212 protein-coding genes, 1 tRNA gene, 5 pseudogenes and 1 riboswitch (1 of these 219 cut by a window edge) are annotated in these 228,068 nt (G+C 71.8%); of the genes and pseudogenes, 125 read left to right on the forward strand and 93 right to left on the reverse strand.

Annotated features, from left to right (window positions below; all coding sequences use genetic code 11):
- Window positions 1–21: 21 nt before the first annotated feature.
- Window positions 22–699, reverse strand: a complete 678-nt coding sequence (locus Van01_RS02745; RefSeq protein ID WP_013736306.1) for a Crp/Fnr family transcriptional regulator — start codon at window positions 697–699, stop codon at window positions 22–24.
- A 221-nt stretch (window positions 700–920) separates the two neighbouring features.
- Here Van01_RS02745 and Van01_RS02750 point away from each other — a divergent pair, with 221 nt between their 5' ends.
- From Van01_RS02750 to Van01_RS02775, 6 genes are all read left to right on the forward strand, one after another.
- Window positions 921–1,583: an adenosylcobinamide amidohydrolase gene (locus Van01_RS02750; protein WP_203999132.1), complete on the forward strand. Its 663-nt coding sequence runs from the start codon at window positions 921–923 to the stop codon at window positions 1,581–1,583.
- 58 nt (window positions 1,584–1,641) lie between these two features.
- Window positions 1,642–2,787 (forward strand): CapA family protein, encoded by a 1,146-nt coding sequence (locus tag Van01_RS02755; protein WP_203999135.1) that lies wholly within the window; start codon window positions 1,642–1,644, stop codon window positions 2,785–2,787.
- A gap of 55 nt (window positions 2,788–2,842) precedes the next feature.
- Entirely contained in the window at window positions 2,843–3,622 is a 780-nt protein-coding gene (nth, locus tag Van01_RS02760) for an endonuclease III (RefSeq protein WP_203999138.1), read from the forward strand.
- Window positions 3,619–4,227, forward strand: coding sequence for a TlpA family protein disulfide reductase (locus Van01_RS02765; protein WP_203999142.1), 609 nt, complete (start codon window positions 3,619–3,621; stop codon window positions 4,225–4,227). The genes nth and Van01_RS02765 overlap by 4 nt, the downstream gene beginning before the upstream one ends.
- 5 nt (window positions 4,228–4,232) lie before the next feature.
- A complete protein-coding gene (locus tag Van01_RS02770) occupies window positions 4,233–4,964 on the forward strand; it encodes an NUDIX hydrolase (RefSeq protein WP_204000499.1) in 732 nt (243 codons plus the stop codon).
- A 63-nt stretch (window positions 4,965–5,027) separates the two neighbouring features.
- Window positions 5,028–6,206, forward strand: a complete 1,179-nt coding sequence (locus tag Van01_RS02775) for a MarP family serine protease (protein WP_203999158.1) — start codon at window positions 5,028–5,030, stop codon at window positions 6,204–6,206.
- A gap of 14 nt (window positions 6,207–6,220) precedes the next feature.
- Here Van01_RS02775 and Van01_RS02780 read toward each other — a convergent pair whose 3' ends face one another.
- The 3 genes from Van01_RS02780 to eccCa form a co-directional block, all read right to left on the reverse strand.
- Entirely contained in the window at window positions 6,221–6,940 is a 720-nt protein-coding gene (locus Van01_RS02780) for a phosphatase PAP2 family protein (RefSeq protein WP_203999162.1), read from the reverse strand.
- An 80-nt stretch (window positions 6,941–7,020) separates the two neighbouring features.
- On the reverse strand, window positions 7,021–8,343 hold the full coding sequence (gene mycP, locus Van01_RS02785; RefSeq protein WP_203999165.1) for a type VII secretion-associated serine protease mycosin: 1,323 nt from the start codon (window positions 8,341–8,343) through the stop codon (window positions 7,021–7,023).
- Between the two features lie 73 nt (window positions 8,344–8,416).
- Window positions 8,417–12,355, reverse strand: coding sequence for a type VII secretion protein EccCa (gene eccCa, locus Van01_RS02790; RefSeq protein ID WP_203999168.1), 3,939 nt, complete (start codon window positions 12,353–12,355; stop codon window positions 8,417–8,419).
- Window positions 12,356–12,455: 100 nt separating this feature from the next.
- On the opposite strand from eccCa, the gene eccD reads away from it, so the two are divergent.
- Window positions 12,456–13,856, forward strand: a complete 1,401-nt coding sequence (gene eccD, locus Van01_RS02795; protein ID WP_203999172.1) for a type VII secretion integral membrane protein EccD — start codon at window positions 12,456–12,458, stop codon at window positions 13,854–13,856.
- Window positions 13,857–13,879: 23 nt separating this feature from the next.
- Here the strand turns inward: eccD and Van01_RS02800 are convergent, their stop codons facing one another.
- Window positions 13,880–14,386 (reverse strand): inorganic diphosphatase, encoded by a 507-nt coding sequence (locus tag Van01_RS02800; RefSeq protein WP_099848993.1) that lies wholly within the window; start codon window positions 14,384–14,386, stop codon window positions 13,880–13,882.
- Window positions 14,387–14,556: 170 nt separating this feature from the next.
- Window positions 14,557–14,985, reverse strand: coding sequence for a hypothetical protein (locus Van01_RS02805; RefSeq protein WP_203999175.1), 429 nt, complete (start codon window positions 14,983–14,985; stop codon window positions 14,557–14,559).
- Window positions 14,986–15,007: 22 nt separating this feature from the next.
- On the opposite strand from Van01_RS02805, the gene dacB reads away from it, so the two are divergent.
- The 4 genes and pseudogenes from dacB (at window position 15,008) to Van01_RS02825 (ending at window position 20,387) form a co-directional block, all read left to right on the forward strand.
- Window positions 15,008–16,471, forward strand: coding sequence for a D-alanyl-D-alanine carboxypeptidase/D-alanyl-D-alanine endopeptidase (dacB, locus tag Van01_RS02810; RefSeq protein ID WP_203999178.1), 1,464 nt, complete (start codon window positions 15,008–15,010; stop codon window positions 16,469–16,471).
- A 139-nt stretch (window positions 16,472–16,610) separates the two neighbouring features.
- Complete coding sequence (locus Van01_RS02815; RefSeq protein WP_203999181.1) at window positions 16,611–17,678, forward strand: Rv3626c family coenzyme F420 biosynthesis-associated protein; 1,068 nt, start codon at window positions 16,611–16,613, stop codon at window positions 17,676–17,678.
- 16 nt (window positions 17,679–17,694) lie between these two features.
- A pseudogene (gene tilS / locus Van01_RS02820) lies at window positions 17,695–18,672 on the forward strand (tRNA lysidine(34) synthetase TilS); the annotation flags it as partial.
- Between the two features lie 80 nt (window positions 18,673–18,752).
- Window positions 18,753–20,387 (forward strand): gamma-glutamyltransferase family protein, encoded by a 1,635-nt coding sequence (locus Van01_RS02825; RefSeq protein ID WP_203999200.1) that lies wholly within the window; start codon window positions 18,753–18,755, stop codon window positions 20,385–20,387.
- Between the two features lie 23 nt (window positions 20,388–20,410).
- Here the strand turns inward: Van01_RS02825 and Van01_RS02830 are convergent, their stop codons facing one another.
- Window positions 20,411–21,373, reverse strand: coding sequence for a GlxA family transcriptional regulator (locus Van01_RS02830; protein ID WP_203999203.1), 963 nt, complete (start codon window positions 21,371–21,373; stop codon window positions 20,411–20,413).
- Window positions 21,374–21,525: 152 nt separating this feature from the next.
- Here Van01_RS02830 and Van01_RS02835 point away from each other — a divergent pair, with 152 nt between their 5' ends.
- From Van01_RS02835 to folE, 4 genes are all read left to right on the forward strand, one after another.
- Window positions 21,526–21,663, forward strand: coding sequence for a hypothetical protein (locus tag Van01_RS02835; RefSeq protein ID WP_203999205.1), 138 nt, complete (start codon window positions 21,526–21,528; stop codon window positions 21,661–21,663).
- A gap of 99 nt (window positions 21,664–21,762) precedes the next feature.
- On the forward strand, window positions 21,763–22,338 hold the full coding sequence (gene hpt, locus Van01_RS02840) for a hypoxanthine phosphoribosyltransferase (RefSeq protein ID WP_099849003.1): 576 nt from the start codon (window positions 21,763–21,765) through the stop codon (window positions 22,336–22,338).
- Between the two features lie 370 nt (window positions 22,339–22,708).
- On the forward strand, window positions 22,709–24,727 hold the full coding sequence (ftsH, locus tag Van01_RS02845) for an ATP-dependent zinc metalloprotease FtsH (RefSeq protein WP_203999232.1): 2,019 nt from the start codon (window positions 22,709–22,711) through the stop codon (window positions 24,725–24,727).
- A 38-nt stretch (window positions 24,728–24,765) separates the two neighbouring features.
- Window positions 24,766–25,428, forward strand: coding sequence for a GTP cyclohydrolase I FolE (gene folE / locus Van01_RS02850; RefSeq protein ID WP_204000502.1), 663 nt, complete (start codon window positions 24,766–24,768; stop codon window positions 25,426–25,428).
- A 9-nt stretch (window positions 25,429–25,437) separates the two neighbouring features.
- Here the strand turns inward: folE and Van01_RS02855 are convergent, their stop codons facing one another.
- Entirely contained in the window at window positions 25,438–26,148 is a 711-nt protein-coding gene (locus tag Van01_RS02855; protein ID WP_203999235.1) for a hypothetical protein, read from the reverse strand.
- Window positions 26,145–28,703: an FtsK/SpoIIIE domain-containing protein gene (locus tag Van01_RS02860; RefSeq protein WP_204000505.1), complete on the reverse strand. Its 2,559-nt coding sequence runs from the start codon at window positions 28,701–28,703 to the stop codon at window positions 26,145–26,147. Before Van01_RS02860 ends, Van01_RS02855 begins: the two co-directional genes overlap by 4 nt.
- A gap of 189 nt (window positions 28,704–28,892) precedes the next feature.
- Here Van01_RS02860 and Van01_RS02865 point away from each other — a divergent pair, with 189 nt between their 5' ends.
- The gene (locus Van01_RS02865; RefSeq protein WP_373306202.1) at window positions 28,893–29,459 is read left to right on the forward strand and encodes a hypothetical protein; all 567 of its coding nucleotides are present in this window, start codon (window positions 28,893–28,895) and stop codon (window positions 29,457–29,459) included.
- Between the two features lie 2 nt (window positions 29,460–29,461).
- On the opposite strand, the gene Van01_RS02870 is transcribed toward Van01_RS02865, so the two are convergent.
- Genes Van01_RS02870 through Van01_RS02900 form a run of 7 tightly spaced genes read right to left on the reverse strand, consistent with a single transcriptional unit; the run spans window position 29,462 to window position 37,769 of the window.
- The gene (locus Van01_RS02870; protein ID WP_203999238.1) at window positions 29,462–30,055 is read right to left on the reverse strand and encodes a hypothetical protein; all 594 of its coding nucleotides are present in this window, start codon (window positions 30,053–30,055) and stop codon (window positions 29,462–29,464) included.
- Window positions 30,056–30,068: 13 nt separating this feature from the next.
- Window positions 30,069–31,235, reverse strand: coding sequence for a M23 family metallopeptidase (locus tag Van01_RS02875; RefSeq protein ID WP_203999241.1), 1,167 nt, complete (start codon window positions 31,233–31,235; stop codon window positions 30,069–30,071).
- Window positions 31,228–31,788 (reverse strand): hypothetical protein, encoded by a 561-nt coding sequence (locus tag Van01_RS02880; RefSeq protein WP_203999244.1) that lies wholly within the window; start codon window positions 31,786–31,788, stop codon window positions 31,228–31,230. The genes Van01_RS02875 and Van01_RS02880 overlap by 8 nt, the downstream gene beginning before the upstream one ends.
- Window positions 31,785–33,719 (reverse strand): MraY family glycosyltransferase, encoded by a 1,935-nt coding sequence (locus tag Van01_RS02885; protein ID WP_203999247.1) that lies wholly within the window; start codon window positions 33,717–33,719, stop codon window positions 31,785–31,787. Before Van01_RS02885 ends, Van01_RS02880 begins: the two co-directional genes overlap by 4 nt.
- Window position 33,720: 1 nt before the next feature.
- Window positions 33,721–37,026 (reverse strand): ATP-binding protein, encoded by a 3,306-nt coding sequence (locus Van01_RS02890; protein ID WP_203999250.1) that lies wholly within the window; start codon window positions 37,024–37,026, stop codon window positions 33,721–33,723.
- Between the two features lie 49 nt (window positions 37,027–37,075).
- Entirely contained in the window at window positions 37,076–37,438 is a 363-nt protein-coding gene (locus tag Van01_RS02895) for a hypothetical protein (RefSeq protein WP_093409867.1), read from the reverse strand.
- A 13-nt stretch (window positions 37,439–37,451) separates the two neighbouring features.
- A complete protein-coding gene (locus Van01_RS02900; protein ID WP_203999253.1) occupies window positions 37,452–37,769 on the reverse strand; it encodes a hypothetical protein in 318 nt (105 codons plus the stop codon).
- A 343-nt stretch (window positions 37,770–38,112) separates the two neighbouring features.
- On the opposite strand from Van01_RS02900, the gene folP reads away from it, so the two are divergent.
- The 7 genes from folP to Van01_RS02935 all read left to right on the forward strand — a co-directional run bounded on the left by folP (window position 38,113) and on the right by Van01_RS02935 (window position 42,754).
- A complete protein-coding gene (folP, locus tag Van01_RS02905; RefSeq protein WP_239098825.1) occupies window positions 38,113–39,060 on the forward strand; it encodes a dihydropteroate synthase in 948 nt (315 codons plus the stop codon).
- Window positions 39,057–39,422 (forward strand): dihydroneopterin aldolase, encoded by a 366-nt coding sequence (folB, locus tag Van01_RS02910; protein WP_203999256.1) that lies wholly within the window; start codon window positions 39,057–39,059, stop codon window positions 39,420–39,422. The genes folP and folB overlap by 4 nt, the downstream gene beginning before the upstream one ends.
- On the forward strand, window positions 39,419–39,946 hold the full coding sequence (gene folK / locus Van01_RS02915; RefSeq protein WP_203999259.1) for a 2-amino-4-hydroxy-6-hydroxymethyldihydropteridine diphosphokinase: 528 nt from the start codon (window positions 39,419–39,421) through the stop codon (window positions 39,944–39,946). Before folB ends, folK begins: the two co-directional genes overlap by 4 nt.
- Before the next feature lie 29 nt (window positions 39,947–39,975).
- The gene (locus tag Van01_RS02920; RefSeq protein WP_199172421.1) at window positions 39,976–40,461 is read left to right on the forward strand and encodes a DUF3180 domain-containing protein; all 486 of its coding nucleotides are present in this window, start codon (window positions 39,976–39,978) and stop codon (window positions 40,459–40,461) included.
- Between the two features lie 140 nt (window positions 40,462–40,601).
- The gene (locus Van01_RS02925) at window positions 40,602–41,813 is read left to right on the forward strand and encodes an ABC transporter permease (protein WP_203999262.1); all 1,212 of its coding nucleotides are present in this window, start codon (window positions 40,602–40,604) and stop codon (window positions 41,811–41,813) included.
- A 65-nt stretch (window positions 41,814–41,878) separates the two neighbouring features.
- A complete protein-coding gene (locus tag Van01_RS02930; RefSeq protein ID WP_203999264.1) occupies window positions 41,879–42,184 on the forward strand; it encodes a hypothetical protein in 306 nt (101 codons plus the stop codon).
- Between the two features lie 78 nt (window positions 42,185–42,262).
- Window positions 42,263–42,754, forward strand: coding sequence for a hypothetical protein (locus Van01_RS02935; RefSeq protein WP_099849037.1), 492 nt, complete (start codon window positions 42,263–42,265; stop codon window positions 42,752–42,754).
- A gap of 108 nt (window positions 42,755–42,862) precedes the next feature.
- Here the strand turns inward: Van01_RS02935 and Van01_RS02940 are convergent, their stop codons facing one another.
- On the reverse strand, window positions 42,863–43,858 hold the full coding sequence (locus Van01_RS02940; protein WP_203999267.1) for an ABC transporter ATP-binding protein: 996 nt from the start codon (window positions 43,856–43,858) through the stop codon (window positions 42,863–42,865).
- Window positions 43,859–43,860: 2 nt separating this feature from the next.
- On the opposite strand from Van01_RS02940, the gene Van01_RS02945 reads away from it, so the two are divergent.
- From Van01_RS02945 to Van01_RS02960, 4 genes are all read left to right on the forward strand, one after another.
- The gene (locus tag Van01_RS02945; protein WP_203999270.1) at window positions 43,861–44,547 is read left to right on the forward strand and encodes an ABC transporter permease; all 687 of its coding nucleotides are present in this window, start codon (window positions 43,861–43,863) and stop codon (window positions 44,545–44,547) included.
- Window positions 44,548–44,602: 55 nt separating this feature from the next.
- Window positions 44,603–45,325 carry an ABC transporter permease gene (locus Van01_RS02950; RefSeq protein ID WP_203999273.1) on the forward strand — a complete coding sequence of 241 codons (723 nt, stop codon included), beginning with the start codon at window positions 44,603–44,605 and terminating at the stop codon, window positions 45,323–45,325.
- A gap of 228 nt (window positions 45,326–45,553) precedes the next feature.
- Window positions 45,554–46,555: a glycine betaine ABC transporter substrate-binding protein gene (locus Van01_RS02955; RefSeq protein ID WP_203999276.1), complete on the forward strand. Its 1,002-nt coding sequence runs from the start codon at window positions 45,554–45,556 to the stop codon at window positions 46,553–46,555.
- 190 nt (window positions 46,556–46,745) lie between these two features.
- On the forward strand, window positions 46,746–48,425 hold the full coding sequence (locus Van01_RS02960) for a hypothetical protein (protein WP_203999280.1): 1,680 nt from the start codon (window positions 46,746–46,748) through the stop codon (window positions 48,423–48,425).
- A 30-nt stretch (window positions 48,426–48,455) separates the two neighbouring features.
- Here the strand turns inward: Van01_RS02960 and Van01_RS02965 are convergent, their stop codons facing one another.
- Window positions 48,456–49,637, reverse strand: coding sequence for an NADH-quinone oxidoreductase subunit D (locus Van01_RS02965; protein WP_203999282.1), 1,182 nt, complete (start codon window positions 49,635–49,637; stop codon window positions 48,456–48,458).
- 37 nt (window positions 49,638–49,674) lie between these two features.
- Entirely contained in the window at window positions 49,675–51,066 is a 1,392-nt protein-coding gene (locus Van01_RS02970; protein ID WP_239098826.1) for an SAM-dependent methyltransferase, read from the reverse strand.
- Window positions 51,067–51,175: 109 nt separating this feature from the next.
- Between Van01_RS02970 and Van01_RS02980 the strand changes: the two genes are divergently transcribed.
- The 7 genes from Van01_RS02980 to Van01_RS03010 all read left to right on the forward strand — a co-directional run bounded on the left by Van01_RS02980 (window position 51,176) and on the right by Van01_RS03010 (window position 57,966).
- The gene (locus Van01_RS02980) at window positions 51,176–52,138 is read left to right on the forward strand and encodes a Rossmann-like and DUF2520 domain-containing protein (protein WP_203999284.1); all 963 of its coding nucleotides are present in this window, start codon (window positions 51,176–51,178) and stop codon (window positions 52,136–52,138) included.
- Between the two features lie 38 nt (window positions 52,139–52,176).
- Window positions 52,177–53,025: a pantoate--beta-alanine ligase gene (gene panC, locus Van01_RS02985; protein ID WP_203999285.1), complete on the forward strand. Its 849-nt coding sequence runs from the start codon at window positions 52,177–52,179 to the stop codon at window positions 53,023–53,025.
- Between the two features lie 27 nt (window positions 53,026–53,052).
- Entirely contained in the window at window positions 53,053–53,472 is a 420-nt protein-coding gene (gene panD / locus Van01_RS02990) for an aspartate 1-decarboxylase (protein ID WP_203999296.1), read from the forward strand.
- A 170-nt stretch (window positions 53,473–53,642) separates the two neighbouring features.
- A complete protein-coding gene (locus tag Van01_RS02995) occupies window positions 53,643–54,539 on the forward strand; it encodes a septum formation family protein (RefSeq protein ID WP_203999299.1) in 897 nt (298 codons plus the stop codon).
- Between the two features lie 61 nt (window positions 54,540–54,600).
- Window positions 54,601–56,295: an L-aspartate oxidase gene (locus Van01_RS03000; RefSeq protein ID WP_203999302.1), complete on the forward strand. Its 1,695-nt coding sequence runs from the start codon at window positions 54,601–54,603 to the stop codon at window positions 56,293–56,295.
- On the forward strand, window positions 56,292–57,188 hold the full coding sequence (gene nadC / locus Van01_RS03005) for a carboxylating nicotinate-nucleotide diphosphorylase (protein WP_203999305.1): 897 nt from the start codon (window positions 56,292–56,294) through the stop codon (window positions 57,186–57,188). Before Van01_RS03000 ends, nadC begins: the two co-directional genes overlap by 4 nt.
- A gap of 19 nt (window positions 57,189–57,207) precedes the next feature.
- Entirely contained in the window at window positions 57,208–57,966 is a 759-nt protein-coding gene (locus tag Van01_RS03010; protein ID WP_093409827.1) for a type III pantothenate kinase, read from the forward strand.
- Window positions 57,967–58,157: 191 nt separating this feature from the next.
- Here Van01_RS03010 and Van01_RS03015 read toward each other — a convergent pair whose 3' ends face one another.
- Window positions 58,158–58,898 (reverse strand): class I SAM-dependent methyltransferase, encoded by a 741-nt coding sequence (locus Van01_RS03015; protein WP_203999308.1) that lies wholly within the window; start codon window positions 58,896–58,898, stop codon window positions 58,158–58,160.
- Between the two features lie 90 nt (window positions 58,899–58,988).
- Between Van01_RS03015 and lysS the strand changes: the two genes are divergently transcribed.
- The 4 genes from lysS (at window position 58,989) to Van01_RS03035 (ending at window position 65,065) form a co-directional block, all read left to right on the forward strand.
- Window positions 58,989–60,497: a lysine--tRNA ligase gene (lysS, locus tag Van01_RS03020; protein ID WP_203999311.1), complete on the forward strand. Its 1,509-nt coding sequence runs from the start codon at window positions 58,989–58,991 to the stop codon at window positions 60,495–60,497.
- Between the two features lie 114 nt (window positions 60,498–60,611).
- Complete coding sequence (locus tag Van01_RS03025) at window positions 60,612–60,962, forward strand: histone-like nucleoid-structuring protein Lsr2 (RefSeq protein ID WP_308442350.1); 351 nt, start codon at window positions 60,612–60,614, stop codon at window positions 60,960–60,962.
- 442 nt (window positions 60,963–61,404) lie between these two features.
- On the forward strand, window positions 61,405–63,939 hold the full coding sequence (locus tag Van01_RS03030; RefSeq protein WP_204000520.1) for an ATP-dependent Clp protease ATP-binding subunit: 2,535 nt from the start codon (window positions 61,405–61,407) through the stop codon (window positions 63,937–63,939).
- Window positions 63,940–64,411: 472 nt separating this feature from the next.
- Window positions 64,412–65,065: a C39 family peptidase gene (locus Van01_RS03035; protein WP_204000523.1), complete on the forward strand. Its 654-nt coding sequence runs from the start codon at window positions 64,412–64,414 to the stop codon at window positions 65,063–65,065.
- A 98-nt stretch (window positions 65,066–65,163) separates the two neighbouring features.
- On the opposite strand, the gene Van01_RS03040 is transcribed toward Van01_RS03035, so the two are convergent.
- Window positions 65,164–66,066: an iron-sulfur binding domain-containing protein gene (locus tag Van01_RS03040; protein WP_203999314.1), complete on the reverse strand. Its 903-nt coding sequence runs from the start codon at window positions 66,064–66,066 to the stop codon at window positions 65,164–65,166.
- A 93-nt stretch (window positions 66,067–66,159) separates the two neighbouring features.
- Between Van01_RS03040 and Van01_RS03045 the strand changes: the two genes are divergently transcribed.
- The 3 genes from Van01_RS03045 to Van01_RS03055 all read left to right on the forward strand — a co-directional run bounded on the left by Van01_RS03045 (window position 66,160) and on the right by Van01_RS03055 (window position 68,128).
- Window positions 66,160–66,672, forward strand: a complete 513-nt coding sequence (locus tag Van01_RS03045; protein WP_203999317.1) for a glycine cleavage system transcriptional repressor — start codon at window positions 66,160–66,162, stop codon at window positions 66,670–66,672.
- Entirely contained in the window at window positions 66,669–67,262 is a 594-nt protein-coding gene (locus tag Van01_RS03050) for a peptide deformylase (RefSeq protein WP_203999331.1), read from the forward strand. Before Van01_RS03045 ends, Van01_RS03050 begins: the two co-directional genes overlap by 4 nt.
- 137 nt (window positions 67,263–67,399) lie before the next feature.
- Window positions 67,400–68,128 carry a hypothetical protein gene (locus Van01_RS03055; protein WP_203999334.1) on the forward strand — a complete coding sequence of 243 codons (729 nt, stop codon included), beginning with the start codon at window positions 67,400–67,402 and terminating at the stop codon, window positions 68,126–68,128.
- Window positions 68,129–68,203: 75 nt separating this feature from the next.
- Here Van01_RS03055 and disA read toward each other — a convergent pair whose 3' ends face one another.
- The 4 genes from disA to Van01_RS03075 form a co-directional block, all read right to left on the reverse strand.
- Entirely contained in the window at window positions 68,204–69,382 is a 1,179-nt protein-coding gene (gene disA, locus Van01_RS03060) for a DNA integrity scanning diadenylate cyclase DisA (protein ID WP_099849073.1), read from the reverse strand.
- A gap of 88 nt (window positions 69,383–69,470) precedes the next feature.
- Window positions 69,471–70,967: a DNA repair protein RadA gene (radA, locus tag Van01_RS03065; RefSeq protein ID WP_373306203.1), complete on the reverse strand. Its 1,497-nt coding sequence runs from the start codon at window positions 70,965–70,967 to the stop codon at window positions 69,471–69,473.
- Between the two features lie 45 nt (window positions 70,968–71,012).
- Window positions 71,013–71,750: a hypothetical protein gene (locus tag Van01_RS03070; protein WP_203999337.1), complete on the reverse strand. Its 738-nt coding sequence runs from the start codon at window positions 71,748–71,750 to the stop codon at window positions 71,013–71,015.
- Between the two features lie 140 nt (window positions 71,751–71,890).
- On the reverse strand, window positions 71,891–72,730 hold the full coding sequence (locus tag Van01_RS03075; RefSeq protein WP_203999339.1) for a UbiA family prenyltransferase: 840 nt from the start codon (window positions 72,728–72,730) through the stop codon (window positions 71,891–71,893).
- Window positions 72,731–72,776: 46 nt separating this feature from the next.
- On the opposite strand from Van01_RS03075, the gene Van01_RS03080 reads away from it, so the two are divergent.
- The 4 genes from Van01_RS03080 to Van01_RS03095 all read left to right on the forward strand — a co-directional run bounded on the left by Van01_RS03080 (window position 72,777) and on the right by Van01_RS03095 (window position 76,501).
- Window positions 72,777–73,514, forward strand: coding sequence for a methyltransferase domain-containing protein (locus Van01_RS03080; protein ID WP_203999342.1), 738 nt, complete (start codon window positions 72,777–72,779; stop codon window positions 73,512–73,514).
- A gap of 47 nt (window positions 73,515–73,561) precedes the next feature.
- The gene (locus tag Van01_RS03085) at window positions 73,562–74,731 is read left to right on the forward strand and encodes an acyl-CoA dehydrogenase family protein (protein WP_203999345.1); all 1,170 of its coding nucleotides are present in this window, start codon (window positions 73,562–73,564) and stop codon (window positions 74,729–74,731) included.
- A gap of 89 nt (window positions 74,732–74,820) precedes the next feature.
- The gene (locus Van01_RS03090; protein WP_203999348.1) at window positions 74,821–75,870 is read left to right on the forward strand and encodes a type III polyketide synthase; all 1,050 of its coding nucleotides are present in this window, start codon (window positions 74,821–74,823) and stop codon (window positions 75,868–75,870) included.
- A gap of 28 nt (window positions 75,871–75,898) precedes the next feature.
- Complete coding sequence (locus Van01_RS03095) at window positions 75,899–76,501, forward strand: hypothetical protein (protein WP_203999351.1); 603 nt, start codon at window positions 75,899–75,901, stop codon at window positions 76,499–76,501.
- A gap of 24 nt (window positions 76,502–76,525) precedes the next feature.
- On the opposite strand, the gene Van01_RS03100 is transcribed toward Van01_RS03095, so the two are convergent.
- Complete coding sequence (locus Van01_RS03100) at window positions 76,526–77,197, reverse strand: hypothetical protein (RefSeq protein WP_203999354.1); 672 nt, start codon at window positions 77,195–77,197, stop codon at window positions 76,526–76,528.
- Between the two features lie 374 nt (window positions 77,198–77,571).
- Here Van01_RS03100 and Van01_RS03105 point away from each other — a divergent pair, with 374 nt between their 5' ends.
- The 4 genes and pseudogenes from Van01_RS03105 to Van01_RS32825 form a co-directional block, all read left to right on the forward strand.
- Window positions 77,572–78,057 (forward strand): CarD family transcriptional regulator, encoded by a 486-nt coding sequence (locus Van01_RS03105; RefSeq protein WP_007073334.1) that lies wholly within the window; start codon window positions 77,572–77,574, stop codon window positions 78,055–78,057.
- A gap of 56 nt (window positions 78,058–78,113) precedes the next feature.
- Complete coding sequence (gene ispD, locus Van01_RS03110; protein ID WP_203999357.1) at window positions 78,114–78,809, forward strand: 2-C-methyl-D-erythritol 4-phosphate cytidylyltransferase; 696 nt, start codon at window positions 78,114–78,116, stop codon at window positions 78,807–78,809.
- Window positions 78,810–78,823: 14 nt separating this feature from the next.
- On the forward strand, window positions 78,824–79,309 hold the full coding sequence (gene ispF / locus Van01_RS03115; RefSeq protein WP_204000530.1) for a 2-C-methyl-D-erythritol 2,4-cyclodiphosphate synthase: 486 nt from the start codon (window positions 78,824–78,826) through the stop codon (window positions 79,307–79,309).
- Window positions 79,310–79,319: 10 nt separating this feature from the next.
- Window positions 79,320–79,994 (forward strand): annotated as a pseudogene (locus tag Van01_RS32825) (tetratricopeptide repeat protein); the annotation flags it as partial.
- Between the two features lie 670 nt (window positions 79,995–80,664).
- Here Van01_RS32825 and Van01_RS03125 read toward each other — a convergent pair.
- Window positions 80,665–81,831, reverse strand: coding sequence for a homogentisate 1,2-dioxygenase (locus tag Van01_RS03125; RefSeq protein ID WP_203999363.1), 1,167 nt, complete (start codon window positions 81,829–81,831; stop codon window positions 80,665–80,667).
- 79 nt (window positions 81,832–81,910) lie between these two features.
- On the opposite strand from Van01_RS03125, the gene Van01_RS03130 reads away from it, so the two are divergent.
- The 5 genes from Van01_RS03130 to Van01_RS03150 all read left to right on the forward strand — a co-directional run bounded on the left by Van01_RS03130 (window position 81,911) and on the right by Van01_RS03150 (window position 86,283).
- On the forward strand, window positions 81,911–82,777 hold the full coding sequence (locus Van01_RS03130; protein ID WP_203999367.1) for a hypothetical protein: 867 nt from the start codon (window positions 81,911–81,913) through the stop codon (window positions 82,775–82,777).
- A 14-nt stretch (window positions 82,778–82,791) separates the two neighbouring features.
- A complete protein-coding gene (gene fahA, locus Van01_RS03135) occupies window positions 82,792–83,988 on the forward strand; it encodes a fumarylacetoacetase (RefSeq protein ID WP_204000533.1) in 1,197 nt (398 codons plus the stop codon).
- A gap of 175 nt (window positions 83,989–84,163) precedes the next feature.
- Window positions 84,164–84,373 carry a DUF397 domain-containing protein gene (locus Van01_RS03140; protein WP_099852772.1) on the forward strand — a complete coding sequence of 70 codons (210 nt, stop codon included), beginning with the start codon at window positions 84,164–84,166 and terminating at the stop codon, window positions 84,371–84,373.
- A gap of 91 nt (window positions 84,374–84,464) precedes the next feature.
- Complete coding sequence (locus Van01_RS03145; RefSeq protein WP_203999390.1) at window positions 84,465–84,935, forward strand: SRPBCC family protein; 471 nt, start codon at window positions 84,465–84,467, stop codon at window positions 84,933–84,935.
- Between the two features lie 103 nt (window positions 84,936–85,038).
- On the forward strand, window positions 85,039–86,283 hold the full coding sequence (locus Van01_RS03150) for an outer membrane protein assembly factor BamB family protein (RefSeq protein WP_203999393.1): 1,245 nt from the start codon (window positions 85,039–85,041) through the stop codon (window positions 86,281–86,283).
- A 52-nt stretch (window positions 86,284–86,335) separates the two neighbouring features.
- Here Van01_RS03150 and hisC read toward each other — a convergent pair whose 3' ends face one another.
- From hisC to hppD, 4 genes are all read right to left on the reverse strand, one after another.
- Window positions 86,336–87,436 carry a histidinol-phosphate transaminase gene (gene hisC / locus Van01_RS03155; RefSeq protein WP_203999397.1) on the reverse strand — a complete coding sequence of 367 codons (1,101 nt, stop codon included), beginning with the start codon at window positions 87,434–87,436 and terminating at the stop codon, window positions 86,336–86,338.
- On the reverse strand, window positions 87,433–88,404 hold the full coding sequence (locus tag Van01_RS03160; RefSeq protein ID WP_203999400.1) for an RDD family protein: 972 nt from the start codon (window positions 88,402–88,404) through the stop codon (window positions 87,433–87,435). The genes hisC and Van01_RS03160 overlap by 4 nt, the downstream gene beginning before the upstream one ends.
- A 22-nt stretch (window positions 88,405–88,426) precedes the next feature.
- Window positions 88,427–88,951, reverse strand: coding sequence for an RDD family protein (locus Van01_RS03165; protein WP_239098846.1), 525 nt, complete (start codon window positions 88,949–88,951; stop codon window positions 88,427–88,429).
- A 353-nt stretch (window positions 88,952–89,304) separates the two neighbouring features.
- Window positions 89,305–90,510, reverse strand: a complete 1,206-nt coding sequence (gene hppD / locus Van01_RS03170; protein ID WP_203999404.1) for a 4-hydroxyphenylpyruvate dioxygenase — start codon at window positions 90,508–90,510, stop codon at window positions 89,305–89,307.
- 142 nt (window positions 90,511–90,652) lie between these two features.
- On the opposite strand from hppD, the gene Van01_RS03175 reads away from it, so the two are divergent.
- Entirely contained in the window at window positions 90,653–91,138 is a 486-nt protein-coding gene (locus Van01_RS03175; RefSeq protein WP_203999407.1) for an Lrp/AsnC family transcriptional regulator, read from the forward strand.
- Window positions 91,139–91,144: 6 nt separating this feature from the next.
- Here the strand turns inward: Van01_RS03175 and Van01_RS03180 are convergent, their stop codons facing one another.
- The gene (locus tag Van01_RS03180) at window positions 91,145–92,131 is read right to left on the reverse strand and encodes an ArsR/SmtB family transcription factor (protein WP_203999409.1); all 987 of its coding nucleotides are present in this window, start codon (window positions 92,129–92,131) and stop codon (window positions 91,145–91,147) included.
- 81 nt (window positions 92,132–92,212) lie between these two features.
- Between Van01_RS03180 and Van01_RS03185 the strand changes: the two genes are divergently transcribed.
- The 6 genes from Van01_RS03185 (at window position 92,213) to Van01_RS03210 (ending at window position 99,553) form a co-directional block, all read left to right on the forward strand.
- Window positions 92,213–93,502, forward strand: a complete 1,290-nt coding sequence (locus Van01_RS03185; RefSeq protein WP_204000538.1) for an MFS transporter — start codon at window positions 92,213–92,215, stop codon at window positions 93,500–93,502.
- A 107-nt stretch (window positions 93,503–93,609) separates the two neighbouring features.
- Entirely contained in the window at window positions 93,610–95,046 is a 1,437-nt protein-coding gene (locus Van01_RS03190; RefSeq protein ID WP_203999412.1) for an outer membrane protein assembly factor BamB family protein, read from the forward strand.
- A gap of 135 nt (window positions 95,047–95,181) precedes the next feature.
- Entirely contained in the window at window positions 95,182–96,846 is a 1,665-nt protein-coding gene (locus Van01_RS03195) for a fumarate hydratase (RefSeq protein ID WP_203999414.1), read from the forward strand.
- A gap of 97 nt (window positions 96,847–96,943) precedes the next feature.
- Window positions 96,944–97,348: a hypothetical protein gene (locus tag Van01_RS03200; RefSeq protein WP_203999417.1), complete on the forward strand. Its 405-nt coding sequence runs from the start codon at window positions 96,944–96,946 to the stop codon at window positions 97,346–97,348.
- Between the two features lie 115 nt (window positions 97,349–97,463).
- Window positions 97,464–98,126, forward strand: coding sequence for an Abi family protein (locus tag Van01_RS03205; RefSeq protein ID WP_203999431.1), 663 nt, complete (start codon window positions 97,464–97,466; stop codon window positions 98,124–98,126).
- Between the two features lie 17 nt (window positions 98,127–98,143).
- A complete protein-coding gene (locus Van01_RS03210; protein WP_203999434.1) occupies window positions 98,144–99,553 on the forward strand; it encodes a class II fumarate hydratase in 1,410 nt (469 codons plus the stop codon).
- Between the two features lie 188 nt (window positions 99,554–99,741).
- On the opposite strand, the gene Van01_RS03215 is transcribed toward Van01_RS03210, so the two are convergent.
- Window positions 99,742–100,071, reverse strand: coding sequence for a hypothetical protein (locus Van01_RS03215; RefSeq protein WP_203999437.1), 330 nt, complete (start codon window positions 100,069–100,071; stop codon window positions 99,742–99,744).
- 258 nt (window positions 100,072–100,329) lie between these two features.
- Here Van01_RS03215 and Van01_RS03220 point away from each other — a divergent pair, with 258 nt between their 5' ends.
- Both Van01_RS03220 and Van01_RS03225 read left to right on the forward strand, forming a co-directional pair.
- Window positions 100,330–101,142, forward strand: a complete 813-nt coding sequence (locus tag Van01_RS03220; protein ID WP_203999440.1) for a helix-turn-helix domain-containing protein — start codon at window positions 100,330–100,332, stop codon at window positions 101,140–101,142.
- Window positions 101,133–101,321 (forward strand): DUF397 domain-containing protein, encoded by a 189-nt coding sequence (locus Van01_RS03225; protein ID WP_203999443.1) that lies wholly within the window; start codon window positions 101,133–101,135, stop codon window positions 101,319–101,321. The genes Van01_RS03220 and Van01_RS03225 overlap by 10 nt, the downstream gene beginning before the upstream one ends.
- 27 nt (window positions 101,322–101,348) lie before the next feature.
- Here Van01_RS03225 and Van01_RS03230 read toward each other — a convergent pair whose 3' ends face one another.
- Entirely contained in the window at window positions 101,349–101,894 is a 546-nt protein-coding gene (locus Van01_RS03230) for a CGNR zinc finger domain-containing protein (RefSeq protein ID WP_203999446.1), read from the reverse strand.
- An 84-nt stretch (window positions 101,895–101,978) separates the two neighbouring features.
- On the opposite strand from Van01_RS03230, the gene Van01_RS03235 reads away from it, so the two are divergent.
- From Van01_RS03235 to Van01_RS03245, 3 genes are read left to right on the forward strand one after another with little or no spacing between them, the layout of a single operon-like run.
- Window positions 101,979–102,938, forward strand: a complete 960-nt coding sequence (locus Van01_RS03235; protein ID WP_203999449.1) for an EamA family transporter — start codon at window positions 101,979–101,981, stop codon at window positions 102,936–102,938.
- Window positions 102,939–102,950: 12 nt separating this feature from the next.
- On the forward strand, window positions 102,951–103,088 hold the full coding sequence (locus tag Van01_RS03240) for a hypothetical protein (RefSeq protein WP_203999452.1): 138 nt from the start codon (window positions 102,951–102,953) through the stop codon (window positions 103,086–103,088).
- A 34-nt stretch (window positions 103,089–103,122) separates the two neighbouring features.
- Window positions 103,123–104,799, forward strand: a complete 1,677-nt coding sequence (locus tag Van01_RS03245; protein ID WP_203999455.1) for a S8 family serine peptidase — start codon at window positions 103,123–103,125, stop codon at window positions 104,797–104,799.
- Between the two features lie 127 nt (window positions 104,800–104,926).
- Here Van01_RS03245 and Van01_RS03250 read toward each other — a convergent pair whose 3' ends face one another.
- Together Van01_RS03250 and Van01_RS03255 are read right to left on the reverse strand one after the other, a co-directional pair.
- On the reverse strand, window positions 104,927–105,829 hold the full coding sequence (locus Van01_RS03250; protein ID WP_203999458.1) for an endonuclease domain-containing protein: 903 nt from the start codon (window positions 105,827–105,829) through the stop codon (window positions 104,927–104,929).
- A gap of 286 nt (window positions 105,830–106,115) precedes the next feature.
- Window positions 106,116–106,766 (reverse strand): IclR family transcriptional regulator, encoded by a 651-nt coding sequence (locus Van01_RS03255; RefSeq protein ID WP_239098847.1) that lies wholly within the window; start codon window positions 106,764–106,766, stop codon window positions 106,116–106,118.
- A gap of 237 nt (window positions 106,767–107,003) precedes the next feature.
- On the opposite strand from Van01_RS03255, the gene cysS reads away from it, so the two are divergent.
- Both cysS and rlmB read left to right on the forward strand, forming a co-directional pair.
- Complete coding sequence (cysS, locus tag Van01_RS03260) at window positions 107,004–108,419, forward strand: cysteine--tRNA ligase (RefSeq protein WP_203999462.1); 1,416 nt, start codon at window positions 107,004–107,006, stop codon at window positions 108,417–108,419.
- Window positions 108,419–109,540 (forward strand): 23S rRNA (guanosine(2251)-2'-O)-methyltransferase RlmB, encoded by a 1,122-nt coding sequence (gene rlmB, locus Van01_RS03265; RefSeq protein WP_203999465.1) that lies wholly within the window; start codon window positions 108,419–108,421, stop codon window positions 109,538–109,540. Before cysS ends, rlmB begins: the two co-directional genes overlap by 1 nt.
- A 67-nt stretch (window positions 109,541–109,607) precedes the next feature.
- Here rlmB and Van01_RS03270 read toward each other — a convergent pair whose 3' ends face one another.
- Window positions 109,608–110,699: an ABC transporter ATP-binding protein gene (locus tag Van01_RS03270; RefSeq protein WP_203999468.1), complete on the reverse strand. Its 1,092-nt coding sequence runs from the start codon at window positions 110,697–110,699 to the stop codon at window positions 109,608–109,610.
- Between the two features lie 319 nt (window positions 110,700–111,018).
- Here Van01_RS03270 and Van01_RS03275 point away from each other — a divergent pair.
- From Van01_RS03275 to Van01_RS03285, 3 genes are all read left to right on the forward strand, one after another.
- Window positions 111,019–111,095, forward strand: a tRNA-Thr gene (locus Van01_RS03275).
- 125 nt (window positions 111,096–111,220) lie between these two features.
- On the forward strand, window positions 111,221–112,066 hold the full coding sequence (locus Van01_RS03280) for a hypothetical protein (RefSeq protein WP_203999483.1): 846 nt from the start codon (window positions 111,221–111,223) through the stop codon (window positions 112,064–112,066).
- The gene (locus tag Van01_RS03285; RefSeq protein WP_203999486.1) at window positions 112,063–113,664 is read left to right on the forward strand and encodes a hypothetical protein; all 1,602 of its coding nucleotides are present in this window, start codon (window positions 112,063–112,065) and stop codon (window positions 113,662–113,664) included. Before Van01_RS03280 ends, Van01_RS03285 begins: the two co-directional genes overlap by 4 nt.
- 10 nt (window positions 113,665–113,674) lie before the next feature.
- On the opposite strand, the gene Van01_RS03290 is transcribed toward Van01_RS03285, so the two are convergent.
- Both Van01_RS03290 and Van01_RS03295 read right to left on the reverse strand, forming a co-directional pair.
- Window positions 113,675–114,790 (reverse strand): glycosyltransferase, encoded by a 1,116-nt coding sequence (locus tag Van01_RS03290; protein ID WP_204000546.1) that lies wholly within the window; start codon window positions 114,788–114,790, stop codon window positions 113,675–113,677.
- Window positions 114,777–115,841, reverse strand: a complete 1,065-nt coding sequence (locus tag Van01_RS03295; protein ID WP_239098828.1) for a glycosyltransferase family 2 protein — start codon at window positions 115,839–115,841, stop codon at window positions 114,777–114,779. Before Van01_RS03295 ends, Van01_RS03290 begins: the two co-directional genes overlap by 14 nt.
- Before the next feature lie 217 nt (window positions 115,842–116,058).
- On the opposite strand from Van01_RS03295, the gene Van01_RS03300 reads away from it, so the two are divergent.
- Entirely contained in the window at window positions 116,059–116,820 is a 762-nt protein-coding gene (locus Van01_RS03300; RefSeq protein WP_203999489.1) for an enoyl-CoA hydratase/isomerase family protein, read from the forward strand.
- An 83-nt stretch (window positions 116,821–116,903) separates the two neighbouring features.
- Here the strand turns inward: Van01_RS03300 and Van01_RS03305 are convergent, their stop codons facing one another.
- From Van01_RS03305 to Van01_RS03315, 3 genes are all read right to left on the reverse strand, one after another.
- The gene (locus tag Van01_RS03305; protein ID WP_203999492.1) at window positions 116,904–117,347 is read right to left on the reverse strand and encodes an HNH endonuclease; all 444 of its coding nucleotides are present in this window, start codon (window positions 117,345–117,347) and stop codon (window positions 116,904–116,906) included.
- A gap of 326 nt (window positions 117,348–117,673) precedes the next feature.
- On the reverse strand, window positions 117,674–119,200 hold the full coding sequence (locus Van01_RS03310; RefSeq protein ID WP_203999520.1) for an FAD-dependent oxidoreductase: 1,527 nt from the start codon (window positions 119,198–119,200) through the stop codon (window positions 117,674–117,676).
- A 32-nt stretch (window positions 119,201–119,232) separates the two neighbouring features.
- On the reverse strand, window positions 119,233–119,715 hold the full coding sequence (locus Van01_RS03315) for an MSMEG_6728 family protein (protein ID WP_203999523.1): 483 nt from the start codon (window positions 119,713–119,715) through the stop codon (window positions 119,233–119,235).
- Between the two features lie 91 nt (window positions 119,716–119,806).
- Between Van01_RS03315 and Van01_RS03320 the strand changes: the two genes are divergently transcribed.
- Complete coding sequence (locus Van01_RS03320) at window positions 119,807–121,597, forward strand: potassium channel protein (protein ID WP_204000560.1); 1,791 nt, start codon at window positions 119,807–119,809, stop codon at window positions 121,595–121,597.
- A 79-nt stretch (window positions 121,598–121,676) separates the two neighbouring features.
- On the opposite strand, the gene Van01_RS03325 is transcribed toward Van01_RS03320, so the two are convergent.
- Entirely contained in the window at window positions 121,677–122,909 is a 1,233-nt protein-coding gene (locus Van01_RS03325; protein WP_203999525.1) for an APC family permease, read from the reverse strand.
- 9 nt (window positions 122,910–122,918) lie between these two features.
- Window positions 122,919–123,680: a phosphatase PAP2 family protein gene (locus Van01_RS03330; protein ID WP_239098829.1), complete on the reverse strand. Its 762-nt coding sequence runs from the start codon at window positions 123,678–123,680 to the stop codon at window positions 122,919–122,921.
- A gap of 103 nt (window positions 123,681–123,783) precedes the next feature.
- On the opposite strand from Van01_RS03330, the gene Van01_RS03335 reads away from it, so the two are divergent.
- Window positions 123,784–124,992: a DUF4032 domain-containing protein gene (locus Van01_RS03335; protein ID WP_203999542.1), complete on the forward strand. Its 1,209-nt coding sequence runs from the start codon at window positions 123,784–123,786 to the stop codon at window positions 124,990–124,992.
- Between the two features lie 12 nt (window positions 124,993–125,004).
- Here Van01_RS03335 and nagA read toward each other — a convergent pair whose 3' ends face one another.
- The 3 genes from nagA to Van01_RS03350 all read right to left on the reverse strand — a co-directional run bounded on the left by nagA (window position 125,005) and on the right by Van01_RS03350 (window position 128,070).
- Window positions 125,005–126,114 (reverse strand): N-acetylglucosamine-6-phosphate deacetylase, encoded by a 1,110-nt coding sequence (nagA, locus tag Van01_RS03340; protein ID WP_203999557.1) that lies wholly within the window; start codon window positions 126,112–126,114, stop codon window positions 125,005–125,007.
- A complete protein-coding gene (locus Van01_RS03345) occupies window positions 126,111–127,031 on the reverse strand; it encodes an ROK family protein (protein ID WP_239098848.1) in 921 nt (306 codons plus the stop codon). The genes nagA and Van01_RS03345 overlap by 4 nt, the downstream gene beginning before the upstream one ends.
- 109 nt (window positions 127,032–127,140) lie before the next feature.
- Complete coding sequence (locus Van01_RS03350; RefSeq protein ID WP_203999563.1) at window positions 127,141–128,070, reverse strand: SIS domain-containing protein; 930 nt, start codon at window positions 128,068–128,070, stop codon at window positions 127,141–127,143.
- A gap of 194 nt (window positions 128,071–128,264) precedes the next feature.
- On the opposite strand from Van01_RS03350, the gene Van01_RS03355 reads away from it, so the two are divergent.
- The 6 genes from Van01_RS03355 (at window position 128,265) to Van01_RS03380 (ending at window position 133,368) form a co-directional block, all read left to right on the forward strand.
- Window positions 128,265–129,050, forward strand: coding sequence for a DeoR/GlpR family DNA-binding transcription regulator (locus tag Van01_RS03355; RefSeq protein WP_203999566.1), 786 nt, complete (start codon window positions 128,265–128,267; stop codon window positions 129,048–129,050).
- A gap of 142 nt (window positions 129,051–129,192) precedes the next feature.
- Window positions 129,193–130,203 (forward strand): ATP-binding cassette domain-containing protein, encoded by a 1,011-nt coding sequence (locus Van01_RS03360; RefSeq protein ID WP_275410240.1) that lies wholly within the window; start codon window positions 129,193–129,195, stop codon window positions 130,201–130,203.
- Window positions 130,200–131,213: an ABC transporter permease subunit gene (locus tag Van01_RS03365; RefSeq protein ID WP_203999569.1), complete on the forward strand. Its 1,014-nt coding sequence runs from the start codon at window positions 130,200–130,202 to the stop codon at window positions 131,211–131,213. Before Van01_RS03360 ends, Van01_RS03365 begins: the two co-directional genes overlap by 4 nt.
- 150 nt (window positions 131,214–131,363) lie before the next feature.
- On the forward strand, window positions 131,364–131,741 hold the full coding sequence (locus tag Van01_RS03370; RefSeq protein WP_203999572.1) for a DUF3263 domain-containing protein: 378 nt from the start codon (window positions 131,364–131,366) through the stop codon (window positions 131,739–131,741).
- A gap of 60 nt (window positions 131,742–131,801) precedes the next feature.
- Window positions 131,802–132,758 carry a hypothetical protein gene (locus Van01_RS03375; protein ID WP_239098830.1) on the forward strand — a complete coding sequence of 319 codons (957 nt, stop codon included), beginning with the start codon at window positions 131,802–131,804 and terminating at the stop codon, window positions 132,756–132,758.
- Window positions 132,759–132,861: 103 nt separating this feature from the next.
- Window positions 132,862–133,368 (forward strand): GNAT family N-acetyltransferase, encoded by a 507-nt coding sequence (locus Van01_RS03380; RefSeq protein WP_203999574.1) that lies wholly within the window; start codon window positions 132,862–132,864, stop codon window positions 133,366–133,368.
- A 9-nt stretch (window positions 133,369–133,377) separates the two neighbouring features.
- On the opposite strand, the pseudogene Van01_RS03385 reads toward Van01_RS03380, so the two are convergent.
- From Van01_RS03385 to Van01_RS03415, 8 genes and pseudogenes are all read right to left on the reverse strand, one after another.
- Window positions 133,378–134,937, reverse strand: a pseudogene (locus tag Van01_RS03385) (AAA family ATPase); the annotation flags it as partial.
- Window positions 134,938–135,092: 155 nt separating this feature from the next.
- Window positions 135,093–135,681, reverse strand: a pseudogene (locus Van01_RS33730) (AAA family ATPase); the annotation flags it as partial.
- A 35-nt stretch (window positions 135,682–135,716) separates the two neighbouring features.
- Window positions 135,717–136,238 (reverse strand): hypothetical protein, encoded by a 522-nt coding sequence (locus Van01_RS03390; RefSeq protein WP_203999596.1) that lies wholly within the window; start codon window positions 136,236–136,238, stop codon window positions 135,717–135,719.
- Window positions 136,239–136,280: 42 nt separating this feature from the next.
- Window positions 136,281–137,051, reverse strand: coding sequence for a GTP-binding protein (locus Van01_RS03395; protein WP_203999599.1), 771 nt, complete (start codon window positions 137,049–137,051; stop codon window positions 136,281–136,283).
- Entirely contained in the window at window positions 137,029–137,511 is a 483-nt protein-coding gene (locus Van01_RS03400; RefSeq protein WP_203999602.1) for a DUF742 domain-containing protein, read from the reverse strand. Before Van01_RS03400 ends, Van01_RS03395 begins: the two co-directional genes overlap by 23 nt.
- Window positions 137,508–137,978 carry a roadblock/LC7 domain-containing protein gene (locus Van01_RS03405; RefSeq protein WP_093403345.1) on the reverse strand — a complete coding sequence of 157 codons (471 nt, stop codon included), beginning with the start codon at window positions 137,976–137,978 and terminating at the stop codon, window positions 137,508–137,510. The genes Van01_RS03400 and Van01_RS03405 overlap by 4 nt, the downstream gene beginning before the upstream one ends.
- Window positions 137,975–140,563 carry a sensor histidine kinase gene (locus Van01_RS03410; protein WP_203999605.1) on the reverse strand — a complete coding sequence of 863 codons (2,589 nt, stop codon included), beginning with the start codon at window positions 140,561–140,563 and terminating at the stop codon, window positions 137,975–137,977. Before Van01_RS03410 ends, Van01_RS03405 begins: the two co-directional genes overlap by 4 nt.
- A complete protein-coding gene (locus Van01_RS03415) occupies window positions 140,550–141,722 on the reverse strand; it encodes a hypothetical protein (protein WP_203999608.1) in 1,173 nt (390 codons plus the stop codon). The genes Van01_RS03410 and Van01_RS03415 overlap by 14 nt, the downstream gene beginning before the upstream one ends.
- 369 nt (window positions 141,723–142,091) lie before the next feature.
- Here Van01_RS03415 and Van01_RS03420 point away from each other — a divergent pair, with 369 nt between their 5' ends.
- Window positions 142,092–144,959, forward strand: coding sequence for an alpha/beta fold hydrolase (locus tag Van01_RS03420; RefSeq protein WP_203999611.1), 2,868 nt, complete (start codon window positions 142,092–142,094; stop codon window positions 144,957–144,959).
- Window positions 144,959–145,858, forward strand: a complete 900-nt coding sequence (locus Van01_RS03425; protein WP_203999640.1) for an ABC transporter permease — start codon at window positions 144,959–144,961, stop codon at window positions 145,856–145,858. The genes Van01_RS03420 and Van01_RS03425 overlap by 1 nt, the downstream gene beginning before the upstream one ends.
- 14 nt (window positions 145,859–145,872) lie before the next feature.
- Here Van01_RS03425 and Van01_RS03430 read toward each other — a convergent pair whose 3' ends face one another.
- Window positions 145,873–146,604 carry a DUF4232 domain-containing protein gene (locus tag Van01_RS03430; protein WP_203999643.1) on the reverse strand — a complete coding sequence of 244 codons (732 nt, stop codon included), beginning with the start codon at window positions 146,602–146,604 and terminating at the stop codon, window positions 145,873–145,875.
- Window positions 146,605–146,892: 288 nt separating this feature from the next.
- Here Van01_RS03430 and Van01_RS03435 point away from each other — a divergent pair, with 288 nt between their 5' ends.
- The 4 genes from Van01_RS03435 (at window position 146,893) to paaN (ending at window position 151,877) form a co-directional block, all read left to right on the forward strand.
- Complete coding sequence (locus Van01_RS03435; protein ID WP_203999647.1) at window positions 146,893–147,339, forward strand: DoxX family protein; 447 nt, start codon at window positions 146,893–146,895, stop codon at window positions 147,337–147,339.
- 118 nt (window positions 147,340–147,457) lie between these two features.
- A riboswitch (SAM riboswitch) is annotated at window positions 147,458–147,593 on the forward strand.
- A 9-nt stretch (window positions 147,594–147,602) separates the two neighbouring features.
- Window positions 147,603–148,889, forward strand: coding sequence for a threonine synthase (gene thrC / locus Van01_RS03440; protein WP_203999650.1), 1,287 nt, complete (start codon window positions 147,603–147,605; stop codon window positions 148,887–148,889).
- A 241-nt stretch (window positions 148,890–149,130) separates the two neighbouring features.
- Window positions 149,131–150,150 carry a GNAT family N-acetyltransferase gene (locus tag Van01_RS03445; protein ID WP_203999653.1) on the forward strand — a complete coding sequence of 340 codons (1,020 nt, stop codon included), beginning with the start codon at window positions 149,131–149,133 and terminating at the stop codon, window positions 150,148–150,150.
- 53 nt (window positions 150,151–150,203) lie between these two features.
- A complete protein-coding gene (paaN, locus tag Van01_RS03450; RefSeq protein WP_203999671.1) occupies window positions 150,204–151,877 on the forward strand; it encodes a phenylacetic acid degradation protein PaaN in 1,674 nt (557 codons plus the stop codon).
- A 10-nt stretch (window positions 151,878–151,887) separates the two neighbouring features.
- Here paaN and Van01_RS03455 read toward each other — a convergent pair whose 3' ends face one another.
- Complete coding sequence (locus Van01_RS03455; protein WP_203999674.1) at window positions 151,888–152,418, reverse strand: GNAT family N-acetyltransferase; 531 nt, start codon at window positions 152,416–152,418, stop codon at window positions 151,888–151,890.
- A 212-nt stretch (window positions 152,419–152,630) separates the two neighbouring features.
- Between Van01_RS03455 and Van01_RS03460 the strand changes: the two genes are divergently transcribed.
- From Van01_RS03460 to groL, 3 genes are all read left to right on the forward strand, one after another.
- Window positions 152,631–152,831 (forward strand): cold-shock protein, encoded by a 201-nt coding sequence (locus tag Van01_RS03460; protein WP_099852798.1) that lies wholly within the window; start codon window positions 152,631–152,633, stop codon window positions 152,829–152,831.
- A gap of 127 nt (window positions 152,832–152,958) precedes the next feature.
- Window positions 152,959–154,071, forward strand: coding sequence for a hypothetical protein (locus Van01_RS03465; protein WP_203999677.1), 1,113 nt, complete (start codon window positions 152,959–152,961; stop codon window positions 154,069–154,071).
- A 275-nt stretch (window positions 154,072–154,346) separates the two neighbouring features.
- Window positions 154,347–155,969 (forward strand): chaperonin GroEL, encoded by a 1,623-nt coding sequence (gene groL, locus Van01_RS03470; RefSeq protein ID WP_203999680.1) that lies wholly within the window; start codon window positions 154,347–154,349, stop codon window positions 155,967–155,969.
- A 108-nt stretch (window positions 155,970–156,077) separates the two neighbouring features.
- Here the strand turns inward: groL and Van01_RS03475 are convergent, their stop codons facing one another.
- The 3 genes from Van01_RS03475 to Van01_RS03485 form a co-directional block, all read right to left on the reverse strand.
- Window positions 156,078–156,317, reverse strand: a complete 240-nt coding sequence (locus Van01_RS03475; protein WP_204000656.1) for a hypothetical protein — start codon at window positions 156,315–156,317, stop codon at window positions 156,078–156,080.
- Between the two features lie 192 nt (window positions 156,318–156,509).
- Complete coding sequence (locus Van01_RS03480; protein ID WP_203999683.1) at window positions 156,510–156,707, reverse strand: hypothetical protein; 198 nt, start codon at window positions 156,705–156,707, stop codon at window positions 156,510–156,512.
- An 84-nt stretch (window positions 156,708–156,791) separates the two neighbouring features.
- Entirely contained in the window at window positions 156,792–159,305 is a 2,514-nt protein-coding gene (locus tag Van01_RS03485) for a S8 family serine peptidase (protein ID WP_203999686.1), read from the reverse strand.
- 111 nt (window positions 159,306–159,416) lie between these two features.
- Here Van01_RS03485 and Van01_RS03490 point away from each other — a divergent pair, with 111 nt between their 5' ends.
- On the forward strand, window positions 159,417–161,240 hold the full coding sequence (locus tag Van01_RS03490) for a glycerol-3-phosphate dehydrogenase/oxidase (RefSeq protein WP_203999689.1): 1,824 nt from the start codon (window positions 159,417–159,419) through the stop codon (window positions 161,238–161,240).
- Between the two features lie 85 nt (window positions 161,241–161,325).
- Complete coding sequence (locus Van01_RS03495) at window positions 161,326–161,850, forward strand: hypothetical protein (RefSeq protein ID WP_203999693.1); 525 nt, start codon at window positions 161,326–161,328, stop codon at window positions 161,848–161,850.
- Window positions 161,851–161,856: 6 nt separating this feature from the next.
- Here Van01_RS03495 and Van01_RS03500 read toward each other — a convergent pair whose 3' ends face one another.
- A complete protein-coding gene (locus Van01_RS03500; RefSeq protein ID WP_203999704.1) occupies window positions 161,857–163,257 on the reverse strand; it encodes an FAD-binding oxidoreductase in 1,401 nt (466 codons plus the stop codon).
- Between the two features lie 67 nt (window positions 163,258–163,324).
- Here Van01_RS03500 and Van01_RS03505 point away from each other — a divergent pair, with 67 nt between their 5' ends.
- Window positions 163,325–163,669: a DUF4031 domain-containing protein gene (locus Van01_RS03505; protein WP_203999706.1), complete on the forward strand. Its 345-nt coding sequence runs from the start codon at window positions 163,325–163,327 to the stop codon at window positions 163,667–163,669.
- 42 nt (window positions 163,670–163,711) lie between these two features.
- Here Van01_RS03505 and Van01_RS03510 read toward each other — a convergent pair whose 3' ends face one another.
- The gene (locus Van01_RS03510; protein WP_203999708.1) at window positions 163,712–164,350 is read right to left on the reverse strand and encodes an HD domain-containing protein; all 639 of its coding nucleotides are present in this window, start codon (window positions 164,348–164,350) and stop codon (window positions 163,712–163,714) included.
- A 116-nt stretch (window positions 164,351–164,466) separates the two neighbouring features.
- On the opposite strand from Van01_RS03510, the gene Van01_RS03515 reads away from it, so the two are divergent.
- Together Van01_RS03515 and Van01_RS03520 are read left to right on the forward strand one after the other, a co-directional pair.
- Entirely contained in the window at window positions 164,467–165,723 is a 1,257-nt protein-coding gene (locus tag Van01_RS03515) for an FUSC family protein (protein ID WP_239098849.1), read from the forward strand.
- 17 nt (window positions 165,724–165,740) lie between these two features.
- A complete protein-coding gene (locus tag Van01_RS03520) occupies window positions 165,741–167,237 on the forward strand; it encodes a PrsW family intramembrane metalloprotease (protein WP_203999713.1) in 1,497 nt (498 codons plus the stop codon).
- A 38-nt stretch (window positions 167,238–167,275) separates the two neighbouring features.
- Here Van01_RS03520 and Van01_RS03525 read toward each other — a convergent pair whose 3' ends face one another.
- Both Van01_RS03525 and Van01_RS03530 read right to left on the reverse strand, forming a co-directional pair.
- Complete coding sequence (locus tag Van01_RS03525) at window positions 167,276–167,443, reverse strand: hypothetical protein (protein WP_166458800.1); 168 nt, start codon at window positions 167,441–167,443, stop codon at window positions 167,276–167,278.
- A gap of 87 nt (window positions 167,444–167,530) precedes the next feature.
- Window positions 167,531–167,869: a GroES family chaperonin gene (locus Van01_RS03530; protein WP_203999716.1), complete on the reverse strand. Its 339-nt coding sequence runs from the start codon at window positions 167,867–167,869 to the stop codon at window positions 167,531–167,533.
- A gap of 167 nt (window positions 167,870–168,036) precedes the next feature.
- On the opposite strand from Van01_RS03530, the gene Van01_RS03535 reads away from it, so the two are divergent.
- The gene (locus tag Van01_RS03535; RefSeq protein WP_239092730.1) at window positions 168,037–169,335 is read left to right on the forward strand and encodes an AI-2E family transporter; all 1,299 of its coding nucleotides are present in this window, start codon (window positions 168,037–168,039) and stop codon (window positions 169,333–169,335) included.
- A 55-nt stretch (window positions 169,336–169,390) separates the two neighbouring features.
- On the opposite strand, the gene Van01_RS03540 is transcribed toward Van01_RS03535, so the two are convergent.
- Window positions 169,391–171,538 carry an ATP-dependent DNA helicase gene (locus Van01_RS03540; RefSeq protein WP_203999731.1) on the reverse strand — a complete coding sequence of 716 codons (2,148 nt, stop codon included), beginning with the start codon at window positions 171,536–171,538 and terminating at the stop codon, window positions 169,391–169,393.
- A 139-nt stretch (window positions 171,539–171,677) separates the two neighbouring features.
- On the opposite strand from Van01_RS03540, the gene Van01_RS03545 reads away from it, so the two are divergent.
- From Van01_RS03545 to Van01_RS03560, 4 genes are all read left to right on the forward strand, one after another.
- A complete protein-coding gene (locus Van01_RS03545) occupies window positions 171,678–172,184 on the forward strand; it encodes a DUF402 domain-containing protein (RefSeq protein WP_203999733.1) in 507 nt (168 codons plus the stop codon).
- An 84-nt stretch (window positions 172,185–172,268) separates the two neighbouring features.
- A complete protein-coding gene (locus Van01_RS03550) occupies window positions 172,269–173,201 on the forward strand; it encodes a PPK2 family polyphosphate kinase (protein WP_203999734.1) in 933 nt (310 codons plus the stop codon).
- Window positions 173,202–173,332: 131 nt separating this feature from the next.
- Window positions 173,333–173,959 (forward strand): DUF47 domain-containing protein, encoded by a 627-nt coding sequence (locus Van01_RS03555; RefSeq protein WP_099849257.1) that lies wholly within the window; start codon window positions 173,333–173,335, stop codon window positions 173,957–173,959.
- 4 nt (window positions 173,960–173,963) lie between these two features.
- A complete protein-coding gene (locus Van01_RS03560; protein ID WP_203999736.1) occupies window positions 173,964–174,968 on the forward strand; it encodes an inorganic phosphate transporter in 1,005 nt (334 codons plus the stop codon).
- A gap of 46 nt (window positions 174,969–175,014) precedes the next feature.
- On the opposite strand, the gene Van01_RS03565 is transcribed toward Van01_RS03560, so the two are convergent.
- Window positions 175,015–175,983, reverse strand: coding sequence for a Gfo/Idh/MocA family protein (locus Van01_RS03565; protein WP_203999739.1), 969 nt, complete (start codon window positions 175,981–175,983; stop codon window positions 175,015–175,017).
- Window positions 175,984–176,052: 69 nt separating this feature from the next.
- Between Van01_RS03565 and Van01_RS03570 the strand changes: the two genes are divergently transcribed.
- Complete coding sequence (locus tag Van01_RS03570) at window positions 176,053–176,883, forward strand: NUDIX hydrolase (protein ID WP_203999742.1); 831 nt, start codon at window positions 176,053–176,055, stop codon at window positions 176,881–176,883.
- 6 nt (window positions 176,884–176,889) lie between these two features.
- Here the strand turns inward: Van01_RS03570 and mshD are convergent, their stop codons facing one another.
- The 3 genes from mshD to Van01_RS03585 all read right to left on the reverse strand — a co-directional run bounded on the left by mshD (window position 176,890) and on the right by Van01_RS03585 (window position 179,562).
- Window positions 176,890–177,816 (reverse strand): mycothiol synthase, encoded by a 927-nt coding sequence (gene mshD / locus Van01_RS03575; RefSeq protein WP_203999756.1) that lies wholly within the window; start codon window positions 177,814–177,816, stop codon window positions 176,890–176,892.
- 57 nt (window positions 177,817–177,873) lie between these two features.
- Complete coding sequence (locus Van01_RS03580) at window positions 177,874–178,749, reverse strand: polysaccharide deacetylase family protein (RefSeq protein ID WP_373306204.1); 876 nt, start codon at window positions 178,747–178,749, stop codon at window positions 177,874–177,876.
- A gap of 69 nt (window positions 178,750–178,818) precedes the next feature.
- Entirely contained in the window at window positions 178,819–179,562 is a 744-nt protein-coding gene (locus Van01_RS03585) for a winged helix-turn-helix transcriptional regulator (protein ID WP_203999762.1), read from the reverse strand.
- A gap of 247 nt (window positions 179,563–179,809) precedes the next feature.
- On the opposite strand from Van01_RS03585, the gene Van01_RS03590 reads away from it, so the two are divergent.
- The 5 genes from Van01_RS03590 to Van01_RS03605 all read left to right on the forward strand — a co-directional run bounded on the left by Van01_RS03590 (window position 179,810) and on the right by Van01_RS03605 (window position 183,274).
- Window positions 179,810–180,829, forward strand: coding sequence for a hypothetical protein (locus Van01_RS03590; RefSeq protein WP_203999765.1), 1,020 nt, complete (start codon window positions 179,810–179,812; stop codon window positions 180,827–180,829).
- 110 nt (window positions 180,830–180,939) lie between these two features.
- Window positions 180,940–181,725: an LmeA family phospholipid-binding protein gene (locus Van01_RS03595; RefSeq protein WP_203999768.1), complete on the forward strand. Its 786-nt coding sequence runs from the start codon at window positions 180,940–180,942 to the stop codon at window positions 181,723–181,725.
- A 72-nt stretch (window positions 181,726–181,797) separates the two neighbouring features.
- Window positions 181,798–181,875 carry an Ms5788A family Cys-rich leader peptide gene (locus tag Van01_RS33735; RefSeq protein ID WP_311202345.1) on the forward strand — a complete coding sequence of 26 codons (78 nt, stop codon included), beginning with the start codon at window positions 181,798–181,800 and terminating at the stop codon, window positions 181,873–181,875.
- Between the two features lie 210 nt (window positions 181,876–182,085).
- A complete protein-coding gene (locus Van01_RS03600; protein WP_203999771.1) occupies window positions 182,086–182,934 on the forward strand; it encodes a sulfurtransferase in 849 nt (282 codons plus the stop codon).
- Window position 182,935: 1 nt separating this feature from the next.
- Entirely contained in the window at window positions 182,936–183,274 is a 339-nt protein-coding gene (locus Van01_RS03605) for a DUF1416 domain-containing protein (RefSeq protein WP_203999774.1), read from the forward strand.
- Between the two features lie 195 nt (window positions 183,275–183,469).
- Here the strand turns inward: Van01_RS03605 and Van01_RS03610 are convergent, their stop codons facing one another.
- Window positions 183,470–187,846 carry a S8 family serine peptidase gene (locus Van01_RS03610; protein ID WP_239098831.1) on the reverse strand — a complete coding sequence of 1,459 codons (4,377 nt, stop codon included), beginning with the start codon at window positions 187,844–187,846 and terminating at the stop codon, window positions 183,470–183,472.
- 290 nt (window positions 187,847–188,136) lie between these two features.
- Between Van01_RS03610 and Van01_RS03615 the strand changes: the two genes are divergently transcribed.
- Together Van01_RS03615 and Van01_RS03620 are read left to right on the forward strand one after the other, a co-directional pair.
- Entirely contained in the window at window positions 188,137–188,676 is a 540-nt protein-coding gene (locus Van01_RS03615) for a winged helix-turn-helix domain-containing protein (RefSeq protein WP_203999777.1), read from the forward strand.
- 12 nt (window positions 188,677–188,688) lie between these two features.
- Entirely contained in the window at window positions 188,689–189,549 is an 861-nt protein-coding gene (locus Van01_RS03620; protein WP_203999780.1) for a protein kinase family protein, read from the forward strand.
- Window positions 189,550–189,579: 30 nt separating this feature from the next.
- On the opposite strand, the gene Van01_RS03625 is transcribed toward Van01_RS03620, so the two are convergent.
- From Van01_RS03625 to Van01_RS03635, 3 genes are all read right to left on the reverse strand, one after another.
- Window positions 189,580–191,631, reverse strand: a complete 2,052-nt coding sequence (locus Van01_RS03625) for an amylo-alpha-1,6-glucosidase (RefSeq protein ID WP_203999783.1) — start codon at window positions 191,629–191,631, stop codon at window positions 189,580–189,582.
- Entirely contained in the window at window positions 191,628–192,008 is a 381-nt protein-coding gene (locus Van01_RS03630) for an SCP2 sterol-binding domain-containing protein (RefSeq protein WP_203999786.1), read from the reverse strand. Before Van01_RS03630 ends, Van01_RS03625 begins: the two co-directional genes overlap by 4 nt.
- Before the next feature lie 94 nt (window positions 192,009–192,102).
- Entirely contained in the window at window positions 192,103–192,477 is a 375-nt protein-coding gene (locus Van01_RS03635) for a DsrE family protein (RefSeq protein ID WP_203999789.1), read from the reverse strand.
- A gap of 12 nt (window positions 192,478–192,489) precedes the next feature.
- Here Van01_RS03635 and mtfM point away from each other — a divergent pair, with 12 nt between their 5' ends.
- Together mtfM and Van01_RS03640 are read left to right on the forward strand one after the other, a co-directional pair.
- A complete protein-coding gene (gene mtfM, locus Van01_RS33425) occupies window positions 192,490–192,594 on the forward strand; it encodes a small membrane protein MtfM (RefSeq protein WP_046570768.1) in 105 nt (34 codons plus the stop codon).
- Between the two features lie 63 nt (window positions 192,595–192,657).
- A complete protein-coding gene (locus Van01_RS03640) occupies window positions 192,658–193,260 on the forward strand; it encodes a heme-binding beta-barrel domain-containing protein (protein ID WP_203999792.1) in 603 nt (200 codons plus the stop codon).
- A 41-nt stretch (window positions 193,261–193,301) separates the two neighbouring features.
- Here the strand turns inward: Van01_RS03640 and Van01_RS03645 are convergent, their stop codons facing one another.
- Window positions 193,302–194,156, reverse strand: coding sequence for an aminotransferase class IV (locus Van01_RS03645; protein ID WP_203999805.1), 855 nt, complete (start codon window positions 194,154–194,156; stop codon window positions 193,302–193,304).
- 67 nt (window positions 194,157–194,223) lie between these two features.
- On the opposite strand from Van01_RS03645, the gene Van01_RS03650 reads away from it, so the two are divergent.
- The 4 genes from Van01_RS03650 (at window position 194,224) to Van01_RS03665 (ending at window position 197,773) form a co-directional block, all read left to right on the forward strand.
- Window positions 194,224–194,652, forward strand: a complete 429-nt coding sequence (locus tag Van01_RS03650) for a Fur family transcriptional regulator (protein ID WP_203999808.1) — start codon at window positions 194,224–194,226, stop codon at window positions 194,650–194,652.
- On the forward strand, window positions 194,649–195,761 hold the full coding sequence (gene ygfZ, locus Van01_RS03655) for a CAF17-like 4Fe-4S cluster assembly/insertion protein YgfZ (protein WP_203999811.1): 1,113 nt from the start codon (window positions 194,649–194,651) through the stop codon (window positions 195,759–195,761). Before Van01_RS03650 ends, ygfZ begins: the two co-directional genes overlap by 4 nt.
- A 131-nt stretch (window positions 195,762–195,892) precedes the next feature.
- On the forward strand, window positions 195,893–196,720 hold the full coding sequence (locus Van01_RS03660) for a beta-keto acid cleavage family enzyme (RefSeq protein WP_203999814.1): 828 nt from the start codon (window positions 195,893–195,895) through the stop codon (window positions 196,718–196,720).
- A 93-nt stretch (window positions 196,721–196,813) separates the two neighbouring features.
- Window positions 196,814–197,773, forward strand: coding sequence for an asparaginase (locus Van01_RS03665; protein WP_203999817.1), 960 nt, complete (start codon window positions 196,814–196,816; stop codon window positions 197,771–197,773).
- Window positions 197,774–197,877: 104 nt separating this feature from the next.
- On the opposite strand, the gene Van01_RS03670 is transcribed toward Van01_RS03665, so the two are convergent.
- Window positions 197,878–198,675, reverse strand: a complete 798-nt coding sequence (locus Van01_RS03670; RefSeq protein WP_203999820.1) for an alpha/beta fold hydrolase — start codon at window positions 198,673–198,675, stop codon at window positions 197,878–197,880.
- Between the two features lie 111 nt (window positions 198,676–198,786).
- Between Van01_RS03670 and Van01_RS03675 the strand changes: the two genes are divergently transcribed.
- The 6 genes from Van01_RS03675 to Van01_RS03700 all read left to right on the forward strand — a co-directional run bounded on the left by Van01_RS03675 (window position 198,787) and on the right by Van01_RS03700 (window position 203,605).
- Entirely contained in the window at window positions 198,787–199,416 is a 630-nt protein-coding gene (locus Van01_RS03675) for a helix-turn-helix domain-containing protein (protein WP_203999824.1), read from the forward strand.
- Between the two features lie 2 nt (window positions 199,417–199,418).
- Window positions 199,419–200,258: a hypothetical protein gene (locus Van01_RS03680; protein WP_203999827.1), complete on the forward strand. Its 840-nt coding sequence runs from the start codon at window positions 199,419–199,421 to the stop codon at window positions 200,256–200,258.
- A 69-nt stretch (window positions 200,259–200,327) separates the two neighbouring features.
- A complete protein-coding gene (locus Van01_RS03685) occupies window positions 200,328–200,642 on the forward strand; it encodes a DUF2516 family protein (protein WP_099849309.1) in 315 nt (104 codons plus the stop codon).
- On the forward strand, window positions 200,639–201,526 hold the full coding sequence (locus Van01_RS03690) for an alpha/beta fold hydrolase (protein ID WP_203999842.1): 888 nt from the start codon (window positions 200,639–200,641) through the stop codon (window positions 201,524–201,526). The genes Van01_RS03685 and Van01_RS03690 overlap by 4 nt, the downstream gene beginning before the upstream one ends.
- A gap of 11 nt (window positions 201,527–201,537) precedes the next feature.
- The gene (locus Van01_RS03695) at window positions 201,538–202,275 is read left to right on the forward strand and encodes an alanyl-tRNA editing protein (RefSeq protein ID WP_203999845.1); all 738 of its coding nucleotides are present in this window, start codon (window positions 201,538–201,540) and stop codon (window positions 202,273–202,275) included.
- Between the two features lie 415 nt (window positions 202,276–202,690).
- The gene (locus Van01_RS03700; RefSeq protein ID WP_203999848.1) at window positions 202,691–203,605 is read left to right on the forward strand and encodes an SDR family oxidoreductase; all 915 of its coding nucleotides are present in this window, start codon (window positions 202,691–202,693) and stop codon (window positions 203,603–203,605) included.
- A 102-nt stretch (window positions 203,606–203,707) separates the two neighbouring features.
- Here the strand turns inward: Van01_RS03700 and Van01_RS03705 are convergent, their stop codons facing one another.
- From Van01_RS03705 to Van01_RS03725, 5 genes are read right to left on the reverse strand one after another with little or no spacing between them, the layout of a single operon-like run.
- A complete protein-coding gene (locus Van01_RS03705; protein WP_203999851.1) occupies window positions 203,708–204,718 on the reverse strand; it encodes a helix-turn-helix transcriptional regulator in 1,011 nt (336 codons plus the stop codon).
- Between the two features lie 6 nt (window positions 204,719–204,724).
- Window positions 204,725–205,375, reverse strand: coding sequence for a response regulator (locus tag Van01_RS03710; protein WP_203999854.1), 651 nt, complete (start codon window positions 205,373–205,375; stop codon window positions 204,725–204,727).
- On the reverse strand, window positions 205,372–206,679 hold the full coding sequence (locus Van01_RS03715) for a sensor histidine kinase (protein WP_203999857.1): 1,308 nt from the start codon (window positions 206,677–206,679) through the stop codon (window positions 205,372–205,374). Before Van01_RS03715 ends, Van01_RS03710 begins: the two co-directional genes overlap by 4 nt.
- A 22-nt stretch (window positions 206,680–206,701) precedes the next feature.
- Complete coding sequence (locus Van01_RS03720; protein ID WP_203999860.1) at window positions 206,702–207,436, reverse strand: ABC transporter permease; 735 nt, start codon at window positions 207,434–207,436, stop codon at window positions 206,702–206,704.
- A gap of 10 nt (window positions 207,437–207,446) precedes the next feature.
- The gene (locus Van01_RS03725; protein ID WP_203999864.1) at window positions 207,447–208,355 is read right to left on the reverse strand and encodes an ABC transporter ATP-binding protein; all 909 of its coding nucleotides are present in this window, start codon (window positions 208,353–208,355) and stop codon (window positions 207,447–207,449) included.
- Between the two features lie 160 nt (window positions 208,356–208,515).
- On the opposite strand from Van01_RS03725, the gene Van01_RS03730 reads away from it, so the two are divergent.
- Window positions 208,516–209,307 (forward strand): EI24 domain-containing protein, encoded by a 792-nt coding sequence (locus tag Van01_RS03730; protein WP_203999882.1) that lies wholly within the window; start codon window positions 208,516–208,518, stop codon window positions 209,305–209,307.
- 36 nt (window positions 209,308–209,343) lie between these two features.
- Here the strand turns inward: Van01_RS03730 and Van01_RS03735 are convergent.
- The 8 genes and pseudogenes from Van01_RS03735 to Van01_RS03770 all read right to left on the reverse strand — a co-directional run.
- A pseudogene (locus Van01_RS03735) lies at window positions 209,344–209,736 on the reverse strand (GNAT family N-acetyltransferase); the annotation flags it as partial.
- Window positions 209,737–209,862: 126 nt separating this feature from the next.
- The gene (locus Van01_RS03740; protein WP_203999885.1) at window positions 209,863–210,816 is read right to left on the reverse strand and encodes an endonuclease domain-containing protein; all 954 of its coding nucleotides are present in this window, start codon (window positions 210,814–210,816) and stop codon (window positions 209,863–209,865) included.
- A 92-nt stretch (window positions 210,817–210,908) separates the two neighbouring features.
- Complete coding sequence (locus tag Van01_RS03745; RefSeq protein WP_203999888.1) at window positions 210,909–211,916, reverse strand: LacI family DNA-binding transcriptional regulator; 1,008 nt, start codon at window positions 211,914–211,916, stop codon at window positions 210,909–210,911.
- 19 nt (window positions 211,917–211,935) lie between these two features.
- Window positions 211,936–213,306 carry a GH1 family beta-glucosidase gene (locus tag Van01_RS03750; protein WP_203999891.1) on the reverse strand — a complete coding sequence of 457 codons (1,371 nt, stop codon included), beginning with the start codon at window positions 213,304–213,306 and terminating at the stop codon, window positions 211,936–211,938.
- Window positions 213,303–214,136, reverse strand: coding sequence for a carbohydrate ABC transporter permease (locus tag Van01_RS03755; protein WP_203999894.1), 834 nt, complete (start codon window positions 214,134–214,136; stop codon window positions 213,303–213,305). The genes Van01_RS03750 and Van01_RS03755 overlap by 4 nt, the downstream gene beginning before the upstream one ends.
- A 22-nt stretch (window positions 214,137–214,158) precedes the next feature.
- Window positions 214,159–215,166 (reverse strand): carbohydrate ABC transporter permease, encoded by a 1,008-nt coding sequence (locus tag Van01_RS03760; RefSeq protein ID WP_203999897.1) that lies wholly within the window; start codon window positions 215,164–215,166, stop codon window positions 214,159–214,161.
- Between the two features lie 116 nt (window positions 215,167–215,282).
- Window positions 215,283–216,590, reverse strand: a complete 1,308-nt coding sequence (locus Van01_RS03765) for an ABC transporter substrate-binding protein (protein WP_203999900.1) — start codon at window positions 216,588–216,590, stop codon at window positions 215,283–215,285.
- Between the two features lie 171 nt (window positions 216,591–216,761).
- Window positions 216,762–217,526: a maleylpyruvate isomerase family mycothiol-dependent enzyme gene (locus Van01_RS03770; RefSeq protein WP_203999903.1), complete on the reverse strand. Its 765-nt coding sequence runs from the start codon at window positions 217,524–217,526 to the stop codon at window positions 216,762–216,764.
- A 70-nt stretch (window positions 217,527–217,596) separates the two neighbouring features.
- On the opposite strand from Van01_RS03770, the gene Van01_RS03775 reads away from it, so the two are divergent.
- The gene (locus Van01_RS03775) at window positions 217,597–218,679 is read left to right on the forward strand and encodes a UDP-N-acetylmuramate dehydrogenase (protein WP_203999907.1); all 1,083 of its coding nucleotides are present in this window, start codon (window positions 217,597–217,599) and stop codon (window positions 218,677–218,679) included.
- Between the two features lie 13 nt (window positions 218,680–218,692).
- On the opposite strand, the gene Van01_RS03780 is transcribed toward Van01_RS03775, so the two are convergent.
- Both Van01_RS03780 and Van01_RS03785 read right to left on the reverse strand, forming a co-directional pair.
- Window positions 218,693–219,487: a class I SAM-dependent methyltransferase gene (locus Van01_RS03780; protein WP_203999910.1), complete on the reverse strand. Its 795-nt coding sequence runs from the start codon at window positions 219,485–219,487 to the stop codon at window positions 218,693–218,695.
- Window positions 219,487–220,251, reverse strand: a complete 765-nt coding sequence (locus Van01_RS03785; protein ID WP_203999913.1) for an SDR family oxidoreductase — start codon at window positions 220,249–220,251, stop codon at window positions 219,487–219,489. Before Van01_RS03785 ends, Van01_RS03780 begins: the two co-directional genes overlap by 1 nt.
- A gap of 183 nt (window positions 220,252–220,434) precedes the next feature.
- Between Van01_RS03785 and mshA the strand changes: the two genes are divergently transcribed.
- From mshA to Van01_RS33620, 3 genes are all read left to right on the forward strand, one after another.
- Window positions 220,435–221,784, forward strand: a complete 1,350-nt coding sequence (mshA, locus tag Van01_RS03790) for a D-inositol-3-phosphate glycosyltransferase (protein ID WP_203999916.1) — start codon at window positions 220,435–220,437, stop codon at window positions 221,782–221,784.
- An 86-nt stretch (window positions 221,785–221,870) separates the two neighbouring features.
- Window positions 221,871–222,404: a type III secretion system chaperone family protein gene (locus Van01_RS03795; RefSeq protein WP_203999918.1), complete on the forward strand. Its 534-nt coding sequence runs from the start codon at window positions 221,871–221,873 to the stop codon at window positions 222,402–222,404.
- A gap of 287 nt (window positions 222,405–222,691) precedes the next feature.
- Window positions 222,692–223,480: a hypothetical protein gene (locus tag Van01_RS33620; RefSeq protein WP_373306205.1), complete on the forward strand. Its 789-nt coding sequence runs from the start codon at window positions 222,692–222,694 to the stop codon at window positions 223,478–223,480.
- A gap of 371 nt (window positions 223,481–223,851) precedes the next feature.
- On the opposite strand, the gene Van01_RS03805 is transcribed toward Van01_RS33620, so the two are convergent.
- Both Van01_RS03805 and Van01_RS03810 read right to left on the reverse strand, forming a co-directional pair.
- Complete coding sequence (locus Van01_RS03805; protein WP_204000580.1) at window positions 223,852–225,153, reverse strand: MFS transporter; 1,302 nt, start codon at window positions 225,151–225,153, stop codon at window positions 223,852–223,854.
- A gap of 72 nt (window positions 225,154–225,225) precedes the next feature.
- Window positions 225,226–226,533, reverse strand: a complete 1,308-nt coding sequence (locus tag Van01_RS03810; protein WP_203999922.1) for an MDR family MFS transporter — start codon at window positions 226,531–226,533, stop codon at window positions 225,226–225,228.
- A 151-nt stretch (window positions 226,534–226,684) separates the two neighbouring features.
- Here Van01_RS03810 and Van01_RS03815 point away from each other — a divergent pair, with 151 nt between their 5' ends.
- On the forward strand, window positions 226,685–227,452 hold the full coding sequence (locus tag Van01_RS03815) for a phosphoglyceromutase (protein ID WP_203999927.1): 768 nt from the start codon (window positions 226,685–226,687) through the stop codon (window positions 227,450–227,452).
- Window positions 227,453–227,505: 53 nt separating this feature from the next.
- On the opposite strand, the gene phoU is transcribed toward Van01_RS03815, so the two are convergent.
- Window positions 227,506–228,068: the 3' portion of a phosphate signaling complex protein PhoU gene (phoU, locus tag Van01_RS03820; protein ID WP_203999930.1), read on the reverse strand. The gene runs 88 nt beyond the window's last position; the window shows 563 of its 651 coding nt (coding positions 89–651); the start codon falls outside the window, past its right edge — the gene reads right to left on this strand; the stop codon is at window positions 227,506–227,508.

Here is a 228,068-nt window from a genome sequence, read left to right on the forward strand (position 1 = left end):
CGCAGGAGAAGAACTTCGGGGTCAGACGCGCGCGCGGCGGGCCAGACGCTCCGGGTCGAGGATGATGATGCTCTTGCCGTCCAGCCGGAGCCAACCGCGCGAGGCGAAGTCCGCGAGGGCCTTGTTCACCGTCTCCCGGGAGGCGCCGACGAGCTGGGCGATCTCCTCCTGGGTCAGATCGTGGGTCACCCGCAGCACGCCGCCGTCACGGGTGCCGAAGCGCCCCGCCATCTGGAGCAGGTTCTTGGCCACCCGGCCGGGCACGTCGGTGAAGATCAGATCCGCGAGGGCGTCGTTGGTCCGGCGCAGCCGGCGGGCGAGCACCCGCAGCAACTGCTCGGCGATCTCGGGCCGGTTGTTCAGCCACGGCCGCAGCGCCTGCTTACGCAGTCGGGCCAGCCGGCTGTCGGTGACCGCGGTCGCGGTCGCCGTACGCGGACCCGGGTCGAAGAGCGACAGCTCGCCGACCATGTCCGACGGACCCATCACGGCGATCAGGTTCTGCCGGCCGTCCGCTGCCCGGCGACCAACCTTGATCTTGCCGGACAGCAGGATGTAGAGACTGTCGCCGGGCTCGCCCTCGTTGAAGACGACCTCGCCCTTGCGGACCTCGATCGTCTCCATCTCCTTGGCGAGCGCCTCGGCCGCCTCCGGGTCGACACCCTGGAAGATCCCGCTGCGGGCCAGTACCTCGTCCATCGCGCACCTCCGGTTGCGCGTGCCGTCTGCTCGGCCTGGGTCCGCCCGTCCGCTGATCCCTCGCGCGCCGACCAGTCTAGGCGCACGTGAGCAGGAATCAGAGGTGCACCCCTGGAATCTTGATCGTTGGGCGTAACGGGCCGGTCGAGCTCACTCTTGAGAATCCCGCGCCTGGTCAGGCCGGGATCGGCGGGGTGGACACCCGGCCGTAGGGTCACGGCGTGCTGCCCGAGCCCCTGCTGACCACCCGCCGCGAGGACGAACGTGACATTCCGGTGCTCATCTGGCGTGCCGGACGACAGCTGCGGACGATCAGCTCCGCGCCGCTGGGCGGTGGGATCGGCGGACGGCGGTGGGTGCTGAACGCGACGGTGCCCATGTCGTACGACCGGGACGACCCGGCCGACCACCTGGCCGAGCTGGCCCGGGAGTTCGGCCTGGACGGGCCCGGCGTGGGTCTGATGACCGGAGTCGACGTGGCCGAGGTGGTGCGGCGGACCGACACCGCCGTGCAGGTCTGGGCCACCGTCGGGCTGGGTACGCCGGTGCCGGCGGCGGCACCCACAGCAGCGGCGCCGGCGCAGCCGGTCGGCACTGTCAACATCGTGGCGTACGTACCGGCGCGGCTCGGCGACGCGGCACTTGTCAACGCGGTCGCCACCGCCACCGAGGCGAAGGCGCAGGCGATCGCGGAGCTGGGGCTGCCCGGCACCGGTACGCCGACGGACGCGGTCACCGTGCTCTGCCCACCGGACGGGCCGGTCAACGCCTACGGCGGGCCCCGCTCGACCTGGGGGGCGCCGCTGGCCCGGGCGGTGCGCGCCGCCGTGCTCGGGGTCGGCCGCGACACCGTCGTCCCATGGTCGGATCGGCTCCAGGGCTGAATCTCCCCACCCGATCGGCGGTCGTTTCGGTGATACCCGACCGGTAGGGTCGCGCACGATGTACGCTGCCGCCTCCTTCGCGTCCCGACCCCGCCGCCGCACCGTGGCCGCACTGGGGGCGCTGCTCGCCGCCCTCCTCGTCGCCGGCTGCGGCAGCACCGACGAGGGCCCGATCTGGCAGCCCGGCACCGGCGGCGGCGAGGGCGCGCCCGTCGAGTCGGCAGCCCCCGAGGTCAAGAAGATCTCGCTCTCCGCCACCGGCGACATCGTGATGGCCATGGCACCCGACCGGCTGCCCCCGAACAACGGCAAGGGCTTCTTCGACTCGGTGAAGAAGGCGCTCGCGGCCGACCTGGTGATGGGCAACCTGGAAGAGCCGTTGACGGTGGACACCGGGACCGGCAAGTGCGGTGCCAACTCCACCCGCTGCTTCCAGTTCCGGGCTCCCCCGGAGTACGCCGCCCATCTCGCCGATGCCGGTTTCGACCTGCTCAACCAGGCCAACAACCACGGGTACGACTTCGGGCCGAAGGGCTACGAGAACACCCAGCGGGCGCTTGAGGAACACGGGCTGGAGCACACCGGCGCGCCCGGCCAGATCACCGTCGTCGAGGTGAAGGGCGTCAAGGTCGCCGTCGCCGGTTTCTCGTCGTACCGCTGGTCGAACAGCCTCACCGACATCCCGGCCGCGAAAAAGGTGATCGAGAAGGCCGCCGACCAGGCCGACATCGTCGTGGTGCAGGTGCACATGGGTGCCGAAGGGTCGGAGATGACGCGGGTCCGGCCCGGCACGGAGATGTTCCTCGGCGAGAACCGGGGCGACCCGATCAAGTTCTCCCGGGCGATGATTGACGCCGGCGCCGACCTGATCGTCGGGCACGGTCCGCACGTCCTGCGCGGCATGGAGTTCTACAAGGGCAGGCTGATCGCGTACAGCCTGGGCAACTTCGCCGGCGGCGGCAACTCACTGAGCAACAACGGCCGGCTCGGCTGGGGTGGCGTGTTGAAGGTGTCGCTCGAAGCGGACGGCACCTGGGCCGGTGGCTCCTTCACCTCCACCTACATGGACGGGGCCCGCAAGCCGACGATCGACCGCGACGACCGTGGTCTCGGGCTGCTCCGGGACCTCACCGAGCTGGACTTCGCGGAGACCGGCGCCCGGTTCACCGACGCCGGGAAGATCAGCCCGCCCGACCCCGACTGATCTCCGCCGGCCCACGCGTCCGGGCCGGTCGGACCGGCGACGTAGGCTGGCCGTCGTGACCAGAAGCGCCACCGAGACCGACCTGGGTCGCACCCGTCGAGCGCGGCGGATCGGCCGCGTGCTGACCGAGACGCACCCCGACGCGCACTGCGAGCTCGACCACGGCAGCCCGCTGGAGCTGGCCGTCGCCACCATCCTGTCGGCCCAGTGCACGGACAAGAAGGTGAACGAGGTCACTCCGAAGCTCTTCGCCCGCTACCCGACCGCCGCCGACTACGCCGGGGCCGATCGCGGCGAGGTGGAGGAGATGATCAGGCCGACCGGCTTCTACCGCAACAAGACCAACTCACTGATCCAGCTGGGCCAGGCCCTGGTCGAGCGCCACGACGGTCAGGTCCCCGGCCGGCTGGCCGACCTGGTCACCCTGCCCGGGATCGGTCGCAAGACCGCAAACGTCATCCTCGGCAACGCCTTCGACGTGCCGGGCATCACCGTCGACACCCACTTCCAACGGCTGGTGCGGCGCTGGGGGCTGACCATCGAGACCGACCCGGTCAAGATCGAGCACGAGATCGGGGCGATGTTCCCGAAGCGCGACTGGACCATGCTGTCGCACCGGATCATCTTCCACGGCCGCCGGGTCTGCCACGCCCGCAAGCCCGCCTGCGGTGCGTGCACGCTGGCCAAGCTCTGTCCCTCGTACGGCACCGGACCGACCGAACCAGCCGCTGCCGCGAAGCTGCTCAAGGGCCCCCGCGCCCGTGACCTCGCCGCCGCCGCAGGTGTCGATCCCGAGCTGGTGCCGGCGCAGGCCGTCCAGGCGGAGGCGCCGTGAACCGCCGACTCGCGCTGCTGACCCTGCCGCTGCTGCTGGTGCTCGCCACCGCCTGCACCAGCGACCCCGAAGCACCTCGGCCGGCCGGGCAGAGCACGGTGGCCGCCCGTCCCTCCCCGTTCGAGGGCTGTGCCGACCTCACCGAAGGCCCGGCCGGTCCCGGCGACGACGAGGCCACGGGCGACCCGCTGCCCGAGTTGACCCTCACCTGCTTCACCGGTGACACGCCTGTCGCCCTGCGGGACATCCGCGGACCGGCAGTGGTGAACATCTGGGCCTCCTGGTGCCCGCCCTGCCGCAAGGAACTCCCCGCCTTCCAGCGACTGCACGAACGCGCCGACGGGCAGCTGCGGGTCATCGGGGTGAACACCCAGGACAGCCGCAGCGCCGCGCAGTCGATCGGCGAGGACTTCGGCGTACGGTTCCCGATGCTGTTCGACCAGGGCAAGGCGTTCCAGCGGGCCCTGGAACGCAGCGCGTTCCCGATGACGGTGTTCGTGGGTGCCGACGGCGGCGTCCGGTACATCGACACTTCGGGCGCCCTCGACGACGCCCAACTCGCCGAACTCGTCAAGCGGCACCTCGGCATCGCGGTACCGGCGTGAGCGAGATGCCAGCGAGCGTGAGCCCGGGCCGGGAGACGTCCGGCGCGTCGCGGCCGGTGCCTGACTGGCTGGACCCGCTGCTCGATCGGCTCGGCACCGCGCGTACCGAGGACTTCACCCAACTCCGTACGCCGGACCGCGGCGGCCGGGAGAGCGCCGTGCTGGTGCTGCTCGGTGAGGACGCCACCACCGGCCCGGACGTGCTGGTCCTCCAGCGGGCCGCGACCCTGCGCAACCACGCCGGCCAACCGGCGTTCCCCGGCGGCGCGGCTGACCCGGAGGACGCCGACGCCGCCGCGACGGCGCTGCGCGAGGCGAACGAGGAGGTCGGGCTCGACCCGTCAAGCGTCACAGTGCTGGCCCAGCTGCCGAGGCTGTGGATACCGGTCAGCGATTTCGTGGTGACCCCGGTGCTCGCCTGGTGGCACGCACCGCATCCGGTGGACTCCCGGGAACCGGCCGAGGTGGCACACGTGGCCCGCCTGCCGATCGCCGAGCTTGTCGACCCGGACAACCGGGTCCGGGTACGTCATTCGAGTGGCTGGGTCGGCCCCGCCTTCTCCGTACGCGGGATGCTGGTCTGGGGGTTCACGGCCGGGGTGCTGGCCGCCTTGCTGGACATGGGCGGCTGGACCCGCCCCTGGCCGCGCAGCCGGGTGATCGACCTCCCGCCGGTCGGTGCCTCGCCCGCCCCGTCGGCCGGCACGGACGAGGTTGACGAGAGCGCCCTGCGCTGATCTGACCGTCACCTTCCGCAAGCGATCGTCTACGCGCGAGCTCTGGGCCCGTACGCTTGAGCCGTGTCGGCCGTGGATCTCGTTCTGCTGTTGCTCATGCTCGTGTTCGCGATCAGCGGATACCGACAGGGGTTCGTCATCGGGGTGCTCTCGTTCTCCGGGTTCTTCCTGGGCGCCCTGATCGGCCTGCAGGTCGGTCCGATGTTCGCGCAGCAGTTCGTGGACAGCGGCACCCGGGTGCTGATCTCACTGGTCGCCATCTTCGGCCTCGCCGTGGTGGGCCAGGCCCTTGCCGGCTGGCTCGGATCGCACCTGCGCCGCACCATCGCCAGTGACGTCGGACGGCGGGCCGACGACATCGGTGGCGCGTTCGTCTCGCTCTTCGCGGTGCTGCTCGTCGCCTGGCTTGTCGCCGTGCCGCTCGGCTCCTCCTCACTGCCCTGGCTCGCCGCCTCCGTGAAGAGCAGCGCGCTGCTCAACGTGGTGGACCGGGTGCTGCCCGATCAGGCTCAGCAGCTCTCCACCGCGCTGCGCGACACAGTCGACACCAACGGCTTCCCGGACGTCTTCGACGGGCTGCGGCGTACCCAGGCTCGGCAGGTCGAGCCGCCGGACCCGGCGCTCGCCGGCTCCGAGGTGGTGAGCAGCGGTCAGCGCTCGGTGGTGAAGGTGCTCGGGTCGGCACCTAGCTGTTCGCGCCGGATCGAGGGGTCCGGCTTCGTGTACGCCGACGACCGGGTGATGACGAACGCGCACGTGGTCGCCGGCACCCGCTCGGTCGCCGTGGAACTGCGTGGCGACAGGTACGACGGCGAGGTGGTCGTCTACGACCCCGACCGGGACCTGGCCGTGCTCTACGTGCCCGGGCTGCCCGGCCCGTCGATGCGGTTCGCCGCCGGCAACGCCGCCACCGGCGCGGACGCCATCGTGCTGGGGTTCCCGCTGGACGGGCCGTACAACGCCCAGTCGGCGCGGATCCGCGACGTCGACCGGATCACCGGGCCGGATATCTACTCGTCGGGAAACGTGAACCGGGAGATCTACACGATTCGGGCGCTGGTCCGTAGCGGCAACTCGGGTGGTCCGCTGGTCTCCTCGAACGGCCTGGTGCTCGGGGTGATCTTCGCGGCGGCGGCCGACGACCCGAACACCGGCTTCGCGGTCACCGCCGCCGAGGCCCGCCCGGTAGCGCTGGCCGGGGCCGAGCGCACCCGGGGCACCGACACCGGCGACTGCACCTGACGGGGCCCACCAGGTCAGCTCGACCGTGACCGGGACCAGACGGCGAACGCGGTGGTGGTGCCGACGACCACCGCAGCCCCGAGCAGCCAGCCGGCCAGCACATCGCTGCTCCAGTGCACGCCGAGTGCGACCCGACTGAACCCGGTCACCAGGGCGATGGCGAGCGCACCGAGCCAGACCGCAGCGCGGGCCGTCGAGCGTGGCCTGGTACGCGGCAGGAACACCACGAGCAGCACCCCGGCGGCGAGCACCGCGTTCAGCGCGTGGCCCGACGGGAAGGCAAGGCCGGGCGCCTGCGCCACCGGGTCGGGCAGGTCCGGTCGCTGCCGGCCGACGAGCAGTTTGAGCAGTGGCCCGAGCAGGCCACCGAGCACCATCGTGGTGGCCACCCAGACGGCGAGTCGCCGGGCACCGTCGCGGGCCAGCCAGATCACCAGGGCCAGCGCGGCGGCCCGCAGGGGCATCGGGGCGAAGACGTCGGTCCAGAGGCTCATCACCCGGACCCAGACCGGGTGGTCCAGGGCGTACCCGTGCAGGTGGGTGGTGATCGCCAGGTCGAGTCGCCGCAGCGGTTGCCAGTCACCCAGCACCAGCGTGGCGAGCAGCGCGATCGGCGCGACAAGCAGCACGCCGGAGAGGGCCTGCGCCGGCCGTGCACCTGGCGAGTCGTCCCGTCGTCCGCGACGGTCCGGCCCGGAGGGCGGTGCCGGGTCGACCCGTTCGAAGGTGTCCACGACGATGGTTGTACCCCGCTGGCCCGGCCTTCCTCGCGCTGATCCGTCGAATTTGCCGCGCGATACTCGGCGGCGGTCGGTCAGCGGTACGACTGCCGGAACCGGCGCACCATCAGCGCCGCTCCGGTGAGCAGCGCGACGAAGATGGCCGAACCGATCCACAGCCGCTCCGAGCCGGCGTCGTCAGGCGAACCGGCGGCCCGGGCCCGCCACTGCGTCTCCTGGCGGGGCCCGGTCAGGCCGAGCTGCTCGGCGTCGGGATCACCTGTCGTCGCGGAGCCCGGCGCGGTGCCGAAGCCGGTCACCCCGGGCGGATCGTTGTCGTCGAGCGGGTTCGCGTACGTGGGCGGCACCTCGGCGGTCAGCGCCGCGACCGGGTCGACCAGGCCGTACCCGAACCGCTCGTCCCGACCTGTGGGCCCGATGTCCTTGGCGGTGGCAAGCAGCCGGTTCACCACGTCCCCGGCGGACATCTGCGGGTAATGCGACCGCACCAGGGCGGCGGTGGCGGCGACAAGCGGTGCCGCGAAGCTGGTGCCCTGCACGCGCCAGTAGCCGCCGGGAGGACGTGCGCCCACCAGCCCGCTGGCCGGGGCGGTGAGTACCGTGGCGCGACCGGTGATCGCGCCGTTCCACAGGTTGTCGCTGTTGCGCTCCAGGCCGGAGACCGCGATGACGCCGGGTTCACGAGCCGGATACCAGACCTTGGCCTCGGGCGAGGTGGCGAGGTTTCCGGTGCAGGCGACCACCACCACGTCCCTGGCGAACGCGTAGTCGATCGCCGCGGCCAATGCCGCGCTGTCGCCGTTGCCGCCGAGCGAAAGGTTTATCACCTTCGCGCCGTTGTCGACCGCCCAGCGCACCCCCTTGGCCACGATCAGCGCGTCGTCGTACCGGTTCTCCGCGTCCAGGACCCGCACAGGCAGGATCCGGGCGCCCGGCGCCAGGCCCACCACACCCCGGCGGTCGTCGTTGCGCCCGGCGATCAGGCCGGCCACCGTCGTGCCGTGCCCGACCGGATCCGGTTCGGTCGCGCCGTTCGGCGCGACCAGGTCGAGCCCGGGCAGCACCTGACCGGCCAGGTCCGGGTGGCTACCGTCCACCCCGGAGTCGATCACCGCCACGACCACACCACTGCCGGTCGAGGTACGCCAGGCCGCCCGCGCGCCCAACTTGTCGAGCTGCCACTGCTCGTCGCGGACCTGATCGGCCCGTTGCGTCGAGTCGGGATTGTGGGCCACCGGCCTGCCGAACGCGGGCGCGTGGACCGGCATGGCTGCGGCGGGCACGACCGCGACGACTGCCGACAGCGCGGTGGCGGCCGCCGCGAGCAGCACCCGGTTGGCGAACCGGCCTGCCGTCGGCGGGCCGCTGTGCCGCAGCCTGGTCACATCCTCAGCCATTCGTCGCGGGACACATGACGATCGGAGATTACCGGTTCCGACCCGTCTACAGGGACGTTCCGTGGAGTCGACGTCACTGTGGCGGCAGGTGCGCCAGTTGAACCAGGCGTACGCCGTCACGTCGGGTGAACAGTCGGCCGCGTCCGGGCGGCAGCGGGCCCGGACGGACCGGACCGACAAGCGCACCCTCGTCCGGGCTGCCGGACATCACCAGGCCCGAGGTGGACAGTTCCCGCAACCGCTGGACCAGCGGCTCGTACTGGGCGCGGGCGGCACCGCCGGAGCGCCGCGCCAGCACCAGGTGCAGCCCGACGTCGCGGGCGTGCGGCAGGTGCTCCTCCAGCGCCCGCAGCGGGTTCGCCGGCCCGCTCGCCACCAGGTCGTAGTCGTCGACGAGCACGAACAGCTCGGGACCGGACCACCACGACCGTTCCCGCAACTCCGTCGGGCTGACCTGCGGGCCCGGGGTGCGGTCCTGGAGGTAACCGGCGGCCGACTCGACAAGTTCGGCGGCGTGCGCCGCCGCGGTGCCGTAGCCGATCAGGTGTTCAGTGGTGATGGTGCCGAGCAGGCTGCGGCGGTAGTCCACCATGATCACCCGCGCCTGTTCCGGGGTGAACCGGGCGACGATCGAGGTGGCCAGGGCACGCAGGAACGACGACTTGCCGCTCTCGGCGTCGCCGTAGACGACGAGGTGCGGCTCGGTGCCGAAGTCGAGGACCACCGGACGTAGATCCGCCTCAGCGACACCTACCGGGATCCGCAGCCCGGTCGTGGCGTCGAGGTCGAGGTCCGCGTACGGCAGCACGGCCGGGAGCAGCCGGACCCGGGGTGCCACCGGACCGGGCCATGCGTCGCTCACCTGTTTGACAAGCGTCGCGGTGTCCGTGTCGGTCGTCCGGGGCAGCGCGGTGATGAAGTGCAGGCTCTCCGAGGTGATGCCCCGCCCGGGCGTCTGCTCCGGCACGTGCGCCGCGGCCCGGCGGGCGACGAGCGAGTCGGCCGGATCGCCGAGGCGTAGCTCCAGCCGGGAGCCGAAGAGGTCACGGATGGCCGGCCGGAAATCCAGCCACCGCACCGCGGTGGCCACCACGTGCACGCCGTACGAGAGCCCCCGGGTGGCCAGGTCGGTGATCAGTGGCTCCAGGTCGTCGTACTCGGCTCGCAGGGTCGTCCAGCCGTCGACGACGAGGAACACGTCGCCGAACAGGTCGGAGCCGCAGGCGTCGGTGCCGTCCGCGCGTCGTCGTCGCCAGTCCGCCACCGACTCCACGCCCAGGTCGGCGAAGCGGCGTTCCCGCTCCGCGAGCAGTGTGGACATCTCACCCACGGTGCGCCGTACGCCTGTGGGGTCGGCGCGACCGGTGACCCCGCCGACGTGCGGCAGGTCGCGCACCGACGCCAGCCCGCCGCCGCCGAAGTCGAGGCAGTAGACCTGCGCCTCGGCCGGCGTGTGGGTGAGGGCCAGCGCGCAGATCAGCGTACGCAGCGCGGTGGACTTGCCGCTCTGCGTGCCGCCGACCACCGCGACGTGGCCGGCCGCGCCGTCCAGCGCCAACCACAGCAGGTCACGGCGCTGCTCGTACGGTCGGTCGACGACGGCCACCGGCACCTGGAGGGCTCCGTGCAGTTCGGGATTGCCGGAGGTCAGGCCCCGTGCGGGGTCGAGCTTGAGCGGACCGACGAGCTCGTCAAGTGCCGGCGGCGCGTCCAGCGGCGGCAGCCACACCTGGTGCGCCGGCGCACCCTGCCCGGCCAGCCGGTCGACAAGCCGCCGCAGCAGGGTGTCGGTGGCGTCCGCCTCGTCCTCCACCGTCGGCGGAGCGGGTGGCTGCGGCACGGGTGTGAGATGGGTGGAGAAGGTGAGCAGCCGGGGACGTTCGGCGCCGGCCGCGTCGGCCGCCGGGAGGCGACGACGTACCGGCCCGGAGACGTACGCGGTCTTGAAACGCAGCAGCGGCTCCGTGCCGAAGCGTAGGTAGCCGTGCCCCGGCGCCGGGGGCAACAGGTGCGCGTCGGGCACCCCGAGGACCGTACGGGACTCCAGCGAGGAGAAGGTCCGCAACCCGATCCGGTACGACAGGTGGGTGTCCAGCCCGCGCAGGCGTCCCTCCTCCAGCCGCTGGCTCGCCAGCAGCAGGTGCACCCCGAGGGAACGGCCCAGCCGGCCGATCTGGACGAACAGGTCGATGAAATCGGGCTTGGCCGACAGCAGTTCGGAGAACTCGTCGCAGATCAGCAGCAGCGACGGCAGCGGGGCCAGGGGGCTGCCGGCCGCCCGGGCCCGCTCGTAGTCGCGCAGGCTGGCGAAGTTGCCGGCGCGGCGCAGCAGCTCCTGCCGGCGGACCAGCTCGCCGTTTATCGCGTCCACCATCCGGTCGACAAGCGGCAGCGCGTCGGCCAGGTTGGTGATCACTGCGGCGGTGTGTGGCAGCCGGTCGAAGGGCGCGAAGGTGGCCCCACCCTTGAAGTCGACGAGCACGAAGTTGAGCTGCTCGGCGGAGTGGGTGGCGGCCAGCCCGAGCACAAGCGTACGAAGCAGCTCGGACTTGCCGGAGCCGGTGGCCCCGATGAGCAACCCGTGCGGGCCCATGCCGCCCTGCGCCGACTCCTTCAGATCCACCTCGACCGCGCCGCCGTCCACGCCGACGCCGATCGGCACCCGCAGCCGGTCCCGTGCCGACCTCGGAATCCAGCCCTGCTCGGCGGTGAAGCCCGCCGGCTCGCCGATGCCGAGCAGGTCCGGTAGCCCCGGCTCGGCGCCAGGTGCCGGCTCGGCACCCCGGGCGGCGGCCAGCCGCAGCGGTGCCATCCGGCGGGCCACCGCCTCGGCCTCGGCGACCTCCAGCGCGTCGGGGGTGCCCACCTCGGCCGGCCCGTCCGAGGAGTGGGAGTGGAGTCGGCCGTTCCGTACCTCCAGCAGCAGCGTGAACCGGTCGAGCAGGCGCGGCGGTGGAGTGTCCAGGTCGACAACTGTCACGGCGTCGATGCCGCCGTCCCCGACCAGCTCGGTGGCGCCGGTGAGGTCACCGCCGTCGAGCACGATCACCAGGTGCGGCCCGTCCGTGGCCGGGCCGGTCGGGCTGAATCTCGACCGGCTGGCCAGCAGCCGGTCGAGCAGGCGTTCCAGCTCCACAGCGGAGCTGACCACCAGCCGTACCGGACCGAGCGCGTCGGTGCGGGTGGGGTGCTGGGCGTGCGGCAACCACTTGACCCACTCCCAGAGATCGCGTCGTTCCGGCCCGGCGCAGATGGCGACCAGCAGGTCGTCCGGGGCGTGGAAGACCGCGAGCTGGGTGAGGATGGCCCGGGCCAGCGCCTGCGCGGCCGGCGACCCGGTGGCGCCGCCCGGGGCGGCGCGGACGAAGACCCGGGCGAAGCTGCGCAGGGACAGGGCCACCGGCAGGTCGGGCACGACCGAGTAAGCGTCCAGGAAGCGGCGTAGCGCCCCCGCCGTCATCGGTTCCAGTTCCTCGAGCGGACGGGTGACCGGCGGCACCAGTGGCGTGGCCAGGGTCTGCGGCCCGACAGCGACCCGGACCACCGCGAAGTCCGGATCCGTGGTACGCCGCTCCCAGACCCGGTGACTGTGCACCGTCGACCAGAGCAGCGACGGATCGGGGTGCCGGTAGCAGAGGCCGGTACGTTGCCGCGCCGCGGTCTGCCGGACCTGCCGTCGCAGGGTGGCCAGGTGCCGCAGGTACTCCCGGCGGGCGGCCATCATCTCGGACTTCGTCGGGTTGCCCGAGGCGCTGCCCCAGGAGGTCGCCAGCATCGCCAGCGAGGAGAGGCCGAACATGCCGCCGACCACGTAGGCGTAGGCCCCGCCGCCCCGGCCGAACATCATCGCCATCGCGACGGTGCCGCCGAGCAGCGGCAGCACCATCAGCAACTGGTGCCAACGGGTGCCGGTGGCGGCCGGAATCTCCGGAGGCGCCGGCATCGGCAGATCGCCTACGGGTATCTCCGGCGCTGGGCGTCGCGTCGGCCGCCGGATGACGACAGTGGACACTCGACCTCCCGACTGCGCACGGTAACCCGAGCCTGGCTCATCGTAGGTAAAGTCCTGTGGTCGGCGCAGCAGCAGCCCCGCTCGGGATGGAGGTCGGTCGATGACAGTCGGGCTCGCCCGGGTCACCGTCAGCACGCCCCGACGCCGCGTCGACGTCGCGCTACCGGAGCAGGTGCCCCTCGCCGAGCTGCTGCCCGAGGTGCTGCGCCACGCCGGTGACGGGCTCGCCGACGACGGGGAACAGCACGGGGGCTGGTTGCTCCGGCGGGCCGACGGCACCGTGCTGGCAGGTGGGCAGGCACTGCTCACCCAGGGGATCCGCGACGGTGAGGTGCTGCACCTGGTGCCGGCCCGTACCGAATGGCCGGAGTTCGAGTACGACGACGTGGTGGAGGCCGTCGCGGACGCCGCCCGCCGGCAGGGTGGGGCCTGGTCGCCCCGGGCGACGCGCGCGGCGACGCTTGCCGCGTGCGGTGTTCCGCTCGCCGTCGGTCTGCTCGCCCTGGCCGCCGGTGGGCCGGGTGATCCCGCCGGCTGGCCGGCCGCGACGGTGGTGGCGGTTCTGCTCGTGCTGGCCGGCACCGTGCTGTCCCGGGCGCAGGGCGACGGGACGGCCGGTGCCGTTCTCGGCGGGTACGCGTTGCCCTACGCGGCGCTCGCCGGAGCTCTCGCCGTCAGCTCGGGCGACCCGGTCGGGCCGGTCGGTGCGCTGCGATGGGTGGGTGCCCCGGAGTTGCTGGCCGGCTCGGTGGCGCTGCTGCTGATCTCGGTGCTGGGGCTGTTCGGGGTGGCCACCCGGCTACGGATCTTCGTGGCGGGCACGGTGGTCGGCACGGGCGGCGGATCGGCCGCTCTCGCTGGCCTGCTGCTCGGCCCGGCCGGCGCGGCCGCGGTCGTGCTCGGTGTGCTGATCTTCGCCGTCGGAGCCGTCCCGCTGCTGGCAATCCGGTTGGGCAAGGTGCCGCTGCCGCCGACGACCTTGCCCAGCGACCCGCCGGAGGACTCGGACCGGGCCCGTGACCTGCCCGACCGCGCCCGGGTGTACGCGGCAGTGGCCCGCACCGAGGAGATGCTCACCGGCATGCTCATCGGCCAGGCCGTCCTGGCCGTCGGCGCGACTGTGATCCTCACCAGCACCGGTGGCGCCGCTGGTTGGCTACTTGTCGGGGTTACCTCGACGGTGCTGCTGCTCCGCGCCCGGCTCTTCATGACCGTCCGGCACCGGGTCGCCCCGGTGCTCGCCGGCCTGACCGGGTACGCGGTGCTCGGCGGGGCACTGGCCGGGGCTGCCGACGCGGCGGTCCGGCTGACCCTGGTCACCGGCGGGCTGCTGGTCGCGCTACTGGTGGTCACGGGCGGCACGACGTACGCCCGACGCCCGGTCTCCCCGTACGTCGGGCGGATCGCCGACCTCACCGACACCCTGCTTGTGGTCTCCGTGGTGCCGATCGCCTGCGCGGTGCTCGGCCTCTACGAGCGGGCCCGGGGACTGCTCGGTTGAGCGACCCCCGGGACCGGTAGGCGTCAGTGGGTGGACTCGCCGCGCGCCTCGGCCTCCCTGGCCCGCCGGTACGAAGCCTGGATCTCGGCCTCGGCCTCGATCCGCCCCACCCAGGTCGCACCCTCGACCGACTTGCCCGGCTCAAGATCCTTGTACACCTCGAAGAAGTGCTGGATCTCCAGCCGGTCGAACTCGCCGAGGTGGTGGATGTCGCGCAGGTGCTCCTGCCGCGGGTCCTCGTAGGGGACGCAGAGGACCTTGTCGTCGCCACCCTTCTCGTCGGTCATCCGGAACATGCCGATCGTGCGGCACCGGATCAGACAGCCCGGGAAGGTCGGCTCGGGTACCAGCACCAGGGCGTCAAGTGGATCGCCGTCCTCGCCCAGGGTGCCCTCGATGAAGCCGTAGTCGGCCGGGTACTGCGTGGAGGTGAAGAGGGTGCGGTCCAGCCGGATCCGCCCGGTCACGTGGTCCACCTCGTACTTGTTGCGGTGACCCTTGGGGATCTCAACCGTGACGTCGAAATCCATCTGCACGCTCCCTCGTTGGCCCACGCTGGCTTGACGGAACCGGCGGCGGAGCCGGGTGGCGAATGCCGACCCGGCGACTCCGGCCGCCGCATAGTCTTCGGACCGAAGTAGTGTCACCCAGGCCGGTTCCCGGTGGGGGAGGAGGGGGTCGTGGGGAGGGAAGATTCACACTACCGTCCAGGCGGTTCCGCCGAAGGCGGTGACGAGAAGCCGCCCGTGAAGCCGGCGGCCGGGCGGGTGCCGGTGCCGGAGGCGCAGGTCCTCCGGCCGCAACCGCCGACGCCACCCAGCACACCGACAGCCGTGAACCGGTCCGAGGCGAACCCGTCCCCGGCCGCGTCGCCACCGCCGACACCGCCCCGGGGAACCGCGTCCGGCCGGGCCGTCGCGCCGGGTGTCGCCGCCCCGACGAGTCCGGCCGCCGGGTTTGGTGCTGCCGTCCCCACGAGTCCGGCCGCCGGGCCTGGTGCTGCCGTCCCCACGAGTCCGGCCGCCGCGTCCGCCGCTGCCGTCCCGACGAGTCCGGCCGCGCCGGCGACCGGGTCGGCATCCGTACCGGTGAACCCGGCGCCGGTGGCGGGAGGGTCGGCGGCCGACACGCCGAAGCAACCGCCGGTCGGCGTGGCGCCGCCACCGGTCGGGCCGGCGCCGCGCCGGCGGCTGCCGCTGGTGCTCGCCGCCGCACTGGTGTTCGTGCTGGTCGCGGTGGGCCTGGTCGTGACCCGGCCCGGGCCGGTGGGCCGCTGGCTGGGCGACGCGCCCACCACACCGGCAGCCACCGGGGCGGTGGAGTCCGCGCCGGTCGCCGTGCTGGCCGCCGCCGACGCCGGCGCACCCTCGCCCAGCGCGGACGGGCTCCGCGCCGCGCTCGAACCACTTGTCGCCGACACCGCTCTGGGCGGTCGGGTCAACCTGGCGGTGGCCGACGCGCTCACCGGGGAGATGCTCTTCGATCGCGGTGGTGGCGAGGGGACCGTACCGGCCTCGGTGACCAAACTGCTGACCGCCGTGACAGTGCTTACCGCCCGGGGCCCCGGCCACCGGATCCCGACCCGCGCGGTGGCCGGCGCGCAGCCTGGTGAGGTGGTTCTCATCGGCGGCGGGGACCCGACGTTGGCAGCCGACGCGAAGGGCTTCTACCCGGGGGCGGCCAGCCTCACCAACCTCGCCGACCAGGTCCGGACGGCGCTCGGCGGGGCCGCGCCCACGAGCATCGTCGTCGACTCCTCGCGCTACTCCGGGCCGGTGTACGGACCCGGCTGGGACGACGACATTCCCACCGGTGGCTTCGGTGGGGCGATCACCGCACTGATGCTCGACGGAGCACGCAATAATCCGAAGGCCGGTCGGGGGTGGGCGGAACGGGTTGCCGAACCGGACCTGGTCGCCGGCCGCGCCTTCGCGAAGCTGCTCGGGGTGCCAGCCGATGCCGTACGCAAGGGCACCGCTCCGCCAGCGCCGACCGAGGCGGCCGCTGCCACGGAACCGGCCGGCAGCCGGGCACCCGGCACGGAACTGGGCGCTGTGCACTCGCCGCCGCTGATCCGGCTGGTCGACATCATGATCAGTGAGAGCGACAACATCGTCGCCGAGGCGCTGGCCCGCCAGGTCGCGCTGGCCCGGGACCGGCCCGCCTCCTTCGTCGGTGCCGCGGCGGCGATGGCTGACGTGGTGTCCGAGCTGGCCCTACCGGCGGACGGGCTCGTCCTCGCCGATGGCAGCGGACTGTCCCGGAACAACCTGATCAGCCCGGTGCTGCTGACCGAGCTGCTGGCGCTCGCCGCCAGCCCCGACCGGCCCGAACTCGCCGCCATCTTCGGCGGGCTGCCCGTCGGCGGCTGGTCGGGAACCCTGCGTGACAGGTACGGCGCGGCACCCGGCACGGCGGCCGGTGCCGGTGTGGTCCGCGCCAAGACCGGCACGTTGACCCGGGTGCACGCCATCGCCGGAGTGGTGACCACCGCAGACGGACGCCTGCTCACCTTCGCCGTACTCACCGACGACGTGCCGCCCGACGGGATGGAGCCGGCCCGCGCGGCGCTGGACCGGATCGCCGCCGCCCTCGCCGGCTGCGGCTGTCGCTGAGGGGGTCGACGGCACCGCTCCGGGGGCTGCCGCCGCCCCGGTGACGACGGCATCTCGACGGGTCGTCGCCACCCACCCGGCGACCGGCACCGCGTCGGCCCGCCGGGTGGGGTGTCGCGGCACGGGTACGGTGGGTTGCATGGCGCAGTTCGTGGACTGGGATCTGGCCACCGCGACGGCGGGGGCTCTGGGCAAGTCGGGCCCCCGGGTGACGTACGACGAGGCCACCGATGTGGTTTCCGAGCTGCGCCGGTTGACCGACGAGGCGGCCGGGCACGTCGCCGACTACACCGGGCTGACCTCGCAGGTCACGCACCCGCCGGTGCGGGTGGTCGACAGGCGTGACTGGGCGGCGACGAACGTCGCTGGCCTCCGCGAGGTGATCACCCCTCTGGTCGGCCGGCTTGCTCAGGACAAGCAGCCCGGTGCGCTCACCGAGGCGATCGGTTCCCGGGTGACCGGGGTGCAGGCCGGCACCGTGCTGGCCTACCTCTCCGGCCGGGTCCTCGGGCAGTACGAGGTCTTCTCCGCCGATCCGGGGCAACTGCTGCTTGTCGCGCCGAACATCGTCGAGGTCGAGCGCAAGCTGGGCGCGGATCCGCGTGACTTCCGGCTCTGGGTCTGCCTGCACGAGGTGACCCACCGGACGCAGTTCACGTCGGTGCCCTGGATGCGGGCCTATTTCCTCGGTGAGGTGCAGGCGTTCGTCGACGCCGCGCAGGGCGGCGAGCACCTGCTGGAGCGGCTGCGTCGAGGGGTGAGCACCCTCGCTGACGCGGTCCGCGACCCGCAGAGCCGGTCGAGTGTGCTGGACATCGTGCAGACCCCCGGGCAGCGGGCCGTGCTGGACCGGCTGACCGCCCTGATGACCCTGCTGGAGGGGCACGCCGAGTTCGTGATGGACGGCGTCGGCCCGCAGGTGATCCCGAGCGTGGAGCGGATCCGGGCCGGCTTCAACCGGCGGCGCGAGGCCGGCAACCCGGTGGAGAAGGCGATCCGGCGACTGATCGGCATCGACGTCAAGATGCGCCAGTACGCCGAGGGCCGCAAGTTCGTGCACGCAGTGGTGGATCGGGTCGGCATGGTCGGCTTCAACCGGGTCTTCGAGTCGCCGCTGACCCTGCCCCGGCTCTCCGAGCTGAGCGAACCGGACGCCTGGGTGGCGCGGGTGCACGGGCCGGTCGGCCCGGTGCCGACCGCCGGCTGAGCGCGTCGCCGCACCGATGGCGCCGCTCGCCCCGCCGGTGGCCGCGATCCGGATCGCGGTCCGACGTGCGTTGGCCGACCTGTCGACTGACGGTCCGGTGCTGGTCGCCTGCTCGGGCGGAGCCGACTCGCTGGCCCTGGCCGCGGCCACCGCGTTCGTGGCGCCCCGGTCGGGCCGCACCGCCGGGCTGGTCACCGTGGACCACGGGTTGCAGTCCGGGTCGCGGCACCGAGCCGAGGCGGTGGCACGCTGGGCGGAGCAGGCCGGCCTGGCACCTGTGGAGGCGGTCCGGGTCGAGGTCGCCGGCCGGCCCGGCGGCCCTGAGGCTGCCGCCCGCGACGCCCGCTACCAGGCGTTGGCCGAGGCCGCCCGGCGGCACGGCGCTTCGGCGCTGCTCACCGGCCACACCCGCGACGACCAGGCGGAGACGGTGTTGCTCGCGCTGGCCCGGGGCGCCGGCCCGCGCGGACTCGCCGGCATGCCGGCCCGCCGGGACCTGGCCGGCACCCCCCTCGTACGGCCGCTGTTGGAGATCGGGCGGGCGGAGACCCGCGCCGCCTGCGCCGCCCTCGGGCTGGTGCCCTGGGACGACCCCCACAACAGCGACCCGGCGTACGCCCGGTCCCGGATCCGGGGTGACGTGCTGCCCGTGCTGGTCCGGGCGCTCGGACCGGGCGTGCTGGACAACCTCGCCCGCACCGCCGCGCTGGTGGCGGCGGACAACGCGGTCCTCGACGAACTCGCCGACACGGCGTTGAGTCAGGCCCGGCACCCCGACGGTGGGCTGGCCACGGGAGCGCTCGCGGACCTGGCACCCGCGGTGCGCGGTCGGGTACTGCGTGCCTGGGCCCACGAGTTGGGCACGCCGCCGGCCGCACTGTCGCATCGCCACCTCACCGCGCTCGACGCGCTGGTCACGGCCTGGCGGGGTCAGCGGGCCAGCTACCTGCCGGGCGGGCTGCGGGTGCTCCGCCGGGGTGATCGGCTGGTGTCGGAGGCGGCGCCGGCACCGACCTGTCGCACGACTGTGCCGCAGGCGACGGGGACCACGCCCGACGAGGCGGTCGTCGACCGATGAACCACCCTCGACATCCGCTGTACGCGCCGCGTGCCGCCGTGGCCACCAGCCAACCGCTGGCCGTGGCCGCCGGCCTGGCCGTGCTGCGGCGCGGTGGCAACGCCGTGGACGCCGCAGTGGCCGCCGCCAGCACGCTCACCGTGGTACAACCACCCTCCAACGACATCGGTGGTGACCTCTTCGCCATCGTCTGGGACGGCGAGCGGCTGCACGGCTTGAACGCCTCCGGCCGGTCGCCCGCCGGGCTGACGAGAGAGCTGGTGCTCGCGGCGACCGGCGGCCACGGTGCCGAGCCCGCCGAGGCGCTGGGCGGCGCTCAGGCGGTCGGCCCGGCGATGCCGGCCCGGGGCTGGTTGCCGGTGACCGTACCGGGGGTGCCGGCGGGCTGGCGCGACCTGCACGAGCGGTTCGGATCGCTGCCGTTCGCGGACCTGTTCGCCGACGCCATCGGCTACGCCGAGCAGGGGCACCCCGTCTCCACCGTGACAGCACTGGCCTGGTCCCGCGCGGTCGCCGGGCACGCCGGCCTGACCGGTCCCGAGTACGCGGAGTTCGGGCGGGTGTTCGCGCCTGAGGGCCGGGCACCCCGCGCGGGTGAGCGGTGGCGCAACCCGGATGCGGCGCGGACGCTACGCCTGATCGCCGACAGCGGGGCGGAGGAGTTCTACCGGGGGCGGATCGCCGCCGCCCTGACCGAGCACGCGGCCCGGACCGGTGGGCTGCTCACCGCGGCGGACCTGGCCGCCCATGCCAGCGTCTGGGTCGATCCGGTGGCGGTGCGCTACCGGGACCACGAGGTCTGGGAGCTGCCGCCGAACGGGCAGGGTCTGGCCGCCCTGCTCGCCCTGGGCATCCTGGACGGGTTCGATCCGGCTGACGGATCGCGCTGGCTGCACCGGCAGGTCGAGGCGGTCAAGCTCGGCTTCGCCGACGCACACGCCCACGTCGCCGACCCGGACCAGGCTCCGGTCCCATCGGAGCTGCTCACGCCCGAGCATCTGGCGCGGCGTCGGGCGGGCGTCACGGAGGTGGCGGCCGACCCGGTGGCCGGCACCCCGGAGCGCGGTGGGACGGTCTACCTCTGCACGGCTGACGAGGGCGGCATGATGGTCAGCCTGATCCAGTCCACCTACCTCGCCTTCGGTTCGCACGTGGTGCTGCCCGGGTACGGCTTCGCGCTGCAGAATCGCGGTCTCGGCTTCCGGCTGGCAACGGGTCATCCGAACGCGGTCGGTCCGAGGAAGCGGCCGTACCACACGATCATCCCCGGTTTCCTGACCCGGCAGGGGACGCCCGTCGGGCCGTTCGGGGTGATGGGTGGGCACATGCAGCCCCAGGGTCACGTTCAGCTGGTCTCGGGGACCGTGGACGCGGGCCTCGACCCGCAGGCGGCGTTGGACGCCCCGCGCTGGTACTGGCACGCGGGGCGCTCCGTGCTCGTCGAGGAGCAGCTCACCGTGGGGCCTGGCGGTGCGGCCCTGGTGGCCGAGCTGCGGGCTCGGGGCCACCAGGTGGTCGTCACGTCCGATCCCACGGTCTTCGGCTACGGCCAGGCGATCTGGCGGCGCGCCGACGGGGGCTACGTCGTCGGTTCCGAGTCCCGGGTCGACGGTGCCGCCGGGGGCTTCTGACCCGGGCGACGCCGGGTGGCCGGTCAACCGGTCAGGGTCCGATCGCGGAACGTGGTGCGGTACGCCTGCGGCGTGGCACCGACCCGGCGGGTGAAGTGGTGCCGCAGGGCGGCGGCGTCGCCGAAGCCGGCCCGATCGGCCACCGCCTCCACCGTGAGCGTGGTGTCCTCCAGAAGCCGGCGGGCCAGCAGGACGCGTTGGTTTGTCAGCCAGTCATGCGGCGTGGTGCCGGTCTCGGCCCGGAACCGGCGAGCGAACGTCCGTGGTGCCATTCCGGCCCGCGCGGCCAGCTCGTCGACTGTGGTCTGCCGGTCCAGATGCCCCATCAGCCATTCCAGCACCGGTTCCAGGGTGGGCGCCTCCGGTGCCTTCGGGATCGGTGCCTCGATGTACTGGGCCTGTCCGCCGTCGCGGTGCGGTGGCACCACCATCCGTCGGGCCAGTCGGGTGGCGGTGGCCGAGCCGTGTTCCTGGCGCACCAGGTGCAGGCAGGCGTCGATGCCGGCGGCGGTACCCGCGCTGGTGAGCAGGCGACCGTCCTGCACGTAGAGCGAGTTGCAGCGCACCCGGGCGCTCGGGTGCCGACGCTGCAACTCGTCGACGTGCCGCCAGTGCGTGGTGCACTCCCGGCCGTCGAGCAGCCCCGCCTCGCCCAGCAGGTACGCGCCGGCACACACGCTGAACAGGTACGCGCCCCGGTCAGCCGCCCGCCGCAGCGCCTCGTGGACCTCGGCCGGGGCGGTGGTGGCGGGGTCGTGTGCCGGAACGGCCACCAGGTCCGCCTGCTCCAGCGGCTCCAGGCCGGCGTTCGGCACCAGGTGGAAGCCGGCGGAGGTGCGCACCGGGGCCTGCCCGGGGCCACACACGTCGAAGCGGTAGCCGGGCAGCCCGTCGGCGGTGCGGTCGGTGCCGAACACCTCAGCGAGTACGCCCAGTTCGAACGGGGCGACCCCGTTCAGAACGAGTACGGCGACTGAACGAAGCATGTGACGAGGGTAACCGCGCGGGTGGCAGAAAATCGAGCAGGACTGGCATTCCTGCCACTATCCGAGGACTGGTGGGGTGCGCAGACTGGCAGATGTCCGGTGCGCACCGGCGGCGACACGACAACCGCAGACGTCAGAAAGCGAGCGCCGCCATGGGTTTCCTGTTCTTCCTGCTCTTCTTCCTGTCCCTCGCCGTCCTGTCCGCCCTGGGGCTGACCGCCGACAGCCGTGACTCGGCGGACTGGAAGCCTTCCGACGGGGGCCGGAGGTGGCAGTCCCACCGCTGCTGAGACGAATGTTCCGTTCATCCGAAAAAACCCTGGGCGGGGCGGCCCCGAAACGGGCGGCCCCGCCGACAGTGAACCCGGGGCGTACGGCAGGCTAGGGTCATGGCTGACGGCTCCTGGTACGACGCCGACATCGACCACGTGATCATTTCTGAGGCGCAGATCCGCGAGAAGACAGCGGAACTCGCCAAGCAGGTCTCCGCGGACTACGCACACGTCACCGACGGGCTGCTGCTCGTCTGCGTGCTCAAGGGCGCTGTCATGTTCATGGCCGACTTCGCCCGGGCGCTGGGTCGGCACGGGCCCCCGGCCGAGCTGGACTTCATGGCCATCTCCTCATACGGGCAGGGCACCACCTCCTCCGGCGTGGTACGCATCCTCAAGGACCTCGACCGGGACATCGCCGGCCGGCACGTCGTCGTCGTGGAGGACATCGTCGACTCCGGGCTGACCCTCTCCTGGCTGCTGCGTTACCTGGAGTCGCGGTCGGCGGCGAGCGTCGAGGTGGTCGCCCTGTTCCGCAAGCCGGACGCGGTCAAGGTGACGGTGCCGGTCAGGTACGTCGGCTTCGACATCCCGACCGAGTTCGTCGTCGGTTACGGGCTGGACTTCGGTGAGCGCTACCGGGAGCTGCCGTACGTCGGGGTGCTCAAGCCGGAGGTCTACGCCCGCTCCTGACCGGCCCGGTACCCGTCGTGCGGTGCCGTGCGCGGCCCGCCACGCCGTCCGCCGCAGTGCCGCCCCGGGCGCGCCCACCCGACGTTCAGCCGACTTTCAGCTGATCGGACTACCTTTGACGACGGTGACCCGGGGATCCGACTCCGGGACACGCCGGCTGACATCCGGTTCGCCGTGCGCGTAAGTGCTGGGCTCGCAAGCTCATATCCGTCTCGCACGGTGTACCGTCGAATGACCGTGGCGCGGCAATCGCGCCCCGGGGTCGAGGCCGGCCCGCACGGCGGCTCCGGCAGCCGCCCAGGCGGCGACACCCACAGTCGGTCAGGACGTCGATCAGGAGGATGCGGGCGTCTCGGCGCTCGACAACAGCATGGAACGTACGCGTTTCTTCCGCCGACCGGTGTTCTGGGTCATCCTGGTCATCCTCGGCGCCGTCGTGCTCAGTCAGTTGTTCACAGGTGGACCCAGCTACCACCGGGTGGACACGTCCGTCGCGCTCGACCAGCTCAACAAGGGCGGCATCGAGAAGGTCGTTTTCCAGGACAAGGAACAGACGATCCAGCTTGAGCTGGCCGAGGAGACCGAGTTCGGCGACACCACCACGAAGCTGATCGAGGCCCAGTTCCCCTACGAGGTCGGCAACGAGGTCTGGAACCAGGTCCTCGACGCCAAGGCCAACAACCGGGTCACCGGGCCGGCCGACACCGAGGTGTCGTCCGACAGCATCTGGGTCAGCCTGCTTGTCAACCTGCTGCCCATCGTGCTGCTCGTGCTGCTGCTGCTGTTCTTCATGTCGCAGATGCAGGGCGGCGGCTCCCGGGTGCTCAACTTCGGCAAGTCCAAGGCGAAGATGATCACCAAGGACACTCCGAAGACGACGTTCGCCGACGTGGCGGGCTCCGAGGAGGCCGTCGAGGAGCTGCACGAGATCAAGGACTTCCTGCAGAACCCGGCGAAGTACCAGGCGCTCGGCGCGAAGATCCCGAAGGGCGTGCTCCTCTTCGGCCCGCCCGGTACCGGTAAGACGCTGCTCGCCCGCGCGGTGGCCGGCGAGGCCGGGGTGCCGTTCTACTCGATCTCCGGTTCCGACTTCGTCGAGATGTTCGTCGGCGTCGGCGCGAGCCGGGTCCGCGACCTGTTCGAGCAGGCCAAGGCGAACGCGCCTGCGATCGTCTTCGTCGACGAGATCGACGCCGTCGGCCGGCACCGTGGCGCCGGCATGGGCGGCGGCCACGACGAGCGCGAGCAGACCCTCAACCAGCTCCTCGTTGAGATGGACGGCTTCGACGTCAAGGGCGGCGTCATCCTGATCGCCGCCACCAACCGGCCGGACATCCTCGACCCGGCGCTGCTGCGCCCGGGCCGGTTCGACAGGCAGATCCCGGTCGACGCCCCCGACATGGAGGGCCGCAAGGCCATCCTGCGGGTGCACGCCAAGGGCAAGCCGTTCACGCCCGACGTCGACCTCGACTCGGTGGCCAAGCGGACGCCGGGCTTCAGCGGCGCCGACCTCGCCAACGTGATCAACGAGGCGGCCCTGCTGACCGCCCGCAAGGACCAGCGGGCCATCTCCAACGACTCGCTCGAAGAGTCGATCGACCGCGTGATCGCCGGCCCGCAGCGGCGCACCCGGGTGATGAGTGACCAGGAAAAGAAGATCACCGCCTACCACGAGGGTGGGCACGCGCTCGTCGCCTGGGCGCTACCGCACGCCGCACCCGTGCACAAGGTGACGATCCTGTCCCGCGGGCGTTCCCTGGGCCACACCCTGGTGCTGCCCACGGAGGACAAGTACACCCAGACCCGCGCCGAGATGATCGACACCCTGGCGTACGCGCTGGGCGGCCGGGCCGCCGAGGAACTCGTCTTCCACGAGCCCACCACCGGTGCCGGCAACGACATCGAGAAGGCCACCGCACTGGCCCGCGCGATGATCACCCAGTACGGCATGAGCTCCAAGCTCGGCGCGATCAAATACGGCACCAGCGGCGACGAGCCGTTCCTCGGTCGCAACATGGGCCACGAGCGGGACTACTCCGACGCGGTCGCCGCCGAAATCGACGGCGAGATGCGAGCCCTGATCGAGCTGGCCCACGACGAGGCCTGGGAGATCCTGGTCGAGTACCGGGACGTCCTGGACAACATCGTGCTGGAGCTGATGGAGAAGGAAACCCTCTCCACCGCTGACATGGCCCGGATCTGCGCCCGGGTGGTGAAGCGCCCGCCGATGGCCCCGTACAACGGCTTCGGCAAGCGCCAGCCCTCCACCGAGCCGCCCGTGCTCACCCCGGCGGAGAAGGACGCGCTGAAGGTGCAGGCCGAGGCCGACGGCGCGCAGGCGACTGTTGGTGGCGGCAGCTCCAACAACTCCTCGGACGGTTCGCACTGAGCACCGACGACACGGCGGCCAGTTCCCCACCGCGGGGACTGGCCGCCTCCGCCACCGAACCCGACACCGACGGCCTCGACTACATCGCCGCGCGGCTGATCAACGGACGGCTCACCGGCCGTCCCGTCGAGGACACCATGGACCTCGGCCGGATCGAGAAGGCGGTCCGCGAGATCCTCATCGCGGTCGGGGAGGATCCGGACCGCGACGGACTCCAGCAGACCCCGGCCCGGGTCGCCCGGGCGTACGCGGAACTCTTCGCCGGCCTACGCGTCGACCCGGCCACAGTGCTCACCACCACCTTCGAGGCCAACCACGAGGAACTGGTGCTGGTCCGGGACATCGACGTGATGAGTCTCTGCGAGCATCACCTGCTGCCCTTCCGGGGCAGTGCCCACATCGGCTACATCCCCGGCCCCGACGGGCGGATCACCGGGCTGTCCAAGCTGGCCCGGCTGGTCGAGGTCTTCGCCCGACGACCGCAGGTGCAGGAGCGGCTCACCTCGCAGATCGCCGACCTGCTGATGAAGCAGCTGGATCCGCGTGGCGTGGTCGTCGTGCTCGAATGCGAGCACATGTGCATGGCGATGCGGGGCATCCAGAAGTCCGGTGCCAAGACCATCACGTCCGCGGTGCGAGGCACCCTCCAGCGCGACGCCAAGTCCCGGGCCGAGGCGATGGCCCTGATCATCCCGCGCTGATCGGTCGCCTCAGGACGACAGCATCGCCAGCACGATCCCCGCGTTCACCACCACGGCAGGGACCAGGCAGGCCAGCGCGCCGAACCGTGGCGTACGGTCGACCCGCTCTCCGGGGCCGGCCGGGAAACAGCGGCCCACCAGTAACCAGCCCAGACCGAACGCGACAGCCGGTGCCGGCAGCCCCACAAGCACCGCCAACGCGGTCACCGCACCGGTGCCGGCCAGCAGAAACACCACAATCAGCAGGATCGGGACGAGCAGCCCGAGCGGTCCGTAGACCAGCAGGTTGCGGGAGCGGGCCGGCCAGTGTGCGACCCGGGGTAGACCCCGGGCGGCGAGCGTGTCGTCCGCACCGACAGCTGACCGTCGGGCGTCCCGCAACGCGGCCAGCACCGCTGCCGGGCCGCCGCTCATCGACCGGGTCGCCTCGGCCAGTTCCGGCGGCGTCGGCACCAGCGAGATCGGTGGTACACCCAGCTCACGGAGCCGGCTCTCCTGCGGTGCCAACCGGGTGCGTACCCCGGTCAGCTCCTCCCGGGCGGCCTGGACCGCGCGGGCCTGCTCGCCCGCGGCGGTCGCCGCGCCACGGCGTACCCCGTCGAGTTGCCGGGCCGCGGCCAGGTAGTCGGCCCACGCGGCCCGCACCGGATCCCCGGGTGCGCCGGCCGTCCGCTGCCGCACCGGCCCGGCGGCGGTGACCGGCGAGTGATCGAGCGTCATCCGGATTCCCCCTCCGCGCTGGCCGGCACGTCGTACGGAACCAGCACCACGCCACGCTCTGCCGGCCCGTCCCAGAGCACCACCCGGTCGGGCCGGGGCCGCCACTCCACCTGGCGGCCGAAGACCGGAGTGAGCTGGGCCCCCGGCACACCCGCCACTGCCACCGCTGTCAACTTGTCCACCGTCTCGTCCGGTTCCATGAGCGTCGCGAACGAGGGCACCGTGCGCCACCAGCCGAGCAGATGCTGCCCGGCCGGCGGCCCGTCGCGCAGCAGGGCCCGCAGCCGGGCCGGCGGCAGCTGCTCGGCCGGCGCCACATCCAGCCCGAAGACGACCAGGTACGCCGGCTCACCGGCGTCCGCCACGGCGACCAGACCGGCCAGGTCCACCCGGTCGACCCGGTGGCGCCCGGCCAACTCCGCGACGAGCGCGTCGGCCAACGGTCCGGCCTCGACATCCGGTGCCGCGACCACGAAGCGCGCCGTACCCTCCGCATGGTGGGCCGCCGTACTGTGGGCGGCCGTCGCCAGCAGGCGACACGCCCCAGGTCGTGGACCGAGAACCGCGAGGTTGCGCCCCGCCGCCGGCCCGAACGGCACCGTCGCGGAGCTGCGCGCGACATCAACCGCCCGCCCGAGCAACGCGGCCGGGGCCACCGGCTGGCCGGCTACCGCTGCCCGGTAGCGAGGATCGTTGGTCAGCAGGGGACGCGCGTACCCGGCGAAGACGGCGGGTGGCGTGGCGTCCGGCGGGCGGGCCTCCCAGAGCCGATGACGCAGCCCGGCCACCGCCTCCGGCTCGTCCGCGGGATCGGGAAACCGGACCATCCGCTCGTGACCCCGGATCGCCCCCCGTGGACCGCCGAGCCCACCGGCGGTGTTCACCACCGCGCTGCCCACCGGCAGACCGGCTGCGGCGTCGTTCGTGGGCTCCAGCACCGCCCCGCCGCCAGGCAGCGCCACGCGCACCGGGAACTGGCCCAGCAGCGAGTCCCGCTGCCCACCCTCCGACCGGGTGCCCAGACCCAGGTCACCCTCGCCAGCCAGCACCAGATGGACACCGTACGCCCGCCCGGTGCGGGCCAGCGCGTCCAACCGGACGGCCACCTCGGCTGCCAGTCGGTCCCGCTCGGCGAAGAGCGCCGGCAGGTTCTCCAGCACACAGACGATCCGGGGGAGCGGGCGATGTGCGCGCAGCTCGGCGAACCGCTGGCCACCCGCGCGGGCGGACGCCTCCGCACGCCTGTGCACCTCGGCCGTCAGCTGGTCCAGCAGGTCCAGCACGTACTCCCGATCGGCGGCCATCGCGGCCGCCCGGACCTGCGGAATCCAGGAGCGGTCCCGCTCGGTCTGCAGAAACTCCGCAAAGGATTCACCGTCACCCAGGTCCACCAGATACAGCGCCAGCTCGTCCGGGCCGTACCGGGCGACGAGACCGAGCAACGCCGTGGTCAGGAAGGTGGACCGGCAGCCCCTCGCCCGGCCGCTGACCAGCCAGTGCGGGGTCAGCTCGGTGAAGCCGAGCGAAACCGGCCGCCCGCCGGCGTCGCCCACGGTACTGCTCAGCCCGTCCGTCCCGGTCGCCTGCCACAGGTCGTCCAACGGTGGCAACAGGTGCGACAGGGAGAGCCGACTGCCGGCCTCGATCTGGGCGGCGATTCGGCGGCACACGGTGTCGACAAGTTCGGCCGGCGGATCCCTGTCGACGAAGACCGGAGAGTTCAGCCCACCGTCGGTACCGCCACCGGCGAAGGCCGCGCCCGGCGGATCACCGAGCAACGCGTAGGCCGTCCGCATCGCCAGCGGCGTAGCCCTGGCCAGTGCGCCTCCACCAGCCGCCGGCCACCCCGCCACCACCAGGTGCAACCCGGCCGCCGGCCCCTGCTCGGCGAGCGCCTCGATGCGCGCCAGGTCACCTGGTCGGTGCGGTTCGGGGAGCGCCGCCAGCACCAGCAGCAGCGCGCGGTCGTGCCGACGTGGGCCGGAGGCTTCCGGTGCCACCCACCGCTCCGCCTCCGCCAGCACCGCCTGCAGACCTTCGGCGTCGGTGGCCGGCGGGGCCAGCACCCCGGCGTCACCGAGCGCCGCGAACGGCGCCAGCACGACACCCGTCGCATCCACCGCCCGTACCAGCAGCGCTCCCGCCGGTGTCGCCGCCAGCAACCGCAGCAGTACGGCCCGCAGCAGCCCGGCGACCCGTGGGTCGTACGCGTCGGTGTCCACCACGAGATGGCCACTGCCGAACATCGGCACCAGCGCCGGAAAACGTGCGTCATCCAGCGGGGCGGCCGTCCCCACCCGGACGAACGGCGGTGGCTCCGAGCCGGCGGGATGCGCCGGCTCGACAGTGTCCAGCGTGGACCCGGCCCAACCGGGGGCGAGGACGGCTGCCGCGTCGCGTAGCCGCTCGGCCAGCGCGTACTGGCGGCGCTGGTCAGCCGGAACGGGACGGGTCTCGTCGAGGATCGTCGACGCCGCCGTGACCGTCGCGGCAGCTCGGCGGTGCATCGCGGCGGCGCGGAGCGTCCGTGCCTTCGGACCGCCCACCGTGTCCACCTCCTCCGCCCGAGGTCGGCACCCACTCGCCGGGCAGCAACGACGGTATCCCAGCGAAGGCTCGACCTCCGGGATGCGCGGCGGCGCTGCGCCGGTGTTGTCGTGGATCTCACCCATCGGCAATGTTCCGTCACTATCTGCCGAATCCAGGGCATTGGGTCCTGGCCCGCCAGCCGATAGCCTCAGGGGGTGGAATCAGTGCCGCCCTCCGCCGGTTCCCAGGTCTCCCGCGTACCGGCGCAGAGGACCCCGCCGGAGGAGCTGGCGCCGCCCGCCGTCGCGCCAGCCCCGCGCCAGCCCCGGCGACGCCTGCGTACGGCACTGACCGTGATCGCCGCTGTGGTAGCGGCGCTCTGCCTTACCGGAGGGGTGGTCGGCTACCTCGTCTACGACCGAGCCACCACCCCCGACCGCAGCACTCCCGCAGTGGTAGTGGACAACTACTTGCGTGCCTACCTGGTCGATCGAAACGACGTTCGTGCGAACCTTTTCGCGTGTGATGGCGCGGCCGAGTTCGAGATGCTGCGACGGCTAAGGAACGACCTAGCAGCCAGGGAGGAACGGTTCAGTACGACCATGTGGGTTAGTTGGGAGAGTTTCGCGGTGAATCAGGTCGACGATAACGCTGAAGTGCGCGTCGACCTGACCTTTTCTGCAGTGGTTGACGGCATCCGACAGAGCGACCGGCAGTCGTGGGTTTTCACCACGCGGTTGAACGATGACTGGCGGGTCTGTTCCGCGGCTGTGGCCAGCTAGCCTCACTCCACCCAGAGCAGATGGACCGGCACCTCCAGGGTGGTCGGTGTCTGGCCGCGCCAGGCCCAGCGGTACCACTCCACCTCGGGTGTCACCCGTACGCAGATGTCGCCCTCGGCGCCCGAGTAGGTCTCGGTGACGGCGCGTAGGTCGCGCTGCTCGACGGAACCCACCATGTGCACCACCCGTCGTCCGGTGACCGAATCCGCCTCGAAGACCGGGGTCGGCGCCCGGTGGGCGGGAGCGTCAAGCGAGACGAGACGCAACCCGCCGTCCGTCGTCGGCGTGACCGGTCGGCCCACCGCCTCGACCCACACCCGTTCGACAGGCACCAGTGGGGCGAACACCTCGACCTGGTCGGACTCCGCGCGGTACCACTCGTGTTCCGGGATGACCGGGACGTAGGTGCGGCTGTTCTGCACCACCCGTTCGTCGGCCCGCAGGTCGGCACGCCACCCCAGTCCGGGCAGCCCGACACGTACCCGCCGTCCGCGTAGCTCGACGCTCCCGGCGGCGGGAACGATCTCGATCGGGCGGGGCGGCTGGGGCGCCCAGTCAGGCTGATCGGCGAAAGGGTCCGGAAGCGGTTCGGTCATGATGACGCGTGGTTCACCCGGCGCCCTTCAACGGCGCACCCTTCGACCGCATGAACGGCACCGGGTCGATGGCGCCCCGGCTGCTGCGGTCGCCTTCGACGTGCACCTCGAAGTGCAGGTGCGGCCCGGAGGAGTTGCCACTGCTGCCCACCTCGCCGATCACCTCACCAGCCTGCACCGTGTCGCCCGCAGCGACCCGGGGACGACTCACCAGATGACAGTAGCGGGTGATGAAACCCTGAGCGTGCAGCACGTCGACGAACCAGCCGCAGCCGCCCTTGCCCGGCCAGCCGTCCACGTTGCAGGTGAGTCGTCCTCTCCGGTCGGGGTCACAGCGGGAGACCAGCACCCGGCCGGTCGCCGCGACTCTGATCAGGGTGCCCTTCGGCGCGGCGATGTCCACACCGTTGTGCCCGGGCCGACTGGCGGTCCGGAATCCGGAGCCGACTCCACCCGGAATGGGTGCGGTCCAACCGGAGGCGGCGATCTCACCGCCTGCGGCCGCGTCACACACCTCTTCTCCCGCGATCAACGCGGTCCGCGCCGCACCGCCGGCCAGCGCGTCCACGATGCGGGCGGCGAGTTCCTCGTGCTTGGCGTACGCGTCCGGGAAGGCGCTGATCTGGACCTGCTGGGCGGCCACCGTCAGCGGAAGTTTCTCCCAGCCGGGCATCTCGACGAGCTTCTCGTAGAACTTGCGGGACGCGTACTCGGGGTTCATCCGCTGGGCGACAGTGCCCCACGAAGCCCGCTGCTGGAAGAGACCGACGGAGTCGTGATCGGCGCCGATCCCCTCGTTGGGAATGTCCTGCGACCCGCCGACAGTGCTGTTGGCCAGGTTCAGCAGCCGCGACTCCTGCATGGCGGTCGCCACCGCGATCACCCAGCCCCGCGGCGGCACCTTCATCTCCTGACCGACCTTGATGATCACGGCAGCGTTCCGCAACTGGCGTTCGCCGTACTCGGCGAAGCGCGGCATCTTGCCGCTCACGTCGACCTCGAAGTCGCCGGTGCAGTCCATGCTGGCCGGGGCCAGTTGCTCGGCGGCGTCGCCACCCAGCTCGGTGAGGAAGAAGGCACCAGCGCCACCGGTGCAGCAGAGCAGTGCCAGCGCCGCGGTGAGCGCGGCGGCGAGGGCACCGGTCCGGACCGGCCGGCGGGGACTGCTCTGCTCACTCATCCCTGCTCCAGTCCACCGCGTCCACCAGCCAGCGTCCGTCGATCCCCAGCAGTTCGAGGCGGAGATGCCCGCCGTCGAGGGGGATCGTGGCCTCCACGAAGGTCTCACCGCGGGGGCTGATGGTCACATCGCCGGTGACCGCGCCAGCAGGCACGTCGGTCGGGTCGACGCCCGCGAGCTTCTCGGTGAGGCCGGCGGTCGAGAGCGGACGCAGCGCGTCGTGCCAGTCCTCGGCGGTCTGCCCCGGGCGGCCGAGCCAGGCTGCGACGAAGCGTTCGGCGACCAGTTCCGGAGCCGCCTGGCCGGGCCGGGTGACCGGGGACGGCGTCGTGGTCGTGGAGATCGCGCCGTCGTCTCCGGTGGTCGGGTGCACAGTGGTGATCGGGTCGGCCGGGCGATTGCTCAGCCCGGAGGTCAGGTCGGTCGGGCCGGCCACCAGCCGGGCCGCCCCGACCACCCCGAGCACCAGCACGGCGATGCCGAGTGCGACACCCAGCCGGGACCGTAGCAGCCGCAGGAACAGGAACTCGATGGCCCGCCGCACGACCGTCACCGTGCCTCTGAGCGGACCCGCGGTGCTGGCTTCTCGGGGGTCCGTTCGGCCGAACCGGGACGGTAGATGACGTAGGAGGGGTTCTCATCCGGCACGTCCGGCTCGGTCCAGGCGGCCGGCTGTCGGCGACGGGGCTTGGGCGCGGCTGCTCTCCTGGAGGGCTGTTCCCGGGTCTTGTCGTCGGCACCTCCGGCCTCGCGGTCGTCCGTCCGCTTCGCGGCAGCGGGTGCGCCGCTGGGGACGGGGTCCGGCCGAGCCTCCGGACGTACCTTCGGCTGCTCCGGTGCGATCGCCCGGCGCCGTCCGACGCTTGGCTCGGCGGTGCCGCCGGGCTCGGCGACGTCGAGCCGGGCGGCGGTGCGCATGTCCCGGAAGAACCGGCGGTGCCAGGAGCCTGCCGAACTGACCGCCTCGCTGTTGTCCTTGCCGCCGAGCTGGGTGATCCGGCGATACGGGCGCAGCAGCAGCCAGCCGACCACCCCGCAGAGCCAGACCAGCACCACCTGCAGCCAGCCGGGCAGGGTGGCCGTGCTCATGATGAGGTCGACAGCGAAGAGGTAGATGGCGGCACCGGTACCGAAGATCGCGATGTTGAACAGCGCCGCCACCACCGCGTTGCCCAGCCGCCGCAGGCCGGCGCTGGCCGGGCGGAGCAGACCGATGGTGCCCAGGATCGGTGCCGCGATCACCGCCCAGCGGAAGATAAGAAAGCCGAGCAGCACCAGCAGCGACGCGGTCAGGTCGAACATCGCGAAGAGCAGGGCGGCGAGCACCGCGATGAACCCGGCACCCACCCGGTCCATGTCCCGGACGCCTTGCAGGTACTCGTAGGCCTCCGGGTCCTCCCGCTCGATCTGCGCGGCAACCGTCATCCACTGCTGCTTCTTGGCGCTGATTGTGGCCTCGCGGGTTTCCGGACTCGTCCGGATCTTCTCGGCCTCTCCCCAGGACAGCGACTTGGCGTCGTAGAGCGCGGCGCCGTACTTCTTGGCGGTCTCGCTGTCGGCCGAGCCCAGTACACCGCGTAGCCAGTTCCGGTAGAGCATCGCCTCCGCGGCCGTGTCGCTGGCCCGGACCGCCGGCGGACGCTTGTCCGTGCAGGCGTCCGGGTTGGGCATCGCGCACCGGTCCGGCGGCACGTCCTTGGCGGCGGGGCCAACCGCGTCGTGCACGACGCCGAGCGTGGAGACGAGGGCACCGTCGGCGAGGTTTGCGGACTTGACCGGCCAGGCAGCCAGCGCGGTAACCGCCACCATCACCACCAACGCCCAGCCCGCCGTGGTCATCGCGCTGCTCATGTCGGACTGGCGGGAGCGCCAGAGCAGGTAGAGCCCGACGACGCAGAGTGTGACGATGCCGAAGACGCTGAACACCTTCTGGTAGATCGCCTTGGTGGCCTGGTCCACAAGCGGATCCGCCCAGCCCCACATCGTGCCGGGCTCCCAGGCGCGTTCGCGCAGTGCGTTCGAGGCGCCGATGATCGCCGTCGCCATCATGAACTCGCCGTTGGCGATGGTGTTTGTGAACTTGTAGTCGGGGTGCAGGAGGGTGGTCGCGCAACCAGATTCGATCTTGTAGGTGCTGTAGCTGTAGCCGGCGTAGCCGTAATCGCTGTAGTAACCCTTCGGGCCGGGAAGTTTGGACGCCTCAGGGCGGGAAGCGAACCAGCCCGCGATGCCGGAGTCGGGGGCGGTTGGTGTCGGAGGGTTGAGGCAGGTCGCCTCCGACTCCGCCACCTGTTGCAGCTTGGCGACGCAGGCGCGGAAGTCGACCTGCCATTCCTCGGTCGTGCAGAGCTCGGCCGCGGCCTGGTACGTGACAGGCGCGGCGTACGCCGGTGTGGCCGTGAGCCCGGGCCAGCTGATCGTGGCTGCGGCGAGGACGCCGAGTGCCAGGAGGAGCGCCGTGATCCGTGCCCGGGCCCTCGCCATGTCACGCCTCCATGTCAGGCAGCACGGTCGGTAGTACCCCAGCGGCGGCGGCGATGGCGGCGGGGGTGGTGTCGAGGTGGTCCAGCAATCCGTCCACGTAGGAGACATCGACGCGGACCTTCTGGACCCGGCCGTCGACATCACGCATCACGAACTCTCGGAAGCCGAGCCGGTTGGCCGAGGTCGCGTCGGCGGTGGAAAGCGAGGCGAGGGTGGCCTCGTAGCCGTCGTCGACAGGTACGCGCAGCAGCCGCAGCGCCTCGGAGGCGATCTCGGCGTCCTCGGCGATCCGGCCGACGAACACGGTGGAGACGAGGTTCTGCACGTCGAGGCCGAGGATGTCCCGGGGGTTCTGCGAGGCGACGAGCGCGGCGAGGTTCCACTTGCGGGAATCACGGGCGAGTCGGACGAGGAAGGACCGGCCGGAACGCCACCCCTCCATGAAGTGCGCCTCGTCCAGGCCGACCAGCTTCCGCGAGGCCATCGAGCCGCCGTAGCAGCGGCGGACCGCCAACCGGTGCGCGGTGTGCAGCATCGGCAGGGCGAGGGCTTCCTCAGCCGACCAGTACTCGCGTTCGATCTTGAGGTCGGGCAGTCGCAGGCCGGCCATGGTGATCACGGTGAGCGCCGCGTCCGGGCCGAGGAGTCCGTCCGGTGGACGACCGAAGAAGAGCATCGCCAGAGGCATCTCGGCGGTGTCCAACAGCAGGTTGGCCAGTTCCCGGCCGGCGTCGTCGTCGAGCTGGCCGAGACAGGTGACCACGTCGTCCAGGGTGGAGGTCTCCTCGGCGGGTACCTGGCGTACGGCGTGCCGGAACAGCGTGGCGGTGGAGGCTTCCCGGGCGACCTGCGGCGGCACCAGCATCATGCAGATGTCCTGTACCAGCATCCGTCGCTCGGCCCGCGCGTTGGAGACCGCGATCTCGAACTCCCGGTCGCCGGCGGCTCCGGTGCCGAACTCGCTGCGCAGTGGTGTCGGGATCAGCGAGTACGGCGCCAGGGTGCCGTGTTCGGAGCCGGTCAGGTTCAGCACTCGCGAGTACGGCCGAAGCTCCGGCATGGCGCAGAGTCGGGCCAGTGGGCCGGAGGGGTCGAGCAGGGTCACCTGCACACCGCGGCGGGCCGCGAGGTAGCCCAACGCGCCGAGCAGCGTGGACTTGCCACCACCCGGCTCGGCCACGAAGACCGCCAGGCCGGAGCGTTCCCGCACCTCCATCGGGAAGTGCAGGTCGAGGAAGACCGGGCGGCGGCAGGTGCCGGCGGTACGCCCGATCAGGTCGCCACGCCTGTCACCTACCGTCGAGGCGGCCTGCGGCAGTGCCGCCGCGAGCAGGTTGACAGGCATCCTGCGCACGTAGCCGGTGTTGGCGATCGGTTCGCCGGGGATGAACTCGCGGGCCAGCCAGTCCTGGTTCTTCGGGTGTTGCAGGGAGATGCGCAGCTCGCGGGAGTAGAGCTGGATGAGCCGGCGGGCCCGTTCCAGGCACTCCTCCCGGGTACGACCACCCACCGCGATCCGGTGCCAACCGTGGGCGCGGGCGGAGTCCACAGGCAGGCCGGTGGTCATCTCGTCGCCGATCACCAGGGCACGCTTGGCGAGTCGCTCCAGCTCGGGTGGGGCGTCGATGCCGTGTTCGGCGTAGTCGAGCTGCTGTGAGCGGATCATCCGGAGCCGGTGTTCCAGGTTTCGGAAGGAGTCGCCGGAACCGAGGATGTCGACCCGGGTGGAAAGCTCCATCGGCCAGGGCAGTCGCTCGTGGAAGTGCAGCCAGGGTTCGTGTCGCTCGGGGATCTCCAGCGGCTCCATCCGGCCCACGGCGAGCACCGCCACGTGCCGCTCCTCACCGGTCATCCGGTGGACCAGCTTCACAGTGGAACCGTACGGCGTGCGGTATCGCTCGACCTGTTCGGTGAGGGCGAGCAGGTCGCCGCGTTCCCAGCGTCCGTCGGTGATGGGCGAGAGCGTGCCGGGGGGTGCCATGCAGAGCGCCACCGACCGGTAGAGCAGCCATTCCAACTCGTGCGCGGTGACCCGACGGCCGCGCATGCCGAACGCGCCGAGCACCTCGTCGAACTGTTCGACGGTGCGGCCGAGCTTGCGCCGCTCGCCGTCGGCGACGCCGCGGCCGAAGGTGCGCAGCAGCCGTTCGGTGAGCGAGTCGCCGAGTGACCGTCGGGCGAAGGTGACGCCGAGGTAGGTCTGGCCCTCGGCGTGGTTGACCGAGAGCAGGTGTCGTTGGGCGGCGACCAGATGCTCGGCCCAGCCTGGTGTGCCGGGGACGTCGGGCAGTGGCGCGGCGGTGTTTCCGTCGATGGTGCGGGCCCACTCGTCCGCCGGGAAGGGGCGGGTGGTCCGGCGCAGGTGCAGCCGGAAGCCGGCCAGGCCGGCGTACTGCTCGGAGATGGCCGAGAGCAGCGCCTCGCGTTCCGCGTCCGGGCGGAAGGCCCAGCGCACCTCGGGTAGCCAGTACCAGGCGGTGACAGTGTTGGGGGTGAAGGTCAGGTGACCGGCGATCTCGGTGATGGCCAACTCGACAGCCGGATCCCGATCACCGAACTTGATCTTCGGTGGCCGGACGCGGACCGGCTTGACCGGCCGGTCGCGGTGCTCCACAGATCGCTGCCGGGGGGCCGGGCGGGTGGCCGGCGGCGCTACCCGGCGGGGCGCCCGGGTCTCGGCGTCGGCAGGTGCCGGGTCGTGCTCACGCGCGCGGCGCTCCTCGCGGATCGGATGATCGTCACCGGCGGGGCGGTCGTCGGCGGGCGGTCGGGCGTTCGGCAACCTGTCGCCGGCGGGCGGTACCACCCGGGAGGGAGCCGGTGGCGGGATCGGGGCGGCCACCGCGTCGTCGTCCACGCGGACCGGCGGCACGGCGGGTGCGGGACCGACAGGTCGCGGTGGCGCCGGTGGCGGTGCCGCACGATGGGCTGCCGGCGCGGGACCGAGGGCGGGTGGTGGTGGTGCGGGGTGCGGCTGCTGCGGCAGGGCTCGGGCGGGAAGCCCGTTGCCCCGCTGGGCGGAACCCGGCCGGGGGTACGCGCCGCCGAACAGATCGAGGAACGGAGAATCGATGTCTGCGCTGTCCCGGCTGGTAGGTACCGGTTCGGTCGGAACCGCTCGGCGCTGCGGCGGGCGGGGCGCCTGGAACACACCGACGCTGCCGTGACCCGGTGTGGTGGCGAGCGCCGGATCCAGCGTGGACTCGTCCGGCTCGCCGGATTCAGGGTAGTCGAACGAACGCGCACGGTTACCGTGCGGTGCGGCTGGACGTCCGGCCGGGGATCCCGGCGTGGTGGAGCGGCTCATACGATCGCCCTGCCCGTGTCCTCGTTCGGCCCGTACGGCGTGCAGCCGGTCATGCCAGTTCCTCCCGGATCCTGATCCTGCTGCCGACCAGGCGCGGATCGCGCTGCTCGGCGGCCGGCTCCCGGGTGCGTCGCCAGTCGGTCAGCGCGGTACGGATCACCATGCGCGCCGGACGGTCCGGGTCGACGTACCGGAAGACGAACGAGGTGGTCACGATGGCGAGGGCGATCTCCCAGGCGGGGAAGAGCTCGACCTGCAACGTGAACAGCCAGTGGATGAACATGTAGAGGGGAACGAGCAGCATGAACAGTCCGTACTGGGCGTACGGCAGGTGGACCGGAAGGGTGTAGCCGGGCGGGCCGAGATAGACCAGGCGAGCCCGGTAGATGTCGTCGTCGGTGCGCAGCCGCATCTCGTGCCCGCGCCTATTCGAAGATCAGGTTGATCAGGAAGTCGCCGATGAAGAAGAGGGTGGCGGCTCCGGCGATGAAGGCCAACCCGACGATCGCGATGGCCGAGCTGGTCAGCACCTTGGAGATCTCGCCCCGGCTGGCGCGGCCGATGAAGATGACGCCCAGCACGGCCAACAGGATCGGAGCGATCTTGCTGGCGAAGAAGGTGACGACGCCCTCGGTGTCGATCCCCTTCGGCTCCTCGGCGGCCAACGGGATCGACGACGCCAAAGTGGAGAGCAGGTGGACGGCGCTTGTGGACGCCGTTTCCATCAGCTCGATGGCGATCACTGAAACCTCCCCAAGTCGCGGCCGGCGGCGCCGCGGTGGTGCAGTAGGCAAGCCTGGCGGGATCGGTGCTCACTGTGCGCAGCGCCCGAGACCCTGCGTACGACAACCGCCACGAAGGGTGGCGATTTTTGGGCGGGTTGTCCCGCTTCGGCCCTCCCTCCAACCGTCGCCATCTCGATGCTGGGCAATTCCACAGCGTACGGGCCGCCCCCCTTTGCGACAAGCCGCGAAGATGCTGCCCGAACCGACCCGGACGACCGATCGTACACCTGTTCCAATTGCCATGTCAGGGCCTTCGACCGGGCGGTCTGTGGCGGGCGACGGGCCCGGTACCGTCCTACTCGTGACCGATCTGGTGCGGGCTCCGGCCCCGGTGGTGATGGGCGTCCTGAACGTCACGCCCGACTCCTTCTCCGACGGCGGACGCTACGCCGACGTCGAGGCTGCTGTCGCACACGGCGTCCGGCTGCGAACCGACGGAGCCGGGTTGGTTGATGTCGGTGGAGAGTCGACCCGGCCCGGCGCCGACCGGATCGACGCGGAGACCGAGGCCGCCCGAGTGGTGCCTGTCATTCGCGAACTGGCGTCGGCAGGCGTCCCGGTCAGCATCGACACCACCCGCGCCCGGGTGGCCTTGGCAGCGCTGGACGCCGGGGCGGTAGTGGTGAACGACGTCTCGGGCGGGCTCGCCGACCCCGACATGGCCCGGGTGGTAAGCGACGCCGGCTGTCCCTGGGTGCTGATGCACTGGCGCGGACACTCCCGCCGGATGAGCGAGTTGGCCAGCTACGGCGACGTGGTCGCCGACGTCCGTGCCGAACTCGGCAAGCGGGTGGACGCGGCGCTCGCCGCCGGGGTCGCCACGGATCGCGTCATCATCGATCCGGGTCTCGGCTTCGCCAAGAACGCCGCCCACAACTGGCAGCTCAGCGCCCGGCTGCCCGAACTGGTCGCGCTCGGCTACCCGCTGCTGTTCGGCGCGAGTCGCAAGTCGTACCTGGGTCAACTGCTGGCCGGTCCCGACGGTGTGCCCCGACCCACGAACGGGCGGGAGACGGCCACCGTCGCCACCAGCCTGCTCGCGGTGGCGGCCGGTGCCTGGGGGGTGCGCGTGCACGACGTGCGCGCCACAGTCGACGCCCTCGCCGTCTGGCAGGCCACCGGCCGTCCCCGCCTGGTTGTCCCGCCCGCCGAGGCCGTCGCGTTCACCGACACGGGGCCGGGCGTACGGGACGCCGTGCGGCCGGGCGGCGTCGGGGAGACCGCAGTCGAGGGGCGGGCCCGGCGATGACCGATCGGATCGAACTGACCGGTCTACGGGCGCACGGCCGGCACGGGGTGTACGACTTCGAACGCGCCAACGGTCAGGAGTTCGTCGTCGACGCGGTGCTCGAACTCGACCTGCGCCCGGCCGCCCGGTCCGACGACGTACGGGACACCGTGCACTACGGCGAGCTGGCCGAACGGCTGGTCGAGGTGATCACCGGCGAGCCGGTGAACCTGATCGAGACCCTCGCCGACCGGCTGATCGAGGTCTGCCTGACGGATCCGCGGGTGACAGGCGTGACGGTCACCGTGCACAAACCCGAGGCTCCGGTCCCGCACGCCTTCACCGACGTGGCCGTGACCATGTGCCGGAGGCGTACCCGATGACCCGCGCCGTGCTCTCCCTCGGCAGCAACCTCGGCGACCGGCTCGGTCACCTGCGCACCGCGCTGGCCGTCCTCGGCGACAGTGTCCTCGTGGTCTCCGGGGTCTACGAGACCCCGCCGTGGGGCGACACCGAGCAGCCGGCGTACCTGAACGCGGTGCTGTTGGCCGCGGACCCGACCGCCGGCCCGTACGACTGGCTGGCGCGGGGTCGGGCGGCGGAGGCCGCCGCCGGCCGCGTCCGGGACCCGGGTCGGCGCTTCGGGCCCCGCACCCTCGACGTCGATGTCGTCGCGGTCTGGACCGACGACGATCGCCCGGTGCTCAGCGAGGACCCCGAACTGACCCTGCCGCATCCCCGGGCGCATCTACGGGCCTTCGTGCTGCGACCGTGGATCGACATCCAGCCCTACGGTCAACTGCCCGGGCACGGTTGGCTGACCGACCTGCTCACAAGTGGGCCGGCCGCCGCCGGGGTGCCGGAACTGAGCCCTCGGCCGGATCTGACGTTAGAGTCGACGGCATGAGCGTTTCCCCACCGCCCGACGGGTCGCGGATGGGACCAACCCGCATCTCGACCCTGGTGGTGGCCGCCCTCGCCGCCGCGGCGGTGGCCTGGCTGCTGATCAGCGGCATCTACTACGACCGGTTGCCACCACTGCCCTGGCTGCCGGTGGTGACGTTGGCCGGGCTTGCCGTGCTGGAGGCCTACGCCGCGATCAACACCCGGGGGCGGATCGAGCGTCGGCCCGGCCGTGATCCGGTCAATCCGTTGATGGTGGCCCGGTTCGTCGTCCTGGCCAAGGCGTCCGCGCTTGTCGGTGCCATCTTCACCGGCTGGTACGCGGGGCTGACCGGTTGGTTGTTCGTGCAGCCGACGCGGGCGGCCGCCGACGATCGCCCGGCGGCCATCGCCGGCCTGCTGGCCTCGGCCGCCCTGGTGGCCGCCGCGCTCTGGCTGGAGAGGTCGTGCCGGGTCCCGGAGCGGCCGGACGACGAACATGAGCCGGACGACTGGGAGAGCCGCCCGGGTCACCGCTAGGCGGTGTGGCACCCGCCCAGCCAGGGGGTTACGCCCGGCTCCGGGGCGCGGGTACGGTGCCTGCGACCGAAAGGCAACGCCGCGCCGCCGGTCCGCCCGTGCGTCGGTGGAGTCGGGACGGCCGCTGGGAGGCATAGATCATGGGGTACGACGAACCGGACCGTGGTGGACCGACGGAGCCTGCCCCGGTCGGTGCCGCGACCGGGGCGGAGCCCGTCCTCGACGAACCCGACGCCGAGCCGGGCCGGGACCGGTTCGGTGTCTACATCGTCTGGGAGACGCTGCTGCTGCTCGGCTTCGGCGCACTTGTCTACCTGGTGTGGCGGGAGGATCCGGCGGTGCTGCGCGGCAGCGGGTTGCGGGATCTCATCGTCGACGTGGTCGGCCTGGGTCTGCTGGCGCTGGCCGCCGGGTTGACGCTGCGTACCGCCGCGGTCAACCTCGCGATCGGTCCGGTGGCGGTCGCGGCCGGGCTGCACTTCGCCGAACAGAGCGACCGCGGGGTGCTCGGCGCCGTCGGCACGGCCGCTGCGGTGGCCGCGGTCGGTGGGCTCCTGCTCGGGCTGGTGGTCGTGCTGCTGCACGTGCCCGGTTGGGTGGCGAGCCTCGGTGGGGCGGCAGGTGTCATCGTTTACATCGAGGAACGCTCCGCACCCGTCCTGGTGCAGGGGGACTACGACCCGCGGGGCACCGCCGGACAACTCTTCATCGGCTTTGCCGCGATCGCGGTTTTCGGCGGACTGTTCGGGGCGGTGAGCCCGATCCGTCGGTTGGTCGGGCGGTTCCGCCCGGTGGCCGACCCGGCCCGTCGGCGGGGCGCTGCGGCGGCCGTCGTCGCCACCGTCGGGTACGTCTGCTCCACCGTGCTCGCGACTCTCGCCGGCGTACTGATCGCCTCGACCGACGGAGCTGTGACACCGGCGGCGGGTTTGGACTGGACGGTGCTTGCGGTAGGCGCCACGCTGCTCGCCGGCACCAGCGCGTTCGGGCTGCGCGGCGGCGTCTTCGGCACCCTGCTGACGGCCGGTGCGATCGGGCTGTTCCTGGCGTACGCGCAGGCCCGGGGCTGGACGGTAAGTCACTGGGCGGTCGGCGGGGCGGCGTTGGCCGTCGGCCTTGTCGTCACCCGCCTGGTCGAGACGTACGGCCGGCCGGCGCCGGCAGTCGGTGTGCTGCCCCCGCCACCGCCCACCGAACCCGCCACCGGTGGCGGGTGGAGTGTGGCGCAGCCGCAGCCGGTCGGTGACTGGCCGCCCGTGCTGCCGACCCAACCCACCGCCAGCGGCACGGACCCGTGGGGGACCCGGCGTTGGGAAAGCAGCCAACGGACCTGGGAGGCCGACGACAGGTGACCGGTCGGCACCGCGCCGCGCGGCGTCGGCGCGCCGGGAGTGATCTCGACGGCTAGGCTCGGCACATGACCGACACATCATCGATCTCCGGCGGCCGGTCGTTCGAGGAGTTGGACGCCCTCTCCACCGAGGAACTGCGTGAGCGCGCCTTCACCCTCGCCCGGGAGCGTCGCGACGTGAGGTTCTTCTGGTCGGTGCTGCGGCACCTGCCGAACGCGGACGAGGCAGCCGCGCTGGACGGTGCGCCGAACTCGGTGGGGCCCACGGTCGACGAGGCGGTCGCCCTCTGGCGTGAGATGACCGGGCACGGCTACGAGGAGTCCGCGCCACTGCTGCGCGCCGCGTTCATCGACTACCTGATGAAGCACTAGAACGGCGTCAAACGCGCGTACCACCATAAATGACGCCTCGCGTTTGCCTGCGTCGATCCGCTGGGAACTAGCGAGGCCATGGCTCTCACCAATCGGTACAAGTCCGCACCGGGCGCTGGCACGCTCGCCGCGCTCATCCTGGTCCTGGTCTTCGGCAGCCCGTGGTACGTCGACTGGGCCAGGGACAACACAGATCCGGACAGCGCCGGCGGCTGGTTCCTCAGACTGCTCGCCTGGCCGGCCTGGCGATTCGACTCCTCCGACTCGATTCAGGAGATCTTCGCCGACGACCTGAGGGCGATCCTCGTGGTCGTCCTCACCTTCGTGTTCCTCTACCTGCTGCCGGGCTCCCAGCTCGCCCGCGCCCGCGGCACCATCAGCCAGTTCTTCGCCGGCTGGGCGGCGTTCGTCTTCGCTGGGGCGTTCGCCGCCCTGCTCACCACGCTGATCCGGACCAACCCGTCGCTGCTGGGCGCCTTCCAGGCTGCGGGTGACGGCGCGGAGTACGGCCTCTTCGTCGGCTGGATCATCGGCATCGCCACCCTCGGCGGTTACCGGGGTCGGCGCTGACGGCACGACCGGGTCCGTCGGCGCTGCCGACGGACCCGGTCGACCACCCGTACCGGCCGTTGACGATGCTCGGCCCGCCGGCTGGGCCTGTCGATCCCGGCGAGCGCCTCAGCCCGTTGGTTCCGTCAGGGTCAGGATGCGCTCCCGGCTGAGCGTCCCGACCGGGCGTCCGTCCTCGGTGACCACCGCCTGCCCACCTGCGGCGGTGAGCAGCACGGCCAGCGCGTCGTACGCCGAGCCGCCCAGTGGCACCGCCGGCAGGTCCGCACCGCCGTCGACAGGCAGCGGATCGAGCACCTCCCGGGTCACCGGAGTGACGGCCAGCCGACGGATGCCCCGGTCGGCCCCGACGAACTCGCTGACGAACCCGGTGGCGGGAGCGCCGAGCAGCGCCGCCGGGGTGTCGTACTGCTCCAACCGGCCGCCCTCGGAGAGCACCGCGATCCGGTCACCGAGCCGGACAGCCTCGTCCAGGTCGTGGGTGACCAGGACGATGGTCTTGCGTACCTCCGCCTGCAACCGCAGGAACTCCTCCTGAAGCCGGGTCCGCACGATCGGGTCCACGGCGGAGAAGGGCTCGTCCATCAGCAGCACCACCGGGTCGGCCGCGAGCGCCCGGGCCACCCCGACCCGCTGCCGTTGGCCACCGGAGAGTTCGTGGGGATAGCGCCGGCCGAACTGCGCCGGATCGAGACCGACCAGGTCCAGCAGTTCGTCGACCCGACGGCGTACGGAGTCGGCGGCCCAGCCGAGCAGCCGGGGCACCGTGGCGACGTTGGCGGCCACCGTCTGGTGCGGGAAGAGCCCGACGTTCTGGATGACGTAGCCGATCTGCCGGCGCAGTTTCACCGGGTCGACCCGGGTGACGTCGGAGTCGCCGAGCAGAATCCGGCCGGCGGTTGGCTCGATCAGCCGGTTGATCATCCGCAGCACTGTCGACTTGCCGCAACCCGACGGGCCGATCAGTACCACCAGTTCGCCCTCGGCGACCTGCAGGCTGAGATCACGGACCGCCTCGGTGCCGTCCGGGTAGCGTTTGCCGATGCCGTCGAGAGTGATCGACGCCGCGCGACGATCACCGTCGACACCCGGGGTAACGTCCACGTATGTCCTTCCGCCTGAGCTACCGGGCTGATCCGGGTAACCCGTGGTTCTCCTGGCAGTACGTGCGGGACAACTCTGACACGGTGCTCAACGCTCTGCGAGAGCACACCACGCTGACCCTGCGGGCGGTGCTCATCGCCGCGCTGGTCGCCATCCCGCTGGCCGTGGTGGCGTACTGGTTCCGGCCGCTCACCGGGCCGATTCTCGCACTGACCGGGGTGCTCTACACGGTCCCCTCCCTGGCCCTGTTCGCATTCGTGGCGCCCTATCTGGGCATCGGCGTCACTACTGTGCTGAGTGTGGTGGTGCTGTACGCGTTGCTGGTGATCGTCCGCAACACCGTCGCCGGGCTCAACCAGGTGCCGGCCGAGGTGCGGGAGGCGGCCGAGGGCATGGGTTACGGCCGCTGGGGTCGACTGTTGCGGATCGAGTTGCCGCTGGCGGTACCGGGCATCCTGACCGGCCTGCGGTTGGCCACGGTCTCCACGGTGGCGCTGGTGACGGTCGGCGTGGTGATCGGGCGGGGTGGGCTCGGGCAGATCATTTTCGCCGGCTTCCAGAACAACCTCTACAAGGCCCAGATCATGACCGGGACGCTGCTCTGTGTCCTGCTGGCGCTGGTCCTCGACCTGGTCCTGATCGGGGCCGGCCGGCTGCTGACCCCGTGGCTGCGCGGGCGGACCGGATGAGCGCCGGCGGCGTGGGACGACGTGACCGGCACCGCCGAGCCTTCCGGAGGCCGCGATGAACCCGGTGTCGCAGGCGGTGGTCTGGCTCAACGATCCGCTGAACTGGACCAACCCGGGCGGCATCCTGGACCGGCTCGGCGAGCACGTCAGCATGTCGGCCGCCGCGGTGCTGCTGGGCTGCCTGGTGGCCTGGCCGTTGGGCCTCTGGCTGGGGCACACCGGCCGGGGCGGTGGGCTGGTGGTGCTCATCTCCAATCTCACCCTGGCGGTGCCCACACTGGCGCTGCTGACCATCCTTCCGCTGACCTTCCTGGGCTTCGGCCGTCCGGCGGTGGTGGTCGCCCTGGCGGTCTTCGCCGTGCCGCCGCTGCTGGCGAACGCGTACACCGGGGTCCGGCAGGTCGATGCGGAGACGCGGGAGGCGGCCCGTGGCATGGGCATGACCGGGGCGCAGGTGCTGCGGCGGGTGGAACTGCCGTTGGCGGTGCCCTACCTCGCGGCCGGTTTCCGGACCGCCGCCGTCCAGGTGGTCGCCACGGCGGCGCTCGCGACGTTTGTCAACGGTGGCGGCCTGGGGGAGATCATCCGCTTCGGGTTCGGCTTGAGCATCGCGGTGGGTGGTGGCCAGATCCTGGCCGGTGGGCTGCTGGTCGCCGGGCTCGCGGTAAGTGTCGAACTGCTCTTCGCTCTTGTCGAACGGCTGGTCACCCCCCGCCCGCTACGTCGGACCCGGCGTGGTGCCGGGCGCCGCGCGGCGGACGCCGTCACCGGCACCTGACCTGCGCACCGGGGCGGCGGCGTGCCCGGGCCCGTGGGGTCGGTCCGGTGAGAATCGGCGAGGGCGCGGTGACACCGATGGGTGACGTTCCGGTGACGAACGCCTCGTCGGGTTGTCGGAGGGCTGGGTCAGGATGTTGGGTGGAATCGCGGGCGGCCACAGCGCGGATCGCCCGTCGGACACGCGGCCGGCCCACCCGGGCCGCGCCGGGACACGGAAGGCGGGCTGATGCGCGCAGGTAGAAGACTGTCCATCGCGGTCGTGGGGGCTGTCGCGGCGGCGACGGTGCTGGCGGGCTGCGGCGACGCCGGTTCGTCCGGCACCGAGGCACCCCAGCAGGGAGCGTCGGGTGAGGGCTGTGCTCCGGTGGCCGGCGAGCAGTTGATCGCACTCGAGGACGACAAGTCACTGCAGAACGCCGACAACATCATTCCGGCGATCAACAGCGAGGTGGCGACGCCGCAGCTGATCGCCGCGCTCGACAAGGTCTCCGCGGTGCTCGACACGCCGAAGCTGGTGCAGCTCAACAAGGCGGTCGACGTGGACCGCAAGAGCGCGCAGGCCGCGGCGCAGGAGTTCGCCGAGGCCAACTCGCTCACCGACGGCGTGGAGAAGGGGCCGGGTGGGCAGATCACCGTCGGGGCGGGCAATTTCACCGAGAGCGAGATCATCGCGGAGCTTTACAAGATCCAGCTTTCCGCCGCCGGCTACCAGGTAACCGTGCAGCAGATCGGTAACCGGGAGTTGTACGAGCCGGCGCTGGAGAAGGGTGAGGTCCAGGTCGTCCCGGAGTACGCGGCCACGCTCGCTGAGTTCCTCAACGGCAAGGCCAACAGCGGTGGCCAGCCGGTCTCCTCGCCGGACGTCGACAAGACCGTCACCGCGCTGCGTGACCTGGGCGGCAAGGCGGGGTTGACCATCGGCGCACCGGCCGCCGCACAGAACCAGAACGCCTTCGCCGTGACCCAGGAATTCTCCGAGAAGTACGGCGTGCGGACTCTCTCCGAGCTGGCCGAGAAGTGCTCGGGCACGGCAACTGTGCTGGGTGGCCCGCCGGAGTGCCAGGAGCGCCCGTTCTGCAAGCCCGGCCTGGAACAGACCTACGGGCTGACGGTCGGCTCGTTCTCCTCGCTCGACCAGGGCGGCCCGTTGACCAAGACGGGTCTGCGCAACGGCACGATAAGTGTCGGTCTGGTCTTCTCGACCGATGCCGCGTACGCCCAGAGCTGAGTGCCCGCGTCACCACCACGGCGCCCCGGCCGACCTGGCCGGGGCGCCGTGTCTTTGCTGGTCATAAACCTGTCTGGGGTGCGGTCGGGCGCCCCGTCGGCGCTCGCGGCGGCGACCTTCCGACGAGTGCGGCAGAGACCTGCCGTTGAGCCGTTCCCAGGTGACGCAACTCTCGGTAGGCTGCGGACCCATGCCCGCCCCGGTGCCCGCCGATACGCGCAAGCTGCTCACCCTGCTCTTCTGGGGCGGTGTGGCCCTGGCTCCCGTCGCGGCGCTGATACTGCTTGTCGCGGACGGCAACGGGCCGCTGCGGTTCGCCGCGGTGCTGGCCATCCTGGCCGTGGTGCTGATCGGGCTCTCCATCGCGTTGCGCACCGACGGCGGCGGGCCGCAGGCCGAAGTGCTCCGCGAGGAGGTCGACGAGCTGCGGCGGGAGCTGCGCGGTGAGATCGTGGCCGCCGCCCAGCGCGGCAACCAGGCGCTCGACGAGGTCCAACGGGTGCAGGAAGCGCTGGCCGGGTTGCGTCGACGGGTCGACTCCGGTGGCGTCGCCGTCGCGAACGACGAGCCGCCCGGCCCGGGGCGGGCCCGGGTACCGGCCCCGGAGGCGCCGTCGCGGCCGGCCGAACGCGTCTCCGCCCAGGCCGGGGTGTACGGCACGGCCCAGCCCGGTCCCGGACCGACAGGCGGGTACGGCGGGGAGCGACAGGGGCCCACGAACGATCGCCCGGCCAGCGGCTCGGCGGGTGTCTACGGCTCGCCGGGCCGTCCGGAGCAGGACAATCGCCCAGGTGAGCACGGGCCGAGGCCGCTCGGCGTGGTCCGGCACACCGAGACGGTGCATGTGACCACCCGGCACACGATCGTGGACGGCGGGGTTGGCGAGTCCGGCGGCCGATACGGCGGCTACCAGCCGACGTGGTCGGGAGCGCAGCCCGGGCAGCGCGGACGGGGCGGCCCCGGCACCGAACGGGACGACACCTCCTGGTCCGACGGCGACGATCGTCCCCGCCGGGACGAGAGCCGTCGCTGGTCCGGCACGGAGCGCCCGGACGACCACTCCTGGTCCGGGGCGGCCCAGGACGAGGAGCGGCAGTGGTCCGGCTCGGCCCGTGCCGACGAACGGTCCTGGTCCGGCTCGGCCCGCGAGCCGGAGCGCGCCTGGTCGCCACCGCAGGAGGAGAGCCGCTGGTCCGCCGCGCCCGACGACTGGTCCACCGCCCGTGGCGGCGGCTCCGGCTATCCGGACGAGGCCGCACGGGACCGGGACGACCGCGACTGGAGCCCGCGCGATGACCAGGGCTGGGACGCGGGTGGTGAACGTTGGGAGACCCCCGCCGATCCGGTTCCGGCGGCCCGGGGGCATCGGGCGGACGACACCGGGCAGTACTGGGCGCAGCTACGGGCCGGGGACCGGTGGGCGGCGGTACGCGACGACGACCGGGGGCGTGAGCTGCGGGTCGGCGAGCGTCGGGCCGAGATGCACGCCGATCCGGCCGGCACCGAGTACCGGATGGAGGACCGCTGGGCGAGCGTGCGCCGCGACGAACCACACCGGGACGTCCACGGCGACGACGCCCGGCGGGACGGTTGGGGTGAACCGGAGAGCCGCCCGGCGCTGCCCGCCGGCGGGGTGCCGGTGCCCCAGGAGTGGCAACCGCCCCGTCAACGTGGTCACCAGCCCGAACCAGCGCGTGGGTACCAGCCCGAACCGGTACGCGGCTATCCGTCGGAGCCGGCGTACGGGTATCAGCCCGAGACCACGCGCGGACAGCGCCCGGGTGGGGAGCCGTACGGCCGCCGGCACCAGGTGGAGGAGCCGGGTTACGGCCCGGCAGCGTACGACGGCGGCGCTGGCCGCTGGCGTTGACCGATACGGTCGACGTCGCGGCGGTGGCCGTCACTTGTCGATGTCGCCCACCACGAAGAACATCGAGCCGAGGATGGCGATCAGGTCCGGCACCAGGCAGCCGGGCAGCAGGGTGGCCAGGGCCTGCACGTTCGCGTACGAGGCGGTGCGCAGTTTGAGTCGCCACGGCGTCTTCTCGCCCCGTGAGACGAGGTAATAGCCGTTGATCCCGAGCGGGTTCTCCGTCCAGGCGTAGGTGTGTCCCTCGGGTGCCTTGAGCACCTTCGGCAGCCTGGTGTTTATCGGTCCGGTGAGCCGGTCGACCCGGTCGAGGCACTGCTCCGCCAGATCGAGCGAGGCGTACACCTGGTCGAGCAGCACCTCGAAGCGGGCGTGGCAGTCGCCGGCAGTCTTCGTCACCACCGGCACGTCGAGCTGGTCGTAGGCCAGGTACGGCTCGTCCCGGCGCAGGTCCAGATCGAGCCCGGAGGCTCGGGCGACCGGACCGGACGCCCCGAACGCGGCCGCCTCGGTCGCCGACAGCACCCCCACGCCGACGGTCCGGGCCAGGAAGATCTCGTTGCGCCGGATCAGATTGTCCAGGTCCGGCATCCGCCGCCGTACCTCGCCGATGGCGGCCCGGGCCCGTCCGGTCCAGCCGGCGGGCACCTCCTCCTTCAGGCCGCCGACCCGGTTGAACATGTAGTGGATCCGCCCGCCGGAGACCTCCTCCATCACCGTCTGGAGCGTCTCCCGTTCCCGGAAGGCGTAGAACATCGGGGTGATCGCGCCGATCTCCAACGGGTACGAGCCGAGGAACATCAGGTGGTTGAGCACCCGGTTCAGCTCGGCGAGCGCCATCCGTAGCCAGGTGGCCCGCTCAGGCACCTCCATGCCCATCAGCCGTTCGACGGCGAGCACCACGCCCAGCTCGTTTGCGAACGCCGACAGCCAGTCGTGCCGGTTGGCCAACACGATGATCTGCCGGTAGTCGCGCACCTCGAACAGCTTTTCGGCACCCCGGTGCATGTAGCCGACAATCGGTTCGGCGGCGAGCACCCGCTCGCCGTCGAGCACGAGCTTGAGCCGCAGCACGCCGTGTGTGGACGGGTGCTGCGGTCCGATGTTCAGCACCATGTCCGCGCCGAGCTGCTCCCCGCCGGTGCCCGCCACCAGCCCGGCCCCGGTGCCGACGGTCAGCTCGCGCAGCTCGCCCGTGGTCATGCCCGCCATCGTGCCATGAACCACCCGGCCGGGCGGTGATCGCCCATCAGTCGCGCAGCCCGTCGGCACCGTCGGCCAGGACCGCGAGGGGTGGCAGCCGGTCGGTGGACAGGCCGACCGGCTGCCACAACCACAGGTGGCCGCCGAGACCGGCCGGGTCGGTCAGCTCGGCCGCCGCCGAAGCGGTGGCCAACGCCCGCAGGTAGCCGGCCGGGTCGCTGGCGGCCAGGCTCAGCGGCGGTCTACCGCCGTCGGCCCCGAGCGCTCGCAACGCCTCCCGCTGCAAGGTCAGGACGTACGCGCACCTGGCGACCCGCTCACCGGCGGAGGCGACCGAGTCCATGGCGACGTGCGCGGTGACGTCGCAGGAGCCGTCCGGCACCGGCGGCACCTGTCGCCCGCCCCGGTAACCGGTGAGCGTCCCGTCGATCGGCCGGGCCGCACGCAGGTGGCCGTAGTCCACGGCCAACGCCAGCCCTCGGTCGACGTGCCCCACGGCGTCAACCCACGCCTCGTCCCTGCTCCGCCCGATCTCCGCCCGCCCCACCGGCGGTATGCGGTCCGTGGGGGTGCGGTCTGTGGGGGTGCGGTCTGTGGGGGTTTCCGGGCAGCCCGGCCGGCTCCGGGCGGTCAGGCTTGATCCCTGCGCCGGCCGGGCTGCCCGGAAACCCGACCTGGTCGAGCCCGATCCGTCCGTTGCGGTCTGCGGTAGGAGGTCCGAGCCTTCCGTGACGGTCCGCGCCCCCGGTGTCTGGTCGGTCTGTGGGGGCCACCAGGTGGTCAGCCAGGCTGCGTCGTCTCGACCTACTGGTTCGCCTGTCGTCTCGGTGCCGGTGGTGGGGTCGACGAGGAGGTAGTGCCAGGTGTGGTTGGTGTGGGTGGCCAGGTCGAGGGGGACGTTGTCGAGCCACTCGGTGGCCAGCAGCAGGCCGGTGATGCCGGTGGGGATCTCGTTCGTCCAGACGATCTGGTCGGGGAGGTCGGCAGGGCGCGGGGCGAGTTCGACGGCGGTGAACCGTACCCGCCGAGCCAGCGGAACCGGTGCGGACGGCAACGAGTCGACGGATCCGGATGAGGTGTCAGCCGGCGTGGTACCGGCGGCGGCCGTGGTGGTCAGGGTTTCCGGGGAGCCGGCCCGCGCAGGGATCAAGCCTGACCGCCCGGAGCGGGCGGGCTCCCCGGAAACCCCAACGGTGACCGCCGCGGAGAGAGCGCTGAGGAGTTCACCCCGCCCCGCCCCTACATCCACCAGGTCGAACCGGTCGGGGAAGCCCAGGGCCGCGTCGAGCTGGTGGACCAACCGCAGCAGCGCCGAGGCGAAGATCGGAGAGGCGTGCACGCTGGTCCGGAAATGGGCCGCCGGTCCGGCGCCGGAGACGAAGAAACCCGAAGGCCCGTAGAGCGCCTGCCGCATCGCCTCCCGCCAGCGCATCGACATGGGGCCCTCCTCACACCGGTGAACGATTTCACACATCCTTGTTTCAGATCCGCGTCAGCGACGCATACTTGCCCCGACCGGTACCCCGCCTCGAGGACTGGATCGTGACATGAGCGCACCGCCGCGCACCCACTCGGCCGCCCGTCGGCGGCCCGCGACAGTGGCCTCGGCCCAGGTCGCCACCGCCTCCGTGCTCACCGTCGGCGTCATCGGCGCCGGACGGGTGGGTGCCACCCTGGGTGCCGCGCTGGCCGCTGCGGGCCACCGGGTGGTCGCTGCCACAGGCGAGTCCGGCGCCTCCCGGGCCCGCCTCGCGCTGCTCCTGCCGACCGTCTCACCCGGTCCGGCTGCCGAGGTCGCCCGGGCCGCCGCCGACCTGCTGCTGATCGCTGTACCGGACGACGCGTTGGCCGGGGTGGTGGCCGACCTGGCCGCCGACGGCGCACTGCGTCCCGGCCAGGTGGTCGCGCACACGTCGGGGGCGCACGGCCTGGCGGTGCTGGCACCGGCAAGCGCGGCCGGTGCCCGACCGCTGGCGTTGCATCCCGCGATGACCTTCGCCGGTACGCCCGACGACCTCGGCCGACTGCCCGGCATCTCGTACGGGGTGACCGCGCCGGCCGACCTGCGCCCGCTTGCCGCCCGGCTGGTGGTCGACCTCGGCGGGGTACCCGAGTGGATCGCCGAGACGGACCGTCCGCTGTACCACGCGGCTCTGGCGCACGGCGCCAACCACCTGGTGACCCTGGTCAACGAGGCGGCCGACCGGCTGCGCGACGCCGGGGTGGGCCAGCCCGAGAAGGTGCTCGCCCCGTTGCTGCGGGCCGCGCTGGAGAACGCGTTGCGCCTCGGCGACGACGCGTTGACGGGCCCGGTCTCCCGTGGCGACGCGGGTACGGTGCGGCGGCACCTGGCGCAGCTCGCCGCCACCGCGCCCGAGTCGGTCGAGCCCTACCTCGTCCTGGCGCGGCGTACCGCCGACCGGGCCGTGGCGGCCGGCCGGCTACGTCAGGTCGACGCGGCGCCCCTGCTCGGCGTCCTGGAGGACCACCGGAGCGGGGTGGCGGCGTGACCGCCGGGAGAGGACAGGTGTCGAGCGAGGTGGAGCACGTGACGGAGCTGGTACACACCCGCGCCGACCTGGCCAGGGCGCGAGCCGCCCGGACCGGGACGGTGGCCGTGGTGATGACCATGGGTGCGCTGCACGAGGGGCATCAGTCGCTGCTGCGGGAGGCCCGGTCGCGCGCCGACCACGTGATCGTGACGATCTTCGTGAACCCGCTGCAGTTCGGGCCGAACGAGGACTTCGACAGCTACCCGCGTACTCTGGAAGACGATCTTGATGTGTGCCGGCGGGCCGGCGCGGACCTGGTCTTCGCGCCCTCGGTGGCGGAGATGTACCCCGGCGGCGAGCCGGCGGTCCGGGTCAACCCGGGGCCGCTCGGCGAGGACCTGGAGGGGCTCAGCCGGCCCGGGTTCTTCCACGGCGTGCTCACCGTGGTGCTGAAACTGCTCCAGCTCACCCGCGCGGACCTGACCTTCTTCGGCGAGAAGGACTACCAGCAGCTGAGCCTGGTCCGGCGGATGTGCCGGGACCTGGACGTCCCGGTCGAGGTGATCGGGGTACCCACCGTCCGGGAACCTGACGGTCTGGCCCGGTCCAGCCGCAACCGCTATCTCTCGCCGGCCGAGCGGACTGTGGCGTTGAGCCTGTCACGGGCGTTGCGGGCCGGTGCCGAGGCCGCCTCGGCCGGCGGCGATGCCGCAGCGGTCCTGACCGCGGCGCATGTCGGCTTCGGCGCCGGCGAACCCGGAGCGCGCCTCGACTACCTGGTGCTCACCGACCCGGATCTGGAGCCCGGGCCGGTCCGTGGCCCGGCCCGGCTGCTGGTGGCGGCCTGGGTGGGCGGCACGCGGCTGATCGACAACGCTCCGGTCCGGCTCGACCCGGCCTCCTGACCACACCTGATCCCGAAAGGCGTCCCGATGTTCCGCACGATGCTCAAGTCCAAGATCCACCGGGCCACGGTGACCCAGGCGGACCTGCACTACGTCGGCTCGGTGACCGTCGACGAGGATCTGCTCGACGCCGCCGACCTGCTCCCCGGCGAGCAGGTGGCGATCGTCGACATCACGAACGGCGCCCGGCTGGAGACGTACGTGATCCCGGGCCGGCGGGGCAGCGGCGTGATCGGTATCAACGGTGCCGCCGCCCGCCTGGTGCAGCCCGGCGACCTGATCATCCTCATCTCGTACGGGCAGATGGACGATGCCGAGGCGCGGGTGTACCGCCCCCGGGTGGTGCATGTGGACGCGGACAACAAGGTCGTCGACCTCGGTGCCGATCCATCGATTGCCGCTCCCGGCACCGCCGGCACCCCGGTGCCCAACCCGCTGTCGGTGTAGCGGGGAGCCACCCCGGGTCTCCCGCGCCACGTTTCTCTCGACAGCCGGTGGGGTCCTTCCCACCGGCCGCGACGATCGCGCCGTGATTCCGGTCTGTCACCGGAAGGTCATTTCTGGTTACCCTGGGAGGCGCCGTCGGGGGACGGCCGCTGACTGGGGGAGGCGGCGCCATGCAGCGTGCGACGAGGACCCTGGTCACCACGTTCATCGTGGCGGCGCTGCTGTCCGGCTGTGGGTCGACCGGAGGGCTGGACGGCGACCTGGTTGACGACTGGGCCGCGTTGCCGCCGCCGGGGCCCTTCACGCCGGCCGCCGGGGTCTGTCACGAGGCCGACTTCGCCGAGGTGGTGCCGCTCGGGGCGTACGCGCCGGTGGACTGCGCCGCGCCGCACCGGGTGGAGACGGTGCACGTCGGTGCCTTCCCCGCCGCACGCGCCGAACCGCCGTCCACCGGCTCGGCGGAACTGCGTACCGCCTTTTCCGACTGCGACAACCGGGCCAACGGCTACGTCGGTGACAACTGGCGGGCCGGGCGGCTCCGGTTGGCTGTCGCGGTGCCGTCCGAGCCGGGCTGGGTCGCCGGCTCACGCTGGTACCGCTGCGACCTGATGGAGGTCAGCACGGTAGAGGCGGGTGCCCGGGTCGTGCTGCGTACCGGGTCGCTCCGCGACGCGTTGCGGACTGCGTCGCCGCTGCGACTGAGCTGTCAGCAGACGCGTACCGACGGGGACGGTGTGGTGCAGACCCTGGTTCCGGTGGCGTGCACCGAGCGCCACGACGCCGAGTTCGCCGGGGTCTGGGCCGCCCCGGACCGCCCGTACCCGACGCGCAGCGCCCAGTGGGCACCCTTCTACGCCGGGTGCCGCTCGGTCCTCGCCCGCTTCGCCGGCCTGCCGGACGACGACGACCTCGTCTTCCGTACCGACGTGGTGGTGCGTCCGCCCAGTGCCGGCCGGTGGCGGGTGGGCGACCGGGGAATCCGCTGCTATCTGTGGCTCGGCGACCGTCGGGTGACCGGGACGCTCAAGGGCGCCGGCCCGGGCGAACTACCGGTCCGGACGAAGTAGCCGGAACCACTCGTCCCGCCCCCGCCGCCCGAGGCGAAAGGCATTCGGGTTGACTGTGGGCATGGACGTACCGACCGTCGGCCTGCCCGTGCTGCCGAGCCGGCTGGCCGCTCCGGCACCGGGCTGGGTGGAGACCACCGACGTGATCGTGGTCGGCTCCGGGGTGGCCGGGCTGACCGCCGCGTTGCATCTGCGTGAGGCTGGCCTGCACGTCACAGTGGTCACCAAGGTCGATATGGACGAGGGGTCGACAAGGTGGGCGCAGGGCGGCATAGCCGCGGTGCTCGACCCGGCCGACACCCCGGCCATGCACGCCTCCGACACCGAGATCGCCGGCGTGGGCCTGTGTGACCCGGCCGCGGTCCGCGTCCTTGTCGAGGAGGGGCCGACCCGGCTACGGGAACTGATGCGCCTCGGTGCCGAGTTCGACCGCAACACCGACGGCTCGTTGATGCTCACCCGGGAGGGCGGGCACCGGGCCGACCGCATCGTGCACGCGGGCGGCGACGCCACGGGTGCGGAGGTGCAGCGGGCGCTGCACGAGGCGGTCCGCCGCGACCCGTGGATCAGGCTTGTCGAACACGCGCTGGTGCTGGACCTGCTCCGGGCGCCCGGCGACGGCCCGGGCGGGCTCGGCGCGGCGTGCGGGATCACGCTGCACGTGCTCGGCGAGGGCAGTGAGGACGGTGTCGGTGCCCTGCTGGCCCGCGCGGTGGTGCTGGCCACCGGCGGGATGGGGCAGATCTTCGCGGCCACCACCAACCCGGCGGTCTCCACAGGTGACGGCGTCGCCCTCGCTATGCGGGCCGGCGCGGCGGTCACCGACGTGGAGTTCGTGCAGTTCCATCCGACCGCGCTGATCGTGCCGGAGCACTCCCGGGTTCCCGGCGCCGGCCACGCGCAGCAGCCGCTGGTCTCCGAGGCGTTGCGGGGCGAGGGCGCCCACCTGGTGGACGCCGACGGCAAACGCTTCATGCTCGGCCAGCACGAACTGGCCGAGTTGGCACCCCGGGACGTGGTCGCCAAGGGCATCCACCGGGTGCTGCTGGCCACCGGTGCCGACCATGTCCACCTCGACGCCCGCCATCTCGGTGGTGACTTCCTGGCCCGCCGGTTTCCCACGATCGTCGCGTCGTGCCTGGCCATCGGCGTCGACCCGGGAACCGAGCTGATCCCGGTGGCCCCGGCCGCGCACTACGCCTCCGGTGGAGTACGCACCGACCTGCGCGGTCGGACCTCCATCCCCGGCCTGTACGCCTGCGGCGAGGTCGCCTGCACCGGGGTGCACGGCGCGAACCGGTTGGCCAGCAACTCGCTGCTGGAGGGGCTGGTCTTCTCCCGGCGGATCGCCGACGACATCGCGGCCGGCCTGGCCGAACAGGCCCGCCCGGCGGACACCGGGGCGTGGCGGGGCGAGGGCGGCTGGGTGCTGCCGGCCGCGACGACGCCTGTGTTGCAGCGGGCGATGACCAGAGGTGCCGGCGTGCTCCGCTCGGCCGCGACGCTCACCGCGACCGCCGCCGAACTGGTCGAGCTGGGCGTCGCCCGCGGCACCCCGCGCACCGCCGATTGGGAGGCGACGAACCTGCTCACCGTGGCCGCCACGCTCGTCGCCGCCGCGTACGCCCGCCAGGAGACCCGGGGCTGCCACTGGCGGGAGGACTTTCCGGTGGCCGACGAGCGGTGGCACGGCCACCTGGTCGGTGCCGTCGGCGGATCGGGACGGTTGACCACCAGGTGGGAGGAGACGCGGTGACAAGCGAGACGGAGCGGATGCTGCGCGAGGCTGGGCTGGACCCGGACCAGGTGCGTCGGATCATCGAGAACGCGCTCGTCGAGGACCTCGGCCCGGACGGGCTCGACGTGACAAGCACCGCCACCATCCCGGCCGCCCAGACGGACACCGCAGACGTGGTGGCCCGCGCCGACGGCGTGGTGGCCGGGCTGGCCGTGGCCGCAGCCGTGTTCGAGCTGGCCGCCGAGGCCACCGGGATCGGGCGTACCGTCGAGATCTCGTTCGTGGCCCACGACGGCGAGCAGGTGGCCCGGGGGGATGTGCTGGCCACGGTCACCGGCCCCACCCGGGTGCTGCTCACCGCCGAACGGACCGCCCTCAACCTGCTCTGTCGGATGTCCGGGGTGGCCACCCACACCCGGGCCTGGGCGGACGCACTGGCCGGCAGCAAGGCGATGGTGCTGGACACCCGCAAGACCACCCCGGGGCTGCGGGCCCTGGAGAAGTACGCGGTCCGCGCCGGCGGCGGCACCAACAAGCGGATGGGCCTGCACGACGTCGCGATGGTCAAGGACAACCACAAGTTCGCGGCCGGTGGTGTCGCCGCCGCCTATCGGCGGGTCCGGGAGGCGTTTCCGGAGGTCCCGGTGCAGGTGGAGGTGGACACCCCCGCCGAGGCGGTGGAGGCGGTGGAGGCCGGAGCCGACTTCCTCCTGCTGGACAACATGCCCCCGGCGGTGCTCGCCGAGGTGGTCGCCGCCGTCGGTGACCGGGCCGAGCTGGAGGCGACCGGCGGGCTGACCCTCGCCGACGCGGCGGCGGTGGGCGCCACAGGTGTCGACTTCCTCTCCGTCGGCGCGCTCACCCACTCCTCACCGATCCTGGACATTGCCCTGGACCTGCGCACGGAGTGAACCCGTCTAGGCTGCGTGCGTGCTGCTCTGCATCGACATCGGGAACACCAACACCGTGCTGGCGACCTTCGACGGCGACAAGCTGGTGCACTCCTGGCGGATCAAGACCGATGCCCGCTCGACCGCCGACGAGCTGGGTCTGATGTTCCGGGGCCTGCTCGCCGGGGACGCCGTCGAGATCACCGGCGTGGCCGCCTGCTCGACGGTCCCGGCGGCCCTTCGCTCGCTGCGGACCATGCTGACCCGCTACTACGGGGAACTGCCGAGCGTCATCGTGGAGCCCGGCGTACGGACCGGGGTGCAGTTGGCCATCGACAACCCGAAGGAGGTCGGCGCGGACCGGGTGGTCAACACGCTTGCCGCGTACACCCTCTACGGCGGGCCGTCGATCGTCGTGGACTTCGGCACCACCACGAACTTCGACGTGATCAGTGGTCGGGGCGAGTTCCTCGGTGGCGCGTTCGCTCCGGGTATCGAGATCTCCTTCGACGCGCTCGCCGCCCGCGCTGCCCAGCTACGCAAGGTCGAGGCGACCCGGCCCCGATCGGTGATCGGCAAGAACACCGTCGAGTGCCTCCAGGCGGGCCTCTACTTCGGGTTCGCCGGGCAGGTGGACCGGATCGTCGAGCGGATGGCCGCCGAGATGGGTGAGCTGAAGGCGGTGATCGCGACGGGTGGGCTGGCCTCGCTTGTGCTCAACGAGTGCCGGACGATCACGCATCACGAACCGATGATCACGCTGATCGGGCTGCGCATGGTGTACGAGCGGAACGTCTGACGCTTTCTCGTTCTTCTCGCTGTGGGGTTTTCGTGCCTGGCCTTCTCTGGTGGTTGCGGTGGGGGTTTCCGGGCAGCCCGGAAACCCGTCGGTGGGCCAGCGCCATCCGTCCGTGGGTGGTGGTGGGATCTGGGTGGTGGGGGTTCGTCCGTCTGTCGCGGTCTGGTGGGGTTCTTGGTCCGTGGGCGGCTTCAGGTTTTTTGGGTGCGGGCTACGAGGGTGGTGTAGGGGAGGGTGATGGTGTCCCTGGTGGCCAGGTCGGGGTGGGTTTGCAGGAGGGTGCGGACCTGGTCGTCGACCTCGGCGCGTCGGGCGGGGGCGGCGGTGAGGTAGTGAGAGCGGGTGCGGACCAGGCCGAGCAGTTCGTCGGGGGTCAGCGTGGTGGTGTGGCTGAACTCGGCCCACTGGGGGCGGGTGAAGGAGTCGCCGAAGTCGGTCACGCTCTGGCGTAGGTGCTCGACGGTGTCGCCGATCTGGACGATCCGGCTCAACTCGGCCACCCAGCCGACGCCGTCGTCCCGCAGGTTCCAGATCGGGGCGAAGACCCCACCGGGCCGCAGCACCCGGGCGATCTCAGCGTGTGCCCGCGTCCGGTCGAACCAGTGGTACGCCTGACCGGTGAGGACGGCGTCGGCGTGCCCGTCCGGCAGCGGTACCGCCTCGGCGCTGCCGTCGATGGCGCGCACAGCGGAATCGGCAGACGTCATCTGGGCCCGCATGCCGGGGTCGGGTTCGACGGCCGTCACCCGGTGGCCAAGGGAGAGCAGCCCACGCGCCAGGATGCCGGTCCCGGCACCGAGATCGACAAGTTGCGCGGGGGCGTCGATGCCGTCGAGCGCCCACCGCAGCGCCGCCACCGGATAGCGGGGGCGGTACCTGTCGTAGTCGGCGGCTGCGGACCCGAAGGAGAGGGCCCCCGTGGGGTCGGTCATGGCGAGCAGACTATCCAGTAACGGTCGCGGAGGGGTTTGAGTACGCTCGGGCCTGACCCCGCCCGAATTCTCCCGCTGAGGAAGCGTGCCGTGACCCAACAGAGCCCTGTGCCAGTCGACCCCGCCGACGACCTTCCCGAGCAGATGAAGGTCCGCCGGGAGAAGCGGGACCGGATGCTCGCCGACGGTGTGCAGCCCTATCCGATCGGATACCCCCGTACCAGCACGCTCAGCCAGTTGCGCGAGCGCTACGCCGACCTGCCCACCGACACCGCCACCGGTGACCGGGTCTCGGTCACCGGTCGGGTGATCTTCGTGCGGAACACCGGCAAGCTCTGCTTCGCCACCTTGCGCGAGGGCGACGGCACCGAGTTGCAGGCCATGCTGTCGCTGGACCGGGTCGGCGCGGACCGGCTGGAGGACTGGAAGCGCCTGGTGGACCTCGGCGACCACGTCGGGGTGACCGGAGAGGTGATCACCAGCCGCCGGGGTGAGTTGTCGGTGCTGGCCGATGAGTGGGCGGTCACCGCCAAGGCGTTGCGTCCGCTTCCGGTGGCACACAAGCCACTGAGCGAGGAGGCCCGGGTCCGGCAGCGCTACGTCGACCTGGTCGTCCGTCCGCAGGCGCGGCAGATGGTGCGTACCCGGGCGGCGGCGTTGCGCAGTCTGCGTGATTCGTTGCACGGCGAGGGTTACCTCGAGGTGGAGACCCCGATGTTGCAGTTGCTCCATGGGGGTGCGACCGCCCGGCCTTTCGTGACCCACAGCAATGCACTCGACACCGATCTGTATCTCCGAATCGCTCCGGAACTGTTTTTGAAGCGGGCCGTCGTCGGTGGCGTCGAGCGGGTCTTCGAGATCAACCGCAACTTCCGTAATGAGGGCATCGACTCTTCGCACTCGCCCGAGTTCGCCATGCTGGAGGCGTACGAGGCGTACGGCGACTACAACACGATGGCCGAGTTGACCCGCAATCTCGTCCAGCGGGCGGCGATCGCGGTCTCCGGATCGACTGTGGTCACCCACGCTGACGGTCGGGAGTTCGACCTCGGTGGCGAGTGGCGTTCGGTCACCCTCTTCGGTGTGCTTTCCGAGGCGCTCGGCGAGGAGGTCACGGTGCACACCGAGCACGCTCGCCTGGTCGAGTACGCGGACAAGGTGGGCCTGGCCGTCGACCCCAAGTGGGGGTCGGGCAAGCTCGCCGAGGAACTGTTCGAGGAACTGGTCGTACCCGGTCTGGTAGCACCGACGTTCGTACGTGACTACCCGGAGGAGACAAGTCCGCTGACCCGGTCCCACCGCAGCGAGCCCGGCCTGGCCGAGAAGTGGGACCTGTACGTGCTCGGTTTCGAACTGGGCACCGCGTACTCCGAGCTGGTCGACCCGGTGGTGCAGCGGGAACGGCTGGTGGCCCAGGCGCAACTGGCTGCTCGGGGCGACGACGAGGCGATGCGACTGGACGAGGACTTTCTCCGGGCGATGGAGTACGGAATGCCGCCGGCCGGTGGCATGGGAATGGGAATCGACCGCCTCCTGATGGCGCTGACCGGCCTGGGAATTCGGGAAACCATCCTCTTCCCGTTGGTCCGCCCGGAGTAGTCGTACGGAAACTTTCCGCCTCGTTACCGCATCCTATTGACGCGACAAGCATCAGACGGGTTATTGTGCTTCTGCAGTTGGCAGGATCAACCCTGCTCGAAAGGAATGTGGGACGTGGCCAAGCAGATCATTCACAAGCTGGTCGATGACCTGGACGGCGGGGACGCGGACGAGACCGTCAAGTTCGCGCTCGACGGTGTTCAGTACGAGATCGACCTGTCAGGTTCGAACGCAGAGAAATTGCGCGAGGTATTCGCCCCGTACATCGCCCACGGCACCAAGGTCGGTCGCGGCGGTGTGGTCGTCGGCGGTCGGGCTGCCCGTGGTCGGGGTGGAGCCACCGCCGACCGCGAGCAGAACAAGGCCATCCGGGCCTGGGCGCGCAAGTCGGGTAAGGACATCTCGGACCGGGGCCGGATCCCCCAGGAGATCGTCGACGAGTACCACTCGAAGGCCGGTCACTGAGACCGACCCGCAGTACGGTCAGCCACGACGCCGGCCCGGAGACGCTCCGGGCCGGCGTTGCCGTCGCCGGGGGACTATTCGGGTCGTACCGCGCGTTGTCCACAGCCAGTGGACGCGTTGTCCACAACCTGTGGATGACCCGCCGTGGTGTCGTCCCCGGGCCGGGGCACGCCCGTGCGGTGTTCCCGGAGGTCCCGACCGCCGGGTCGAATTTCGCTCTGCGCGTACACAGACCACGCCCGGAACACCCGTTGAGCGTGGATGGTTGTGCAAAACGACGCGTACCGGGCCTACGACGCAGACACACGAGGTCAGCCGAGTCGGCTCGCGGCGATAGAGTAATGAGGCGCGGACGCCCGTCCCGGGCGCTCGCGTATCCGGCCCCGCCGAGAGTCTTGACCACCAAGATCGAGTGCGCACGGCACGTGAGGAGCACGAGGGCATGTTCGAGCGGTTCACCGACCGAGCGCGACGGGTTGTCGTCCTGGCCCAAGAAGAGGCCCGGATGCTCAACCACAACTACATCGGTACGGAACACATCCTGCTGGGCCTGATCCACGAGGGTGAGGGCGTCGCGGCCAAGGCACTGGAGAGCCTCGGCATCTCCCTGGAGGGCGTCCGCCAGCAGGTGGAGGAGATCATCGGCCAGGGCCAGCAGGCGCCGAGCGGGCACATCCCGTTCACGCCGCGGGCCAAGAAGGTGCTGGAGCTGTCGCTACGTGAGGCGCTGCAGCTCGGCCACAACTACATCGGCACCGAGCACATCCTGCTCGGGCTGATCCGCGAGGGTGAGGGCGTCGCCGCCCAGGTGCTGGTCAAGCTCGGCGCCGACCTGAACCGGGTCCGCCAGCAGGTGATTCAGCTGCTCTCCGGCTACCAGGGCAAGGAGCCGGCCGCGGCCGGCACCGCGCCGGGTGAGGCTGCGCCGTCGACGAGCCTGGTGCTGGACCAGTTCGGCCGGAACCTGACCCAGGCCGCCCGGGAGGGCAAGCTCGACCCGGTGATCGGGCGCGAGAAGGAGATCGAGCGGGTGATGCAGGTGCTCTCCCGCCGGACCAAGAACAACCCGGTCCTGATCGGTGAGCCCGGCGTCGGTAAGACCGCGGTGGTCGAGGGGCTGTCCCAGAAGATCATCAAGGGCGAGGTGCCCGAGACGCTCAAGGACAAGCAGCTCTACACGCTCGACCTGGGCGCGCTGGTGGCCGGTTCCCGGTACCGCGGTGACTTTGAGGAGCGCCTCAAGAAGGTGCTCAAGGAGATCCGCACCCGGGGCGACATCATCCTGTTCATCGACGAGATCCACACCCTCGTCGGCGCTGGTGCCGCCGAGGGCGCGATCGACGCGGCGAGCATCCTCAAGCCGATGCTGGCCCGTGGTGAGCTGCAGACCATCGGCGCGACCACGCTCGACGAGTACCGCAAGCACCTGGAGAAGGACGCCGCGCTGGAGCGGCGCTTCCAGCCCATCCAGGTCGGCGAGCCGTCGCTGGCGCACACCATCGAGATCCTCAAGGGCCTGCGGGACCGGTACGAGGCGCACCACCGCGTCTCGATCACCGACGCGGCGCTGGTGGCTGCCGCGACGCTTGCCGATCGGTACATCTCCGACCGGTTCCTGCCGGACAAGGCCATCGACCTCATCGACGAGGCCGGTGCCCGGATGCGGATCCGCCGGATGACCGCGCCGCCAGACCTGCGCGACTTCGACGAGCGCATCGCGCAGGTGCGCCGCGACAAGGAGTCTGCGATCGACGCGCAGGACTTCGAGCGCGCCGCGCAGCTGCGTGACAAGGAGAAGCAGCTGCTGGGCCAGAAGGCGCAGCGGGAGAAGGAGTGGAAGGCCGGTGACCTGGACGTCGTCAGCGAGGTCGACGACGAGCAGATCGCCGAGGTGCTCGGCAACTGGACGGGCATCCCGGTCTACAAGCTGACCGAGGAGGAGACCTCGCGCCTGCTGCGCATGGAGGACGAGCTGCACAAGCGCGTCATCGGCCAGGAGGACGCGGTCAAGGCGGTCTCGAAGGCGATCCGGCGTACCCGGGCCGGCCTGAAGGACCCCAAGCGCCCGTCGGGCTCGTTCATCTTCGCCGGCCCGTCCGGCGTGGGTAAGACCGAGCTGTCCAAGGCTCTCGCGGAGTTCCTGTTCGGCAGCGAGGACGCCCTGATCCAGCTGGACATGTCCGAGTTCCACGACCGGTACACCGTCTCCCGGCTGGTTGGTGCCCCTCCCGGCTACGTCGGCTACGACGAGGGTGGGCAGCTGACCGAGAAGGTGCGGCGTCGGCCGTTCAGCGTGGTGCTCTTCGACGAGATCGAGAAGGCCCACCCGGACGTGTTCAACACGCTCCTGCAGATCCTGGAGGACGGTCGGCTCACCGACGGTCAGGGCCGGATCGTGGACTTCAAGAACACGGTAATCATCCTGACCACCAACCTGGGCACCCGGGACGTCGCCAAGGCGGTCTCGCTGGGCTTCCAGGCGTCTGAGGACTCCGAGTCCAACTACGACCGGATGAAGCAGAAGGTCAACGACGAGCTCAAGCAGCACTTCCGGCCCGAGTTCCTGAACCGGATCGACGACACCATCGTCTTCCACCAGCTGCGCGAGAGCGAGATCCTCTCGATCGTGGACATCATGATCCAGCGGATCGAGACCCAGCTGCGGAACAAGGACATGGGCCTGGAGCTGACCGACAACGCCAAGAAGTACCTGGCGAAGAAGGGCTTCGACCCGGTGCTCGGGGCGCGTCCGCTGCGTCGCACGATCCAGCGCGACATCGAGGACAACCTCTCCGAGCGGATCCTGTTCAACGAGCTGACCCCGGGTCAGATCGTCGTGGTGGACTGCGACGGCGACCCGAACGACATCGACAAGTCCAAGCTCGTCTTCAAGGGGTCTGACCGGCCGGTGGAGGTGCCGGACGCCGTGCCGGCCGACCTCGGCGGTACGACGGCCCCCGCTGGCGCGGACGAGTAGGTAGTCAGCCGAAGCAACGACGGCCCGGTGGCATTCGCCACCGGGCCGTCGCCGTCTGTCGGTGGATCGGTCCCGGTCGGCCTCTCGGCCCCCTCCGGTCCGCTGCCCGCAGCGAGCCGGCGAACAGGTGTCGGGTTGCGGCGCCGGGCGGGGGTGAAGATTGCGGCGCCGGGCGGGGTGAAACGTCAATGGAGCTGCGTCCGCGTGCCGGCTGCCCACCTGGGCTCGATGTCTGATTCGTAGGTATTTGTCGTGACGGCGGTCACGGTTTGCCTGGGCATGCACCGGCCCCGGGGGCCGTTGTACCGGGAGTAACCGCGACGGCCTCTGCCTCCAGCCCACCCGGAAATGCCGGGCCCGCCGAGGTCGTTGCAGACCCGGGCAGGCGCGTCCGCGCCGCCTCATCCCGACGCGGTATCCGCATCCTCCCTTCTCCTGGTGTCGTGTCGATCCCCCGAGACGGAAGGCAACGATCATGACGAGTTCGATCCGCAAGGCTGCCCTGACCGCCGCTGGTGCCGTCTGCGCCGGTGGAATGATCGCCGGCCCGGTGGGCGCGCTGGCTGCGCCGCCCAGCTCGGACCCGCTGACCGCGGTGACCGAGCGGGGGCACGGTAAGGGCGAGCGACAGCTCAAGGTGCGCTACGAGGCCCAGCCGAACTTCTACTACTGTGGCCCGGCGGCGGTGCGTAACACCCTGAGCATCCTGAACAAGGACGTCTCCCAGGACGACCTGGCCCGCGAGATGGGCACCACCGAGCGAGGCACCGACTCGGCGTACCTGATCACCGAGGCCCTCAACCGCAAGGCCGGCAAGGATGTCTACCGCACGGTGGAGATCCCCGGTCAGGCCGCCGATCGCGGCGAGACCGACAGGCTGCGCGAGGACGTCGTCCGCGCCGTCGACGACGGCCGGGGCGTGGTGGCGAACGTGGTCGGTACCGCCACCGACCTGGACGGGGGCAGCCACACCTTCGAGGGTGGCCACTACATCGCGGTTACCGGTTACCGCGACGGCGGCGACCAGATGAAGATCGCTGACTCGGCCGACGCCGCCCGGGCCGAGTACTGGATCAGCACCGACGCGCTTGCCGACTGGATCGCCAGCCGCGGCTATTCCGCCTGATCCATCAGCCACAGATCGAATGCTGAGGGCCGGTCCCGTTCGGGGCCGGCCCGCAGTCTGCCACCGGTTGTCTGTGGACCGTCGATGATCAGTGGTCCTCAGCCTGCCACCGGTGCCGGTGGGCCATCCCCGATCAGTCGGAACGAGGTGTCGCCGACCGGCTCGACCAGCCCGTCGGTGACCAGGCCGGCAAGTGCCCGGGCGCGCTGCACCTCGTCCGCCCAGACCTGGTCCAGGCGCTGGTACGGCACTGGGCCGGTGGCCTCCCGCAGCACTCCCAGCAGCAGGCCGCGTACCTGGCGGTCGGTGCCCGCGTACCGCTGAGGGCGGCGGGTCGGACCGGCTGGAGCGGGCTGCCCGGAGGCCCGCCAGGCGCAGGTCGACTCGACCGGGCACGCGTCGCAGCGAGGCGACCGGGCGGTGCAGACGACCGCCCCCAATTCCATGATCGCGGCGCTGGCCAGGGCGGCCGCGGCCGGCTCGGCGGGCAGCAACTCCTCGGTGGCGACCAGATCTGCCGGTCTGGTGGTCGGGCCGGCGTCCGGTTCGCCGGCCACCGCCCGACAGACCACCCGGCGGACGTTCGTGTCGACCACCGGGTGACGCTGACCGTACGCGAAGGCGGCCACCGCCCGGGCGGTGTACGTGCCGACGCCGGGCAGCGCGAGCAACTGCTCCAGCCGGTCCGGTACCGCGCCGCCGTGGCGCTCCACGATGGCCGTCGCGCAGTCGTGCAGCCGCACCGCACGACGGGGGTAGCCGAGCCGTCCCCACATCCGGATCGCCTCGGCCGGGCTCGCGCCGGCCAGCGCGGCCGGTGTCGGCCAGCGCTCCAGCCACGCCAGCCAGGCGGGCACCACCCGGGCAACCGGGGTCTGCTGGAGCATGACCTCGCTGACCAGGATCGCCCACGGGCTCACCTCGGGCCTGCGCCACGGCAGATCCCGCGCGTGCTGTTCGTACCACCGGCTCACCCGGCCGGCGAATGTCGCCTCTGTCATCGCGCGCCGATGATGTCACGTGCGCTGATCCCGCCGATCGGACGGTCGGCGGGCCGACGCCGACGGTGGCTGGCGATCGGACAGAATGCCCGGATGAACGAGCTTGCGATCACCGTCATCGGCCGGGACCGGCCCGGCATCGTGGCTGACGTAGCCGAGGTGCTCGCCCGGCTCGGCGCCAACCTCACCGACAGCACCATGACCCGGCTCCGGGGACACTTCGCGATGACCCTGATCTGCGTCGGCCCGACCGCCGCCGAGGTCGAGACCACGCTGGCCCCACTGGCCGCCGACGGTCAGCTGCTGGCGACGGTGAGCGCCGTGACGCCGGACGGTGAGACGTCACCGGCCGGTGAACCGTACGTGATGGCGGTGCACGGTGCCGACCGGATGGGCATCGTGGCCGCGATGACGCGGGTGCTCGCCGATGCCGGCGGCAACGTCACCGACCTGAGCACCCGCCTGGCGGGGGCGCTCTACGTGGTGGTCGCCGAGGTGGAACTGCCCACGGGTACCGCCGACACGCTCGCCGGCCGGCTGACCGAGGCCGCCACCGGTCTCGGTGTCGAGGTCACCCTCCGGCCCGCCGAACCGGATCTGCTGTGAGCGGGGCAACGGACGGACCGAAGCCGGATCCGCAGGCCGAGGCGTACGTGGGCCTCGGTGACTGGGTACCCGAGTCGCTGGGCAGCGGCCGGGTCATCCCGGTGGTCTGCGCCCCGGAGCCGGTGCTCAGCCGGCCGGGCGACGAGGTCGACCCGACCGCCGGTGAGACGGTACGACTCGCCGCCGACCTGGTGGCCACGATGCGGGTGTCGCCCGGCTGTGTCGGACTTGCCGCGCCGCAGGTAGGGGTGAGCGCCCAGATCTTCGCGGTGGACGTCACCGGGCATCCCAAGACGGTCACCGGGCATGGTGTCTTCGTGCTCTGCAACGCGCGGGTGGTCGAGGCGACCCGGTGGAAGGCCGGCCGGGAGGGGTGCATGTCGGTGCCGGACCTGACCGGGGACGTGAAGCGCGCGAGCCGGCTGGTGGTGGAGGGCGCGCTGCCGGGCAGCGGCGAAACCGTACGTCTGGTGACGGACGGCTTCGAGGCACGCGCCCTGCAACACGAGATCGACCACTGCGCCGGGCTGCTGTTCCTGGACCGGGTGGCCGGCGCACACGCGATCTACCAGCGAAAGGTCTACCTCTGAGTCGGAGCGGGCAGTTGCGCTGAGTGATCGTCATCGGAGCGAACCGTCGTGAATGGAGGGTCGGATCCGATGGGTCGGACGAGCCACGGCGCGTCGCTGCCGTCCGCCGCACCCGCCGCCGCTACGGTGGAGACATCATGCGTCTGACGGTCGGCCCCCTGCCTCCCACCGTGTACTGGCGGCGTCGCGCCGTCGTGCTCGGTGCGGTGCTGCTCTTCCTGATTGTCCTGCTCTACTCGTGCAACGGGCCCGACGGGGGCAACGACGCGACAGGGAACGGGCAGCCCGAGCCGGGCGTGACGACCGGCGCGCCGGAGCCGACGAGGTCGGTGCTGACCCCGCAGACCGGTTCACCGCCGTCCGGTGACGCCGGGGCGGACCCGTCCACCCCGGGGGACGAGGGTGACTCCGGTCCGGACACCGAGCCGAGCCTCAGCAACGACCCGCCAGCCGTGGATCCGGTCGCGGACGAGGGCAACTGCGCGGACAGCGAACTCTCGGTGACCGCAGTGGTGCTGCCCGCGCAGGTGGCCTCGGGGGCCACAGTCGACCTGAATCTGAAGGTCCGTAACAGGTCGGACCGCACGTGCAGCCGAGACGTCGGTGCCACCGCCCAGGAGCTCTACCTCAAGGCCGGTGCCGAGGTGGTCTGGTCCTCGGACACCTGCGGCACGGCCGCCGGGTCGGACGTGCAGTCCTTCACCCCCGGCTTCGAACGCTCGTACCAGGTCAACTGGAACGGTAAGGACAGCAGCCGGTGCGCCAACGGGGTGGCCAACGGACCCACCGTGCCGGCCGGCACGTACCAGGTGTTCGCCCGGGTGGGCACCAAGCTGAGCCAGCCCGCGAAGCTGGTCATCAGATAGCCAACGCTCGGCGGCGGTCGGGAATCCTCGGGCCGCCGGCGTCCGCCGCGCTCGGCCGGGGATCTCGGCAGCCGGTCAGACGTAGCGTTCCAGGATGGACGCCTCGGCCAGCCGTGACAGCCCCTCGCGGACGCCCCGGGCCCGGGCGTCACCGACGCCCTCGACCGTCTGGAGATCCTCCACCGTTGCCCCCAGCAGCCGTTGCAGGCTGCCGAAGTGCACCACCAGCCGGTCGACCACGGCTGTCGGAAGTCGCGGCACCTTGGCCAGCAGCCGGAACCCGCGCGGGCTGACCGCGGCGTCCAGCGCGTCCGAGGCGGCCGGATAGCCGATCGCCTTGGCCACCGAGACCAGGTCGATCAGTTCGGTGGCGCTGAGCAGGTCCAGCTCGACAAGCGCCTCGTCGAGGGTCCGCGACTTGCGACCGGTGGGCAGGTAGTCCCGAATGACAAGGGTGCGGTCGGCGTCGACGCCGGCCATCAACTCGTCAAGCTGAAGGGCGAGCAACCGCCCGTCGGTGCCCAGCTCCACCACGTAGCCGGCGATCTCGTCGGCGATCCGGCGGACCATCTCCAGTCGCTGCACCACTGCCACCGCGTCACGTACAGTGACCAGATCCTCGATCTCCAGGGCGGAGAGAGTGCCGGAGACCTCGTCCAGGCGGAGCTTGTACCGCTCCAACGTGGCGAGCGCCTGATTCGCGCGGGAGAGGATCGCCGCCGAGTCGTCGAGCACGTGCCGCTGGCCGTTGACGTAGAGGCTGATGATGCGCATGGACTGGCTTACCGAGATGACCGGGTAGCCGGTCTGGCGGGCGACCCGCTCAGCGGTGCGGTGCCGGGTGCCGGACTCCTCGGTCGGGATGGTCGGATCGGGCATCAGGTGCACCGCCGCCCGGACGATCCGGGTCCCGTCGCTGGAGAGCACCACCGCGCCGTCCATCTTGCACAGCTCGCGGACCCGGGTCGCGGAGAATTCGACGTCAAGCGGAAAGCCGCCCGTGCAGAGGCCCTCGACCACCTTGTCGTAGCCGAGCACGATCAACGCGCCCGTCCGGCCCCGCAGGATCCGCTCCAACCCGTCGCGCAGCGCGGTGCCCGGTGCCATCAGGGCCAGGTTGGCGCGCAGCGGATCTCCGGCGACGCCGCCCCCGGTCACGCTCACGCTGATCGGTCGGGCGGGCGAGCCCACGGCAGCGGTGCGGGCGTGGGGCGTCGCGCCGGCAGGCTTGGTGGTATCGCGGTCGATCGGCACGGGCACAGTCTACGGACTGCCCTGCGGTGGGTGCTCTCGCGGTTACTGTGATGTGTCACGATTCCGCCCGGCCTGCCCGGTGGAGGGCTCACTCCGCTGACGCCCGCGCCGCCGCCTGCAACGCCGAGCGGACATCAGTGACCTCGATCACTCGTAGCTGCTCCGGGCCGGCACCTGTGCTCGTCGGACCGCAGCCGGGCGGCACGAGGGCCAGCCGGAAACCGAGCCGTGCCGCCTCGGCCAGCCGCCGCGGCACGGCGCCCACCCGGCGTACCTCGCCGGTGAGGCCGACCTCGCCGATCGCCACCAGGTGCGGCGCGATCGCCAGGTTGAGCCCGCCGGAGGCGACGGCGAGGGCGACCGCCAGGTCGGCCGCAGGCTCCACCACCCGGATGCCGCCCACGGTGGCCGCGAAGACCTCCCGGTCGTGCAGGGTGAGCCGTTCGGTGCGGCGCTGGAGCACCGCCAGCACCATCGCCAGCCGGGCGGAATCCAGCCCGGAGACGGTACGCCGGGGCGAGCCGGCCACCGTGGCTCCGATCAGCGCCTGGACCTCGGTGAGCAGTGCCCGACGCCCCTCCATCGCCACCGTCACGCAGGTGCCCGGTACCGGCTCGGAGTAGCGGGTCAGAAACAGCCCGGACGGGTCGGCGAGGCTGCTGATGCCGCCCTCGTGCATCTCGAAGCAGCCGACCTCGTCGGCGGCGCCGAACCGGTTCTTGACACCACGCACCATCCGCAGCGACGAGTGCTTGTCGCCTTCGAAGTGCAGCACCACGTCGACCAGATGTTCGAGCACCCGAGGACCGGCGACCTGGCCGTCCTTGGTGACGTGGCCGACCAGCACGGTGGCGATCCCACGTTCCTTGGCGACCGCGACCAGGGCTGCGGTGACCGCCCGAACCTGGGTCACCCCGCCGGGTACGCCCTCGGTGCCGGTGGTGGAGATGGTCTGCACCGAGTCGAGGACGAGCAGCCCGGGCTTGACCGCGTCGAGATGACCGAGCACCGCCGCGAGGTCGCTCTCGGCGGCCAGGAAGAGCTGGTCGTGCAGGGTGCCCATGCGCTCCGCCCGCAGCCGCACCTGGCTGACCGACTCCTCACCGCTGACCACCAACGACGGGCTGCCCGCCCCGGCGGCCCACTGTTGGGCGACGTCGAGCAGCAGGGTGGACTTGCCGACCCCCGGCTCCCCGGCGAGCAGCACCACCGCGCCGGGGACCAGGCCGCCACCGAGGACACGGTCCAGTTCGCCGACCCCGGTGGGCCGGGCCCGGGCCGGTGCCGCGCTGATGGTGGCGATGGGTCGGGCCGGCTCGGCGGGCATCCGGGAGCTCACCACCCGACCCGAGACGGTCGGGCCGGTGATCGTGCACTCGACCACGGAACCCCACTCGCCGCACTCGGGACAGCGTCCGACCCACTTCGGTGGCTGGTGCCCGCAGGCGTCGCACTCGTACGCGGGTCGGGGCTCGCGAGCGGCGGCCCGGCTTCGCGAGCCGGTGCCCGCCCGGGACGGGGTCGATCGGGAGATGCTCACCCGACCGACGCTAACCCCCGGGTACGACGACGGCGCCGTCGGCATGGCTGCACCACGCCGACGGCGCCGTCGGGACGTACCTGGACGGGCTCAGTGGCCGCCTTCGCCCTCGTACTCGGTGTGCCGTTCGATGATCGGGGACGGCTGCGGCCCGGGGGAGAGCGGTACGGCGATCGGCGCGGGGGTGGTGACCGTCTCGCCGTTGAAGTCGAAGGTCAGCGTGACGTTCTGGCCGGCGAGCAGGGCCTCGTTCAACCCGACGAGCTGGAGCACCTGCTCACCCTCGGTGTTCAGCTGCACGTAGCTCAGCGGGGGGATCTCGATCCGGGCCGGACCGGTGGAGGGCGATCCGGTCGGGCTGGGCGACGGCGAGTCGTCCGGCGAGGGCGAGCTGTCCGGCGAGGCGGAGTTGTCCGGCGAGGCGGAGTTGTCCGGCGAGGGGGAGCCCTCGGGGGACTGCTCAGGTGACGGGGAGACGGTCGGCGACGGGCTCGTCGCGGCGGCGACCGTGGTGATCACCACGTCACGGGCGTCCGGCGAGGTGACGGTCACCGTCACCGGGTCCTGGGAGTCGTTGTAGAGGACGACGTTGAGCGGGGCGTTGTCGCCGGCCTGGTAGCCCTCGACACCGGGGTAGGAGACCAGAGCGCCGCGTACGGCGTACTTCCCGTCGCCGGCCTGGATGTTGGCGCCCTGGACCGACGGCACCTTGTTGGCCGTCTCGGAGATCTGACCGGCGCCGCACCCGGACAGCAGCAGCCCGGCTGCCGCCGCGATCCCGGGCAGCAGCATGGCAGCCCGCCGGGAACCCCTGATCGAGCGCGTCACGTCGGTCCTCCTCGTCACGATCACTCCCGGCTCACCCGCCGGAACCGCTGGCCATACCCGCGCAGACCGGGCTCCAGGGTAGTTGGAGCTGATCGTGGCCCGCACGCGGACCCGGCGCGGCCACCTGCCGGGGTGAGACCTCAGACCAGTCGACCGCTCGTGACCAGCAGGACGACGTCGATCAAGGCGACCAGCAGCACCGCCCGGAAGGCGGCCACCGGTCGGGCCCCGGCGCGTTCGTCGGCCCGGCCGAGGTGCCAGGCGAGGATGAAGATCACGACGGCGGCGACGACCGCTGCGAGGCCCACGCCCGTCGGTGGTCCGGGCGGCCCGAGCACAAGTGTGACGGTCGCCGCGATCAGCAGTCCGACAGCGGCCGCCCGGCTGCCCGCCGGGCCGAGCCGGTGCGGCAGCCCGCGGACCCCGGTCCGGGCGTCGTCGGCGAAGTCCGGCAGCACGTTCGCGAAGTGGGCGCCCGCACCGAGCAGTGCCGCCGCGGCGACCAGCCAGGCCGGCGGTGCCGGCGCACCGGGCAGGGCCAGCACCACGAAGGCGGGCAGCGCGCCGAAGGAGATCGCGTACGGCAGCACCGAGACCGCCGTGGACTTCAGCGGCCAGTCGTAGAGCAGCGCCGAGACCAGGGCGACGATGGCGCAGAACGCCGCCGCCGGGTTGGTGGTCAGGGCCAGCGCGACTGTCGCGATGGCCGCCACGGCGGCGGCCACCGCGACGGTACGCCGTCCGAGCGCACCGGAGGCCAGCGGCTTGTCGGTACGCCCGACCGTGGCGTCGCGATCCGCGTCGAGCAGATCGTTCGTCCACCCGACCGTGAACTGGCTGGCAGCCACGGTGAGCACCACCGCGACGACACCTCCCGGTGGATGACCGACGCCCAGGGCCAGCAGACCGGCCACTGTGGTGACCGCTGCGGTCGGCTCCGGATGGCTTGCTCTGACCAGCCCTAACACCGTCGACGACATAACGGAAGTCTGGTCGTTACCGGGGAGTCGTGCCACGCTCGTTGCCATGCGTGACGCTGGCCTCGTGCTGCCCCGCAACGATCCGCGCCAGTACGACGACCTGGCGGACGAATGGTGGCGGCCGGATGGCGTGTTCGCCATGCTGCACTGGTTGGCCCGGGCACGGGCCGCGCTGGTGCCCCCGGCGACGCGTCCCGGTGCGCTCCTGGTCGACCTGGGCTGTGGGGCCGGGCTGCTCGCCCCGCACCTGGCCGGCAAGGGCTACCGACACGTGGGGGTGGATCTCACCCGCTCGGCGCTGGCTCAGGCGGCGGCGCACGGCGTGACGGCGGTCAACGGCGACGCCACGGCGGTCCCGCTCGTGGACGGGTGCGCCGACGTGGTCGCCGCCGGCGAGCTGCTGGAGCACGTACCGGACTGGCGGGCAGCGGTGGCCGAGGCGTGTCGGCTGCTGCGCCCCGGCGGACTGCTGGTACTGGACACCCTCAACGACACCGCGCTGGCCCGGTTGGTCGCTGTCCGCATCGCCGAGCGACTGCCCACAGTGCCGCGCGGCATTCACGACCCTGGGTTGTTCGTGGACGATCGCGAGCTGGTCGCCGAGTGCGCCCGGCACGGTGTCGACCTGAAGGTGCGGGGCGTCCGGCCGGGCGTACCGGGGCTGCTGCGGTGGCTGGCCCGGCAGGTGCGGGGTGCCGCGACGCCTGCGGGTCAGGCACCACGCATCGTGCCGACCGGGTCGAGGGCGGTGCTCTACCAGGGCCACGGGCGACGCGACGGATAGCTGATCCAGGTGAGGGTATGGAAATGGTCGAAGAGGGGGTTCCGTCCATGACCGAGCGCAGTGGAGCGGCGGTGGCTCGGCGGCTGGCGCCCCGACTGGCGGCGCGGGCCGCCACGCACGACCGGGACGGCTCGTTCCCCGTCGACGACTTCGCCGACCTGCGTGAGGCGGGACTGTTCGGGCTGATGGTCCCCGCCGAACTGGGCGGTGCCGGTGCCACCTTCGCGGAGTACGCGGCCGTCGCCACCGAGCTGGCCCGGGGCAACGGCGCCACCGCGCTGGTGTTCAACATGCACGCCTCGGTCACCGGGGCGCTCGGCGCGGTGACCGAGGAACTGGCCGAGGCGCTCGGCGTACCGGCGGAGGCGCTGGCCGCCCGCGACCGACTGTTGCGGGCGGCGGCCGACGGGGCGTGGTACGCGGTCGCGATGAGCGAGCGGGGCGCGGGCGCCCGGCTGTCCCAGCTCGCCACGGCCTATGAGCCGGTCGACGGAGGCTGGCGGATCAAGGGCAGCAAGACCTTCTGCTCCGGTGCCGGTCACGCCGACGGCTACCTGGTGGCCGCCCGCAGCGCCGCCGATCCGTCGGTGGTCTCGCAGTTCCTGGTGCCGGCCGGCGAGGGCCTCACCGTCGAGCCGACCTGGGACGCCCTCGGCATGCGCGCCACCGCCTCGCACGACCTGCACCTCGACGTGACAGTCGAGGCAGATCGGCTGCTCGGCGGGGTCGAAGGGTTGGCCCTGGTGGTGGCCCAGCTCATGCCGCACTGGCTGGTGGCCAGTTACGCGGCCGTCTACGTGGGGGTGGCCCGGGCGGCCGTCGACGCCGCCGCGGAACACCTGAACGCCCGGAACCTCGCCGGGCTGCCGGCGGTACGCGCCCGGCTGGGCCGCGCCGACGCCGCGGTGGCGGCGGCCGAGCTGGTGGTCGCCGAGGCCGCCCGACGGGTGGACGAGGCACCCGGCGACGAGGAGACAAACAGGTGGGTGTGGCGGGCGAAGCTGCTGGCCGGCACTACAGCGGCGGAGGTGGCAGCGTCCATGCTGGAGGCGGCCGGCACCTCCGCCACCCGACGGGGTCATCCGCTGGAACGCCTGTACCGCGACGCCCGCTGCGGGTCGCTGCACCCGGCCACCTCCGACGTCTGCGCCGACTGGCTCGGCATCGCCACACTCGGCGGTGACCCGGACCGTGACGGATCGACTCCTCGTTGGTGAGCGTGAGGAAGGAGCTCAACGGCTCCGCTCGCGAACGAGTGCCGGGCTGATGAGCGTCAGATGTGAGCTTGCGAGAGGAAGGTGGGACCGTGTCCGTACCGGTGATCGCGGGCCTGGGCACGGCCCATCCGCCCTCGGCTGACCAGCAGGAGTTGTGGGAGAAGTTCTTCTCCCAGCACTTCTCCGGCTCCACCCGCGCGCTGGCCGAGCGGATCTTCGCGCACTCGGGGGTGACCCGGCGGCAGGCGGCGGTCAACCCGCTACTCGAGGACGTCTCCGACTGGCCGACCGAGCGCCGGATGCTCCGCTACCAGGTCGAGGCGCTGCCGCTGGGCAAGGAGGCGGTCGGCCGGGCACTTACCGCCGCCGGGCTGGACGCCCGTGACGTCGGCCTCTTCGTGGTGTGCTCCTGCACCGGGTACGCCACCCCGGGGCTGGACATCCTGCTCGCCCGGGACCTGGGCATGGCCCCGACGACCCAGCGGATGTTCGTCGGTCACATGGGCTGCTACGCGGCCCTGCCGGGGTTGGGTGCGGTGAGTGACTTCGTCACCGCGCGGGGGCGTCCCGCGCTGCTGCTCTGCGCCGAGTTGACCAGCCTGCACCTGCAACCCACCACGGCTCGGATGGACACCCAGCAGATCGTCTCCCACGCGCTCTTCTCCGACGCCGCGGTCGCCGCCGTGGTCGTGCCCGGTGGTCGGGGGTACGCCGTGCGTGAGGTCGCCTCGGTGACTGACACCTCCACTGCCGACCACATGACCTGGGAGGTCACTGACACCGGCTTCCGGATGGGGCTGTCGCCGAAGGTGCCGCAGGTGCTGTCGACGCACGTCCGGGGTCTGGTCGACGAGGTGCTGGCCCGGCACGGCACCCGCCGGTCGGAGGTGGATGGCTGGGCCGTGCACCCGGGCGGCCCTCGCATCCTCAACGTGGTGGAACGTGAGTTGGAGCTGTCACCCGCCGCCATGGCGGCGTCCCGGGAGACGCTGAGCGAGCACGGGAACTGTTCTTCGCCGACGGTGCTGCTGATCCTCGACCGTTTGTTCCGGTCGGCACCGGCACCGCGTCGGGTGGTGATGCTGGCCTTCGGTCCCGGCCTGACGCTCTACGCAGCCCTGCTGGAACGCCACGCCTGACCTGCCCGGCGGGGCTACTCTTCAAAACATGGACGTCGATGCCATTCATCGGCTACGCGGGGCCCTTCTGGCCGCCGTCGCAGTGGCGGCGCTGACCCTCGGTGGCTGGTGGTGGCGGGTGCAGGCACCGGAAACCCCCGGCGGCGGTGTCACGCCGGGCGGGGCGTCGGCCGCCACGTACTGGCGCGAGGATCAGGTCACCGGCGAGATCGTGCGGGAGTTTCCCGGTGCCGCGGCCTCCGTGCTCGTCGACGCGCGCACCGGCGCGGTGGCGGGGGTGGGTGGCGAGTCCCGGGGGCCTGCCGACGCCACCCGGTCGGGTTGGAGCCGCGCCAGCGGAGCCGAGCTGGTGTGGACCGAACGGGCGAGGCTCAGCTCCGGTGGGACAGTCGTCCGGCAGACCCAGATGGGCTCCGGTGAGCGACACCTGTTGCGCCTGAGCTGTACCGGTCCGGGGGAGTTGCTTGTCGCCGTGCGGGGTGCGCGGTCAGCGGCCCCGATGACAGTGGACTGCGACGGTGGTCTGATCCTGGTGGAGGTCACAGGTACCGGCGCTCCGGCGCGATTGTCGTTCTCGCCCGCCGGCTCGGATTCGATCCAGGTCGAGGCTCGGTTGATCGCTCTGCGCTGAGTGGCTGCCGGCGGTTGCCGTGGGTCAGCCGGCCAGCCGGGCGAGTTCGGCTTGGTGATCGCTGATCGAGGCCACCTCGGGCACCATCAGCGTGATCCGGCCTGTTCGGTCGGCGAGCAGGGCGGTCACGCCGTCCGGGCTGGCCGGCACGTGCAGAAAGGCGCGCAGTCCGCCGGCGGGGTCGGCGAGGGCTCGAACCGGGGCCCCGGCTGGTGCCGCCCGTGGCCGGGTGTCGGCCACGGTCACCACAGTCACCCCGGGCGGTGCCGTCCTCGCCGCCTCGGCGACCTGCTCCAAGCAGGTGCAGCCGTCCACCAGCAGCACCACGACCGGGAGCAGCCCGCGTAGCGGCACCGGCGACTGCCCGGCGTCGACCAGGTCCAGCGCGGGCAGGGGACGGCCGACCAGCTGTGCCGGCGTCGGTTCGGGCGTGCTGGCGCTCGGTCCGGTCCGGCCGGCCCGGAGCCAGGTGACGGCGGCCAGGCCGGCGATGGTGGTGAGAACCGCGACGATCAGCACGATCACCGGGCCGGTGGGCGGCCGCCAGCGACGGCTGCCCGCCGCTGCCCGCCGCAGCTCGCGACGAATCTGCTCGGCCTCGTCCGCCAGGGCCGCGATGTCGTCCGGAATGACCACCCGACCCCACTCCGGCGGCAGGTCGGGCAGCCCGGGACCGTCGGCGTCAGCCTTGCCCATTACGACCCCCTGGAACCTCACAGGTGCGCGGACGCGGCACTGTTCAAGCGTCCCGCACCGGGCCGGGTACCGCTACCGCTGCCCGCGTCGAGCTGCGGCGGGATACCATGGAACGGGTGCGTAGCCCTTGATCTCCAGCGCGGTGTGTTGCAGGGCCTCGGCGCTTGCTCTCCCGGATCTCCACGTCCACGACGGTGATGTCCGGGGGGTCATCCCCAGGTTACTGAGCGTGTTCGAATCATCGTCTGGATGGTCTGTCAAGCCGAAGAAATACCTCTCACAGGGCCCCTGAGCTGCGCCAACGGTCAGGACAGCGGTGAGACATCGGTGCCTGAGCGTGTTACCCTAGACACAGCGAAAGGGGTTTCGAACCTATGGTTTTCAGTGTCGGCGAGACCGTTGTTTACCCCCACCACGGGGCCGCACTCATCGAGGCAATCGAGACTCGGGTCATCAAGGGCGAGCCCAAGCAGTACCTCGTCCTGAGGGTCGCGCAGGGTGACCTGACGGTCCGGGTGCCGGCCGAGAACGCCGAGATCGTGGGTGTGCGCGAGGTGGTGGGCGAAGAGGGCCTCGGCAAGGTCTTCGACGTTCTCCGGGCTCCGCACACCGAGGAGCCGACCAACTGGTCGCGGCGTTACAAGGCGAATCTGGAGAAGCTGGCCTCCGGCAACCCGCTGAAGGTGGCCGAGGTCGTCCGCGACCTGTGGCGTCGCGAGCGGGAGCGGGGTCTGTCCGCGGGCGAGAAGCGCATGCTCGCCAAGGCCCGTGACATCCTGGTCGGCGAGGTGGCGCTGGCCGAGAAGAGCACCAAGGACGAAGCGGAGACGCTGCTCGACAAGGTGCTGACCGAGGCCTAGTCCTCGCAGCATCGTCGTACCCGATTCGTAGTGAACAAACCGTCGAGGACCGCGACGTGACCGCGCAGCTCAATCCGCGCGGTGACGTCGCGGTCCTCGTGCCTGCGGCCGGTGCTGGCGTACGCCTCGGGCCCGGCCGTCCGAAGGCGCTGCGGCTGCTGGCCGGTGAACCGCTGCTGGTGCACGCGGTCCGTCGGTTGGCCGCAGCCGCCTCGGTGCACAGCATCGTGGTAGCCGCTCCGGTCGCGGAGATCACCGCCGTACGTGCGCTGCTCGCGCCGATCGCACCGGTGACCGTGGTGCCCGGTGGCGCGGAACGGCAGGCCTCGGTGGCAGCCGCGCTCGCTGCGGTGCCCGCCGACCCCGAGATCATCCTGGTGCACGACGCGGCCCGCGCGCTCACCCCGCCCGCACTCGTGGAGTCGGTGGCGGCTGCGGTCCGGGCGGGCTACGACGCGGTGATCCCGGTGCTGCCGGTCGTCGACACGATCAAGGAGGTCGACGCGGACGAGATGGTGCTCGGCACCGTCGACCGGGCCGCGTTGCGTGCCGTGCAGACCCCCCAGGGATTCCGCCGGGCGGTGCTGACCGCCGCGCACGCCGCTGCCGCCGACGCCCTCACCGACGACGCCGGGCTGGTGGAGAAGTACGGCGTCCCGGTGCACTGCGTGCCCGGTTCTGAGCACGCCCTGAAGATCACGAGGCCGTTCGATCTGGCGCTGGCCGAGCATCTGCTGGCGATCGCCAGGTAAGCCCGTACCCTCGAATCATGATCGTTCCTCGGGTGGCCATCGGGACCGACGTGCACGCCTTCGAGGTTGGTCGGCCGTGCTGGGTCGCCGGCCTGCACTGGCCGGATCAGGACGGCCTGGCCGGGCACTCGGACGCGGACGTGGCCGCCCATGCCGCCTGCAACGCGCTGCTCTCCGCCGCCGGTCTGGGTGATCTCGGGGCCAACTTCGGGGTGGGTCAGCCCGAATGGGCCGGAGCGAGTGGGGTGGTTCTGCTCACCGAGTCGGCCCGCCGGGTACGCTCCGCCGGTTTCGCCATCGGCAACGTGTCGGTGCAGGTGGTGGGGAACCGGCCGAAGATCGGCCCACGGCGGGACGAGGCGCAGCGGGTGCTGTCGGAGGCCGTCGGCGCACCTGTCACCGTCTCCGCCGCCACCACCGACGGCCTGGGCTTCACCGGGCGCGGCGAGGGGCTCGCCGGGATCGCCGTCGCCCTGGTGTACGAGCAGCCGAGCGCCTAGGCTCGCCGCGATGTCCCCCGACGTCCCCACCGACCCGCCCGCCGCCGACGGCTACCTCGAACGCGCCACGCTCCTCGCCGAGCTGGGCCGTTACGACGAGGCCGTGGCCGAGCTGGGCTTCGCCCTGGCCCTCGACCCGGCCGACGCCACGGTGTCGACAATGCTGGCCCGGGTGCAGCTGGCCGCCGGCCGACCGGCCGAGGCGCTCGCCGCCGCCGAGACGGCGGTGTCCGCCGCACCGGGGCAGTTGCCCCCGCTTGTCGCTCGTGGGCTGGCCCTCGGCGACCTCGAACGGTACGCCGAAGCCGCCCGCACCGCCGACGAGATCCTGGCCCTGGGGCCGGCGGACGCGTACGCCCAGCGCAGCGCGGCGGCGATCCTGGCCGGCTCCCGCAACGGCCAGCCGGCGTTGAACGCGGCCTGGCGCGGGGTGGAGCTGGCCCCCGAGGAGCCGCAGGGCCACCTGGTGCTGGGCCTGGTCGCGGCCAACATGCGGATGTACGACCTGGCGGAGCGGGCCTACCGGGAGGCGCTGCGGCTGGACCCGCGACTCGCGGAGGCGGGCGAGGACGTCGGGGTGCTGCGGCTGGAGCAGCGGCGGTGGAGCAGCGCGCTGGAGCGGCTTGCCGAAGCGGCGGTGGCGAGCCTGCCCCCGACGGATCCGCGCCGCGCCGACGAGGTGCGCGACGAGTCGAGCCGTCCGGACGAGGTCGGTGACGAGCCGGACCGGCCCGGGCGTGACCCGGACGAGGCGGGGCGTTCGGCTGACGGTGACACGAGCCCTGCCGCCGGGCCGGAGGAACGCCCGAGCTGGCCGGCCCAGGGCGGCGACGTACCTACCGGCGGGCCGGGGCCCGACCGCGCCGGAGACCCGGAACGGGGCCGTGGCGGAGCCTGGCCGGTCGGGCCGGACCAGATGGGTACCGGGCCGGTCGTCGCACGCCAGCCGGTGCCGGCGGCGCTCCGGCAGTTCGTGCTGTGGGGAGCCGGTTGGTCGGTGGTTGCCGCCACACTTGTCGCCTGTTCCACAGCGACCGGCTCCGGGTTCTCCCGGCTGCTGGCCGTGGTGGCGGCTGTGGGCGGTGGCATCGTGCTCCGGCAGCCCGCGTCCCAGCTACCTGGACTGACCCGGACCGTGCTGCCCGTGCTGCGGCGTACCGACCGTCCGCTCGCTCTGGCCGTCTACGCTGCCGCCGCCGCGCCGGTGCTGATCCTGCTCTACGCCCTGACCGGCAGCCCGTGGCCGCTGGTCCTGGCCATCGCGATCGCCACCGCCGCCCGGCTGGCGATCGTCGGCAGGCCGGTCGCCTGACCGACGACACCCGGGCTCCGCACGGTCGCGCCACGGCCCGACCTCAGGGGCGGCGGGCCCAGGTCCAGGCGTACGCGTCGTCTTCGCACTCGGCCGCCGCGTCGCAGAGGTCGAGCGGGCGGAAGGTGTCGACCATGACCGCCAGTTCGTCGAAGAAGTCCACGCCGATGGAGCGTTCCGCCGCGCCTGGCTGCGGTCCGTGCGTGAAGCCGGACGGGTGCAGTGAGATGGAGCCCTGCTCGATGCCGGAGCCACGGCGCGCCTCGTAGTTGCCCCCGGTGTAGAAGAGCATCTCGTCGGAGTCGACGTTGTGATGGTGGTAGGGCACCGGAATGGCGTCCGGGTGGTAGTCGACCTTGCGGGGGACGAACGAGCAGATCACGAAGTTCGGGCCGGCGAAGGTCTGGTGCACAGGTGGGGGCTGGTGGATCCGACCGGTGATCGGCTCGAAGTCGTGGATGGAGAACGCCCACGGGTAGAGGTGCCCGTCCCACCCGACCACGTCGAACGGGTGGTTGGCGTAGACGTGGCGGGTCCATCCGCGCCGGTGGCGGACCAGCACCTCGACGTCGGTGCCGTCGACGAGCAACGGGGTGTCCGGCCCCCGGACGTCGCGCTCGCAGTACGGCGAGTGTTCCAGGAACTGTCCGCGTACGGAGAGGTAGCGCTTGGGCGGGCCGATGTGTCCGGACGCCTCCACGGCGAGCAGTCGGGTCGGGGTGTCCCCGGTGGGTACCAGCCGGTGCACCGTCGAGGTCGGGATGATCACGTAGTCGCCGGGTACCGCGTCGAGCACGCCGAACGTCGATTCGACCCGCAGGGTGCCCGCCTCGACGTAGAGGCACTGGTCGCCGGTGGCGTCGCGAAACAGTGGGGAGGGGCGGTCGGCCAGCACGTAGGCGATCCGCACGTCGTCGTTCGCGAGCAGGTAACGCCGGCCGAGAATCGGGTCCGCGCCGGTCCCGTCGAGCTTGTGCGTACGCAGGTGACGGGGCTTGAGCGGCAGGTTGGGCACCCGGGTCACGGCCGGCGGGGTGAACTCCTCGGCGGCGATGATCGCGGTCGGGGCGTACCTGTGGTAGAGCAGGGAGGAGTCGGACGAGAAGCCCTCCTGGCCCATCAGCTCCTCGGTGTAGAGGCTGCCGTCCGGCTGCCGGAACCGGGTGTGGCGCTTGCGTGGCAGCTCGCCGACGCTGCGGTAGTACGGCATCTCGCCTCCCGGTCCGCCGTGCGTCCGATAATCGGACGCTGTTGTCCGCTTCTTGAAGCGTCCCGTACATTCTTGTCTCGTGTCAACGCAGCTGCCCACTCTTGTCGCTGGCCTGGTCGACGACGCTGCGGTCTTCCCGCCGGGCAGCGCGCCGCTGCCGGACGCCGTCGGCGCCCACCGGCGGCACCGCACCGCGTGGTACGCGGACCTGGTCGGCCCGTTGCTGCTGCCCGCCTCGACGATCACCTCGGGTGCGCTGAGCGGCCTTGTCGACCCGGCGGAGAACGTCGCGATCGGGCTGATCGGTGACACCGGACTGGACAGGCTTCCCTTCGCGCTGTCGTTCCTGCCACCGCTCGGGGTGACCGCCCGGCAGATCGAGGCGCCTGTCGCCCGCCGGGGCGAGGATTCGCAACCTGGGCTTGCCGAGCTGATGAAGCTCGCCGAGCGGCTGGACGGCGTCCCCGTCTACGCGGAGATCCCGCTCACCTTCGGGCTGATGGCCGCGCTGGACACCCTCGCCGACGCACGTGCCGGCGGCGTGCCTGTCGCCGCCAAGTTCCGCACCGGTGGGCTGGCCGCCGAACTGTTCCCCACACCTGCCGAACTGGCCGCGGTGATCTGCGCCTGCCGGGACCGGGAGCTGCCGTTCAAGCTGACCGCCGGGCTGCACCACGCGGTCCGGCAGGTGGACCCGGAGACCGGCTTCACCCACCACGGATTCGGCAACGTGCTCGCCGCGACCCTCGCCGCCGCCGACGGGGCGACAGTCGCCGCCGTCGCCGAGCTGCTCACCGTCCGCGACGAGCGGCCGCTGGTGCAGGCGGTCGACGGTCGGCACGACTCGGCGCGCCCGCTGTGGGTGGGGTTCGGGTCGTGCAGCATCGTGGAACCACTAACCGATCTGATCCGGCTCGGGCTGGTGAACGGAGGCGTCGAGTCATGAGCGAGAGTCAGCCAGTGAGCTGGGTGCCGGGTGCGGCGGATTCCGGGTACGGGGTGCACCACCTGCCGTACGGGGTGTTCCGGGTGGGCGACGCCGAGCCGCGCATCGGTGTACGGGTCGGCGATTTGATCCTGGACCTGGCCGGCGCGGAGGCCGCCGAGCTGGTGCTGGCGGGCGGTGCGCTGCGTCGGCCGACGCTCAACTCGTTCCTTGCGCTGGGCCGTCCGCAGTGGACAGCCGTACGGGATCGGATCACCGAGCTGCTCACCGACCCGGCGCATCGGGCGGCGGTGGAGCCGCTGCTCGTGCCGCTGGCACAGGTGCGAATGGAGCTGCCCTTCGAGGTCGCCGACTACGTCGACTTCTACTCTTCGGAACACCACGCGTCGAACGTCGGCCTGATCTTCCGTCCCGGCCAGCCACCGCTGCTGCCGAACTGGAAACACCTGCCGATCGGCTATCACGGTCGGGCCGGCACGGTGGTGGTCTCCGGCACCCCGGTGGTCCGACCACAGGGGCAGCGGCCCGGCTCCGAGGGGCCGACATTCGGCCCGTCGGCGCGGCTGGACATCGAGGCCGAGGTCGGGTTCGTGGTCGGCGTACCGAGCCCGCTCGGCCGCCGGGTGGCCGCCGCCGACTTCGCCGACCACGTCTTCGGTGTCGTGCTTGTCAACGACTGGTCGGCGCGGGACATCCAGGCCTGGGAGTACCAGCCGCTCGGGCCGTTCCTGGGCAAGTCGTTCGCCACCTCGGTGGCTGCCTGGGTCACTCCGCTTGACGCACTGCGGCACGCGTTCGTCGCCGGCCCGGAGCAGGATCCGCCGGTGACGGACTATCTGCGGTGCGAACCGCACCTGGGGCTGGACCTGCGGCTGAAGGTGACCTGGAACGGGGAGCCGGTGAGTGAGCCGCCCTTCGCCGGCATGTACTGGACCCCGGCCCAGCAGTTGGCGCACCTCACCGTCAACGGTGCCTCGCTGCGCACCGGCGACCTCTACGCCTCCGGCACGGTCTCCGGCCCCCGGCGGGACCAGGTCGGCTCGTTCCTGGAACTCAGCTGGGGCGGCACCGAGCCGGTCACCGTGGGCGGGAGCGAACGTACCTTCCTCGCCGACGGTGACACGGTGACGATCACCGCCACCGCACCCGGTCCGGACGGCACCACCCTCACGTTGGGGGAGGTCACGGGCACCGTCCTGCCAGCGAACTGACCTGAACCCGACAGCTGTCCTTGATCGCACAGCGGGTGCGATCAAAGACCGTCACCGTCTTCGTTTATCGCCTCGGAATTCCGTCGCCATGCCGCGCCGGGTCGACCGGTGCCCCCCGTTTCCGGTCGGCCCGGGCTCGGCTGGCGGAACGTCGAAACTGAGGGAGATGACGACGATGCACGATCTCGTGGACGCGGTCTGGCGCACCAGCAGCCGCTCCAACGACCAGGGCCTCTGCGTCGAGGTGGCCGACAACCTCGCAGGTGTCCACGGTGTGGTGGGCATACGCGACTCGAAGGACCAGGCCGGACCGGTGCTTGTGGTGAGCCCGCCGGGCTGGACCGCATTCGTCGACGCGATCCGGGCCGGCCGCTTCGTCGGCTGACGCCCGCAGGGGGTCTCCGGCGGGTTGGTTCTCCGATCGGGGACCCCGAGCCACGCTCACGCCGCGTACCGTCGGTGCCACGGGAGGTGGCATGTCGACTGTTGCGGTCCACGGTCTGGTCGCGGTGCCGGCGGCCGACTGCTGGCGGGTGCTCACCGACCTGACCCGGCCCGGGTCTGGTGGTCGGCCGGTGCACCTGCTGACGCCCGGCGAGTTCGGCCCGGGTACGTCCTGGCGTGAGACCCGGACCCGACCGGGCGGTGGCACGGTTTCCGAGGAGTTCGTCGTGCTGGCCGCCGAGCCGCCCCGGCGGCTGGTCCTCGGCTCACCAGGTGACGGCGTCGACTACCGGATCGCCTGGACGCTCCGGGACGCCCGTCGTCGCGGGCGTCGCCACACCTCGGTGACGGTGACGGTGCGGGCCCAGCCGGCCGCAACGACCGGACGAGCTCTCGCGTTGCTGCTCGGTGGCCTGGCCGTGCGAGCGGCCGAGCAGGTGTTGCGGCAGGACCTCGCCGCGCTGGCCGCCGCAGCCGGTGCCCGGCGCGCCGAAGTCGCCTGACCCGGCACCCACCCCGCCGTGCCTCCCGGCCCATGCCCCGGTCGGCGGGCGGCTCGGGGGCGAGGGCGCGCCCGCTGGGTAGGGTGCCGTGCGGAGGTGCGGCATGGGGTGGGCAGGTCGGCGGATCGTGGCGGCGGTGGCGGCGGTGGGTGTCGCCGCGACTGCCGGGGTCATCGCGTACCGGGTCCTGGCACCGGCCGAGGTGAGCACCCCCGCGCGGGGCGACTACCCGGCGCGGAGCGTTGCGGCTCCCGGGGTGACCGGTCGCCTGCCTGTCGCTCCGCTGATCGTCGACGGCCGGCTGCGGGTGTACGCCGCGCCTCGGCAGGTCTACGCCGACCAGCCGGTCGACGGTCGCAGCCGACGCACCCCGTACTGGTCCTTCCGGCGTTGGCCGGCGAGCCTGGACGCGGTGGTGACGAGCGGCACGACTGTGGTGAGCCGGTGGTCGGACGGGCAGCTCGTGGCGCTCGACGCGCGTACCGGTCGGGTCGCCTGGCGGGCGGACGGGCCGGAGCCGGCGGCGGAGCGGGCAACTCGGCGTACCGGCACAGCTGTCGTCTGGCGGCCGGGCGGGCTCGCGGTGAGCCGGACCGCCGACGGCCGCCACGTGGTCGTCAGCTCCGGCGACGGTGAGGTCTCCGCTGTCGACCTGGCGGACGGCGGGCAACTGTGGCGGGCGGCTGTGGGTTCCGGTTGCCGCGAGCCGGTGGGCAGCGGCTCCGGTGGCCGGCTGCTGACCGTTGACGACTGCGACGGACCGGCGGTGGTCGAGTTCCGGGACGCCGCGACCGGTGTGGTGACGGCCAGGTGGCGACCGCCGGATGCCGGTGGCGAGCTGACGGCGACGCTGCTCGGCTGCGAGCCCGACGGCGTCGGCTGTGCCGCGCTGCGGACCGCCGGCCCCGGGGACGCGTCCGCGCAGGGCTGGCTGCTCGGCTCGGCAGAGCCGGTCCAGGCGCCGGTTCTGGACGGTTCGGCCACCGAACTTGTCGACGGGACGGCGGTGAGCGTGGTCGACGGGGTGCTCGTCGGCCGGGCCGCGCCCGGTGGTGCGGAGCGCTGGCGGGCCGAGGTCGGTCCCGGTCGGGTGATCGCCGTCCAGCCCGGTCGGGTGCACGTGCTGACCGAGGCGAACGAGCTCGTCACGCTGGACCCGACCACAGGTGAACGACTGTCCGGGTTCGTCCTCGACATCGGCTCCGACGGCATCGGATGGGCACCTGGTGACGCGTACGCGGCCGACGGGTTCGTGGTGGTGGAGCGGCTGCGCCGGCCTGTCGATCCCGACGCTGACGACCAGCGGTACTACCTCACCCCCGAAGCGCTGATCGTCGCCGCGACCTGAAGGGCCGGGCCGGTCCGCTCGGGGATGGCGGACCGGCCCGGTACGCCCTGGATCAGCCCAGTGCTTTCTCGGCCGCTGCCAGGAAGGCGTCGTTCTCGGCCGGCGTGCCGATGGTGACCCGCACCCCGTCACCGGGGAACGGACGGACGATGACACCCCGCGACTCGCACGCCTTGCCGAACGCCACCGACCTGTCGCCCAGCGGCAGCCAGACGAAGTTCGACTGGCTGGCCGGTACGCCGGGGACGAGCTTGCTCACGGCCTCGCTGACTCGTTCGCGTTCGGCCACCACCAACGCGCACCGCCTACGCATCTCGTCCGCCTGGGCGAGCGCGGCCAATGCGCCCGCCTGGGCGGCCATGCTCGTGGAGAACGGCGTGACGACCTTGCGGACCGCCGCCGCCACCTGCGGCTGCGCGACCAGGAAGCCGATCCGCAGGCCGGCCAGCCCCCACGCCTTGGACAGGGTGCGCAGCACCGCCACGTTCGGCCGGTTGACGTAGGTCAGCCCGTCCGGCACCTCCGGGTCGGTGACGAACTCCCGGTACGCCTCGTCGATCACCACAAGCACGTCGTCAGGTACGGCGTCGAGGAATCGGTCCAGCTCGGCCCGGCGTACGGCGGTGCCTGTCGGGTTGTTGGGGTTGCAGACCAGGATCATCCGGGTGCGGTCGGTCACCGCCGCGACCATCGCCGCCAGGTCGTGCCCGTGCCCGGCGTCGTTTGGCACCTGCACGCTCGTCGCGCCGCTTGTCGCCGCGATGATCGGGTACGCCTCGAACGAGCGCCACGAGTAGACGAGTTCGTCGCCGGGCAGGCAGGTGGCGCGGACCAGGTGCTCGGCCAGGGCCACCGAGCCGCAGCCGGTCGCCACCCGGTCGGCGTCCACCCCGTACCGCTCGGCGAGCGCCTGGCGGAGCGCCACGACGCCCATGTCCGGGTAGCGGTGCACTCCGGCGACGGCCTCGGCGACCGCCTCCACCACACCGGGCAGCGGGCCGTACGGCACCTCGTTGCTGGCCAGCTTGATGGCTTCGGGCAGGCCCAGCTCACGGGCCAGGTCGGCCGGGCTGCGTCCGGGCACGTAGTTGGGCAGCGCGTCCAGGTCGGCGCGGGTCAGCCGTACCGCCGCCTGGTGTCGTCCGTCGGTCATCTGGTCTCTCCCGGGGGGTTGGCGGGGTCGTCGGGGGTACGCGGAAGCCGAACCACAACGGTCTGCGCCCGCTTGTCGTGCAGCGCCTGCCGTAGCGGATGGTCGAAGAGCGGTGAGAGCGCGTCGATCAACTGGAGCAGCAGGCCGAGGCCGCAGCAGTACCAGAGCAGCGTGGGCAGGCCGAGAGTGTTCCAGCGGCGCAGCGCCCGGCCGAAGCCGAGTGGCGCGTCCGCCTCGACAGGCACCGCCCGGACGCGCAACAGCCGCTTGCCGAAGGTCTGCCCGCTGGCCGCCATCGACGGCACCTCGTACGCCAGCCAGAGCGAGGTGGCGATGAGCAGGATCGTCACCACGAGCGCACCGGCCTGATCACCGGCGGCGGGCAACGGGTCGGTGGTGCGGTCCTGGTCCTGCACCCGACGCCAGAACTCGTCGAGTGGTGCGGAGAGTTCCTGGAGGTAGCGCCAGACGAACCAGCCGTTGACCAGGGCGTTGAGTACGAAGACGATGCCGAAGTCGATAAGCCGGGCGCCCAGCCGGGCACCGAACGAGGCGAGCGGCATCCCGTGCGGTCGGGGTGCCGGCGGACGCCCGGGCCAGGTCGGGTACGGCCAGCCGGGCGGCGGCCCCTGCGGTGTGTCACCTGCCGGCCAGGCCGGCGGCGCGCCCGCAGGCTCCTGACCGCCGGGCGGCCAACCCGGTGGCGTTCCACCGCCCGGCTGCCCTGTCGGCGGGCCTTGCGGCCAGGTGGCCGGCGGGGTGCCGCCGGACGGCAGCTCGGCCGCGGGCGGTGCCGAGGCGGACGCCGGGGAGGTGGGCTCCGGTGCCGGCTCGGGCTCGGGCGGGGGTGGGCCCTCGGGCGGCGTGACGTCCACCGGGATGGGCGCGCCGATCCAGCCCTCGCCGTCCCAGTACCTGCGGGTTTCCGGGTCGGCGGGGTCGACGTACCAACCGGGTGCCACGCTCACGTCACGGCCTCGCTGCGCTCGTTCACCTCGACACCTTAACGACGACGGTCCCGGCGAACTTGTCGTGGAGGCACTGCTGCCAGGGCTTGTCCCACAACTGCCAGAGGCCGTCGACGTAACTGCCACCGGGCACCAGCGACCCGCCCACGAACTCCACGAGGTATCGCTTTCCCGCCATCCGTCGGTCGAGGGTGCCTGTCGGATCGAGCGGAACCACCTGGAGGCCCATCACCTTCTTGCCCAGAGTCTGGCCGGTCCGCTTGAGGTACTCGACGTGGTACAGCCAGTAGATGCCGAACATGATCACGATGGACGCGGCCTGGATCAGCAGCATCGGCAGCAGGATCTCCACGAGGAACAACCCGGGTTCCGCCACGGTGCCGTCCGGGTCGGTCTCCGGATTCACGGCCAGGATCCGGGCCATGAAGATCACGAAAAGCGGCCCGAACACCACAAGCAGGGCAACGACGACGACGGCGGTGTCGATCAGGTAGGCCAGCAGCCGGTCACCGAAGCTGGCCAGCGGCTGCCCACCGGGCCCCAGCACCGGCGGTGGCGGCCCGGCAGCCCACTGCGGTGGCGACTGACCTGGGGACCAGCCCAGGGGCGGATGACCTGGGGACCAGCCCGGGGGCGGATGGCCTGGGGACCAGCCCGGGGGCGGATGGCCTGGGGACCAGCCCGGCGGCGGCTGAGCCGGCGGCCAGCCGGGCGGCGGGCCACCGGGGACGCCCGGCGGGGGTGGCGAGCCGGTTCGACCTGCTGGGGGTGGGGCGTACTGCGGCGGGATGCCGGTGGGCGGCGGGGCGTCACCGGCGGCGGGCGGCGGCCCACCGATCGGTGAGCCGCCACCGGCCGGTGACGTGGGGTGGGGTGAGGGCTGGGTCACGCTCGACAGTGTTACAGGTTGCCGCGCTTTTCCTGCTCACGCTCGATCGCCTCGAAGAGGGCCTTGAAGTTGCCCTTGCCGAAGCCGAGCGAGCCGTGCCGCTCGATCAGCTCGAAGAAGACGGTCGGACGGTCCTGCACCGGCTTGGTGAAGATCTGCAGCAGGTAGCCGTCCTCGTCCCGGTCGACCAGGATCTTGCGGGACTTGAGCTCCTCGATCGGTACGCGCACCTCACCGATGCGGGCCCGCAGCTCCGGGTCGTCGTAGTACGAGTCCGGGGTTTCGAGGAAGTCGACGCCGGCCGCCCGCATCGCGTCGACGCTGGCCAGGATGTCGTTAGTGGCCACGGCGATGTGCTGGGCACCCGGGCCCTGGTAGAACTCCAGGTACTCGTCGATCTGCGACTTCTTCTTGGCGATGGCCGGCTCGTTGAGCGGGAACTTCACCTTGCGGGTGCCGTTCGCGACGACCTTGCTCATCAGCGCCGAGTAGTCGGTGGCGATGTCGTCACCGATGAATTCGGCCATGTTGGTGAAGCCCATGACCCGGCGGTAGAACTCGACCCACTCGTCCATCCGGCCCAGCTCGACGTTGCCGACCACGTGGTCGACCGCCTGGAAGAAGCGCTTCGGCTGGATCCCGGCGTCGATCATCGGCTGCCGGTCCACGATCGGGCCGCGGGTGGCGAAGCCGGGCAGGAACGGGCCCTGGTAGCGGGACCGGTCCACGAGCGTGTGCCGGGTGTCGCCGTAGGTGGCGATGGCGGCCAGCCGTACGGTGCCGTGCTCGTCGGTCACGTCGTGCGGCTCCACCAGACCGGTCGCGCCCTGCGCGGTGGCGTGCGCGTACGCGGCGTCGACGTCGGGCACCTCAAGCGCGATGTCGCTGACCCCGTCGCTGTGCCGGGTGACGTGCTCGGCCCCCTCCGCGTCGGGGCGTACCGCGCCGGTGAGCACGAACCGGGCCGAACCGCTGGTCAGCACGTACTCGGCGTGGTCGCGGTAGCCCTGCTCCGGCCCCCGGTACGCCACACAGGTCATGCCGAAGGCGGTGGAGTAGTAGTGCGCGGCCTGCTTGGCGTTGCCCACCAGGAAACGCACGTGGTCGAGGCCCTTGACCGGGAACGGGTCCTTGCTGGTGTCGTGGTCGACGGCGCCGACGAGGGCGTCGACGTCCACCTCCTCGGTCGACTGGGGTCGATCGATCGCCTGGGTCATGGTGGCCTCCCTCGCGTACCGCCCGGCCTGGTGGGCCGACGGGATCGTGTGCTGCTGTGCCGAGCATCGCGGTGACCCGGCGCACTGGGCAACCCTCTCCGCCTACGCTGGTCAGGTTGCACAAACGGTATGGTGTTCACGCATGAACACTGATCAGATTGCCCAGCTCGACGAGCTGGATGTGCGACTCATCGAGCTGCTCGCCGAGGAACCCCGGATCGGCGTGCTGGAGTGCTCGCGCCGGCTCCACGTGGCCCGGGGGACCGTCCAGGCGCGGCTCGACAAGCTTGTCGGGCGGGGGGTCATCGCCGGGTTCGGGCCGGATCTCGGCCCGGCGGCGCTCGGCTTCACGGTGACCAGCTTCGTCACCCTGGAGATCAGCCAGCGGCACGGGCACGACCCGGTCACCCGCCACCTGGCGGCGATTCCCGAGGTGCTGGAGGCACACACCATCACCGGCTCGGGAGATCTGCTCTGTCGGATCGTGGCCCGCTCGAACACCGACCTGCAGCGGGTGATCGACCAGATCGTGGCGTACGAGGGAATCACCCGCGCCTCCACGATCATCGCGCTCGCCGAGCAGATCCCCTACCGCGTCCTGCCGCTGCTGCGCTCGGCGGTGCGGTGATGCTCGTCAGTTCTCCGCGAGCGCGTCGCCGAGCGGGGTGCGGCGGTAGCGCACGGACCGGCCGGACCGGACCCGGGTGATCAGGCCCGCGTCGCGCAGCACGGACAGGTGGTCGCCGACGCCGCCCAGGCTCATCCCGAGCTGCACGACGAGCTGGCTGGTCGTGGCGGGCAGGGCGAGCGCCCGCAGCACCGCCGCGCGGGACCGCCCGACCAGCCGGTCCAGCGCGTCCTCGGGGCGACCCGGGTCGGGCGGCCCGAGCAGTTCGGCCACCCCGGAGGCCCGGTAGACGATCGCGAACGGCCACGGCGGCTCGACGTAATTGATCATCATGCCGAAGACCGTGGGGATGAAGAGCAGCCCCTGGCCGCCGAGGGAGTAGCTGCGGGGGTCGCGGTCGGCCACCTCGATCGCGCCGAGGCCGCCGCCGGAGACCCAGCGCAGCCTCGGGTCCAGGTCCGCCACGGCGGCCCCCCAGCCGTACGCGAGCAGGCGGCCCGCGCGATGCACCAGGTCCCGTTCCAGCACCGCCCGCAGCCGCGGCCAGTCCGGCTGCACCAGGGTGGCCCAGGACGCCTCGATCGCGTCGGCCAACCTGTCGACGACGTCCGGTGAGTCGTAGATCCGGCGGGCGTACGCCGGTGGGGTGCGCAGTCCAACGAGGTTGCGGGACAGTTCGTCACGGGCCTGCCCGAGCGGCGTGGCCCGGACCACTGCCAGCTCCTCGGCGAAGCTGCGACCGATGCCGTCGGGCGGCGGCTGGATGAAGTCGGCGTTGTAGCCGCCCCGGCGCAGCAGCGCCATCAGCGCGCCCACCGCCGGCTGGTCCCGACGCAGCCGCTCGAACACCGATCGGGTACGGGCCACCCAGGGGGCCAGCCCCGGTACAGCGTGCTGACCGGTGTGGACGCGTAGCGCCCAGACCGCCTCGCCCAACGGTGAGATGGCGTACCGGCTGGCCGCCACGTCCGCCGGAGTGACCTCGATCCGCATCGCTCGACCTTTCGCTCTCCAGCGAAAGGATAGAGCGGTCCGATGTGCGCCACCAGGCTGATCGGCGTGGACAACACAAGCATGAACCCGCCGAAGGTGGCCGACCGGCAGGCCACTTTCCGGGACGTCTTCGCCGTCGCCGAGTTCCGGGTGATCTTCGCCAGCTACGGGATCTTCATGATCGGTGAGACGGTGAAGATGCTCGCCCTCTCGGTCCTCGTCTACGAGCGCACCGGCTCCGGTCTGCTGGCCGCCCTCGCGTACGTCACCGGATTCCTGCCGCACGCGCTGGGCGGGCTGTTTCTGCTGGCGCTGGCCGACCGCTGGCCGGCCCGCACCCTGATCGTCGGCTACGACCTGGTGCGGCTCGCCGTGGTGGTGGTGCTCGCGACCGGTGTGCTCTCCCCGTCGGCGGTGCTCGGCCTGGTCGCCGTGGTGGCTCTCTTCGGGCCGGTGAGTAGCGCATCGCGTACCGCGTTGCTGCCCGAAATGCTGCACGGTGACACGTACGTGCTGGGTCGTTCGCTGCTCACCGTCGCCGCCGGCGGCACGCAGGTGGCCGGGTTCGCCGTCGGTGGCCTGCTGCTCAGCCTGGTCGGGCCGTACGGCGCGCTCTGGCTGACCGCCGCCACCTGCGGCCTCTCCGCGTTGCTTGTGCGGTTCGGGCTCACCCACCGCCCGGCACGCGCTGGACGGGCGGGGAGCGGCCCGAGGGTCGGCGCGTTCCGGGAGACCCTGCGGGTGAACCGGCACCTGCTGGCCGACCGCCGGATCCGAGGGCTGCTGTTCGCCCAGTGGCTGCCCGGATCGCTGCTTGTCGGTGCCGAGGGAGTGGCCGTGCCGTACGCGGCCGACCTGGGCCCGGGGGCCAACGCCGGTGTCCTGCTGATGGCCGGTGCGGGCGGCATGCTCGTCGGTGACCTGCTGGTGGGGCGGTTCGTCGCACCGGCCCGACGGGAACGCTTGACGCCGTGGCTAGCGCTGCTGCTGGGCGTACCCATGCTGGCGTTCCTGGCCCGGCCGGAGCTGCTGCCCGCGGCGGCGCTGTTCGCGGTGGCCACCGCGGGCTTCGCCTACCAGCTGGGGCTGGCCCGGCGCTTCCTCGACGCGGTCCCCGAGGCGCGTCGGGGGCAGGCATTCGGCCTGGTCAGCACCGGCATGATGGCGGCGCAGGGGCTTGCCGCCGCCGGGGCCGGCGCGCTGAGCGAGGTGCTCACCCCGGGTGTGGTGATGGCCGGTGCCGGGGCCGCATCGATCGTCGCGACACTGATTCTGTGGCCGGTCCTCACTCCTGGCAGCCGGCGTCCCCCGGTCCTGCCGGTCGATCCCGCTCCGGCCGCGCCGGCTCCGACGGTGTCCGCTGACCGCTGAGTCAACCACGCTTCCGTGGTGGCCGGTGGTGCTGCCGATGCGATCTTCCCGGCGCGACACGCGGGGCGGTGCGGGCGGGGCTCGGCGCGGATGGCTACCGTGTTCCGGTGGCGAAGGGGAGCGGCCTCGGCGTACGAAGCTGGCTCCTGCTCGGCCTGATCACGGTGGTGGTGCTGGCCGCTACCGGAGTCTGGAACCCGTTCCCCACCATGTGGGACTGGGTCAACCGGCCCCAGCCGATCTCCCAGCCGGACGTGGTCTGGCAGCAGCGCATCGGCGGCACCCCGCGCAGCGTCACCATCGCCGGGGAGAGCGTCGTGATCGAGCAGCGCACCCGGGTCGAGGCCCGCAGCCTGGCCGCCGGCACCCAGCTCTGGGAGCGCAAGGCGGACTGGAGCGCGGTCACCGGGGCCGGGCCGGAAGCCGTGGTCGTCGTGGGCAAGCTGCTGGTCAAGGGGTACGAGGTGCTCGACCCCACCACCGGAGTGACCCGCCGCCGCGACGACGACGCGGTGGCCGTCTGGACCTACCGCAACCTGCTGCTGGACGCGCGCTGCGTGGAGGCCACCGACTGCACCCTGAGTGCCTGGGACCCGCGCGGCACCACGCCGCTGTGGACCGCCTTCCTGCCCGGGGTGAGCACCGGTCTGCTCGCCGACAACCCGAATCTGCTCGACACCCGGCGACTCAGCAGCACCCGGATCGACGGCGAGGTGGCCGGCCCGGAGGCGGTACCGCCGCTGCTCGGCTTCCCCGTCGACGGCCGGGTGCACGTGGTGGACACCGCCACCGGCCGGGTGCTCCAGAACGTCGAGCCCGGCCGGGAGGAGCGGCTCGCCGTGATCGGCGGGCGGCTGCTGCGCATCACCGCCCGTTCGCAGGACGGCAGCTGCTACTACGCCATCTCAGGTCGGGACTCGGCCACCGGTCAGGAGGCGTGGCAGCAGACGGGGCTCAACCTCCGCACCGCCGACAGCGCAGGTTGCGTGCAGCGGGAAGACCCGTACGGTGCCCGCAACGTGGTGCTCGGCGTCTCGCCGGACGGTCGGGAGGCGGTCCTCGACGGGTACGACGGGCGGCTGCTGCTGGTCACCGCCAACGCCGAACGGGTGCTCGCGGTGGACGACAGGTACGCGCTGGTCCGCTCCGCCGACGGTGCTGCCGTCTCGGCCCGTGAACTCGGTGCCGAGCGCACGAGGTGGAACCGGCCGGCCGGCAAGAAGGCGGGCGCCGCCCTCACCCCGTACGCGGCGATCGTCGCCGACGAGAAACCCAACCGGCTGGTCGCGCTCGATCCGCGTACCGGGCGGGAACTGGCTGTGCTGCGTACCTCGGCGAACGCCCTGGCCGTCGGACCCGCCGGCATGGTGATCGGGGAGGGGCGGGAGATCGGGTACGTCCGCTTCGGCGCGACTGCCGGTGGTACCCCGCGCGACGCCGACGAGGCGAACCCGGGGCCCGCCGGCAGCGGTGCGGTGCCGCAGCCCCAGGACAGCTGCGGTCCGAAGAACGAGCTGTGTGCCGCCCCTGACCCGGGTAAATGATCGTGCCCCCCGGTGGGTGGGACGGACCGAACCTTCTGCCCTAGGCTTTGCCGTCATGAGCGAGCGGCAGCGAGCGAATCATCAGCCCGGTGCGGTGGTGCCGCACGGCGGCACGGAGCGAAGCGGAGCGTTGTCGTGACCGGTGCCGACTTCGCGTACTCCCCGCTGCTGCCGACGGGTCCGGACCAGACCGAGTACCGGCTGGTCACCGACGAGGGCGTCGACGTGGTGAACGGGCCCGGCGGTCGCCGGTTCCTGACTGTCGAGCCGGCCGCCCTGACCGCGCTCACCGCCGAGGCGATGCACGACATCGCGCACTTCCTGCGGCCCGCGCACCTGGCCCAGCTACGGTCGATCATCGATGACCCGGCGGCCTCCCCGAACGACCGCTTCGTCGCCCTGGACCTGCTGCGCAACGCCAACATCGCCGCCGGCGGGGTGCTGCCGATGTGCCAGGACACCGGCACTGCGATCGTGATGGGCAAGCGCGGCCGGCACGTGCTCACCGACGGCTCCGACGCCGAGGCGATCTCACGCGGTGTCTGGCAGGCGTACACCAGGTTGAACCTGCGCTACTCGCAACTCGCCCCGCTCACCATGTGGGAGGAACGCAACACCGGCAGCAACCTCCCCGCCCAGGTCGAGCTGTACGCCGAGGACCCGGACGGCCACCCGGACGCGTACAAGTTCCTCTTCATGGCCAAGGGCGGCGGCTCGGCCAACAAGTCGTACCTCTACCAGGAGACGAAGGCGCTGCTGAACCCGACGCGGATGATGCAGTTCCTGGAGGAGAAGCTGCGGTTGATCGGCACCTCCGCCTGCCCGCCGTACCACCTCGCGGTGGTGATCGGCGGCACCAGCGCCGAGTACGCCCTCAAGACCGCCAAGTACGCCTCCGCGAAGTACCTCGACGCCCTGCCCACCGCCGGCTCGATGACCGCGCACGGCTTCCGTGACCTGGAGCTGGAGGCCGAGGTGCTGGAGTTGACCCGCAACTTCGGCATCGGCGCGCAGTTCGGCGGGCGCTACTTCTGCCACGACGTACGGGTTGTGCGGCTGCCCCGGCACGGCGCGTCGTGCCCGGTGGCGATCGCGGTGTCCTGCTCGGCCGACCGGCAGGCGGTTGCCAAGATCACCCCGTCGGGCGTGTGGCTGGAGCGACTCGAAACCGACCCGGCCCGCTACCTGCCGGACGTCACCGAAGCGCAGCTCGACACCACCGAGGTGGTCCGCGTCGACCTCAACCGGCCGATGGACGAGATCCGCGCCGAGCTGTCCAAGTACCCGGTGAAGACCCGGCTGTCGCTGAGCGGCCCGCTGGTGGTGGCCCGGGACATCGCCCACGCGAAGATCGCCGAGCGGCTGGACGCGGGCGAGCCGATGCCGCAGTACCTCCGTGATCACGCGGTCTACTACGCCGGCCCGGCGAAGACCCCGGAGGGCTACGCGTCCGGCTCGTTCGGCCCGACCACCGCCGGCCGGATGGACGCCTACGTGGCCAAGTTCCAGGCCGCCGGTGGCTCGATGGTGATGCTGGCCAAGGGCAACCGGTCGGCGCAGGTGACCCGCTCCTGCGAGCAGCACGGCGGCTTCTACCTCGGCTCGATCGGTGGCCCGGCGGCCCGGCTCGCCCAGGACTGCATCAAGCGGGTCGAGGTCCTGGAGTACGCCGAGCTGGGCATGGAGGCGGTCTGGAAGATCGAGGTTGAGGACTTCCCCGCCTTCATCGTCGTCGACGACAAGGGCAACGACTTCTTCGCCGAGGTCACCAAGCCGGTCCTCACCATCGGCACCCGCTGAGAAAACTAAGGATTCTAAGTTCATCCTGATTTTCAGGGGGGGAAGTTGCGTTGGAGCCTCTGATGAACGTACTCTCCTGTATGAGCAGGAGGGGCACATGCCACAAATCGAAATTGACGACGCGACTGACAGGTACCTGACTTTCGCGGCGGGCATCACCGGCATGACGAAGGGGCAGTTGGTCGCTCGCCTCGTGGAACAAGCGCAAGCGGCTGCAGCGCCGGAGCAGGCTGCGTCGAACGGTGATGAGCCGGCCTCGGTGCGGGTCTACGCCGATTACGCAGGCCACCGCACCTATGGGATGTTCGTGCCCGGGCCCGGACGAATTGAGATCACATCAGGTCCGCTGACCGGCCGTTCCTTTCGGACGCCCAGTCAGGCCGCGCGGGAGATCGTTCAGCACTACAACCCGGCCGTAAGCCCGCACCGCAATGGCTGGGGGTTCTTCTTCGTCGCCGCGACGGGTGCCCCGTTGCAGAGCCTCCGGCACCGGTCGGTCTGAGCGGCAGTCCTGACTGTTCCCTGTCAAAGCAATGCCCCGGGTTGCTTGCAAGCAGAGGCAACATCCGGGGCGTACGCACGAACTTTACCTCAGAACGACGAGAAGGGCGACTGTGATGGCCGACATCGTGGCGCTGGAGAGGGCACTCTCGGCAGGTCGGCTTGAGCCGTACGTCAAGGCGGCCGGAGGCGGGCTCGCCGAAGGAATCCAACTCTACGAGTGGAACACGGCTGTGTCCGCTGCGTTTTTCGAGGTGCTCGGGCACTTCGAGGTGGTGTTGCGTAACGCCCTTCATGAACAGCTGAGGGTGATGGGCGGGCGGGAGGACTGGTGGTTGGCGTCGCGATTTGACTTCACCCCTCCTGCAAACGACATGATCGCTAAGGCGTCTGCTGAGATGGGGCGCAGAGGTGCCAGCGGCAGCCCGGGTCATGTGGTGGCAGCCTTGCCGTTTGGTTTCTGGGTTGCATTGCTGAGCGCCGGTGGCGACTGCAACTACGAGATGTCGCTCTGGCGGCCTGGCCTCCGCCGAGCGTTCCCTGGGTACAGCGGAACCAGGGCGAGGCTGCACCCCCGCTTGAACACTCTTCGACTGCTCCGGAACCGGATCGCCCACCACGAACCGATCTACCGGCGGCACCTGGCGGCTGACCAAGACACCGTGCTTGAGCTGGCGGGGTGGATCGTCCCCGGTTTTGCCAATTGGATGCGGGAGCGGAGCCGGGTACCGAAGTTTCTCGCCGAGCGCCCGTTTTCTGCCGAGCCACCCTGCGATTAGCTCTTGGTCCCGGCAGGATGGGGTGCGTGACGACTCCAGAGGCGGCGGGTTACCGGATCGAACGTGACTCGATGGGCGAGGTGGAGGTGCCCGCCGAGGCGCTGTGGCGGGCCCAGACGCAGCGGGCGGTGCAGAACTTCCCGATCTCCGGCCGGGGTATCGAGCCGGCCCAGATCCGGGCGCTGGCCCAGATCAAGGGCGCTGCGGCCGAGGTCAACGGCGACCTGGGGGTGATCGACGCGAACGTTGCCGCGGCGATCGCCGCAGCCGCGGCGCACGTGGCCGACGGCGGGTACGACGACCAGTTCCCGGTGGACGTGTTCCAGACCGGCTCCGGCACGTCGTCAAACATGAACACGAACGAGGTGATCGCCACCCTGGCCGGGCGGGAGCTGGGTAGCGGCGTTCACCCCAACGACGACGTCAACGCCTCGCAGTCCAGCAACGACGTCTTCCCCTCGTCCATCCATCTGGCGGCCACCGAGGCCGTCGTACGGGATCTGCTGCCGGCGCTGGACCACCTGGCCGCCGCGCTGGAGGCGAAGTCGGCGGAGTTCGAGACCGTCGTGAAGGCCGGGCGTACGCATCTGATGGACGCCACCCCGGTGACGCTCGGGCAGGAGTTCGGCGGGTACGCCGCCCAGGTCCGCTACGGCATCGAACGCCTCCAGGGCGCGTTGCCCCGGCTGGCCGAGCTGCCGCTGGGCGGTACGGCGGTCGGCACCGGCATCAACACCCCGCTCGGCTTCGCCGCCCGGGTGATCGAGAAGCTGCGTGCCTCGACCGGGCTGCCGTTGACCGAGGCGCGCAACCATTTCGAGGCGCAGGGCGCCCGGGACGCCCTGGTCGAGACGTCTGGGCAGCTGCGCACCGTCGCGGTCGGGCTTTACAAGATCGCCAACGACATCCGTTGGATGGGTTCCGGCCCCCGCGCCGGCCTGCGGGAACTGCGCATTCCGGACCTCCAGCCGGGTTCGTCGATCATGCCCGGCAAGGTCAACCCGGTGGTCTGCGAGGCCGTCCGGCAGGTCTGCGCGCAGGTGGTCGGCAACGACGCGACGGTGGCCTTCGCCGGCTCGCAGGGCGACTTCGAGCTGAACGTCATGCTCCCGGTGATGGGTCGCAACCTGCTGGAGTCGATCCGGTTGATCGCCGCGTCGAGCCGGCTGCTCGCCGACCGGTGCGTGGTCGGCCTGGTCGCGGACGCCGAGGTCTGCCTGTCGTACGCCGAGGGCTCGCCGTCGATCGTCACCCCGTTGAACCGTCACCTCGGGTACGACGAGGCCGCCTCGATCGCGAAGGAAGCGCTGGAGAAGCAGATCTCCATCAAGGAGGTGGTGATCTCGCGGGGCCACGTCGACTCCGGCAAGCTCTCCGAGACCCAGTTGGACGAGGCACTCGACCTGCTCCGCATGACCCACCCCTGACCCGTCCCCGCCGCCCCCGCGCCTGTCCGCCCGCGTCTACCCGCCCCGCGTCTGCCCGGTCTGGGTGCAGGGCCCGGCTTGATCGACTCCGGATGCGGCATCTTGCGGTCATCAGCAGCCGGGATAGGCCGAGATGCCGCAACGCGAGTCGATCAGTCCGCCGGCCACGCTGATGGCGGTTGACCTGATCAGGCGTCCGGCGTGCGGTGCCTGGGCGTCCAGGCCAGGAAGCGGGCGAAGAGGGCCGCTGGATCCGGACCGCCCTGCGGGTTCAGTCGGTAGAGGTCGGCGGCAGCCTCGTGCAGCACCGCACAGAGGTAGATGCTGAGCGCGATCCGGTCGTCGGCGTACTCGGCGACGAGGGCGAGCCGCGCGTCGGCGCAGGGCCACGGCGCGGCGCAGACCCGGCAGAGCCAGAGTGGCCGCAACGGCAGGTGTGGTCGCTGCGGTGCCCAGGGTGGTTGGTTCGGCGATCGGGACGTACCGGGAGAACCGGTCCACCGGGCGGCTCGGGACATGGCGCAGCCTTCCTGTCGAGCTGAGTCGTTCGCGTCATCGCCCCGGCGGCGGGACCGCCCGGCCGGGGGAGCGGGCGGTCCCACCTCGACGCCGCACTCGGGGGATGAGCGGCGAGCGTCGTGCTGCACAGTCTGCTGAACACACCGCTACCGTCGGAAGTATTTGTCCGTGCTGTCCGAGACCCACTGTGGCGAGGCCGGGTCGTCGATGGCGAGGCGTTGGAGTCGGACCTACCGGCTCCTGGAGGGCGGCTGGAGATGGCAGGTGGGCAACCGACGGCGGCGGCGTTCCTGGTGGCGGAGCTGCGCCGGGCACGCATCCGGCGGGCATGGAGTCAGGAGGAGTTGGCCAGGGCCGTCAACTACTCGCCGTCGATGGTCAGCGCTGTGGAACTGGGTCAACAGCCGCCCACCTCGAAGTACCTGGACCTGTTCGACAAGGCCCTCGACACCGGCGGCATCTTCGGTCGCATGCTCACCGACCTGGTAGCCCTCGACAAAGCCCAGGTCTGGCAGCGCGGCTGGCGCGCCATCCTGGCGGAATCATGGGCCCTGCGCTGGTTCGAGCCGCTCCATGTGCCCGGCCTGCTGCAGACGGAAGCGTATGCGCGGGCGGTCTTCGAGTCTGACCCGCTGCTGGATCCCGGGGAGATCGAACGGCGGCTGGCTGACCGGCTGAATAGCCAACAGGTGCTTTACGCCGAAAGATCACCTCGAATCGCGGCCGTGCTGGACGAGTCGGTCTTGCGGCGACGGGTCGGTGGTCGGAAAGTCATGCGTGAGCAGGTGCTGCACCTCGTCCGCCTTGCTGGCGAGCACCCCCACCTCCGAATCCAGGTCGTGCCTACGTCGGCTGAGGAGTATCCGGGCCTGAACGGTCCGTTCATACTTGCCAGCCTGGCCGGAGGTGTGGAAGTTGCCTTCCTCGGAGGGCAGATCGGCGGGCAGGAGTTGGACGGTGCGGCAGATCTCATGCGGCTGCAACGGACCTGGGAGGCTACTCTCGCCGTGGCGCAGCCCCCGCAGGAGTCGATCGAGCTGCTGAAGGAACTGGCGGAAACATGGAGTTGACCGGCGCACGCTGGCGAAAGAGTCGCCGTAGTGGGTCAAACGACCAGTGTGTTGAGGTGGCTGTCGGTCTCTCCGGGGCGGTGGGGGTGCGGGACAGTAAGGACCCGGCTGGGCCGGTGCTGCTCTTCGAGGCGTACGCCTGGCGGGTCTTTGTCGCGGCACCGCCGCGCGTGACGTGACCACCTCGCCCGGCGCGGAGGTTGGTGTCAGGAGCGGGCGGCGGCCTTGCGGGCGCGGTAGGCGCTGACCGCGGCCCGGTTGCCGCAGCCGGCCTCGCAGAACCGGCGGGAACGGTTCTTGGAGAGGTCGACGAGCACGTTGTCGCAGTCTGGGTGGTCGCAGATGCGCAGCCGGCGCAGTTCGCCACCGCGTACCACGTCGGCGATCGCCATCGCCGCCTCGACAGCCATCCGGGTGGCCAGCGGGGCGTCCCGGGGTACGGCGTGCAGGTGGTACGGCTCGGTGTCGTGGGTGATGAGCTGGGGCAGCGCCCGGTGTTCGCGGAGCAGGGCGTTGACGATCGAGACGATCTCGTCGACCTCGGCGTACCAGATCCGGCGTAGCCGGGGGCGTAGCGCGCGTACCGCCCGTAGTTCGGCATCTGTGTGTTCGTGCCGACCACTGTAGGAGTGGACGTTGTAGAAGGCGTCGAGGGCGGCGACGTCCGGAAGTGTCTCTCCGTCGGAACCGGCGGTGTTCACAAGCGCGGCGGTAGCGATGAGCGAACACTCGGTGTCATGGGCGAAAAGCAACTTGACTCCTGTCGTGGCCCGGGTCTAGCGTCATCGGCGTAACCTATTTTTGCCCATGGCGGGCAGTCGTGCCAAGGAGAGCCCATGCGTCAACCGTCCGCCGCGGGTACCGGCCTCGCGCTGGCGTTGCTCTCCGCGATCACCTTCGCCACCTCGGGCACCTTCGCCCGGTCCCTGATCGACGACGGCTGGTCGGCCGAGGCGGTGGTCATCGCCCGGGTCGGCATCGCCGCCCTGGTCCTGGCGGTGCCCGCCATGCTCGTCCTGCGCGGCCGGTGGCAGGTGCTGCGCCGGAACCTCGCCTCGATCGGCGTCTTCGGGCTGCTCGGCGTCGCGGTCGCCCAGGCGTGCTTCTTCAACGCGGTGCGCTACCTGCCGGTCGGCGTCGCGCTGCTGCTGGAGTACCTGGGCATCGTCCTCGTCGTCGGCTGGACCTGGCTGGTGCAGGGCCAGCGCCCCCGTCGGCTGACCGTCGCCGGCTCGGCAGCGGCCCTGGCCGGCCTGGTCTTCGTGCTCGACCTGACCGGCGCGGGTCGACTCGACCTGGTCGGCGTGCTCTGGGGGCTCGGCGCGGCGGTCGGGCTGGCCGGGTACTTCGTGCTCGCCGGCCGGGTCGACCCGGCCCTGCCGTCGATGGTGATGGCCAGCGGCGGGATGGCCGCAGGTGCCGGCGTGCTGCTGCTGCTCGGCCTGACCGGGGCACTCCCGCTGCGGGCCACCTTCGACACCGTGCAGTTCGCCGGCATGGAGACCAGTTGGCTGGTGCCGATCGCCGGCCTGACGCTGGTGGCCGCCGTGGTCGCCTATCTGGCCGGGATCGCCGCGGTACGGACCCTCGGTTCCCGGCTGGCCTCGTTCGTCGGGCTGACCGAGGTGATGTTCGCGGTGCTGATCGCCTGGCTGGTACTTGGGGAGCTGCCGACAGTGGTGCAACTGTTCGGCGGACTGCTGATCGTCGCGGGTGTCGCGCTGGTCCGCCTCGACGAACTGCGCAGCCCCGTCGCGCCCACCCGACCGGAGACGGCGGAGCCGGCCCTGCGGTGACAGGCTGGCGGCATGCTGACCACTGTGGTGGACGCCGTGGTCTCGACGCTTGCCGAGCTGCCCACCGCGCTGGCTGCTCTTTCCGGCGAAGCGGATCTTCAGGCGCGAATCCGACGCCACTCTGGCGAAACCTCACGCGTTGATGTCTGATGACGCCAGCCCCTCAACGAGAGGATTCAATGTGGTGAGCAAGCGCTTCACCGTCGGCGTCGTCGCGACCGCGGCGGCACTGACACTCACGGTGACAGGTCTGGGTGTGCCGGCCAGCGCCGAGCCGTCGGACCTGCGGACCTTCACCGTGGTCGCCGAGGACGGCGTCTCCGCCGACGCGGCGATCGCCGCGATCCGGTCGGCTGGCGGGACCGTGGTGTCCCGCAGCGACGAGGTCGGTGTGTACCAGGTGACGACCGACCGGGCCGACTTCGCGACGAAGGCGACCTCCGCCGCCGCCCTGATCGGTGCGGCGGAGGAGAAGGCGATCGGACGCAAACCGCGTCTCGACCGCGTCGAGCAGGAGAACCTGCTGGCCGCGGCGGCCGCCAAGGGCGCCGGTAAGCACCGGGGCAAGAAGCTCGACCCGCTGGACGACAAGCTCTGGGGTCTGGAGATGATCCGGGCCGACAAGGCGCGCAAGGTGGAGCCCGGCGACCGCCGGGTCACCGTCGGCGTCCTCGACACCGGCGTCGACGCCAGCCACCCCGACATCGCGCCGAACTTCAACTGGGCGCTGTCGCGCAACTTCGCGCCCGACATCCCGGAGATCGACGGCGAGTGCGAGGTGGCGAGCTGCCTCGACCCGGCCGGCACCGACGACGGCGGTCACGGTACCCACGTCGCCGGCACCATCGGCGCCGCCGCGAACGGTTTCGGTCTCTCCGGCGTGGCCCCCAAGGTGTCCCTGGTGAACCTCAAGGGCGGCCAGGACTCCGGCTACTTCTTCCTCAACCCGGTGGTCAACGCACTGCTGCACGCGGGCAGGTCGGGCCTCGACGTGGTCAACATGTCGTTCTACGTCGACCCGTGGCTCTACAACTGCACCGCCAACCCGGCCGACTCGCCGGAGGCTCAGGCCGCGCAGCGGGCCACCATCAGGGCCATGAAGCGGGCGCTGACCTTCGCCCACAACCGGGGCGTCACCCTGGTCGGCGCGCTCGGCAACAACCACGAGGACCTGGGCGACCCGCGTACCGACGTCTCCAGCCCGAACTACGGTGACGTCGCGCCGTACCCGCGCGAGATCGACAACGACAGCTGCTGGGACCTGCCCACCGAAGGGCCGCACGTCATCAGCGTCTCCGCCGTCGGTCCCTCCGGTAAGAAGGCGGACTACTCCAACTACGGCACCGAGCAGACGGCTGTCGCCGCGCCCGGTGGCTGGTTCCGCGACGGCTTCGGCACTGACACGTTCCGTACCGACGCCAACATGATCCTCTCCACCTACCCGAAGAAGGTCCTCCAGGAGGAAGGCGCGGTCGACGCGGACGGCAACATCGTGGCCGGCGCCGAGACCTTCGTGTTCAAGGAGTGCAAGGCCAACGGAGAGTGCGGGTACTACACCTACCTCCAGGGCACCTCGATGGCGGCACCGCACGCCTCCGGGGTGGCCGCGCTCATCGTGAGCCGCTACGGCAAGCAGCAGGGCCGCAGCGGTTACGGCATGGCGCCGGATCTGGTCGAGCGGCAGCTCCTCCGGACGGCTGCCGAGCGGGCCTGCCCGGAGCCTCGCCTGGTGAGCTACGTCAACGAAGGCCGGCCGGCTGAGTTCGACGCCTACTGCGACGGCTCGCGCAGCTTCAACGGCTTCTACGGCCACGGAATCATCGACGCGTACGCGGCGGTGACGGTCAAGCCCGGCCGGTAACCGGGCCAGGACGCACACGTCCTGATCAGCAATGTGATGGCCGGGCTGGAACCTCTCAGCCCGGCCATCACGCGTCCTGATCGGCGGTCTGGCGAACCGGGCTGGCATCCCTCGACCCGGTCGGGCGTCACCGACGCCACCCGCGCCCCGACAGCGCACCGCGGGTCTCCCGGACGATCCCCGGGAAATCCTGATGGAGTCGGCGGCTGGTCACGTGCAGTACCAGCCAGCCGGCACCGACGAGACGGTTGAGGCGCTGTCGGTCCCGATGGAGTTGCTCGCGGTCCGAATGCCAGTGCCCGTCATACTCCACAGCCACCCGGAACTCGGGCCAGGCGAGGTCGGGGTGCAGAACCAGACCGCCGGACACCCGCACCGGGTGCTGAACCACTGGTCGAGGCAGACCAGCCAGCACCAACCTGATGCGTAGCTGGGACTCGGCCGGCGACTGAGCCGCCGGTTCGGCCAGGTCGAACAGCCAACTCGCCCGGCGGAAGCCGGGCCGGCTGTCGTTGAGCGCCGCGACCTGGGCGAGAGCTGCTCGGGAGGTGAGTCCTCGGCCGAGAAGGGCGTCGACTATGCCTATCGCGCGGGCCGGCTCCAGCCAGACGGCGCTCTCCCACGCTGCCCGGGTCAGGTCGGTGCGGGGCAGCGTGCCCGGGCGGTTCTCCCGGGCCAACGGCTCCCGGCTGATCGTGTGCACCTGGAGGCCACGTTGACTGCGCAGCCCGGCCGGAGCCGGCGCGAGCACGTGCACACTGTCGGCGAAGCCGGCGGCATGTTCGATCCCGTGCAGGTACGCCGCCGACGGGCCGGCGAACGCCGCCGCGACCGGCAGCTGCAACGCCACGGCCCGGCAGGCCAGCTCGTGATCGCGGTCAAGCCGGGCATCGGCGTAGATGTCGCGCCGTAACCGCACCCAGGCGGAACTGCGGAGCTGGTGGGCGGTGAGCAGGCATTGGCGTACGGCGTCCGAGCCACGGAAGACCTGCCAGGCCAGGGCCCTCGGTCGGTATGCATGAGCAGGCATGAACGAGAGCCTGCGTGGCGCGGGGCCTCCTCGGCAGCCCCTGTGGACAACCGCAGGCAGAGCGCCGGCCGTCCCCTGTGGATAACCACTCCGACCCCTGCCGAATGTGCTATTGGCCTTGCCCGAGCCCAGGTGAACCGGCCTGACCGCCTGTGGCCGCTGCGGTGTCGCCTGCGCGGCGGGAGTCACCTCGGTTTGCGGCACGTTGGGCTTTCAAGCCGGATTTTGAGCCCAACTTGCCGCAATCGGCGACAGCCGCCCCACCCGCCACGGCACCGGCGGCAGGTCAGGTCAGGGCGGTGGCGATGGCGGTGGCGGCGGCCAGCACCTGCGCACCTGTCGCCTCGGCGTCCAGCGGTGCCAGGGCCACCACCCCGACGCTCGCCTCCAGGCCGGGCACCCCGATCACCGGTGCGGCCACCCCGTACGCTCCGGGTTGCAACTCACCTGCGGTGCTCACCGGGCCGGCGTCGCCCGCCCGACCGGCCAGGATGGCCCGCCCGGCGGCACCGCGCTCCAGCGGGTGCCGGGCCCCGGTCCGGTACGCGACGTGGAACGACGTCCAACTCGGCTCGACCACGGCCAGCGCGACCCCCTCACCACCCTCCACCACAGTCAGGTGGGCGGTGGCTCCGGCCTGTTCGGCGAGCCGCCGCAGCGCGGGCAGCGCACCCTCGGCGAGCAGCGGCTGGGCCCGCCGGGCCAGGTGGAGCACCCCGATGCCGAGGCGCAGCCGGCCGTCGGCGTCACGGCGCAGCATCCCGTGCCCGGCCAGCGGCCCGATCAGCCGGTAGACGGCGGCCCGACCGATGCCCAACCGGCTCGCGGCCTCGGTGACTGTCAGGCCGCCGGGGACGTCCGCCACCAGGTGCAGCAACCGTAGACCCCGGTCCAACGTCTGTGACGCCTCCCCGCCCGGCATCGGCCACTCAGGCATCGACCGGTCACGCACCGACCCGCCCGGCGACGGCCGGTCGGGTTTCGACGGGCCCGGGGGCGGTCCGTCCGGCACCGGCCCAACGGGCAGCGCCGGTGGCGGGGTGGCGCCGGGCGGCGGTGGAGTGCTCACGACCAGCAGCGTACGGGCCCCGGGGTGGCCATCGGCAGGTGCCGAGCGGCAGGGTGCTACCAGGCTCCGACCGACCAGGCAACAGCGGACGGCTACCCTTGTACGGTGACGCTACGCCTGTATGACACCGCCACCCGATCGGTGCGGGACTTCGTCCCGCGGGAAGCCGGCAAGGTGGGGGTCTACCTGTGTGGTCTCACCCTTCAGGCACCGCCCCACATCGGCCATCTTCGCTCCGGCGTCAACTACGACGTGATGCGTCGGTGGCTGTCGGCCGCCGGTTTCCAGGTCACCTTCATTCGCAACGTGACAGACATCGACGACAAGATCCTGGTCAAGGCGCAGGAGCAGCAGCGGCCGTTCTGGTCGATCGCGTACGCCAACGAGGTGAAACTCGCCGAGGCGTACCGGGCGTTGAACGTGCTGCCGCCCACGTACGAACCACGGGCCACCGGTCACATTCCCGAGATGCACGATCTGATCGCGCAGTTGATCGAGCGGGGGCACGCCTATCCGGCCACCGACGGCTCGGCTGACGTGTACTTCGACGTGGCTTCCTGGCCGTCGTACGGGGCGTTGTCCAACCAGTCGCCCGAGGACATGCAGTCCGCCTGCGAAGCTCCCGAGCGCGGTAAGCGCGACCCGCGTGACTTCGCCCTCTGGAAGGGCGCCAAGCCGGACGAGCCGGCGGACGCCTACTGGCCGTCGCCGTGGGGGCGGGGCCGACCCGGCTGGCACATCGAGTGCTCGGCGATGTGCTGGCGCTACCTGGGCCCCGAGTTCGACATCCACGGCGGTGGGCTCGACCTGACCTTCCCGCACCACGAGAACGAGCTGGCCCAGTCCCAGGCCGCCGGCCTGCCCTTCGCCAGGTACTGGGTGCACCACGGGCTGCTCAGCATCGGTGGGGCGAAGATGGGCAAGTCGCTGGGGAACGCGCTCGATCTGGCCTACGTCGCCTCGCTCGGGGTGCGCCCCGTCGAGCTGCGCTACTACTACGTGGCCGCGCACTACCGTTCGCGGATCGACTACTCCGAGGAGGCGTTGCGCGAGGCGGCAGTCGCCTACCGGCGGATCGAGGGATTCGTGACGCGGGCCGTGGAACGGGTGGGTGCCGGCGGTGCCGGCGAGCTGCCCGCCGCGTTCGTCGCGGCGATGGACGACGACCTGAACACCTCGGCCGCGCTGGCGGCGCTGCACGAGGTGCTGCGGGACGGCAACAACGCGCTTGCCGGCGGTGACGATGTGACGGTCCGCACCGCGCTCGCCAGCGTCCGCGCGATGCTGGATATCCTCGGAGTCGACCCTCTCGACCCGGCGTGGACCGGCGGAGCCCGGGCGAGCGACCTCCGGGGCGTGGTGGACTCCCTGATCGCCCTGGCACTGGAACAGCGCGCGCAGGCCCGGGTCCGCAAGGACTGGGCAGCCGCCGACGCGCTGCGGGATCAACTCAAGCGGGCCGGAGTGGTGGTCGAGGACACCCCACAGGGGCCGCGTTGGACTATTGGAGAGCATGACTGATGGCCGGCAATTCACAGCGCCGTGGCCGGCGAGTGGCGTCGAAGGCCAGTGCCCCGAAGGGATCCGGCGGCAAGAACCGGGACTCCCTCGCCGGGCGCGGCCGGACGTTGCCGGCCGACGAGCGACCCTGGCACAAGGCATACTCCGGCACCGAGAAGCTGCCCCAGCGCACCGCCTGGAAGCAGGAGAAGGAGCGCCGGGCAGCCGCCGAGGAGGGGCGCGCCCCGAAGATCGGCCAACCGGGCAGCAAGGACACCACCTGGGGCAAGGGTGGCGGTCGGGGTGCGGCCACCGCGAAGCCGGCCCGGGGCAAGCAGCCCGCCGGACGCAGCGGACCCCGGGTCGCGCCGGGCCGCAAGTCCAACCCGGCCAAGGACACCCCGGAGCTGCTGGTAGGCCGTAACCCGGTGCTGGAGGCGCTACGTACCCAGGTCCCGGCGACCGCGCTCTACACGGCACAGGGCATCGACGTCGACGACCGGGTCAAGGAGATCATCCGTACCGCCGCCGACCGGGGCATCGCGATCCTTGAGGTCAGCCGGGCCGAGCTGGACCGGATGACCGGGGGCGTGCTGCACCAGGGCGTCGGCCTCCAGGTGCCACCATTCGCCTACGAGTCGTTCGACGACCTGGTCGCCGCCGCACTGGAACAACCGGCACCGCTGCTGGTGGCGCTGGACGGGGTCACCGATCCGCGCAACCTCGGCGCGGTGATCCGGTCGGCCGCGGCGTTCGGCGCGCAGGGCGTCTTCGTGCCGGAGCGGCGGGCGGCGGGGATCACCGCCACCGCCTGGCGGACCAGCGCGGGTGCGGCGGCCCGGGTGCCGGTGGCCCAGGTGACGAACCTGACCCGGTCGCTGAAGGCCTGCCGGGACGCCGGGTTCGTCGTGGTCGGCCTGGACGCCGACGGGGAGACGGATCTGTACGACCTGGAGGCCGCCGTCGGTCCGCTGGTCGTGGTGGTCGGCTCCGAGGGGCGGGGACTGTCCCGCCTGGTCGGGCAGACCTGTGACCTCACCGTCAGCATCCCGATGATCTCCGAGGTGGAGTCGCTGAACGCGAGCGTGGCCGCCGCGGTGACCCTGGCCGAGGTGGCGCGCCGCCGGGCCGTCGAGGGCTGAGGATCCGGAGAGCGTACGCGAAAGGGGCGGCCCGCCATCGGCGGACCGCCCCTTCACTGTTGCTACGTCAGATGCGCTGCCCGGTGGCGGCGTGGAAGACGTGGCTCTGGCCGGTACGCGGCTTCACGAAGATCGTGTCGCCCATGTTCGGCATGGTCCGCCGGTCGGTACGGACCACGAACCGCTCGGAGGCGCCGTCGAGCGCCGCGTGGCCGTAGACGTTGGCGTCGGAGCCCAGGTCCTCGACCAGCTCGACCACGACCGGCATGCCGCCCTCGGTCGGGCTGACGATGTCGCAGTCCTCCGGACGGAAGCCCACTGTCACCTTGCCGTTACCGCCCTCGGAGTTGGCTGCCTCGGCCTGCTCGCGGGTCAGCGGAATGAGCATCTCGGCGAACGCCGCACCCTGCTCGCTGAACGGGACGGTCTTGATGTTCATGGCGGGCGAGCCGATGAAGCCGGCGACGAAGACGTTGGCCGGGGTGTCGTAGAGCGTCCGCGGGGTGTCGACCTGCTGGAGCACACCGTCGAGCATGACCGCCACCCGGTGACCCATGGTCATGGCCTCGACCTGGTCGTGGGTGACGTAGACGGTGGTGATGCCGAGCTTGGCCTGAAGCGACGCGATCTGCGTACGGGTCTGCACCCGCAGCTTGGCGTCGAGGTTCGACAGCGGCTCGTCCATCAGGAAGACCTGCGGCTCCCGGACGATGGCCCGGCCCATCGCGACCCGCTGGCGCTGACCGCCGGAGAGCGCCTTGGGCTTACGGCTGAGGTACTCCTCCAGCTGGAGCAGCGCCGCCGCCTCCTTGACCCGACGGTCGATCTCCGACTTGGAGGTCTTGCGCAGCTTGAGCGCGAACGCCATGTTCTCGTACACCGTCATGTGCGGGTAGAGGGCGTAGTTCTGGAAGACCATCGCGATGTCGCGAGCCTTCGGCGGCAGGTGGGTGACGTCCCGGTCGTCGATGTAGATCGCGCCGTCGTCGACATCCTCCAGGCCGGCGAGCATGCGCAGGCTCGTGGACTTACCACAACCGGAGGGGCCGACGAGGACGAGGAACTCGCCGTCGCCGATCTGGAGGTCGAGCTGGTTGACCGCGGGGCGTTCGGTGCCCGGATAGATCCGGGACGCCTTCGAGTAGGTCACCGTAGCCATGAGGGGACGCTTCCTTTCACCGGCAGGAACGTGCCGGACGATCCGAGTGAAGGAGCAACCGGCACGGATGCCCGTACCGGCGCCACGGCCGGCGCGGGGCGAGCCCGTGTCGGCCGTGTCACTGCACGGTAAACGGCTTTCGCCGCAATGCCAAGGTTCGCGGCGGCCCGGTACTTCCGAAGCATTCGCATTCCGGTCACTCGGGCACGCTCGGACACGAATCGACGCCCACACGTCGGGTTGTTGACGTTTCCCATGCTCGGGAGCCATGCCGAGCAGGAAAACCGGACGCCTGTCGCTATGCTGGCCACGACACAACGCCCCTGTAGCTCAGCTGGCCAGAGCACCCGCCTTGTAAGCGGGATGTCGCCGGTTCGATCCCGGCCGGGGGCTCCATCTGTATCGCGCATGGCACACCGGGCGGACATCTCGGCGTGGCAGGGTGTTCAGACGGGCCGGTTAGGCTCCGCCTCCACCCGTCACGCCGTGACCCGGCACCACGACCAGGGGCGCCCGCCACCGTGCACCACGCCAACCATTACTACGGGCACTCCCACGTGCTGGCCCGCTACTGCGGGCTCGACGACCGGGATCCGCCCCGCATCCACGGCTACCTCCAGCACGGTTGGAACATCGGCGACGGGATGGCCTACGACCACGAGTTCGTGCCGGGCGTACCGCTGTTCCTCTGGTCGGAGCGGACCCGGCGGCGGGCGTGGTCCCTCGGCCGCCGACAGACGTACGTGGTCGGTGCCCCGTGGGCGTACCTGCTGGCGCTGGAACCGGACGGTCCGCCCCAGCGGGAGGGAACGATCTGGTACCCCTTCCACGGCTGGGAGGGGCAACAGGTCGTCGGTGACCACGGCCGGCTCATCGACGAGATCCGGGCCGTCGAACCGGGCCCGGTGACCGTCTGCCTCTACTGGCAGGAGTACCTGTCGACCCGGGTGCGCCAGCATTACGAGCGGGCCGGTTTCCGGGTCGTCTGCCACGGCTACCGGGGCGGCCGGTGGCGGGACCTCGACCCGGGCTTCCTCCACCGGCAACTGGCCGAGCTGCGCCGACACCGCCGGGTCGCCTCGAACCGGCTGTGCAGCGCGGTCTTCTACGGCATCCTGGCCGGCTGCGAACCGGCCGTCTACGGCGACCCGATGCACCTGGCCGGCGAGGTGCCGATCTGGGGCGGCCAGCCGCGGATCCGCAGGCAGTGGTCGGATCTGCACGGCCCGCAGGTCGACCTGACGGCAGCCCGCGCCCTGGCCGTCGCCGAGCTGGGTGCCGACCGGCTGCTGCCCCCGGCCGAGCTGCGCCGGCTGTTCCGCTGGCCCGAACCCGCCGACCGGCACGGCATGGAGGTTTGTCGATGAGCGACCCGGCTGCGGTGCACCTGCTCGGCGGCGAGATGCTCGCCTGGTCGGATCCTGACGGTGCGCACGGCCCGGGCCCGGTACGCGGGCTGGGACTGGCCGCCCTGCTGTCCGTCGCGTCCGGCCGCACGCTGGTGGCGGGGCCACACCATCCGCACCTGCTCGACGCGCTGCCCCCGACCGACCTGACCGTGCTGGTGCGGGGACTGCCGGACGCCGAGTCGCTGGCCGCCCGCTACGCCGACCGCCCCGGGGTGCGGGTCTGCTGCGGTGGCCCCGAGAAACTCGCCGGCACGCGCCCGTACGACACGGTTGTCGCCCTGGCCGGGCTGGACCGCCTCGCGTCGGTCGAGGGTGCCCAACTGTCCTGGGGCGAAGCGTTCGACCTGCTGGTGTCGGTGCTGCGGCCCGGCGGTCGGCTGCTGCTCGGGGTCGAGAATCCGCTGGGGGCGCACCGGTTGCTGGCGACGTCGCCGACGAGCACCGACTCCGACTGGGCGGCCCTGGGCGAGTACGACGACACCCGGCCGACCGGTCCGGCCCGGCTGCGGGCCCGGTTCGCGGCGTCGGGTCTGCGGGTCGGCGGCACCTGGGCGGCTTTCCCGTCCCCGCTCGCGCCCACCGCCCTGCTCGGTACGGACCTGCTCGCCGATCCGGACCTGACCGGGTTCCTACAAGCCGTCCTCAGCGACCGGGCCGTCGTTAGCGACGGTGGGGGCGCGACGCCTGCCGAAGGCGATGGCCCGGCACCGGCCGCGCCGTTGTTGGCCGACCCGGCCCGGTTGGCCGGATCCGCCGTGCGGAACGGGTTCGCCGTCGAACTCGCGCCGGCCTGGATGCTGCTCGGTGAGCGCCTGCCGGATCCGCTGACCCAGGCGGAGCATCCCGCCGCATCCGCCCGCCCGGTCGAGGCCGCCCAGACCGTGGCGGCACCGTCTGCGGCATCGCTGGTGCAGCGCGGCCGGCTCCGCGAGGTGCGCCGGGATCCGGCGGGCGGGTGGCGGTTCGCCGACGGCGAGGCCGTTCCGCCGGGGCGTACCGTCGAGGATCTGGTGGTGGCTGCGGCGTTGCGCCGGGATCTGCCGGCAGTGCGGGCGCTGCTCACCACCTGGCAGTCCGGTGCGGAGGCGGGGATGCCGGCGGACGCGGTGGTGGTCACCCCGGCCGGCACCTGGCACGGGCTGGCCGAGGCCACCGAGCCGACGCTGGCGCTGCGGCGGCTGGCGTCTCGGCTGATCGACGTCGGCCTCGCCGACCTCTGGCCCACCGGTGAGCTGGCCGCCATGCTGACAATGATGGCCGGACGGGAACCTGGGCAGTCGGCCGGCGACGACGGTGGCGCCGCTGCCGGCGGGTGGCGGGAACTGCTCGTGGACCGGGACCGGTTGACCCGCGAGCTGGCCGAGGCACGGGCGCTTCAGGGATGGTACGAACGGACCCTCACCGAGCGCGACGATGAGCTGAAACGGTTGCGCCGGATCGTCTCACTGCTGCACGGCACCCCCACCGCACGGGCCGGCCGCCTGCTGCTGGCCGGTGCCCGCACCGCCCGCCGCACCGCCCGTTCCGCCGTCCGCCGCCTCCGCCCCACCGACTGACCCCACCCGGTCAGGGTGGGGGAAGGAGGGAGTCGTAGAGGGATTCGAGGCGGCGGGTCTGGTGGTGCAGGTCGAAGTCGGTCTCGGCGCGGTGCCGTGCGGCCTTGCCGAGCTGGTCGCGCAGCGAGGCGTCGGTGAGCAGGCGGCGGAGGTTGGCCGCCAGGGCCGGCCGGTCGCCTTCCGCGCAGAGCAGGCCGTTCGACTCGTGGCTGACCGCCTCGGGGATTCCACTGTGGTACGTGGACACGACAGGCACGCCGAGACTGAACGCCTCCAGGATCGTGGTGGGCAGGCCCTCCGTGTCGCCGTCCGAGGCGGTACGCGACGGTGCCGCGAGGATCCGGGCCTCGGCGATGTGTCGCATCACCTCGGACGGTGCCAGCGCACCGGCGAACGTGGCGGCCACGCCCAGCTGTTCGGCGCGGCGACGTACCCGGTCGTGCAGTGGCCCGGTGCCGACGAGCAGCACGCGGGGTCGCGGCTCCGCCAGCATGCCAAGCGCCTCGACGAGATCCTCGACCCCCTTCTTCTCGACGAACCGCCCCACGAACACGACGTCCCACGCCTTCGGCCCGGTCGCCGGCGCCGGCGGCATCGGCACTCCGGTGTGATGTACGCGGATCTTCGCCGGGTCCGCACCCAGCTCCACCGCCCGGTCCCGGATCGCCCCGGAGACGGCCAGGATCAGCGCGGCCCGGCCGAACACGGTCCGTAGGTTGCGGCGGTGCCGGGTGCCGCGTGGTCCGGGTGCCGCCGCCTGCCGGGTGACGTCGAGACCGTGCAGGGTGACGACAAGCGGGATGCCCAGCTGGGCGGCGGTACGGCTGACCAACCAGCCGTCCCCGCCGAAGTGGGCGTGCACCACGTCGGGCCGTAGCCGGGCCAGCAGCCGCCGCAGCCGGGGCGAGCCGCCGGTGAGCCGCAACCGCAGCCACTCGCGGCGGCCACGCGGCGTGTCCGGGCACAGCACCACGTCACTGTCCCGGGACAGTGGTGAGGGCACCCGGACGGCACCCAGATAGAGCGGGCGCCAGGTGGGCAACGCGTCGCCCTGGTTGCGGATGAAGGTTTCCGAGCCGGGTAACAGGCAGCTGCGCCAGATCACGGCGACTCTATCGCCGGACATCGGCCCCGATCTCCGCCGTCCCGGCCCGCTGCTCGGTCGCGGTGTCGACCGGGAAGGCGATGTCGGCCCCGGACCCGCCGACAGCCACCGGGTCGTCTGCCCTGGCCCGGCCACCACTGCGGCCACGACCGAGGATCAGGTCGCGGACCCGGTGCCGTAGCTGCGGTGGGAGCAGCCAGATCTGGAGGAAGGTCAGGTAGTCGACGACACCCGGCCGACCGTGCCGGCGGGCCTCGGCGAGCAGCAGCCGGAAGACCCGGAAACTGCGCGTGGGCGCGGCCATCGAGCTGATGATGCTCATCGTGATCGCCGCGTACGCCCGAGGGGTGATCAGCGGCCGGATGCCGCGCAGCCACTCCAACTGCGCCTCCCACGGCGAGCTGAGGCTGATCCGTGGCCGGTCCTCGTCCTGGTGCCAGAGCACGAGCGGTTCGGCGGCGATGAGCAACTCGACATCGGGGTGACTGATCGCGCGTACGGTCCAGTCCAGTTCCTGCTGCCGGCGCAGACCGACGGTGAACGGCACCCGGCGCAGCAGCTCGGTCGGCGCCATGATGGTCGAGGTCTGAATGAACCCGTCGCCGTGGAACAGTCCGCGCCGAAGGGTGAGGTACTCGCAGATCGGCTCGCCCGGCTCCGGCAGTCGCCGGGGCATCACGAACTGCGCCCGGGGCGTCCTGTTGACCAGCCGGCTGGCGATGATCGGGCTGCGCACCGTCGCGCTGCGGGCCAGCTCGAGCTGGACGGCGAGCTTGGTGGGCAGCCACTCGTCGTCGTCGTCGAGCAGGGCGGTCCAGGGGGCGAGCGCCTCCCGTACGCCTGTGTTGCGGGCGTTTGGCGCGCCACCCTTGCCGGGCAGCTCCACCACGCGCAGCCGGGGATCACCGATCTCGGCGAGGGCCTTGCCGGTCGCCTCGTCGGGACCGTCGACCACGACGATCACCTCGATGTCGGTGACGGTCTGCGCGAGCGCGCTGCGGACCGCGCGGGTCACCAACGCCGGGCGGGCGAAGGTGGGGATGACCACGCTGACCTCGGGTGTGGATGGCATGACCACCTGCTCACTCGTGCCGACTGCGACGTGCGCGCACGGTGACGCTAGGGGCCGTGAACGGCGCCGAGGTGAATGCCGGGCTGCGATCAGACGTACAGCGGCGGTCGTCGGGTGGGGCTCGCCGGATCGGGCCCACCGGGCCGGCGCGGCGGGCGACGTCGCTAAGGTCGCCGCAGGTGAGGTACGCAGTGGTGCGGCGGAGGGACGGTGGGCGGTGGCGGACGCGGGCCTGGTGGTCGAGGTCGAGGGTGCGGTGGCCACGGTGGTGATCCGCAATCCTGGCCGGCGTAACGCGATGACTCCGGCCATGTGGCGGCAGCTACCGGTGCTGCTCGACGGTCTGGAGGTCGACCCGGCGGTACGCGTCGTGGTGCTGACCGGCGCCGACGGCACCTTCTGCGCCGGTGCGGATCTGGGTGATCTGGACGAGCTGCTGGCGGCCGGTGACGGCAGCATCGCCGTCGTTGCGGAGGAACGCCTGGCCACCTTCGCCAAGCCGACGGTGGCCGTCGTCAGTGGTGCCTGCGTCGGTGGCGGCTGCCAGCTGGCGGTCGCCTGTGACCTTCGGATCGCCGCGGCCGATGCGCGTTTCGGCGTACCCCCGGCCCGGCTGGGGCTGGTCTACCCGGCCCCCACCACGCACCGGTTGTCCCGGCTGGTCGGCCCGGCGGCGGCCAAGCACCTGCTCTTCACAGGCGAGTTGGTGGACGCGGACCGGGCGCTGCGGATCGGCCTTGTCGACGAGGTGCTGCCCGGTGCCGACCTGGCCGTCCGGGTCGACGGGCTCACCGGCGTGATCGCCGAGCGTTCGCAGCTCAGCGTCGCCGCCGCCAAGGAAATCGTGGACGGACGGGCGGACGAGGGTCGGATGACCTGGTGGCACGGGCAGGTGCTGGCCAGCGGCGAGGCTCGGGAGGGCGTGGCGGCCTTCCACGAGCGTCGCGCACCACGCTTCGGTTGGACGCCGCCCGCCTGACGCTGAGCCAGCCGACCGGGGCCGGCGGGCGCGGCACCGGGAGATGTTCCCGACGCCGCCCCCTGTGCCCGCCGGCCGGTCCGTCACCGCCCGGCCAGCGCCGCCCAGCTCGGCACGACAGGTACGCGCCGCAGCGGCATGCCCGCCTCGACCGGCGTCCGGTCCCCCTTGCGCTGGTTGCAGGCGTAGCAGGCGGCTGTCGTGTTCTTCCAGGTGTTCCGGCCGCCGCGCGAGCGGGGCAGGACGTGGTCGATGGTGTCGGCCGGCCCGTCGCAGTACGCGCAGCACCTGCCGTCACGGCGTAACACTCCGGCCCGGGACCAGGCCGGTCCGGCGCGCATCCGCCAGCGGGTCACCACGTAGCGCACCAGCCGGACCACCCGGGGCACCGGAAAAACCCCGATGACCCGGTCCGGCACGGCCTCGTGGATCTCGGCGACCCGGCGGCAGAGCATCCGGATCGCGTGCTTGACGGTGACCCGGTGCAGCGGGCCGAAGTCGGCGTTGATGACGAGGACGGCGTCCACCGGTGTCTCCCTCCAGAACGCTGACGGACGTACAGGCGGGACGGCGACGAGCCGCCCTGCCCTGGGTGCGGGGTGGACGGCTCGGCGTGCGACGGTACGCGTCAGCCTCGGCGGCCACCCTGGGGGCGTTCGGTACGCCAACCGCCGAGCATCCGCGAGCCCGGCCACGCCGCCGACCCGGCGGTGGTGACGTGGAACCTCGACATGACTGACTCCCGGAACGGCTGTTGACCTTGCGCGATCACGGTAGGTGGGGTCGAGGTGAGGCGGCAACGCATTTCGATCGCCGCCCGGGCAGCCAGCGGCGGCCGGCCGGGACCTGGCGGTCAGCGCCGGGCGAGCAGACCACGCGGCCGGATCGAGTGCAGCGGCTCGGCCGCACCGCCCTCGGCGCGCAGGATGTGGTTCGCCGCGAGGACCCCTGTGGCCGCCGCGCGTTCCATCAGCGCGCTGGGGAAGTCGGTGCCGATGCCGTCGCCGGCCAGATAGAGACCTGCGGCGTCGGTGCGGACCCCTGGCCGTCCGGTGTGGCCGCCCGGCACGAAGGCCGGCGCCTTCGCCTCGACCCGGGCGCGCAGCTCGCGTACCCGCAGCCGGGTCGTCTCCGGCCAGAGCACGGCCAGTTCGGCCCGCATCCGTTCGGCCAGTTCGGCGGCGGGCACGTCCGGTTCGCAGGCGTACGCGTGCAGCTCGATCACCGACCCGCCGGTACGTTCGGCCCAGTCGCGGGATTCTCGTTCCAGCCGGTGGTACAGGGTCACCGAGTCCAGGGTGGCCTGTCGGGACACCCCACTGAAGATCGCCCGCTCGGGGGCGACGTCCCCGTCGCACCAGTAGCGGGCGACCGCGTACGGCGGGCCGGGCCGACCGTACGCGGGCATCGCCGCCACCAGCGCCGGGGCCTGCTCGGCAAGCGACGGTGACGCCGCGACCAGGGCGGCGAGGGCGGGCGGGTCGACGGCGAGCACCACGTGGCCGGCCCGGTACGTGCCCTCGGTGCTGCGCACCTGCCAACCGTCGGCGCCGCGGTGCAGGCCGGTCACCGGCTCGCCGGTGCGGATCCGGCCGCCGTGGCCCTCGACGTGCCGGGTCAGCGGCCCCCAGATCGCCGTGGCGTAGTCCTCGTCGGGACAGTCGAAGGCCAGTCCTTCCGGGTTGCCGAGCAGGTAGAAGTGGAACTGCGCGATCATCTCGGCGGCCGACATGTCCGCCTCGTGGTTGAAGAACGAGTGGGAGAAGACCTCGAAGAGCATCGCCCGGGCCCGGTCGGGCAGGCGCAACGAGTCGAGCAGCTCGTCGGCGGTGGTGTGGTCGAACTCGGCGTAGGTGCGTACCGGGTCGTAGGTCAGCAGTGGCAGGGCCGCGTCCCGGTCCATCCCGCGCAGATCCCGCAGGCGCAGGCTGGGACTGCGGGCGAGCAGGGTGAGCAGGTTCGCCGGCGGCGCGGGCGGCAGCCGCCCGAACTCCTCGGTCGGCCACTCGGCGCTGAGCACCGGATAGCCGGGGACCGGCCGCAGGAAACGCAGTGCCGGGTCGATCCGGCGCAGGATGTTCCGCCAGTTGTAGTACTGCCGGAAGAAGGCGTGGAAACCGTGCTCGTTGACCTGGCAGGTGCCGTCGGCGAGGGTTTCCGGCCAGGCACCGAGCCGGCCGCCCAGGGTCGGTGCGGCCTCCAGCACTGTCACCTCGACGCCGCGTTCGGCGAGCACCACCGCCGCTGACATGCCGGCGATGCCGCCACCGACGACCACAGCGGTGACCGGGCGCGGCACCCGGGGAGCGCCACCCCCGCCGGGGTCGACCACGTGCCGACGTACGCCGATGAACCGTCCGGCCAACTGCGACAGGGTCATGGGGAACCTCCCCGATAAGTGTGCTCTCCCGTTCATGGCAGGCAACGGCGGGGGCGGTCGGAGGCGGGCCAGACGTAGTCCAGGTCATCGGGGACGTCGTCGCCGAACAGCGGGCGGTAGTGCGCCGGATCCTTGCGGAGCAGCGACGAACGGTGGCTCAGATGCACCTCGGTCCGGCCGAGCCACGGCGGCAGCTCCCCGGCGACGGCGAGTTCCTGCTGGGTACGGACCTGCTCGACGCCGCAGGCCGCGGCGAGGTCGACGGTAAGCGTGGTGGCGCAGGTGTCGGCCCGGCCGGCCGCGCACCAGACCGCACAGACGTCCAGCCCGTACCGGGTCAGGGCCTCCTCGTACCCGGCCCACATCTTCACCGCCGGGTGGTTGCGCCAGCCGTAGGTGGGGCGGGTCAACCCGCGCAGCACCTGGATCGCCTCCACCCGCTGTTTGCCGAGCCGGCGCTGATCCAGCGTCCGGGCGCTGGCCAGGAAGTCCGGGTACGGCAGGAAGGTCTGCATGGCGCTGCCCTACCCGTCGCCGGCCCGGACATGCGGCGGCGGGGCAGCCACGATCATGACGGGCTGCGCGGGCTGCGACCTGCTGACTACCATGCGGGGCATGGCGGAGCCGCTGCTCGATCGGGCCCTGCGGGCCGGCCGCCGGTTGCGGGTCAACGGGGAGTCCCGGGCACACTACGTGATCTGCGGACAGGATCCGCTCGCCTACTGGGTGGTGCGGACGATGCTCGCCGGCGAGACACAGGCCGGCCGGGTACGGATCACCCTGATCGTGCCGGACCGGCGGCGCTCGCCCGGGCCCGACGGCCGGGACCTGCCGGGCATCGAGGTGATCAGGGCCGACCGGCTGGACGAGGTCACCTTCCGGCGGGCGGGGCTCGTCGACGCCGCCGGGCTGGCCCTGCTGCATCAGGACGACGTGGGCAACATGCACGCTGCGCTCTGCGCGCAGGAGGTGGAGCCACGGCTGCGCCTGGTGGTGCGGATGTTCAACACCGGCCTGGCCAACGGCGTACGGCAGATCTTTCCCGACTCGGCGGTGCTCTCGGACGCCTCGATGGCCGCACCGGCCTTCGTGGCCGCCGCGCTCGGCGAGGTCGCGCCGACGCACTTCCGGCACGGCGGGCGCACCCTCTACGTGGCCCGCCGCGACGACGTACGCCCGAGCGAGATCGTCTGCGGGGTGGCCGACACCCGCGACAACCAGCAGGATCTGGTGCTGCCCGCCGACGACCAGGATGCCGACGTGGTGCTCGCCGAGGCCGTCGGCCGGCCGGCCGGCACCGAGCTGGCGGCGCGGCGGCTGGTCCGGGCGCGGCGACGGCGTCGGCCGGTGGCGATGGTGCTCCGCGCGATCCGCAGCTTCGCCACCCGGAAGATCGGGATCGCGGTGCTCGTGCTGCTCGCCATGGTGGCCGCCCTGGGTGGGCTGTACGCCAACGCGGCGCACGTCGGCTGGGGCGACGCGCTCTACCTGACCTTGGTCACCACCCTGACCGGGCAGGATCCGGACACCGCCAAGTCGGCCGCTGAGCAGGTCATGCAGGTGGTGCTCAACCTCGCCGGGCTGGCGCTGATCCCGCTGATCACGGCGGTGGTGGTCGACGGGGTGGTCCAGGCCCGGCTGGCCATGCACACCGGGCGGATCCTGCCCGAGCGCTCGGGGCACGTCGTGGTGGTCGGGCTGGGCAACATCGGTATCCGGGTGATGGCCCAGCTCAACGACTTCGGCGTCGAGGTGGTGGCGATCGACAAGAGCGCGGACGCGCGTGGTGCCGGGCTGGCCCGGCGGCTCGGCGTACCGCTCGTGGTGGGCGACGCGGCGCAGGAGGAGACGCTGCGGGCCGCCTCGGTCGCCACCTGTCAGGCGCTTGTGGTGGTCTCCACGGACGACGGCGCCAACCTGCGGGCGGCGCTCAACGCCCGGGCCCTCGACGACCAGTTGCGGGTGGTGCTGCGGCTCTTCGACGGCGATTTCGCCGAACGCGTGCAGCGGGCGTTCGGCATCGGTACCTCGCGCAGCGTCTCCTACCTGGCGGCACCATCCTTCGCCGCCGCCCTGCTGGACCGGGCGGTGATCGCCACCATCCCGGTGGGCCGGCACGCGTTGCTTGTCACCGAGGTCCCGGTGGCCGCCGGCTCGGACCTGGACGGTCGGACGCTCGCCACAGTGGGGCGGGCCGGCAGCGTACGCCTGCTCGCGCACGCCCGCGCCGGCCAGCGCCTCGACTGGTCACCGGACCCGCGAATGGTGATCGTGGCGGGCGACCGGCTCACCGTGGTGGCCCGCCGCGCCGGCCTGAACGCCCTGCTGCGCGAGGTCGCGCCGCCGGAGCCTTCCCCGCCGTCCGGCACCCCGGTACCGCGCGAAGCGGCGGAGTGACGATCAGCCGACTTCCACGCCGCACCGTGTGGTTGACCTACGTCGGCACCGATCATCCCCGGGAGACGGAGTGACCCGGTCAGCGGCGGGCTGACCTGACGGCGTACCCGGCGGCGCCGAGGGCGAGCACGCCGAAGCCGGCGAGCACGCTGGCCAGCGGCAGGTTGACGGCGAGCAGTACGCAACCGAGCAGTCCCGCCACGGCGAGTGCCTGCACCGGTAGCTTCCGCTCCGGTTCCCGCCCCAGGGTCAACGCGGCGGCGTTGGTAATGGCGTAGTAGACGAGCACGGTGCAGGCGGAGAAGCCGATCGCCCCCCGCACGTCGCCGAGCACGACGACCAGGATCACCACGGCCGCCACCGCCAGCTCGGCCCGGTGCGGCACCTGGTGCACGGGATGCACGGCGGCCAGCCCGGCGGGCAGGTCCCGGCGGCGGGCCATCGCCAGCGTGGTGCGACCCACTCCGGCCAGCAGGGAGAGCAGCACCCCGGTCACCGCGATCGTCGCGCCGGCCCGGACCACCCACTCCAGGCCGGGCAGCCCGGCCGCGCCCACCACGTCGGCCAGCGGTGCGGCGGAGGCGGCCAGCCGGTCCGCACCGAGCACCCCGACGGCCACCACCCCCAGGATCAGGTAGATCACCAGCACCAGGCCGAGCGCCAACGGCACCGCCCGCGGGATGGTGCGCCGCGGTTCGCGCACCTCCTCGCCGAGGGTGGCGATCCGGGCGTAGCCGGCGAAGGCGAAGAAGAGCAGCCCGGCAGCGGTGAGCACACCTCGGACGGTACCGCCGGGCTGGTCGATCCGGTTGATCGAGACGCTCGTCGCGCCCACCACGGCGACGAGCGCGAGCACGGCGAGCACCAGGAGCACCAGGATCCGGGTGGCGGCGGCGGTCTTGCCGATACCGCGCAGGTTCACCGCGGTCACCGCGACCACCGCCAGCACCGCGACGAGCCGGGCCTGCCCCGGCCAGAGGTACGCGCCGATGGTCAGCGCCATCGCCGCGCAACTGGCCGTCTTGCCGATGACGAAGCCCCAGCCGGCGAGAAACCCGGCGAACGGGTTCAACCGCTCCCGACCGTAGACGTAGGTGCCGCCGGACTCGGGATACCGGGCGGCCAGCCGGGCGGAACTTGTCGCGTTGCAGAACGCGATGAACCCGGCCAGGGCCAGGGCGACGAGCAGCCCGGCGCCGCCGGCGGCAGCGGCGGCCGGGGCGAAGACCACGAAGATGCCCGCGCCGAGCATCGACCCGAGCCCGATGACGACGGCGTCCGGTACGCCCAGCCGGCGTGCTAGCTGCTCCACGGCGGCACCCTAGCGGTGCCTGATGAACGGCCCGTCCCACCGTCGGAGGCGACCGGGCAGCGGCAGGTCGTCCCAGGGCACCCGGTGCAGCAGCCGGTCCAGCAGCAGCCCCAGCAGCAGGGCGGCCAGCCCGTCGGTGAGCCAGTGGAAGTTGAGGTAGGTGGTGGTGACCAGCAGGATCGCCGGTGGCGCGTAACGAACCAGCCGGTACAGACCGGTCGGCAGCCGGCCGACGGTGAGCGAGACCAGCAGCAGGGCGATCACGCCGTACCAGACGATCGCGTTGGCCACGTGCCCCGACGGGTACGACATCGAGTAGGAGCCGGCCGGCAGGTGGTTGAAGATCTGCACGGCCTCCTCCGGAGTCAGGAACGGCTCCTTGACCGAGGCGGTGGGCGCCGCCCGGTCCGTCCAGAGCTTGAGTGGGCCGATCGTCACCATGGTGACCAGGAACGCGCCCGCGACCAGCAGGAACGGCCGGATCGTCCGGCGGCGCCAGGCCACCGCCACCGCCAGCGCACCGGAGAGCGGCAGCAGCAGCCCGCCGCCCTGACCGAGCAGGTTGAACACCCGGGCGGTCCAGTACAGCGGGGCCGGGTCGTGGGTGAAGGCCCACTCGCTGACGGCGAGGTCGAGACCGAGCAGGTGACCCCGGGCCAGCGTGGCGGTGAGCGCCACGAACCCGGCCAGCAGTACGGCGTCGAACCACCAGCCGGCCGGGCGTACCGGCGCCAGGCGGACTCTCCGGCGTACCGATGTCGTCTCCCGCACCCCGATCACGCTACCGGCCCGCGCGGTGCGTCCGGTGAGCGGCGACTGTGGGCCGAGCCACGTAGGGAGGCGTTCCGGCGGAGGAAACGTCAAACTTGACGCCGTGCGGATCACCTCGGCCCTCGTCGACCCGGCGTTGCTCGACCTCCCCTGGTCGACACCGCTGGAGCAGTGGCCGGCCGAACACCTGGTCGCGCTGCCGCAGGGCATCTCCCGGCACGTGGTGCGTTTCGTGCAGATGGGCGGGCACGTCTACGCGGTGAAGGAGACCGGCGAGCGGGTGGCCGAGCGGGAGTACGACCTGCTGCGCGCCCTGGAACGGATCGACTTCCCGTCGGTGAAGGCGGTGGCGATCGTCGCCGACCGGGAGTCCGACGCCGGTGAGCCGCTGGACCCCGTACTCATCACCCGTCACCTCCAGTTCTCCCTGCCGTACCGGGCGCTGTTCTCGCACACGCTGCGGCCGGGGACGATGGGGCGGCTGCTCGACGCGCTCGCCGCGCTGCTGGTCCGGATGCATCTGACCGGCTTCTTCTGGGGCGACTGCTCGCTGTCGAACACGCTGTTCCGGCGGGACGCGGGGGCCTTCGCCGCGTACCTGGTCGACGCCGAGACCGGCGCGTTGCGCAGTGTGCTGTCCAACGGTCAGCGGGGCGAGGACCTGGAGATCGCCCGGGTCAACATCTTCGGTGAGGCGCTCGACCTTCAGGCCGCCGGCCTGCTGCACGACTCGATCGACCCCGAGGTCGTCTGCGAGGAGGTGGTGCAGCGCTACGAGCGGCTCTGGCACGAGATCACCTACGAGCAGCAGGTCGAGCGGGAGGCCCGGCGCGACATCGAGGGGCGCATCCGCCGGCTCAACGAGTTGGGCTTCGACGTGGCGGAGGTGGCCATGTCGACAATCGACAACGGCCGCTACCTCATCCGGCCGAAGGTGGTCGACGCCGGGTACCACCACCGGCGGCTGCTCCGCCTGACCGGGCTGGACGCCGAGGAGAACCAGGCCCGCAAGCTGCTCAACGACCTCGACGCGTACCGGGCGGAGAGCGACCTGACCGACGAGCAGCAGGCCGCGCACCGCTGGCTGACCGAGGTCTTCGAGCCGGTGGTCCGGGCGGTACCCGCGCACCTGCGACGGAAGCTGGAGCCACAGGAACTGTTCGCCCAGATCATCGAGCACAAGTGGCTGCTCTCCGAGCAGGCCGGTCGGGACGTCGGGATGCGCCACGCGGTGCATTCGTTCCTGTCCGACGTGCTCGTGCACCGCCCCGACGAACAGGCGGTCCTCGGCGTGGAGATCCCGGCGGGCTGACCTGCTGCCGGCTCACTCGACCCAGGTGCCGCCCCGCATCACCCGGACGATCTCCAGGTCGTCGTCGAGCACCACAAGGTCGGCGCGGAGCCCGACCTGGAGGGTGCCGACCTGGTCGCCGAGGCCGACGGCGAGGGCCGGCGTGGTGGACGCCATGCGTACCGCGTCGGGGACCGAGACCCCGGCGGCGACCGTCCTGCGCAGCGCCGCGTCCATGGTCAACGTGCTACCCGCGATCGCGTTGTCCCGGGAGAGCCGGGCCACCCCGCCGGTAACCGTCACCGCCTGGCCGCCCAGCTCGTACTCACCGTCCGGCATGCCGGCGGCGGCCATCGCGTCGGTGACCAGCGCACACCGTTCCGGCCCGGCGGTCGAGGTGGCGAAGGTGAGCGTCCCCTCGTGCAGGTGCACCCCGTCGGCGACCAACTCGCAGATCACGCTCGGCGCGGTGAGCAGCGCCACCACGGGGCCGGGCTCCCGGTGGTGCACCGGGCGCATCCCGTTGAACAGGTGGGTGCCGACGCTCGCGCCCGCCGCCACGGCGGCCCGGGTCTGCTCGTACGTGCCGTCGGTGTGTCCCACAGCGGCGACCACCCCCTGCCGGGTGAGCAGTGCCACGGCCTCCAGCGCGCCGGCCCGCTCGGGGGCGAGGGTGACCATCCGGACCGCTCCGTCACCGATCTTGATCAGTTCGGTCAACTCGTCGGTGGACGGATCCCGCAGGAACTCCGGGTTCTGCGCGCCGCACCGGGCGGCGGAGAGGTACGGCCCCTCGTAGTGGATGCCGGCCAGCACGCCGTCGCGGACCAGCGGCGCGAACGCGGCGGTGGCCGAGCGCATCAGCTCGAACGGCGAGCTGACCAGGCTGGCCAGCAGGCTTGTGGTGCCGTGCCTCAGGTGGAACGCGGCGGCGGCCCGCGCCTGCCCGGCGTCACCTGTGGTGAAGGTGTGCCCGCCACCGCCATGGCTGTGGATGTCCACGAAGCCGGGCACGATCCAGTGCCCGTCGCGCACCGACGGGTACTCGGCGACCGCACTGATCCGGTCGCCTCTGACCTCGACGCAACCCTGCGAGATCACCCCGCCGGGCGTCACCACCTTGCCGTTCACCCGTACGGTCATGGCGTCTCCAACTTGTCGAGGGCGAGCAGGGCGGCGCCGAGGCAGCCCGCCTCGTCGCCGAGGACGGCCGGGACCAGTCGCGGTTCCCGGTGGAAGGTCAGCCGGTCCCGCAGCGCGACGCGCAGCGGGTCGAACAGACCGGCGCCGGCCTGGGCGAGGCCGCCGCCCAGGACGATCGTCTCCACGTCGTACAGGGCCTGACCGGTGGCGAGCCCGTCGGCAAGTGCCTCGACCGCCTCACGCCAGACCCGGGTGGCCAGATCCTCGCCGGCCGCCGCCCGTGCGGCCACCTCGGCGGCGGTCACCATGGTCCGTCCCGGGCCGGCGTCGGCGGCGGACCCACCGTCCGATGTCGGGCCAATGAGTTCGGCATAGCGGCGGGCGACGGATGAGGCGGAGGCGACGGCCTCCAGGCAGCCCCGCTGTCCGCAACCGCAGATTGGCCCGTCCGGGCGGACCAGGATGTGACCGAGTTCCCCGGCCGCGCCGTGCGCACCGGTGGCGGCCGAGCTGGCCACCACGTGCGCGGCGGCGATGCCGGTGCCGATCGCCACGAAGAGCACATGCCCGGCGTCGCGACCGGCGCCCAGCCGCGCTTCGGCGAGGCCACCGGCGCGCACGTCGTGGCCGAGCGCCGTGGGCAGGCCGAGCCGCCTGGCCGCCAACTCACGCAGGGGTACGTCCCGGAAGCCGACGTTCGCCGACCAGACCGCCACGCCGCGCGCCTCGTCCACGACGCCCGGCACCACGATGCCGAGCGCCGTCGGGGTCAGCCCGTCCGCCCGCGCCTTGCCGGCCAGCCCTTCGGCCACCGTCAGGATCGTCTCGACCACGGCGTCGGGACCGCGCTCGGCGTCGGTGGGGTGTCGTTCGGCGTGCCGCACCGCACCGTCCGCGCCGACCAGGGCGCACTTCATCCCGGTGCCGCCCACGTCCAGCGCGACGGCGACCTCTCCGCCGTTCACCGCCACCGGGTCACCTGACACCTCGACGCGACCGGACCGCGGGGATCCGGTGACGGAGAGATCACGTGAGCACCACGGAGCGGCTCAGATGCCGGGGCGCGTCGGGGTCGAGGCCACGGCTGGTGGCGAGGGCGACGGCGAAGCGTTGGGCCAGGATCAGGTCGGCCATCGGGTCGACAGGGGTACGCCCGGCCGCCCACCGGCCGAGCACCGTCCGGTAGCCGTGGGTGCGGCTGTGGGCGAAGGAGGCACCGGTGGCGGCGACGTCCTCGGGCAGCCCGTCGGGCAGTTCCCCGAAGGCCCAGACCAGCCGGCCCGGGGCGGCCACCGAGATGGGGCCGTGCCGGTAGTCCATCGCGGGGTACGCCTCGGCCCAGAAGGTGGCCGCCTCGCGGCACTTCAGCGCGGCCTCTTGGGCCAGCCCGACCGTCCAGCCGCGACCGAGGAAGGTGACCTGTTCGACAAGGCTCGGGTCGATCGGCAGCGGGGCCCGGACGGCCACCTCCGCGTCGGCGACCAGGGCTGTCATGTTGTCGCCGAGGTGGGCGCGGAGCAGCGCCAGCGCGGTGGTGGCGAAGCGGGTCTGCACCACTGAGCGTTCGTCGGCGAACGGCATGGTGACGGCGGCGTCCGCGGTCTGCACCACGGGTGACGCGGGATCGCCGACCAGCACCGTGGTCGGGATCCGGCCACGCAGCCCGGCGAGCAGGTCCAGTACCTCTGTGGTGGTGCCGGAGCGGGTGATCGCCAACAGCCGGTCGTAGCGGCGGCCGGCGGGAAACTCGCTGGCCTGGAAGGCATCGGTCTCGCCCTGGCCGGCGGCCTCCCGGCGGGCCGCGTACGCCATGGCCATGAACCACGACGTGCCGCAGCCGACGACGGCGACCCGCTCACCGGGGCGGGGGAGTCGGTCGAGCATCGCCGGAGCCAGCTCGCTCGCCTGTCGCCAGCAGTCCGGCTGGCTCGCGATCTCCGCGTGGACGTACGCCATGGGAACTCCTCGGAGGCGGAGCCTTGCTCATTACGGCTCGTTAATCCCGTCTTTCGCGCGTCATTCTGCGTGAAACTCACCGGAAATGGCAACCGCAGGAGCGATCGAGCAGAACTGGTTTTTGCCACTTCGTAGTTTCGAGCACTAGTGTGCACGCAACCAAGCACAGATCGTGCAGACATGGGAGGCCCGGGGTGGACCGCTACGCGAGATGGAACGCCCTGCTCGAAATGCTCACCGACTCGGGCCGGGTCACCGTCGAGGAGGCCGCCGAACGGCTGGACGTCTCCCAGGCGACCATCCGGCGGGACTTCGACCAACTCGCCCAGCAGCAGATGATCACGCGTACCCGGGGCGGCGCGGTCGCCAACGGGGTCTCGTACGACCTGCCGCTGCGTTACAAGACGGCCAAGCACTCGGCGGAGAAGCAGCGCATCGGCGCGGCCGCGGCGGCGCTTGTCTCCCCGGGCACGGTGGTCGGCCTCAACGGCGGCACCACGAGCACCGAGGTGGCCCGGGCGCTCGCGGTGCGTCCGGATCTCAACACCAACGCCGAGGGCGCGCAGTTGACTGTGGTCACGAACGCGCTGAACATCGCGAACGAGTTGCTCGTCCGGTCCCGGATGAAGGTGGTGGTGGCCGGCGGCGTGGTCCGACCGAAGTCCTTCGAGCTGGTCGGTCCGCTGGGCGGGGCGCTGCTGCGTGAGGTCACCCTGGACGTGGCGTTGCTCGGGGTGGACGCCATCGATCCGCTGCTCGGCGCCGCGGCCCATCACGAGGGCGAGGCGGCGATGAACAACCTCATGGTGGCGCGGGCGAAGCGGGTGGTGATCATCGCGGACTCGTCCAAACTGGGCGGTCACGCGTTCGCCCGGATCTGCCCTGTCGACCGGGTCGAGACGCTTGTCACCGACTCCGGCGCGGCACCCGAGGTGGTCGAGGCCTTCAGAGCCGCGGGCGTCCACGTCATCTGTGCCTGAGGGCTGACGCGGCGTCGCGTCGTCGACGCTCACCGTATCGAGATCCCCCGTTCCGGCGTGGCGTTGCATACCGGGTATTGCCCACGGCTGCATACCGCGTATGGTGTCGTCGTCGCCCACACACCAACGGGGGAGGTGCAGCTTGCCAGCTGTCCTGGAAATCGAAGGTCTACGAAAGACGTACCGAAGCCGACGCCGTGGCACCCGCAACGCCCTGGACGGCTTCGACATGCGGGTCGAGGTGGGCCAGGTGCACGGCTTCCTCGGCCCCAACGGGTCGGGCAAGACCACCACGCTGCGTACGCTGCTCGGCCTGATCCGGCCGGACGGCGGCCGAATGGCGATCCTCGGGCACGAGGTGCCCGGGACGCTGGACCAGGTCGCCCCGCAGGTCGGCGCGATCGTGGAGAGCCCGCAGTTCTTCCCGCACTTCACCGCCCGGGACACGCTGTCGCTGCTGGCCGGCGCCGGTGACCTGCCCGAGCAGCGGGTCGACGAGGTGCTGGAACTTGTCGGTCTGCGCGACCGGGCCGGTGAGCGGGTCAAGACGTACTCGCTCGGCATGAAGCAGCGCCTCGCGGTCGCCTCGGCGCTGTTGAAGAACCCGCGACTGCTGATCCTGGACGAGCCGGCGAACGGCCTCGACCCGGGCGGCATCCGGGAGATGCGGACGCTCATGCGCAACCTCTCCGAGGCCGGCATGACAGTGGTGCTGTCCAGCCACATCCTCGGCGAGATCCAGTTGATCTGCGACTCGGTCACCATCATCTCGCTGGGCCGGCGGGTGGCCTTCGGCCCCGTCGACGAGGTGCTGGCGCAGCACTCCTCCGGCGGGGTCCGGGTGCGGCTGGAGGCGGTCACCGACCTGCCGGTCGCCGCCACGGCACTGACCCGGGTCGGGGTACGCGTCACCACGAACGACGACCACCTGATGCTCGCCGGGGTGGACAAGCCGGCCACTGTCACCCGACTCCTGGCCGAGCAGGGCCTCTACGTCAGCGAACTCGCGCCGATCGATGTCGACCTGGAGAGCGTCTTCCTCGAACTGACCGCCACCGCGCCGGTACCCGGCCAGCACCGGCAGGTCGACCAGTCCGTACGAATCGACGGGACGGCGCCGTCCGCGCCCGCCGGAGGAGGTTGGGGCGCGTGAGTCTCTTCCGTACCGAACTACGCCGGCTGGCCAAGCGTCGCTTCGCCCGCTGGATGACCGCCGGTGGCCTGCTGGTGCTGGTCCTGGTGGTGGCCGGCATGTTCTTCAGCAACCAGAAGATCGGCCCGGACCAGTTCGCTGAGGCGCGGCGGGCCGCCGACCAGCAGCACCAGGAGCAGGTGCGCTGGGCCGAGCAGGAACGCGCGAACTGCGAGCGGGCGAAGGCGGCAGGTGAGAGTGTCGACTACTACCCGGCCGACTGCGCCGAGATCACGCCGCCGCCCCGGGAGTCGATCGAGGAGCAGTGGTTTCTGCCCTCGACCTTCGACTTCCGGAAGAGCTTCGGCGAGTTGCTGATCCCGCTCGCCGGGATCCTGGCCATGGTCGGGTTCGTGGTCGGTGCCTCGTTCGTGGGTGCCGAGTGGAACACCGGCGGGATGATGAACCTGCTGCTCTGGCGGCCGAAGCGGCTGACCGTCCTGCTTACCAAGCTGGGCGCGCTGCTGACCGGGCTGCTCGCGCTGGCGCTGCCCGCCACGGCGGCCTGGTTCGGCAGCATGTGGCTGGTCGCCAACCTGCGCGGCACCACCGAGGGGATGACCTCCGGGACCTGGCAGTCGTTCCTCATCGGCGGGTTGCGCGGCATCGTGCTGGCCCTCGTCGCGGCGACTGTGGGCTTCGCCCTGGCCTCGCTCGGCCGACACACCGCGATGGCGCTCGGCGGGGCGATCGCGGTAATGGTGGTCGGCCAGGTCGGGCTCGGCATCCTGCTCTCCATGGCGCAGGTGCGCTTCGCCGAGGCGTGGCTGCTGCCCACCTACGCCATCGCCTGGATGACCAAGAAGGTCACACTTCAGGACTGGCAAGCCTGCAACGCCACCTACACAGGTGAGTGTCAGCCGGCCACCCTGGACATCACCTGGCAGCACTCGTCCGTGCTGTTCACCGTCGGGGTCGTCCTCTTCCTCGGCGCTGCCCTGTGGACGATGCGGCGGCGCGACATCACCTGAGCCGGCCGATGGCGGACCGCCCTCGCCGGGGCGGTCCGCCATGCCCCGCGCTGGTGCCGCCGTCCGGCGGGATGCGGCAGGTGGTGGCCCTCGTTAGGCTGATGGGCCAGGTTGGCGTCGACGTGCCGGCCGCCCCGGATGAGGAGCAGGATGCAGCCCGCCGACGCCACCCCGGCAGCGCCCACCGGTTCGGACGCCGTCGCGGTGCCACCACCGAGATCCGCCCCCGAGGTCGAGTCGACCTCGCCGGAGCCTGGGGAGTCACCTGCCGACGCGGGTGGGGAAGCGGCCCCGGCAGGCGGGCTCGACGAGCGGGAGCGGGAGATGCTCGCCTTCGAGCGGCAGTGGTGGCGGCACGCCGGTGCGAAGGAGCAGGCCATCCGGGACCGGTTCGGGCTCTCGGCCACCCGCTACTACCAACTGTTGAACGCGCTGCTGGACAATCCGGCGGCGCTGGCCGCCGACCCGGTGCTGGTGGGCCGGCTGGTGCGGCTGCGCGCCTCCCGGGCCCGCAACCGACGCCGCTGACCTGGCCGAGGAGTGTCTTCCGGCCCGAGGTGGGTAGGCCGGAGCGCGGGGGAGGTGGCGATGAGCGGCGGGGGGCCCAGACGGCCGGGACGAATGGCGCATCCGGACACCGGTGTGCCCGAAGCGGCACCGGACGAGCGTCGGCGGGGCATGGCGGTCGGTACCGCACCCACCATGCGGGTGCGATCCGCGTCCGCCCCGCCACCCGGTCGGACGGCAAACGAGGACCTGGTGTTCCGGTTCGGGTCGCTGGTCGGGGTGCTGGACGGCGCCACAGTGCCGGAGGGCTTCGACACCGGCTGCGTACACGGGCCGCAGTGGTACGTCCAGCACCTGGCCGCCCGACTCGGCCTGGCGGAGGCCGCCCGACCGGCCGCGACGCTCGTGAGCAACCTGGCCGCGGCGATCCTCGCGGTCCGTTCGGACCACGGCGAGCGGTGCGACCTGGACCACCCCGGCACCCCGTCGAGCACCGTGTGTCTGCTCCGCGACGGCGGTGACCAGGTCGACTATCTGGTGCTCTGTGACAGCCCGCTGGTGCTCGACACCGGCGGGCGCGTCGACGTGGTGATCGACGACCGGCTGGCCGCCTCGGCGGCCGACAGGCGTGCGACAGCCGACCTGCTGCCCGACTCGACCGACTGGGCCACCCGGTTCCGGCGCGCTGTCACAGTGCAGCGGGAGCGGATGAACCGTACCCACGGTTACTGGGTCGCCGCCGCCGATCCCGACGCGGCCTACCACGCGGTGGTCGGGACGGTGCCGCGGCACGGGCCGGCAGCGTTACGTCGCGCAGTGCTGCTCTCCGACGGTGCCTCCGCCGCGGTCGAGGAGTTCGGGTTGCTCGACTGGTCCGGCCTGTTGGACGTGGTGGCCACGGAGGGTCCGGACGCACTCATCGACCGGGTACGCGTCGCCGAACGGGACCAACCCGAGCGGCGACGCCGACACAAGGCGGCCGACGACGCCTCCGTCGTCTACTGCGAGTTCGGCCGGGCGGACGATCGCGGAGCGTGACCCGGGAGGGGAATCGAACCGACCGGTCGGTCCGTCCCACCGGAGGGGCCTGTCGTTTCCAACCGGGTGGACGTGCGGCGTCAGGCGCGGGAGACTGCGGCACGTGACTGGTGCGGTCCGGTTGGAGCCGGTGGACGAGCAGAACCTCGAACCGTTGCTCTCCGTGGCGGTGGCCGAGGCGGAGCCGGCCGACGTGATGCCGCCAGTGGAGGCGCCGGCCGGTTGGTCGCACGCGCGGCGGGAGGCGTTCCGGGAGTTCCACCGGGCCAGCTTCGGTGGGCTCGGCGGTTCCGCCCGCAGCGCCATGTACGCGATCGTGGCGGGCGGTGAGGTGGTCGGCATGATCCGGATGAGCCGGCGGGACGAACCCGGCGTCGCCGAGGTCGGCATGTGGCTCGGCCGGTCGGCTCGGGGGCAGGGGATCGGCGCGGCAGCGCTGCGCGAGATGCTGCACCTGGCGGCGGCGGCTGGCATGCGGACAGTGGTAGCGGACACCGCACCGCAGAATCGCGGTGCGCTCTCCGTCCTCGAAAGGTGCGGCGCGAAGCTGCGCGAGGCCGACGACCGGGTGTACGCCGAGATCTCGCTTGACGACACGGCCCCCTGTTGACCGACCTGCTCAGCCGCGCTGCTCGGCGTACGCGGCGAGCCAGGCGACCTGGGCCGGGTCCAGGGACGGGCGGACCCGCGACCGGGCCGTCGCGACGTGCTCGGCGGTCACCGTGGAGGCGGTGAGCGACTCACGCATCGCGGCCAGCGCGGCCTCCCGGACCAGCGCCGCGCAGTCGGCGGCCGAGAACCCGTCCAACTCCGCGCCGAGGGCGGGTAGGTCGACGCCCTCGGCGAGTGGCACGGTGCGTGAGGCGGCCCGCAGGATCTCCGTGCGGGCCTCGGCGTCCGGTGGCGGCACGTAGACCAGCCGCTCCAGCCGCCCCGGGCGCAGCAGCGCCGGGTCGACCAGGTCGGGACGGTTCGTGGCGCCGACCACCACCACGTTGCGCAGCGCCTCAACCCCGTCCAGCTCGGTCAGCAGGGCGGCGACCACCCGATCGGTGGTGCCGCCGTCGGTGGCCTGGCCGCGTACCGGGGCGAGAGCGTCCACCTCGTCGAGGAAGACAAGCGTCGGGGCGGCCTCCCGGGCCCGGCGGAACAGTTCCCGTACCGCCCGTTCGCTCTCGCCTACCCACTTGGACAGCAGTTCCGCGCCCTTGACCGACAGCACGTTGGCCCGGCCGGTCCCGGCCAGCGCGGTCACCAGGTAGGTCTTGCCGCAGCCCGGCGGACCGTAGAGCAGCACCCCGCGTGGTGGGTGCACCCCGAGCCGGGCGAAGGTGTCCGGGTAGGTGAGCGGCCACAGCACCGACTCGGTGAGCGTCTGCTTGACCTCCACCAGGTCACCGACGTCGTCAAGGGTCACCCGGGCCAGTTCGAGGGTCGCCGCGGCCATGGTGGTCGGCCGCACCACCTCCAGGGCGGCGGTGAAGTCCGCCATCTGCACCGTGGGCGTCTGCGCCGACTTCTGCCGCAGGGCCGCGCGTACGCCGGCCTCGCGCACCAGCGCGGCCAGATCGGCGGCGACGAAACCGGGGGTACGCGCGGCGACCTCGTCCAGCCGGACGTCCTCGGCCAGCGGCACCGGGCGGGTCAGCACTGTCAGCTGCTCCCGGCGCAGGGCGGCGTCGGGCAGCGGCACGTCGATCCGCAACGAGAGCAGGTCCGGGGCGCGCAGCGCCGGGTCGACCGCCTCCGGGCGGCTGCTGGTGCCGACCACCGCCGCTCCGGCCCGGACGAGCTGTGCCACGCACTGCCGGAACACTGTCGCCACCGGGCCGGGAGCCTCCGCCGGGGCCAGCGCCTCCACGTCGGTGACCAGCAGCACGGCCGGCCCGTCGACAAGCGTCTCGGCAGTCACCGTCCGGAGTCGGGTCGCGGCCGAGTCGTTCGTCAGCGCTGCCACCTCCGGTGCCCAGAGCTGATGCACCCGGGCACCTACCTGAGCGGCCACCGCCCGGACCAGTGCCGCCTTGCCCGAGCCGGCGGGTCCGCTCACCAGCACCCCCAGCGCCACCGTGGTGCCCAGCCGGCCGAGTACCTCCCGGTGGTGGAAGCCGAGGTCGAGCAGCTCGGTCAGCTCCTCGGCCTGGGCGCGCAGGCCCGGCAGTTCGTCCACCGACGGCACGTCCGACCCGCTCGCCTCGTCGGCCCGGACAGTCTCCGGGTCAGGTCCCACGCCGGCCCGCAGGGCCTCTCCGCCCCGCCCCATGGCCCGGACGAGACTGCCGCCGGCACCGCCCGCGATCCGGCCGTCTGCCACCCGGACGCCACCCGCGCCGGTGCCGCCGTGGGTGGCCGGGCCGTGCTCCCAGGCCACCAGGGTGTCCATGGTGACAAGCGCGCCCGGGTCCGGCTCGGCGGCCAGCACCCGCAGCAGGGTGCTGGTCCACGCGTAGCCGACCCGGGTGGAGAGGCTGCGCCGGGCCGCCTCGACCAGGGTGCGGGTCGACGCGTCCGGCAGCACGTCCTGGGGCAGCAGGGAGACGTCGTCCCCGGTGGTGACCACCTTGCCGAGCAGTGCCAGCCGCAGCATCTCCGGGGAGACCACCGCGACGATCTCAGCGGGCCCGGCGACCAGCACCCGGCGGGCCGGGGTTACCGGAGCCGGGCTCAGCCGCACCTCCCCGCCGTCCCGGACGCCGAGGTTGCCCAGCATCAGGTCGTCGGCGTGCAGCAGGGCGGCGCTGGCCGTGCTCTCGGCCGGCGCGACGAGGCCGGCGGTCACCCGTCGTCCGGCCAGCCGGACCGGGTCACCCGGGCGCAGCGCGAGGGCGGTGAGCGCCTCCGGGTGCAGCCGGACGATGCCCCGTCGGGCATCCAGTGCGGCCGGCCGCAGGCTCGCGATCAGGTTCAGCTCGGGTTCGCCCACCGCCCGACCCTAGCGCCTGATCACCCGTGGTCCGGTCAGCCGGCCGGCTCCTCCCCGGTGAGCAGCGACGGATCCCGGCGGATCAGCTCGGCCAACCGGGCCGCCGGATCCTCGCTCAGCCCGTCCTGGGCGGAGGACCAGCCGGGCACGGTCTTGACCGACAGTGGCCAGGAAGGCGGCGGCGCGGCGGGCTGCCCGCTGACGGTGACCTCCTGGCCCGCCCAGGCCACCCGCAGGTCGTACGCCTGCCCGTCATGCTCGACGCGGGCGGCGACGGACGCCCCCGGATGCGCCGCGACGGCTGCGCGCAGCGCCTCGGCAACATCTTCCACCGGGTGCCGTGGCGGCGCCTCGTGGGTCGGTTCGCGGACACCGACCCAGCCGGGCCCCGCGTTGCGGCTGTCGCTCCGGCTCCACCCGTGATCGGACCCGTCGCCCGGGTCCGGCTCCGGACTCGGCTGGTCGTCGGCCGGCACGGTCGGGTCCGTGGCCCGTCGGCGCAGCGCCTCCTCGCGCCGACGCATCCGGGCCAGAGTCTCGTCCAGTCCGCCTCTCATCCGCCTCACCCCTTCCCACGAGGGGCCTGCGAGCCGGTCGGCTCAGGCCCGTTTCTCCCGGGTGGCCCGGTCCAGCGCGCGATCCAGGACGACCAGCAGGGCGTCCCGGACCGAGAGCCGGTCCCGCGCGTCGAACTGCACCAGAGGTACATGTTCGCCGATCGCCAGAGCCCACCGGATCGCACCGAGGTCGTGCGCCAACCGCCCGTCGAAAGCGTTCACCCCGACCACGAACGGCAGTCCCGCCCGTTCGAAGAAATCGATCGCCGGGTAGCAGTCGTCGAGCCGGGCGCTGTCGACCACCACAAGCGCGCCGAGCGCACCCCGGGCCAGGTCGTCCCACATGAAGCCGAAACGGGTCTGGCCCGGTGTGCCGAACAGGTAGAGCTTCAGGCTGCGATCGATGGTGACACAACCGAAGTCCATCGCCACCGTGGTGGTGGTCTTTCCGGAGCGCTGACCAGGGTCGTCGACCCCGATGCCGGCGGTGGTCATCTCCGCCTCGGTGGTCAGCGGGGCGATCTCCGAGATCGAACCCACGGTGGTGGTCTTGCCCACCCCGAAGCCACCGGCCACCAGGATCTTCACCGGGATCGGCGGCGTCGCCCGGTGCGTGCCGGTACCGGCGGGCGTCGCGGCCGGCGGCCGGTACGGCGGCGGCGCCGTGGCGGAGTGGGCGGGCGGCGGAGGCGCGGTGGCCCGGCCGATCGACGGCGGGGTCGGCGCGGCGCCGCCGTAGCGGGCCGCGGCGCTGTTGGCGGCGAGCGCGCCCGGTGGTGCTGCGGGCCAGTCAGGAGATTGCACGAAGTCCATCAATCACTCGCAGGATGACGTCGGGGTCGAGGGCGTCGTCGGCGTCGGTCACGTGCACGTCCAGGTGGCCGGCGGCGCGCAGGTCGCCGACCAGCACCCGGGTCACGCCGAAGTGCAACCGGGTCTTGGCGGATATCTCGGCCACCGAGATCGGCTCACCGCAGAGTGCCACGATGGCCTGGAGTTCCGGGCTCAACCGGGTGGCCACGACGCTCCACGGCTCGGTGGTCGGCCGGGCGGTCACCTGGGTCTCCAGGCCGATCGTGGGGTCGGCGCCGGCCACCCGGCCGGCGGTCAGCACGAAGGGACGGGGCCCGGTCGGCCCGGCCTCCTCGGGCTCCGATCCGATCGCCGCCGGTGCGCCCGCCGGGCCGGCGGAGCCGGCCGGGGAGGACTCGCGCAGGTAGGGCCGGATACGAATCACCGGCTCCTGGTCGGCGCCGGCGGCGTCGGGATTCATTGCTGTACGGAGTTCTTGAGTTCGGCGATCAGGCGCGGGGTGAGCGCACCACCGGCCCGACCGGCGAAGAGGGTCATCTCGTAGGCGACGGTGCCCAGGTTCGCCGAGCGGTCGGCGACCACGCCGAGCACCGAACCGCTGCTGATCGCGCTGATCAGGAGATAACCCTCGGCCATGTCCACCACGACCCGGTTCAGGCCGCCCAAGGCGTACCAACTGGCGGCCCCGCCGGCCAGGCTGGTCATGCCGGAGACCACCGCGGCGAGCCGCTCGGCGTTGGACCTGTCCTTGATCGCGGACATGGCCATCAGCAGGCCGTCCGACGACACGGCGATCGCCTCCAGCACCCCGGCGGTGCCGGAGGTGAAGGAGTCCAGCAGCCAGTTGAAGGTGCGGGCCTCGGGGCTGAGGTCACCGGCCGGATGGCTCTGGTGGTCGAGGTTCTCGTGCACGTGCGGGCTGGTCACCGTGGCGTTCCTTCGTTGTCGCTGCGGTCGTTACGGACGTCGCGCAGAGCCCGGGCGACGCCCGTCTCGAACGCGTTTATGCGATCGCGCACCTCGGCCGGATCGCCCGGGTCCTGGGCGAGTGGTTGCTGTGGCAGCTGCGCAATCAGGTTGGCGCCGGGCACCCTGCGGGACAGCTGGGCCAGCCCCGCGGGAGCCGGCGGCTCGACCGGTTGTGGCAGGGCGTCGGCCTGACTCTGCTCGGCCCGGCGTACCCCTGACTCGAACGCCTCGACCGCCGCGCGGGCGGCGTTCGGGTCGGCGCCCGCGGCGTCGACCGGACCCACCTTCGGTGCCGTCCTCGGCAGGCTGGCCCCCGGCACCCGCTGCCGGATGCCGGGCATCGGGGCCGGTGGGGCCGCCGACGTCGGTGCGGCCTGCGGCACCGTCACGGTCGCCGCGTCGATCCCGGCCGGGACGGCCGGTTCCGCCCCGGTCTTCCCGGCGGTCTCCGGTGCGGTGGCGAAGGCGTCCCAGGACTCGGTGAGCTCCATGCTCTCGGTGGCCCGGGTCAGCAGCGTCGGGTTGAACCCGGCCGGCACCACCGCGGGTTCCGTCGCCGGGCCGACCGGGTCGAGCGCGACCGGGATGTCCCAGGACGGTGGCACCGGCTCGGGCTGGTGCCGGGCCGGGAGGGCGGCCGGTGGGGTGGCCCGGCCGACCGGCGCGATCGGGGGACCGGCCGGCTCGGGTGGCCCGACGACAAGCGACGTACGGGGAATCTGGAGAGTGGCTGTGACACCGCCGCCGGGGGTAGCGGAGAGGCCGACCGCCCAGCGGTGCCGGCGGGCCAACCGGCCCACCACGAACAGCCCCAGCACCTCGGTCGGGGCGAGGTCCAGCCGTTCCCGTCGGGTGAGGCGGGCGTTCTCGTCGGTCAGCCGCGCCTCGGTCATGCCGATGCCGTGGTCCACCACGGTGAGCTGTACGCCGTGCTCGGTGAGTTCGCCACTGACCAGCACCCTGGTGTGTGGCGGTGAGAAGACGGTGGCGTTCTCCATCAGTTCGGCGAGCGCCAGCACCAGGTCGCCGACGATCGCCGGTGCCGCTGCGGCCTCGGTCGGCACCTGGACGTCCACCCGGGTGTAGTCCTCGATCTCACCGAGGGCGAGGCGGACCACGTTGGCCAACGGCACCGGCGCGACGTGCGCGACGTCGCCAACCGCACCGGAGAGCACCACCAGGTTGCCGGCGTTGCGCCGCAGCCGGCTGGAGATGTGGTCGAGCCGGTACAGGTTCTCCAGCCGTCCCGGGTCGGTCTCCTGCTGCTCCAACCTGTCGATCAGGGCGATCTGCCGGCCGACCAGGTTCTGCGTACGCCGGCCGACGTGACCGAACATCTGGGCCACGTTGCGCCGGCTCGCGGCCTGCCGTTCCACAAGCCTCGCGGCCGTGTTCTGCACCCGTTCGAAGGCCCGGGCCAGGTCGCCGACCTCGTCGCGGGCACGGACGTCGACCGGATCGAGGCGGACAGGTTGGGCGTTGTCGGTCTCGTCGTCGGCGACCCGGACCAGTTCGGACTCGGCGACCCGGGCGACCCGGTCGGCGGAGCGGGTGAGGCGGGTCAGCGGCCCGGTCACCGTACGGCCGATGGCCAGGGCGAGCAGCACGACACCGACCAGGATCAGCACGACCAGCCCGGTCACCCAGTACGCCCCGGACAGCGCCGCCTGCCGTTGTGCGCGTACCTCGGCGGTCACGTCGGCGACCAGCTTCTTCTCGACGAACTGACCCAGCGTGATCAGTGAGGAGACGGTCGGGAAGAGGGCCTGGATGGGGATGTCCGCCACCGCTGCCACCGGGTCCAGGGCGCTCTGTTGGAGGAACTCCGGGCTGGTCCGGGCGTCCACGGCGGTCTGCTCGATGTTCACAAGCGCCTGCTGCTCCGGGGTGAGCAGACCGAGCATCTTGCTGCTCTCCGACTGGAGGGTGGCCATGTTTGCCACGAAGGCGGTGGCGAACTGCGGGTTCGGTGAGGCGGCGACCAGCACGATCAGGGCACCGCCGCCGCTGAGTCCCTCGCTCTTGCGCAGGATGCTGTCCAGGGCCAGCGTCTGCCGCCCGGCGGGGGTCCGGGTGTCCACGTCGTACGGCAGCCGCAACGAGTCGATCAGGGCGAGGTGGACCGGCCCGTACGCGCCGATGACCTGTGGCGGCGCCGCCTGTCCGGCCAGCACGGCCGTGCGTACCTCGGCCAGTTGTTTGATGCCGTCCAGCGCCCTGTCCACCTCGGTCGGCAGGTCGTCGTCGAAGTCGACCCGCAGGTCGACGATCCGGTCGTCCACCTCCGCGATCTCCTGCACCAGCGCACTGCGCTCGACCTGCCCGAGCAGGAGTCCGATGGCGAGCATGCGTTCCCGCTGGAGGTGCTGGAGCAGGGTGCCGACCCGGCTGGCGATCTGGACGGTCTGGTCGATGTCGCCGGCCCGCTGGGCGACGCCTGTTCGTTCCCAGACCACGGGCAGGGTCAGCCCCAGCATGCAGAGCAGGGGAATGGTCACCAACAGGGTGAGTTTGCCGCGGATCCGGAGCCTACCGAGCAGCATCGAAGGGCCTCCACCGATCCGGCTCGTTGAGCTGTCCCACCGGCTGAAGCGCCGGTGGCCGCTCGACGGGACGTGACCCGACGGGATCCCACCGGGCACCGGACGGCGGTGCCGCGGTGACGCCACCCGCCGTGGCGACCGATGTGTCTCGTGGACGGGACATCCAGCCGCTCACCGCGAGGCCGATCAGCAGCAGTGCGGCGAGGCCGCCCGCGCCGAGGATCAGCAGACGATCCCGGTCCAACCCGTCGAGTCGCTCCGCCAACAGCCTGTCGATCTCATCGAGGAGGACCGGTTGGAGCTGCCTCGCGGCCTGTTGTGCGTCGTTGCGGGCCGCGAGGAGGCGGGTCGTGTCGAGCGTGCCGGCCCGGTCGACGGGCAGTGAGTACAGCGCCATCGTCTCGACGGCCCGCTGGTAGGCGTCGAAGGGGGTGAGCACTGTCGCGCCCAGGTCGGCGCTCTCCGTGTTCTCCACCACCGACCGCAGGTTGTTGGCCAGGTCGTTCGCGGGTTGCAGGGCGGCACCCCGGAGGGTGGCGAGCTGGCTCAGCGACTGGACCCGTTCGGCGGCGGGCCGGCGGTTCATCAGTGCGGTCAGGTCGGTGAGCCGGCCGGCGGCGACCACCGCCTCCGGCAGCTCCTCTCCGACGCCGTCCTGAAGGAAGTACGCGTCGACTCCGGAGTCCCGGATCAGGCCGGAGGTCTCCCGGACCTTGCCGTGCAGGGCCAGCAGCAGGTCGGTGACCTCGCCGTACACGGTGAAGGCGGCCTCCGGGTCGGCGAGTGAGCGTTCGGGCAGGGCCTCCAACTTCGCGCGCAGCCCGGCCCACCGCTCGCTGGTGCTCAGCTCGCCACCGATGCGCGCGTCGACGGTCGCGGCCCGCTCGACCGCCTGGTCGAGGGTGTCCCGGCGCAACGACCGTCCGGTGACGGCGGCGCTCTGCGCGTCGACGAGCGCGTCGGTCACCGGACCGAGGGCGCGGAGGTATTCGACGCCGAGTCGTTCCCGCACGACGACGTCGCGGTCGGTGTCGACGAACTGGTGTGCCTGTACGACGAGGAACGCCACCGGCAGCAGCAGCGCGATGGCGAGTAGCAGCGGCAACAGCCGGCCCGGTGTCCGGGGCCGGCGACGGACCCGCGGAGCGGGAACGGTCATGGTTGTCTCCTCCGGCGTGGCGCAGGTTGTCCGACGGCGTCGACGAGCCGGTCCCGTGCGCCGGACCGGAAAACTAATCGAAGGCTGGTGGTCTGGGATCGGTCGGCAACCGTCAGTTTTGCGTCACTTCGAGCGATGTGACTCACGGCGATCGATTTGCTCACGGTGGGTGCCACTCATGTGGAAGATAGGCGTACTTGAGTATAGATTCCGATGAAAGGCGGGAATTTCCACGATGCGAAGTCATCCCAAAGGTTCGCCGACTGGACGCTGTGCGGATGACCTTCGCCGGATGACGATCGGGCTACCAGAACGGACGTACGGCGGATCTCAGCTAATACCCAGGTTCCGGGCCGTACCGTGTGCCCAATGAGATCGCCGTTCTCGGCCGCGCGGATGCGACGTGCCCTGCCCACCGGTCGTCGGGCCGTCGCCGCCACCGCGGCTGTCGTGCTGCTGGCGGCGGCAGTGGTGTGGGCGGTCTGGCCGGACCGGCCGAGCTTTCGCACCGAGTCCGCGATGCTCACCGTCCGGTCCGGACCCAACGGCGACGAGCCGGTCGACCTGGACACCACCCTGTATCTTCCGCGTGACGCCGCAGCCGGTCGCGAGGTGCCCGCGGTGCTGCTCGCCCACGGCTTCGGCGGCACGAAGGAGTCGGTCCGCACCGACGCCGAGGACCTGGCCGACCGGGGGTACGCCGTACTGACCTGGACCGCGCGCGGTTTCGGCCGCAGCGGCGGCGAGATCCACCTGGACAGCCCCGACCACGAGGTACGCGACGCCCAGCGGCTGCTGGACTGGCTCGCCGAGCGGCCGGAGATCCGTACCGACGCCGCGGGTGACCCACGGGTGGGCGTGGTCGGCGGCTCCTACGGCGGCGCGCTGTCGTTGCTGCTCGCCGCTCAGGATCAGCGGGTCGACGCGATCGTTCCCATGATCACTTGGAACGACCTGTCCCGCGCGTTCCTGCCGGAGAGCACCGGCGGCGAACCGGTCGAGGGCGTGTTCAAGTCCGGCTGGGCCGGCATCTTCTTCGGCGGCGGCGGAAACGTCGGCTCCGGCCCGGCCGGGATCTCCGGCACCGGCGCCGAGACGCCGGAGGGCGCGCCGGGCGCCGGGCCGCCCAGCCCCGCCCCGGGCCAGGGGCCCGGCACCGCACCCGGCGCACCGACCGTCGGCGGTCTGCCCGATCCCTCCTGCGGCCGGTTCGCCGCCGACGTCTGCGCCGCGTACCTGCGCATCGCCGCCACCGGCCGGGCCGACCAGGGCGCCGTCGACCTGCTGCGCCGGTCCAGCCCGGCTGGCGTGCTGGACCGGATCACGGCACCCACCCTGCTCGTCCAGGGCGCGGCGGACACCCTCTTCCCGCTGGCCGAGGCCGACGCCAACGCCCGGGGCATCGCCGCGAACGGCACGCCGGTCCGGGTCGCCTGGTTCACCGGCGGCCACGACGGCGGCTCCGGACCGCAGACCGACTCCGACCGGGTGAAGTTCCTTACCGCGCAGTGGCTCGACCACTACGTGGCCGGCGACGGTGACTCGCCCGGCGACACCTTCACCTTCTCGCGGATCGCCGGCTTCGACGCCATGGACCGTGGGCTGGTCGCCACCGGCTACCGCACCGAGGACTACCCCGGTATCGGCGGCGACTCCCGGGTCGAGGTGGCCGTGGCCGGCCCGGCTCAGCCGGTGGCCAACCCGCCCGGCGGCAACCCCGCCGCGATCTCCTCGGTGCCGTTCGCCGGCTCGTTGAGTTCGCTGCTCGGCGGGGTGGCCGGCGACATACCAGGGCAGCACGCGCGGTTCGAGTCCGAGCCGTTGACCGAGGCGGTCGACATCGTCGGTGCGCCGACCGTGTCGCTGCGCGCCGCGTCGAGCAGCGGCGAGGCCGTCCTCTTCGCCAAGCTCTACGTGGTCGACCCGGAGGGGGCGGCCACCCTGCCCAGCGGGCTCATCGCGCCGATCCGGCTCAGCGACCTGCCGGCGAGCGTGGACGCCGCCACGCCGGTGACCGTGACCCTGCCGGCGATCGTGCACCGGGTGGAGGCCGGGCACCGGCTCCGGCTGGTGGTGGCCACCTCGGACCAGGCGTACACGACCCCGATCGAGCCGGCGGTCTACACCGTCGCGGTCGGCGACACACCTGTCAGCCTGCCCACTGTCGACAGTGACCCGATCCCCACCGAGGCGGCGCTCTGGCGCTGGGTGCTTGTGGGGTTGATCACCGCCATCGTGGTCGGGCTCGTCGTGCTCGTGGCCGTGCTGCGCCGCCGGCACCGTCGCCAGGACACCTCCGTGCATCCGGAGTACGCGGACACCCCGCTCGCGGTGCGCCGGCTGCGCAAGGAGTACGCCGACGGCTTCGTCGCGGTCTCCGAGGTGGACTTCGAGGTGCACCCCGGTCAGGTGGTCGGCCTGCTCGGGCCCAACGGCGCCGGCAAGACCACCACGCTGCGGGTGCTCATGGGGTTGACCCAGCCCACCGCCGGGGAGATCTACGTCTTCGGGCACCGGTTGGTGCCCGGCTCACCGGTGCTGTCACGGATCGGCGCGCTCGTGGAGGGGCCGGGGTTCCTGCCGCACCTGTCCGGTCTGGACAACCTGAAGGCGTACTGGCGGGCGACCGGCCGGCCGGAGGCCGACGCCCACTTCGAGCAGGCACTCGAGATCGCCGGCCTGGGCTCCTCGGTGCACCGGCGGGTACGCAAGTACAGCCACGGCATGCGGCAGCGGTTGGCCATCGCCCAGGCCATGCTCGGCCTGCCTGAGCTGCTGGTGCTCGACGAACCGACCGACGGGCTGGACCCGCCACAGATCGCCGAGATGCGTCGGGTGCTCCAGCGGTACGCCACCGACGGTCGGGCGGTGCTGGTCTCCAGTCACCTGCTCGCCGAGGTGGAACAGACCTGCACCCACGCCGTGGTGGTGAACAAGGGCCGGATCGTGGCCTCCGGACCGGTCGAGGAGATCGTCGGTGACTCGCCGAGCGTGCTGTTCGAGGTGAACGACCCGACCGCGGCCCGCACCGTGCTCGACGGCCTCGGCGGCGTACGCGTCCTGGACGACGCCGACGGGCACTTGGTGGTCGACACCAACGGCACCGCCCGCAGCGAGGTGGTCGCCGAGCTGGTCCGGGCCGGGATCGCAGTGGACCGGGTGGTGCCCCGGCGCCGCCTGGAGGACGCCTTCCTCGCCCTGGTGGGCGAGAACTCTCGGGGAAGCGGGGACCGGTGATGGCGGGATCGACTGTCGAGCCGACAGGGGAGACGACGAGCGTTGCGGCCTCGGGGGCGGCGGCCGGCTACCGACCCGCCCGGACGCTGCCGTTCGGTGCGGAGTTCCGCAGGCAGGCGTCGCGTCGGCGTACCCAGCTGGCGCTCGGCTTCATGGTGCTGCTGCCGCTGATCATCCTGATCGCGTTCCAGTTCGACACCAACGACGACGACAACGGCGGGGGCGAGTTCGGCAGCCTGATCGATCTCGCCACCTCCGGTGGTCTGAACTTCACCCTCTTCACCATCTTCGTGTCGGCATCGTTCCTGCTGGTCGTCGTGGTGGCGCTGTTCTGCGGTGACACGGTGGCGAGCGAGGCGAGTTGGGGAAGCCTGCGCTACCTGCTGGCGATTCCGGTGCCCCGGGCCCGGCTGCTCACGGTGAAGCTGCTTGTCGCACTCGCCTACTCGGCGCTCGCGCTGGTGCTGCTCGCCGGCACCGCGCTGGCCATCGGCACCCTGCGCTACGGCTGGTCGCCGCTGCGCAGCACGGTCGCCGCCCAGTTGGCACCGGGCGAGGGGCTGCTGCGGCTGCTCGCGGTGCTCGGGTACCTGGCGATCGTCCTGCTGGTGGTCGCGGGCCTGGCGTTCCTGCTCTCGGTGACCACCGACGCGGCGCTCGGCGCGGTGGGTGGCGCGGTGCTGCTGTGGATTCTCTCCAGCATCCTGGATCAGATCACCGCGCTCGGCGTCATCCGGTCGTTCCTGCCGACGCACTACAGCACCGCGTGGTTGGGGTTGCTCTCCACCCCTGTGCAGACCGACGACATCGTCCGGGGCACCGTCTCGGCGATCTGCTACGCGACGGTGTTCTGGGGCCTCGCCTTCTGGCGCTTCACCCGCAAGGACATCACCAGCTGAGCGCACCGTACCGGTCAGAGCAGCGGGACCGGTGTGGTGGGCGGCGCGTCGGGCACCGCCCGCGTCGGCTCCGGGGTGCTCGGCTTCTGCTTCCGCCAGGCGCTGACCCCGAGCCGGTCGGTGTTGCCCAGGTCGATCCGCCCCTGCATGACGACCCGCTGGGCGGGCTGACCGCGCAGCGGGGCGACGTCGAGGTGCTCGGCGTTCGTCGCCACCACCGTCGGGTCGTCGACCAGGTTGCGCCAGAGCAGGGCGGCACCGGCCGCCTCGCCGGGCGCCAGCACCATCGGCCGGGGTGGCTTGTCGAAGCCGGACGTGATTCCTTTCGCGCCCTGGATCACCCGGACCGGGATGGCGTTGCCGTCCGCGTCCCGCAGTTGCGGCGCCGGATACCCGTGCAGCCGGTAGGGGCGGTCACCGCAGTTGACAAGCTCGAGGCCCATCGCCCGTAGCCCCATGGCGGCGCTGACGCCGCGGTAGGTGATCCGCACGCCGGAGTCGGGGCAGCCGGACGTCGGGCCGTTGTCGACGCCGGGTTCGCGGTCACGGGACGGCATGTCACCGAGCGCGCTGGATGTCGGGTCGCCGGGCGCGCTGGAGGCCGGCACCGGGCCGACCGGAGCAGCCACCCCGACGCCGACCGGGGCGCAGCCGGTGAGGAGGGCGAGCGCTGCGGCGCCCGAGACCGGTACGGCGACGAGCCGACGGAGACCGGCGGTCGGGCTGCGGAGCGGTGCGCCTGGCATCCGAGCATCGTCGCACCGGCCGCCGCAGCCTGTTGCCCCGCCATCGGTGTGAGCGGACCACGAGGCCGGGTCGAGCCCCTGTCCGGCCGAGCGGACGGCGGCATACTCCGCCCGGTCCTGCCCGTGCCGGACCAGCTACTCCGGGCCGGGTGGGAGAAACCGCCGCGGTTTCCGGAAGCTGCGCCCGCCAGGCTGAGTGTGGGAGCGTTCCCACGAAGAGAGATTGCATCGACAACTATTTATGACTTCCGCATTCTTGTACCACCACCCCACTCGTAGGAGGTACCAATGCGTGCTGACCGGTTCGGCGGGCCGGCCCTGTCCCTGTTCCGCATCGTCATCGGGTTGTTGTTCCTCATTCACGGCATGTCGTCCGTGTTCGGGATCTTCGGCGGCAACCGTGGCACCGGCGAGGCCGTGCCCCTGGGTCAGTGGCCCGGCTGGTACGCCGCGCTGATCCAGTTGGTCTGTGGCGGCCTCGTGCTCCTCGGGCTGTTCACCCGGCCCGCGGCCCTGCTGGCGTCGGGCTCCATGGCCTACGCGTACTTCGTGGTCCACCAGCCCGAGTCGCTGCTGCCGCTGCGCAACCACGGCGAGTTGTCAGTGCTCTTCTGCTGGTCGTTCTTCCTGATCGCGGTGCTCGGCCCGGGCACCTGGGCTGTGGACAACCTGTGGCGGCGCGGCGACGCGACTGTCGCCCTGGACCGGGCTGAACCACGATCGGTCCCGGCCTGACGGCAGTGCCTCAGCGGCGCCGGGGCACGCGACGGCGCCGCTGAGGCTTCGCTCACAAGCTGGGATTGACCGGCGACGGCCGCGACCGGATTGCCTAGACTCGGTCACACAACTGCATACCTCATCCAGAGGGGCTGAGGGATACGGCCCGACGACGCCCCGGCAACCACCTCGCACGCTCACCGTTGAGCGTTCGGCGGGGCAGGTGCCAATTCCGTCCCCGCCGCAGGGTGCGATGCGGGGAAAGATGAGAGGACTTCGACATGACGTCGACGCTCGCCCCGTCCGGCATCGACACCGCCGCCAGCCCCGCCCGTGCCCTGGTCTGCCGGGCCTGTTCGGCCCGCTACCCGCTCGCCGCGCAGCACGCCTGTTACGAGTGTTTCGGCCCGTTGGAGGTCGACTACGACCCGGCCGCCCTCGCCGCCGTGACCCGCGAGCAGATCGAGGCCGGCCCGCGCAACCTCTGGCGGTACGCCGCCCTGCTGCCCGCCGGTCAGGACCCGGCCGCCCGGGTCACCCTGGACCCGGGGTTCACTCCGCTGGTGGCCGCCGACCGGCTCGCCGTCGAGTTGGGCATCACCGCTCCGCTGTGGGTCAAGGACGACAGCGCCAACCCCACCCACTCGTTCAAGGACCGGGTGGTGTCGGTGGCGCTCACCGCCGCCCGCGCGCTGGGTTTCTCCCGGTTCGCCTGCGCCTCCACCGGTAACCTGGCCAACTCCGTCGCCGCACACGCTGCCCGGGTCGGTGCGCCGTCCGTGGTCTTCATCCCGAGCGACCTGGAGCAGGGCAAGGTCGTCACCACCGCCGTCTACGGCGGCGACCTGGTCGCGATCGACGGGTCGTACGACGACGTGAACCGGCTCTGTGGCGAGCTTGTCGAGACCGACGAGTTCGAGGACACCGCATTCGTCAACGTCAACGTCCGGCCCTACTACGCGGAGGGGTCCAAGACGCTCGGCTACGAGGTGGCCGAGCAGCTCGGGTGGCGCATCCCCGCCCAGGTGGTCATCCCGATGGCTTCGGGTGAGCTGCTCACCAAGATTGACAAGGCGTTCAGCGAGCTTGTCGAGATCGGCCTGGTCGAGGCGCCGGCCGACGGTTGGAAGGTGTTCGGCGCGCAGTCCGCCGGCTGCAACCCGATCGCCACCGCACTGCACGCCGGCACCGACGCCATCACCCCGGTCAAGCCCACAGGCATCGCCAAGTCGCTGAACATCGGCGACCCGGCGGCCGGGCTGTACGCCCTGGAGGCGGTGCGTCGGACCGGTGGCTGGATGGACCACGCCGACGACGACGAGATCCGCGCGGGGGTGCGCCTGTTGGCGCGTACCACAGGGGTCTTCGCGGAGACGGCCGGCGGGGTGACCGTGGCGGTGCTGCGCAAGCTCGTCGAGTCGGGCCGGCTGGACCCGACGGCCGAGACGGTGGTGTTCAACACCGGCGAAGGGCTGAAGACGCTCGACGCGGTGGCCGGCGAGGTGGGCCCCACCCACCGGATCAAACCGTCGCTGCGCGCCGCCCGGGACGCGGGCCTGCTCAGCTGACCGCGACGGTCAGGGAGTAAGCGGCATTTCGCAGGGAGTGAGCGAAACACACCCTCGGGGACTTGACGACCGCAAACGGACGGCGCAAGATGCTCCGTGCGGGAGGGCGCTTCGCCGTAGACTTTCAGTCTTTACGACCCAGCGCCGGAGGCGTTGTGCGATCGTCCCTCCCGACCAACGTCCGAGCGGGCCAGCGAAAATTCGCTGGCCCGCTCGCCTGTCTCTGGCGCAGGCTGCCGGCATGACCGTCACCGTCACCCCCTTCGGTCCCGCCGACGAGCAGGCGATCGAGCAGGCGTACCGGATCGGCGCGGCGTACGTCGCCGCCGATCTGCCCGACTTCCCGCCCTTCTGCCGGCAGCGGTTCCTGGCGATGGTGCGTCATCCGATGCCGGGCAACGCACCTGTCAACCTGCTGGCCCACCTCGACGGTGAGCCCGCCGGCCACCTCGTGCTCGACCTGCCGCAGCTGGACAACACCGAGAACGCCTCCGCCGACCTGGTCGTGCACCCGGCGTACCGGCGTCGGGGGGTGGGCCGGGCGCTGGTCCAGCACGGTCTCGCCGTGCTGCGCGAGCACGGGCGCAAGCGGGTGAGCGCGATGAGCATGGCCCACCCACCCGGCGAGCCCGACCGCCCCTCGGTGGGTGCCGCCTTCGCCACCGCCTTCGGCGCGGTCGACGCCCTGCCCGACGTGCGCCGGCGGCTGGACACCGCCGATCTGGACCAGGCGCGGCTGGACGCGCTGCTCGCCGACGCCCGGGGCCGGGCGGGCGGCTACGAGGTGCTGCACTGGCGGGGTCGTACTCCCGACGACCTGGCCGCCGACGTGGCGTATCTGGACGGGCGGTTGCTGGCGGACGCGCCAATGGGTGACCTGGCCTGGGAGCCGGAGCAGGTCGACGCCGATCGCCTGCGCGGCACCGAGCTGGCGTTGGAGGCGCGTGGCCGGCGGCGCTACCACGTCGGCGTCCGCCACCAGGCGACCGGCCGGCTTGTCGCGTGGACCCTGCTGGACGTCGGTGCGTCGGCGGACTGGCACTCGTTCCAGCAGATCACAATCGTCGACCCGGAGCACCGGGGCCACCGGCTGGGCCTGCTTGCCAAGATCGAAAACTTGCGGCACCTGCTCGCCCACGAGCCGACGGTACGCGTGATCGACACCTTCAACGCGGGCAGCAACGATCACATGATCGCGATCAACGAGCAGCTCGGTTTCCGGGTGGTGGACCGGTGGAGCAACTGGCAGCTGACCATCTGAAGTTGTGACACGCCCCTACTGATCTGGGGGCTTCGTGTTGCATGATGGCGGGCATGACGGAGACCCCGCACCCCTTCTACGACAGGCACGCCGAGACCCTCAACCGCGCGCTGACCGCGATCACGGAGCGGGGATACTGGTCCGCCTACCCGGAATCCCCGAGCCCGCGGGTGTACGGCGAGACCGCCGCCGCCGACGGCAAGGCGGCCTTCGAGGCGTACCTGGGCGCAGACTTCCCGCTCGACCAGCCGGGCGACGGCGACCGGGTCGCCACCGAGCAGAGCCCGTTCGGCGTCGCACTGAACGTGCGCTACCCGCACGCCGACGCCGACCAGTTGGTCGCCGCCGCCTCCGCCGCGCTGCCCGCCTGGCGTGACGCCGGCCCGCAGACCCGGGTGGGCGTCTGCCTGGAGATTCTCGACCGGCTGCACCGGAACATCTTCGAGCTGGCCAACGCGGTGCAGTTCACCAGCGGCCAGGCGTTCGTGATGGCCTTCCAGGCCGGCGGCGCGCACGCGCTGGACCGCGCGCTTGAGGCGCTTGCCTACTCGTACGCGGAGATGACCCGGCACCCGGGGAGCGCCGCCTGGGAGAAGGCCGCCGGCAAGGGCGAACCGCTGCGGATGAGCAAGACCTTCCACGTGGTGCCCCGGGGGGTGGCCCTGGTCATCGGCTGCAACACCTTCCCGACCTGGAACTCGTACCCGGGGTTGTTCGCCTCGCTCGTCACCGGCAACCCCGTCGTGATCAAGCCACACCCGCGCGCCGTGCTGCCGCTGGCCGTCACCGTCCGGTACGCCCGCGAGGTGCTCGCCGAGGCCGACTTCGATCCGAACCTGGTGCTGCTGGCCCCCGAGGCCCCGAGCGAGAAGCTCGCCTCGACGCTGGCCCTGCACCCGGCGGTCCGGATCGTCGACTTCACCGGCTCCACCGAGTACGGCGACTGGCTGGAGGCCAACGCCCGGCAGGCTGCCGTCTACACCGAGAAGGCGGGGCTCAACACGGTGGTGGTCGACTCCACCGACGACTTCGCCGGGATGTGCCGCAACCTGGGCTTCACGCTGACGCTCTACAGCGGCCAGATGTGCACCACCTCGCAGAACATCCTCATCCCGCGGGACGGCATCGACACCGACCAGGGGCACAAGAGCTTCGACGAGGTGGCCGGCGGCATCGGCGCGGCGGTCGGCAAGCTCACCGGCGATCCGGCCCGGGGGGTGGAGCTGACCGGCGCGATCGTCAACGACGGTGTGCTGGAGCGGCTGGACGAGGTCGCCAAGGTCGGTGCGCCGGTGCTGGAGTCGCGTACCGTCGAGCACCCGTCGTTCCCGGACGCCGTCGTGCGTACGCCGACAATCGTCAAGCTCGACGCCGACGACGCCGCCACCTACTCGCGGGAGTGGTTCGGGCCGATCTCCTTCGCCATCGCCACCGACTCCACCGCGCACAGCCTGGAGATCCTCCGCTCGACCGTGGGTGAGAAGGGCGCTCTCACCGCGGCCGTCTACTCCACCGACGAAGCGGTGCTGGACGCCACCGAGGCGACAGCTGTCGAGGTCGGGGTGCACCTGTCGGCGAACCTCACGGGTGGTGTCTTCGTGAACCAGTCGGCGGCCTTCTCCGACTTCCACGGCAGCGGGGCGAACGCGGCGGCCAACTCGGCGTTGACCGACGGGGCGTACGTGGCGAACCGGTTCCGCATCGTGCAGAGCCGCCGGCACGCGTAGGGGCTGCGGCCTACACCGCCCTGCGCATCTGGAGTTCGCGCAGGGCGGGGATGTTCGGATGCGGCAGGCGGACCCCGGTGTCGACGAAGCCCAGCCGCTGGTAGGCCCGGTAGGCACGGTCGTTGCCGACCACCACCTCAAGCATCAGCTCGTCCCGTCCGCAGGACCGGGACCAGCCCGCCACCCCGTCGACCAGATCCGCGAGCAGGCCGGTGCCGCGCCAGGTCGGCGTGATGTAGACGGCGTAGATCACCGTCACGCCCGGCTCGGTCGGGTGGGTGACCCCGCCGGCGTGCCCGACCAGCCGGCCGCCCGGATCGGCCACGAACTGCGCCGTGTCCGGGCCGGCCGAGACCTGGGCGACGCGGGCGGCGTACTCGGCGTGGGGTCGGGCCGCGGCCTCGGCGATCGTCTCCAGGAACGCCAGCGGCGCGTCCGCGAGCATCTCCAGGCGTAGCGCCCGCATCCGGGCCGTGTCGGCTGGCTCGACCCGGCGGATCACCGCTCCACGTACGCCTGTTCCGCCGGTGACGCTCGTCATGCCCGCATGCTTATCACAATGACGGACGACGATGCGGGTGAACGTAATACGCCCGATTTGTGGTCGTGCGCCGTCGTCACTCCTCGTGTAGCGTGCGATTTCGGTCACCCGTTTCAGCGGTCGTCGCCGATCGCCCAAAACCGGTGGTTTCCGGGTGCCGGCGCGCCGGCGACCCGAGGTAGTGGAACGCCGTGCAGAGTGAGGAAAACACCGTGGCACAAGGCACCGTGAAGTGGTTCAACGCCGAGAAGGGCTACGGCTTCATCGCCGTCGACGGCGGGCAGGACGTCTTCGTCCACTTCTCCGCGATCGAGATGGACGGCTACAAGGCGCTGGACGACGGCCAACGGGTGGAGTTCGAGATCGCCCAGGGCCAGAAGGGCCCGCAGGCCGAGCGGGTACGCGTCATCTGAGCGTTGACCACCCACCCCATTGACCGATCGTCGTCGGGGTGGCGTGACCATGGCCGGAGGGGGCTGCGGTGCCGGCGCCCCACAAGGGAAGATCATGGACCGATCCAGCCGTCGCTGAGGAGGGTTCATGTCCGACCAGCCGCCCCCGACAGGTCCGCTCTCCTCGCCTCCGGGTGAGCCGGAACCGCCCGCCGCCGGTTGGGCCGGTCAGCCGCCCCCGCCCGGTGCGCCTCCGTACGGTCCGCCCCCGCCCGGCCCGGCGCCGTACGGTCCGTCTGCGTACGGTCCGCCGCCCGGCCAGCCGCCCCACGTCGGCACGACGCCCTACCCGGGCCAGCCGGCCTATCCCGGCCAGCAGCCCTACGGCCGGTACCCGCACCCGCTCGGCTACGGACTCGACCCCGCTGACGCCCTGGTCACCCCGCCCGGGGCCGGGCTCGGCGGCTGGTTCGCGCGCTGCCTGGGCGCCGCCCGCCGGGGCTGGCGAGAGCTGCTGCCGATCCTGATGCTCACCCAGGTGGTGCCGGCCGCGGTGCTGTCGGTGCTGGTGCTGGCCGTGGATCCCTCGGCCCGTTGGGATGCCCAGCTCGCCAGCGACTCCGCCGCGCTGCCGGCGAACTTCTGGACCGATCTCGCGATGCTCCTGCTCGTGCTGGTCACCGGCAGCCTGCTGCTCGGTCTGGTGCAGTGCGTCGGCTGGGCCGCCGGCACCTGGGTGATCGCCAGGCAGGCGGCCGGCCAGCCGGTCGGCCTCGGTGCCGCCCTGCGCTACGGGCTGCGTCGGGCGCTCGGGCTCTGGGGCTGGACGCTGCTCATCACCCTGATCGTCACCTTCGGGTTCTGTCTCTGCTTCCTGCCCGGCGTGTACGCGGCCTTCGCGCTGGCCATGGCCGGTCCGGTCTACCTCTTCGAACGGCACGACCCACTGAGCCGGTCGCACCGCATGCTGCGCGACCGGCTGGGGCTGCTGCTCGGCCGGGTGGCGCTGGTGGGCGCCGCCGTGATCGGCGTCTCGCTCGTCGCGAGCCTTGTCGAGTCGCTGGCGATCCTGCCCTTCGGCGCCACTCCGCTGGACTCGCCGGGTACGGCTGTGGGTGTGGTGCTGACGATTGCGGTGGTCGCCGTGCTGACGTTGCCGGCGTACCTCGCGCAGCTGGTCGGGCTCGTTGTCACCTACGCCGAGCAGCGGGCGCACGAGGGGCCGGTGAACGGCGCGCAACTGGCGGCCGAACTCGGCTGACCCGGGCCATCGTGCTTGCACTCGGCAGGGCAGAGTGCTAAACAAGTCATTGGCACTCGCATGGCGTGAGTGCCAGTTGGTCGGGACGGTGGGGCTGCGGTCGCGCCCGTGACATAACCACGGGTGAGGCACGTGGCCGGTCGTCGCGGGCTATCCGGCCCGGCCGAGGAGACGTCGCCGTCGCCAGGTGGCGACGTCCCAAGGTGCGTACACCAGACGGCCCATCCGGGGCACACACTCGGGTGGCCCGTGAGTGTCCAGGAGGACAACGCCGTATGGCCAAGATGATCGCGTTCGACGAAGAGGCGCGCCGCGGCCTCGAGCGGGGCATGAACCAGCTCGCCGACGCCGTGAAGGTGACCCTCGGCCCCAAGGGCCGCAACGTCGTGCTCGAGAAGAAGTGGGGTGCCCCCACCATCACCAACGATGGTGTGAGCATCGCCAAGGAGATCGAGCTCGAGGACCCGTACGAGAAGATCGGCGCCGAGCTGGTCAAGGAGGTCGCCAAGAAGACCGACGACGTCGCCGGTGACGGCACGACGACGGCGACCGTCCTGGCCCAGGCACTCGTTCGCGAGGGCCTGCGCAACGTGGCCGCCGGTGCCAACCCGATGGCCCTGAAGCGGGGCATCGAGGCTGCCGTCGCCAACGTCTCGGAGGAGCTGCTGAAGCTCGCCAAGGACGTTGAGACCAAGGAGCAGATCGCCTCCACCGCCTCCATCTCCGCTGGTGACACCAGCGTCGGCGAGATCATCGCCGAGGCGATGGACAAGGTCGGCAAGGAAGGCGTCATCACCGTCGAGGAGAGCAACACCTTCGGGCTGGAGCTGGAGCTCACCGAGGGTATGCGCTTCGACAAGGGCTACATCTCGGCCTACTTCATGACCGACCCGGAGCGTATGGAGGCCGTCTTCGACGACCCGTACATCCTGATCGCGAACAGCAAGATCTCGTCGGTCAAGGACCTGCTCCCGATCCTGGAGAAGGTCATGCAGGGCGGCAAGCCGCTGCTGATCATCGCCGAGGACCTGGAGGGCGAGGCCCTGGCCACGCTCGTGGTCAACAAGGTCCGTGGCACCTTCAAGTCGGTCGCCGTGAAGGCTCCGGGCTTCGGTGACCGCCGTAAGGCCATGCTGACCGACATCGCCATCCTCACCGGTGGCCAGGTCATCAGCGAGGAGGTCGGCCTCAAGCTGGACGCCGTCAGTCTCGACATGCTGGGCCGCGCCCGCAAGGTCGTGGTGACCAAGGACGAGACCACGATCGTCGACGGTGCCGGCGACGCCGAGCAGATCCAGGGCCGGGTCAACCAGATCCGGGCCGAGATTGACAAGAGCGACTCCGACTACGACCGGGAGAAGCTGCAGGAGCGGCTGGCCAAGCTGGCCGGCGGCGTTGCGGTGATCAAGGTCGGCGCGGCCACCGAGGTCGAGCTCAAGGAGCGCAAGCACCGCATCGAGGACGCGGTCCGCAACGCCAAGGCCGCCGTCGAGGAGGGCATCGTCCCGGGTGGTGGTGTCGCGCTGGTTCAGGCCGGCAAGACCGCCTTCGACAAGCTCGACCTGGCCGGCGACGAGGCGACCGGCGCGCAGATCGTGAAGATCGCGCTGGACGCCCCGCTGCGGCAGATCGCCGTGAACGCCGGCCTTGAGGGCGGCGTCGTGGTGGAGCGGGTCCGCAACCTCGACCCGGGTCACGGCCTCAACGCCGCGACCGGCGAGTACGTCGACCTGCTGGCCGCGGGCATCATCGACCCGGCCAAGGTGACCCGTTCGGCGCTGCAGAACGCCTCGTCGATCGCCGCGCTGTTCCTCACCACCGAGGCCGTCGTGGCGGACAAGCCGGAGAAGACCCCGGCCGCACCGGCTGGCCCGGGCGGCGGGGACATGGACTTCTGAGTCCAGCTCCAACGCCGGAAGGGGCGGGCCGCGTCAGCGGTCCGCCCCTTCCGCTGTGTCTCGGCAGTGTCGTCGTCTCTGGTCCCCGCAGTGTTGCCGCCTGGACCGCTACGTCGGCAGTGGCCGCCGGTTCCGTCGCTGCCGCGCCCGGTCGTACGGTGGGTGTTGAACCGGCTCGTCCACCAGGATGAGTGGCTCCTCGGGTGGCTCGCTCGCACCTGTCATCTCGGCCAGTTGCTCGGCGTCGCCATAGTCGAGCCGGTCGATCGGCAGTTGGCCGGGGAGTCCGTGGACCGTGGCCCGGGTGGCCGGCGGGGCGTCCCGGGTCTGATCGTCGTCCATGGTCATCGCTGCCTCCTCTACCGAAACGGTAGGGGGCGCCGAGCGTCGGGGCGGCTGAACGGCATTATCAGGATCTATCTGCCATTTGCCCTTTCGACTGCGGCACCGCGACCTGCGGTACGGGAGACGACGCATTCGCCCCGGACGCGCTGCACTGCCCGAATGCGGGCACCGCCGGTGCTGAACCGGTGACCCGGGTCAGGGCGGGCCGGTGACGCCGCCGCGGTGGCTGAACGGGTCGTCGGTGGCGGACCTGGTGACCACGTGGACCACTCCGCAGCACAGCGCCACGACGAGGGCCGGGACGCCCAGCAGGATCAGCAGGGCCATGCCCCGCCAGCGGGCTGTCGACGACGGCGGCAGGGGAGCCGCCGCCCCGGGTGAATGACCGTGCATGAAGCCGCAAGATAGCAGGTCAGGAATGGTCGGATAACCCCGGGGCGAGATTCGCTCACGTTGGGTGAAATCGGTTACGGACGATCAACCACGGGCCGCCGAAACCGCCTCGTACGCGTTGACCAGGCCGGCACCGGCGATGTTCGGCGGCCCACCGCAGTCGTCGGTCTGGTCCCGGGACGGGCCGTCGGTCTCGACCGGGTCTGCCGTCTCGGCCAGAATCCGGCGGGTCCGGTCCAGATCACCGATGAGTTCAGGGTTGGCCGACCACATCAGCGCGACCACGCCGGCCACCTGCGGCGTGGCCATCGAGGTGCCGTCGAGCACGGCGTACCCGCCGCCCGGCATCGCCGAAACGATCTCCGCCCCCGGTGCCATCAGATCCGGTTTCGTTGCACCGGAGATCGTCGGGCCACGGGAGGAGAAGGCGGTCACCCGCCGCCGGTCGTCCACCGCGCCGACGGTCAGCACGTCCGCGTACGGTGCGGGCGGGTCCTGCACGGAACCGCAGAACGGGCCGGTGTTGCCGGCCGCCGCGACCACGAGGATGCCGGCGGCCTCCAACGCCGCCGTGGCCGGCCGCAGCGCTCGCGGATCGCAGCCCTCGATCGGTGGGCAGCCCCACGAGTTGGTCAGGATCTCCGGCGCCCGGGCGGGCCGTCCCTGCCGGAACGGATCGCCGCCGGGCGGGAAGGGCGCCAGCATGAACTGGAGGCAGTCGAGGTAGGCGGCCGGATTCCCCAGGTTGCGGTCGAGGTTCACGCAGCCCACCCACTGCGCCCCGGGGGCCACTCCGATGCCGCCCCGCCCGACAGCGCTGCCCACCGTGTGGGTGCCGTGCCCGCTGCGGTCAGCCGGCGTCCCGGTGCCGTTCCACGGGTCGAACCACGAGTCGTCGCCACCCCGGAAGCCCCCGGCCAGGGTCGGATGACCCCCGTCCACCCCGGAGTCGGAGCTGCCCACCGTCACCCCGGCGCCTGTGACGTCCAACTCGGACCAGACCCGATCCGCGCCGATCATGGTGATGTGCCACGGCGGGCCGGACGGGGGCGGGGCGTCGCCGGTGGCGCTGGCGCTGTCGGCGGGGGCCGGCAACGGCCGCAGCCGCTGGTTGACAAGCACCCGGGCCACCTCGGGCCGGCGGGACAGCCAGGCCCGCACCGCCGGACCACCATCCACCTCGATCGCGTTGACCAGGTAGTAGGGGGTGTGCGGCAACCGTGCCCGGCGCAGGTCCCGCCGCAGGTCGGCCTGGGTCCGGTCGGCGGTGTCGACAAGCCGCCGGTAGACCTCACCGGCCCGGGCGTCCCGACCCGCTCGACCTGGCCCGCCGCTCACACCGCTGAGGTCCGCCTGTTCCCGCAGCAGCACGAAGAGCCGTTCCCCGTACAGCCCGGGCTGGCCCGCCGCGCCGCCGACCAGGCCGACCGTGACCAGCAGCGTCAGGGCGCTCGCACCGGCCAGCGCCCGGCCGGGCGCGCGGGCCGAGGGGCGGGCCAGCAGCAGGGCGTACCCGACCGCGAGCACCAGCCCGACGGCGAGTGCGGCCCCGGTCGCGGCCGCCACCCAGAACGGCACGTCGCGGGTGCCGACCAGCAGCAGGCTGACCTCCTCCGGATCGGTGAAGGCCAACGGGCCGAACACGCCGAGCCCGACCAGCCAGGCGGTCGGCGCCCGGCCGCCCGCTCCGGCCGGATGGCGGGTCACCGCCCGCAGCGCGGCCAACGCGAAGCCGGTGGGCGGCAGCGTCACCAGCAGCGGCAGGTGTGCACCGGAGTGGCCGGTGCCGGCGCCCACCAGCAGCAGCGCCACCCCGGCGACGAGACCGCCCACCAGCACCAGGCCGGCCGGTCGAGGTGGCTCGCCGGCCTCGAAGCGAGCCCAGAACCGGGCATCGAGCAACGCTGCGGCCAGTACGCCGACGGCTGCCGCGCCCAGTCCGGCGAGAATGGTCTCCAGCAACCCGCCGAGCGCGCCCAACCAGACCCAGGGCAGCAGCAGGGCGAGCCCGGCCGCCACGGCGAGCAGGGCCGCCACCGACGGACGTGCGTCGAGTCGTGCCGGCCGTCCAGCCAGGTCTGCCGCCCCGGGACCGCCGACGGGCTCGGCGGTGACCGCCCCGGGGCCGTCAGGGCTTTCGGGGGCGTACTCGGGCTGCGAGGTTTCGGGAGGTCGGCCGGGGCCGAGGACGTGGGCGGGTAGCCGGGTCGTCACCACCGCCAGCAGCATCGCCACGAGGGCCAGCGCGGCGAGGTACGCCTCGTGGTGCACCGGAGGGATCGTCCGCAGCAGCCCGAGCACGCCGAGCACGAGCGCACCGGCGAACCAGAGTCGTCCGGTGACGCGGACCGTCGCCGAGCGGGGAATCAGGGCCAACGGCAGCGTCGCGGCGGCGATCAGCAGCACGGTGAGCACGCAGACCACCGGCCAGAGCGGCACCAGCCGGTCCAGTCCGCCGATCAGCACCACCTGCTCGACGGCCCAGCCGCCGGTCTGCGCCAGGACCGTGACCGCGACCGTCCAGCAGCCGGCGAACACCGCCGCGACGATCGCCCAGGGGCTACCGGTCGAGCCGGGTGTGGTGGGTTCCGCCCGCATCCGCACACAGTACGGCCCGGCCGCTTCTGAAACCCGACGGCTGCCGGGGAACCGACGGAGGTGCCGGTGCCGGCACGTGTGGGGGAGGGCCGGGGCGGTTAACGTGGACGGGTGCGTGATCCGAACGTTCTGCGGTCCGTTGCCGGGCAGCTCTCGCCCGCCCGCCGCGCCGCCGACCTGCGTCGGTTGCGCGCCGAGCGGTTCGACGTGCTGGTGATCGGGGGCGGGGTGACCGGTGCCGGAGCGGCAGTCGACGCCGCCTCCCGGGGCCTCAAGGTGGCCCTGGTCGAGGCGCGCGACTTCGCCGCCGGCACCTCCAGCCGGTCCAGCAAGCTGATCCACGGTGGTCTGCGCTACCTGGAACAGTTGGAGTTGGGCCTGGTGCACGAGGCGCTCACCGAGCGCGGGCTGCTGGCCACCCGGCTGGCGCCGCACCTGGTGCGGCCGGTGCCGTTCCTGGTACCGCTCCCCGCCGGTCAGGGCGTCCGTGACCTGCCCGCCCGGCTGCTGCGTCGGGCCTACTACGGTGCCGGGGTGGCCGCGTACGACGCCTTCGCGGGCGTGTTCGGCGGCGGCCGGGGGATGCCGTTGCACAGGCACCTGAGCCGGGAGGGTGCCCGCCGCGTCTTCCCGAGCCTGCGCTCCGACGGCCTGGCCGGCGCTATCCGCTACCACGACGGGCAGGTCGACGACGCCCGTCTGGTGGTGACGCTGGCGCGCACCGCCGCCAGCCTGGGCGCGACGGTGGTGAGCAGCGCCCGCGCGGTCGGGCTGATCCGGCAGGCACGGGAGGTCACCGGGGTCCGGGTTCGCGACCTGGAGGCACCCGCCGGCTCCCCCGAAGCCGAGTTCGAGGTACGCGCCCGCACGGTCATCGCCGCCACGGGTGTCTGGACCGACGACATGTCGCGGATGCTCAACGACGTCGGGCTGCGGCCCGGTATCCGGGTCCGGGCGTCCAAGGGCGTGCACCTGGTGGTGCCCCGCTCGGCAATCACCGGTGAGACCGGACTGATCCTGCGTACGGCCACAAGTGTCCTGTTCGTCATCCCGTGGGGTGGACACTGGATCATCGGTACCACGGACACCGACTGGCGGTTGGACCGTTCGCATCCGGCCGCCTCCGCCAGCGACATCGAGTACCTGCTCCGGCAGGTCAACACGGTGCTGGACCGCCCACTGACCACCGCCGACATCGAGGGTGTCTACGCCGGACTGCGTCCGTTGCTGGCCGGCGAGGCGGACTCCACCTCGAAGCTCTCCCGGGAGCACGCCGTCATCGAGCCGATGCTCGGGCTCCTGCTGGTGGCCGGTGGCAAGTACACGACGTACCGGGTGATGGCCGCCGACGTGGTGGACCGGGCGGTGCGGCGGCTCGGCGGCCAGCGTGTGTCGCGCACCGCGGACCTGCCGCTGCTCGGCGCGGACGGGTACACGGCAATGTGGCGGGACCGGGCGGATCTGGCCCGCCGCCACGGTTTGCCGGTGGGCGTGGTGGAGCACCTGCTGGAGCGCTACGGCAGCCTGACTCTGGACCTGCTCGCCCTGATCGACGCCGACCCGCTGCTGGCCTCCCCGCTGGCCGGCGCGCCGGAGTACCTCGCCGCAGAGGTGACGTACGCGGCCCGCGCCGAAGGGGCGTTGCACCTGGAGGACGTGCTGACCCGGCGTACCCGGATCTCCTTCGAGACGGCGCACCGGGGCCTGGAGTCGGCGGAACACGCGGCGGAGCTGATGGGCGCGGTGCTGGGCTGGGACGCGGCCCGACGGACCCGGGAGGTGATCCACTACCGGGCCCGGGTGGAGGCCGAGCGGCAGTCCCAGCTGATGCCGGACGACGCGACAGCCGACGCCGCGCGACTCGGTGCCCCGGATGTGCGGGGATACCCGGCGGATCGGGGTGCCGACGACGGCGCGGCGGGCCTGGCCCGCTGACCTATCCACTCTGGAGATCGCTGAGCATGGATATCCATCCGGCGGGTTACGCTCGCTACCTACGGTGGGGTAAGTTCCGCGAGTGATGGCGCTTTCCCGATCACGACTGGCCTTCCTGCCCGGCGTCGCCCTGCTGGCGATCGTCCTCAGCGGCTGCGCCCCCTTCGGTGATCGCTCCGACCCGTCCGTGGAGGCGAGCGCCCCGGCTGCCGGGCAACCCGGCGGTGCGGGGGCTGCCACCACCGGAAAGGGCCGGGTCAGCCTGCTGCAGAATCACGGTCCCGACGGGCCGCTACGCACCCTGAACGTGGAGCCGGACGGGCGCTGGGAGTGCATCGACTGTGCCGGCGACGGGGTCACCTCGACCGGCGCGTTGAGCGAGGAGCAGCGGGAGCGCCTGCAGCAGCTCCTAGCCGAGCCGGATCTGGCCCGGGAGACCGACGAGGCGCGCGGCTACCGGGTCAGCTGCGTCGGCGCTCTCACCTCAAGCCTGCTGACCGCAGCCGGCCTGATCACCTCCCAGGACTGCCCGGGGGAGGAACGGCCGCCGGTGGCCGAGGAGATCCTGCTGCTGCTCACCCAGAACACGCCCGCCGAGATGGTCGGCTGACGCGGGTCAGAGCACCTTTCCGGGGTTGAGCAGGCCGGTCGGGTCGAGCGCCGCCTTGATCGCGTGGTGCACCCGGACACCCACCGGACCGATCTCCCGGGCCAGCCAGTCCCGCTTGAGCAGGCCGACGCCGTGCTCACCGGTGCAGGTGCCGCCGAGGTCCAGCCCCAACCGCATGATCTCGTCGAAGGCCCGCCGGCCGCGCTCCAGGCTCGCCGGATCGGCTCGGTCGACGACGATGTTGGGGTGCATGTTGCCGTCACCGGCATGACCGACCACGCCGATCGGCACCTGGCACTCGGCCGCGATCCGGGCCACCCCGTCGAGCAGCGCGGCCAGAGTTCCCCGGGGTACCGCCAGGTCGTCGATGATCAGTCCACCGTTGCCGCCCGGGTACGTGTCCGCGGCGTACTTCTCCATGGCCGGGTGGGCCAGTCGGCGGGCCTGCAACAACGCGGCGGCTTCCACGGCGTCGCTGGCCGCGTAGACCTCCTCGGCGCCGGCCGCCTCGCAGGCCGCGGCCAACTCGGCCAGGTCCGCCGCCGCCCGGGTGCCGGTGTCGGCGGCGGCCAGCAGCAGCGCCTCTGCGTCGGTGCGCAACCCCATCGGCCGGTACGCCTCGATCGCCGCCAGGTGGGTGCGGTCGAGCAGTTCCAGCAGGCTGGGAGAGAGCCCCTGGGCGGCGATCCGGGCCACCGCCTCGCCCGCCGTGGCGGTCGAGCCGAACACCGCGACCAGGGTCAGCGACTCCGCCGGAGCGGGCCGCAGCGCCACCGTCACTTCGGTGATCACACCGAGGGTGCCCTCCGAACCGACGAAGAGTCGGGTCAGGTCGTAGCCGGCCACGCCCTTGGCGGTGCGCCGCCCGGTGCGCAGCACCTCGCCGGAGGCGAGCACCACCTCCAGACCGAGCACGTACTCGGTGGTCACGCCGTACTTGACGCAGCACATCCCGCCCGCGTTGGTGGCGACGTTGCCGCCGATGGTGGACGACTCCCAGGAACCCGGGTCCGGCGGGTACCAGAGACCGCGCTCGCCCACGGCGGCGCTGAGCGCGGCGTTTACCACTCCCGGCTGGACGACAGCGATCCGACTCACCGGATCGATCTCCAGGATCGCGTCCATCGCGGTGGTGCTGATCACCACAGCGCCGTCGACCGCGTTCGCCGCGCCCGCCAGCCCGGTACGCGCACCCTGCGGCACCACAGGTACGCCGTACCGTCCGGCTGCCCGGACCACCGCGACCACCTCCTCGGTACTGCGCGGCCGGGTCACCACGAGCGGGATCGCCGAGGCACACAGGTCGGCCTCGTCCCGCTCGTGCCCGCGCAGCAGGTCCGGATCGGTGAGTACCGCCTCCGGCCCGAGCGCGGCACGCAGGTCGTCGAGGAACGGGGAGGTGGCCATGCGGCCGAGGCTACGACCGGCCACAGGTGATCACCAACCTGGGTCGGCGCCCGGTACGGTGGCTGCCGTGATCTACGTGGACCGGCCGTCCTGGCCGGGGCGCGGCCGCCTCTGGTCGCACCTGATCAGTGACGTCTCCCTCGCCGAGCTGCACGCCTTCGCCGAGATGCTGGGTGCCCCCAGGCGGGGCTTCGACCGGGACCACTACGACATCCCCGCGGACCGCTTCGCGATGGCCGTCTGGCTCGGCGCGCAGGTCGTGCCCAGCCGCGACATCGTCCGCCTCCTCCGCGCCGCCAACCTCCGCCGCCCCAAACACCTCTCCCGCCCCACCCGGCTCCGCGCCGATCATGCAGTTGTGGCACGTGACAAAGGGGATATGACACCCGTAAAACCTGCCACAACTGCATGATCGCGGTGGGGGTGGGTTGGGGTGGGTTAGGGGGTCAGCGGGTCAGGGGGAGAGGTGGGTTAGTTCGCGGGTGAGGTTTGTGTGGGCGGGGTGGGTCCAGTGGGCGGCCAGCGCCGGGATGCGGTAGAGGGTGGGTAGGGCCAGCAGGGCGGTGAGCACCTGGGCGCGGGCGGTGCGGTAGTGCGGCTCGGGGACGTGGGCGTACTCCTGCCGGATCGCGGCGGCGTACCTGTCGTACTCCTGTGGTGGTGCGGCCAGCACGGCCAGGTCGGCGTCGCAGAGCAGCGCGCCCTCGGTGTCCGCCGGATCCACCATATGGCCGGCGGTGAGCAGGACCAGTCGATTCACCTCGGCCACCGCGGCAGCGGGCAGCCCGAGCCCGATGAGCAGGGCGTCGGCCAGCTCCGCACTGTCGCGCTCGTTGCGGTCGCCGGACGCGCGAGGGTCGTACACCGCGTCGTGGCACCAGGCGGCGAGTCGGACCAGATCAGGTCGGCGCGCGGTCGAGGCGTGCCTGTCGATCACGTCGAGCACGGCGATCAGATGCGCGACCGTGTGGTAGTGCCGGTGCGGCTCCCGCCATCGGGCGAGCAGTTCGGCCCCGGCGGCGTCGACAGGCCCCGGGTCGACAGCTCCGGCTGCCCGGGCGGCGGCGCGCCATCGTGCGATCAACCCCGTCACCGGGCCGAGTCTGCCCCATTCGTCGACGGGCCCGGGACGCGCTGCCGCCGGATCGGAGGGATGTACCGCTTCGGTGGGAATGTCCGCGCGCCAGGCGGGTAGTCCCGGCCATGGCGGTGGCCCGGAACGGACTGTCTCGGCTGTTGCGCCGCGACGGTGCGCGTGACGGCCGGTCCGACGTGGACTCGGCCCGGATCGCCGGCACGATGGCGCAGCTACACCACCGTGGGAAGGCCACCCTGCGCGACCGCCTGCACCGGGTGCGCCTGTCGCTCGGCCTCGCCGCCCAGGCGGGTCTGGCGGCCGGGCTGTCCTGGGTGGCCGCGCACGAGCTGCTGGGCAATCCGCAGCCGGTCTTCGCCCCGATCTCCGCCGTCGGCACCCTGGCCGTCTCGGTGGGGCAGCGGTTCCGCCGGACCATCGAGCTGATCCTCGGAGTGGGTGTCGGGGTCTTCGTCGGCGACCTGCTGATCTACTTCCTCGGCACCGGGCCGTGGCAACTCGGGTTGGTGGTCACCTCCGCCATCGTGCTCACCGTCTTCGCCGGCGGCAGCGTCGCCATCGTCATCCAGGCCGCGGCGACCGCGGTGCTGATCGTCACGCTCAGCCCGTCGGTCGAGGATCTGGAGATACCCCGGTTCATCGATGCGATAGTCGGCGGCAGCATCGCGCTGCTGGTCACCGCGATCCTGCTGCCGCTCAACCCGCTACGGGTGCTCAACCGGGCGGCCCGGCCGGCGCTGGACCTGCTCGCCGAGCAGCTTGAACGCGCCGCTGAGGGGCTGCGGGAACGTGATCGGGACAAGATCCAGGGTGCGCTGGACCGGTTGCGCGACAACAAGGATGAGCTGACCACCTTCGCCGAGGCGATCGAGGGCGCCAAGGAGACCGCGCTGCTCTCCCCGGCGCGGTGGCACCGACGCAGCGAACTCACCCACTACGCGGAGGCGGCCGATCCGATCGACCGGGCGATGCGGAACAGCGGCACCCTGATCCGTCGTGCGGTGACCCTGGTGGAGGACGACGAGCCGGTCCCGGAGCCGATGCCGGACGCGGTCGCCCACCTGGCCGCGTCGGTCCGCCAGCTGCAGAAGGAGTTCGCTCAGGGCGAGGAACCCGAGCAGGCCCGGGAGCGGTCGCTGCGTGCCGTCAGCGAGGCCGGCCGGGCGTACGGCGACGGGGTCGGGTTCTCCGGCAGCGTGGTGGTGGCCCAGGTGCGTACCACCGCCAGTGACCTGCTGGTGGCTTCCGGCATCAGTCAGGAGGAGGCGAACCGGCTGGTCCGACGCTCCTTCGGTGAACTGGACCGACCGGGGGCGCCGGCCGGGCCGGAACCGGCAGTGCAACGACCTACCGCGCCCCCGGTCGGCTGAGTCCACCCGGGGCGGCCATGCGCCCGGCCCGACGGGCCGGGCATGACTACGCTGACCGCATGGCCGTCACCCCGTCCGGCGGATCTCTGCCGCCGTCGCCGTCCGTGCCCGCCGATCCAGGCGCGGGTGGTGGCGTACCCGGAATGCCACGACGCCGGCTCAGCTGGCGACGGGCGCTGGTGCTGACTGGGGTGATCATCCTGATCGCGGCCTGCGCGATCTTCATGCTCTTCACCCTCGGTACCAGCCTCGGCCCGGAGGCCCTGCTCGTCGGTACCGCCGCCGCGGTCCTGCCGGTCCCGGTGCTGGTGGCCTGTTTCCTCTGGCTCGACCGCTACGAACCCGAGCCGCTGAAGTACCTGGTCTTCTGCTTCGCCTGGGGCGCCTTCGTCTCCACAGCGGCGTCGCTGACGGTGAACGAGACAGCGGCCGGCTGGTTCGAGGACCAGGGCCTGCCCGTCGCGCTCACCGCCGTGCTGGTCGCGCCCTTCATCGAGGAACTGACAAAGACACTCGGCCCGATCCTGCTGCTGGTCTTCCGGCGGCGGGAATGGTCGGGCATCACCGACGGCCTCGTCTACTGCGGTCTCTCCGCGATCGGCTTCGCGATGGTGGAGAACATCCTCTACCTGGGTGGGTACGGATACGCAACGGGAGTCGAGCAGTACGGGCCGGCGACCGGGGCGCAACAGGTGATCGCCATCTTCATCGTCCGGATCCTGCTCTTCGGGTTCGCCCACCCGTTGTTCACCTCGATGGCCGGTATCGGTCTCGGTATCGCCGCCCGGTCGGCGGACCGCCGGGTGCGGTTCTTCGCCCCGGTCGCCGGGCTGCTGCTGGCGATGATGCTGCACGGGGCGTGGAACCTGCTGCCCACGCTGACCCAGGCCACCGGCGAGGTGCTGATCTCGCTCTTCGGCTTCGTTGGCGTGATGGTGCCGATCTTCTTCGGCATGGTCGGCCTGGCGGTCTGGCTGCGGGCCTGGGAGGGGCGGCTCACCGAACGGGTGCTGCCGGACTACGTCCGGGCCGGCTGGCTCACGCCACCGGAGGTGGCCGCGCTGAGCAGCCTCGGCCGGCGACACGCGGCCCGGGTGTGGGCCCGGCGGGTGGCCGGCGACGCCGGTCTACGGGCGATGCGCGGCTACCAGTTCGCGGCGACCCGGCTGGCGCTGCTTCGCGACGGTGCCACCCGGGGTCTGGACCGCCGCCCGGTCGACCGGGACCGGACGGCCCGGGAGGAACAGGAACTGTTGCACTCCATCGCCGCATACCGGTCGTACTTCGTCGGTCGGGACCCGCAGTCACCTGTCGGCGTCTGGGACGGGCACCGCTACCACCTGCGCTTCCCCGACGGTTCGCAGCGCCCGGTGGAGGCACCCGAGGAGCCTGTGGTCCCGATCCCGGTGGTGCTCACTCCGCCGCCTCCGCCGCCCGCCTTTCCCGCTGGCTACGGCCAACCGGGCTGGTACGGGCCACGGCCCGCCGCCCCCTGGCCGCCCGGTCACCGCTGAGCACCCGGTCCGCCCGCCCGTCACCGGGCGGGCGGAGCTCAGGTCATCAGGCTGGTGAGGAAGTCTCCGAGCCCCTGGGCCATCATCATCAGGGCCGCACCGATGGCCTTGAACATCTGCGCGGCGCCCTCCGGCCGGAACGCCATGAAGTAGATCAGGAACGCGAGGCTTCCCCAGGCCAGCACCTTCTTCACGAATACCGGCATCGTCCCTCCCCAGGCCGGTGGTGCGGCTGGCTTCCCGTCGGGGAGCGCGGCAAACGACGCGTGGGCCGGTCGAGGGTCGCGGAACTGTCAGAGGTAGAGACCTGTCGCGTTCTCCTCGATCCGCTCGGCGGCCACCGCGTGTACGTCGCGTTCCCGCAGCAGCACGTAGCCGCGGCCGTGCAACTCGACCTCGGAGCGGTCGTCGGGGTCGAAGAGCACCCGGTCGCCGGAGACGATGGATCGTACGTTGGGGCCGACGCCGACGGCCGTGGCCCACGCCAGGCGTTTGCCCACGGCCGCGGTGGCGGGAATCACGATGCCGGCGCTGGAACGCCGCTCGCCGTCGCTGCCCTCCATCCGCACCAGCACGCGGTCGTGCAGCAGCCGGATGGGCAGGCCGGTGTCGAGGTTCGGGTCGGCTGTCACGCCGCAGACGCTACCGTGTCGTTCTCCGCCGGCCGTCGGTGGTCATCGGGTTAGCGCACCGGTCGGTGGGGCACTGTGGGTGACGAATTCGTCCTACCGTTGCCTGGTCGGGCGTATCCTGTCCGACCTGACGCAGTGCGCGGGCCGAGATCTGCCGGGAGGTGCGCTTGAGCCGCTTCGAGCGGATACGCGGACGGCTGCGTCGCGCGTACGAGTCGGGCCGGGAATCGGTCCGAGCGGGTCGCCGGACACCGCCCGACGCCCCGGAGCCGGCCAGCGTGGCCTCCCCGTCGAGCCCCGGGCCGGCGGCACCGCCGGCGGCAACGGTGGTCGGTGCCGAACCGCCCACCCCGGTGCACAACTCCACCTCCAGCCGCGACGACGCCGACGTGCCGCACGCGCTGCGGATCGCCGCCGCCTGGTGTTGGCGACTGATCGTCATCGGCATCGTCTTCTGGGCGCTGCTGAAGCTCGTCGGCACGATCAGCATCGTGATCATTCCGTTGGCCGTGGCGCTCCTGCTGTCGGCGCTGCTGGCACCCGCCGTCGGCTGGCTGCTCCGGGCCCGCCTGCCGAGATCGCTGGCGACCGCGGTGGTGCTGGTCACCGGGCTGGCCGCGGTGATCGGCACGCTCACCCTGGTGGTCAACGAGTTCATCAAGGGCGTCCCGGAACTGACCGCGAAGTCGACCCAGGGTCTGCAACAGATCCAGGACTGGCTCAAGACCGGGCCGCTGCACCTGTCGGACAACGACCTCGACAGGTACATCGAGGAGACCCAGCAGTGGGTCAACAACAACACCGAGCGGTTCACCAGCGGTGCCCTCTCCACCGCAGCCACCCTCGCCGAGGTGCTGACCGGCACCGTGCTTGTCCTCTTCGCCACCTTCTTCTTCCTGCGCGACGGCAACATGATCTGGCGTTTCCTGGTCCGGCTGCTGCCGGTCGCCGCGCGTTGGAAGGTCGACGACGCCGGGCGGGCCGCCTGGGCGACGCTTGTCGCCTACGTTCGGGCGACAGTGCTTGTCGCCTTCATCGACGCCGTCGGCATCGGCATCTTCCTGGTGATCTTCGACATCCCGTTCGCCTTCCCGCTGGCGGCCCTGGTCTTCCTCGGCGCGTTCATCCCGATCGTCGGCGCGACCCTCTCCGGAGGCGTGGCGGTCCTTGTGGCGCTCGTCGACAGCGGCCCGGTGACCGCATTGATCATCCTTGGCGTGGTGATCGGCGTGCAGCAGGTGGAGGGGCACGTCCTCCAGCCGCTGATCATGGGCAGGGCGGTCGCCATCCATCCGCTCGCAGTGATCATCGGTCTGGCGGCCGGTGTGGTGCTCGCCGGGATCACCGGCGCGTTGGTGGCCGTGCCCATCATCGCGGTGCTCAACACCGCGGTCCGTCGCCTCGCCGCCCGGCGCGTCCCGGACACCCCGCCCGACGCCGTCGTCGTCGCCTCCCGGGCGCCCTGACCCCGCTGCGCGGCCACGCCGCGACAGCGGTGGCCGGCGGCGGCACTGGGACGACTCAGCTCGCCGCCAGGCGGGTCAGCGCGCCCCGGGCCACCTCTGGGCGGGTCGTGTACCAGAACGGCGGCAGCGAGCGGCGCAGGAACGAGCCGTAGCTGCGGGCCGTCTCCAGCCGGGAGTCGAGCACCGCCACTACGCCCCGGTCCCCGTTCGCCCGGATCAACCGGCCCACGCCCTGGGCCAACCGCACCGCGGCGATCGGGACGCTCACCGCCGCGAAGCCGGAGCCACCCTGCGCGTCGACAGCCGCCGCCCGAGCCGCCGCGAGCGGTTCGTCGGGGCGCGGGAAGGGCAGCCTGTCGATCACCACGAGCTGGCACGAATCACCCGGCACGTCGACGCCCTGCCACAGCGACATCACCCCGAACAGACAGCTCGATCGTTCCTCCCGGAAGCGCCGGACCAGCAGCGGCAGCGCCTCCTCGCCCTGGAGCAGCACCGGCAGGTCGGTCCGGGCGCGCAGCAGCTCCGCCGCCTGCTGCGCGGCCCGTCGGGAGGAGAAGAGCCCGAGCGTACGACCGCCGAGCGCGGTGACAAGCGCGAGCAGTTCCTCCCCGGCGGCCTCGGGCAGCCCGGAGGCCGCCGGGCGGGGCAGGTGGGCGGCCACGTAGAGGATGCCCTGCCGGGGGTAGTCGAACGGCGAGCCGACGTCCAGCGAACGCCAGCCGAGCCCGGAGTCGGTCAACCCGTCGGCGGGGTCCGGCGGGGTCGGTGCCGTAGCACCCGCCGCATCGTCCGGCGTGGCGCGCCGGGTGGCCGCGGCCAGGGCGCTGGCGGCCGGCGACGGTGGGCCGGGTGGTGGCGAGTCGAGACCCAGGGCCCGGGCCACCGTGTCGAACCGCCCGCCCAGCGCGAGGGTGGCCGAGGTGGCCACCACGGTCCGCTCGTCGTAGAGGTGGGTGGCCAGGGTGCCGGCGACCGACAGCGGCGCGACCACGAGCGCCCGCCGCCCGGTGACGTCGTTGCGCTCCACCCAGGCCACGTCGTGCTCGGCTTCCTCCAGCAGTCGCTGGGCGGTGGTGGACAGCTCGTCGAGAACGGCCTTGGCCTGCTGCTTGCGTACCAGGTCGGGGTCGTCGGCCTTGACGTCGCCGATGCTGTCCAGGGCGGTACGGGTGGCGGCGTCCAACAGCGTGCACGCCTCCCGCAGCGGGCCGGGCAGCCCGCTGGTGATCCGCCCGACAGGTGCCTCGGCCAGGCCGACCGCCAGGGCGTCACCGGACGCGGTCAACGCCTCGGCCGTCTCCGGCCGCAGCAGTGGACGGGCCCGCCGGGCGGACCTGTCGATCAGCTCCGGGGTCAGCTCCGCCTGGGCCGCCGAGGAGACCCGGTCGGCCAGCTCGTGGGCCTCGTCGACGACGAGCAGCCGGTGCGGCGGAACGATGTGGCGTCCGGCGAGCATGTCGACCGCGAGCAGGCTGTGGTTCGTCACCACGATGTCCGCCTCCCGGGCCCGGGCCCGGGACGCCTCGGCGAAGCACTCCGCGCCGTACGGGCAGCGGGAGGCGCCGACGCACTCGCGGGCCGGCATGGAGACCAGCCGCCACGTCTGGTCGTCGACGCCCGGGTCCAACTCGTCGCGGTCACCGGTGTCGGTCTCCAGGGCCCAGTCCCGCAGGCGCTGGACCTGCTTGCCCAACCGGCCGGCCGCACCGAGCCAGCGCGTGCCACCGGGACTCTCGGCCGGGGCGTCGAAGAGCGTGTCCTCCGGTTCGTCCGCCGTGGAGTTCTCCAGCCGGGCCAGGCAGAGGTAGTGGTGCCGGCCCTTCAGGACGGCGAACGTGGGGCGTCGGCCGAGCAACGGTTCGACGGCGTCGGCCAACCGGGGCAGGTCGTGCTCCACCAGTTGAGACTGCAACGCCAGGGTGGCGGTGGAGACCACCACCGGACCGTCCACGGTCAACGCCGGGGCGAGGTACGCCAGCGACTTGCCGGTACCCGTGCCGGCCTGCACCAGAAGGTGGTCACCGGTGCGGACGCACTCCTCGATCGCGGTGGCCATCCGCTGCTGGCCCGGCCGAGCCGTACCGCCCGGCACCGCTCCGACCGCGGCTGACAACAGCTCGGCTCCGCCGGGCCGGTCGCCTCGCCGGCGTGCCTTGCCGCGGGTGGTGCCGGTGCCGGTGGCGGTGCGGGGCGGAGTCACCGTGGCACGGTACCCGCCGGGGCGGACGTGGTCGGTACCGAACAGCCGTGTCGTGGTGGCACCGAACGGAAAACACGGCCACGTCGTCCGGTAACTTCCCGACGGCGACGCCTGGGCGGAATCGGCTAGGGTGCGACTCATGCCGAGCGACGTGATCCGGGTGATCTACCGCAAGTTCGACGGCAGCGCCCACCGCGACTACCCGGCCCGCCGGCTGGCCGAGGACGACCTCGGCATCTGGCTCGGCGTGTCGGCCGGCACCAGCTCGGTCTACCACGGCCGACCGTCGGTCGAGCAGATTCCCTTCGTGCTGCTGGTGCCGCACCACGCCTGGTGGACGGGCATGTTCAACCCGCCGCCGCGCACCAGCGAGGTCTACTGCGACATCGCCAGCCCGGCCCGCTGGGAGGGTGAGGACACCGTCCACCTGATCGACCTCGACCTGGACGTGGTGAGGCGTCGCGAGACCGGCCTGGTCGAGCTGCGCGACGAGGACGAGTTCACCGAGCACCGGGCCCGGTTCGGGTACCCGGACGACCTGGTGGCGGAGGCCGAGGCGGCGGCCCGCTGGCTGCTCGGCGCGCTCGGCGACGGCACGGAGCCGTTCGCCACCTCGTACCGCAAGTGGTTGGCCCTGGTGGTCTGACCGCCTCCCCACAGCGTCGACCCCAACCGGGGCACGACGCGGCGTCGGCGCGCGGACCGACGGCCTGCGGGTGATGATGCTCCGATGGTGGACGACTGTGGCTTTGACGTGGTGGCGCCGACCGGCGGCGCGGTACGCGACAGGCTCCGGGTGCCGCCCGGTGGACCTGTCGACCTCGCGGCGATCGACACCCGCTCGACTCCGGGGCTGCCCGGCATCGAGGTGACCGGACCCGATCGCAAGAACTGGGCCCGCCGGCAGGTCGCCCGGCTGGGCGCGGGGCTGGCCGGCCGGCAGGAGATGCTGTTCGCCGGTGCCAAGGCCGACCCCGGCGTCGGGCGGCGGGTGCTGCTGGTGCTTCAGGCGATGGACTGCGGTGGCAAGGACGGCACGGTCAAGCGGGTGGTCGGGGCGATGAACCCGCTCGGCGTGCACATCCGGGCGTTCGGCCCGCCGACTGCCGAGGAACTGCGGCACCACTTCCTGTGGCGGATCCGCCGGGCCCTGCCACCGCCGGGCCACCTGGGGGTCTTCAACCGCTCGCACTACGAGGACGTGCTGGTGCCCCGGGTCCAGGAGCGGGCTCCGGAGGACGTCTGGCGGCCCCGGTACGCGGAGATCGACGAGTTCGAGCGGGAGTTGACCGACGCCGGGGTGGTGGTGGTCAAGGTCTTCCTGCACATCTCCAAGGCCGAGCAGGCGCGGCGGCTGCTGGCCCGCCTGGACGATCCGACGAAGCACTGGAAGTACCACCCGTCGGACGTCGATGCCCGGGCCCGTTGGGACGACTACCAGGCCGCGTACGCCGAGGTCCTGGCCAGGTGCGGTACGGATCTGGTGCCGTGGTACGTGGTACCGGCCGACCGCAAGTGGTACCGGGACTGGGCGGTGGCGCACCTGCTGAATGAGACGTTCGACACTCTTGATCTGGGGTATCCGCCAGCCGACTTCGACATCGAGCGGGAACGGGAGCGGCTGCTGGGAACCACGGGGCCGGTGAAGGTGAACGGAAGTTGAACGAGCGGTGAATGCGATCTGGCCAGGGGTGGGCCGGCGAATCGCCGATCTGACGGTTCCCTAGCATTCCCTCAGCAGGGCGCCGAGCGGCGGCTGCCACCCCTTCCACCCGACACGACGAGGTCCGTGCTGTGAGGTTTTCCTTCCGCCCCAACGAGGGCGCTTTCTACGAGCTCTTCACCAGGGCCGCGCAGAACCTGGTCCGGGGTACCGAGCTGCTCAACGAGCTTGCCCTGCCCGATGTCGAGGTGCAGTCGGTGAGCGAACGGCTCACCGAGGTGGAGCACGACAGCGACCAGATCACCCACGAGCTGTACAAGAAGATCAACTCCACCTTCGTCACCCCCTTCGACCGGGAGGACATCTACCGGCTCGGCTCTCTGCTCGACGACGTGATGGACCACCTGGAGGCGGTGGGCAACCTGCTCTACCTCTACGGGCTGACCAAGCTGCCGTCGTTGCCACGGGAGATGCACGAGCTGGTGCACGTGCTCGACCAGCAGGCGAAGCTGACCGCGGACGCGATGCCCCGGTTGAAGTCGATGAAGGATCTCGAGGACTACTGGATCGAGATCAACCGGCTGGAGAACGACGGTGACCAGGCCTATCGGATGCTGCTGGTGCGGCTGTTCTCCGGTGAGTACGACGCGTTGACCGTGCTGAAGATGAAGGAGGTCGCCGACGAGCTGGAGGCCGCCTGCGACGCCTTCGAGCACGTCGCCAACACCGTCGAGACCATCGCGGTCAAGGAGTCCTGAGCCTGTGAGTCCCGAGCTCATCGCCGTGCTGGCGGTGATCGGGGTGGCCCTGGTGTTCGACTACACCAACGGCTTCCACGATGCCGCCAACGCGATCGCGACAAGCATCTCCACCCGGGCGCTGACACCACGGGTCGCCCTGGCCATGGCGGCGGTCGGCAACTTCATCGGCGCCCACTTCGGTGCCGAGGTGGCCAAGACCGTCGGCAGCGGCCTGGTCGAGCTGCCCACAGGTGTCTCCAGCCTCGGCATCGTCTTCGCCGGGGTGATCGGCGCGATCACCTGGAACATCATCACCTGGTACTTCGGCCTGCCCTCGTCGTCCTCGCACGCCCTGATCGGCGGCCTGGTCGGCTCGACGGTCGCCGCCTCCGGGACGGTGCTCTGGACCGGCATCGGGGAGAGCGTGATCATCCCGATGATCCTGTCGCCGATGGTCGGCTTCATCCTCGGCTACATCGTGATGGTCGCGGTGCAGTGGATCTTCCGGAACGGGCACCCGGGCAAGCTGAACCGGGGCTTCCGCTGGGCCCAGACCGCCTCGGCGGCGGCCATGTCGGTCGGCCACGGCATGCAGGACGCCGCCAAGACCATCGGCATCGTGGTGCTGGCCCTCTTCGTCGGTGGCTTCCAGGACGACGCGACGTACATCCCGGAGTGGGCGTTCTGGACCTCGGCGGCGGTGCTGGCTGCCGGCACCTACGCCGGTGGTTGGCGGATCATCCGCACCCTGGGCCGGAAGATCATCGACCTGCGTCCACCGGAGGGCTTCGCGGCCGAGACGGTGGCCAGCGGCGTGCTCTACTTCAACGCCCTGGTGCTCGGCGCGCCGATCTCGACCACCCACACGATCACCTCGGCGATCATGGGTGTGGGTGCCACCAAGCGGCTCTCCGCCGTGCGATGGGGTGTGGCCGGCAACATCATCGGAGCCTGGATCCTGACCTTCCCCGCCGCCGGCTCGATCGGCGCCCTGATGTACTTCCTGGTTCGTCCGCTGTTCAGCTGAGCTGGTGGAAGGGCCCCTGGGCGACCGGGGGCCCTCCACCAGCCGATCAGATGTAGGAGACGCCGATCTGGGCGCGGATGTCGTCCAGCAGGCCCATGATCTCCAGGGTGGCCGAGTGCGGCACCAGCGGGCTCTCGGTAAGCCCTTCGGCCAGGCACCGCTGCACCTCGACGGCCTCGTGCTGGTAGCCCGAACCCACAAGCTCCTCGCTGATCGTCTCCGGTTCCGCGCCCGCGCGGTGCAGGGTGAACCCGTCGGGCCGGAAGAACGGCTCGGGCAGGTCGATCCGGCCGGTGCTGCCGGTGATCGAGGCGGTGAGCCCGGAGGCACCCACCATGCCGCAGCTCAACGTGGCCACCGCCCCGGAGTCGTAACCGAACACCAGGCCGGTGTTCTCGTCGGTACCTTCCGGACCGAGCTTCGCCCAGGACCGCACGTGCTGCGGCACGCCCAGCAGCAGGTGGGCCAGGCTGACCGGGTAGACACCGAGATCCAGCAGTGCGCCGCCGCCAAGTGCCCGGGCGCGCATCCGGTGTTCGGGCGGGAACGGCCCGGCGACGCCGAAGTCGGCCCGGAGTCCGGTCAACGTGCCGATCGCGCCGTCGGCGATCAGTTGGCAGACCCGCCTGATGAGCGGATTGCACCGCATCCACATCGCCTCCATGAGGAAGACCCCTGCGGCGCGGGCGGTGTCGATCAGTTCGGTGCTGGTGGCCAGGTCGAGAGTGAACGGCTTCTCCAGCAGCACCGGCCGACCGGCGGTGAGGCAGGTCAGGGCCGCCTCGTGGTGGGCGGCGTGCGGGGTGGCGACATAGATCACGTCGACGTCGGCGTCGGCGGCCAGGTCCGCCCACGAGCCGTACGCCCGTGGTGCGCCGTGCCGTTCCGCGAAACGCCTCGCGGACTCGGCGGTACGTGAGCCGACCGCGACAAGTTCGGCCCCCGGCACCAGCCGGAGGTCCTCGGCGAAGCGGGCGGCGATGTGGCCGGTGGCCAGGATGCCCCAACGAGTCATGGCGCGACGCTACCGAAGATCAGCAGGGGGCTGTACTGCGCATCCACGGGTCGGGACTAGGCTCGGCGCATGAGGACCGACAGGGGCTTCCCGGTGCCGCCGGCGCTTGTGGAGCACGCTCGGCGCTTCCGGTCCTCCGGCGCGGCGCCGGCGGTGCCCCGGGTGGCCGCCACGGTGCTGCTGCTCCGCCCCGCCGATGACGGCTTCGAGGTCTACCTGATCCGCCGGGTCGCGGCGATGACGTTCGGCGGCGTGTACGCCTTCCCGGGCGGTGGGGTGGATCCCTCGGACTCCACCACCCACCTGGACTGGGCCGGCCCGACACCGACGGACTGGGGCGTACGCCTCGGACTGGACCCGGCGGCGGCACAGGCGGTGGTCTGCGCGGCGGCTCGCGAAGTCTTCGAGGAGGCCGGCGTGCTGCTCGCCGGACCCGATCCGGCCCGGGTCGTCGGTGACGTCAGCGACGACGGTTGGGAGGCCGCGCGGGTCGATCTGGAGCAGCGGCATACCGGGTTCGCCGACCTGCTCGCCGGGCGGGGGCTGACCCTCCGGTCGGATCTGCTGCTGCCGTGGAGCCGGTGGGTGACCCCGGAGTTCGAGCCGCGCCGGTTCGACACGTACTTCTTCGTGGCGCTGCTGCCCGAGGGGCAGCGGACCCGCCACGTTTCCGCGGAGGCCGACCACACGCTGTGGATCCGGCCCGCCGACGCGGGGGAGCGGGCCGTGGCCGGCGAGCTGACCATGCTCCCGCCCACCCTGGTCACCCTCGGCGAGGTGGCCGCCTGCCCCGACCTCGCGGCGGTGGCTCAAGCGGCGGCGACCCGTGACGCGGTCACCCCGATCACGCCCCGCCTGGACCTCTCCGACGCGGACCAGCCCCGGTTCCGACTGCCCTGAGGCGGATCAGCCGAGCTGGTAGCTGACGTGGGCGGCCCAGCGGGCGAAGCCGAGCCGCTCGTAGAGCGCCACCGCGCCGGTGTTCGACTCGTCGACGTAGAGCATCACCCGGTCCAGCCCGCGCCGGTCGCGCAGGTACGCCAGCCCGGCCGTGGTCAGGGCCCGGCCGAGCCCGCCACCGTGCGCGGTTGGCTCCACCCCGAGCACGTACACCTCACCGATGCGGGCGGAACCGGGTCGCTCGTGCACCTTGGTCCAGTGGAAGCCGAGCAGCCGGCCGCTCGCCGACTCGACGGCGAGCAGGAAGCCGGCCGGGTCGAACCACGGCTCGGCGAGACGTACCCGCAGGTCCTCGGCGGTCCACCGGCCCTGCTCCGGATGGTCGGCGAAGGCTCGCGCGTTGAGGGTCAGCCAGGCGTCGTCGTCGCTGCCGGGGCGGAACGCGCGCAGGGTCACCCCGTCGGGCAGGCGCGGTGCGGACAACGGGGCGTCGAGCGGTCGACGCAGTTGCCAGAGGACCCGGGCGCGCTGGAAGCCGAGATCGACAGCGAGGGCCGCCGCCGAGGGGTGGTCGCCGTGCGCCCACGCCCGCAGCGGCCCGGCGGCGGTGGCCAGCACTCCCCGGGCCAACGCCCGCCCGGTGCCCCGCCGCCGGTACGCCGGGTGCACCATCAGCTCCACACCGACCCCGCTCTCCGGGTCCGTCGTGTCGAGGTGGGCGTACCCGGTCAGTGTGCCGTCGGCGGCACGCGCAACCAGATGGCTCGCCACGGCGTGCTCGTCGCGCAGTCGGAGCAGCACATGTTCGTCCATCGGGTCCGCACCGTCGGCGTCACCTGCCGTACGGGCGAGCGCCAGCACTTCGGTGATCTCCGCCGGACCGAGTCGGTCGACGCGGCTGACCTGGTCGCTGCCCGACTGGGTGCTGCTCATCGCATCACCGTAACCGGAGCGCCGGCGCGGCGGTCCGAGTGGCGGGTGGTGCGCCCGTCACAGTCCGCGCGGTGGCAGCGCCTGGACCTCGAACCGGCCGGCCAGTTCCGGCAGGATCCGGTACAGCGCGTTGACGGTGCCCTGACGGTCGCCGCCCGCGTCGTGCAGCAGGACTATCGAGCCGGGCCGCGCCGCGTTGAGCACGGAGCTGGCGATCCGGCTGGCTCCGGGCGCCCGCCAGTCGGACGGGTCCAGCGTCCAGTGCAGCGGTGCCATGCCGAGGTCCCGGGAGACCGAGATGACCGAGTAGGTCCAGGCGCCGCCGGGCTGCCGGTACCAGGCGATGGGCGCGTCGGGCACCGCCGCGCGGATCGCCTCGCTGGTCCGCATCAGATCGGCCCGGATCACCTCGGGTGAGCGGGCGCCCAGGGCGACGTCATGGTCCCAGCTGTGGTTGCAGAGCGTGTGCCCTTCGGCCACGATCTGCTCGACCAGCCACGGGTACGCCTGAGCGTTCTTGCCGACCACGCAGAAGGTGGCCGTGACGTGGTAATCCCGCAGGATCGCGAGGACCTGGGGGGTGTAGTCGGGGTGCGGACCGTCGTCGAAGGTGAGCGCCACACCTGCGGTGCCGGTGCTCACCCGGGTACCCATCGGGCCGATGTTCGGGTCCTGCGCGTGTTCGTCGGAGCCTTGCGACCCGTCCGGCCCGGCGTCCGGCGAACGGCTCGCGTCGGGTTCGGCGTCGATGGGTGCGGACTGGTCGGCGTACTCGGGGTGGTCCGCGCCGGTCGCGGTGACAGCGGTGTCGGTGCGCGACGGGTCGGGTACCAGGCTTCGTCCGAGCAGGTACGCCGTGCCGAGCACCGCCGTCACCACGAGCGTGATGATTCCGACGGCTCGTGCCGCCCCCACCTGGTTACCGCCCACCAAAGCCCCCCGCTGGTCAACTGGCAGTCACGATAAGACCTGCCAGTCGACCAAAAAGGGCATATCGGAGTTTTAGCCTTCGATGCTGAGGGCGCGCACCGGCAGCGGCGCGTGCTCGGCAGCCTCCGACAGGGCCCGCGACGGTGGCACCACGAACTTGTAGCCGACCTGCCGCACGGTCCCGATCATCGACTCGTACTCGGAGCCGAGCTTCGCGCGCAGGCGACGAACGTGCACGTCGACAGTCCGGGTGCCGCCGAAGTAGTCGTAGCCCCACACCTCGCGCAGCAACTGGTCGCGGGTGAACACCCGACCCGGGTGCTGGGCGAGGAACTTCAGCAGCTCGAACTCCTTGTACGTGAGGTCGAGCGGGCGACCCTTGAGCTTCGCGGCGTAGGTGTCCGGGTCGATCATCAGCTCGCCGGCCCGGATGGAACCGCCGGCGCCGGCCGTCGCGTTGCTCAGCCTGCCGACCGCGAGCCGCAGCCGGGCCTCCACCTCGGCCGGGCCGGCGGAGGCGAGGATGACGTCGTCGACCCCCCAGTCGGCGTTCAGGGCGATCAGCCCGGCCTCGGTGACCACCGCGACGAGCGGTACGCCGAGCCCGGTGGCGTGCAGCATCCGGCAGGTGGCTCGGGCCTCGCTCAGCTCGGAGCGGGCGTCGACGAGCACGGCGTCCGGGCTCGGGCCAGCGACCAGGGTGCGGACGTCGCGGGGTGCGGTGCGAACCGAGTGCGGCAGCAGGTCCAGTGCCGGTAGCACTGCGGATGGTTCGCCTGCCCGGGCGGTCACCAACAGCAGGATCTCCACGATCACCTCCGTCCCGGCGGCCGGTAGCGGCCGCGCGCGACCAGCGGCACGCCTGCGGGGTGTGGCGCTGGGAACTTCCGTGGGTCCCGGCGTCGCTGACGGGCGGGTTTCGCCGTTGAGCGTAACCGATTGGTCGGGCGCGACCTCGGCGCGGTTTCCTCTTTGCCCCATCTGCCCCTGATCGCGGCTCAGGTTTTAACGTCGCGGAAACGCTGGCACCCGCGATGTGAGGTTGGTCTGGCACGATCGGTAGGTGTTTTCCTCCAACTCGCCCGAGACCGGCCGTGACCCGTGGACCGAGGACGCGTCCGCCCCGCCCGGTACCGGTCCGGTCGTGGAGACCGACGAGCGGCGCTCCCGTGGCCCACGCCGGCTGCGCCGCGGCGGGTCGGCCCGTCGTCCCGACGACGAGCCGGACGCCGACGACGAGGAGGACGAGGAACCGCCGGTCGAGGTACGCCGGCAGCTCTCCCTCGCCATCGGCGGCTTCGCCGCGCTGCTCGGCCTCGGCCTGGTCATCGCCGCGCAGACGTCCAATCCGGGTTACCGGCTGCCCTTCACCCTCGTGGTGCTCACCGTGCAGGTGCTCTTCCTGCTCGCCTGGACAATGGTCACCCGGCCGCCGGCGTTGGCGGTCGTCCTCGGGGTCGGCGCGCTGACCGCGGTGACGGCCGACGTGGTGGCCGTACGGTCGGCCGAGGCCCGGTTGGTGCCGCTCCTGTACGTCGCGGTCGGCGGAGTGCTCGCCGCGGTGCTCGGCCAACTGGTCCGGCGGGTGGACCGGGTCCGGGTGACCGACTCGCTGCGGACCACCGCGACGATCGTCTTCGGGTTGGTCGCCTTCGCCACGCTCATCGTGCTCACCCGGATCCCGGCCGGTACCCAGGCGATAGCCGTCTGCCTCACCGCGGCCGGGGTGGCGCTGACCGTCGCCCGACTCACCGACGCCGTCGCCGCCTGGCCGCGACTGGCGCCGCAGGTGCCCAGGGGCGCGGCGGGAGTGGTCGGCGGCGCCATGGTCGGCACCCTGGCCAGTGCGCTTCTCGGCGGGTACCTGGTCACCCCGTTCACCCCTACCCGGGCCGCGATCATCGGACTGGTGGCAGCGGTTGTCGCAGTACTTGCGGACCTCGCCGTCAGCTACGCGGAGGCGGGTCGACTGATGGCCGGTGAGGTGCCTCCGGTCTGGGCCGCCCGGCACGTGCAGGGGCCCCTCGGCGGTTTCGCGATGGCGGCGCCGGCCGCGTACCTGATGTGCCGGCTGGTGCTCTGACAGCCGGCGCGGGGCGGCACGTTCCGGCCGCGCGAGATTGAGAAATCCGGACCAGGGGTACCACCGGGTCGCCGCTGGCGGCATCGAGGTACGACGAGACAGGAGGCGGCGTGGAGCAGGAGCAGGCGTACGGACAGCGGCCACGGCGACGTGGACGCAAGGTGCTCATCGGGTTCGTCGTGCTGCTGCTCGTACTCGCCGGACTTGTCGCCATCGCCGACCGGGTGGCCGCGAGCGTGGCCGAGCGCACCATCGCCGACGAGGTGCGTCAGCAGGTCGCCGAGCAGGGGGCGCAGTCCTCGCCGCCCGAGGTCGAGGTGGGCGGCTTCCCGTTCCTCACCCAGGTGCTCGACGGCCGGTACGAACGCATCTCGATCAAGTTGCGGGACGTGCAGGCGTCGGTGCAGGGCGACGCGGTCGCGCTGCCCAGCCTGGACGTCGACGCCCGGAACGTACGGGCGTCGCTCGACACCCTGCGCACCGGCCAGGGTGAGGTGGTTGCCGAGACCGTCAACGGCACCGGCACCATCAGCTACCAGAGCCTGGCGGCCCTGCTCGACCGGGAAGGGCTGACCCTCGGCGAGCGGGACGGGCAACTCGCCGTCACCGCCCCGGTGGACGTCCTCGGCCAGCGGCTGACCGTCACCGGCACCGCCGACATCGTCGTCGGCGAGGAGGGGCAGGTGGCGTTGAAGTTTGACGACCTGAACGCCGAAGGGCTGCCGGACGTGCCGTTGGCCCGCACCCTGGTGAACAACTTCGCGCGCAGCATCTCGGTCGACGTGCCCCTGCCGGAGTTGCCGTTCCAGCTCACCGTCCGCGAGGTCCGGCCGCAGCCGCAGGGGCTGACGGTGACCGCCGACGCACGGGACGTGCCGATCAACTCGGCCGGCTGATCGCCGGCCCGGTGTCCCGGATGCTGGTCGGGCCGGTAGAGATATCTGGGATCGCTGGTAGGCTCCCTGCTCATGGGGACGCTCCTCACCAAACGGCGCGCGGTCGACCTGTGCCGCGTGGCCACCTGCCTGTGTCGCCCCGTCATCTGACGGCGGGGCTGTCTCGGGCCGCTCAGCGGCCAAGGCACTCGGGGTCGCGTACCTAGTTCCCGGTGCATCCCACCAAACGCCCGGCAGCGGCGCCGTCGCACGAACCCGTGATCCGTTCCTAGCTATGGGTCCCGCGCGTGGTGCGACACCTTCACATCCCACGACCTCCGCGCGCTGGCTCACCATCCATCCTCACCAGGGAGTGATCTGATGAGTCGCGACACCGCACTCGTCTCGGCCGAGTGGGCCGAGAAGAACCTCGACGCCCCGGGCGTCGTCTTCGTCGAGGTCGACGAGGACACCTCGGCCTACGACTCCGGCCACATCGCCGGTGCCATCAAGTTGGACTGGAAGACCGACCTCCAGGACCCGGTCCGCCGGGACTTCGTCAACAAGACCCAGTTCGCGGCGCTGCTCTCCGAGCGGGGCATCAGCAACGACGACACCGTCATCCTCTACGGCGGCAACAACAACTGGTTCGCCGCGTACGCGTACTGGTACTTCAAGCTCTACGGCCACCGCGACGTCAAGCTGCTCGACGGTGGTCGCAAGAAGTGGGAGCTGGACGCCCGCCCGCTGGTCAAGGACACGGTGACCCGCCCGGCCACCCAGTACGTCGCCGGCGAGCCGGACACCAGCATCCGGGCCTTCCGCGACGAGGTCGTCGACGCGATCGGCACCAAGAACCTGGTCGACGTGCGCAGCCCCGACGAGTACGCCGGCCGCCTGCTCGCCCCCGCCCACCTGCCGCAGGAGCAGGCGCAGCGGGGCGGCCACATCCCGACCGCGATAAGCGTGCCGTGGTCGAAGGCGGCGAACGAGGACGGCACCTTCAAGTCCGACGACGAGCTGCGCAGGATCTACGGTGAGGCCGGGCTGGACGACAGCAAGGAGACGATCGCCTACTGCCGGATCGGCGAGCGTTCCTCGCACACCTGGTTCGTCCTCCAGGAGCTGCTGGGTCACCGCAACGTGAAGAACTACGACGGATCGTGGACCGAGTACGGCTCGCTTGTCGGTGTGCCGGTGGCGCTCGGCGATGAGCCGGGGGAGGCCTGAGATGACCGCACCCACCGCAGCGAGCACCACCGCCGCCGGCTGCGCCGCCCCGGACCAGGCCGCCCCGCTGCCGGCCGGCCTCGACCTGGAACGGGAGACCGTCATCACCGGTGTCGTCCGCTCCGCGGCGGGCGAGGCGGTGCCGGGCGCGTACGTCCGGCTGCTCGACTCGACAGGTGAGTTCACCGCCGAGGTGGTGACCTCGCCGGCCGGTCAGTTCCGCTTCTTCGCCGCACCTGGTGCCTGGACGTTGCGGGCGCTCTCCCGCCAGGGCAACGGGGACACCACGGTGACCGCCGGTCGCGGCATCAACGAGGTGTCCGTCACCGTCACCGACTGACCCACGCTCTGATCGTCCCGTGGCCCGCGTGCCTCCCGAAGGAGGAACGCGGGCCACGCGCCGTCCGGGCCGCCGCGCGACTGCGCTGACGTTGCTGCTTCGACGACGGCCGGATGTGGCAGTGTCCCCGAAACTGCTGGGCCTCCCTGGCGGGGCGCCGGCCCGGGAGGGTCGGCGCCCCGTGGTGCGGGAGGGTCAGATTCCGGTGGCTCTGGTGCAGTTGGCGACCGGGTCCAGGGCGAAGTCGAGCGTGCCGACGATGCCCGCCTCGACCCGGTGGCGCTGCACCTGCGGCACCCAGCCGTCCTTGGCCACGATCACCTCGTAGCGGCCCTTCGGCAGCCACCAGGCGTAACGGCCGTTGGCGTCGGCCGTCAGCGTCGTGCCGGTGCCGGCCGAGATCAGGTTCACCCGGACCGTGGCCGGGATGCCGACCGTGACGCCGCCGCAGGTCGTACCCGTGACGGTGCCCCGGATCTTGCCCCAGCTGGCCGGCGGCGACACGTTCATCTCCACCGAGACCGGGGTGACCGGGTAGGGGGTGTCGGAGGCGATGGCGAGTTCGCCCGCGTACCGGCCGGGTTGGGCGACGCCCGCAGCCTCGGTGGCGGTGAGGGTGACGGTCACCGTCCGGGACTCACCAGGTGCCAGGGTGAACGCGGTCGGGGAGCTACCCAGCCAGGGCAGGTCCGCATCGGCGGCGCAGAGTTCCAGGCCACCGAGCCGTTCGCTGTCCGCGCTGCCCACGAAGGAACTGGGCGACCCGCCGACCTTGTACGCGCCGCATGCGGCGGCCCCCCGGTACCTGCTGAACCGGACGTTTGGCAGGTCCCGCCAGGCTCCGGTGACCGGGTCGAAGCCGACGGTGCGGTTGGTGACCGCCGTCGATCCGTCGGTCACCCCGCCGGCCAGCACCAGCAGCCCACCGGCCGCCGCGTACTGCGAACCCCACAGCTCCAGCGGCAGCTCCGGCAGCGGACTCCAACTGTTTGCCGCGGGGTCGTACCGGTAGGCGTCGGTGTACTCGGTGCTGCCCGTGCCGCCGGCACAGTAGACCGAGGCACCGATCCCGCCGCAGGCCAGCCACGACACCGGGTGCGGGTAGGCGGCACCGGTGCTGAACGTGCCGGTCGCCGCGTCGAAGACCACCAGCCCGTCGCTGTCGGTGCAGGTGGCGTCCGCGCAGCCACCCACGAGATAGACCTTCCCACCGACCACTGCCGCACCGGCCGCCGCGACCGGGGCCGGATTTGTCACCCCCGGCAGGGTGCTCCAGGTTCCGGCGGCCGGGTCGAAGACGTCGACGGTGGCGACTGTCGCATCGTCAGCCCCCCAACCTCCGATCACGTAGAGCTTGCCGCCGACCGCCGCCGCGGCGGGCTTGGAGCGCACCGTCGGCAGGTCAGGCAGGGCCGTCCAGGCGCCAGGCCCCGGGTCGTACGCCCAGGCCTTGCGCTCGGTGCCGGTGCCACCGCCACCACCGACCGAGTAGATCTTCCCGTCCAGCCAAGCGGCGGCGTTGTCGAAGATGGCCGCCGGCAGCTTGGCGATCTCGCTCCACGCCTCGTCCTCGGCGATCGTGGCCTCGGGTGCCGCCCCGCCGTACGCGGTGCCGGTGCGGGCCTTGCTGATCCCCTTCATCTTCTGCTCCCGCAGCGGTGCGCCGGCGCGCCTGAGCAGTTCGAACTGACCGGCGCGTTCCAGCAGGTCGACACTTGCCGGCGCGGTACCGGTGTTGCGAACCGTCACCCGGGTGGTGCGGGTGCTGCCGTACGGCTGGTGCGACTCGATAGTCGTCGGGCTGACGGTCAGCCGGCCGGCGGCGAGGGCGAAGTTCGCCCGTTTGACCTTGTCGGCGGTGACCGTCACGTCCTTGGTGACAGGCGCGTACGGGGTGCGGTCGGCGGTGAACGGGTGGGTGCCGGTGAGGTCCGAGAAGAGCCAGTAGAAGCCGTCCGGCTCGGCCGGGTCCTCGGGCGTGGCGGCCGAGACCGCCATGTTCTCAGGACGGTCGTCGCTGACCACTGTCACGCCGTTGAGCGGGTCGCCGGTGTTGCGGTCGGTGGTGGTGCCGACCACCAGCCCGCCGGGCACCGGCGAGCATTCCCGGTTGACCACCTGTACGTCGTCCACCTGCCACCACCAGGCGAAGGTGCCCTTGAACCGGAATCGAACGAGCGCGGACGCGGCGTTCGCGGCCGGGTCGAGCGGCACCTCCTCGATCCGGGGACCACGTCGGCTGGCGGTCTGGTGCCAGACGTTCGTCCAGGTGGCCCCGGAGTCGGTGGAGACATCGATGTCGGCGGTGTCGCTGATGCCGACGGCCCGCCAGTCGCTGCGGAACCGCAGCACCGGTGCTGCCGTCGTGGACATGTCGATCGGCGGGGCGATCAAATCGGTGTCCTGCGTGTTGCCGGAGCCGAGGGCGTCGCTGTCGATGATGGCGAAGCCACCGCTGCCGCCGGTGAGGTTGCCCCGGGAGCGGGGATCGTTGAAGACCCAGCCGCCGGAGGCGGTCCGGTTCGCCACCGTCCAGCCGGCGGGTGCGCTCGTCCCGTCGAAGCTCTGCGTGAGCAGCGGCGTGCCGAACTGCGCCGTGTACCCGGCCGCCGTGCAGGCGGCGTCGACGGGTACCGCCACGTTCACGGTTGTGGCGTCGCCGCCCACGGCCACCTCGCGGGTGACGGTGCGGTAACCCGGGTACCTGGCGGTGACGGTCAGCCGGTATGTGGTGTTGCCGGGCAGGGTGAAGGAGTAGCGGCCGGTCACCGGATCGGTGAAGACCGGATCACCGGGCCGGCCGGCGACCTCGATCCTGGCGTACAACGGCCAGCCGTGGCCGGAACCGTCGGTGACCTTGCCGCTCACCGTGACCGTCGGGGTGGCGAGCAGGCTGAAGTCCCGGCTGACGGTGCCGCCGTCGGGCACCGTGACCGTCGCCGACTGCTCGGCGTAGCCGAAGGCGCTTACCGAGAGGGTGGTCTCGCCGGCTGGCACGCTCAGCGTGTACCGACCGTCGGCGCCGGTGGTGCTGCTGCGGGTGCCGTCGGTCACCGTCGCGCCGGACACCGGATCGTCGTCAGCGGAGTCGGTGACCACACCTGTGACCCGGCCGACCGGCCCCCGGGGTGCGTCCCGCACCGCCGCGTACGCGTCGAGCCGCCCCTCGCCGAAGACGTTGTTGTCGGCAGGCGTACCTCCGCAGGTGGTGGCGTCGACGTCGCGGGCCGTGCGGTCCAGCAGTTCCTCGGTGGCGGCGAGGTCTCCGCGCAGACCGGGTGCCGCCGCCCAGAGCAGTGCCACGGTGCCGGCCACGTGCGGCGCGGCCATCGAGGTGCCGCTGAACGAGGCGTATCCACCGTTACGGACGCTGGACCGGACGCTGCTGCCCGGCGCGGCGATGTTGGGCTTCAGCGGTTCGGTACCGGAGCCGCGCCCGGAGAATCCGGCGATCGTGTTGTTCACGTCGTACGCGCCGACCGCGTAGGCGTTCGGGTAGTCACCTGGTGAACCGGCGCTGCCGCAAGCCGGACCGTCGTTGCCGGAGGAGAAGACGGGGAACATGCCGGCGGCCCGCCAGGCGGCGACCGTCTGCTGGTACCAGAGGTCACCACCGTCCCCGCCCCAGGAGTTGTTCACGATGTCCGGGCGGAGGTCGGGTCGGGGGTTCTGGCCGGCGGCGTCGGTGGGGGCGAGCACCCACTGACCTGCGGCGAGCAGCGAGGCGTCGGAGCAGTTGTCCGACTCGCAACCCTTGGCGGCGATCCACTTCGCGCCCGGGGCGACACCGATCTGGTTGCCCGCACCGTCGTCACCGACCATGGTGCCCATCGTGTGGGTGCCGTGGTCGTTGTTGTCGCAGGGCGCGGTGCCGGCGCACACGCCGGCCGGGTCGAACCAGTTGTACGCGTGGTCGAAGCTGCCGCCGCCGAGGTTGCCCCGGTAGGAGGCGACCAGCGCGGCATGGTCGTAGCGCACGCCACTGTCGATGTTGGCGACCACGACACCCTCGCCACGAGCACCGAACTCGTCCCAGACCCGGGGTGCGCCGATGTTCGTCAGTCCCCATTCGACGGCTGCGGTTCGGGCTCGCGTGACCTCGGTCTCGGTGGGCTGGATCAGCGGATAGCTGCGGCTCGGCGCGATCCGGGCCACCTCCGGCCGGCGGGCGATCTCGTCGAGCAGCGCCTTGTCACCCTCCACCCGCAGCGCGTTGGCGATCCAGTACGCGGTGTGCGGCACCTTGCGCTCGTCGAGCAGCGTACGCAGATCGCGTTGGGTGCGGTCGGCCGTGTCGGTGAGCAGCCGGTGCACCTCGCCGGCCCGGGCGTCGGGATCGCGGAGCCGGCCGGCCTGCGCCAGCGGCGCGGTCTCGGTCAGATAGACCAGAAAGGGTGCGGTCGACGTGGTGCCGAGCTGGTCGAGCAGCGCCGGGTCGACGGTGGCTCGGTGCGCCACCGGCGGTTGGGTCGGCGCGGCGATGGCGGGCTGGCCGGTGACGCACAGCACGGCTGCGGTCAGCACCGCCACCGCCCGCCATCGTGGCGACCGGGTGGATGGTCGTGTGAACAAGGTTCCTCCCCACGTCGTCGGTCCCGATCCGTTCGGGCCCGCACACCCGCGCGCCGCGACGCGGCGGCGCGGAGCGGCCGGGGCGATGTGGGTGGCCGGTGGTGGTGCCTCCGCCCGCTGAGAGTCATGCTCTTGCGCCGACCGTCAGTGATCAATGGACGGCGTCGGTCAGTACTCGGTCAGTGACGAGGCGCGATTCTGACCGTTAGGCTGAATCGGGCGTCATCGGTGACCGTCTTTGGCGATCGAGGGAAGTCGCAGGTCAGAGGGTTGCGCTCGGGGGAGGCGTCGTGTCCGGTCCAGAGTTTCCGATAGTTGTCTGCGTCAGCTCCGACGCCACCGTGCGGCAGCGGGTCGTGCAGCGGCTGGACGGTGTCGGGCCGGTGGTGATCTGCGCCGACCTCGCCCAGTTGAGGGCCATGTTCCCCGCCCCGCCGCCGGAGCCGGCCGGGCCGAGCGACGATCACGACGAGCGCCCCACGGCCCGGCCGGCCAACTGGGGGGATCTGGTGGTCGACCGGGCCGGGCACCTGGTCACCTGGCGCGGCACGCCGCTGGGGCTGACCCGTACCGAGCGGGAACTGTTGGCGCGGCTGGTCAGTCCACCTGTCACGGTGTGGAGTTACGAGCGGCTGTTCGCCTCCGTCTGGGGCGGTGCCTACCTCGGCGACACGGCGATCCTGCACTCGGCGGTGAAGCGGTTGCGTCGCAAACTGCGGACGCTCGTCGACGGGCCGCAGGTGCAGACCGTACGCGGCGTCGGCTACCGGCTGAGCTCGCCGCCGGAGGCGGCCGGCGGGCGTCCCGACGGCAGGCCGCGCCCGGCGTGACACGATGACCGGGTGAGCAGCACCGTCCACACCGGGTACCCCCCACCGACAGGTCCCCGGCCACCGGCCACCGGCCCCCGGTGGCCGCGCTGGCTGATCGCGGCGACTGTGGTCTGGGCGGTGCTGTTGGCCGGCCTCACCTGGGTCTCGTCGGCCCAGGATCCGCCGACCGTCCGGGAACAACGCACCCTCACCCAGGCCGGGTCGGTGGTCGACGGTGCCGTCGGTCAACTGGTCGCGGCGGCTGACGGCGGCGTGCCGGCGCTGACCCCACCCGAGGTCGACAGAGGCTGCCGGATCAGCCCTCTCGCCGACGGTGCGACGCTGACCCGCGCTGTCGATCTGGCCGCGCCGGTGGGCGAGGAGCAGGCCCTGCTGGAGCGGATCGCCGACCGGCTGCCCGAGCGGTGGCGGGCCGGTGTCCGGCGCACTCCCGAGGGTCCCCGACTGCGCGGCGACGCGGGCGAGTTCGTCACGGTGACCGGACGGCCGGCGACCGACGGTCGGATCCGGTTCACCGTCGAGACCGGGTGTCGTCCGGTGGGCGACGACTACGACGCGGCCGGGACCACCCCGGCGGGCCCCGAGGTCGGCGCGCTGGCCGAGGCGGTGCGTGCGCTCGGTGGCGGGGCCGACGGCCCGGAGTCGGTGGTGACCGCCCCCTGCCCCGGCGGCGGGGTGGCCCGTACCGTCCGGTCCGTCGTCGACCAGGTGGCAACGGGGCCGCAGGCCGCGCTCGCGCCGTTGGCCGGCGGCACGCCTGTGGTGGAAACCCCCGAGGTGTACGCCTACCGGCGCGACGACGTCGCGGTGCTCGCCGATTTCCAGCCGGAGCGGGTCGTGGTCTTCGCGACCACCGGTTGCCCCGGCTGAGCCGCGCCACCTCGCGGAGCGGGCTGCCGCTCAGTCCGGCCGGCTCGGGCCCTCGTCGCGGCTGCGACCCAGCGCGTCCACCCGACCCCACCGACCGGGGATGTCCAGCAGTTCCACCCGGCCCATCCCGGGCGGCACGTACGGGTCGATGATCAGGTGCTCGCCCTGGGGTTCGAGTCCGAGCATGACCCGGAGCAGCAGCAGCGGTGTGCCCGCCGACCAGGCCTGCGGGCTGCACGCGGTCGGGTACTCCACCGGGTAGTCGGTCAGGTCGCGTTCGTAGCCGGCGAATGCCTCCGGCAGCCGGCCGGCGAAGTAGCGGGACGCCGCCAACATCGACTCGCAGATCTTTCCCGCCTCCTCCCGGAGACCGTACTTCCACAGCCCCCACGCGATTATCGAGTTGTCGAACGGCCAGACGGTGCCGACGTGGTAGCCGATCGGGTTGTAGCGGCCCTGGTCGTCGGCGAGGGTACGGACGCCCCAGCCGGAGAAGAGCCGGGGACCGACAAGGTGTTCGGCGACCCGCCGGGCCCGGGATTCATCGACGATGCCACTCCAGAGCAGGTGCCCGATGTTGCTGGTGAGGGCGTCGACCGGGCTGCCGTCGGAGTCCAGGGCCAGCGCGTAGTACTCCTTGTCGGGCAGCCAGAAGTCCCTGTTGAAACGCTCCTTCAGCTCGGCGGCCTCCCGTTCCAGCCGGTCGGCGTAGATCGGGTCGTTCCAGTGCAGCCGGGCCATCCGAGCGCCGCGCAGCTTGGCGTCGTAGGCGTAGCCCTGCAACTCGCAGGTGGCCCGGGGAAAGCTCGGCAGCCGACCGTCGGAGTAGCAGATCGCATCCCAGGAGTCCTTCCAGCACTGGTTCTCCAGACCGACCTGGGGACTGCGGGTCTGGTACCAGACGTATCCGGTGCCGAGCAGGTCGCCGTAGGTGTCGATCCAGGTCAGCGCGGCCCGCGCCGAGGCCTCCAACCGTTTGACCAACGCGCCGTCGCCGGTCCACCGCTCGTACTCGTCGAGCAGGATCACGAACAGGGCTGTCGAGTCGGCCGCGCCGTAGTAGGGCGTGTGGGGCTGCTCCTCGAAGCCGGCGGTCTCGCCGTAGCGCAACTCGTGCAGGATCTTGCCCGGCTCCTCGTCGCGGAAGTCGTCCACCCGGTGGCCCTGGAGCCCCGCAAGCATTGTCAACGTCGGCGGGATCAGCTCCGGCATGAAGGGCAGCACCTGAAGCGAGGTGAAGATGCTGTCCCGGCCGAACAGGGTCATGAACCAGGGCAGGCCGGCGGCCATCAGGCGGACGCCGAGCGCGATCGACTCGTACCGCAGCGCGGCCAGGTCGTTCAGGCTGCGCCGGTACGCCCCGGCCAACGGCTCGCAGTCGCAACCCAGCTTCGGCGCCCGGGCGATGAACTCGGCGTGTTCGGCCTCGATGGCGGCCGTCGTCCGGCTGCCCGCGAAGGGCAGTAGGGAGCGGACGTCCTGACCGCGGGCACCGTAGATCACCGTGTTGACCGTCAGCCGGGTGGTCCACTCGCCGTGCGGCCCGATCCGGATCGGAAAGGTCATGCCCCGGCGGTCGACCTGGGCTGCGGCAGTGCTGTGGATCGTCGTCTCGCGGTGGAACGCGTCCCGGCGGTAGGTCAGCCGCAACGAGTCCTCGCCGGGCGCCGCGGTGTTGTGTCCCTTCTTGCGCTTGGTGTCCTTGATCTCGAAGATGTCCGCGAAGTCGGCGGCCATCTCCATCCGGACGGTGAAGCTCATCTCCTGCCCGGAGTGGTTGAGCACTGTCAGTTCCTCGGACAGGTCGCCGCTTATCGCCCGACTCCTGATCACCGAGACCTTCGCGTCCAGGAAATGGGTCGGTTCGCCCGGAACCAGGAAGTAGCGGGTCTTGTGGGATTCGGAATCGTCGATGGAGAGGGCGTGCAGCCGTTCGCCGTCGATCAGCAGCAGCCAGGTGGAGAGGAAACGGGTGTCGAAGGAGAACAGGCCGGTGGGGAAGTCCAGCGACGGCTCCACGTCCCCGCGACGGTCGCTGACCAGGAAGGTGTTGCCGTCGAGGATGCTCACCAGTTCCTTCACCGGGTCCACCTGGCATGCTCGCGGGCCACCTCGCGCGGATCCCGGGTGCCGGGCGCGGATGGGAAGAACCGGCGGAACGCGAGGAACAGCACCACGTCGCCACGGAAGGTGCTCTCGTTGCGGAACGTCGTGGCGATGGCCTGCGCCCGTCCGGTGGCCAACCGGTCGAAGAGATCCACCGAGCAGTACCAGGTGGCGTCCCCCGGCTCGGCGCCCTGCCCGACCTCGGCGACCCCCGGCCGCATTCGGACCAGCCAGTGCTCGGTGCGGTGCCCTTCGGTCAGGTCGATCCGCAGCGTTCCCATGGCCGGACCGCGCAGGACCTCCGGGGCGCGGGCCGGCAGGGTCGCGAAGAACTGCTGGGTGGCCTCGGTCACATCCGAATCGTAGGCATTCGCCCGCCTTGTCGGGCGGGTTCCGTCGCCTTCCCAGGTGCTGGCCGCCGAGCCTTCCCGGACGCTGTCCGGCGAGTCAGTAGATGAGCGCCTGCGCGCCCTCGGCCATCGTCTCCTCGACGAAGACGGCGGCCCCGGCGATCCGTACCCCGGGGATCACGTCGCCGGAGTCGATGTCCCGCCGGGCGGCGCACTGGGTGCAGGCCGTCACCGTGCCGGTGGCGAGGACTACGTGCAGCAGCTCGGCCAGCGGGGCGGAGTGCGGCAGCTCGAAGTTCTGCGCCCGACCGGGCAGTGCGAACCAGGTCGACTCCCCGGTCAACCAGAGCGAGACGGGCACCCCGGCGGCGGCCGCGGTGGCTGCCACGGTGAAGGCCTGGGCGCACCGTTCCGGTGCGTCGGCACCGGCGGTGGCCTTGACGACGAGAGTGCGGGCCATGCCTGCCAGCATAGGATGACCCGGATGGTCACCGAGATCGGGTTCGTCAGCCTGCTGGTCGCCGGCTTGGGCGCGCTCGCCGGTGGCCTGGTCTACCTGGCGGTACGCATATCGAGAGGCAAGTGGTGATCCGGTGAGTGCGAGGAGTGAGCCGGTTTTGCGAGCCCCGCAGTCGCGAACGAAGGTGATCCGGTGAGTGCGAGCAGTGACGACAATCCGTTGGCGCCGCCGCCCTGGCTGAACGCGCCGCCGGTCGAGGCGTACCCCTTCGAGGAGAGCCACGACCTGCGGGTCGGCCCGAAACTGCACCCCGCGCTCGACGGCCTGCTGCCGTACATCGGCGTGTGGCGGGGGCGCGGACGAGGTGGCTTCCCCACCATCGAGGACTTCGACTTCGCCCAGGAGATCCGGATCAGCCACGACGGGCGGCCGTTCCTGCACTACGAGTCGCGGGCGTGGATCCTCGACGAGCAGAGCCGTCCGGTCCGGCCAGCCGGTCGCGAGGTCGGCTGGTGGCGTCCGGTGCTGGACGGCGACCGGGCCACCGACGAGCTGGAGGCCCTGCTGACCACCCCGACCGGGGTGATGGAGCTGCACCTCGGCCGGCGCAAGGGCACCCAGGTGGAGTTCGTCACCGACGCGGTGGTGCGGACCGCCACCGCGAAGGAGGTCACCGCCGGGCACCGCCTCTTCGGCATCGTCGAGGGTGCCCTGCTCTACGCGCAGGACATGGCCGCTGTCGGCCAGCCGCTCTCCCCGCACCTGTCCGCCCGCCTGCTCCGGGTCGCCGGCTGACCCGCGTCCCGACCCGGGCCAGCCGGCCGGCTGACCCAGGTTCAGGGCAGCGGTAGCGGGAAACCGAGCAGGTCCTGCAACTGCCGGGTACGCCGGGCAGGTCGGAGCGGCTCACCGTCGAGGGTGTGCACCGCGACCAGGCCGCGTACCGACGAGGTGAGCCAGACCCCGTCGGCCTCGCGCAGACCTGCCGGGGTGACCATGCGCTCGGCGGCGTCGCAACCGACCTCGGCGCAGTGGGCGAGCAACCAGGCGACAGTGGTGCCGGGCAGGATGCCGGTGCGGCCGGCGGGCACCGTGCAGAGCGTCTCCCCGGCCAGCCAGACGAGGTTGGCTGTCGGTCCTTCCAGTGCGTACCCGTCGGAGGAGATCCAGAGCACGTCGTCCACGCCGGCCCGGGCGGCCCAGCGACGGGCGGCGCTGCTCGCCCCGTACGACGTCGACTTGATGCCCACCGGAAGCCAGTCCAGTTCCGGGCGGGCCTCGGCGGGCACCCCCAGGGAGAGGGTGGCCACACCCACCCCGTCGTGCCGGGCCTGCCGGGCCGCGGAGGCGACCTCCGACAGGGTGGCGTACACGGTGGGCGGGCCGCCGCCCTCCGGCCCCCGGGTGCAGATCAACCGCAGCGCACCCTCGACCTCGGCCGGCCACCCGTCGGCGACCTCGTCCAACAGCTCCAACAGGGCGGCATCCGCCGGCAGGGTCAGTTCCACGGCCGACGCGCCGGTCCGCAGCCGGGCCAGGTGTTCCGCGCGCAGCCAGGCCCGCCCGCCGCGTAGGTGCATGGTCTCGAAAAGCCCGTCACCTCGCAGTACGCCGAGGTCGTCGCCGCGCAGCACCGGCTCACCGGCCGGCAGCCGGCCCCGACCCAGCACGCCGATCCGGGAGGTCACCACGGGGGCCGAGCATAGTGCGGTACCTGTCGCGCGGGGAGGTACCGCAGCGCCGAACTATGATCGGTGGGTGTCCGAATCCTCCCTCGCGGAACTGCTCCGCGCCCGTGGGCTGCGGCTGACGGCGCAACGACAGCTGATCCTCCAGGCGGTGCTGGACCTTGGGCACGCCACCCCTGAGCAGGTGCACACCGCAGTACGCGAGGTGGCCGCCGGGGTCAACATCACCACCATCTACCGCACGCTGGAGCTGCTGGAGCGGCTCGGCCTGGTCACCCACACCCACCTCTCGCACGGGTCGCCGACCTACCACGCCGCCGGGGAGGACCAGCACGTACATCTGGTCTGCCGCGAGTGCGGGGCGATCGACGAGATGGATCCGGAACTGATGCGTCCGCTTTCCGACCAGTTGGCCGGGGAACGGGGTTTCCGGGTGGACATCGGCCATGTCTCCTTCTTCGGCCTCTGCGCGCGGTGCGGAAACGGGGAAAAGGCATGATCGACATTGCCGGTGCGGTGGCCGTGGGGAGCATCGACGAGGCCAGTCGGGACCAGCCGGAGCCGGCGCACGCCGCAGCCGGCGTGCGGGGCGTGGCCGCGCACTACGGCGACCCGATGCGCGAGCAGCGCCAGCTCACCACCGAGGTCGGCCTGGTGGACCGGTCCCACCGGGGCGTCATCGCGGTGCCGGGTGCGGAGCGGATCTCCTGGCTGCACACCCTCACCACCCAGCACCTGGCCGAGTTGAGCCCCGGGCAGGGCACGGAACTGCTCGTGCTGTCGCCGCACGGCCATGTCGAGCAGCACGCCATGGTGGCCGAGGACGGCGACACCACCTGGCTCGACACCGAGCCGGGGGCGACCGCCGGGCTGTTGACCTATCTGGAGAAGATGCGCTTCTTCAGCCAGGTCGACCCGCGTGACGCCACCGCCGAGCACGCGCTGCTGTCGCTTGTCGGCCCGAAGGCCCCCGAGGTGACGGCCCTGCTCGACGTGCCACCGCTCGCCGAGCCGGACGTGGTGGGCCTGCCCGGCCCGAAGTTCCGGTCGGGGGAGTTGCCGCCCCGCCCGACCGCCCGCTACGACGTACAGCCGCTGCCGCAGGGTGGGTGGGCCCGGCGCGGTCCGCTCGGGGTGGACCTGCTGGTGCCCCGGCCCGCGATGGACCAGGTTGTCGCGCGGCTGCGCGACAACGGGGTGCCGCCGGTCGGTCTGTGGGCGTACGAGGCGGTGCGGGTGGCCGCCCGGCGGGCCCGGGTCGGCGTCGACACCGACCACCGGACGATTCCCGCCGAGGTGAACCTGATCGCCCCGGCCGTGCACCTGGACAAGGGCTGCTACCGGGGGCAGGAGACGGTCGCCCGGGTGCACAACATGGGCCGTCCGCCGCGCCGGTTGGTGTTGCTGCACCTCGACGGGGTGGCCACCGACCAACTGCCGGTCGCCGGTACCCCGGTGACGTTCGACGGCCGTACTGTCGGCTTCGTCGGCACGGCGGTGCTGCATTACGAGCTGGGCCAGGTCGCGCTCGCGGTGGTCAAGCGTTCGGTGCCCGACGATGCCGCCCTCCGCGTCGGCGACAGCGCCGCCGCCATCGACCCCTCATAGAGGGTTTCCTGCATTCGGCCGACCCGGCGGCGAGGATCCGGGGCCGGGCCCGGTCCCCTGATCCGGCGGTCGCATGGTGTGGCCACCCCGCCGGCCCCGCTGGTGACCGGGGGCGCTCTAGGATCGCCGGCATGACGACAGGGACGTTGATCACGGTTGCCCCCACCGGCGCGGAGTCGGCGAAGACCGAGGTACCGGCGCTGCCGGTGACCCTCGACGAGCTGCTGCTCACCGCCAAGGAGTGCGAAGCGCTGGGTGCCTCCGTGATCCACGTGCACATCCGGGACGACGCGGCACGGCCGACCCTGGACCAGGGGCGGCTCCGCGCGACGGTGGCGGCGCTCCGCGAGGGCACCGACCTCATCGTGCAACTGTCCACCGGGGGTGCGGTCACCGACCCCGAGGCCGACCGGCTCGCCGTGCTGGACGCGGCACCGGACATGGCCTCCTGCACCATGGGGACCGTCAACTTCGGCGACGAGGTCTTCCTCAACCGCTGGGAGTTCATCGTCGACCTGCACACCCGGATGCAGGAACGGGGCATCGTGCCGGAGTACGAGATCTTCGATCTCGGTCACCTCAGCGCACTCCAGCGCCTGTTGGGGAAGTACGGCCTGCCGCACGGCGGCCACGTCCACGTCGACTTCGTGATGGGCGTGCCGGGTGGCATGCCGGGCACCACAGCGACGCTCGTCGCGGCTCAGCAGATGCTCCGGGATCTGCCCGAGGGCACCACCTTCTCGGCGACCGGCATCGGCCGTACCAGCCTTCCGGTGCTGCTCGCCGCGCTCTCGGCCGGCGGGCACCTGCGGGTCGGGATGGAGGACACGGTCACCTACGCCAAGGGCCGTCCGGTGGAGTCGAACATGCAACTTGTCGCGCGTGCGGTCGGCTTCGCCCAGCTCGCGCAGCGTCCGCCGCTGAACACCGCCGAGGCCCGCGCGCTGCTCGGCCTGTAAGGCACCAGTCGCCCGGCGTTCTTTACCCCCGGAGGTGGACTCCCTGCTCACCCCCGCGTGAGCGTGGGCCGATGCCTCGGTACCGTCCACGTCGTGGGAAAGACGTACGAGGGCGGCGTACCGCTCGCCGAGGTGGTCCGGTCCGGCTTCGTGGAGGGTGTGCACCGGGGGTCGGTGGTGGTGCTCGACAGCACCGGCACGCCCCTGGCCGGCGCGGGTGACGTCACCTCGCCGATCTTCCCCCGCTCGTCGAACAAGCCGATGCAGGCGGTCGGGATGCTCCGTGCCGGCCTGTCGCTCACCGAGCCCGCCGAGCTGGCCATCGTCGCGGCCAGTCACGCCGGGGAGGAGTTCCACCTGGCCCGGGTCGCCGGGCTGCTCGCGGGGGCCGGGTTCGACGAGGACGCCCTGCACTGCCCACCGGACCTGCCGGCGGGCGACGAGGCGCGGATGGCGGTGCTGCGGGCCGGGGGCGGGCCGACCCGGCTCCAGATGAACTGTTCCGGCAAGCACGCCGGAATGCTGCTGACCTGCCGCTCCGCCGGTTGGCCCGTGGACGGCTACTGGCGCGCCGACCACCCGCTCCAGCTGTCGCTGCGCGACACGGTGGCGGAGTTCACCGGCGAGGAGCCGGTGGCGGTAGGTGTGGACGGCTGCGGTGCCCCGGTGCTGTCCGCGTCGTTGACCGGACTGGCCACGGCGTACCTGCGGTTGGTCGCCGCCGAGATCGACACCGGGGCGGGGAAGGTGGCCGCCGCGATGCGGGCCCACCCCGAGCTGGTCGGCGGTACGCAGGCGGACGACACCCGACTGATGCGTGGTGTACCCGGGCTGTTGGCGAAGATCGGCGCGGAGGGTGTCATCGCCATGGCGCTGCCCGGCGTCGGTGCCGTGGCGCTCAAGATCGACGACGGCGCCGGCCGCGCCCGCATGCCGGTCCTGGTCTCGGCCCTGCGCCGGCTCGGCGTCGACGCGCCGGTGCTGACCGAGTTCGCCGAGCTCCCGATCTTCGGCGCCACCCTCCCCGTAGGCGCCACCCGCCCCCTCTGGTAACCCCACTCCACCCCGCGATCTTGCACTTTTCGTCCCCGCAAACCTGGTCAGACCGGGTACTTCGGCGACCGAAAGTGCAAGATCGAAAGGATGGGGGGCGCGTGTCAGGGGAGGAAGGTGAGGAGGGCGGAGTTGGTGTGGGTGGGGTGTTCGAGGGGGAGTAGATGGGCGGCGTCCAGTACGTCGGGTAGGCGTACCGCGTGGGGTGCTTCGGCGGCGATGCGATCGGCGAGGTGGCGGATGTCGGGTACGTCCGCCGCGCCGGCGGCGACCAGTACGGGCATGGTCAGCTCGGCGAGTCGCCCGATGGCCGGCGGGTCGAGTTCGGCCACGTCCACGGCGCTGAGCGCCAACTCGGCGGCGAGCGCGCGTTCGTCCATCTCGGTGGCGAAGGTGACCAGATCAGGGTCCACGTCCGCTGGCTCGCGTTCCGGGCCGACCACCCAGAACCGCACCTCACCCGCGGCCGTAGCGGCGAAGTCCTCCGGATCGACGTCGCCGACCAGGCTTTCCCACAGGTCGTTCGTCTGCTCCGACCATTCGTGACCGGAAACCGCGGTACCGAGCAGTGCGAGCGCGCTCACCCGGTGTGGGTGGGCGAGCGCGGTGTCGATCGCCACCGCCCCGCCAAAGGAGCAGCCGACAAGCGCCGTGCTGGTCAACCCGAGGGCGTCGAGCAGGCCGACCACGTCGTCGTGGTGGGCGAAGGCGCTCGGCGGCAGCTCGGACTCCCCGTAGCCCCGCAGGTCGAGGGCGATCACCCGGTGCCGGGTCGCGAGCGGCGCGATCTGGTCGCGCCACATGCGGCGGTCGGCGATACCGGCGTGCAGCAGTACGACAGGCGAACCGGTGCCGGCCTCGTCGTACGCCAGTAGGGCTCCGTTTACCTGGATCTTGGTCACCGCAGGACGGTACGACCGGGTGCGAGACGTCCGCAAGCTGGTAATGAGACGTCGCTAACTCCGGCTAGCACTTTGCTTGCAGCTGCTAGCAGCGCGGGCTAGCGTTGAGTCATGGCCACTCCCAAGGACCTTCCCGACGTCGGCGGGTTCATTCGTGACCTGCGGCGGAACGCGAAGATTTCGCTCCGGCAACTGGCCGACCAGGCGGGGGTCAGCAACCCCTATCTCAGCCAGATCGAGCGCGGCCTGCGCCGCCCGAGCGCCGAGGTGCTCCAGCAGCTCGCCAGCGCGTTGCGGGTCTCCACTCCGGCGATGTACCTGCGGGCCGGGCTGCTCGACGACAAGGAGGGCCAGGGCGTGCTGGCCGCCATCGCGGTCGACGCGGACCTGACGATGGCCCAGAAACAGTCCCTGACTCAGATCTACGAGACATTCCGCCGGGAGAACGCCCGGCTGGCCGAAGCGACAGCCACGATGAGCGGCGCGAGCGGCGAGACCGACACCCCGGCCGCGAGCGGCGAGACCGGCAGCTCCGACGCGAATGAGGTCACCGCTCCCGACGTGGCCAATCTGGCCGCGACCGGACCCACCACCGCGGCGGGCACCCCGACCGAAGCGGTGCTCGAATCGGTCGCGGTGACCGAAGCGGGTACCGCTCCCGCGCCGAACAGCACCCCAGCCAGAAAGGCCGCCCGCAAGGTGGTCCGCAAGACCGCGACCGCGGCCCAGGAGGAGAAGTAGTCATGACCCAGCCGAAGACCAATCGCATCCCTGCCCCGATCTACGCCGCGGCCGGTGCCGGTGAACTGGCCCTGCAGCAGCTGCGCAAACTGCCCACCGTGGTCGGTGAGCTGCGCGACCGTGTCGTCGCCGATGGCGGCCGGGCCGTCAACGAGCTCGGCGGCAAGGCCGTCGTCACCGGCTTCGAGCTGCGCCAGAAGGCGAACGACACGCTGCGTAACGCCAACCGGACGGCCGAGTCGCTGCGGCAGAAGGCCGCCCCACCGGCGGACCTGGCGAAGCTCCGCGAGCACGCCGACCTGGCGAAGCTCCGCGAGCGGGCCGACCTGGCGAAGCTCCGCGAGGCCGCTGACCTCAACAAGCTCCGCGAGGCGGCCGACCTGGCCAAGCTGCGGGAAGCGGCCGACCTGGACCGACTGCGCGAGTTGGCCACCCGCAACGCGGCGGTCGTCGTCGCCGGTGCCCAGGCCGCCCAGATGCGGGCGTTGGCCGCGTACGGTGCGTTGGTGGCCCGGGGTGAGCGGGTCGTCGGCACCAGCGTGCTGGAGGCCGCCGACACGGTGAACGCCGACATCGAGGCAACCGAGGCCACCATGCCGGTCGAGGCCACCACGCCGGCCGTCTCCGCCGAGCCGCCCGCGACCGTGAAGAAGACCGCCACCGTCAAGAAGGCCGCGACCGCCGAGGTGCCGAGCCCGGCCGAGGTGGCCGAGATCGTGGAGGCCAAGCCGGCTGCCGCGAAGCGGGCCACCCGGGCCAGGTCGACCACCCGGCAGACCGCCACCAAGCGGACCGACGGCCCGTCGGCGAAGCTGCCCCGGGGCACCAAGCGGAGCCAGTGAGTCACCAGCCGGCGATCCCGGACCGTCCTGTCGCCACGGACCCGGGGTCGCCGGCATAAGCTTGCCGTCATGGCCAACGCCGCGCCGATCTTCGTCTTCGACGTCCGCTTCGTGATCGAGCTGATCCTGTTCGTCTTCGCACTGATCGTGCAGGGGGTGGCTCTCGTGCACGCCGTGACGCAGCGCTCCGATGCCTTCCCGGCGATCGGCACCCTGCCGAAGGGCGGCTGGATCGCGATCCTGGCGGTCACTCTCCTGCTCACTCTGCTGACCCGCTCCACCCTCAGCATCTTCGGGCTGATCGGTGTGGCGGCGGCGCTCATCTACCTGCTCGACGTCCGGGTCGGACTACGCGACCTGGGCGACAACAGAGGGTCCTGGTGAGAGCCTTCCGCTGGCCACCACCACCGGACGGGGGACCACGCACCTGGGGTCCCGGCCCGGGTGCTCCGCGTACCGGCCGGCCGCCGTTGCCCGACCCGGAAACCGAACTGGTCGCCACCCCACACGGCGTACGGCTGGAGCGGTTGGTGACAGGTGTCGGTGACCCGGTCACCGTCTTCGCGCACGGGCTGGCCAACGGCATCGCCACCACCCGACCCTTCGGCAGCGGTGTCACAGGTCGTCGGGTCTTCTTCCAGTTCCGTGGCCACGGTCGTTCCGACGTGCCCGAGGGCCCGTGGACTTATCTCGATCTGGCCCGTGACCTGCGGGCGGTCGCCGATCTCAGCGGCGCGACCCGCGCCTTCGGAGCCAGCCTGGGCGCGGGTGCGCTGTGTCGCCTGCTCGCCGAGAGCCCGGAGCGGTTCGAGCGGCTCGTCTTCTTCCTACCTGCCGCCCTCGACAGGCCACGTGGATCTGTCGCCCGGGCGCGACTGACCGAACTGCTGTCGGCCGTGGAGAGTGGGGACGCCTCGGCGGTGGCGGAGGTCGTCTCCACCGAACTGCCGCCGGCCGTCCGTAACACCCCGGCCGGCTGGGCCTACCTGCGGCAACGGCTGGACCATCTGCTGCGTGACGGACTCGCCGCCGGCCTGGTCGACCTACCGGAGCAGGCTCCACTGCCCGACGCCAGCGTGCTCGCCCGGGTGACCGCGCCGGCGCTGGTGATCGCGGCCGAGGGCGACGACCTGCATCCGGTGGAGGTGGCCGAGCAACTCGCTACCGTGCTGCCCCGAGCAACCCTGCACCGGTACGACCGTCCCGGTGTGCTCTGGACGGAACGCGCCGACCTGCGCGGGCGGATCTCGGACTTCCTCAACGGGTAGCCTGCCCTGTCATGGGCGTCACACACCACGGCCGTACGCACCGACTCGATCTCGCCGATCCGACCCTGCGGGAGTGGGAGTGCACGGTTCTGCACGCCGACCCGGAGCAGGGCGTGGTGCTGGACCGCTCGGCGTTCTACCCGGGCGGCGGCGGCCAGCCACCGGACCACGGCGTACTGCTGTGGCAGGGGGTGCAGACCCGGATCGTCGGCACCCGCAAGGGCGACGACCTGTGGCTGATCCCGGCCGAGGGTGACCCGCTGCCGCCGGCCGGCACCACTGTCACCGGTGCGGTGGAGGACGAGCGGCGCAGCCGCCTGATGCGTACCCATTCCGGCCTGCACGTGCTCTGCGGCGTGGTGTTCCGTGACTTCGGCGCGCTGGTCACCGGCGGCAACATGGAACCCGGCGAAGCCCGGATGGACTTCAACCTGCCCGAGGTACCTGCCGACTTCAAGACCCGCATCGAGGAGTTGGTGAACGCCGAGGTGGCGGCGGACCGCTCGGTCGCCACCCGGGTGCTGCCGCGCGAGGAGGCGCTGGCGCTACCGGACATCATCCGTACCCAGTCGAACCTGATCCCGCCGGACGAGGTGGAGGTCCGCATCGTCGACATCGTGGGGCTGGACGTGCAGGCCGACGGCGGCACCCATGTCGCGTCGACGGCGCAGATCGGCAAGGTGCGGGTGGTCAAGGTGGAGAGCAAGGGACGGGCCAACCGCCGGGTCCGGATCCGCCTCGCCGACTGACACCAGCGCCGAGCCCCGCCCGCGCCCAGGTCACGGGCTGGGCCAGGTCACGCACGGGGCCCGGCGCGGTCGGGGTCCGGTCAGAGGCGGGGCCCGGTCGCGGGCGTGCTCGGTCGCGGAATGCGGCGTTTTGGTGTATCAGGCGCTCGGGAAGGCCCGGAATGCCGCATGTCGCGGGCGGCTCACGGTGGGTGTGCGTGTGGGAGGGCCCAAGGTCTCGCGCAGCGGGGCGGGCGCAGGATGCCGCAATTCGCCGTATCGGGCGCGATGGAGGGACCGGAATGCCGCATGTCGCGGCTCGCCCGGCGGCTGTCGCGGCGCCCGGGTGACTGTCGTGGCTCGCCCGGCGGATCACGTAGCGGATCGTCCGGAAATCTGACGCCGGGTGTCAGGTATTGCTGGCAACGTGGCGGGCATGACGACATCGTTGACTGGGCGGGTGGCGCTGGTCGCCGGGGCGACGCGGGGCGCCGGCCGGCAGATCGCCGTGCAACTGGGCGCGGCGGGTGCCACCGTGTACGCGACCGGTCGCAGCAGCCGCGCCGGCCGCTCCGAACTGGACCGCCCGGAGACCATCGAGGAGACTGCCGAACTGGTCACCGATGCCGGCGGCACCGGCATCGCGGTCCGGACCGACCACCTGGTGCCCGACGAGGTGCGGGCCCTCGTCGAGCGGATCGACGCCGAGCAGGGCCGACTCGACGTGCTGGTGAACGACGTGTGGGGGGCGGATCCGCTGATCACCTGGGAGAAGCCGGTCTGGGAGCAGCCACTCGACGCCGGTTTCCGGACGCTGCGGCTGGCGGTCGACACGCACGTGATCACCAGTCACTTCGCGCTGCCGCTGCTGATCCGTCGGCCGGGTGGACTGGTGGTGGAGATCGGGGACGGCACGAAGGCGTACAACGACGACAACTATCGGCTCTCGGTCTTCTACGACCTGGCCAAGACCTCGGTCAACCGGCTCGCCTTCAGCTGGGCGCATGAACTCAAGCCGTACGACGGCACGGCCGTCGCGCTCAGCCCGGGCTGGCTGCGGTCCGAGGCGATGCTTGAGCACTTCGGTGTGACCGAGGCCAACTGGCGCGACGGCGCGGCAAAGGATCCGCACTTCCTCATCTCGGAGACCCCGGCCTTCGTCGGCCGCGCGGTCGCCGCGCTCGCCGCCGACCCGGACCGGGCACGCTGGAGTGGCCAGTCAGTCTCCGCCGGGGAACTGGCAAAGGTGTACGGCTTCACCGACGTCGACGGCAGCCAGCCGGACGCCTTTCGGTACATCAGCGAGGTGGTCGACGCCGGTCGCCCCGCCGACGTCACCGGCTACCGCTGATCGTCGCCCGCCGTCCGGCCGCGCATGCTGTCCGGTGGTGCACGCCTTTCGGTTGTGCACGCCGGTCGGCGGCTCCGGTGGCTGTCCTCGCTGGTGGGCGGCTCACGACCGGCCGGCCTCGTCGGCCGGCGGCCGACGATCAGCGGCGTAGAGGGCGGCGGTCCGGGCCGACGCCTCGGCCAGCCGCGCCCGCAACTCGGGCGGGTCGAGCACCTCCACCTCCGGGCCGAGACCGAGCACCTGGGCGTACGCCACCTCCACGGACTCGACGGGCAGCCGGATCGTCGACCAGCCCTGTTCGTCGGGCCCGGTAGCGGCGGCGACCGCCTCGTCGTACCCGAAGGGGGTGTCGATCAGGTGCCGGAGCCGGCGCAGGCCGGCGGGGCTCAGCCGGAGCGTCACCTCGGCCCGCAGCATGCTCCGCAGGAACGAGGTGGCCTGTCGTTGCCAGTGGGCGGCCAGGTCGAAGTCCGGCTCCCGGTCGAAGCCCTCCTCGTGCTGTTCGACAGAGGTGACCCGGTCCACCCGGTAGGTGCGGACATCCTCGCCGACCCGGCCGACGAGATACCAGGTCCCGCTCTTGAGGACCAGGCCGTAGGGACAGATCTGGCGGGTGACCTCGTGCTCCCCGCGCCGGTAGCGCAGTGTCACGACCCGGTCCCGCCAGACCGCGTCGGCAAGCTCGGTAAGCCACTGCGGCGGGGCGTTCTGGTGGTGGTACCAGCCGGGTACGTCCAGGTGGAAACGCTGGCCGGTGCGGACCGGGGCGTCGCGCAGGCTCGGCGGCAAGGCGGCGAGCACCTTGAGCTGCGCTGCGGCCACCGCGTCGGTAAGTCCCATGTCACCGGCCGGGCCGGGTAGCCCGGCGAGGAACAGCGCCTCCGCCTCGTCGCGGGTCATCCCGGTCAGCCGGGTGCGGTAGCCGCCGAGCAGCCGGTAGCCACCGGCCCGCCCACGGTCGGCGTAGACCGGCACCCCGGCGGCGGACAGCGCCAGCACGTCCCGGTAGACAGTCCGTTCGGAGACCTCCAGCTCACGGGCCAACTCGGCCGCCGTCATCGCCTCACGGGACTGGAGCAACAGCAGCAGCGACAGCAACCGCGACGCCCGCACCGACGGTCACCGTCCGCCGGGGGTCAACAAACCCCTGTCGTACGCGGCGGCCACGGCGGCGGCCCGGTCGTTGACCCCGAGCTTGGCGTAGACGTGCAGCAGGTGGGTCTTGACCGTGGCCTCGCTGATGAACAGGCGCGCGGCGGCCTCGCGGTTCGACGAGCCACGGGCCACCAGGGTGAGCACCTCCAACTCGCGTTGGCTGAGTGGTTCCTCGGCCGGCTGCCGTGGGGTACGCAGGCGACCCATCAGCCGGCCGGCCACGCTTGGCGAGAGCACCGACTCACCCCGGGCGGCGGCCCGTACCGCCCGCACCAGTTCGTCGCGGGGCGCGTCCTTGAGCAGGTAACCGGTGGCGCCGGCCTCGATCGCCGGCAGCACGTCCGCGTCGGTGTCGTACGTGGTCAGCACCAGCACCTTCACTGGACTGCCCGCCGCGACGAGGCGGCCGATCGCGGTCACCCCGTCCATCCCCGGCATCCGCAGGTCCATCAGCACCACGTCGGGGCGGTGGCGGGCGACCATGGTCAGGGCCTCCGCGCCGTCCGCCGCCTCGCCGACCACCTCGAACCCGGGGTCACCGGCGAACATGCCACGGAGCCCGTCCCGCACCACCGGATGATCGTCGACGATGAGCAGGCGTACCGGGGCGGTCATGCGGCGGCTCCGGGCAGGGCCGGCACCGAGGCCGAGACGGCGGTGCCGGCACCCGGTTCGGACTCGACCGCCAGTTGGCCACCGACCCGGGTAACCCGCTGCCGCATCGCGGTCAGGCCGTAGCTTCCGTCCTGGTCAGGTGTTGCCGACCTGTCGGTCACGTCGAACCCCGAGCCGTCGTCACGGACATCCAGAGTGACGATGTCCGACATGTACGATAAAGTCAGCCCGACCCGGGACGCGGCGGCGTGCCGGGCCACGTTGCTCAGTGCCTCCTGCGCGGCCCGCAGCAGCGTCACCTCGATCTCCGGGTGCAGCGGTCGGGGTGTCCCTGTCGTGTTGACGTTGGCTGCCACCCCGTGCAGGGCCGACCAGCGCTCTCCCAGCTCGGAGAGGGCGTCGGGAAGGCGGGCCGTCTCCAGGGGCTCGGGGCGCAACGCCCGGACCGACCGGCGGGCTTCGGTGAGGCTCTCCCGGGCCAGCGCCAGGGCGTTGTCGACGTGCCGACGCCAGTCGGCCGAGCGGTCGCGGGTCTGCTCGGCCGCCTCCAGTTGGGTGATGATGCCGGTAAGCCCCTGCGCCAGGGTGTCGTGGATCTCCTGTGCCATCCGCTGCCGCTCGTCCAGTACGCCGGCCTCGCGGGCCTGGGTGATGAGCTGGGCGTGCAGCCCTTCGTTCTCCCGTACCGTCTCGGCGAGTTGCTGGTTGGCCGCGGCGAGTTCCGCCACCAGCCGTTTGCGCTTCGCCTCTTCCCGTTCGCCCACGTAGCTCAGCCAGCTCACCGCGCCGGCCACCACCAGGTTGAACAGCACGAGCACCAGCCACAGCGTGAAGTGCGACCACGACCGGGGCAGGCCGCCGCCCTGTGCGGTGCCGACAAGCACGGCGGTGCAGCCCATCCCGACGAACCGCCACCCTCCGCTGAGCAGGGCGAAGGCGTGCAGGAACCCGATCCAGGCGAAGAATCCGTACCAGGGGCTCGCACACACCAGGACGGCGGCGAAGGCGAGCAGGCCGACGTAGTAGCCGGCCATCAACCTGCGCCGCTCCCGCCACTGCGGGTGCAGGGTGTGGAACCAGGCGATCCACGCGGCGGATGCGCCGGCCACGACGAGCGTGGGCGCCAGCGGCAGACCGCCGGGTGCCGGCGCGAAGGTGGCCAGCAGCGACCCCACGAGCAGTCCGCAGTAGGGCAGCACCAGGTGCAGCCGCGCCTCCCGCGCCCGCCAGTCGGCCAGCCGGTCGTCGTCGCCGGTCCCGTCCCCGGCGAGGCTGGGCCCCCGAGCCCTCTCGCAGCTGGTCATCCCGTCCCCGCTCACCGTGCCGTCACTCCCAGCGGAACAGCTTCGCCGCTGCGGCACCGGCCGCCACGGCGATGACCGCCATTATCCCCAGATGCAGTGGGTGCGGTGCGGTGCCGGTCCAGGCGTCGAGCAGCGCCTGGACCCCGGGCGGCGTGTAGGCGCCCACGTCGGCCAGGAAATCGGGCAGCAGGAACCGGGGCAGGTACACCCCACCGAAGAACATGATCAGCATGAACACCGGTACCGCAAGCGCCTGGGCCGACTTGGCGGTGGGCGCGACCGCCGCCACCAGCAGCCCCACCGCGAGCAGCGCGGCCGTACCCAGGACGAGCGCCGCCGCGAAACCCAGCGGATGCTGCGGCAGCGGGGTGCCGAACGCGACCCGGGCGACCACTGCGAGAAGCACCGCGCTGGCCAGGATGCCCACCAGGGCCAGCACGAGCTGGGCGGCCAGCAACGCCAGCGGACTCGCAGGTGTGGTGGCCAGCCGACGGAGAATGCCGCGCTCCCGGTAGGTGGCGAGCACCGTGGGCAACGCGTTCACCGCGACCATCGCCAGCGTGACCACAAGCAGCGACGGGGTGAAGTACGTGACGAACGACTGGTTGTCGAAATCCGGATTCGGCTCGCGCAGCGTGGGAATCAACCCGAGCACCACCAGGATCAGGGTGGGCAGGGCGACAGTGAGCACAAGCGTCGGAATGTCCCGCAGGTGCAGCTTCGCCTCAGTCTTGAGGATCTGGCCGAAGGCGTGCATTGAGTCCCCTTCAGTCGGCGAGCCGGCGCCCGGTCAGCTCGACGAACGCGTCGTCGAGCGTGGCCTGCTCCAGCCGTAGGTCGGCGGCGATGATCTGGTGGCGGGCGAGCACCGAGGTGACCGCGTGCAGCATGTCGTCGGTACCTGTCACCACCACCTGGCTGCCGCTGCGGGTCACAGCGGAGACCTGCGGCAGGTCGGTGAGCAGTCGGTCGTCGAGCGGTACGGACGGTCGGAACCGGATGCGCTGCTCGGGTACCACCGCCGAGACCAGCCCGGCCGGGGTGTCCAGGGCCACCACCCGCCCCTTGTCGATCACGGCGAGGCGGTCGCAGAGCCGCTCGGCTTCCTCCATGAAGTGGGTGACCAGCAGGATGGTCACGCCGCGGTCCCGAATCCGCTCGATCAGGTCCCAGGTGTCCCGGCGGGCCTGCGGGTCCAGCCCGGTGGTCAATTCGTCCAGGATGGCGATCCGCGGGTTGCCGACAAGCGCCAGCGCGACGGAGAGGCGCTGCTTCTGGCCGCCGGAGAGCTTGTCGTACGGGGTGTTCCGCTTACTGTCGAGGCCCAGCTCGTCGATGAGCTGCGCCGGGTCGGCGGGGTCGCGGTAGAACGAGGCGTAGAGCTGCAACGCCTCGGCGACCCGGAGCCGATCGGGCAGCTGGCTCTCCTGAAGCTGCACCCCGACCTGTTGGCGCAACCGGGCGGCGTCCCGGCGGGGGTCGAGCCCGAGGACCGACACCCCGCCCCCGTCTGGGACGCGCAGCCCGGCCACACACTCCACAGTGGTGGTCTTGCCGGCACCGTTCGGTCCGAGTACGCCGAAGATCTCGCCGGCCTCGACGTCGAAGGAGACGTCCGCGACCGCCACCGTCTCGCCGTACCGCTTGTGCAGGCTGGTCACCTCGATGACCGGCATGGCCACCGCCTCTCGCCGTCGGGTTCTCGGGTACGACACAAGGGTCCCGAGAGCAGACCGGCGGCGAATCGACCGGCTGTAGGTGATCTTCGTCAGCTCCGGTTGATCGCGGTGATCCGTCAACCGGTGGATGCGCCGACGAGTGACTACGCTCCTGGACGTGCACGCATCCGAGATTCCCTCCACCGCCGTGGGCGCGGGCCGCCGCTTCGTCAGCGGGGCCACGCTGCTGCTGCGGGGCGTCGGTCTGTACGTACGCAACCCGGGCCTGATGCTGCTCGGCGTCATCCCGGCGCTGATCTCCGGGGCGATCTTCGTGTCCGCGTACGCCTTGCTCGTCTTCTTCGTCGACGACCTGGCCGCCGCGGCCACCCCGTTCGCCGACGACTGGCCCACGACGGCCCGGGGCGTGGCCCGGGTGATCGCCGGCCTGGCGTTCCTCGGCCTCGGCGGCCTGCTCACCGTCCTCACCTTCACCGCTGTCACCCTGGCCGTCGGCGACCCGTTCTACGAGAAGATCTCCGAGCGGGTGGAGCGGCGCTACGGCGGTACGCCGGACGCGATCGAGGTGCCGTTCTGGCCGTCGCTGCGGCGCAGCGCCGCCGACTCGCTCCGGCTTGTCGCCCTGGCCGCGTTGTTCGGCGTGCCGTTGTTCGCCGCCGGTTTCATTCCGCTCGTCGGTCAGACCGTGGTGCCTGTCATCGGTGCGGCGGTGGGCGGTTGGCTGCTCGCCGTGGAACTGACCGGCGCGCCCTTCTCCCGGCGCGGCAAGCGACTGCCGGACCGCCGCGCCGCGCTCAAGGTGGACCGCGCCACCTCACTCGGCTTCGGAGTCGCGGTATTCGTCTGCTTCCTGATCCCACTCGGTGCCGTACTGCTGATGCCGGCCGCGGTGGCCGGCGCCACCCTGCTGGCCCGCAGCTCACTCGGCCAACCCATCACCGAGGGCTGACATGGACATCACCTTGGCCGCGGGTGACCTGGGGGTCTAGGCCGGGCGCAGCTCGCGCACGCAGGACCACTGGGTGGCCACCTGCTGGTAGCCGAGCCGGTTGTTGACCGCCAGCATCGGCGCGTTCGCGGCGTCGTTGCCGGTGTAGGCGACGGTGACGCCGCGCGCCGCTGCCCGGTGCAGCGCGGCCAGCTTCACCAACCGGGCCAACCCTCGGCCCCGGGGGTCCGGCACCGTACCTGTGTAGTCCGACCACATCCGCGCGCCGTCGCGTTTCACCAGGCTTATCGACACCAACTCGCCGTCGACCTCGGCGCCCATGCTGGCCTCCCGGTCCAACCCGACGTTGTCCCAGGTGGTGGCGAGCCAGTCGGCATAGCCGATCGCGCCGGACACGACGTCGCCCGGCTCGTCGGCACTGGCCAGCACGTCCACCCGGTGCACACGCGCCCGCTTTTCCGCCGCACCGCCACGCGGCCGGCACGCTGCTCGCGCGTAGGTCGAGGGCCGTGGGTACGTTTGTTGTCGCTGGGACGACAACAAACGTACCCACGTTCAGTCTCGCCAGCCGGCGGTGGTCAGGGCGGCGCGGAGTTGGGCGGCGACATCGTCGGGGCGGTGGCGGACGTCGAAGGCGGTGAACCGCAGGATGCGGTCGCCGTCGATCCAGATCCGGTTCTGTCGACGCAGGTCTGCCGCCCAGTGCCGGGCGTCCATGTGGTGCCCGCCGTCGACCTCCACGTGCAGTCGCCACTGTGGCCAGTAGGCATCCAGGTAGCGGATCCGTCCGGCGGCGTCCCGGCGTCGCTGCTGCGCTGTCGGTGCCGGAAGGTGGTGGCGCCGGCAGAGCCGAATCAGGTCGATCTCGGAGAGCGCCTCCGCGCCACCGGCGAGGTCCTCCAATGTCCGTCGGATCAGGAGCCGCCGCCGGGCCTGGGGCAGCCGGGCGAGGACCGCGCCGATCTCCGCAGGGGTCGCCCGCCGTTGCTGGCAGCCGGCCGCGAGAATCTGTTGCGCATCCTCGTCGGTACGCGCCCACTGGGCCGCGTCCACAAGTGAGCGGGCCATCGAGGTGCGGTCGGGCCGCCCACGCTGTCGGTCCTCGACCGGCAGTTGCCGGGCGCGGCGTACCCGAGCCGCAGGCAGGCCGAGCGGCAGCCGGCGCAGCAGGTCTGCCCGACGTCGGTGATGCGGAACCAGCACGTCGACGGTCTCGTAGCGCCAGTTGCCCCGTAGCCCGCCCGCTGTCGCCGCCGCCAGCCCGGCCAGCACCGCCCCCGGACCGGCCGCCAGCACCGCCACCCACAGGTGCTGTTCTCGACGGTACGGCTCATCGGTCGGGGCGGCCCGCAGGATTCCCCGACACACCCTGCTCCACCGCCCGGTCGCCAGTAGATGCCGGACCTTCGCCGGGGGTAGTTCGGCGGTGGCCTGCGCCCAGCTGACGATCCCCGACTGCTCGAACAGCAACCACTGCAACGCGTCGGCGTCGTCCCTGGGTATCCGCATCTATCGATTGAACCCGAGGTCGGGTACGTTACTTGTCGCCCCAGCGACAAGAAACGTACCCACGCGCGCCGCACACGCCCGCCGTGAGCGGCTCAGGCGGACTCGCGGATGATCAGCTCGGTGGGCAGGATGAGGGCCGGCTCGACCTGTTCACCGGCGGCGAGGCGGAGCAGCAGCCGGGTGCCCTGCCGGCCCAGCTCCACGATCGGCTGTCGAACGGTGGTCAGCGGCGGATCGGTGTATGCGGCGGTCTCGATGTCGTCGAAGCCGATCACCGCCACGTCCTCGGGCACCCGCCGCCCCGCCTCGCGAAGCGTACGCAGGGCGGCGTGCGCCATCAGGTCCGATGCGGCGAAGACGGCGTCCAGGTCGGGGTGGGCGGCGAGCAGTTCACGCATCGCCGCCGCGCCGGACTCGCGGGTGAAGTCGCCCACCGCCACCATCTCCGGCAGCCCGGCGGCGAGGACGGTGTCCCGGTAGCCGGCCAGCCGTTCGATGCCGGCGACCATGTCCTGCGGACCGGCGATGGTGGCGATGCGTCGTCGACCACTGTCGATCAGGTGGCGCACCGCCAGGGTCACCCCGCCGACCTGGTCCACGTCGATGTACGGCACGTCAGCGCCGTCGAGCGGCCGGCCGCTGCACACCACCGGGATGCCAAGCGCGGCCAGCCGGGCGGGCAGCGGATCGGCCCCGTGCAGCGAGGCGAAGAGCACCCCGTCGACGTGCCGCCCGGTGGTGTACCGGGCGACCCGCTCATGCCCGGCCGGTGACCCGGCCAGCATCAGCACCAGTTGCTTGTCGGCGGCCTCCAACTCCTGCGCGGCGCCGCGGATGATTCCCGGGAAGACCTGGTCGTCGGAGAAGACCCGGGTGGCCTCCTCCGGCATCACCAGGGCGATCGAGTCGGTCCGCTGGGTGACGAGGGTACGTGCGGCCAGGTTCGGCACGTACCCCAGCTCGGCGACCGCCTGGCGGACCGCCTCCTGGATCGGCTCGGCGACCGTGGTCGAGCCGTTCACCACCCGGGAAACGGTGGCCCGGGACACCCCGGCCCGTCGTGCCACCGCTTCCAGAGTGGGCCGCTGCGCCCCCGTCATCGGAGAAACCACCACCTCGTCACAGCCCGTTCCGGGAGATCACCTCCTGGTACCACCGGGCGCTGGACTTCGGTGTACGCCGCTGAGTGAGGTAGTCGACGTGCACGATGCCGAATCGCTTACGGTACCCCTCGGCCCACTCGAAGTTGTCAAGCAATGACCATACGAGATAGCCGCGCAGGTCGACGCCCCGGGCGATGGCCTCGTGCGCGGCGCGCAGGTGGCCGTCGAGGTAGGCGATCCGGTCCGAGTCCTGCAGGGGGGTCGTCGGGTCGGCGGTCTTGTCCGGGAAGGCCGCGCCGTTCTCGGTGATCAGCAGCGGCACCGCCGGGTAGTCGGTGGCGATGCGTTCCAGCAGCCGGGTCAGTCCGGCCGGTTCGATCATCCAGCCCATGTCGGTGAGCGGCCCGACAGGTGCCAGGAACTGCACAGCACCCTCGGTACCCGGGTACGCCCCGCCGCCACCGGCACCGTCCGGCCGCCCGGCGACGTAGGTCGGCGCGTAGTAGTTGATCCCCAGCAGGTCGATCGGTGCCGCAATGATCTTCTCGTCGCCGTCCTCGATGAAGGTGGGCTCCACGATCCGCGCGACATGCTCCCGGACGTCGTCCGGGTAGCCGCCGACCAGCAGCGGATCGAGGAAGATCCGGTTGTGCAGACCGTCGACCAGACGTGCGGCGGCGGCGTCGGCGGCGCTGTTCGGGTCGGCGGGGCGTACGTCTGCGGGATTGAGCGTCACCCCGACGCGGCCGGCGCCACCCGCGCGCAGCGCCTGGACGGCCAGGCCGTGGGCGAGCAACAGGTGATGCACGGCGCTGAAGGCGGCGCCCGGGTCCTGCACGCCTGGCGCGTGCACGCCGTTGCCGTAGCCGAGGTACGCCGAGCACCACGGCTCGTTGAGCGTGGTCCAGGTGCCGACCCGGTCGCCCAGGCGGGCGTACATGGCGGAGGCGTAGGTGGCGAAGTGCTCGGCGGTGTCCCGCTTGGTCCACCCGCCCTGATCCTGCAACGTCTGCGGCAGGTCCCAGTGGTAGAGCGTGATGATCGGGTCAATGCCCCGGCCCAGCAGGGCATCCGTCAGCCTGTCGTAGAAGTCCAGGCCACGGGGGTTGACCGGGCCACTGCCGTCGGGCTGGATACGGGGCCAGGACACCGAGAAGCGGTACGCCTGCAACCCCAGCTCCGCCATCATCGCGACGTCGTCGGCGTACCTGTGGTAGTGGTCGCAGGCGACGTCACCGGTGTGGCCGGCATGCACCTTGCCGGGGGTACGGCTGAAGGTGTCCCAGATCGACTCGCCGCGCCCGTCGTCGCGGGCCGCGCCCTCGATCTGGTACGCCGCGGTGGCCGCACCCCAGAGAAAGTTGTCCGGAAATCTGAACTCAGTCACGCCTTGACCGCACCTTCCATGATCCCGCCGATGATCTGGCGGCCGAACAGGACGAATACCAGCAGCAGGGGCAGCGTGGCGATGGCCGTGCCGGTGAAGACCTGGGACATGTCCTGGTAGTAGCCGTCAGACAGGGCCCGCAACGATAGCTGCACTGTGGGATTCTCCGGGTCGTTGAGCACCGCGTACGGCCAGAGGAAGTCGTTCCAGGTGGTCATGAAGGTGAGCAGACCGAGCACCGCGGCGGCCGGCCGCAGTGCCGGCACCACCACATTCCAGTAGATGCGGGCGGTACCGCAACCATCCACCCGGGCCGCCTCGATCAGCTCGCTGCTGACCGCCTGCCCGGCGTACTGCCGCATCATGAACACCCCGAACCCGGTGACCAGCGCCGGCATGATCACGGCCGGCAGCCGGTCGTTCAGGTTCAGCTTCGTCATCAGCATGTACAGCGGGATGATGCCGAGCTGGGTGGGCACCATCATCGTCGCGATGATGATCATCAGCAGCGCGTTGCTGCCCCGGAAGCGCAGCTTGGCGAAGGCGAACCCGGCCAGGGTGGAGAAGAGCACCACAGAGGTGGTGACCACGACGGCGACGATCGCCGAGTTGATCAGGCCGGTCAGGAAGTAGGCGTCGGTGTTGGCGAACAGCCGGGAGATGTTCGCACCGAGGTTGCCGCCGGGAGTCACCGGCGGCGGCAGCTGACCCATCGCGTCGCTGGACCGGCTGGCCACCACGAACATCCAGTAGATCGGGAAGACCGACAGCACCGCAGCGGCGACGAGCGCGAAGTACGTGAGCGGGCTCGCCCGCCACAGCCGGCTCATCGCGCCACCTCGCTGCGCTCGCTCATCGGGAGCCTCCCTTCCGCTTGCCGGTGTCCGGCCGGGCACCGGCGCCGAGCCGGCGGATGATCAGTACGTTGATCGCCGCGACGATGGCGATCAGGGCGAAGAGCAGCCAGGCGACAGCGGACCCGTAGCCGAAGTTGTAGTAGGGCGCGAAGGCGTTCTCGAACATGTACATGGTCATCGTCTGCGACTCGCGCATCGGCCCGCCGCGGATCGCGTTGGTGCCGGAGTGGAACAGCCGGGGCTCGGTGAACAGTTGGAGCCCGCCGATCGTGGAGATGATGACGCAGAAGATGATCGTCGGCTTGAGCAGCGGCACGGTGATGGTCCAGAACTGCCGGGCCCGGTTCGCGCCGTCGATCGCCGCCGCCTCGTAGAGGTCACGGGGGATGGCCTGCATGGCGGCCAGGAAGATCAGCGCGTTGTAGCCGGTCCAGCGCCAGTCGACCATCGTCGAGATGGCGACCCAGGAGGCGAACCGGTTGGACTTCCACTCGATGCCGTCGACGCCGACCAGGTCGAGCAGCCAGTTGACCATGCCGAACTCGCGGCCGAACAGCACCCCGAACACGATCGCCACGGCGGCCGTGGAGGTGACGTTCGGCACCAGCACCGCCATCCGCCAGCCGGTACGCATGCGGAGCTGCCGGTTGAGCAGGTTCGCCAGCCAGAGCGCGGCGAGCAGTTGCGGGAGGGTGCTGAGGACGAAGATGCCGAGGGTGTTGACCACCGAGTGCCAGAAGTCGCTGTCGACGAGCAGCCGGGTGTAGTTCTCCGCGCCGATGAATGTGGGATCGCTGCCCAGCAGGTCCCAGTCGTGCAGGGACACCCAGAAGGTGTACGCCAGCGGCCAGGCCCCGAAGATCGCGAAGATCACGAAGAACGGGGCGATGTAGAGGTAGGGCGAGTACTTCGCGTCGATCCGGCTCAGCCGGCCGGCCCGGGACGGGCGGGTGTTACGCGGCGCCGGTGTGGCCGGTGGTCGCGCGTCGAGCTGCAACGCCATGACCCGTTGACTCCTTTCCACGCCCCCGCCCCGCGCCGGCCCAGGGCGGAGCGCCGTACGCGTCGGGTGGACGCGGCGGGCCCTGGACCGGCGGCGGGGATGAGGCCGTCGGGCCGTTACTTGGCGGCGGCCTTCTTGGCGTTGTTGATCGCGTCCTGCCATCCCTGCTCGGGGTTGCGCTGCCCCAGCTCGACGGTGCGGACCGCGTTCTCCACCTCGGTGCGGACGGCCTGGTTCTTCGGGCCCATGTAGACCGGCTTCAGCGTCTTCGCGCCCTCACCGAAGATCTTGCCGACCGGCGCGTCGGAGAAGTACGCGTTCGTCGCCTCGGTGATGGCGGGGTCGTCCAGCGCCTGCGGCGAGGACGGCAGCGGACCCTTGGCCTTGAACGCGCCGATGTGACCCTCGGCGCTGGTCAGGAACTTGGCCAGCTTGACCGCCTCGTCCTGGTGCTTGCTCTGCCGGGGCACGGCCAGGTGCGAGCCGCCCCAGTTGCCGCCGTTGCCCGGTACCCGGGCGATGTCCCATTTGCCCTTGGCCTCCGGGCCGGCGTTGCCCTCGATCACGCCGGTCATCCAGGCGGGGCAGGCGATGGTGGCGAACTTGGCCTGCTTGAAGGCGGAGACCCACTCCTCGGACCAGGAGCCGTACTTGCCGGACAGGCCGGCGTTGATGATGTTCATCGTGGTGTCCCAGGCCTGCTTCACCGCCGGGTTGCTGTCCACCACCAGGTTGTCGCTGGTGTCGTAGTAGTGGTAGCCCTGCGCGTTGCCGGCCGACTGGAGCACGATCGTGTTGAAGGTGTTGGTGGCCGCGTCCAGGAACGCCGCACCGGTGTTGGCGGCCTTGAACTTCTCGCCGGTGGCGATGTACGCCTCCCACGTCGGCCAGAGTGCGGACACCTGCTCACGGTCGGTGGGCAGGCCCGCCTTCTCGAAGAGGTCGGTGCGGTAGCACATGGCCATGCCGCCGACGTCGGTGCCGAGCCCGATCAGCTTCTGGCCGTCGGCGGTGAGCCCCTGGTTCCACTTCCACTCCAGGAAGTTGCCCTTGAGGTCGGCGGCACCGTGGTCGAGCAGGTTGACGAAGTTGTCCGGGTTGGCCTTGTACTCGACCATCAGGCCCTCTTCGATGGCCACCACGTCGCCGGCGCCCTTGCCGGCGGCGAGCCACTGGGTCAGCTTCGGCGAGTACTCGTCGAGGTTGCCGCCGGTGCCCCGCTCGACGATCTTGATGTTCGGGTTGGCGTCCATGTACTGCTGGTAGAGCTGCTCGTAGCCGAACTGCCCGAAGACGTCGACGGTGAGCGTTATCTTGCCGTCCCCGGCGGCCTCGTCGTCGCCGCCGCAGCCGCTGGTGACGAGCAGGACGCCGGTGGCGGCCAGAGCGACCGCCGCGAGGCGGTGACGCGGGAATGTGCCCATTGTCTGATGACCCCTCTCAGGTCGGGGTGGTGGTGGAATAGTTTCTGAGAGCGCTCTCTCGTAGCCTGCGGTCCGCGCCGGACGGTGTCAAGAGAGCGCTCTCTCGAGAGGGTCACAGAATGGCCACGGGCGGCATCCAGCAATGGAGGCCACCCGTGGCCCAGTGGGGAATCAGCCGGTGCGGACCCCGTCGAGCAGCGCGCGGTCACCCGCCACGGTCAGCGTGTCGAAGCTGACCCGCCCCCAGAGCGCCAGCAGCAGGTCGCTTGCGGTGCCGCTGACCTGCACCCGGGCGTGATGGTCGTCGTGGTCGAGGATGGTGCCGGTGTCGAGCAGGGCGACCCCCTCGCCACGCAGCCGCAGGTACCACTCCTGGGCGGCATCGGTGGCGGTCAGCCGGACCACGCCCTGCCACGGGCCGCCCGACTTGCGCCGGCCCGCCGGCAACCAGGTGTCCAGCACCTCGCTCACCCCGTCGGCCGCGAGCTTGGCCTCGATCGGCTCACCCGCGGCGATGGCGAGCTGGGCGTCCCAGCGGTGCACCGCCGTCTCGTGGGCCATCCGGCGCGGCCAGAAGGCCGCCTTCTTCGGCTGGGGAGCCCAGTTCCACGCCGGCGCCTCCGGATCGAGGGTGTCGAAGAGCGCCATCAGCTCGTCGTACGCCTGCTGCCACTGCTGGACGGCGGTGACGCCGGCCGCCGGCTCAACCGGCTGGGACCGGCTCTGCTGCGGTGCCGCCGGATCACCCGAGCCGGCCACGTCGTGCACCCACCGGTAGATCCCGGCGAGGTGGCGGGTCAGGTCGGTCACGGTCCAACCGGGGCAGGACAGCACGGGCGTCTCGGGTGGCGCCTCGGCCACCGCGGCCGCGAACGCCGGGCCCTCCGCCCGGAGCGCACCGATCCAGAAGTCCTTGGTGCCGTGCAGTCTGCTCATCGCCATCCTCCCGGGGGTGACCGGGCCACCAGTGGGTGCCGCGGCTACCCCTCAGCCTAGGGTGAGAGACGTGTCTGACGTCTACGCCCAGCCGACAGCCGCTCCGCAACCCGCCAGCACGGGCGATCTGGCGCAATACACGACATTGTGCGTGGGAGGGCCGGCCGGCCGGGTCGTGACCGCCGGCAACGCCAACGAGATCGTCAGCCTGGTACGCGAGGCAGGTTCCGAGATCCTCCTGCTCGCCGGCGGAAGCAACGTGGTGATCGGTGACGCTGGTTTCCCCGGCACCGTGGTCCTCGTCCGCTCCCGGGGGCTGCGGGTGCTCAGCGAGGACGAGCAGACCGTGACGGTACGGGTCGAGGCCGGCGAGCCGTGGGACGACCTGGTCGCCACGACGGTACGCAACGGCTGGTCGGGGCTGGAGTGCCTGTCCGGCATTCCCGGCTCGACCGGCGCCACCCCGATCCAGAACGTCGGGGCGTACGGGCAGGAGGTCGCCGAGACCATCACCGCCGTGCAGGTCTACGACCGGACGACCGGCACGGTCGGGCAGGTCGAGGCGGCCGAGTGCGGCTTCGCGTACCGGTCCAGCATCTTCAAGTACAACGAACGCTGGCTGGTGCTCTCGGTGGACTTCCGGCTGGCCCGCTCGCCGCTGTCCGGTCCGGTGCGCTATGCGGAACTGGCCCGGGCGCTCGGCGTCGAGGTTGGTGACCGGGTGCCGCTGGCGCAGGCCCGGGTCACGGTGCTGAGACTGCGCGCGGGCAAGGGCATGGTGCTCGACGCGGGCGACCCGGACACCCGCTCGGTCGGTTCGTTCTTCACGAATCCGGTCCTCGACGCCGCCGCGTACCAACGGCTGCGGCAGCAGGCCGCCGAACTGGGCGAGCCACCGGCGTGGCCCGGGGCCGGCGGCGTGGTCAAGGTCAGCGCCGCCTGGCTGATCGACAAGGCCGGCTTCGGCAAGGGCTATCCCGGCCCGGAGGGCACCGCCATCTCCACCAAGCACACCCTCGCCCTGACCAACCCCACAGGCACCGCCAGCACCCAGGCCCTGCTCACCCTGGCCCGGGAGATCCGCGACGGCGTCCAGACCCGCTTCGGCGTAACCCTCCACCCCGAACCCGTCCTCATCAACTGCACCCTCTAACCCGGGGGGTGGGTCAGGTGGGGGCGATTGTGGGCCAGGGGACGGTGAGGCGGCCGTGGCGCCAGTGGCGGGGGTGGTCGAGGACCGGCCAGCCCTGGGCGCGTACGGCCGACACGGTGTGCAGCCAGCGCTGGCGGGGGCCGAAGGGGGCGTAGCCGGCGGCGGCGTGCCAGGCGTCGTCAAGCGCCCGGATCAGGTCGTGGATGCGCTCACCCGGTACGTTGCGGTGGATCAGCGCCTTCGGCAGCCGCTCGGCCAGTTCGGCCGGAGTGCGCATGGTCGCCAGTCGGGCGGCCAGGGTCAGTGAGCGCGGCCCGTCGGCATCGAGCAGCACCCACCCGCCGAGGCGCCCCAACTCGTCGCAGGTCCCCTCCACCACCAGCCCGCCCGGCGCCAGCCCGCCGCGCATCGTCGCCCACGCGCCGGCCACCTCGCTCTCGTCGTACTGGCGCAGCACGTTCAACGCGCGGACCAGAGCGGGACGCAGGCCAGCCAACTCGAAGCCACCGCGGGCGAAGGTGAGACCTGGTGGATCGGCGGCGGGCTGCGCGTCGGTGACGCGTACCGGATCGATCTCCAGCCCGACCACCCGCACGTCGGCGCGGATCCGGGCGGCGAGCCGGGCCCGCAACTCCACAGCCGTCACCGCTGTCGCACCGTAGCCTAGGTCCACCACGAGCGGGTCCGGTGCGGCGCGCAGCGGCTCGGCGCAGGTCTCCACGATCCAGTTGTCGATCCGGCGGAGCCGGTTGGGATGCGTGGTCCCCCGGGTCACCGCACCGAGCGGTCGGGGCGCCGGCACCACCATCAGCCCGTCCGGTGCACCTTGTGCTGGGCGGCCTGAGCCAGCGGTCGGACCACGAGACGGTCCACGTTCACGTGCTGCGGTCGGGTGGCGCACCAGGCGACGCAGTCGGCGACGTCCTCGGCGAGCAGTGGCTCGGCGACACCGGCGTAGACCGCCTCCGCCCGCTCGACGTCTCCACCGAAGCGGGTCAACGAGAACTCGTCGGTCTTCACCATGCCCGGGTCGATCTCGATCACCCGGACCGGGCGCCCGCACAACTCCAGCCGCAAGGTGCCGGCGATCGCGGTCTGCGCGTGCTTCGCCGCGGTGTAGCCGCCCCCGCCCTCGTACACGGTGAAGCCGGCGGTCGACGAGACGACGACGATCGTGCCCGCCCCGGAGCCCTCGAGCATCGGCAGCAGCGCCTGGGTGACCCGTAGCGTGCCGAGCACGTTGACGTCGTACATCCACTGCCAGTCACCGATCGCGCCGGACTCCACCGGATCCAGCCCCCGTGCCCCGCCCGCGTTGTTCACCAGGAGGGTCACCGGCCCACCGGCCTGCTGCGCGGCCCGGGCCAGGTCGGCCACCGACTCGTCGGAGGTCACGTCGCAGCCGACCGCGGTGGCCGAGCCCCCGGTGGCGGTGATCCCGGCGACCAGTTCGACAAGCCGGTCGGTACGTCGTGCCGCGGCGAGCACGTGGAAACCCTCACCGGCGAGCCGCCGGGCGGTGGCGGCGCCGATCCCGCTGGACGCCCCGGTGACGATCGCGACACGACTCATCCGGCCATTCTCGCTCCCCGCCGACGGCCGGTGGGCGGCGCGGTCGCCATGAGGTCGGTCACGCCCGGGGCCCTGCCCGACGTATTTCCCGCCGCCGATCGGGAAGATGACATCCGGCGTGGAGTGTTGACGCAGAAGCGCCGGTCGTGCGGGACGGCATCAACCGTGGCAAAGGGAGCGGACGTGGCGGAAGAGCACACCGGTGTCGGTCGTCAGCGAGGTTCCCTGCCGTGGCCGAGACCTCGGCGGATCGCGACCCTGTCGGTACACACCTCACCGCTGCACCAGCCGGGCACCGGGGACGCCGGCGGCATGAACGTCTACATCCTGGAGGTCTCCCGGCGGTTGGCCGAGGCGAACGTCGAGGTCGAGATCTTCACCCGGGCCACCTCGGGTGACCTGCCGCCGGTGGTGGAGGTCGCCCCCGGGGTGCACGTCCGGCACGTGATGGCCGGCCCGCTGGAGGGCCTCACCAAGGAGGAACTGCCAGGTCAGCTCTGCGCGTTCACAGCTGGTGTGCTGCGCGCCGAGGCAGCGCGACCCCCCGGCCACTACGACCTCATCCACTCCCACTACTGGCTCTCCGGACAGGTCGGCTGGCTGGCCAAGGATCGCTGGGGGGTGCCGCTCGTGCACACCGCGCACACCCTGGCCAAGGTGAAGAACGCGCAGTTGGCCGCCGGTGACCGGCCGGAGCCCAAGGCGCGCGTGATCGGCGAGGAACAGGTGATCGCGGAGGCCGACCGGCTGGTGGCGAACACAGGGGTCGAAGCGCGGGACCTGATCGGCAGGTATGACGCCGATCCCACCCGGGTCACCGTGGTCGAGCCCGGTGTGGACCTGGAGCGGTTCCGTCCCGTCTCAGGTGACCGGGACGCCGCCAGCACCGCCGCCCGGCTCCGGTTGGGCCTGCCCACCCGGGGCCATCTGGTCGCCTTCGTCGGGCGGATCCAGCCGTTGAAGGCTCCCGACGTGCTCATCCGCGCGATCGCCGCCCTACGGGCGCGGGACGCCGAGCTGGCCCGGGAGGTCGCGGTGGTGATCTGTGGCGGCCCCAGCGGGACCGGGCTGGACCGGCCCACCGCTCTGATCGAGTTGGCCGCCGCACTCGGCGTCGCCGACCGGGTGCACTTCCTGCCACCCCGCACCGGAGCGGAACTGCCCCTGCTCTACCAGGCGGCCGACCTGGTCGCGGTGCCGTCCTACAACGAATCCTTCGGTCTGGTCGCGTTGGAGGCCCAGGCCTGCGGTACGCCGGTGGTGGCCGCTGCCGTCGGTGGCCTGGTCACCGCGGTGCGGGACCAGGTGAGCGGGGTGCTGGTGCGCGGGCATGATCCGGTGGACTGGGCGGGTACGCTGGCCCGCCTGCTGCCCGACCGGGCCCGACGGGCAGCGTTGTCCGTCGGTGCCGCCCGGCACGCCCGGGACTTCTCCTGGCACCGCACCGCCGCCGGCCTGCTCGCCGTCTACGGTGAGGCGATCGCCGACCGCCGGGCCGGTCTCACCGCCGAACTCACCGGCTCCCGCTGCTGAGCGCCGCACGGTCCCGGCCCACCAGGGGCGACGGTGACTGACCGGCAGCCGGGCAATGCTGTGGTGATCGTCGTAGAGTTGGCCGGATGAGCGACCTCGGTGCCCTGATCGAGTCCGTCTGCGCGGAGCGGGAACTCGCCTGCGAGTCCACCGGACCGGGGTCGTACGCGGTGACCCTGCCCGGTACCCACAAGCTCAAGACGATCTGCAACCTGATCGTCGGCGAGCACGCGCTGCGGATCGAGGCGTTCGTGATGCGCCAGCCGGACGAGCGGCGCGAGGAGCTGTGGGCCTGGTTGTTGCAGCGCAACGCCAAGATGTACGCCGTGTCGTTCTCCATCGACGCGGTCGGCGACGTCTACCTGACCGGCCGGGTCAACCCGGAAGGTGTGGACGCCGACGAACTGGACCGGCTGTTCGGTGCGGTGCTGACCTACGCCGACGAGTCCTTCGACACGATGCTGGAGATCGGCTTCGGCAGCTCGATCCGCCGGGAGTGGGAGTGGCGGGTGAAGCGGGGTGAGTCGACAGCCAACCTGGCGGCCTTCGCGCACCTGTTCGAGCCCTCGGACGCCGCCCGGTCGGCTCCGCCGGCCGCCGGAGGTTCGGACGGCTCCTGACGGGTAAGCCGCTGCGCGCGGTGCGGCGTTGGGACCCGCCGCGCCGAGACGGCGAGTGTCGAGGAGCGTGAGCGTCCATGGCTCAGCGAAGCAGCTCGGGTCGCGGCGGGACCGCGACCAGGACCAGGCGGCAAGGCGGCAACCAGACCCCGAACACGCCACGGATATCCGAGTCGGAGATCTCCCGGATGCGGGTGGACGACATTCGGGGACAACTGCGGCGGTACGGGGTCTCCGGCATCTCGGCCCTCCGCAAGCCGGAACTGGTCAAGACGCTGGCGAAGGCGATGCGGTCCGGCGGTGCCGGGCGTCGCAGCAGCGGTCCGGCCGGCCGGGCCAGCGCCACGAAGGCAGCCGGCACCAGACAGGCGGCGTCCAGCCGGACGGCGCCGGGGCGGGCCAAGTCGGCACCCGCGAAACGGGCCGCTCCCGCGAAGCGGGCCACTCCCGCGAAGCGGGCCGCTGCGGCCCGCAAGGCGACAGGTACGGCGGGCAGGCCGAGCGCGAGCGCCGCCCGCAAGACGACAAGCGCCGCCCGCAAGACCACGAGCGCCGCCCGCAGGACCACGACGGGTACGGCGCGCAAGGGCGTGGCCGGCGCGAGGAAGTCGGCCCCCCGCACGTCGGCCACGGCCGGCGGGCCAGGCAGCACGGCCACCCGCCCCCGGAAGGCGGCACCCGGCCGGCGGTCGGCCGCCGGTGGCGCGGCGCGGACCGGGCGGTCGAGTTCGCGATCGATCAGATCGTCGCAGATGATCTCCTCGCTCCAGGACCGGCCGGAGCGTCCCGGCCGCAGCCTGGTCACCACCAACCACGACGTGATCCGACGGTGGGCCCGGGAGCGGGGTGCCAAGCCGGCGACGATCGGCGGTACCGAGCGCGAGGGGCGGGCCGGGGTGCTGACCTTCAACATTCCGGGTTACCGGGAGAGCAGCCGGATCCGCGAGATCACCTGGGACGAGTGGTTTCACACATTTGATATGCGTCGACTGAACCTGATCTACCAGGAGCAGCTGCGGGACGGTCGACAGAGCAACTTCTTCCGGACCGAATCACCCGATCGGGAAGACGGGTGAGAGGTTTGCGGGAATAGCCCTCGGGTACCCGCTGTTGGCCTTGACCGAGGGCCTAAGCGCCGTCTCCCAGGGATTCGGTAGCTGTGACGGGCGAGACAGTCGCTCAGGTTGAATCACGAGGTCGGGCCGCACTAACTTTATTGCACCGCGTCACGCTCGGTGCCGTTCGGGGGAGCGGCGGATCGATCAGATCTGTGCAGCCGGGCGAGACGCGGGGGACGGGTGGACCGACACCGTTGGGGGACGGTGGCCCACCTGTTTGGACCGGCGGCGCGAGCGGGCGTCGCTTACGGGGGTGAGTGTCGCCCGCCGCCGCCGGTCGTACGACGTGAAATGCCCGGTACATCTCGTACCGGGCATTACGCGTGCGCTCAGGACCGCCCGGCCAGCGACGGCTCGACCCGTTCCCCCTGATGACGCAGGGCGGCCACCCGTCGTTCCCGGGACGGCCCGGCGAGCAGGTGCGCACCGGCGGCCAGCAGACCCAGCGCGCCGACAAGCAGCCAGTGCCCTTCGCCCCACATTTGCAGGCTGAAACCCCCGAGCGTCGGCGCGATGAACGACGCCGCCGGGAACGCCAGGTAGAACACCGACTGATAGCGGGCCCGCAGCGCCGGCGGTGCCAGGTCCGCGTTGATCTGTGCGTTGGGTGGCGCGGCCAGCATCGAGCCGACCGTCCAGACCACACAGGCGCTCAGGTAGAACGCGAGATCGTCGGCGACGGCGAGCGCGCCGAAGCCGAGCGCGAGCAGCGCCGTCGACAGGGCCAGCACATGCGCTTTCCGGTGGCGGTCGATGAGCCGCGGTACGAACAACTGCCCGAGCACGATCAGGACGCCGCCGAGGGCCACCACGGCGCCGTACGCCGACGGCCCCAACCCGTCGGCGCGCATCGCCAGCGGCATGATCGTCGACGCCTGCATGGTCAGTACGGCAAGCACGAAGGTCAGCCCGACGAAGACCAGGAAATGCCGATCGGTCAACGCGGTGTGCAGTCCCGGGCGACGCGATCGGCGGGTGTCGACAGCCGGAGCCGCCGGGATCCCGCGGCGGGCCAGGGTCTCCGGGACCTTCCAGGCGATGAGCGCGGCGGTGGCGAACGTGGCGACCGCGTCGACCAGGAAGAGAGCCACGTAGCTCGCCTCAGCCAGTAGCCCGGCCAGTACCGAGGCGACCGCCATGCCCAGGTTGAACGCCCAGAACTGCAGGTTGAAGGCGCGGGACCGGCGGTGCTCCGGTACCACGTCGACGATCGCCGCGACGAAGGCGGGACTCGGCATGGAGTGCGTCACCCCGACCAGCAGGGCGAGCGCCGCGATCACGCCGAGGTGCTGGCTGAAGGCCAGCGCGACCATCAGGCCGGCGGTGACCAGATGCGCCGCCACCAGGGTCGAGCGTCGGCCCCACCGGTCGGCCAGGACCCCGCCGAGCAGCACCCCGGCGGCACCGCCCGCGCCGTACCCGCCGACCACCACGCCGGCCAGCGACTCGCTGGCGCCTCGGGCCGCAGTCAGGTAGAGCGACAGGAAGAGCATCGCGAACGCGCCGGCCCGGTTGATCAGCAGGCCGGCCCAGAGGTACCAGAAGGTCGCGGGCAGGCCGCCTGCGGTGTCGGCCAGCCAGCGACGAAGTGCCCCGACCGGTGGCCGTTCGTGCTGCTGCTCGGTAGGCACCTCGACCCCGCCTATCTGTTCGGACACCTAACAGATCTTGCCGGGTCGCCCCACGGGAGGGGCGTCGGGGGTTCACCCCTGGGAGGTGGCCACCGGCTCCGCCGCCTGCGGCGCGGCGGGTTGCGGCGCGGTCGACTGGACGGTGACCACCGGCGCGGCACCTGCGGTACGCAGGGCGACGGCCCGCCGCTCCCGCGCCGGTCCGGACAGCAGGTGGCCCACCGCCATCACCAGGCCGATCACCGCGCACCCGAACCAGAGGGTGGCGTTGCCGGCCTGCTCCCGCACCAGTCCACCGAGGATCGGCGCCGCCGCGCCGGCCAGCTGCCAGGAGAGCGAGAAGACACCCTGGTAGCGGCCGCGCAGCTCGGCGGGGGAGAGCTCGGCGATGAGGGTGGCGTTGGACGGCGAGTTGAGCATCTCGCCGAGGGTCCAGATCAGCACCGTCAGCCCGTAGAACCAGGCGACGTCGGCGAACGCGGTCAGCCCGAAGCCCGCGCCCATCACCACCGCGGCCAGGGCGAGCACATGCGACCGGCTGCGCCCCTTGATCAACCGAGGTACGAAGAGTTGGCCGGCCACGATCAGGACGCCGTTGAGCGCGATCACCGATCCGTACGTGGCGGGGCTCAGGCCGGAGTCGGCCATCGCGATCGGCAGCATCGAGATGTGCTGAAGGAAGACAAGTGCCCCGAGCAGGTTCAGGGCGACGAAACCGAGGTACACCCGGTCGGTCAGGATGGTCCGCAGGGCTCCGGCCGGAGCGCCGCCGCGGGGCATGTCGACGGTGACCGTCCGGGTCTCCCGCACCTTCACGAAGATGATCAGCGCGGTGACCACTGTGGTGGCCGCGTTGACCACGAAGAGCAGCAGGTAGCCGGCCTGCGCGGCGAAGCCGGCGAGCACTGCGGCACAGGCGAAGCCGAGGTTGATCGCCCAGTAGTTGAGCGAGAAGGCGCGCAGCCGATCCCGCTCCGGCACCACGTCGATCATCATGGCGCCGAACGCCGGGCGGGCCGCCTCGGCGAAGAGACCGAGCAGCAACGCGCCCGCCGCGACGGTCCACAGGTCCCGGGCGAAGCCCAGGGCGAGCATCATGGTCGCGGCGCCGAGATGGGAGGCGAGCAGCGTCGGCCGACGGCCCCACCGGTCGGTGAGGGTGCCGCCGGCGGTGGTGCCGACCGCACCGCCGACACCCCACGCGCCGAGCACCAGGCCGGCCTGTGTGGCGGAGAAGCCGCGTTCCTGGGTCAGGTAGATGGCGAGGAAGACCAGGACGAACGAGCCGAGTCGGTTGATCAGCGTGCCGGTCCAGAGGTACCAGAAGGTCCTCGGTAGCCCGCCTGTGGTGTCCCGGAACCAACCCCGCATCGCGCGCACGCCGGCGCCCCCGTTTCCGTAATGCCTGATTATCTTTTGGATCCTTACCAACCTAATGGCGTGCCGGAATCAAGGTCACCCGTATTTCCACGTGGTGGTCGTCACCACCCTTCCCGCGCGGGCCGTTCGGGGTTGCGGCAGGATGATCGGCATGACAGCTAGCGAGGGGCCCACCGTCGGGACGCTGGTCCTGCTTCGGCACGGCGAGAGCGACTGGAACGCCAAGAACCTCTTCACCGGTTGGGTCGACGTCGACCTGACCACGAAGGGGGAGAGCGAGGCGCGCCGCGGCGGCGAGCTGCTGCGCGAACACGGCCTGCTGCCGGACGTGGTGCACACAAGCGTGATGCGCCGCGCCATCCGGACCGCCGAGTTGGCGTTGAACGCCGCCGACCGCCACTGGATCGCGGTGCGCCGGTCGTGGCGGCTCAACGAGCGCCACTACGGCGCGCTACAGGGCAAGAACAAGAAGCAGACCCTTGAGGAGTACGGCGAGGAGCAGTTCATGCTTTGGCGCCGGTCGTACGACACCCCGCCGCCACCGATCGCTGACGACGACGAGTGGTCGCAGGTGGGTGATCCGCGTTACGCGCTGCTGCCGACCGAGCTGATGCCGCGTACGGAGTGCCTCAAGGACGTCGTCGAGCGGATGTTGCCGTACTGGTACGACTCGATCGTGCCGGACATCCTGGCTGGCCGCACCGTGCTGGTGGCCGCGCACGGCAACTCGCTGCGGGCGCTGGTCAAGCACCTGGACCAGATCAGCGACGAGGCCATCGCGAAGCTCAACATCCCGACCGGGATCCCACTGCGCTACGACCTGGACCCGCTGCTGCGGCCCCAGACGCTGGGCGGCACCTACCTCGACCCGGAGGCCGCCAAGGCCGCCGCCGCCGCGGTGGCCAACCAGGGGCGCTGACCGACCGCGACGCCGCACGAGGGCCCCGGCGTCGGCCGGGGCCCTCGTCGTGCTCAGGCAGGGGTGACGGGTTCGCCGGTGATCAGGTAGACCACGTGCTCGGCACTGTTGACCGCGTGGTCGGCGAAGCGCTCGTAGAAGCGGCCGAGCAGGGTGGCGTCGATCGCGGTCTCCACGCCGTACGGCCAGTCCGCGCCGAGCAGCACCCCGAACAGCCCCTTGTGCAACTCGTCCATGGCGTCGTCGTCGCCGTCCAGCTCGGCGGCGAGATCGGCGTCGGGGTGGGCCAGCACCGAGGCGATCTTCTCGGCCATCCGGTCGGCGATGGTCGCCATGTCGGTGAAGACCGGACGCAGCTCGGCCGGTACGGCCGGCGACGGGTGCCGGCGCAACGCCGTCTTGGCGACGTGGTCGGCCAGGTCACCCATCCGCTCCAGATCGGCCGCCACGTGCAACGCCGTGATCATGGCGCGCAGGTCGGAGGCGACAGGGGCCTGACGGGCCAGCAGGTCGCAGACCCGCTCCTCGACCTGACGGTAGAGCCCGTCGATCTCCGCGTCCCGCTCGATCACCGACTCCGCCGCCCGGTGATCGGCGGTCAGCAGGGCCCGGGTCG

Origin of the sequence: Micromonospora andamanensis (genome assembly GCF_016863495.1) — a bacterium.
Classification (GTDB): domain Bacteria; phylum Actinomycetota; class Actinomycetes; order Mycobacteriales; family Micromonosporaceae; genus Micromonospora; species Micromonospora andamanensis.

Bases quoted from the DNA above. Each gene is read 5' to 3' on its own strand.
- Van01_RS03150 (WP_203999393.1), top strand. From the start codon at position 85,039: ATGGGGTGGGCAGGTCGGCGGATCGTGGCGGCGGTGGCGGCGGTGGGT.
- Van01_RS03720 (WP_203999860.1), bottom strand. From the start codon at position 207,436: ATGCACGCCTTCGGCCAGATCCTCAAGACTGAGGCGAAGCTGCACCTG.
- Van01_RS03250 (WP_203999458.1), bottom strand. From the start codon at position 105,829: ATGCCTGCTCATGCATACCGACCGAGGGCCCTGGCCTGGCAGGTCTTC.
- Van01_RS02890 (WP_203999250.1), bottom strand. From the start codon at position 37,026: ATGAGCCGCTCCACCACGCCGGGATCCCCGGCCGGACGTCCAGCCGCA.
- Van01_RS03220 (WP_203999440.1), top strand. From the start codon at position 100,330: ATGGCAGGTGGGCAACCGACGGCGGCGGCGTTCCTGGTGGCGGAGCTG.
- folK (WP_203999259.1), top strand. From the start codon at position 39,419: ATGACCCGCGCCGTGCTCTCCCTCGGCAGCAACCTCGGCGACCGGCTC.
- Van01_RS03085 (WP_203999345.1), top strand. From the start codon at position 73,562: ATGACCGAGCGCAGTGGAGCGGCGGTGGCTCGGCGGCTGGCGCCCCGA.
- Van01_RS03015 (WP_203999308.1), bottom strand. From the start codon at position 58,898: ATGACCGACCCCACGGGGGCCCTCTCCTTCGGGTCCGCAGCCGCCGAC.
- Van01_RS03200 (WP_203999417.1), top strand. From the start codon at position 96,944: ATGCCACAAATCGAAATTGACGACGCGACTGACAGGTACCTGACTTTC.
- Van01_RS03565 (WP_203999739.1), bottom strand. From the start codon at position 175,983: ATGACTCGTTGGGGCATCCTGGCCACCGGCCACATCGCCGCCCGCTTC.
- Van01_RS03315 (WP_203999523.1), bottom strand. From the start codon at position 119,715: ATGCAGACCTTCCTGCCGTACCCGGACTTCCTGGCCAGCGCCCGGACG.
- Van01_RS03140 (WP_099852772.1), top strand. From the start codon at position 84,164: ATGCACGATCTCGTGGACGCGGTCTGGCGCACCAGCAGCCGCTCCAAC.
- Van01_RS02895 (WP_093409867.1), bottom strand. From the start codon at position 37,438: ATGCGGCTGCGCACCGACGACGACATCTACCGGGCTCGCCTGGTCTAT.
- Van01_RS02800 (WP_099848993.1), bottom strand. From the start codon at position 14,386: ATGGATTTCGACGTCACGGTTGAGATCCCCAAGGGTCACCGCAACAAG.
- Van01_RS03480 (WP_203999683.1), bottom strand. From the start codon at position 156,707: ATGCACGGTCATTCACCCGGGGCGGCGGCTCCCCTGCCGCCGTCGTCG.
- Van01_RS03770 (WP_203999903.1), bottom strand. From the start codon at position 217,526: ATGAGCAGACTGCACGGCACCAAGGACTTCTGGATCGGTGCGCTCCGG.
- ygfZ (WP_203999811.1), top strand. From the start codon at position 194,649: ATGATCGACATTGCCGGTGCGGTGGCCGTGGGGAGCATCGACGAGGCC.
- Van01_RS03740 (WP_203999885.1), bottom strand. From the start codon at position 210,816: ATGCGGATACCCAGGGACGACGCCGACGCGTTGCAGTGGTTGCTGTTC.
- Van01_RS03680 (WP_203999827.1), top strand. From the start codon at position 199,419: ATGACCCAGCCGAAGACCAATCGCATCCCTGCCCCGATCTACGCCGCG.
- paaN (WP_203999671.1), top strand. From the start codon at position 150,204: ATGACGGAGACCCCGCACCCCTTCTACGACAGGCACGCCGAGACCCTC.
- Van01_RS03550 (WP_203999734.1), top strand. From the start codon at position 172,269: ATGGTGGACGACTGTGGCTTTGACGTGGTGGCGCCGACCGGCGGCGCG.
- Van01_RS03185 (WP_204000538.1), top strand. From the start codon at position 92,213: ATGAACCCGCCGAAGGTGGCCGACCGGCAGGCCACTTTCCGGGACGTC.
- Van01_RS03235 (WP_203999449.1), top strand. From the start codon at position 101,979: ATGCGTCAACCGTCCGCCGCGGGTACCGGCCTCGCGCTGGCGTTGCTC.
- rlmB (WP_203999465.1), top strand. From the start codon at position 108,419: ATGGCCGGCAATTCACAGCGCCGTGGCCGGCGAGTGGCGTCGAAGGCC.
- Van01_RS03175 (WP_203999407.1), top strand. From the start codon at position 90,653: ATGAACACTGATCAGATTGCCCAGCTCGACGAGCTGGATGTGCGACTC.
- Van01_RS03700 (WP_203999848.1), top strand. From the start codon at position 202,691: ATGACGACATCGTTGACTGGGCGGGTGGCGCTGGTCGCCGGGGCGACG.
- Van01_RS02995 (WP_203999299.1), top strand. From the start codon at position 53,643: ATGCAGCGTGCGACGAGGACCCTGGTCACCACGTTCATCGTGGCGGCG.
- Van01_RS03240 (WP_203999452.1), top strand. From the start codon at position 102,951: ATGCTGACCACTGTGGTGGACGCCGTGGTCTCGACGCTTGCCGAGCTG.
- Van01_RS02870 (WP_203999238.1), bottom strand. From the start codon at position 30,055: ATGACCGAACCGCTTCCGGACCCTTTCGCCGATCAGCCTGACTGGGCG.
- mycP (WP_203999165.1), bottom strand. From the start codon at position 8,343: ATGGCTGAGGATGTGACCAGGCTGCGGCACAGCGGCCCGCCGACGGCA.
- Van01_RS03635 (WP_203999789.1), bottom strand. From the start codon at position 192,477: ATGCTGGCAGGCATGGCCCGCACTCTCGTCGTCAAGGCCACCGCCGGT.
- Van01_RS03435 (WP_203999647.1), top strand. From the start codon at position 146,893: ATGCGTGCTGACCGGTTCGGCGGGCCGGCCCTGTCCCTGTTCCGCATC.
- Van01_RS03290 (WP_204000546.1), bottom strand. From the start codon at position 114,790: ATGTCCGGCGATAGAGTCGCCGTGATCTGGCGCAGCTGCCTGTTACCC.
- Van01_RS02885 (WP_203999247.1), bottom strand. From the start codon at position 33,719: ATGGCGAGGGCCCGGGCACGGATCACGGCGCTCCTCCTGGCACTCGGC.
- Van01_RS03040 (WP_203999314.1), bottom strand. From the start codon at position 66,066: ATGACAGAGGCGACATTCGCCGGCCGGGTGAGCCGGTGGTACGAACAG.
- hppD (WP_203999404.1), bottom strand. From the start codon at position 90,510: ATGACCCAGGCGATCGATCGACCCCAGTCGACCGAGGAGGTGGACGTC.
- hpt (WP_099849003.1), top strand. From the start codon at position 21,763: ATGGCTGACGGCTCCTGGTACGACGCCGACATCGACCACGTGATCATT.
- mshD (WP_203999756.1), bottom strand. From the start codon at position 177,816: ATGAGCAGCACCCAGTCGGGCAGCGACCAGGTCAGCCGCGTCGACCGA.
- Van01_RS03205 (WP_203999431.1), top strand. From the start codon at position 97,464: ATGGCCGACATCGTGGCGCTGGAGAGGGCACTCTCGGCAGGTCGGCTT.
- Van01_RS03350 (WP_203999563.1), bottom strand. From the start codon at position 128,070: ATGGCGTACGTCCACGCGGAGATCGCGAGCCAGCCGGACTGCTGGCGA.
- Van01_RS03320 (WP_204000560.1), top strand. From the start codon at position 119,807: ATGCGGGGCATGGCGGAGCCGCTGCTCGATCGGGCCCTGCGGGCCGGC.
- hisC (WP_203999397.1), bottom strand. From the start codon at position 87,436: ATGACCGACGGACGACACCAGGCGGCGGTACGGCTGACCCGCGCCGAC.
- Van01_RS03765 (WP_203999900.1), bottom strand. From the start codon at position 216,590: ATGGGCACATTCCCGCGTCACCGCCTCGCGGCGGTCGCTCTGGCCGCC.
- Van01_RS02950 (WP_203999273.1), top strand. From the start codon at position 44,603: ATGAACCCGGTGTCGCAGGCGGTGGTCTGGCTCAACGATCCGCTGAAC.
- Van01_RS03030 (WP_204000520.1), top strand. From the start codon at position 61,405: ATGTTCGAGCGGTTCACCGACCGAGCGCGACGGGTTGTCGTCCTGGCC.
- Van01_RS03095 (WP_203999351.1), top strand. From the start codon at position 75,899: ATGGACGTCGATGCCATTCATCGGCTACGCGGGGCCCTTCTGGCCGCC.
- Van01_RS03000 (WP_203999302.1), top strand. From the start codon at position 54,601: ATGGACGTACCGACCGTCGGCCTGCCCGTGCTGCCGAGCCGGCTGGCC.
- Van01_RS03500 (WP_203999704.1), bottom strand. From the start codon at position 163,257: ATGGCCACCTCCCCGTTCCTCGACGACCTGCGTGCCGCGCTCGGGCCG.
- panD (WP_203999296.1), top strand. From the start codon at position 53,053: ATGTTCCGCACGATGCTCAAGTCCAAGATCCACCGGGCCACGGTGACC.
- Van01_RS03495 (WP_203999693.1), top strand. From the start codon at position 161,326: ATGGCGCTTTCCCGATCACGACTGGCCTTCCTGCCCGGCGTCGCCCTG.
- Van01_RS03525 (WP_166458800.1), bottom strand. From the start codon at position 167,443: ATGCCGGTATTCGTGAAGAAGGTGCTGGCCTGGGGAAGCCTCGCGTTC.
- thrC (WP_203999650.1), top strand. From the start codon at position 147,603: ATGACGTCGACGCTCGCCCCGTCCGGCATCGACACCGCCGCCAGCCCC.
- Van01_RS03795 (WP_203999918.1), top strand. From the start codon at position 221,871: ATGAGCGACCTCGGTGCCCTGATCGAGTCCGTCTGCGCGGAGCGGGAA.
- Van01_RS03180 (WP_203999409.1), bottom strand. From the start codon at position 92,131: ATGCGGATCGAGGTCACTCCGGCGGACGTGGCGGCCAGCCGGTACGCC.
- Van01_RS03420 (WP_203999611.1), top strand. From the start codon at position 142,092: ATGAGATCGCCGTTCTCGGCCGCGCGGATGCGACGTGCCCTGCCCACC.
- Van01_RS03310 (WP_203999520.1), bottom strand. From the start codon at position 119,200: ATGACCCTGTCGCAGTTGGCCGGACGGTTCATCGGCGTACGTCGGCAC.
- Van01_RS03545 (WP_203999733.1), top strand. From the start codon at position 171,678: ATGCCGAGCGACGTGATCCGGGTGATCTACCGCAAGTTCGACGGCAGC.
- Van01_RS03485 (WP_203999686.1), bottom strand. From the start codon at position 159,305: ATGCGGGCGGAACCCACCACACCCGGCTCGACCGGTAGCCCCTGGGCG.
- Van01_RS03145 (WP_203999390.1), top strand. From the start codon at position 84,465: ATGTCGACTGTTGCGGTCCACGGTCTGGTCGCGGTGCCGGCGGCCGAC.
- Van01_RS02930 (WP_203999264.1), top strand. From the start codon at position 41,879: ATGACCGACACATCATCGATCTCCGGCGGCCGGTCGTTCGAGGAGTTG.
- Van01_RS02980 (WP_203999284.1), top strand. From the start codon at position 51,176: ATGAGCGCACCGCCGCGCACCCACTCGGCCGCCCGTCGGCGGCCCGCG.
- Van01_RS02835 (WP_203999205.1), top strand. From the start codon at position 21,526: ATGGGTTTCCTGTTCTTCCTGCTCTTCTTCCTGTCCCTCGCCGTCCTG.
- Van01_RS02815 (WP_203999181.1), top strand. From the start codon at position 16,611: ATGGCGCAGTTCGTGGACTGGGATCTGGCCACCGCGACGGCGGGGGCT.
- Van01_RS03445 (WP_203999653.1), top strand. From the start codon at position 149,131: ATGACCGTCACCGTCACCCCCTTCGGTCCCGCCGACGAGCAGGCGATC.
- Van01_RS03225 (WP_203999443.1), top strand. From the start codon at position 101,133: ATGGAGTTGACCGGCGCACGCTGGCGAAAGAGTCGCCGTAGTGGGTCA.
- Van01_RS03410 (WP_203999605.1), bottom strand. From the start codon at position 140,563: ATGCTGCTCGGTAGGCTCCGGATCCGCGGCAAACTCACCCTGTTGGTG.
- Van01_RS03755 (WP_203999894.1), bottom strand. From the start codon at position 214,136: ATGAGCCGGCTGTGGCGGGCGAGCCCGCTCACGTACTTCGCGCTCGTC.
- Van01_RS03075 (WP_203999339.1), bottom strand. From the start codon at position 72,730: ATGTCGTCGACGGTGTTAGGGCTGGTCAGAGCAAGCCATCCGGAGCCG.
- Van01_RS03780 (WP_203999910.1), bottom strand. From the start codon at position 219,487: ATGGTGGTGCCGGCGCCCCGACCGCTCGGTGCGGTGACCCGGGGGACC.
- Van01_RS03660 (WP_203999814.1), top strand. From the start codon at position 195,893: ATGACGACAGGGACGTTGATCACGGTTGCCCCCACCGGCGCGGAGTCG.
- Van01_RS02825 (WP_203999200.1), top strand. From the start codon at position 18,753: ATGAACCACCCTCGACATCCGCTGTACGCGCCGCGTGCCGCCGTGGCC.
- Van01_RS02955 (WP_203999276.1), top strand. From the start codon at position 45,554: ATGCGCGCAGGTAGAAGACTGTCCATCGCGGTCGTGGGGGCTGTCGCG.
- Van01_RS03760 (WP_203999897.1), bottom strand. From the start codon at position 215,166: ATGGCGTTGCAGCTCGACGCGCGACCACCGGCCACACCGGCGCCGCGT.
- Van01_RS33735 (WP_311202345.1), top strand. From the start codon at position 181,798: ATGGGGACGCTCCTCACCAAACGGCGCGCGGTCGACCTGTGCCGCGTG.
- Van01_RS02945 (WP_203999270.1), top strand. From the start codon at position 43,861: ATGTCCTTCCGCCTGAGCTACCGGGCTGATCCGGGTAACCCGTGGTTC.
- ftsH (WP_203999232.1), top strand. From the start codon at position 22,709: ATGGAACGTACGCGTTTCTTCCGCCGACCGGTGTTCTGGGTCATCCTG.
- Van01_RS03105 (WP_007073334.1), top strand. From the start codon at position 77,572: ATGGTTTTCAGTGTCGGCGAGACCGTTGTTTACCCCCACCACGGGGCC.
- radA (WP_373306203.1), bottom strand. From the start codon at position 70,967: ATGCCGACGGCGCCGTCGTCGTACCCGGGGGTTAGCGTCGGTCGGGTG.
- folB (WP_203999256.1), top strand. From the start codon at position 39,057: ATGACCGATCGGATCGAACTGACCGGTCTACGGGCGCACGGCCGGCAC.
- Van01_RS03270 (WP_203999468.1), bottom strand. From the start codon at position 110,699: ATGGCTACGGTGACCTACTCGAAGGCGTCCCGGATCTATCCGGGCACC.
- Van01_RS02755 (WP_203999135.1), top strand. From the start codon at position 1,642: ATGTACGCTGCCGCCTCCTTCGCGTCCCGACCCCGCCGCCGCACCGTG.
- Van01_RS03815 (WP_203999927.1), top strand. From the start codon at position 226,685: ATGACAGCTAGCGAGGGGCCCACCGTCGGGACGCTGGTCCTGCTTCGG.
- Van01_RS03390 (WP_203999596.1), bottom strand. From the start codon at position 136,238: ATGAGAGGCGGACTGGACGAGACTCTGGCCCGGATGCGTCGGCGCGAG.
- Van01_RS03400 (WP_203999602.1), bottom strand. From the start codon at position 137,511: ATGAATCCCGACGCCGCCGGCGCCGACCAGGAGCCGGTGATTCGTATC.
- Van01_RS03465 (WP_203999677.1), top strand. From the start codon at position 152,959: ATGTCCGACCAGCCGCCCCCGACAGGTCCGCTCTCCTCGCCTCCGGGT.
- Van01_RS03295 (WP_239098828.1), bottom strand. From the start codon at position 115,841: ATGCCATCCACACCCGAGGTCAGCGTGGTCATCCCCACCTTCGCCCGC.
- Van01_RS03045 (WP_203999317.1), top strand. From the start codon at position 66,160: ATGAACGAGCTTGCGATCACCGTCATCGGCCGGGACCGGCCCGGCATC.
- Van01_RS03370 (WP_203999572.1), top strand. From the start codon at position 131,364: ATGCAGCCCGCCGACGCCACCCCGGCAGCGCCCACCGGTTCGGACGCC.
- Van01_RS03215 (WP_203999437.1), bottom strand. From the start codon at position 100,071: ATGTCCCGAGCCGCCCGGTGGACCGGTTCTCCCGGTACGTCCCGATCG.
- Van01_RS03100 (WP_203999354.1), bottom strand. From the start codon at position 77,197: ATGGGCAAGGCTGACGCCGACGGTCCCGGGCTGCCCGACCTGCCGCCG.
- Van01_RS03675 (WP_203999824.1), top strand. From the start codon at position 198,787: ATGGCCACTCCCAAGGACCTTCCCGACGTCGGCGGGTTCATTCGTGAC.
- Van01_RS03475 (WP_204000656.1), bottom strand. From the start codon at position 156,317: ATGACCATGGACGACGATCAGACCCGGGACGCCCCGCCGGCCACCCGG.
- Van01_RS03570 (WP_203999742.1), top strand. From the start codon at position 176,053: ATGAGGACCGACAGGGGCTTCCCGGTGCCGCCGGCGCTTGTGGAGCAC.
- Van01_RS03785 (WP_203999913.1), bottom strand. From the start codon at position 220,251: ATGAGTCGTGTCGCGATCGTCACCGGGGCGTCCAGCGGGATCGGCGCC.
- Van01_RS02935 (WP_099849037.1), top strand. From the start codon at position 42,263: ATGGCTCTCACCAATCGGTACAAGTCCGCACCGGGCGCTGGCACGCTC.
- Van01_RS03395 (WP_203999599.1), bottom strand. From the start codon at position 137,051: ATGGACTTCGTGCAATCTCCTGACTGGCCCGCAGCACCACCGGGCGCG.
- Van01_RS02970 (WP_239098826.1), bottom strand. From the start codon at position 51,066: ATGTCGATGCGCTGGCGGGAGGCGATGCGGCAGGCGCTCTACGGGCCT.
- Van01_RS03125 (WP_203999363.1), bottom strand. From the start codon at position 81,831: ATGCCGTACTACCGCAGCGTCGGCGAGCTGCCACGCAAGCGCCACACC.
- Van01_RS03685 (WP_099849309.1), top strand. From the start codon at position 200,328: ATGGCCAACGCCGCGCCGATCTTCGTCTTCGACGTCCGCTTCGTGATC.
- Van01_RS03430 (WP_203999643.1), bottom strand. From the start codon at position 146,604: ATGCCAGGCGCACCGCTCCGCAGCCCGACCGCCGGTCTCCGTCGGCTC.
- Van01_RS03520 (WP_203999713.1), top strand. From the start codon at position 165,741: ATGCGCCCGGCCCGACGGGCCGGGCATGACTACGCTGACCGCATGGCC.
- Van01_RS03745 (WP_203999888.1), bottom strand. From the start codon at position 211,916: ATGACGGGGGCGCAGCGGCCCACTCTGGAAGCGGTGGCACGACGGGCC.
- eccD (WP_203999172.1), top strand. From the start codon at position 12,456: ATGACAGTCGGGCTCGCCCGGGTCACCGTCAGCACGCCCCGACGCCGC.
- mtfM (WP_046570768.1), top strand. From the start codon at position 192,490: ATGGTCACCGAGATCGGGTTCGTCAGCCTGCTGGTCGCCGGCTTGGGC.
- Van01_RS03715 (WP_203999857.1), bottom strand. From the start codon at position 206,679: ATGACCAGCTGCGAGAGGGCTCGGGGGCCCAGCCTCGCCGGGGACGGG.
- Van01_RS03695 (WP_203999845.1), top strand. From the start codon at position 201,538: ATGGGCGTCACACACCACGGCCGTACGCACCGACTCGATCTCGCCGAT.
- groL (WP_203999680.1), top strand. From the start codon at position 154,347: ATGGCCAAGATGATCGCGTTCGACGAAGAGGCGCGCCGCGGCCTCGAG.
- Van01_RS03605 (WP_203999774.1), top strand. From the start codon at position 182,936: ATGACCGCACCCACCGCAGCGAGCACCACCGCCGCCGGCTGCGCCGCC.
- Van01_RS03055 (WP_203999334.1), top strand. From the start codon at position 67,400: ATGCGTCTGACGGTCGGCCCCCTGCCTCCCACCGTGTACTGGCGGCGT.
- nagA (WP_203999557.1), bottom strand. From the start codon at position 126,114: ATGACCGTACGGGTGAACGGCAAGGTGGTGACGCCCGGCGGGGTGATC.
- Van01_RS02855 (WP_203999235.1), bottom strand. From the start codon at position 26,148: ATGACGCTCGATCACTCGCCGGTCACCGCCGCCGGGCCGGTGCGGCAG.
- Van01_RS03345 (WP_239098848.1), bottom strand. From the start codon at position 127,031: ATGAAGTGCGCCCTGGTCGGCGCGGACGGTGCGGTGCGGCACGCCGAA.
- Van01_RS02745 (WP_013736306.1), bottom strand. From the start codon at position 699: ATGGACGAGGTACTGGCCCGCAGCGGGATCTTCCAGGGTGTCGACCCG.
- Van01_RS03425 (WP_203999640.1), top strand. From the start codon at position 144,959: ATGGCGGGATCGACTGTCGAGCCGACAGGGGAGACGACGAGCGTTGCG.
- Van01_RS33620 (WP_373306205.1), top strand. From the start codon at position 222,692: ATGCGGTCCGGCGGTGCCGGGCGTCGCAGCAGCGGTCCGGCCGGCCGG.
- Van01_RS02830 (WP_203999203.1), bottom strand. From the start codon at position 21,373: ATGCTTCGTTCAGTCGCCGTACTCGTTCTGAACGGGGTCGCCCCGTTC.
- Van01_RS02965 (WP_203999282.1), bottom strand. From the start codon at position 49,637: ATGGCGGGCATGACCACGGGCGAGCTGCGCGAGCTGACCGTCGGCACC.
- Van01_RS03600 (WP_203999771.1), top strand. From the start codon at position 182,086: ATGAGTCGCGACACCGCACTCGTCTCGGCCGAGTGGGCCGAGAAGAAC.
- Van01_RS03415 (WP_203999608.1), bottom strand. From the start codon at position 141,722: ATGACCGTTCCCGCTCCGCGGGTCCGTCGCCGGCCCCGGACACCGGGC.
- Van01_RS02920 (WP_199172421.1), top strand. From the start codon at position 39,976: ATGGGACCAACCCGCATCTCGACCCTGGTGGTGGCCGCCCTCGCCGCC.
- Van01_RS03080 (WP_203999342.1), top strand. From the start codon at position 72,777: ATGCGTGACGCTGGCCTCGTGCTGCCCCGCAACGATCCGCGCCAGTAC.
- Van01_RS03375 (WP_239098830.1), top strand. From the start codon at position 131,802: ATGAGCGGCGGGGGGCCCAGACGGCCGGGACGAATGGCGCATCCGGAC.
- Van01_RS02875 (WP_203999241.1), bottom strand. From the start codon at position 31,235: ATGAGTGAGCAGAGCAGTCCCCGCCGGCCGGTCCGGACCGGTGCCCTC.
- Van01_RS02960 (WP_203999280.1), top strand. From the start codon at position 46,746: ATGCCCGCCCCGGTGCCCGCCGATACGCGCAAGCTGCTCACCCTGCTC.
- Van01_RS03710 (WP_203999854.1), bottom strand. From the start codon at position 205,375: ATGACCGCCCCGGTACGCCTGCTCATCGTCGACGATCATCCGGTGGTG.
- Van01_RS03455 (WP_203999674.1), bottom strand. From the start codon at position 152,418: ATGACGAGCGTCACCGGCGGAACAGGCGTACGTGGAGCGGTGATCCGC.
- Van01_RS03210 (WP_203999434.1), top strand. From the start codon at position 98,144: ATGGGGTGCGTGACGACTCCAGAGGCGGCGGGTTACCGGATCGAACGT.
- Van01_RS02925 (WP_203999262.1), top strand. From the start codon at position 40,602: ATGGGGTACGACGAACCGGACCGTGGTGGACCGACGGAGCCTGCCCCG.
- Van01_RS03255 (WP_239098847.1), bottom strand. From the start codon at position 106,766: ATGCCTGAGTGGCCGATGCCGGGCGGGGAGGCGTCACAGACGTTGGAC.
- Van01_RS02770 (WP_204000499.1), top strand. From the start codon at position 4,233: ATGCCAGCGAGCGTGAGCCCGGGCCGGGAGACGTCCGGCGCGTCGCGG.
- Van01_RS03285 (WP_203999486.1), top strand. From the start codon at position 112,063: ATGAGCGACCCGGCTGCGGTGCACCTGCTCGGCGGCGAGATGCTCGCC.
- Van01_RS03725 (WP_203999864.1), bottom strand. From the start codon at position 208,355: ATGCCGGTCATCGAGGTGACCAGCCTGCACAAGCGGTACGGCGAGACG.